The 230686-nt window shown below is 42.0% G+C and carries 182 protein-coding genes, 1 tRNA gene and 5 pseudogenes (2 of these 188 running past the window's edge); 77 read left to right on the forward strand and 111 right to left on the reverse strand.

Annotation, left to right across the window (positions count from 1 at the left end):
* The 3 genes from yfaE to nrdA form a co-directional block, all read right to left on the reverse strand.
* Positions 1 to 167, reverse strand: partial view of a class I ribonucleotide reductase maintenance protein YfaE gene (gene yfaE / locus ACU6U9_RS04995; RefSeq protein ID WP_446733959.1) — the 5' end (the start) only. 304 nt of this gene lie to the left of the window's left edge; only the first 167 of its 471 coding nucleotides appear in the window; its start codon is at positions 165 to 167; the stop codon falls past the left edge of the window.
* 13 nt (positions 168 to 180) lie between these two features.
* Entirely contained in the window at positions 181 to 1311 is a 1131-nt protein-coding gene (nrdB, locus tag ACU6U9_RS05000) for a class Ia ribonucleoside-diphosphate reductase subunit beta (protein ID WP_446733960.1), read from the reverse strand.
* Between the two features lie 114 nt (positions 1312 to 1425).
* Positions 1426 to 3696, reverse strand: a complete 2271-nt coding sequence (nrdA, locus tag ACU6U9_RS05005) for a class 1a ribonucleoside-diphosphate reductase subunit alpha (RefSeq protein WP_446733961.1) — start codon at positions 3694 to 3696, stop codon at positions 1426 to 1428.
* Between the two features lie 455 nt (positions 3697 to 4151).
* Between nrdA and ACU6U9_RS05010 the strand changes: the two genes are divergently transcribed.
* The 4 genes from ACU6U9_RS05010 (at position 4152) to ACU6U9_RS05025 (ending at position 8822) form a co-directional block, all read left to right on the forward strand.
* Positions 4152 to 4892, forward strand: coding sequence for a response regulator (locus tag ACU6U9_RS05010; protein WP_446733962.1), 741 nt, complete (start codon positions 4152 to 4154; stop codon positions 4890 to 4892).
* Positions 4893 to 4950: 58 nt separating this feature from the next.
* The gene (locus ACU6U9_RS05015; protein ID WP_446733963.1) at positions 4951 to 6507 is read left to right on the forward strand and encodes an ATP-binding protein; all 1557 of its coding nucleotides are present in this window, start codon (positions 4951 to 4953) and stop codon (positions 6505 to 6507) included.
* A gap of 382 nt (positions 6508 to 6889) precedes the next feature.
* Positions 6890 to 7516, forward strand: coding sequence for a uracil phosphoribosyltransferase (gene upp / locus ACU6U9_RS05020; RefSeq protein WP_446733964.1), 627 nt, complete (start codon positions 6890 to 6892; stop codon positions 7514 to 7516).
* 16 nt (positions 7517 to 7532) lie between these two features.
* Complete coding sequence (locus ACU6U9_RS05025; RefSeq protein ID WP_446733965.1) at positions 7533 to 8822, forward strand: uracil-xanthine permease family protein; 1290 nt, start codon at positions 7533 to 7535, stop codon at positions 8820 to 8822.
* A gap of 479 nt (positions 8823 to 9301) precedes the next feature.
* Here ACU6U9_RS05025 and ACU6U9_RS05030 read toward each other — a convergent pair whose 3' ends face one another.
* The 3 genes from ACU6U9_RS05030 to ACU6U9_RS05040 form a co-directional block, all read right to left on the reverse strand.
* On the reverse strand, positions 9302 to 10084 hold the full coding sequence (locus tag ACU6U9_RS05030) for a zinc-dependent metalloprotease family protein (RefSeq protein WP_446733966.1): 783 nt from the start codon (positions 10082 to 10084) through the stop codon (positions 9302 to 9304).
* Between the two features lie 179 nt (positions 10085 to 10263).
* Positions 10264 to 10659, reverse strand: coding sequence for a hypothetical protein (locus ACU6U9_RS05035; protein ID WP_446733967.1), 396 nt, complete (start codon positions 10657 to 10659; stop codon positions 10264 to 10266).
* 31 nt (positions 10660 to 10690) lie between these two features.
* Positions 10691 to 10900 carry a hypothetical protein gene (locus ACU6U9_RS05040; protein ID WP_446733968.1) on the reverse strand — a complete coding sequence of 70 codons (210 nt, stop codon included), beginning with the start codon at positions 10898 to 10900 and terminating at the stop codon, positions 10691 to 10693.
* A gap of 1174 nt (positions 10901 to 12074) precedes the next feature.
* Here ACU6U9_RS05040 and ACU6U9_RS05045 point away from each other — a divergent pair.
* The 3 genes from ACU6U9_RS05045 (at position 12075) to ACU6U9_RS05055 (ending at position 13501) form a co-directional block, all read left to right on the forward strand.
* Positions 12075 to 12419, forward strand: coding sequence for a hypothetical protein (locus ACU6U9_RS05045; protein ID WP_446733969.1), 345 nt, complete (start codon positions 12075 to 12077; stop codon positions 12417 to 12419).
* Between the two features lie 256 nt (positions 12420 to 12675).
* Positions 12676 to 12993 (forward strand): hypothetical protein, encoded by a 318-nt coding sequence (locus tag ACU6U9_RS05050; protein ID WP_446733970.1) that lies wholly within the window; start codon positions 12676 to 12678, stop codon positions 12991 to 12993.
* A gap of 91 nt (positions 12994 to 13084) precedes the next feature.
* Positions 13085 to 13501: a hypothetical protein gene (locus ACU6U9_RS05055; protein WP_446733971.1), complete on the forward strand. Its 417-nt coding sequence runs from the start codon at positions 13085 to 13087 to the stop codon at positions 13499 to 13501.
* Between the two features lie 151 nt (positions 13502 to 13652).
* Here ACU6U9_RS05055 and ACU6U9_RS05060 read toward each other — a convergent pair whose 3' ends face one another.
* On the reverse strand, positions 13653 to 13922 hold the full coding sequence (locus tag ACU6U9_RS05060; RefSeq protein WP_446733972.1) for a hypothetical protein: 270 nt from the start codon (positions 13920 to 13922) through the stop codon (positions 13653 to 13655).
* A gap of 215 nt (positions 13923 to 14137) precedes the next feature.
* On the opposite strand from ACU6U9_RS05060, the gene ilvD reads away from it, so the two are divergent.
* From ilvD to ACU6U9_RS05075, 3 genes are all read left to right on the forward strand, one after another.
* Positions 14138 to 15979 carry a dihydroxy-acid dehydratase gene (gene ilvD / locus ACU6U9_RS05065; RefSeq protein ID WP_446733973.1) on the forward strand — a complete coding sequence of 614 codons (1842 nt, stop codon included), beginning with the start codon at positions 14138 to 14140 and terminating at the stop codon, positions 15977 to 15979.
* A 145-nt stretch (positions 15980 to 16124) separates the two neighbouring features.
* Positions 16125 to 16550, forward strand: a complete 426-nt coding sequence (locus tag ACU6U9_RS05070) for a hypothetical protein (RefSeq protein ID WP_446733974.1) — start codon at positions 16125 to 16127, stop codon at positions 16548 to 16550.
* Positions 16483 to 17052: a hypothetical protein gene (locus ACU6U9_RS05075; protein WP_446733975.1), complete on the forward strand. Its 570-nt coding sequence runs from the start codon at positions 16483 to 16485 to the stop codon at positions 17050 to 17052. Before ACU6U9_RS05070 ends, ACU6U9_RS05075 begins: the two co-directional genes overlap by 68 nt.
* A gap of 48 nt (positions 17053 to 17100) precedes the next feature.
* Here the strand turns inward: ACU6U9_RS05075 and ACU6U9_RS05080 are convergent, their stop codons facing one another.
* Positions 17101 to 18399 (reverse strand): glycerophosphodiester phosphodiesterase family protein, encoded by a 1299-nt coding sequence (locus ACU6U9_RS05080; protein ID WP_446733976.1) that lies wholly within the window; start codon positions 18397 to 18399, stop codon positions 17101 to 17103.
* Between the two features lie 193 nt (positions 18400 to 18592).
* Here ACU6U9_RS05080 and ACU6U9_RS05085 point away from each other — a divergent pair, with 193 nt between their 5' ends.
* From ACU6U9_RS05085 to ACU6U9_RS05105, 5 genes are all read left to right on the forward strand, one after another.
* Positions 18593 to 19522 carry an SRPBCC family protein gene (locus ACU6U9_RS05085; protein ID WP_446733977.1) on the forward strand — a complete coding sequence of 310 codons (930 nt, stop codon included), beginning with the start codon at positions 18593 to 18595 and terminating at the stop codon, positions 19520 to 19522.
* The gene (locus ACU6U9_RS05090) at positions 19519 to 20259 is read left to right on the forward strand and encodes a hypothetical protein (protein WP_446733978.1); all 741 of its coding nucleotides are present in this window, start codon (positions 19519 to 19521) and stop codon (positions 20257 to 20259) included. The genes ACU6U9_RS05085 and ACU6U9_RS05090 overlap by 4 nt, the downstream gene beginning before the upstream one ends.
* A 233-nt stretch (positions 20260 to 20492) precedes the next feature.
* Complete coding sequence (locus tag ACU6U9_RS05095; RefSeq protein ID WP_446733979.1) at positions 20493 to 21440, forward strand: lipase family alpha/beta hydrolase; 948 nt, start codon at positions 20493 to 20495, stop codon at positions 21438 to 21440.
* Between the two features lie 70 nt (positions 21441 to 21510).
* Positions 21511 to 22539 carry a lipase secretion chaperone gene (locus tag ACU6U9_RS05100; RefSeq protein ID WP_446733980.1) on the forward strand — a complete coding sequence of 343 codons (1029 nt, stop codon included), beginning with the start codon at positions 21511 to 21513 and terminating at the stop codon, positions 22537 to 22539.
* Between the two features lie 47 nt (positions 22540 to 22586).
* The gene (locus ACU6U9_RS05105) at positions 22587 to 24272 is read left to right on the forward strand and encodes an ATP-binding response regulator (protein ID WP_446733981.1); all 1686 of its coding nucleotides are present in this window, start codon (positions 22587 to 22589) and stop codon (positions 24270 to 24272) included.
* Here ACU6U9_RS05105 and ACU6U9_RS05110 read toward each other — a convergent pair.
* The 3 genes from ACU6U9_RS05110 to ACU6U9_RS05120 are packed head-to-tail and all read right to left on the reverse strand — an operon-like array spanning position 24265 to position 26992.
* Positions 24265 to 24867 (reverse strand): response regulator transcription factor, encoded by a 603-nt coding sequence (locus ACU6U9_RS05110; protein WP_446733982.1) that lies wholly within the window; start codon positions 24865 to 24867, stop codon positions 24265 to 24267. The two genes, ACU6U9_RS05105 and ACU6U9_RS05110, sit on opposite strands and share 8 nt — an antisense overlap.
* A 51-nt stretch (positions 24868 to 24918) precedes the next feature.
* Positions 24919 to 26724, reverse strand: a complete 1806-nt coding sequence (locus ACU6U9_RS05115) for a DUF748 domain-containing protein (protein ID WP_446733983.1) — start codon at positions 26722 to 26724, stop codon at positions 24919 to 24921.
* 25 nt (positions 26725 to 26749) lie between these two features.
* A complete protein-coding gene (locus ACU6U9_RS05120) occupies positions 26750 to 26992 on the reverse strand; it encodes a hypothetical protein (RefSeq protein WP_446733984.1) in 243 nt (80 codons plus the stop codon).
* Positions 26993 to 27131: 139 nt separating this feature from the next.
* Here ACU6U9_RS05120 and ACU6U9_RS05125 point away from each other — a divergent pair, with 139 nt between their 5' ends.
* The 4 genes from ACU6U9_RS05125 (at position 27132) to ACU6U9_RS05140 (ending at position 33118) form a co-directional block, all read left to right on the forward strand.
* Entirely contained in the window at positions 27132 to 28409 is a 1278-nt protein-coding gene (locus ACU6U9_RS05125) for an O-acetylhomoserine aminocarboxypropyltransferase/cysteine synthase family protein (RefSeq protein ID WP_446733985.1), read from the forward strand.
* A 196-nt stretch (positions 28410 to 28605) separates the two neighbouring features.
* Complete coding sequence (locus ACU6U9_RS05130) at positions 28606 to 28941, forward strand: hypothetical protein (protein WP_446733986.1); 336 nt, start codon at positions 28606 to 28608, stop codon at positions 28939 to 28941.
* A 374-nt stretch (positions 28942 to 29315) separates the two neighbouring features.
* On the forward strand, positions 29316 to 30902 hold the full coding sequence (locus tag ACU6U9_RS05135) for an ABC transporter substrate-binding protein (protein WP_446733987.1): 1587 nt from the start codon (positions 29316 to 29318) through the stop codon (positions 30900 to 30902).
* Between the two features lie 326 nt (positions 30903 to 31228).
* Positions 31229 to 33118, forward strand: coding sequence for a sensor domain-containing diguanylate cyclase (locus ACU6U9_RS05140; RefSeq protein ID WP_446733988.1), 1890 nt, complete (start codon positions 31229 to 31231; stop codon positions 33116 to 33118).
* A 9-nt stretch (positions 33119 to 33127) separates the two neighbouring features.
* Here the strand turns inward: ACU6U9_RS05140 and ACU6U9_RS05145 are convergent, their stop codons facing one another.
* Genes ACU6U9_RS05145 through ACU6U9_RS05160 form a run of 4 tightly spaced genes read right to left on the reverse strand, consistent with a single transcriptional unit; the run spans position 33128 to position 36153 of the window.
* Positions 33128 to 33628, reverse strand: a complete 501-nt coding sequence (locus tag ACU6U9_RS05145; protein WP_446733989.1) for a dihydrofolate reductase — start codon at positions 33626 to 33628, stop codon at positions 33128 to 33130.
* Positions 33629 to 33671: 43 nt separating this feature from the next.
* A complete protein-coding gene (locus ACU6U9_RS05150; protein ID WP_446733990.1) occupies positions 33672 to 34523 on the reverse strand; it encodes a thymidylate synthase in 852 nt (283 codons plus the stop codon).
* A gap of 2 nt (positions 34524 to 34525) precedes the next feature.
* The gene (lgt, locus tag ACU6U9_RS05155) at positions 34526 to 35329 is read right to left on the reverse strand and encodes a prolipoprotein diacylglyceryl transferase (RefSeq protein WP_446733991.1); all 804 of its coding nucleotides are present in this window, start codon (positions 35327 to 35329) and stop codon (positions 34526 to 34528) included.
* Positions 35330 to 35361: 32 nt separating this feature from the next.
* Positions 35362 to 36153, reverse strand: coding sequence for a sulfite exporter TauE/SafE family protein (locus ACU6U9_RS05160; protein WP_446733992.1), 792 nt, complete (start codon positions 36151 to 36153; stop codon positions 35362 to 35364).
* A gap of 86 nt (positions 36154 to 36239) precedes the next feature.
* Between ACU6U9_RS05160 and ACU6U9_RS05165 the strand changes: the two genes are divergently transcribed.
* The 3 genes from ACU6U9_RS05165 (at position 36240) to ACU6U9_RS05175 (ending at position 39694) form a co-directional block, all read left to right on the forward strand.
* Positions 36240 to 36995: an NRDE family protein gene (locus tag ACU6U9_RS05165; RefSeq protein ID WP_446733993.1), complete on the forward strand. Its 756-nt coding sequence runs from the start codon at positions 36240 to 36242 to the stop codon at positions 36993 to 36995.
* 267 nt (positions 36996 to 37262) lie between these two features.
* Positions 37263 to 39005: a L,D-transpeptidase family protein gene (locus ACU6U9_RS05170; RefSeq protein ID WP_446733994.1), complete on the forward strand. Its 1743-nt coding sequence runs from the start codon at positions 37263 to 37265 to the stop codon at positions 39003 to 39005.
* Positions 39006 to 39271: 266 nt separating this feature from the next.
* Positions 39272 to 39694 carry a YcbK family protein gene (locus ACU6U9_RS05175; RefSeq protein ID WP_446735057.1) on the forward strand — a complete coding sequence of 141 codons (423 nt, stop codon included), beginning with the start codon at positions 39272 to 39274 and terminating at the stop codon, positions 39692 to 39694.
* Positions 39695 to 39712: 18 nt separating this feature from the next.
* Here the strand turns inward: ACU6U9_RS05175 and ptsP are convergent, their stop codons facing one another.
* Both ptsP and ACU6U9_RS05185 read right to left on the reverse strand, forming a co-directional pair.
* Positions 39713 to 42001: a phosphoenolpyruvate--protein phosphotransferase gene (gene ptsP / locus ACU6U9_RS05180; protein WP_446733995.1), complete on the reverse strand. Its 2289-nt coding sequence runs from the start codon at positions 41999 to 42001 to the stop codon at positions 39713 to 39715.
* Entirely contained in the window at positions 41995 to 42489 is a 495-nt protein-coding gene (locus tag ACU6U9_RS05185; RefSeq protein WP_446733996.1) for an RNA pyrophosphohydrolase, read from the reverse strand. Before ACU6U9_RS05185 ends, ptsP begins: the two co-directional genes overlap by 7 nt.
* A 182-nt stretch (positions 42490 to 42671) precedes the next feature.
* On the opposite strand from ACU6U9_RS05185, the gene ACU6U9_RS05190 reads away from it, so the two are divergent.
* A complete protein-coding gene (locus ACU6U9_RS05190; protein ID WP_446733997.1) occupies positions 42672 to 43334 on the forward strand; it encodes a histidinol-phosphatase in 663 nt (220 codons plus the stop codon).
* Positions 43331 to 44641: an imelysin family protein gene (locus ACU6U9_RS05195; protein ID WP_446733998.1), complete on the forward strand. Its 1311-nt coding sequence runs from the start codon at positions 43331 to 43333 to the stop codon at positions 44639 to 44641. Before ACU6U9_RS05190 ends, ACU6U9_RS05195 begins: the two co-directional genes overlap by 4 nt.
* A 272-nt stretch (positions 44642 to 44913) precedes the next feature.
* Here the strand turns inward: ACU6U9_RS05195 and typA are convergent, their stop codons facing one another.
* Positions 44914 to 46737, reverse strand: a complete 1824-nt coding sequence (gene typA / locus ACU6U9_RS05200) for a translational GTPase TypA (RefSeq protein ID WP_446733999.1) — start codon at positions 46735 to 46737, stop codon at positions 44914 to 44916.
* A 674-nt stretch (positions 46738 to 47411) separates the two neighbouring features.
* On the opposite strand from typA, the gene glnA reads away from it, so the two are divergent.
* Positions 47412 to 48818, forward strand: coding sequence for a glutamate--ammonia ligase (gene glnA / locus ACU6U9_RS05205; RefSeq protein WP_446734000.1), 1407 nt, complete (start codon positions 47412 to 47414; stop codon positions 48816 to 48818).
* A gap of 752 nt (positions 48819 to 49570) precedes the next feature.
* Here glnA and ACU6U9_RS05210 read toward each other — a convergent pair.
* A complete protein-coding gene (locus tag ACU6U9_RS05210) occupies positions 49571 to 50917 on the reverse strand; it encodes an IS1182 family transposase (RefSeq protein ID WP_446734001.1) in 1347 nt (448 codons plus the stop codon).
* 314 nt (positions 50918 to 51231) lie between these two features.
* On the opposite strand from ACU6U9_RS05210, the gene ACU6U9_RS05215 reads away from it, so the two are divergent.
* The 3 genes from ACU6U9_RS05215 (at position 51232) to glnG (ending at position 54473) form a co-directional block, all read left to right on the forward strand.
* On the forward strand, positions 51232 to 51750 hold the full coding sequence (locus ACU6U9_RS05215) for a DUF4124 domain-containing protein (protein ID WP_446734002.1): 519 nt from the start codon (positions 51232 to 51234) through the stop codon (positions 51748 to 51750).
* Between the two features lie 166 nt (positions 51751 to 51916).
* Complete coding sequence (gene glnL, locus ACU6U9_RS05220; protein WP_446734003.1) at positions 51917 to 53029, forward strand: nitrogen regulation protein NR(II); 1113 nt, start codon at positions 51917 to 51919, stop codon at positions 53027 to 53029.
* A 16-nt stretch (positions 53030 to 53045) separates the two neighbouring features.
* The gene (gene glnG / locus ACU6U9_RS05225; RefSeq protein WP_446734004.1) at positions 53046 to 54473 is read left to right on the forward strand and encodes a nitrogen regulation protein NR(I); all 1428 of its coding nucleotides are present in this window, start codon (positions 53046 to 53048) and stop codon (positions 54471 to 54473) included.
* A gap of 92 nt (positions 54474 to 54565) precedes the next feature.
* Here glnG and ACU6U9_RS05230 read toward each other — a convergent pair whose 3' ends face one another.
* From ACU6U9_RS05230 to ACU6U9_RS05300, 15 genes are all read right to left on the reverse strand, one after another.
* On the reverse strand, positions 54566 to 59107 hold the full coding sequence (locus tag ACU6U9_RS05230; protein ID WP_446734005.1) for a CCXG family PEP-CTERM protein: 4542 nt from the start codon (positions 59105 to 59107) through the stop codon (positions 54566 to 54568).
* Positions 59104 to 59532 (reverse strand): hypothetical protein, encoded by a 429-nt coding sequence (locus ACU6U9_RS05235; RefSeq protein WP_446734006.1) that lies wholly within the window; start codon positions 59530 to 59532, stop codon positions 59104 to 59106. The genes ACU6U9_RS05230 and ACU6U9_RS05235 overlap by 4 nt, the downstream gene beginning before the upstream one ends.
* Positions 59522 to 60373: a type II secretion system protein gene (locus tag ACU6U9_RS05240; RefSeq protein ID WP_446734007.1), complete on the reverse strand. Its 852-nt coding sequence runs from the start codon at positions 60371 to 60373 to the stop codon at positions 59522 to 59524. The genes ACU6U9_RS05235 and ACU6U9_RS05240 overlap by 11 nt, the downstream gene beginning before the upstream one ends.
* The gene (locus ACU6U9_RS05245; protein ID WP_446734008.1) at positions 60374 to 61000 is read right to left on the reverse strand and encodes a type IV pilus modification PilV family protein; all 627 of its coding nucleotides are present in this window, start codon (positions 60998 to 61000) and stop codon (positions 60374 to 60376) included.
* Positions 60978 to 61490 (reverse strand): pilus assembly FimT family protein, encoded by a 513-nt coding sequence (locus ACU6U9_RS05250; protein WP_446734009.1) that lies wholly within the window; start codon positions 61488 to 61490, stop codon positions 60978 to 60980. Before ACU6U9_RS05250 ends, ACU6U9_RS05245 begins: the two co-directional genes overlap by 23 nt.
* 8 nt (positions 61491 to 61498) lie before the next feature.
* Complete coding sequence (locus ACU6U9_RS05255; protein WP_446734010.1) at positions 61499 to 62032, reverse strand: type II secretion system protein; 534 nt, start codon at positions 62030 to 62032, stop codon at positions 61499 to 61501.
* 74 nt (positions 62033 to 62106) lie between these two features.
* Positions 62107 to 62646 carry a type II secretion system protein gene (locus ACU6U9_RS05260; RefSeq protein ID WP_446734011.1) on the reverse strand — a complete coding sequence of 180 codons (540 nt, stop codon included), beginning with the start codon at positions 62644 to 62646 and terminating at the stop codon, positions 62107 to 62109.
* A 4-nt stretch (positions 62647 to 62650) separates the two neighbouring features.
* Positions 62651 to 63871 carry a type II secretion system F family protein gene (locus ACU6U9_RS05265; RefSeq protein WP_446734012.1) on the reverse strand — a complete coding sequence of 407 codons (1221 nt, stop codon included), beginning with the start codon at positions 63869 to 63871 and terminating at the stop codon, positions 62651 to 62653.
* Positions 63872 to 63877: 6 nt separating this feature from the next.
* Positions 63878 to 65608 (reverse strand): GspE/PulE family protein, encoded by a 1731-nt coding sequence (locus ACU6U9_RS05270; protein ID WP_446734013.1) that lies wholly within the window; start codon positions 65606 to 65608, stop codon positions 63878 to 63880.
* Positions 65601 to 66587, reverse strand: coding sequence for a hypothetical protein (locus tag ACU6U9_RS05275; RefSeq protein WP_446734014.1), 987 nt, complete (start codon positions 66585 to 66587; stop codon positions 65601 to 65603). Before ACU6U9_RS05275 ends, ACU6U9_RS05270 begins: the two co-directional genes overlap by 8 nt.
* Before the next feature lie 8 nt (positions 66588 to 66595).
* On the reverse strand, positions 66596 to 67513 hold the full coding sequence (locus ACU6U9_RS05280) for an ExeA family protein (RefSeq protein WP_446734015.1): 918 nt from the start codon (positions 67511 to 67513) through the stop codon (positions 66596 to 66598).
* Positions 67510 to 69102, reverse strand: a complete 1593-nt coding sequence (gene mshL, locus ACU6U9_RS05285) for a pilus (MSHA type) biogenesis protein MshL (RefSeq protein ID WP_446734016.1) — start codon at positions 69100 to 69102, stop codon at positions 67510 to 67512. Before mshL ends, ACU6U9_RS05280 begins: the two co-directional genes overlap by 4 nt.
* Positions 69103 to 69450: 348 nt before the next feature.
* Positions 69451 to 70098: a hypothetical protein gene (locus ACU6U9_RS05290; protein ID WP_446734017.1), complete on the reverse strand. Its 648-nt coding sequence runs from the start codon at positions 70096 to 70098 to the stop codon at positions 69451 to 69453.
* Entirely contained in the window at positions 70061 to 70693 is a 633-nt protein-coding gene (locus ACU6U9_RS05295) for a hypothetical protein (protein ID WP_446734018.1), read from the reverse strand. The genes ACU6U9_RS05290 and ACU6U9_RS05295 overlap by 38 nt, the downstream gene beginning before the upstream one ends.
* On the reverse strand, positions 70693 to 71664 hold the full coding sequence (locus ACU6U9_RS05300; protein WP_446734019.1) for a hypothetical protein: 972 nt from the start codon (positions 71662 to 71664) through the stop codon (positions 70693 to 70695). The genes ACU6U9_RS05295 and ACU6U9_RS05300 overlap by 1 nt, the downstream gene beginning before the upstream one ends.
* Before the next feature lie 81 nt (positions 71665 to 71745).
* Between ACU6U9_RS05300 and trmL the strand changes: the two genes are divergently transcribed.
* Positions 71746 to 72210 carry a tRNA (uridine(34)/cytosine(34)/5-carboxymethylaminomethyluridine(34)-2'-O)-methyltransferase TrmL gene (trmL, locus tag ACU6U9_RS05305; RefSeq protein WP_446734020.1) on the forward strand — a complete coding sequence of 155 codons (465 nt, stop codon included), beginning with the start codon at positions 71746 to 71748 and terminating at the stop codon, positions 72208 to 72210.
* Positions 72211 to 72286: 76 nt separating this feature from the next.
* On the opposite strand, the gene secB is transcribed toward trmL, so the two are convergent.
* Together secB and ACU6U9_RS05315 are read right to left on the reverse strand one after the other, a co-directional pair.
* Positions 72287 to 72784: a protein-export chaperone SecB gene (secB, locus tag ACU6U9_RS05310; protein ID WP_446734021.1), complete on the reverse strand. Its 498-nt coding sequence runs from the start codon at positions 72782 to 72784 to the stop codon at positions 72287 to 72289.
* A 17-nt stretch (positions 72785 to 72801) separates the two neighbouring features.
* The gene (locus ACU6U9_RS05315; protein WP_446734022.1) at positions 72802 to 73218 is read right to left on the reverse strand and encodes a rhodanese-like domain-containing protein; all 417 of its coding nucleotides are present in this window, start codon (positions 73216 to 73218) and stop codon (positions 72802 to 72804) included.
* A gap of 156 nt (positions 73219 to 73374) precedes the next feature.
* Here ACU6U9_RS05315 and gpmI point away from each other — a divergent pair, with 156 nt between their 5' ends.
* From gpmI to ACU6U9_RS05345, 6 genes and pseudogenes are all read left to right on the forward strand, one after another.
* Positions 73375 to 74925: a 2,3-bisphosphoglycerate-independent phosphoglycerate mutase gene (gene gpmI, locus ACU6U9_RS05320; RefSeq protein ID WP_446734023.1), complete on the forward strand. Its 1551-nt coding sequence runs from the start codon at positions 73375 to 73377 to the stop codon at positions 74923 to 74925.
* Positions 74922 to 76079 (forward strand): murein hydrolase activator EnvC family protein, encoded by a 1158-nt coding sequence (locus tag ACU6U9_RS05325; RefSeq protein WP_446734024.1) that lies wholly within the window; start codon positions 74922 to 74924, stop codon positions 76077 to 76079. The genes gpmI and ACU6U9_RS05325 overlap by 4 nt, the downstream gene beginning before the upstream one ends.
* A 126-nt stretch (positions 76080 to 76205) precedes the next feature.
* Positions 76206 to 77574 (forward strand): annotated as a pseudogene (locus tag ACU6U9_RS05330) (S41 family peptidase).
* Positions 77537 to 78367: a divergent polysaccharide deacetylase family protein gene (locus ACU6U9_RS05335; RefSeq protein WP_446734025.1), complete on the forward strand. Its 831-nt coding sequence runs from the start codon at positions 77537 to 77539 to the stop codon at positions 78365 to 78367. The pseudogene ACU6U9_RS05330 and the gene ACU6U9_RS05335 overlap by 38 nt, the downstream one beginning before the upstream one ends.
* Before the next feature lie 171 nt (positions 78368 to 78538).
* A complete protein-coding gene (locus ACU6U9_RS05340; RefSeq protein ID WP_446734026.1) occupies positions 78539 to 80122 on the forward strand; it encodes an ABC transporter substrate-binding protein in 1584 nt (527 codons plus the stop codon).
* The gene (locus ACU6U9_RS05345; protein ID WP_446734027.1) at positions 80119 to 82290 is read left to right on the forward strand and encodes a sensor histidine kinase; all 2172 of its coding nucleotides are present in this window, start codon (positions 80119 to 80121) and stop codon (positions 82288 to 82290) included. Before ACU6U9_RS05340 ends, ACU6U9_RS05345 begins: the two co-directional genes overlap by 4 nt.
* Before the next feature lie 10 nt (positions 82291 to 82300).
* On the opposite strand, the gene ACU6U9_RS05350 is transcribed toward ACU6U9_RS05345, so the two are convergent.
* Complete coding sequence (locus ACU6U9_RS05350) at positions 82301 to 84211, reverse strand: ATP-binding cassette domain-containing protein (RefSeq protein WP_446734028.1); 1911 nt, start codon at positions 84209 to 84211, stop codon at positions 82301 to 82303.
* Positions 84212 to 84243: 32 nt separating this feature from the next.
* On the opposite strand from ACU6U9_RS05350, the gene ACU6U9_RS05355 reads away from it, so the two are divergent.
* Positions 84244 to 84726: a TIGR02444 family protein gene (locus ACU6U9_RS05355; protein ID WP_446734029.1), complete on the forward strand. Its 483-nt coding sequence runs from the start codon at positions 84244 to 84246 to the stop codon at positions 84724 to 84726.
* Positions 84727 to 84740: 14 nt separating this feature from the next.
* Here ACU6U9_RS05355 and ACU6U9_RS05360 read toward each other — a convergent pair whose 3' ends face one another.
* Together ACU6U9_RS05360 and ACU6U9_RS05365 are read right to left on the reverse strand one after the other, a co-directional pair.
* Positions 84741 to 85736: a hypothetical protein gene (locus ACU6U9_RS05360; protein WP_446734030.1), complete on the reverse strand. Its 996-nt coding sequence runs from the start codon at positions 85734 to 85736 to the stop codon at positions 84741 to 84743.
* A 90-nt stretch (positions 85737 to 85826) separates the two neighbouring features.
* Positions 85827 to 86558 (reverse strand): nucleotide-binding protein, encoded by a 732-nt coding sequence (locus ACU6U9_RS05365; protein ID WP_446734031.1) that lies wholly within the window; start codon positions 86556 to 86558, stop codon positions 85827 to 85829.
* Positions 86559 to 86699: 141 nt separating this feature from the next.
* On the opposite strand from ACU6U9_RS05365, the gene ACU6U9_RS05370 reads away from it, so the two are divergent.
* On the forward strand, positions 86700 to 87167 hold the full coding sequence (locus ACU6U9_RS05370; protein ID WP_446734032.1) for a DUF4124 domain-containing protein: 468 nt from the start codon (positions 86700 to 86702) through the stop codon (positions 87165 to 87167).
* Here the strand turns inward: ACU6U9_RS05370 and ACU6U9_RS05375 are convergent, their stop codons facing one another.
* From ACU6U9_RS05375 to ACU6U9_RS05390, 4 genes are all read right to left on the reverse strand, one after another.
* Positions 87168 to 87812, reverse strand: coding sequence for a WD40 repeat domain-containing protein (locus tag ACU6U9_RS05375; RefSeq protein WP_446734033.1), 645 nt, complete (start codon positions 87810 to 87812; stop codon positions 87168 to 87170).
* Positions 87760 to 88119 carry a hypothetical protein gene (locus ACU6U9_RS05380; protein WP_446734034.1) on the reverse strand — a complete coding sequence of 120 codons (360 nt, stop codon included), beginning with the start codon at positions 88117 to 88119 and terminating at the stop codon, positions 87760 to 87762. The genes ACU6U9_RS05375 and ACU6U9_RS05380 overlap by 53 nt, the downstream gene beginning before the upstream one ends.
* A gap of 139 nt (positions 88120 to 88258) precedes the next feature.
* A complete protein-coding gene (gene rsd / locus ACU6U9_RS05385) occupies positions 88259 to 88735 on the reverse strand; it encodes a sigma D regulator (RefSeq protein WP_446734035.1) in 477 nt (158 codons plus the stop codon).
* Between the two features lie 178 nt (positions 88736 to 88913).
* Positions 88914 to 89411, reverse strand: a complete 498-nt coding sequence (locus tag ACU6U9_RS05390) for a disulfide bond formation protein B (RefSeq protein ID WP_446734036.1) — start codon at positions 89409 to 89411, stop codon at positions 88914 to 88916.
* Positions 89412 to 89537: 126 nt separating this feature from the next.
* Here ACU6U9_RS05390 and ACU6U9_RS05395 point away from each other — a divergent pair, with 126 nt between their 5' ends.
* Positions 89538 to 89951, forward strand: a complete 414-nt coding sequence (locus ACU6U9_RS05395; RefSeq protein ID WP_446734037.1) for a flagellar basal body-associated FliL family protein — start codon at positions 89538 to 89540, stop codon at positions 89949 to 89951.
* 54 nt (positions 89952 to 90005) lie between these two features.
* On the opposite strand, the gene rmf is transcribed toward ACU6U9_RS05395, so the two are convergent.
* The 8 genes from rmf to yrfG all read right to left on the reverse strand — a co-directional run bounded on the left by rmf (position 90006) and on the right by yrfG (position 99352).
* On the reverse strand, positions 90006 to 90209 hold the full coding sequence (gene rmf / locus ACU6U9_RS05400; RefSeq protein ID WP_446734038.1) for a ribosome modulation factor: 204 nt from the start codon (positions 90207 to 90209) through the stop codon (positions 90006 to 90008).
* A gap of 114 nt (positions 90210 to 90323) precedes the next feature.
* Entirely contained in the window at positions 90324 to 91886 is a 1563-nt protein-coding gene (gshA, locus tag ACU6U9_RS05405) for a glutamate--cysteine ligase (protein WP_446734039.1), read from the reverse strand.
* A gap of 135 nt (positions 91887 to 92021) precedes the next feature.
* Positions 92022 to 94352 (reverse strand): Tex family protein, encoded by a 2331-nt coding sequence (locus ACU6U9_RS05410; RefSeq protein WP_446734040.1) that lies wholly within the window; start codon positions 94350 to 94352, stop codon positions 92022 to 92024.
* A 153-nt stretch (positions 94353 to 94505) separates the two neighbouring features.
* Positions 94506 to 95360 carry a hypothetical protein gene (locus ACU6U9_RS05415; protein ID WP_446734041.1) on the reverse strand — a complete coding sequence of 285 codons (855 nt, stop codon included), beginning with the start codon at positions 95358 to 95360 and terminating at the stop codon, positions 94506 to 94508.
* 160 nt (positions 95361 to 95520) lie between these two features.
* The gene (locus ACU6U9_RS05420; protein ID WP_446735058.1) at positions 95521 to 97098 is read right to left on the reverse strand and encodes a phosphoenolpyruvate carboxykinase; all 1578 of its coding nucleotides are present in this window, start codon (positions 97096 to 97098) and stop codon (positions 95521 to 95523) included.
* A gap of 235 nt (positions 97099 to 97333) precedes the next feature.
* Positions 97334 to 98221 carry an Hsp33 family molecular chaperone HslO gene (gene hslO / locus ACU6U9_RS05425; RefSeq protein ID WP_446734042.1) on the reverse strand — a complete coding sequence of 296 codons (888 nt, stop codon included), beginning with the start codon at positions 98219 to 98221 and terminating at the stop codon, positions 97334 to 97336.
* Between the two features lie 62 nt (positions 98222 to 98283).
* On the reverse strand, positions 98284 to 98685 hold the full coding sequence (locus ACU6U9_RS05430; RefSeq protein ID WP_446734043.1) for an RNA-binding S4 domain-containing protein: 402 nt from the start codon (positions 98683 to 98685) through the stop codon (positions 98284 to 98286).
* Positions 98678 to 99352 carry a GMP/IMP nucleotidase gene (gene yrfG, locus ACU6U9_RS05435; RefSeq protein ID WP_446734044.1) on the reverse strand — a complete coding sequence of 225 codons (675 nt, stop codon included), beginning with the start codon at positions 99350 to 99352 and terminating at the stop codon, positions 98678 to 98680. The genes ACU6U9_RS05430 and yrfG overlap by 8 nt, the downstream gene beginning before the upstream one ends.
* 60 nt (positions 99353 to 99412) lie before the next feature.
* Between yrfG and nudE the strand changes: the two genes are divergently transcribed.
* From nudE to ACU6U9_RS05450, 3 genes are all read left to right on the forward strand, one after another.
* Complete coding sequence (gene nudE / locus ACU6U9_RS05440; RefSeq protein WP_446734045.1) at positions 99413 to 99961, forward strand: ADP compounds hydrolase NudE; 549 nt, start codon at positions 99413 to 99415, stop codon at positions 99959 to 99961.
* 26 nt (positions 99962 to 99987) lie between these two features.
* Positions 99988 to 100803 (forward strand): 3'(2'),5'-bisphosphate nucleotidase CysQ, encoded by an 816-nt coding sequence (gene cysQ, locus ACU6U9_RS05445; protein ID WP_446734046.1) that lies wholly within the window; start codon positions 99988 to 99990, stop codon positions 100801 to 100803.
* A 281-nt stretch (positions 100804 to 101084) separates the two neighbouring features.
* Positions 101085 to 101300, forward strand: coding sequence for a hypothetical protein (locus ACU6U9_RS05450; RefSeq protein ID WP_446734047.1), 216 nt, complete (start codon positions 101085 to 101087; stop codon positions 101298 to 101300).
* A 70-nt stretch (positions 101301 to 101370) separates the two neighbouring features.
* On the opposite strand, the gene ACU6U9_RS05455 is transcribed toward ACU6U9_RS05450, so the two are convergent.
* From ACU6U9_RS05455 to ACU6U9_RS05465, 3 genes are all read right to left on the reverse strand, one after another.
* On the reverse strand, positions 101371 to 101733 hold the full coding sequence (locus ACU6U9_RS05455) for a response regulator (protein ID WP_446734048.1): 363 nt from the start codon (positions 101731 to 101733) through the stop codon (positions 101371 to 101373).
* A 35-nt stretch (positions 101734 to 101768) separates the two neighbouring features.
* A complete protein-coding gene (locus tag ACU6U9_RS05460; protein WP_446734049.1) occupies positions 101769 to 102881 on the reverse strand; it encodes a GGDEF domain-containing protein in 1113 nt (370 codons plus the stop codon).
* 85 nt (positions 102882 to 102966) lie between these two features.
* Positions 102967 to 104076: a helix-turn-helix domain-containing protein gene (locus ACU6U9_RS05465; protein ID WP_446734050.1), complete on the reverse strand. Its 1110-nt coding sequence runs from the start codon at positions 104074 to 104076 to the stop codon at positions 102967 to 102969.
* A gap of 221 nt (positions 104077 to 104297) precedes the next feature.
* On the opposite strand from ACU6U9_RS05465, the gene ACU6U9_RS05470 reads away from it, so the two are divergent.
* The 3 genes from ACU6U9_RS05470 to ACU6U9_RS05480 all read left to right on the forward strand — a co-directional run bounded on the left by ACU6U9_RS05470 (position 104298) and on the right by ACU6U9_RS05480 (position 108313).
* Positions 104298 to 105434 carry a helix-turn-helix transcriptional regulator gene (locus ACU6U9_RS05470; RefSeq protein WP_446734051.1) on the forward strand — a complete coding sequence of 379 codons (1137 nt, stop codon included), beginning with the start codon at positions 104298 to 104300 and terminating at the stop codon, positions 105432 to 105434.
* 79 nt (positions 105435 to 105513) lie between these two features.
* Complete coding sequence (locus ACU6U9_RS05475; RefSeq protein WP_446734052.1) at positions 105514 to 106425, forward strand: helix-turn-helix transcriptional regulator; 912 nt, start codon at positions 105514 to 105516, stop codon at positions 106423 to 106425.
* 97 nt (positions 106426 to 106522) lie between these two features.
* Positions 106523 to 108313 (forward strand): hypothetical protein, encoded by a 1791-nt coding sequence (locus ACU6U9_RS05480; protein WP_446734053.1) that lies wholly within the window; start codon positions 106523 to 106525, stop codon positions 108311 to 108313.
* 66 nt (positions 108314 to 108379) lie between these two features.
* On the opposite strand, the gene ACU6U9_RS05485 is transcribed toward ACU6U9_RS05480, so the two are convergent.
* The 3 genes from ACU6U9_RS05485 to ACU6U9_RS05495 all read right to left on the reverse strand — a co-directional run bounded on the left by ACU6U9_RS05485 (position 108380) and on the right by ACU6U9_RS05495 (position 110643).
* Entirely contained in the window at positions 108380 to 109093 is a 714-nt protein-coding gene (locus tag ACU6U9_RS05485; RefSeq protein ID WP_446734054.1) for an LrgB family protein, read from the reverse strand.
* On the reverse strand, positions 109090 to 109443 hold the full coding sequence (locus ACU6U9_RS05490) for a CidA/LrgA family protein (protein ID WP_446734055.1): 354 nt from the start codon (positions 109441 to 109443) through the stop codon (positions 109090 to 109092). The genes ACU6U9_RS05485 and ACU6U9_RS05490 overlap by 4 nt, the downstream gene beginning before the upstream one ends.
* 444 nt (positions 109444 to 109887) lie before the next feature.
* Complete coding sequence (locus ACU6U9_RS05495; protein WP_446734056.1) at positions 109888 to 110643, reverse strand: enoyl-CoA hydratase; 756 nt, start codon at positions 110641 to 110643, stop codon at positions 109888 to 109890.
* 171 nt (positions 110644 to 110814) lie between these two features.
* Between ACU6U9_RS05495 and hemC the strand changes: the two are divergent.
* The 6 genes and pseudogenes from hemC (at position 110815) to ACU6U9_RS05525 (ending at position 116515) form a co-directional block, all read left to right on the forward strand.
* Positions 110815 to 111751, forward strand: a pseudogene (gene hemC / locus ACU6U9_RS05500) (hydroxymethylbilane synthase).
* A gap of 26 nt (positions 111752 to 111777) precedes the next feature.
* Positions 111778 to 112542 (forward strand): uroporphyrinogen-III synthase, encoded by a 765-nt coding sequence (locus tag ACU6U9_RS05505; protein ID WP_446734057.1) that lies wholly within the window; start codon positions 111778 to 111780, stop codon positions 112540 to 112542.
* A 32-nt stretch (positions 112543 to 112574) separates the two neighbouring features.
* Positions 112575 to 113711: a uroporphyrinogen-III C-methyltransferase gene (locus ACU6U9_RS05510; RefSeq protein ID WP_446734058.1), complete on the forward strand. Its 1137-nt coding sequence runs from the start codon at positions 112575 to 112577 to the stop codon at positions 113709 to 113711.
* Positions 113711 to 114943, forward strand: coding sequence for a heme biosynthesis HemY N-terminal domain-containing protein (locus tag ACU6U9_RS05515; protein ID WP_446734059.1), 1233 nt, complete (start codon positions 113711 to 113713; stop codon positions 114941 to 114943). The genes ACU6U9_RS05510 and ACU6U9_RS05515 overlap by 1 nt, the downstream gene beginning before the upstream one ends.
* Positions 114944 to 115013: 70 nt before the next feature.
* Positions 115014 to 115889 (forward strand): TraB/GumN family protein, encoded by an 876-nt coding sequence (locus ACU6U9_RS05520; protein ID WP_446734060.1) that lies wholly within the window; start codon positions 115014 to 115016, stop codon positions 115887 to 115889.
* A gap of 38 nt (positions 115890 to 115927) precedes the next feature.
* Positions 115928 to 116515, forward strand: coding sequence for a class I SAM-dependent DNA methyltransferase (locus tag ACU6U9_RS05525; RefSeq protein WP_446734061.1), 588 nt, complete (start codon positions 115928 to 115930; stop codon positions 116513 to 116515).
* Positions 116516 to 116828: 313 nt separating this feature from the next.
* On the opposite strand, the gene ACU6U9_RS05530 is transcribed toward ACU6U9_RS05525, so the two are convergent.
* On the reverse strand, positions 116829 to 116999 hold the full coding sequence (locus ACU6U9_RS05530; RefSeq protein ID WP_446734062.1) for a hypothetical protein: 171 nt from the start codon (positions 116997 to 116999) through the stop codon (positions 116829 to 116831).
* A 215-nt stretch (positions 117000 to 117214) separates the two neighbouring features.
* Here ACU6U9_RS05530 and ACU6U9_RS05535 point away from each other — a divergent pair.
* Positions 117215 to 117424, forward strand: a pseudogene (locus tag ACU6U9_RS05535) (VF530 family protein); the annotation flags it as partial.
* 486 nt (positions 117425 to 117910) lie between these two features.
* Here the strand turns inward: ACU6U9_RS05535 and ACU6U9_RS05540 are convergent.
* The 4 genes from ACU6U9_RS05540 to ACU6U9_RS05555 all read right to left on the reverse strand — a co-directional run bounded on the left by ACU6U9_RS05540 (position 117911) and on the right by ACU6U9_RS05555 (position 120973).
* Positions 117911 to 118240, reverse strand: coding sequence for a hypothetical protein (locus ACU6U9_RS05540; protein ID WP_446734063.1), 330 nt, complete (start codon positions 118238 to 118240; stop codon positions 117911 to 117913).
* Positions 118241 to 118347: 107 nt separating this feature from the next.
* Positions 118348 to 118809 carry a thioesterase family protein gene (locus ACU6U9_RS05545; protein ID WP_446734064.1) on the reverse strand — a complete coding sequence of 154 codons (462 nt, stop codon included), beginning with the start codon at positions 118807 to 118809 and terminating at the stop codon, positions 118348 to 118350.
* Positions 118810 to 118844: 35 nt separating this feature from the next.
* The gene (locus ACU6U9_RS05550) at positions 118845 to 120737 is read right to left on the reverse strand and encodes an FAD-dependent oxidoreductase (RefSeq protein ID WP_446734065.1); all 1893 of its coding nucleotides are present in this window, start codon (positions 120735 to 120737) and stop codon (positions 118845 to 118847) included.
* 11 nt (positions 120738 to 120748) lie between these two features.
* On the reverse strand, positions 120749 to 120973 hold the full coding sequence (locus ACU6U9_RS05555) for a hypothetical protein (RefSeq protein WP_446734066.1): 225 nt from the start codon (positions 120971 to 120973) through the stop codon (positions 120749 to 120751).
* A 274-nt stretch (positions 120974 to 121247) separates the two neighbouring features.
* On the opposite strand from ACU6U9_RS05555, the gene hemB reads away from it, so the two are divergent.
* Both hemB and ppk1 read left to right on the forward strand, forming a co-directional pair.
* Positions 121248 to 122258 carry a porphobilinogen synthase gene (gene hemB, locus ACU6U9_RS05560; RefSeq protein ID WP_446734067.1) on the forward strand — a complete coding sequence of 337 codons (1011 nt, stop codon included), beginning with the start codon at positions 121248 to 121250 and terminating at the stop codon, positions 122256 to 122258.
* Between the two features lie 65 nt (positions 122259 to 122323).
* Complete coding sequence (gene ppk1, locus ACU6U9_RS05565) at positions 122324 to 124411, forward strand: polyphosphate kinase 1 (RefSeq protein WP_446734068.1); 2088 nt, start codon at positions 122324 to 122326, stop codon at positions 124409 to 124411.
* Between the two features lie 100 nt (positions 124412 to 124511).
* Here ppk1 and ACU6U9_RS05570 read toward each other — a convergent pair whose 3' ends face one another.
* Positions 124512 to 125216 carry a Ppx/GppA phosphatase family protein gene (locus tag ACU6U9_RS05570; RefSeq protein WP_446734069.1) on the reverse strand — a complete coding sequence of 235 codons (705 nt, stop codon included), beginning with the start codon at positions 125214 to 125216 and terminating at the stop codon, positions 124512 to 124514.
* A gap of 26 nt (positions 125217 to 125242) precedes the next feature.
* Complete coding sequence (locus tag ACU6U9_RS05575; RefSeq protein WP_446734070.1) at positions 125243 to 126016, reverse strand: Ppx/GppA phosphatase family protein; 774 nt, start codon at positions 126014 to 126016, stop codon at positions 125243 to 125245.
* 260 nt (positions 126017 to 126276) lie between these two features.
* Here ACU6U9_RS05575 and trxA point away from each other — a divergent pair, with 260 nt between their 5' ends.
* The 4 genes from trxA (at position 126277) to ACU6U9_RS05595 (ending at position 130807) form a co-directional block, all read left to right on the forward strand.
* Positions 126277 to 126603 (forward strand): thioredoxin TrxA, encoded by a 327-nt coding sequence (gene trxA, locus ACU6U9_RS05580; protein ID WP_446734071.1) that lies wholly within the window; start codon positions 126277 to 126279, stop codon positions 126601 to 126603.
* Between the two features lie 190 nt (positions 126604 to 126793).
* Positions 126794 to 128050, forward strand: coding sequence for a transcription termination factor Rho (rho, locus tag ACU6U9_RS05585; protein WP_446734072.1), 1257 nt, complete (start codon positions 126794 to 126796; stop codon positions 128048 to 128050).
* 265 nt (positions 128051 to 128315) lie between these two features.
* Positions 128316 to 129794, forward strand: a complete 1479-nt coding sequence (ubiD, locus tag ACU6U9_RS05590) for a 4-hydroxy-3-polyprenylbenzoate decarboxylase (protein WP_446734073.1) — start codon at positions 128316 to 128318, stop codon at positions 129792 to 129794.
* 8 nt (positions 129795 to 129802) lie between these two features.
* Entirely contained in the window at positions 129803 to 130807 is a 1005-nt protein-coding gene (locus ACU6U9_RS05595; RefSeq protein ID WP_446734074.1) for a 2Fe-2S iron-sulfur cluster-binding protein, read from the forward strand.
* 1 nt (position 130808) lies between these two features.
* Here the strand turns inward: ACU6U9_RS05595 and ACU6U9_RS05600 are convergent, their stop codons facing one another.
* From ACU6U9_RS05600 to ACU6U9_RS05610, 3 genes are all read right to left on the reverse strand, one after another.
* Entirely contained in the window at positions 130809 to 133022 is a 2214-nt protein-coding gene (locus ACU6U9_RS05600; protein ID WP_446734075.1) for a TonB-dependent receptor, read from the reverse strand.
* 64 nt (positions 133023 to 133086) lie between these two features.
* Entirely contained in the window at positions 133087 to 133707 is a 621-nt protein-coding gene (locus tag ACU6U9_RS05605) for an SDR family NAD(P)-dependent oxidoreductase (protein WP_446734076.1), read from the reverse strand.
* 28 nt (positions 133708 to 133735) lie between these two features.
* A complete protein-coding gene (locus ACU6U9_RS05610; RefSeq protein WP_446734077.1) occupies positions 133736 to 133876 on the reverse strand; it encodes an SDR family NAD(P)-dependent oxidoreductase in 141 nt (46 codons plus the stop codon).
* 163 nt (positions 133877 to 134039) lie between these two features.
* Here ACU6U9_RS05610 and ACU6U9_RS05615 point away from each other — a divergent pair, with 163 nt between their 5' ends.
* Complete coding sequence (locus ACU6U9_RS05615; protein ID WP_446734078.1) at positions 134040 to 134192, forward strand: hypothetical protein; 153 nt, start codon at positions 134040 to 134042, stop codon at positions 134190 to 134192.
* Between the two features lie 237 nt (positions 134193 to 134429).
* Here the strand turns inward: ACU6U9_RS05615 and ACU6U9_RS05620 are convergent.
* The 3 genes and pseudogenes from ACU6U9_RS05620 to mutY all read right to left on the reverse strand — a co-directional run bounded on the left by ACU6U9_RS05620 (position 134430) and on the right by mutY (position 135917).
* Positions 134430 to 134505, reverse strand: a tRNA-Phe gene (locus ACU6U9_RS05620).
* A gap of 101 nt (positions 134506 to 134606) precedes the next feature.
* Positions 134607 to 134882: an oxidative damage protection protein gene (locus ACU6U9_RS05625; RefSeq protein WP_446734079.1), complete on the reverse strand. Its 276-nt coding sequence runs from the start codon at positions 134880 to 134882 to the stop codon at positions 134607 to 134609.
* Positions 134879 to 135917, reverse strand: a pseudogene (gene mutY, locus ACU6U9_RS05630) (A/G-specific adenine glycosylase). Before mutY ends, ACU6U9_RS05625 begins: the two are co-directional and overlap by 4 nt.
* Before the next feature lie 231 nt (positions 135918 to 136148).
* Here mutY and ACU6U9_RS05635 point away from each other — a divergent pair.
* Positions 136149 to 136604, forward strand: coding sequence for a hypothetical protein (locus ACU6U9_RS05635; protein WP_446734080.1), 456 nt, complete (start codon positions 136149 to 136151; stop codon positions 136602 to 136604).
* A 4-nt stretch (positions 136605 to 136608) separates the two neighbouring features.
* Here the strand turns inward: ACU6U9_RS05635 and ACU6U9_RS05640 are convergent, their stop codons facing one another.
* The 4 genes from ACU6U9_RS05640 to ACU6U9_RS05655 all read right to left on the reverse strand — a co-directional run bounded on the left by ACU6U9_RS05640 (position 136609) and on the right by ACU6U9_RS05655 (position 140823).
* On the reverse strand, positions 136609 to 139014 hold the full coding sequence (locus ACU6U9_RS05640) for an EAL domain-containing protein (protein ID WP_446734081.1): 2406 nt from the start codon (positions 139012 to 139014) through the stop codon (positions 136609 to 136611).
* Positions 139014 to 139556, reverse strand: coding sequence for a YfiR family protein (locus ACU6U9_RS05645; RefSeq protein ID WP_446734082.1), 543 nt, complete (start codon positions 139554 to 139556; stop codon positions 139014 to 139016). Before ACU6U9_RS05645 ends, ACU6U9_RS05640 begins: the two co-directional genes overlap by 1 nt.
* A gap of 136 nt (positions 139557 to 139692) precedes the next feature.
* A complete protein-coding gene (locus ACU6U9_RS05650; protein ID WP_446734083.1) occupies positions 139693 to 140289 on the reverse strand; it encodes an MlaC/ttg2D family ABC transporter substrate-binding protein in 597 nt (198 codons plus the stop codon).
* Between the two features lie 96 nt (positions 140290 to 140385).
* Positions 140386 to 140823 (reverse strand): acetyl-CoA sensor PanZ family protein, encoded by a 438-nt coding sequence (locus tag ACU6U9_RS05655; RefSeq protein WP_446734084.1) that lies wholly within the window; start codon positions 140821 to 140823, stop codon positions 140386 to 140388.
* A gap of 158 nt (positions 140824 to 140981) precedes the next feature.
* Here ACU6U9_RS05655 and hisB point away from each other — a divergent pair, with 158 nt between their 5' ends.
* The 3 genes from hisB to hisF all read left to right on the forward strand — a co-directional run bounded on the left by hisB (position 140982) and on the right by hisF (position 143528).
* Positions 140982 to 141575, forward strand: a complete 594-nt coding sequence (gene hisB / locus ACU6U9_RS05660) for an imidazoleglycerol-phosphate dehydratase HisB (RefSeq protein ID WP_446734085.1) — start codon at positions 140982 to 140984, stop codon at positions 141573 to 141575.
* Positions 141576 to 141750: 175 nt separating this feature from the next.
* Complete coding sequence (gene hisH / locus ACU6U9_RS05665) at positions 141751 to 142410, forward strand: imidazole glycerol phosphate synthase subunit HisH (protein ID WP_446734086.1); 660 nt, start codon at positions 141751 to 141753, stop codon at positions 142408 to 142410.
* 344 nt (positions 142411 to 142754) lie between these two features.
* A complete protein-coding gene (hisF, locus tag ACU6U9_RS05670; RefSeq protein ID WP_446734087.1) occupies positions 142755 to 143528 on the forward strand; it encodes an imidazole glycerol phosphate synthase subunit HisF in 774 nt (257 codons plus the stop codon).
* A 65-nt stretch (positions 143529 to 143593) separates the two neighbouring features.
* Here the strand turns inward: hisF and ACU6U9_RS05675 are convergent, their stop codons facing one another.
* Together ACU6U9_RS05675 and ACU6U9_RS05680 are read right to left on the reverse strand one after the other, a co-directional pair.
* On the reverse strand, positions 143594 to 144316 hold the full coding sequence (locus ACU6U9_RS05675) for a LytR/AlgR family response regulator transcription factor (protein WP_446734088.1): 723 nt from the start codon (positions 144314 to 144316) through the stop codon (positions 143594 to 143596).
* A complete protein-coding gene (locus tag ACU6U9_RS05680) occupies positions 144313 to 145254 on the reverse strand; it encodes a sensor histidine kinase (protein WP_446734089.1) in 942 nt (313 codons plus the stop codon). The genes ACU6U9_RS05675 and ACU6U9_RS05680 overlap by 4 nt, the downstream gene beginning before the upstream one ends.
* A gap of 307 nt (positions 145255 to 145561) precedes the next feature.
* On the opposite strand from ACU6U9_RS05680, the gene argH reads away from it, so the two are divergent.
* Both argH and ACU6U9_RS05690 read left to right on the forward strand, forming a co-directional pair.
* Positions 145562 to 146953 (forward strand): argininosuccinate lyase, encoded by a 1392-nt coding sequence (argH, locus tag ACU6U9_RS05685; RefSeq protein ID WP_446734090.1) that lies wholly within the window; start codon positions 145562 to 145564, stop codon positions 146951 to 146953.
* A gap of 116 nt (positions 146954 to 147069) precedes the next feature.
* A complete protein-coding gene (locus tag ACU6U9_RS05690) occupies positions 147070 to 147276 on the forward strand; it encodes a hypothetical protein (RefSeq protein ID WP_446734091.1) in 207 nt (68 codons plus the stop codon).
* 81 nt (positions 147277 to 147357) lie between these two features.
* Here the strand turns inward: ACU6U9_RS05690 and ACU6U9_RS05695 are convergent, their stop codons facing one another.
* From ACU6U9_RS05695 to ACU6U9_RS05720, 6 genes are all read right to left on the reverse strand, one after another.
* Positions 147358 to 147840: a hypothetical protein gene (locus tag ACU6U9_RS05695; protein WP_446734092.1), complete on the reverse strand. Its 483-nt coding sequence runs from the start codon at positions 147838 to 147840 to the stop codon at positions 147358 to 147360.
* A gap of 577 nt (positions 147841 to 148417) precedes the next feature.
* Positions 148418 to 148798, reverse strand: a complete 381-nt coding sequence (locus ACU6U9_RS05700) for a RidA family protein (RefSeq protein ID WP_446734093.1) — start codon at positions 148796 to 148798, stop codon at positions 148418 to 148420.
* A 122-nt stretch (positions 148799 to 148920) separates the two neighbouring features.
* Positions 148921 to 151050: a RelA/SpoT family protein gene (locus ACU6U9_RS05705; RefSeq protein WP_446734094.1), complete on the reverse strand. Its 2130-nt coding sequence runs from the start codon at positions 151048 to 151050 to the stop codon at positions 148921 to 148923.
* A gap of 46 nt (positions 151051 to 151096) precedes the next feature.
* Entirely contained in the window at positions 151097 to 151330 is a 234-nt protein-coding gene (rpoZ, locus tag ACU6U9_RS05710) for a DNA-directed RNA polymerase subunit omega (protein ID WP_446734095.1), read from the reverse strand.
* Positions 151331 to 151471: 141 nt separating this feature from the next.
* The gene (gene gmk / locus ACU6U9_RS05715; protein WP_446734096.1) at positions 151472 to 152086 is read right to left on the reverse strand and encodes a guanylate kinase; all 615 of its coding nucleotides are present in this window, start codon (positions 152084 to 152086) and stop codon (positions 151472 to 151474) included.
* A 118-nt stretch (positions 152087 to 152204) separates the two neighbouring features.
* Complete coding sequence (locus ACU6U9_RS05720; RefSeq protein ID WP_446734097.1) at positions 152205 to 153065, reverse strand: YicC/YloC family endoribonuclease; 861 nt, start codon at positions 153063 to 153065, stop codon at positions 152205 to 152207.
* A gap of 177 nt (positions 153066 to 153242) precedes the next feature.
* Between ACU6U9_RS05720 and rph the strand changes: the two genes are divergently transcribed.
* From rph to hemW, 7 genes are all read left to right on the forward strand, one after another.
* Positions 153243 to 153959 carry a ribonuclease PH gene (rph, locus tag ACU6U9_RS05725; RefSeq protein WP_446734098.1) on the forward strand — a complete coding sequence of 239 codons (717 nt, stop codon included), beginning with the start codon at positions 153243 to 153245 and terminating at the stop codon, positions 153957 to 153959.
* 23 nt (positions 153960 to 153982) lie between these two features.
* On the forward strand, positions 153983 to 154567 hold the full coding sequence (locus tag ACU6U9_RS05730; protein ID WP_446734099.1) for a YggT family protein: 585 nt from the start codon (positions 153983 to 153985) through the stop codon (positions 154565 to 154567).
* An 85-nt stretch (positions 154568 to 154652) separates the two neighbouring features.
* Positions 154653 to 155801, forward strand: a complete 1149-nt coding sequence (metX, locus tag ACU6U9_RS05735; protein WP_446734100.1) for a homoserine O-succinyltransferase MetX — start codon at positions 154653 to 154655, stop codon at positions 155799 to 155801.
* Positions 155802 to 155821: 20 nt separating this feature from the next.
* Positions 155822 to 156412, forward strand: coding sequence for a methionine biosynthesis protein MetW (gene metW / locus ACU6U9_RS05740; RefSeq protein WP_446735059.1), 591 nt, complete (start codon positions 155822 to 155824; stop codon positions 156410 to 156412).
* Positions 156413 to 156421: 9 nt separating this feature from the next.
* Positions 156422 to 156868 carry a DUF4426 domain-containing protein gene (locus tag ACU6U9_RS05745; protein ID WP_446734101.1) on the forward strand — a complete coding sequence of 149 codons (447 nt, stop codon included), beginning with the start codon at positions 156422 to 156424 and terminating at the stop codon, positions 156866 to 156868.
* A 69-nt stretch (positions 156869 to 156937) separates the two neighbouring features.
* On the forward strand, positions 156938 to 157552 hold the full coding sequence (rdgB, locus tag ACU6U9_RS05750) for an RdgB/HAM1 family non-canonical purine NTP pyrophosphatase (RefSeq protein ID WP_446735060.1): 615 nt from the start codon (positions 156938 to 156940) through the stop codon (positions 157550 to 157552).
* A gap of 13 nt (positions 157553 to 157565) precedes the next feature.
* Entirely contained in the window at positions 157566 to 158735 is a 1170-nt protein-coding gene (gene hemW, locus ACU6U9_RS05755; protein WP_446734102.1) for a radical SAM family heme chaperone HemW, read from the forward strand.
* 184 nt (positions 158736 to 158919) lie between these two features.
* Here hemW and ACU6U9_RS05760 read toward each other — a convergent pair whose 3' ends face one another.
* From ACU6U9_RS05760 to ftsY, 8 genes are all read right to left on the reverse strand, one after another.
* Positions 158920 to 159216: a PA4642 family protein gene (locus ACU6U9_RS05760; RefSeq protein ID WP_446734103.1), complete on the reverse strand. Its 297-nt coding sequence runs from the start codon at positions 159214 to 159216 to the stop codon at positions 158920 to 158922.
* A gap of 40 nt (positions 159217 to 159256) precedes the next feature.
* Positions 159257 to 160024: a tRNA (guanosine(46)-N7)-methyltransferase TrmB gene (gene trmB / locus ACU6U9_RS05765; RefSeq protein ID WP_446734104.1), complete on the reverse strand. Its 768-nt coding sequence runs from the start codon at positions 160022 to 160024 to the stop codon at positions 159257 to 159259.
* A 7-nt stretch (positions 160025 to 160031) separates the two neighbouring features.
* Positions 160032 to 160427, reverse strand: coding sequence for a DUF423 domain-containing protein (locus tag ACU6U9_RS05770; RefSeq protein WP_446735061.1), 396 nt, complete (start codon positions 160425 to 160427; stop codon positions 160032 to 160034).
* 235 nt (positions 160428 to 160662) lie between these two features.
* Positions 160663 to 163485: an ImpA family metalloprotease gene (locus tag ACU6U9_RS05775; protein ID WP_446734105.1), complete on the reverse strand. Its 2823-nt coding sequence runs from the start codon at positions 163483 to 163485 to the stop codon at positions 160663 to 160665.
* A gap of 305 nt (positions 163486 to 163790) precedes the next feature.
* Positions 163791 to 164657 (reverse strand): RNA polymerase sigma factor RpoH, encoded by an 867-nt coding sequence (rpoH, locus tag ACU6U9_RS05780; RefSeq protein ID WP_446734106.1) that lies wholly within the window; start codon positions 164655 to 164657, stop codon positions 163791 to 163793.
* Between the two features lie 169 nt (positions 164658 to 164826).
* Complete coding sequence (gene ftsX, locus ACU6U9_RS05785) at positions 164827 to 165798, reverse strand: permease-like cell division protein FtsX (protein ID WP_446734107.1); 972 nt, start codon at positions 165796 to 165798, stop codon at positions 164827 to 164829.
* Positions 165791 to 166483, reverse strand: a complete 693-nt coding sequence (gene ftsE, locus ACU6U9_RS05790; protein ID WP_446734108.1) for a cell division ATP-binding protein FtsE — start codon at positions 166481 to 166483, stop codon at positions 165791 to 165793. The genes ftsX and ftsE overlap by 8 nt, the downstream gene beginning before the upstream one ends.
* Before the next feature lie 47 nt (positions 166484 to 166530).
* Positions 166531 to 167688, reverse strand: coding sequence for a signal recognition particle-docking protein FtsY (gene ftsY, locus ACU6U9_RS05795; protein ID WP_446734109.1), 1158 nt, complete (start codon positions 167686 to 167688; stop codon positions 166531 to 166533).
* 111 nt (positions 167689 to 167799) lie between these two features.
* On the opposite strand from ftsY, the gene ACU6U9_RS05800 reads away from it, so the two are divergent.
* The 6 genes and pseudogenes from ACU6U9_RS05800 (at position 167800) to ACU6U9_RS05825 (ending at position 176233) form a co-directional block, all read left to right on the forward strand.
* Complete coding sequence (locus tag ACU6U9_RS05800; protein ID WP_446734110.1) at positions 167800 to 168960, forward strand: hypothetical protein; 1161 nt, start codon at positions 167800 to 167802, stop codon at positions 168958 to 168960.
* 19 nt (positions 168961 to 168979) lie between these two features.
* A pseudogene (gene rsmD / locus ACU6U9_RS05805) lies at positions 168980 to 169553 on the forward strand (16S rRNA (guanine(966)-N(2))-methyltransferase RsmD).
* Positions 169554 to 169693: 140 nt separating this feature from the next.
* Positions 169694 to 170995, forward strand: a complete 1302-nt coding sequence (locus tag ACU6U9_RS05810; RefSeq protein WP_446734111.1) for a hypothetical protein — start codon at positions 169694 to 169696, stop codon at positions 170993 to 170995.
* Positions 170996 to 171226: 231 nt separating this feature from the next.
* A complete protein-coding gene (locus tag ACU6U9_RS05815; protein WP_446734112.1) occupies positions 171227 to 171946 on the forward strand; it encodes a hypothetical protein in 720 nt (239 codons plus the stop codon).
* A gap of 203 nt (positions 171947 to 172149) precedes the next feature.
* Positions 172150 to 173631 (forward strand): hypothetical protein, encoded by a 1482-nt coding sequence (locus ACU6U9_RS05820; RefSeq protein WP_446734113.1) that lies wholly within the window; start codon positions 172150 to 172152, stop codon positions 173629 to 173631.
* 763 nt (positions 173632 to 174394) lie between these two features.
* Positions 174395 to 176233, forward strand: coding sequence for a M28 family metallopeptidase (locus ACU6U9_RS05825; protein ID WP_446734114.1), 1839 nt, complete (start codon positions 174395 to 174397; stop codon positions 176231 to 176233).
* A gap of 276 nt (positions 176234 to 176509) precedes the next feature.
* On the opposite strand, the gene ACU6U9_RS05830 is transcribed toward ACU6U9_RS05825, so the two are convergent.
* The 21 genes from ACU6U9_RS05830 to ACU6U9_RS05930 form a co-directional block, all read right to left on the reverse strand.
* Complete coding sequence (locus ACU6U9_RS05830) at positions 176510 to 177028, reverse strand: hypothetical protein (RefSeq protein ID WP_446734115.1); 519 nt, start codon at positions 177026 to 177028, stop codon at positions 176510 to 176512.
* Positions 177029 to 177300: 272 nt separating this feature from the next.
* Complete coding sequence (locus tag ACU6U9_RS05835) at positions 177301 to 178383, reverse strand: hypothetical protein (protein WP_446734116.1); 1083 nt, start codon at positions 178381 to 178383, stop codon at positions 177301 to 177303.
* Complete coding sequence (locus ACU6U9_RS05840; protein WP_446734117.1) at positions 178380 to 180386, reverse strand: hypothetical protein; 2007 nt, start codon at positions 180384 to 180386, stop codon at positions 178380 to 178382. Before ACU6U9_RS05840 ends, ACU6U9_RS05835 begins: the two co-directional genes overlap by 4 nt.
* Complete coding sequence (locus ACU6U9_RS05845) at positions 180383 to 181513, reverse strand: hypothetical protein (protein ID WP_446734118.1); 1131 nt, start codon at positions 181511 to 181513, stop codon at positions 180383 to 180385. Before ACU6U9_RS05845 ends, ACU6U9_RS05840 begins: the two co-directional genes overlap by 4 nt.
* Positions 181514 to 181542: 29 nt before the next feature.
* Complete coding sequence (locus tag ACU6U9_RS05850; protein WP_446734119.1) at positions 181543 to 182628, reverse strand: hypothetical protein; 1086 nt, start codon at positions 182626 to 182628, stop codon at positions 181543 to 181545.
* Positions 182625 to 184637 (reverse strand): hypothetical protein, encoded by a 2013-nt coding sequence (locus ACU6U9_RS05855; protein ID WP_446734120.1) that lies wholly within the window; start codon positions 184635 to 184637, stop codon positions 182625 to 182627. The genes ACU6U9_RS05850 and ACU6U9_RS05855 overlap by 4 nt, the downstream gene beginning before the upstream one ends.
* The gene (locus ACU6U9_RS05860) at positions 184634 to 185767 is read right to left on the reverse strand and encodes a hypothetical protein (protein WP_446734121.1); all 1134 of its coding nucleotides are present in this window, start codon (positions 185765 to 185767) and stop codon (positions 184634 to 184636) included. The genes ACU6U9_RS05855 and ACU6U9_RS05860 overlap by 4 nt, the downstream gene beginning before the upstream one ends.
* A gap of 29 nt (positions 185768 to 185796) precedes the next feature.
* Positions 185797 to 186888: a hypothetical protein gene (locus ACU6U9_RS05865; protein WP_446734122.1), complete on the reverse strand. Its 1092-nt coding sequence runs from the start codon at positions 186886 to 186888 to the stop codon at positions 185797 to 185799.
* Positions 186885 to 187565, reverse strand: coding sequence for a hypothetical protein (locus ACU6U9_RS05870; RefSeq protein WP_446734123.1), 681 nt, complete (start codon positions 187563 to 187565; stop codon positions 186885 to 186887). Before ACU6U9_RS05870 ends, ACU6U9_RS05865 begins: the two co-directional genes overlap by 4 nt.
* Positions 187566 to 187611: 46 nt before the next feature.
* Complete coding sequence (locus ACU6U9_RS05875) at positions 187612 to 188484, reverse strand: hypothetical protein (protein WP_446734124.1); 873 nt, start codon at positions 188482 to 188484, stop codon at positions 187612 to 187614.
* Position 188485: 1 nt separating this feature from the next.
* A complete protein-coding gene (locus ACU6U9_RS05880) occupies positions 188486 to 190312 on the reverse strand; it encodes a hypothetical protein (RefSeq protein ID WP_446734125.1) in 1827 nt (608 codons plus the stop codon).
* A 29-nt stretch (positions 190313 to 190341) separates the two neighbouring features.
* Positions 190342 to 191436 carry a hypothetical protein gene (locus ACU6U9_RS05885; RefSeq protein WP_446734126.1) on the reverse strand — a complete coding sequence of 365 codons (1095 nt, stop codon included), beginning with the start codon at positions 191434 to 191436 and terminating at the stop codon, positions 190342 to 190344.
* Positions 191433 to 191720, reverse strand: a complete 288-nt coding sequence (locus ACU6U9_RS05890; RefSeq protein WP_446734127.1) for a hypothetical protein — start codon at positions 191718 to 191720, stop codon at positions 191433 to 191435. The genes ACU6U9_RS05885 and ACU6U9_RS05890 overlap by 4 nt, the downstream gene beginning before the upstream one ends.
* Entirely contained in the window at positions 191704 to 193401 is a 1698-nt protein-coding gene (locus ACU6U9_RS05895) for a hypothetical protein (protein ID WP_446734128.1), read from the reverse strand. The genes ACU6U9_RS05890 and ACU6U9_RS05895 overlap by 17 nt, the downstream gene beginning before the upstream one ends.
* The gene (locus ACU6U9_RS05900) at positions 193398 to 193757 is read right to left on the reverse strand and encodes a hypothetical protein (protein ID WP_446734129.1); all 360 of its coding nucleotides are present in this window, start codon (positions 193755 to 193757) and stop codon (positions 193398 to 193400) included. Before ACU6U9_RS05900 ends, ACU6U9_RS05895 begins: the two co-directional genes overlap by 4 nt.
* A 103-nt stretch (positions 193758 to 193860) precedes the next feature.
* The gene (locus tag ACU6U9_RS05905) at positions 193861 to 196695 is read right to left on the reverse strand and encodes a hypothetical protein (protein WP_446734130.1); all 2835 of its coding nucleotides are present in this window, start codon (positions 196693 to 196695) and stop codon (positions 193861 to 193863) included.
* 62 nt (positions 196696 to 196757) lie between these two features.
* The gene (locus ACU6U9_RS05910) at positions 196758 to 200330 is read right to left on the reverse strand and encodes a hypothetical protein (protein ID WP_446734131.1); all 3573 of its coding nucleotides are present in this window, start codon (positions 200328 to 200330) and stop codon (positions 196758 to 196760) included.
* A gap of 48 nt (positions 200331 to 200378) precedes the next feature.
* Positions 200379 to 201182, reverse strand: coding sequence for a hypothetical protein (locus tag ACU6U9_RS05915; protein WP_446734132.1), 804 nt, complete (start codon positions 201180 to 201182; stop codon positions 200379 to 200381).
* Positions 201182 to 202000, reverse strand: a complete 819-nt coding sequence (locus tag ACU6U9_RS05920) for a peptidylprolyl isomerase (protein ID WP_446734133.1) — start codon at positions 201998 to 202000, stop codon at positions 201182 to 201184. The genes ACU6U9_RS05915 and ACU6U9_RS05920 overlap by 1 nt, the downstream gene beginning before the upstream one ends.
* A gap of 32 nt (positions 202001 to 202032) precedes the next feature.
* The gene (locus ACU6U9_RS05925) at positions 202033 to 206271 is read right to left on the reverse strand and encodes a hypothetical protein (protein WP_446734134.1); all 4239 of its coding nucleotides are present in this window, start codon (positions 206269 to 206271) and stop codon (positions 202033 to 202035) included.
* Positions 206234 to 230686 carry the 3' portion of an Ig-like domain-containing protein gene (locus ACU6U9_RS05930; RefSeq protein WP_446734135.1) on the reverse strand. Its footprint extends 5571 nt past the window's final position, so the window shows 24453 of its 30024 coding nt (coding positions 5572–30024); the start codon falls outside the window, past its right edge; its stop codon occupies positions 206234 to 206236. The genes ACU6U9_RS05925 and ACU6U9_RS05930 overlap by 38 nt, the downstream gene beginning before the upstream one ends.

The raw sequence follows: 230686 nt of genomic DNA on the forward strand, positions 1-230686 counted from the left end.
GCTTCTGGGTTGCCAACCGGCAGGTACAGTTCAGATTGTGGGCGAGCCTCGTCAGAAGATGAGGGCGCCTCAGGACTTTCAAGCTGAAAGTCCTGATGGTCGATGGCATCATCTTCAAGATGAAACTCTGAGTTTGACTCTTTTGATTTATCTCGCATTGCCAACATAGTTACGTCGAGCTTAAAGTTCGATATCGCTGAAGTCTTCTAGTGATAATGCGCTATCAATGGCACCCACTAGGTAAGAGCTAATTTCAGCTTCTTGTGGGGCTACTTGCACATTGTCGCTCACTAACCAAGCGTTGATCCACGGCAGTGGGTTTTGCTTTGTTGTGAAAATGCTATCAAGGCCAACCGCAGCTAAGCGCTGGTTTGTAATGTATTCAACGTATTGGCAAAGAATATCTTTATTCAGGCCAATCATGCTGCCGTCTTTGAATAAATACTCAGCCCATTCTTTTTCTTGCTCGGCGGCTTCACGGAAAATCTCGATCACATCGTCGCGACATTCTTTGGTGATTTCACCCATTTCTGGGTCATCTTTACCCATGGCCCAAATTTGCAGCATGTGCTGAGTGCCCGTTAAGTGAAGCGCTTCATCACGAGCAATCAATTTAATGATTTTGGCGTTGCCTTCCATTTTTGCACGCTCTGCAAATGCAAAGCTGCACGCAAAGCTCACATAAAAACGAATGGCTTCTAATACGTTTACAGAGGCAACGGTTAGATACAGTTTGCGTTTTAAATCACGCAGGCTTATTTCGACGATTTTACCGTTTATTTCATGCTTACCTTCACCCAAGTTTTGGTAATAAGTTACGCTTTCAATAAGGTCGTCGTAATATTTGGTGACGCTTTCTGCACGCTTGGTGATGTATTCGTTAGAAACAATGTCGTCAAATACGGCGGCAGGATCACTGATGACATTACGAATAATATGCGTGTAAGAGCGGCTATGAATGGTCTCACTGAATGACCATGTTTCTATCCATGTTTCTAGTTCAGGCAAAGAAACAATAGGCAGTAACGCTACGTTAGGAGAGCGCCCTTGAATACTATCGAGTAATGTTTGGTATTTAAGGTTGCTTAGGAAAATATGTTTTTCGTGCTCTGGTAAATTTGCAAAATCTTTACGGTCAGTCGAAAGATCCACTTCTTCAGGGCGCCAAAAGAAAGACAATTGCTTTTCAATTAGCTGTTCGAAAATTTTATATTTTTGTGTGTCGTAGCGCGATACATTGACGTGTTCGCCAAAAAACATAGGCTGGCTAAAGGTGTCGAATGTATTGCGATTAAATGTTTGATAAGCCATGTTTTACACTTCTGAAAATGACAATAAGTTTTCACTTATTGAATAAGGGCAGTATGTAAACATACAGCCCTTAATGATTTGAAAACCGAAAAGCCCGCTAGGGCTTTAGGTGTACTAGATTTTACAAGCACCGCCTGCACAATCGTCTTCTAAGTCTTGTTGAGAATCATCAGCACCGTCACGGGTATTGTGGTAATACAACGTCTTAAGACCCAGTTTGTAGCTGGTTAATAAGTCTTTTAATAAGACTTTCATCGGCACTTTACCGCCATCAAATTTAGATGGATCGTAGTTTGTGTTGGCCGAAATGGCTTGGTCAACAAACTTCTGCATCACACCCACTAGCTGTAAGTAGCCTTCGTTGTTTGGCCACTGCCATAACAACTCATAATTACCTTTGATATTTTCAAAGTCAGGCACAACTTGTTTTAAGATGCCGTCTTTGGATGCTTTAACACTGATGTAGCCACGTGGTGGCTCAATACCGTTGGTGGCATTACTGATCTGAGACGATGTTTCAGATGGCATCAATGCGGTTAGTGTTGAGTTACGTAGGCCGTGGGTTGTAATGTCATTGCGCAGGGCTTCCCAATCGTAACGAAGCTCTTCTTTGCATACGGCATCGAGTTCTTTTTTGTAGGTATCAATTGGCAAGATACCTTGTGAGTAGGTTGTTTCGTTAAACTTCTCACATGGGCCAACTTCTTTCGCCAGCTTGTTTGATGCTTTTAACAGGTAATACTGAATCGCTTCAAAGGTTTGGTGAGTTAAGCCCAGTGCGCTGCCGTCGCTGTATTTAACGCCATTCTTAGCAAGGTAGTATGCGTAGTTAATGACACCTACACCTAATGTGCGACGTGACATGCTTGAAATTTCAGCCGCAGGCATTGGGTAATCCTGATAGCTTAATAAGTTATCAAGGGCACGCACAATAATGTCAGCCAGTTCTTCTAATTCGTCTAGGTTTTCAATGGCACCTAAGTTGAACGCCGCTAGCGTACAAAGGGCGATTTCACCTTCAGGGTCGTTGATTTCTTTTAACGGCTTAGTTGGCAGAGCAATTTCTAAGCATAAGTTTGATTGGCGAATCGGCGCAACGGTTGAATCAAACGGGCTGTGAGTATTACAGTGATCGACGTTTTGAATGTAAATACGACCAGTACTGGCACGCTCTTGCATCAAAATAGAAAACAGTTCAGCCGCTTTAATGGTTTGCTTGCGAATATGTGGATCGTTTTCGTACTTAATGTACAGCTCTTCAAATTTCACTTGGTCTTCGAAGAACGCATCGTATAAGCCTGGTGTGTCAGATGGGCTGAACAATGTAATGTTGCCACCTTTGATCAAACGCTCATACATCACTTTATTGAGCTGTACGCCGTAATCTAAGTGACGTACACGGTTTTCTTCAACACCGCGGTTATTTTTAAGAACCAATAACGATTCAACTTCCATGTGCCAAATAGGGTAGAACAACGTAGCAGCACCGCCGCGTACGCCACCTTGAGAGCAGCTTTTAACCGCTGTTTGGAAGTGCTTATAAAATGGGATACAACCAGTATGGAACGCTTCACCGCCACGAATAGGGCTACCCAATGCACGGATACGGCCAGCATTGATACCAATGCCCGCGCGTTGCGATACGTATTTAACGATGGCACCCGCGGCTGCGTTGATTGAGTCTAGGCTGTCGTCGGTTTCAATTAATACACATGAACTGAACTGGCGAGTCGGAGTACGTACACCCGCCATGATTGGCGTTGGTAGTGACAGCTTGAACATAGACACCGCATCGTAAAAACGACGAATGTAATCCATACGAATTGACTTATCATAGCTGGCGAATAAACACGCACCAATTAGGACATACAAAAACTGAGGGCTTTCAAATACTTCACCTGTCACACGGTTTTGTACGAGGTATTTGCCTTCAAGTTGTTTAACCGCTGCATAGGCAAAGTTAAGGTCGCGGTTATGGTCAATGAAGTTGTCCATCTCTTGGAAATCAGCTTCGGTGTAATCTTCTAGTAAGTGGCGATCATAACGTTCGCTATCGACTAAGCGAGCGACTTGATTATATAGAGTAGGTGGCTCGAATTGACCGTAGGCTTTTTTACGCAAATGGAAGATGTTTAAACGCGCAGCCATGTATTGATAATCAGGCGTATTCTCTGAGATTAAATCAGCCGCCGACTTAATAAGCGTTTCATGAATATCAGAAGTGGTAATACCTTCATTTAGTTGGATTTGTGCGCGTAATTCAACTTCAGATACAGAGACGTTATCTAGACCCTCTGCAGCCCATGTAAGCACCTTATGAATTTTATCTAAATCTAAAGGAGCACGATTTCCGTCGCGCTTTGTTACATGAAGTGTGCTGTTCATTTCTGCCCCTTACCCATACAAAAACATCGACTCTAATAATAGAGAGGATAAAAAAATTGGTTTGTTGAAGTTCCGAATGAAGATTTGGCTGCCAATTGATCACTTTGTTCTTATTTTAAGTAATTGTGTTCAAAATGCGAGCAATCAATACTGCTCAAACTCGGAATAAGCACAGGATATTGTGCTTGGGAAATAGAATCAACCTATATGTTGTGTTTAGGCGGAAATGAACTTGTGGATAAATTGTGGGTAATCGGTGGGTAATAAGTGTGTAAATAGAGGCTGTTAGTAGTGGCTAACGCCAGAGTGTCGTTATCAGTAATATCAACTAATCTTAAAATGTGGGCACATGATCTTTCAAGCAAAAGCTGAAAATATTTACAAGATTGGGCAGGATGCCGACAAGAGTCTAAATTAATGTATATTAAAGTTACTTACCTATTCTAGGATGATCTATGGAACAGACACAGCAATCTGATGAAGCGTGGCAGATTTTAATTGTTGAGGATGACGAGCGTTTAGCGGGCTTAACGCAAGAATATCTCGAATCCAATGGCATGCAGGTGTCTGTGGAGGGTGATGGCTCGGTTGCGGTTGGTCGTATAAAAAGTGAGCAGCCTGACTTGGTCATTTTAGATCTTATGTTGCCAGGTGAAGATGGCTTGTCCATTTGCCGTTTGGTGCGTCCATATTATAACGGCCCGATTATCATGCTGACGGCTCGAGATGATGACCTTGATCAGGTGCTTGGTTTAGAAATGGGGGCTGATGATTATCTAGCAAAGCCGGCGCGTCCGCGCGTGCTGCTTGCACGTATTCGAGCATTACTGCGTCGAGTGAAAGAAACCCCTGATCATAACGCGACTAAAGCCGGAGCGAGCGGTGAACAAAACCGAGTGACCTTTGCCAATCTTGTGGTTGATAACAGCATGCGAGAAGCGTGGTTAGATGAAGAGTCGATCGATTTAACCAGTGCCGAATTTGATCTGCTTTGGCTGCTAAGCTCCAATGCTGGGCGAGTACTCAGTCGTGAAGAAATCTTCACGGCGTTACGGGGCATTGAGTATGACGGCCAAGATCGTTCTATTGATGTTCGTATTAGTCGTATACGGCCTAAAATAGGCGATGACCCGTTGCAGCCCAAAAGAATTAAAACGGTTCGCAGTAAAGGTTACTTGTTTGTAAAAGAAATATAGGCACAATCGTTTTTTTGCAGGCAGGAGAGACACCATTTTTTCTCGTGTGTATATCGGGGTGTTAACGATTTTATTGTTGGTCTCCATTTCGACGTTAGGTTCGTTGTGGCTGGTTGATCATATAAATCATAAGCAACATCAGCAAAGCATCATGGGCGGTATTTTGTTACTTGCTACGGGCGAAATTAAAGCCTCTAAAGGCGACGTTGCGTCTGTTTCTAAATTGTTAGGCGTGCCGCTTACCCTAACGCCTATCAAACAATCTAATTTAAGCTCAATCGATAAAGCCAGACTCGAAGACGGCCAATATCTTTTAACGAACACAGGCGATGGCGGCCTAAAGGTGCAAGCAGGTGTCGCGTTAAACCAAACCCGATATCTTTTAGAAGGTACGTTCCTAGATTTCCGCACGACCCATATTCGTGGTGCCGCCTCTTTAATTCGTCAGCTTGTTCAGCGTGAAGAGCAAGGATTGTCTGAATTGATTGCACTGTACTCCAATGTAAATAATTTACCGGTACGAGTGTTGGATCAAAGTGAGGCGGCTCAATATGAAAATGAACGGGCCAATATGATCGCGCCAAATTACTCAGCCTTTTATGACTTAGATGGCAGCAGTGGTCGATTTTATACTTATCTACCGGAAACCCAGCAGACCATTGAAATGGGCCCGATTGTTTTTCGCCAAGGCTTGTCATTGCAGTCTGTTTTTGTGGTGATTGCCTTGGCCATTATTTTAACCGGCATTGCCGTTTATTGGTTGGTGTATCGTTTTGAAGTGAACTTGCAGCGATTAGAGCGTGCAGCTACTCGTATTGCGACAGGACACTTGAACTCACGGGTGAAAGTGGAGTCGCAAGATGCATTTGGTCGACTGGGTGAGTCGTTTAACCGTATGGCCAGTCACATTCAGAGATTGATGGCGGTGCAAAAAGAAATGATTCGCGCGGTGAGCCATGAACTGCGCACCCCCGTTGCGCGCATGCGCTTTGGTGTGCAGATGCTCGAAGACACCACCACAGATGATTACACGCAAAAACAATTGCATGAAATGGATCAAGACCTGCAAGAGTTAGATGAACTAGTTGATGAAATTTTAACCTACGCTCGCCTTGAAGAGGGCGGTCCAATTTTAGAATTCAAGCAAGCCAATATGCTGGACTTGGTGGATCAAGTCGTGGAAGAGACGCGCAGACGCACAGACAAAGTTGAAATCAATTGGCATAGCCAAACTGTGAATGAAGACCAAATTTTTAGTGATGTCGAATACCGGTATATGCATCGCGCCATACAAAACTTAGTGGGCAACGCATGCCGCTATGCCAAAGGCCAAGTTTGGTTAGAGTACAGTTTTGATAATGGTATTTGCCGCATTGATGTTGAGGACGACGGCGAGGGCATTCCTGAAAAAGATTGGCAACGTGTGTTTTCACCTTTTACACGCTTGGACGATAGCCGCACTCGAGCATCTGGCGGCTATGGCTTGGGTTTGTCGATTGTACGTCGGATTATCTATTGGCATGGCGGTCAAGCCTTTGTTAATAAGAGCCGCTGGGAGGGTGCAAAAATGAGTTTGCTGTGGCCGCAAAATCATCAAGTATCCATTACTAGATAGACTAAATTTGAAACTTGGTTAAAAAAAAGCCTGATTTTACAAGATGTTACAATAGTATACATTTCTGCTACAGATAAGCATTTCAATAGGTTTCATGATGCATTCGTGTTTCCGTAAGGGAGTACAGTGAGAATGTAGCGAGAACTTCGGTTCTACTTTTAACCCGCCTTTGGCGGGTTTTTTTTGCTCTAAAAATGGGGTTGGACATATTTTTTTGCAAAAAAGCGCTAAAAAAGCGGGTAAGTTGATCGTTTGGTCAATTTGTTGTCGCCTGTTTTTCCTGTCTGTGACAAAATTCGCATCATCGCGTTAAACTGACTCTGGACGTCGTTCCATTTAATCGGTCAGTGCACACATTTTCAAAGTTCAATAGAGGTTCCCCATGAGCGTATATGAAATCAGCCACCCTCTGGTTAAGCATAAACTTGGCTTGATGCGAGCAAGTGATCGCAGTACTCGTAGCTTTCGTCAGCTAACGGGTGAAATCGGTAATCTACTTACCTATGAAGCGACCAAAGACTTAGAGCTCGAAGATTACACAATGGATGGCTGGTGCGGAAAAATTACGGCACAACGTATTCGTGGTAAAAAAATCACCGTCGTGCCTATTTTGCGTGCTGGCCTTGGCATGCTCGATGGCGTTTTGGAATTATTACCAAGCGCCAAAATCAGCGTAGTTGGCTTGTACCGTGATGAAGAAACCCTAGAGCCTGTAAGTTACTTCGACAAACTAGCGGGCGACATTGATCAGCGAATTTCGTTGGTGATTGACCCAATGCTTGCCACAGGTGGCTCAATGATTGCCACCATCGACTTATTAAAAGAAGCGGGTTGCGAAAGCATCCGTGCATTAGTATTGGTTGCTGCACCAGAAGGCATCGCAAAAGTACAAGCGGCACACCCTGACGTCGACATTTATACTGCATCCGTAGATAGTCATTTAAATGAGCAAGGCTACATCATCCCAGGCTTGGGTGATGCGGGCGATAAAATCTTCGGTACAAAATAAGAAGTAAGGGTGTTTAATGAGTAATCAAGTTGAAAACAAAACCTGGCGAACGGCCTTAGCGGGCTTACAAATGCTGTTTGTAGCATTTGGCGCATTGGTATTAATGCCGTTAATCACTGGCCTTGACCCAAGCGTGGCGTTATTCACGGCGGGTGTGGGCACACTTATATTTCAAGTGGTCACAAAGCGTAGCGTGCCGGTTTTCTTAGCATCGTCGTTTGTGTTTATCGCGCCGATTGCCTTCAGTGTGCAAACATGGGGAACGCCAGCCACCATGGGTGCGCTTTTTTGTGCGGGTTTAGTGTATGTAGTATTGGCCAGTATTGTGGCGATTCGCGGCCCAGGCTTTTTGCATCGTATTATGCCGCCAGTGGTGACTGGCCCAATCATTATGATTATTGGTTTAGGTTTAGCCCCAATTGCGGTGAACATGGCCATGGGTAAAACGGGCGATGGCGCCGCAGAATTGTTCCCATATGGCCAAGCGCTTTTGGTTTCAATGTCTGCTTTAGTCAGTACATTAATTGTGGCTGTGTATGCCAAAGGTATTTTTCGTTTAGTGCCTATCTTAGCGGGTGTTGCGGTAGGTTATGCGGTTGCGGGTTTCAGTGGCATGCTCGACATGGCGCAAGTGAACAATGCAGATTGGATCGCCATGCCAAACTTCATTGCACCCGAATTTCACCTTGCGGCGATTTTGTTCATGTTGCCAGTGGCGATTGCCCCTGCCATAGAGCACGTGGGTGATGTATTAGCGATCAGCAGCGTAACCGGCAAAAACTACGTTGAAAAACCGGGTTTACACCGTACTTTATTAGGTGATGGCTTAGCCACATCAGCGGCATCTTTATTTGGCGGCCCACCAAATACGACATATTCAGAAGTCACTGGCGCCGTTATGTTAACCCGTTCATTTAACCCCGTTATCATGACGTGGGCGGCGGGTATCGCTATTTTGTTAGCCTTCATTGCTAAGTTTGGTATTTTGCTACAAACCATTCCGACACCTGTTATGGGAGGCATTCTGATTCTACTGTTCGGCTCCATTGCCGCAGTGGGTATGAATATTTTGATTAAAGCAAAAGTTAACCTAAACGAGCGCCGTAACCTTGTGATTGTATCGACCACGTTAGTGTTTGGTATTGGCGGCATGGCGTTTACCTTTGGTGACTTCAGCTTACAAGGCGTAAGCTTATGTGGCCTTGTGGCAATCGCATTAAACTTAATATTGCCTCATACCAATGATGACATCGACGACCTGCACGAAGAGCAAGAATTGATGGATCAACTGGTAAAAGACGATTAATCACTCGTTAGCTTGAAGCGTTAATTATTAATGAAAGATAGGTAGAGCAATAAATAAAAAGAAAAAGTCGCTTATGAAAATAAGCGGCTTTTTTTATTTTTGCTTTATGAACTTGGGGTTCAGTGTCATAAAAATAGATGTGCATTATTGCGACAAAGCAGGGTGGCTGAAGTTTTAGATTAGATTGCCATTCAATAGGTGTCGCATTTATTTGTAGGCATCACATTGTTAGCTTAACCGCTATGGTGGACAGCTTGTGCTAGAGTTTAGGTTGATATATGGACTGCACAAAGGGAATGAAATTCAATCATATATGTATTATGCATATGGTTATCAGTAATATATAACGTTGCATGATGTAAGATGAGTATTGTCATATACAAAACATTGGCAGATGTAATCTAAATGCTTTACAGCATGATATGCAAAAAAATAAGGGCCTTAAGATGAAGGCCCTTATTCAATAAAGCGTCTATTGATTATTTAAATGCAGCAATTTCTTTTGTTACTAGGCTGAGAGCTTTTTGTGCATCGGCGTCACTGCGACCACATGCATAGCCCGATGTGCAAGTACGATCAGGGTCAGAGAAAACAGCTAACTGATTAGTTGTATTGAACTCATGAGGGTATCCCATGATGGTTGAAAACTCATAATCGACACCATAGCCAACACCGTATTCATAAACACCACCAACGGCACCTTGTCTGACAGAATGGCCTAGACCCATGTTATGACCAAGCTCGTGTATGAACGTCATGGTTGGGTTGCCGCAGTCGGTTGACGTAATGTTATAGGCATAGCTTTGATATCTTTTATAGTCAGTAGGATTGATTGCCATGCCATATATATCACCTGCAATACCACAAATATAACCGCCACCAGGGAACGAAACACGAGAGCCTAACACAGCAACAAAATCAGCCTTGTATTCATCTCGCCATCTTCTGATCGAAGAATTTTTATAAACACTTTCGATGCCGTCGGCAGAGCGGTCAACGCTTAGGTTTGATGCTACATAATTAGTTGATAAACCATAAGGCTTAGCGACTAATTTTAGTTCTATCGATAAGCCACTATCTGCATAATATTGGTTGGATGTTTCAATCATATTAGATATCTCGGTTTGGATATCAAAGCTTCTGCTTTCTGCCTCAGGAGTATAATAAACATCAATCATCACATCGGTTGCTACAGCAGGTAGGCTTACTAATGCTGAAAGAGATAAGCCTAACAAGTTTTTTCTGGTTATTGCGTTTATCATGGTACTTTCCTTTTCATTATTGTGGTCTTGCATTTTTTCAATCAAAATTGAATTGAAAAAGGGTGGTAACACTTATAAGTTATAGGAAATCACAGAGTGACCATCTTATTGACAGATTGAACACTATTGATTACTTCACCTTTTTATTCATATTTTTCTTTTATGAAGATGTCTTAATTTCACATAGGGTCCATGACCGCTTCTTTACTTAGGTCATTAGTTTCGGCCATCCAGACATATTGACCATTGCCTTGCATTACATATATGCCATCAGGTGTCGATACATTTGCATAAATGGCGCGTTCATTGATTGTAAAGACAGATCCGTATGCTGCATCTTGGTCTGATAGGTGTGCTTTGACGGTTTTATTGCCAAACTGATCTTGGTAGGCCTCTTTTACCTCAATATCATGAAGTATGTTTAGTTCTGGAATATCTAGCTTAAAAGTGTCGCCCTTGGTTAATCCTAGTAATTGCGCCGCATTAATTTCTAAATAAACTTCGCCTGCTAGATCTGGCCGTAATTTACCGGACGCTTTTAAAAACTCTTCAGCTTTTTGTGATGATGTGAACATTAGGTCGTCAATATGAACGGGTTCGGTTCTCTTAGTGTGTTGCGGCTTTTCTGGAGGCGTAGCGATTGTTTTTCTTTTTTCGATAGGTTCTTGCTTGGTTACGGGTTTTTGTTATGTCGATTTTTGAGGGGGTAATCCCCATGTTGGCTACCATATGGATATCACTATTACTTGAAAGGTAAGCGTAAGAGCCGATAGCGACAGCTGTAATACTGATGAAAACGATTGATTTTTTATTCACAGATAATAACCCTCTAAAAATTAAGTGTTTTGTTTTTATATTGATGTGAAAATTAATGCATGCTTGCTGTTTAAATGACTAAGTCATAATCAGGTCATGTATTAAAAGCTATACTTTTACTGGTTAGTGTTTGGTTTTTTATTTTTAGTGAATCGTAGTGGTGTTGTTTATATGTTTTTTATTGTAAATAAAAACAATTAAATATTTAAAGTGTGTAACAGTAGACTATTTTTAATGGTTTTATATTTTGGTTGTGCAGTTGATACTGTTTATTTTTGGTTAATAAGTGGTGTTGAGCGGTGTAGATGTAGTGTTAATTTAATAATGTTCATGAAAATTTATATTAAAAATATTATCAATTTTGTTTTTTTTAAAGTTTTTTGCAAGTGATCGAAATCTACCTTCATGTTATATAAATGTAAATACTTATTATCTGTAAAAATTTAAGTTTTTTTAATTTATAAATAATGTTTTTTTAATGTTTAATTAAATACTACTTTAATATTAGATTTAAATGTAATTGTAGTTAAAAAGCTCAGTAAATATTAAATTTTTTAATGCAAAGTGTGATGAGGATCTCTTTGATAGTTGTATTTTAAATTGAAATAAAATTTTTTTTATATAGTTTTAATAGTTGAGGGGTTTATTGAATATAAATTTTATATGTTTTTTTCGTTTAGGCTGGTTGGTTGTTGGGGAAGGTTGGATGAATAATATTTTTCACCTAGAATTTAGATTTAATCGTATAAGTTAGTGAGATGCTGTTCTCATTAATTGTGTTTTGTTGCAGTTAAGTTTTTTTATGATTTTGTAAATGATTTTAATTGGCGGAATTAGTGTGTTTTTTATTTTTAAGTTTAACTTTATTGCTAGAGCGGTGAGTAATGCACTATTTTAATGAGTAAATTGTATGGTGAGTTTAAAGTTAGGTTGAATTATGCACCATAAGATACTCGGTATTATTTTAAATCAGAGTTTTTGCCTTATTTTAAAGCACAAACTATATATGGCAGAAGAGGAATGAAATATTAGTAATGGTTAGGTATATTTTTTGAGTTGATTTGTGGTGAGTGATGTTAAGTTTAATCGAAAGTAGTAGTGATAAATATGAAGTCCTAGTATCAATTGTTTCTTTCGCAGGGACACAGCTTTCATGCATTATGTTGAGAACTACATGAAAATAACACTTATAGCTTTAGTACTATTATCAAATATTGTAAATGCCGGCGATATCTGTTCAAAAAGTGAAAGTAGTATTGAGCCTAGCCATCAATGGGAAGAAAGCGCATTTACAAAAGATGCGGCATTAGCAAGCCTCAAAGCCTTAAGTGCTGCAGTAGAAAAGGGTGAAGATATAGGAACCTATCACTTACCAAATTCAATTACTTTGTTGGAAGGCTATATCTTAAAGCGAGATGCGCTGAAGGCCATGCGCAGCAAAAATACACCGAAAGGGATTAAAGAATTCTATAAATCAGGATTCTGCGAATTTCTAAGTGGAGCAGTAATATATGATTAACCATAATAAGGTTAGGTATACTCGCTTTAGGTTAGATTTTTAATGTGGCACTTTTACACAAAACATATGAGTCCCAATTACCTGCGATTAATACTAGCGGTGGTATAGGCTCGCAATAACTTATAATGGTCTATAATCGAAGTGGCTGCGATTATTGTCGTGCTAAAGGATCATATAGTGAAGAATGTGACCCGTGCTTTTGGCGTGATTACGGTGTGTTTTTACTGACTATTTAGACTTTATTGTAGGGGAATGTATGTATAAGAAATTATTAGTGTTAGTTTTCATCCAGGTTTTATCTGTAGGCGTTTCTGCAGAATCTTTAGAGCTGACAATAGATAAAAATATTGATTACAATGATCCGCTAGGGATGGATGCATATAATTTCAAGTCACAGTTTAAAGGTAATTTTGAAAATTCAGACGTTGATAGGGGTGAAAAGTCAGTTTTGCCTGTTGTGCTGAGTGCTTCATTTTTATTTATGAGTTTGTATGGGGATAACTCTAATAGCTCAATGTATAGGGTGGTTGGTGTCGCTGCGACGGTTGTCTCATTTAGTTGGTATTTTGATTAACTTTGATAGTAAGGCTATTTAAAGTTTGGCGAACCATAGAGTAGTTTGTATGGTATTTAATATCGCCTTTTATCGGTAGGCGTGAAGCAATATGAAAACAAGTATACTAATCTGCTCTCTATTCCTCGTCAGTTGCTCTAATTTAACCCGAACAGAAAACCAGCTTCCGGGTTATTGGGTGTGGGAAATTGAAATTAATGGATATAAAGAAAAGGGATATCTTGATCTTAGGCATGATCGAACTTACGGTACGAACTATGTATCTTCTAACCCAGCCGAAACATTAAAGTTTAAGCATGAGTACAACGAAATATCATATTGGCGAGAGAAAAATAAAAAGGTTTGTATTGCCAGTAGCTGGGAGGCAGGTAATTTTATTTATAACACTACAGTTAAAGAAGAAATCTGCTTGTGGGATATAGTCGAAGGTCCAGCGGGTCGGATTTCACTTAGGTTTACAGCGGGTTTTATACAAAATGGTGTTTTTGCCAATAAAATAGGTGATTAGACCTAAGGTAAGTGCATTGGGTGGAACAGTTTTGGTCTTTTTTGTGTCGTAGTAAACAAACTGCTTGTTTTACAAAATGTAGATGTTACGTGAAGGAGTATTAATAATCAGCCCAAGTAGTCATTTATTGATGAGTTGGCTTTCATCAAATCTAATCAACGGCGGTGTTAGTGAACAGTAACACATTGTATGAATCACTTGATTCAATCCCTGTGCCCGAAACATCACGCACATCTAGACCCGTTAGTTCTGCGGCCTGCATGGGTGTTGTATAGGGTGTCAATATGCATACATTATCCCAGTTCCCTTCAACCTGCTGCGCTAAGTCCACATGATTATTTTTTACCACCAACTCTAATGGCGGTAGTGACTGTGAACACCCAGTTAGTAGCAGCATTACGAAACTAATACGTTTGATCATGGCTCGCCTTATTTTGACTAAAGTAAGAGTAATGAGCAGCCTAACGCTGAGGCGGCCTATTTTCTTTGCTTTATACCTCAGAATTCCAATTATGCCTATACATTGTAAGGTTATAACCTGCACTGAAACTGTGTCGTTTTTATACTACCGGCGGTTTTCCTTTGCTATACTGCTAGCACTTTTTTGTTAGCCAACCTTTTTTGAAGAGAGCAAACATGCCTGAATATCGCAGTAAAACCTCCACTGCTGGCCGTAATATGGCCGGTGCACGCGCCCTTTGGCGAGCCACTGGAATGAAAGACGATGATTTCTCTAAGCCGATCATCGCCGTTGCCAACAGTTTTACTCAATTTGTACCAGGCCATGTGCATCTTAAAGACATGGGTCAATTGGTTGCCCGTGAAATCGAAAAAGCCGGTGGCGTCGCCAAAGAATTCAATACCATCGCGGTTGATGATGGTATCGCAATGGGCCATGACGGCATGCTGTATAGCTTGCCTAGCCGTGAGCTGATCGCGGATTCTGTTGAATACATGGTTAATGCACACTGTGCAGATGCCATTGTATGTATCTCTAACTGCGACAAAATAACACCGGGAATGCTGCTTGCTTCTTTACGTTTAAATATTCCGGTTATTTTTGTTTCTGGCGGTCCAATGGAAGCCGGTAAAACCAAGCTTTCTGAGCACAAGTTAGATCTAGTAGACGCCATGGTGATTGCAGCCGACGATACCGCCAGTGATGAAAAAGTCGCCGAATACGAACGCAGCGCCTGCCCAACTTGTGGTTCGTGCTCTGGCATGTTCACCGCTAACTCAATGAACTGTTTAATGGAGGCGCTCGGTTTAGCGCTACCAGGTAACGGCTCGGTATTAGCCACTCACAGTGACCGTGAACAGCTTTTCTTAAAAGCGGGTCGTACCATCGTTAAAAACGCGAAAAAATATTACGAAGAAGATGACGATTCAGTATTACCACGCTCAATCGCTAACTTTAAAGCATTTGAAAATGCCATGTCTCTCGACATCGTAATGGGTGGCTCTACCAATACGATTCTTCATCTATTGGGCGCCGCTCAAGAAGCCGAGTTAGATTTTGATTTAAAAGATATCGACCGTCTTTCTCGTATTGTTCCTCAGTTATGCAAAGTCGCGCCTAACTCGCCCCTTTATCACATGGAAGACGTTCACCGTGCCGGTGGCATCATGGGTATCTTGGGCGAAATTGATCGTGCAGGTTTGTTACATAATGAACTGCCAACGGTTCACAGTGCCACCATGAAAGAAGCCCTAGATAAGTGGGACATCATGCGTAACCCAAGCGATGAGGTTATGAAGTTTTATCGCGCAGGCCCAGCAGGTATTCCGACGCAAACGGCATTTAGCCAAAGCACTCGTTATCCAACCGTCGATGGCGACCGTGAAAACGGTTGTATCCGTAACCTTGAAAATGCGTATTCACTAGAAGGCGGCCTTGCAGTGTTATACGGCAACATCGCGTTAGATGGCTGTGTGGTTAAAACAGCGGGTGTTGACGAAAGCATTCATGTTTTCCAAGGTAAGGCTAAAATATTTGAATCACAAGACGACGCGGTTAAGGGCATATTGGCTGACGAAGTAGTGGCTGGCGACATCGTAATCATCCGCTATGAAGGCCCGAAAGGCGGCCCTGGTATGCAAGAGATGCTGTACCCGACGTCTTATCTTAAATCGAAAGGTTTAGGTAAAGAATGTGCGCTATTAACCGATGGCCGTTTCTCTGGCGGTACCTCTGGTCTATCAATTGGTCACTGCTCACCGGAAGCCGCTTCTGGTGGTGCGATTGGTTTACTGCAAACTGGCGATATCATCAATATTGATATTCCAAACCGCTCAATCAATGTTGATCTAAGCACTGAAGAGCTGTCTCATCGTCGTCATGAGCAAGATAAAAAAGGCTGGAAGCCAGTAGCGGACCGCCCACGTAAAGTCAGCCGAGCATTGAAAGTGTATGCGAAGTTTGCAACCAGTGCAGATAAAGGCGCGGTACGTGACAATGCATTGATTGATGCCGAATAGTTAAAAGTAATATGACCTTTTAAACGGGTTCGAAATAAACCGTTTGTCCTATAAAGGGACAAACGGTTTTTTTATGTTTGCTATCAATAGGTTTTTTCTTTAATTTAAAGCGTCTCTTTTATCAGCCAAGGATTAGGTGGTTCAGATGAAGCTATTTATAGCAGGGTTTTCTTTATCATTGCTGATATCGGCCAGCATTGTGTATTTCAACAACATTCCTTTATGCGCGATTAATCCACTTAGTCGCTGTGACTTCATGACCTCAGCCGATCACAAAAAAGAACAAGCCCGTTTAGCAGGCTTACTCGCTAAAGCCGGTATTGAAGGCGATACATTAGAGCAACGCATTCAAACAATTATCAAACAAGGACAATCCAATCTTACATCGTTAACAGCGACGGTGAATAAAATGGAAAGCGCATTAAATTCTCAACCCATCTACGATAGCAATGTTGCATTAGCCGCCGCGAATCAAAAATTATTAATGTTAAAAGGGAAAGTAAATGAACTTAAACACATACTTTGTAGCCATTCTAATATGCCTGCCAATCAAAGCGATTGCTCAATGTAGTGACGATGAGTTAAACGCCTACATCACACAAAAGGTTATTGAACCGGGTATTTTACCAGCAGGCACACAATTAGATGACACAATCTATAACGCATATCGTGGTAATTGCGCGATGGAGCAACAAATTAACAATCAAAAACGCTTAATTACGACACTCAATACTCAAATTGCCACGCAAATTACCATGAGTACACAACTCGACAACCACCTTGAGGATTACAAAGAGGTTTTTGGTGACATACAAAAGATTGGTAATAAACAAAACAATTTAATTAAAGAAATAGTAGATGATTTTGATTTTTATAAAAGAAAGCAAATCACACAGTATCTTTTACCAGCACTTGTTGGTTTAAAAATCGGTTATGACAAATGGCAAAATGATGATTCATCCTCCGACCTTGATGCTCTTGCATATGGCATGGCGGGTTTTGGTATTTCGTTAACGATTGATCAAAATACGGGATTAAATGTAGCCGGCTTTTTTGCCAAACTCAGCGAATAAAACCGATTGCAGTATTAAACTGCAACCGGTTGTCTAGTATCACCTGCTTTAACGCAAACCCATGCAATTCGCATAATAGGTTACGGTGGCAGGCCAGTCAGAAAACACACCAATGACGCCTACATCTTTTGCAAGTACATCTAATACTTCATACACGTCACCATCGGTACTGATAACATCTTCACCACCAAGGTCACCGTTCAAGCTTTGATAGTACCAGCCGCCATTATTTTTTAGTAAACCGGAGCGCTCTAAAGTCCATGTTATTAACTTAAAACCGGCTTGCTTAGCATTAAGCGCATATTGGGACGGCACGATTTCACCATAGCTATTTACATCCAATAACATCCACATAGGTGGCGCCAGTACATTCATACCTTGTGCGCGCCAATCTAGCATGGTTTCTAAGCTGATATTAGTATCGTATACACCATCAAGATAAACCGCTTGGCGCGCTAAACGTGGGTATTCATTAATCCAATGTAATACATCTTGCTGATCAAACGACTGTGGCCAAATACGTTTAGGGTGGATACCAGCCTGACGATATTCTTCAATCATTTGGTTAGCATAGTCTTGCTGGCTATATGTGCCTTCAAATGGCATCTCAACGGATGGTGATTTTAGCTCTGGAGTAAAATCCACACCTAACTCATTAAGTAATGTGATGCTTTCAGCATGGGTTAACAGCGTGCCATTACTGGCATACAAATCCGTGCGCCAGTCTGCTGTCGCATTCATATATCCTGCAATACTGGTAGCATTAACATCAGCAGCATCCATTTTGCCACTTAAAGATTTAAACTCCGCAACCGTGATGTCACTGGTACAGCACTTAATTGCGCTGCCATTGATTAAACGCCCTTCACTATCAAATTCCGGCGGCACTGAACACTGAGAAGCTAAAGGTGTGGCCAAAATATTCGTCGTAGTGTGCAAGTCACACTGTGAATGACGACAAACCAACTCTTTATCCTTTGTAAACGTTACATCGCACTCCACAATGCCGGCTCCCATTTTAGCAGCCGCAACGTAAGACTCTTTTGTATGCTCAGGAAACTGCATAGAGGCACCGCGGTGGCCAATGGAGAACTTGCTGGATTTAAATGGCCCTTTGTCACAGCGCTGCAGTTTTTTCTTGAGTGGGCTTTGCGCCATATCATTTACCAAGAACTGAGGACGAGGTCCTAATTGCGCCTTTTCATAACGCTTATGCCAGTGTTTAAAAAAGTCATGAATTGAGGACTGATATTCCTGATCACGAGCTTGCTCGCCATAAGCATGAGTCAAAGACAATGCCGATAATAATATTAATAACGTAAGCTGTATTCTGCGGTAAGCACGCATTTTATATTCTCCAATGATTCGTTTTATGGTCTACCACACAATGACCAAGCACAGACTATAAGAGAAATATGACAACTCAATGGCCTTGGGTAACTTTATTTAATCAAACCATGACAACACAGCCCCTTTGTACCTTTCATTTTCAGCAAAGCTATTTACACTGATAAATAGAACCATTTAATGGGGAGTGATCATGTTCCGCTACGAAGTGCGTCGCAGCACAACAATCAAGGCACCATGCGCGGATATCATCGAATACCTGTCTGACTTTACAAACTGGCCGACTTGGTCCCCCTGGCTCATTTTAGAGCCAAGCTGCCCCGTAGAATACTATGGCGAGCAAAAGCAAATAGGCGCGGGTTATAGCTGGAATGGCGACATGATCGGAGCTGGCTCCATGCTTCTCATCGATAGAGATACCGTCAGCCTAGACATGGCCTTAGAAATTTTACGCCCCTTCCCCTCAAAAGCACGAGTGCGTTTCGAAATACTGCAAAGTGGCAACAGCAGTGTGCTGACATGGATTATGACAAGTCAATTGCCCTGGTACTTGATATTCATGAAAAGCATGATAAAAAACTGGATTACCATGGATTACGATCGCGGCTTGCTCATGCTTCAAAGCCAATTGGAAACCGGATCCGTGCTAAGCACCCCTTCAATAATTGGCGAACACCATCAGCCTAAAGTGCATTACATTGCATTAAAAGGACGCGCCACTATTCCAAAAATTGGACAGGCTATGCAAAGCCACATGGCAAGATTAAATGCTTACTTTGAGGCCAACCGTTTATCCATCGATGGCCCACTTTTTTGCCTATATGAGTATATGGATAAAAGCACAACTGAATCTGAATTTTTTACCTGCTTTCCTGTGGCACATTCTATTGATATAGAGCCTCCTTTTGTTTGCGACACACTTGAAGCGTGCGACACATTTGTGGTGCAACACAAAGGTGCCTATCGCTTCATGGGCAATGCATGGGCTTTAGCCATTACAGCCAGCCGACATCAGAAAATGAAAATTCAAAACAAACCCATGGGCATTGAACGTTACTGGAATCACCCAGGTGACCATCCTGAAACCGATTTACTGACTGACGTGATACTATTTAAAAAATGACATTATTTAGATTCTTTCAATCGTGCCTTTTCACTGCTGTCGTATTAACGTCTTTATCTTCTTGGGCGAATGATTCGCAAGATTTCAGCTTTTTCTTTCAAGGTATCTTCAGTGATAAAGTAACCTTAGAACGCGTAAAAACAATCTTTCATGACTTTTCATCGAATATCAATCAACCCGTTAATTTTAGCGGCGGACCAACAATAGAAGATATCGAACAAGCCATTGATGATAACCCTTTCGACTTATTGCTTTGGGGGTATTCAGACGAAGTTAATCGTCATTTAGTTCGTCATGGCTATAAGCAATTAGTTTCCAGCCTCTTAACCATCAACATGTATCAGTTTAACGACAACCCTATTCCCAAAAACTCACCCAATAAAATCGCAGTACTGCGTCATTCTGCTGCTCATTATTCAGTTAAACATTTTTTTTCAGAACAGTCTGACACTATGAATATTTCAACATTTGATAATTATTTTTTAATTGTTGAAGCCTGTTTTAGAAAAGAGATTAATACGGTTATTGGAGCCAAGCCTTTTTTAACATTACAACCGGGCGCAGTGAAAAAACGCTTTTCATTCGTTAAGTCGCTACCTGAACATGCCAGAATCGCTATCTGGGTTAAATCAGATATGTCCAATATCCTAAAAGAAAATATTACCCAATATTTTATTGATAGAGAAGTAAAGTTTAGCCAAATATTTGGCAGTAAAAAATTTAAAATAATAAACTAAGCATAAAATATTATTCCAGTGTTGGATTATAAATTTATCTGCGAACCGCCTCACATTTTTATAAATTCCCTCAAGATTTATTCATCAAAATAAGCCCTTAAAAATACCCTGTCGTATCCAGACCAGACCATATGGATGATATCTCGCATCCAATACTTGGCATAACATCTTATTCTGTTTTTACAGTGTAAAAACACATGGCTCATATATAAAAATAAAAAGTGGAGAAAAAAATGCGTGCAATCACCTTTGGGCTAAGTGCCTTTTTATTGGTGTTATTCTCTCATTCCAGCTTGGCCTGGTGGGGATATACCAAAACAAAACATCCAATCATGTTAGTTCATGGTGTTACCGGCTGGGACAGCCTAGGTAACATTGTCGATTATTTTTACAACATACCTTACAACCTGACAAAAGACGGTGCAAAAGTATGCGTCACGGCGGTTAGTAGTTTTGCTTCTAGCTTTGATCGTGCAGCAACACTAGCCCCACAAGTAAAAAGCTGTGCTCAAAAATACGGCAGTGGAAAAGTCAATATTATGGCCCACTCACAAGGGTCGCCTACCTCGCGTATTTTATTAAACTATGGGGATTCACGTAATTATATTGCATCCATCACATCGATTAATGGGGTAAACAAAGGCTCAAAAGTCGCCGACTTTTTACGTGGTGCAATACCTGCGAGTTCAGTTACAGAAACCACCGTTGCCACCGTTGCTAATGCTGTAGGTAGTATCATTGATGCTATTTCATCGAATGGTCAAAACCTGAGCCAAAATTCAGTGGCGGCACTCGAAACATTAACCACGGCTGGCACAACTGAAATTAATAATTACAGTCCTTGGGGAATTAACACATCCAGCTATTGTGCTAAAAGCTCCGAAACACACAATGTGCATGGCCAGAGTATCAAACTATTTTCGTGGACAGGTAATGATGCCACTACTAACTTATTAGATATTTCTGATCCATTTTTATATCTAACATCAAAAGTATTTGGTAATGAAAAAAGTGATGGTTTAGTTGGTGTATGTGCCACTTACTTTGGTCAAGTTATTGGTGATAGTTACCATATGAACCATGTCGATGCGATTAATCATGTATTAGGAGCAAATGGCTGGACAAACCCAGTATCGCTTTATACCAAGCATGCAAACCGTTTGAAAGGCAAAGGCCTTTAATCTTTACAATATAAGCGACGCACAAGGATGTGCAAACGTCGTATTGAAAATAACAATAAAGGTCAGACTTATGAAATATGTTGTCGGTATAAGTACAGCTTTTCTGCTAATCGTTGCATATGCATTCCATAATGACATTACATTGCATTCGCAAAATGATATCACACATAACCAAAACCCCTTACGAGGGGCTCAAACCATTTTAGAAAACATGCATGAAGAACCGCTTGATTTTAGTCACTTACAAACGCCCTTTTCACAAGACAGTAAAGATACCCAAATTGCCGGACTCATTCGAGTAAATGAACAAGGTAATTTAATTATCGATACCGAACTGAAAGCTTTCATGGATTATTTTTTAAGCAGTGTGGGACAAGTGACACCTGAGCAAGCATTACAACGGATACGCTTACATCTTTATCATGCATTACCAGCGTCAGCGGCGCACCAAGCAATGGATATACTTAAAAACTATCTAGCATTTAAAGAAGCCAATTTTGATGAGCTAGCACAACCCATCAACGCTGAACGCTCACAATACGATGCTCATTATCGTTATGAAAAATTAGAACAAGGCCTGCAAACATTATATAACTTACGCCGCGTCCATCTAGGTGAAGAGATAGCACACGCATTATTTGTCGATGATGAAGCCTACGCACAATACACACTCGCTAACATGAAAAGCGATTTAGATGAGACTTTAAGTGATGAAGAACGCCAGCAAATTAAAGATTTAGCAAAATCACAACTACCAGAAGAAATGGCCAGCATCCTGAATCATCAAGAAAAACAAGCCAAGGCAATGCAGGCTTATAGTGATTTATTATCTCAAGAGCCAAGCATTGAAGCGCTCAGTCAATTTGCATTTGAACATTTCGACAGCGAACACGCACAGGCAATCGTCAGTGACTACGAACGCCAATATGCTATCAAACGAAAGTACAATCATTTTGCTCAAGAGAAACAACGTATCGTAAGCCAAGGTTTCGATAAGCAAACACAGCAGCACGAAATCGACTCACTCGCCTTGCAAGTCTTTACAGCCGAGGAATACAGCATGATTCAAGCATGGCAACTGGCTGAACAACACAAATAGATAAAGCTTTACTTGAGAGATGGTTTTTTCATAGGCAAAATTCAACTATGGATAAACTATCAATGATAAAAAGCACCATCGCCAAGGGTTTCCCTTGGCTTATTTTTCCTCCTGCACTTGAACATGAATTTAGGGGATTCATTCGTCAACGTATTTTAAATCGCGTACTGCCTATCGGTATTTCGGCCGCCATATTCATTATTGTATTTACTATATTAGACTGGTTTACCCTTAGCCCTGATGTTGCGCTACATACGTCTATCATTCGTCTATTTATTGTACTGCCAATTATAATAACCACAACGCTTTGGCTATATTTTAAACCACCTAAATATTATTTATGGGTCTATTGCACAACATTAATAATATCAAGTTTAAGTGTTATCTATATTATTTGGTTATCACATACTCAGGGTATTAATCTGCCTTACGAAGGTTTGATGATTATTATGATGTATGCTTTTTTTATAATGGCAATGCCCTTCTATGTGGCTTTTAGTATCAATATATTCATGGTTTTTATGTATGCGATCACAGAGCCTTTTCTTTATTTAAACTTTAACGAATATATAAATAATGTTTTGTTTTTAAGTATTGTTTTCATATCGGCCGCCATTGGCGCTTATGTAACAGAACATAATCAACGGGCTAATTTTTTACGTAAACGCATACTAGACATTCATCATAATGATACGTTAAAGTCCATCAAACAGCGGAATAAATATTTAGCATCTGCTAGCCATGACATTCGCCAGCCATTACAAGGCTTGACACTCATCGCACAAAATTTACAACAGCAGAAACCCAATGACATATATATTAAAAATTTGAATCACAGCGCAGATATACTGAATGCCATGTTCACTCAAATGATGGATATTTCAAAAATAAATCTAAATCTTATTCAACCAAAAATAAGCGTCAGTTCATTAGTAAACTTACTCACTCAAAACACACAAGCTTTCATACCTCGATTAAAACAGCATAATATCAATCTAAACCTAGACATACACGCTTGTCATATAAAAAGCGATATAACACTATTAAGCCGTATTATTCATAATTTAATTGAAAATATTATCCAGCATAGTGATGCAAGTAACATTGATATCAAAAGTAATCTTGAAGATAACTGTGTCACTTTAAGTATTACCGACAATGGAAAGGGCATTCCAGAGACAACACAAAAGAATATGTATCGTGAATTTATAAAAGGAGAAGAATCCAAAAATGGATTAGGGTTAGGCTTAGCCATTGTATATCAGTTTTGTCAAAAACTAGGGCTCTCATTACAATTCAATAGCCACCTAAATCATACTGAATTTACAATGACGATACCATTGAGCGATGTAATCTCAAAAAATAACATAGAGCATGAAAATCCATTATCGAACGCTATTTTGTTAGTTGATGATAATCCTGATGTATTAGAAGACATAAAGAAATCATTAATAAACTGGGGCCATAACGTCATATGCGCTAATGGTTTACAGCACGCTATGAGCATCATAGAGAAGCAACAATGGCATTGTGTCATTACTGACTGGGATTTATCAGATGGCTGCGGAGAGACGATTATTGGTCATACTCATCAGCATAATATAAATAGTATTTTGATTTCGTCACGTAGTAATGAAGATCTTATTCGTTTCTGCCAAAATAACAAAAGCCATTATTTGCCAAAACCCGTTTCATTATCACGCTTAAGGTCCATATTACTTAAGTTTAAATAAGGTTTTCATCTCGTGCTACGTTGACACACTGTGTACGAGTATGGACATCAAAAATATTAAATAATGCCCGAAGATGCGTTTTAACCGTCGCTTCACTTAATTTCAATTGATTACAAATTGTTTTATTAGGATAGCCTTGCGCCAGTAGATTCAATACATCTTGCTGCCTTGGGGTTAAAGCAATATACGGTATGATTTCAGGGAACACACAATTACCCTGTAATAAGGCTTGTATATCAGAAATGAGTTTATCTTTTTCACAAGCCTTATTTAAAAAGCCCAAAAGACCTAATTTCTTAGCTTGAATAATATCTTTTTGATTTTCTGATGCCGACAAGATCGCAATGGCTTGATTCTTATATAAATCAAGTTCACATAAGTCAAAACCACTCATTTTGTTAAGTTGAATATCCAACAGGATCAAATCTAACTGAACGCCTGCATTCAACAATGCGTTAGCTTCATCTAGGTTACGAGCTTTAAGCACTTTAGTGGCATTTAGTGTATGCGATAATAGCATCTCAAGACCATCCAAATAGATCGGATGATCATCAATGATCAATATGTATGATTCAAACAATTTGACTCTATTCATAGCGCCCATACTACAGTAAGTACACTGCAAGATTTTCGACGATTTCAGCCATTAAAATCCCATCTTAATTTGAGTTTTTTCATCAATCTTAGGCTGACAAAGCACAATGCGCCCAGCAAGCTCGGGGTCTTGCTTAACAATATAACGCTTAATTTTATTGGCCTTATCTAACGCAGGGGCATACCAGTCTTCATTGTCGGCATCCTTCTGACTCACTTGTGCACACACTCTTAGTTGCAAGGTGCTTTTCTCTAGCATTAAGCCTGCTACCTTATTTAGGTATTTACTTTGTTCATCATCAAACTCTTCACCATTATATTCTAGTGGCGTTAATGAAATAGCAAATAGCTCATCACCTACATAGCCTGCCACACTCACTAATAATCCATAAGGAAAAATGGCTTGCTTCACATAATGCAATGTCGCGGCTGTTAATGCTTTTCTACTAATTTGAGCAACCAGATCATCTACACCAAAATCAGGGGCATTCATATCACCTGTAATAGGAATACTCATTTCTATATTATTACTATCGTCTTTAATTAAAGATAGTGCGGTCTCAATGGGCATGGATATTTGCTTACTAATTTTATTCATCGTGGCTTGATCTGAAGGCTGCAAGTTACTATTAAGGATCTTTAACTTACCGTCACCTGCTAATTTTCCTTTATTAATATTCAAGCCCATGAGTAACGTTAATTGACCTTGGTTAACATGATAGCCAATTGCTTTTTCAACGTACCCACTTAATGAAATCAAATCAAACTGACGGATATTCAACGACACATCACCACTTAGGCTAGAATCGAATGCCGCTTTTGCATCTAGACTGACTCGGCTATATTCATCGGTTTGGCTTAGAAAATGAATATTCATCGGTTGGTTTTGATTATTAATATCACTGACAAAAAATTCATTAATTTTAAACATGATATTTAAATTCGGATTAACATGCTTGTTAATAGCATGCACCGTACTCACATCGTTATCCGCCTGTTCAATTTTTAATATTGCCAACTCAAATTCATTCGCGTGGTCTAGCGTATCTTGAGTAGCTACATCTTCTGTTTCTATTTTTTCTGCGTTTTGACTCGTATCTGTATTACCAGCGTTGGCTGATGGAAGCGTTAATCCTGCAATATTACCTTGCTCATCCAAATTAATAATTGACGCTAGGCCTGCCCATTCATGCAAGCCTGTCATCAGTTTGTTTTTTTCAAATGATAGGTCGTTGATTTTATATTGCTTTAATTTAAGTAACTGCTTACCTACAACCAACCCGGTTAATTCCAATGTCTCAAGCGACTGCTGTGACAATGAGACATCTAAGCCAGATAATGCTAATTGGTCAAACCCAGCAGGAGAGACCCAAGGCGTATTGAACTTAGCCGCGCTAAGCTGTAAATCACCTTTAAATTTCGCCTGTGAAAATGGATCAATCAACTCACCCTTTAATTTTAATACGAGTGGCTGTGCTAGCTCAATTTTTTGGTCGCTTAATGACAAGGTTTGTAATGATACTTGGCTATCGATCATCAAATTATGAGAACCTACTTTACCTGTTATATTGATGTCATTGATTTCAAGCGATATATTCACATCAGGTTGTGCAAACCCAATACGATGATTTATTAATTCAATGTTTTGAATTTCAATATCCCAAATTTCCGATGCTTGCTCTGAATGACTCTCAATACTTTTTTCTTGGTTATCCTCATTTGTTTCAGCAGTATCCCTCATCAATGAATCTGACGATAGGCCAACAGCGCTAAACCCTTTTTTTCCATTATTTATATTTAACTGTAAGCCATCAAAATAGAGTGTTTCTATGGTTACTTTACGTTGCAATAAGTCCATGACCCCAACATTTATCTTAAGCTCTTTAATAACAGATAACGTTTCCACCAGAGCGAAATTTCACTTTTCCTAAGCTGATAAACCCCTGCCAAGGAACAAATGACCACTCGCCCACTGTCAGCTCATAGTCATCACCTTGTTCGGCATACCATTTTTTTACAAAATGAATACCAATGGCAGGAATAATCCATTGCACCGCAAGTATTACAATCAACAAGGGCAATAAGAACTTAACTGTGACTGAAGATAATCGTTTGTTTAACTTCAAAATGGTCACCCGTAAAATATATAAATATTGATAATTGTATCATTGATTAGTTTTAGCCATGCACATGTTAATAAAAATACAGTAAAGTGTTCGCCATACCCGTGTTAGGTATTTATTTACGCTTATTAAAGGATCTCTCATGAAGCTCGAATCGTTAGCGCTACACCATGGCTATACATCTGAAGCCACCACTAAATCGGCCGCTGTGCCTATATACCAAACAACATCTTATACCTTTGATGATACCCAGCATGGTGCTGATTTATTTGATTTAAAAGTGCCAGGTAATATCTATACCCGCATTATGAACCCAACAACGGATGTTTTAGAGCAGCGCATTGCAGCAATGGAAGGTGGTATCGGCGCATTGGCTGTTGCATCTGGTATGGCGGCCATTACTTATGCCATCCAATGCTTGTGTAAAACGGGTGATAATATTGTGAGCACTAGCCAACTATACGGTGGCACTTATAATTTATTCGCCCACTCACTTCCAAACCAAGGTATTGATGTACGCTTAATCTCACATGACGATTATGCCGGCTTCGAAAGTGCCATTGATGATAATACCCGCGCTATTTTTTGCGAGTCCATTGGTAACCCGGCTGGTAATGTTGTCGACATCACCAAATTAGCTGAGATTGCACATAAACATGGCGTGCCTGTCATTGTCGACAACACCGTCGCAACCCCAGTGCTATGTCGCCCATTTGAGCTAGGGGCTGATATCGTCGTACATTCATTAACCAAATACATTGGTGGCCATGGCACCTCTATTGGTGGTGCTATTGTTGATTCTGGCAAGTTTGATTGGGTGGCCAATAAGAAGCGCTTCCCTGTATTTAATGAGCCTGATCCGTCATATCATGGTGTGGTTTACACCGAAGCGTTAGGCCCTGCTGCGTTTATTGGTCGCTGCCGCGTTGTGCCACTGCGTAACACAGGTGCTGCCATATCCCCATTAAATTCTTTTCAGATTCTACAAGGCTTAGAAACCCTATGCTTACGCATGGAGCGCCACTGCGAAAACGCAGAGAAATTGGCTGCTTATCTAAACAAGCATGAAAAAATAAGCTGGGTAAATTATGCGGCGCTAGAAAACAGCCCGTATTTTGATACGTGCAAAAAAATCACTCAAGGTAAGGCCAGTGGTATTTTAAGCTTTGGCATTAAGGGTGGCTTAGTTTCAGGCACTCAGTTCATTGATGCCCTGCAAATGATTCTACGCTTAGTTAACATTGGTGATGCAAAATCGCTTGCCTGTCACCCTGCCTCTACTACTCACCGCCAGTTGAATGAAGAAGAACTCGCAAAAGCGGGCGTTAGTACTGACCTTGTACGCATCTCGGTGGGTATTGAAAATATTGATGACATTATCGCAGATGTTAGCCAAGCACTGGATGCTGTTACCATTTAATATTTTGTACCATCAAGCATAAACCATCGCCGTACTACTCGGCGGTGGCTGAGGCTCAACTATTTTTAACTCATTCGATCTCTATGGCTCTGATACACATCACCTACCGAGGATAAATCATGGCTGACCAAAACAAACTTAAACTTTCGTTACTGTTACTAAGGCTCACTGTTTTCTTGTTATATTTATGTGGACAGTGGATAAGTTTATTAACCCCGGCCATGCCGCAAAGGTCTTTTCACACTTTTACTTTTTAGAAGGCATCGAATTTAACATCATGTATGTCATTGGTGCGATTGAGATGGCAATACTATTACTATTCTTAAGCGGCTATAAAAAAACATTTACCTATGGTTTTGTACTGATTATTCATAGCGTTTCTACATTTTCAGCATTTGCTAAATACCTCGACCCATTTAATGGAAGTTTATTATTCTTTGCCGCTTGGCCAATGTGGGCAGCGTGTGCCGCACTGTTTTTATTACGAGAGAAAGACACGATGTTCAATTTATTTAATCGCCAGCGCGGCTAAAGTATCTGTAACAAGTAAAAAATAGCCAAGTTTAATACTTGGCTATTTAATGAGTACACTTAAAAAATGATAAAAATCTCTGCTCAGTACATGCGTCAGATGGCGCATTAAGACTTGCACAGCTTATCGATATACGACTACTTTTATATAATACGAACGCTAATATTGAACAATCATCCTCTGCTCACTAAATACAACAACGCCGCAAAAATAACAAAACGTTATTTAAAGATAACTATCAAATAACTATTCGCTATTACAAATGGACAAATACGTCTTTAATCCTAATTAATCCACTCTACCAGACGCAAAAGTCGATAAAAAAAGTTTAGTTATCTATACTGGTAATCATTCCTATCAAACTGGCACAGCCCATGACCGCCAAGATTGGATTCACGTTTGCGATCCTAACTTGCCTCCTATTGCATCCACTATATCTACAAGCCTCAGATGAGGTTGATCTACAGCTGCGCTGGTATAACCAATTTCAATTTGCTGGTTACTATATGGCATTAGAAAAAGGGTTTTATAAGGACCAAAACATACAAGTTAACATCAAGCCTGGTGGTAAAGGTGCACCTAACTCGGTTACAGAGGTCATTCAAGGTAATGCTCATTTTGGTATTAGTAATTCGTCTGTGATCATAAATTTTATCCAAGGTGACCCTGTTGTCGCATTAGCAGCCATTAGCCAAGTCTCTCCCTTGGTCTGGATCACACTAAAATCAAATAATATACGCATAGTTCAAGATTTCCCTGGCCGCACATTAATGACATTGCCCAAGCCTGCCAATGCTGAATTGCTAGCGCTACTCAAACAAGAAAGTATTCCCATCGATAGTGTGAACATTAAACCTACTAGCTTTAATATCGAAGATTTAATCAGCGGTAAAATAGATGCATACAATGGCTATATCTCTAATGAGCCTTACCTATTAAAACAAAGAAACATTGATTTTCATCTTATTAAACCTAGGGATTATGGCATTAACTTTTATAGTGATGTACTCATCACCCATAAAGAAATTGCTAAGCACAACCCAGGTCTTGTTAAACGATTCAAACAAGCAAGCTTACAGGGTTGGCAATATGCCTTAAATAATATTGAAGAATCTGTTGATATTATTGCCAAAAAGTATGCGCCAAATAAAAGTAAGGAGCATCTTTTATACGAAGCCAATTTAGTTAGAAAAGCAGTGCTACCTGATCTTGTGCAAACAGGGCATATGAACCCTGGTCGCTGGCAACATATAGCAAGCCTTTATCAGGAACTTGGAATGGTTGATGGGGATACAAACATTCAAGGGTTTTTATTTAAACATACAGAAAAATTTAATTATTCTTTTATTATCATAATTATCGCAATTTGTTTTTTTGTTTTAGCCATATTTAGTGTCATTATTTATCACTTTAGAAAGCTCTCCCTTGCGCTTAAACTCAGCAATCAAGAACTGGCCAGCCTAGCCATTAGTGACCCTTTAACGGGAATAATGAATCGTCGAGGCTTTATCGAAAATGCAGAGCGATTAATTAGTCTTGAAGATAGGCAGAAAAAGAAAATTTGTTTGATGATTTTAGATATCGACTTTTTTAAAAAAATAAATGATAAATACGGCCATCAAGTTGGTGATTTTTGTTTAATAGAATTTACCGAGATAATCCAATCTTGTTGTCGCATGCATGATCTTGTCGCTCGTATTGGCGGTGAAGAATTTATCATTTTATTAGGTGACTGCAACACAGATCAAGCAAGAGAAAAAGCCAGCTACATTATACAGCGAGTGCGAGAGCATCTTTTCAAACCTAATGGTATAGACAATAAAATCAGCCTAACGGTTAGCATTGGTGTGGCCGAAGTAAAATCGGTACTCACTTTGGCTTGGCAACAAGCTGACGAAGCATTGTATGCAGTCAAAAATAGCGGCCGAGATGGCCTGCAAATTTATATGCCGCTCACTTAGGCTCATGATTGCAAATGCATATATTATAGGCTATTTAAAAATAATATTTTTCAATAGCGTCTAGTAATATACGCATCATGGTATGGGGTTTGATCATTTATACAGATTGACTCAATTTCACTTTATCCACTAAAAATGCCTCTACTACAGCCATCATATTAAGCGCCATTTTTGTACAATATCAGCACGCTTTCTTATTGATAACACCAAGGGAGTCGATAATAACTTAATGAAAGATAGCGTACTAGCAACGACATTCGACATCTTATTGTTTGACGTATCAGGCCATTGATCTAGCCTATAAGGAGGGAATAAACGGGTCAAACATGCTTAGTTTTGTAGCTTCCATTGTCATGCTGCTCACTGTTATGTCAGTGAATGCTAGCCCGTTAATCTTAGCAAATGATGGCAATTATCGTGTGGCACCTCATATTGAGTACCTACAAGAAGATGACGATGTCATCGGAATCGAACAAATACAGTCCCCTTCTCAAAATTGGACTAAGAACAAAGATGACGAGATTAACTTTGGCTTTACCAACCATGCCTATTGGTTAAAATTTCAGGTAGAAAACCACAATGTACTCAACCAAGAGTGGGCACTAGAAATCGCGTATCCCATTCTTGATAATGTCGATATCTACGTAATCAATAACAATCAGCAAGTTATATCCTACTTTTATGGTGGCGACAAAGTTGCCGTAGATGATAAATTTATTTCACACCCAAATATTGTTTTTCCCATTGACCTTTTTCCCTATGAACTCACGACGGTATACGCTCGTATAGAAAGCGAAGGCGCAATTCAAGTGCCTATTGTTTTTTGGGAGTGGGACGACTTCAATTTTCATACGTTGGTACATTTTCTATTTCAAGGTTTCTTTTATGGCATGGTATCAATCATGGCTATTTATAATATTATGGTTTGGTTTTCAGAAAAAGAACGCGTTTATCTTTTATACGTTAGCTATATATTATTATTCACTGTATTTCAGTTAAGTTTACATGGCATAGGTTATCAATTTATTTGGCCTAAATTCCCCATTGTTAATCAATACATAACACCTATCACCATGAGTTTAATTTGTTTTTCTCTTTTTTTGTTCATAGAAGACTTCTTTAATATAAAGTCCATTAATACTTATCTTCATTACACAATAAAAGTCAGTGCCTATGTGTCACTGGCTTTATCAGCATCTACTTTTTTACTACCCTATTACCTCTCGATTTATATCTCTACGCTTTATGTTTTTTATTCGGTAATCTTAGTTATTTTTATTGCACTGTATATGCTGAATCTCAATCACCCTAGTGCACGATATTTTGTCATTGCTTGGGCTGTTTTCTTTGTAGGTGCATTATTTTTACTAGGTAATAAGCACGGATTAATACCTATAACTGCTTTCAGTGAATACGGTGTTCAGTTAGGCGCTGGTTTAGAAGTCATGTTTTTATCTTTAGCCTTGGCTGAACGAATGGCAAATACACAAAAAGATAAAATTAAAGCACAAGAACAATCTCTTGCATTGGCTCATCAGGTTAACCACGAAAAGGAACGGAGCTTTAATGCAGAAATAGAAAACTTAAGAATAGAACGTGAAAATAGTCAAAAACTGGAATCTATAGTGGCGCTTCGTACTGAAGAGTTACAGAAAACTCTTAATGAATTATCGTCCGTCAATGATAAACTTAAAACAATCAGTATTACCGATGCACTGACAGGTCTGCATAACCGATATTATTTCAATGAGAACTGGGCGAAAGAGCACAAGCGCGCTCATCGTGACAAGCATTATGTTTCTATTATTATGCTGGATATTGATTTTTTCAAAAAAATTAATGATGAACACGGCCACCCAGCGGGGGATATGTGCTTAAAACATGTGGCTAATTGCATTGCACACCACGCTGGGCGTGAACTCGATGTAGTGTGTCGTTATGGTGGAGAAGAATTTGCCATTATTTTACCCAACACGCCTGTAGAAGGTGCATTAGATGTAGCAGAAAAAATAAGAAAAGACATTGAAGGCTTATATTTAACGTGGGGCAATAAAAAAATTAAAATGACAGCAAGCCTTGGCATTAGCTGTATGAAACCAGTCAAAAGCAACGATAAAAATCGACAGTATATGGTAAACCAAGCCGATCAAGCGCTTTATCAAGCAAAAGCGCAAGGCCGGAATCAAGTGGTCTTGTTTGATGCAGACTTAAGCTAAAGCCAATGCTTACTTTTCATAAACAACGAAGCTGTAATCATAAGGGTTACTATCCCCTGCAGAATAATCTGCTCTTTGCACGGCATGCCATGTTGAGAAATCCACTTCAGGGAAGTATGCATCCCCTACTATGCGTGCATGTACATGGGTTAGGTACAGTCGATCAACCAGTGGTAGTGCTAACTCATAAATAGTCGCTCCACCAATGATCATCACTTCATCAACACCGTTCACCTCATTTACCGCCTTTGCTAGTTCAATCGCATCATTTAACGAACGAACAACTTTCACACCTTCTGCTTGAAAGTCCGGGTTTCGCGTGATGACAATATTGGTGCGATTAGGTAATGGGCGACCTATACTATCAAACGTTTTTCGTCCCATGATAATCGCTTTACCGGATGTGCAACGCTTAAAATATTTTAAGTCTTCCGGTAAATGCCATGGTAATTTATTGTCATAACCCACAACTCGATTTTGAGAATACGCGGCAATCAAAGCTAGTTTCATACTGTCCCTATATAATAATTAAACGCAAACAACCAATAGAGTGTTAAACACTAAAGGGGTAAGCAATAGACTCATGGTGTTCATAACCTTCTACTTTAAAGTCATCCATGGTCACCCAGGTTTCTAAGTCTTCTAGGGATTTAATATCAGGATTAATAATTAGTTTTGGTGAAGAAAACGGTTCACGCTTCAGTTGAACATCTCGCATCAATTCTAACTGATCTTCATAAATGTGAGCGTTAACAATTTTATGGTAGGCCACACCCGCTTTATGCCCAGTGATTTGTGCCATGATCGCTAAGAAGAAAAACACCTGAACCTGATTAAAGTTCAAGCCAAGTGGTACATCACATGAACGCTGATAACTGGTTAAATATAATGTATCACCCAATAACGAGAAATTATGTGTGTGCATACAAGGGCGCAGACAACCCATATGAAACTCGCCAGGGTTATAAAAAGACATGATCTCACCGCGATCATCAATCCCCTTTTTTAAGTTATCGACAATTTTTTTAAGTTGATCAACAAACCCACCATCCGGCTTAGCCCAGCTACGACCTTGCACACCATATACACGACCCATATCGTCCTCACCTTTACGGTGAGTATTGTTCAGCCAAGCGTCATTTAAATTAGCATTGGCATCCCAGGTTTTAGCGCCTAATTTTCGAAAATCATCCGCATTATCATAACCGCGGATATACCCTAAAAACTCAGCAATGGCCGCTTTATAAAAACTTTTACGCGTGGTAATTAACGGAAACTCATTTTTATCAACACGATATTCAAGGTCTGCATTAACAACCGTTAAGCAATGCTTCCCTGTGCGCTCATTCTCAATCCAAATACCATCTTCAATGACTCGACGGCATAAATCTAAATACTGTTTCATACTTAACTCTTCTGTTGTGCCTGAGCATTTTGTTTCTTATAGGCGATGTAAATCAATGCGCTGCCAAAGAGCACCATTGGTACACATAGAATTTGACCACGGGTCATCCAGCCTAATAAATCAAAGCCAATATGGTTATCGGGTTCACGAACAAATTCAACCATGAAACGGAATACACCATAACCCACTAAAAACAAACCACTCACCGCCATCGTTGGGCGAGGCTTTCGACTAAAGACCCATAAAATGATAAGCAGTACGAAGCCTTCTAAAAACATTTCGTATAATTGGCTTGGGTGCCGTGCTAGTGGTCCACCTTTTGGAAAAACCATCGCCCAAGGCACATCACTGACACGACCCCATAGCTCGCCACCTATAAAGTTGCCAAGACGGCCCGTCAACAAACCAATTGGCACCATAGGTGCGCCAAAATCCGTCACTTGGAATAACGTTTTCCCATAACGGCGTGCAAATAAAATACAAGCTACGATGACACCCAGTAAACCACCATGAAAAGACATACCACCTTCCCACACTGCAAATAACCATAATGGGTCTTCTAAGAATTTCGAGAAATTATAAAACAGCACATACCCAAAACGCCCACCAATCACAACGCCCATAGCGCTGTAAAAAATCAAATCACTGACCTGCTCTTTCGTCCAATTTGAGCCCGGCTGCTTTGCGCGGTGCATCATCATTAAATAGGCAAGCGTAAAGCCCACTAAATACATCAGCCCGTACCAGTGGATACTTAAGGGACCAATGCTTACAGCAACGGGGTCAATATTGGGATAGGTCAGCATGCTTATTCCGTTTATATTTTTAAATTCGATTATTACAAGTTGGCGGTTAAAAACTTGATGGCCACTAAGACCAGCATGATCGCGAATAGTTTTTTCAATTTTTCAGCGCTTAGCTTATGCGCCAATTTAGCCCCAACGCGGGCAAACGGTACGCTGGTGAGCACCATACCAAATAAGGCTGGCCAATAAACATAACCAACTGACTCCGCAGGTAAGCTTTCATTGCCCCATCCAATCACAATATTGGAAAGCGCGCCGATGACCGCAATCGGAAAACCACACGCCGCGGCAGTTGCAACACTGCGCTGCATTGGATGATTACACCACGTCAAAAAGGGCACCGTTAACGAGCCACCACCAATACCAAACAAGGCAGACGCCCAACCAATACCGCCACCAGCTGTGACCATTCCGGGCATAGCTGGTAATTCACGAGTGGGTTTTGGCTTTAAACCTAAGCCCATCTGCGCAGCCATCATCAATGCCGAAACACCGATCACAATTTGTAAGCCTGAACCACTTAATGAATCGGCCGTTAATGCACCCAGTACGGCCCCCAATAAAATACCAACACTAAGCTGCCTAACAATAAACCAATCAACAGCCCTCTTTTGATGATGAGTCCGAACGGAGCTGACTGAGGTGAACACAATACTGGCCAGTGAGGTTGCAACCGCCATGTGCGTCAGCACTTCTGGCGCAAATTTTAGGCTTTCAAACGTAATAACCAGTACTGGCACAATCACCATGCCGCCGCCAATACCAAATAAACCCGCCAGCAATCCAGCAAATGCACCCACAGCAAGATAAGTTAGTAACAACATACAAATTACATCTAATTCTAAGGGCCTGCATTATGAATGCTTACGCCGCTATTGGCTACATGCTTGCCTGTGGGTAAACTGCCGCTATGTGTTTACTTAGCTTTCAGTGGCAACCCCACACCCCCACGCCTTTAACCTTAGTGGCCAATCGCGATGAATTTCATCAACGCCCTGCGGCGCCCGCGCAATTTTGGCCAGAACACCCAACGATATTGGCAGGCAAGGACTTAACAGGCGGTGGCACATGGTTAGGTGTCACCAAGCAAGGTTATTTCGCTGCGCTTACCAATGTGCGCAAGCTACCATCACCTGAAAAAGGAACCATTTCACGCGGCAATTTAGTGCTCAACTACCTAATAGAGCAATCCTGCCCGCAAGCTTACTTAATGCATATTCAAGAACATGCCGCTGATTATGATGGCTTCAACTTAATTGTGGGCAATAAAGAGCAATGTTGGTACTACAGCAACCGCCAGCCCAATGGTCCTATTCAGTTAATACCGGGTGTTTACGGCTTAAGCAATGCGTCATTAGACACCCCTTGGCCCAAGCTCACAGCCGCTAAAGACAGCCTGAACAGCTGGCTTACTCAAGGCAATGCGAAAATGGATGCCCTGCACACCTTACTGCAAAATCGTCAGACTTATCCACAGGCCCTATTACCCGATACAGGCATCGGCCAGCCTTGGGAAACATTGCTGTCTTCGGCCTTTATTGTGAGTGACAACTACGGCACACGCGCCAGTACCGGGCTCATTATTGGTGACCATGGTATTCATTTTCAAGAAGCCACCTATGACCCTTCAGGCCAAACGTCACATTTAGAAACATTTGATTTCTAAAAATACTTTTTTAAGATTATTTTGAAATTTAAATGACGTTTTCTTCTGGCACACATAGAAGAAGTACAAAAAGCAACGCTAACTGATTGATAAATAACGCGTCATTTTATTGAATTACAAATACTTGCATTTGATTACCAAAACCCATCGTAAAGCACCGTGAAATCCATCACATAACGCTTTTACCCCTGCCATACTTTGGCTATGGATAAGTACTTTTATACAGCGCCTGTCAGGCGCCATCGTGCCCAATCGCATAATCGCATTATGCTGATTTTAGGTGCCCTTTGCTTAGTACTTTTGTATGCCGCTATTTTTATCAGTGGATCAACAAGACCGGTTATTGCCCCTCTAGTGGCACAAGAAAGTATTGAGTACTGGCTCTATGATGCTCCCAGCGAAGTGGCCGGTAATATCAGCCTGCAATACAGAGAAGAGCTTCATCTTGTTTACCGTAGAAACAACCACCAACCCATTTGGATGGATCATTTTCAGCTAAATAAAGCAGGCCGCGCATTAGTTAAAAGTTTACGCCATACCGCCAGTGACGAATGGAAAGCTTATCGATATCGCATTAGTAAACTGCAAACCGAGATTGAACGCCTAAGTAATCAACCTAAACATGCCGCCGCCATTGATGTATTGCTAAGCGATGCCTATATCGATTTTGCCCAACAAGTTATGAACAATGAGTTGCTGCCTAATAACGGTGAACTTGACCACCCTTCATTCAAAAAAGTGGCCTCTCAACAAGGCCCACGTATTTCATCATTGGATGTCATTAGTCTGCTGTCACAAAGCCTTGAGCAAGGAAAGCTTTACAGCCTAGTGAGTCAGCTCGTTCCCAGCCACCAAGGTTATGAGCGCCTCACAACCGAGCTAGACCGCTATCAAGATATTGCGGATAGCGGTATGTGGTACCCACTTGAGATTCATCAAGAACTTGCGCAAGGTGACCATCACCCTCAAGTGCCACGCATACGCTGGATGCTGCAATCCTATGGCGACTTTCATCAAGGCACTCTGGACTGGCTCAAACCCGAACAAGCAAAACAAGACCCGTTATTGCTCGAGCAAGACTATAAAGCCAATGACCAACGTAACGTGTATGAGATGGATGCAGACACAGTGGCAGCCATTAAACACTTTCAAGTGCGCAATGGCATCAAACCCAGCGGAATCGTTGATACAGCGACACTGAAGCGCCTTAACGTCGCACCTTACTTTATGGCACAACGTATCGCACTCAACATGAAGCGTTGGCGCTATCTTCCTAAACATTTAGGCGAGCGCTATATCTTGGTTAACATGGCCAACTATCGCTTAGATTTAATTCATAACGAAGAAAGCCAGCTCAGCATGAAAGTCATCATTGGCCGCGAGAAATTACGCACTCCTGTATTGTCTGAAAGCATCAGCACCATCGTATTAGCACCTGAATGGAACGTGCCTCATCGCATTGCCAAACGCGACATCATTCCAACCGCCAAGCGTCGTCCTGAATATTTAAAACAACACAACTTTAAAATTTATGAGGGCTGGCAAGAACCAGCTAAAGAAATTGATATTTCTACTGGAATCGACTGGCAAGGGTTTGATTCTCGTGTGAATACTTACCGCTTTGTACAAGGTCCAGGCGAAGATAACTCACTGGGTCATGTGAAGTTTGTGATTCCTAATGACCAGTCCATTTACCTACATGACACTAACCATAAAGAATTGTTTGGCTATGATATGCGCGCTCTGAGCAGTGGCTGCATTCGAGTCGAAAAACCATTAGAGCTCGCACACGCACTATTGAAAGAGCAAAACTGGGATGAAGCATTGATCAACAAGGTAGTTGAAAAAGCCCAAACCCGGGCCGTACACCTCAAAAACCCAGTGCCCGTTTACCTAATGTATTGGACGACTTGGGTCGATGAAAACGGTCAACTGCAAGTACGTGACGATGTGTATAAACGCGACCAAATTCATGGTGAAAGCCACAAACTGGATTCCATTGTTCTTTAACAACTCCCCTCTTGCAGTACTCATTCCGTTAAGATTTATAAAATGTAATAGATAGCCGCTTTGCTTATAACCGAGCATAAATGGCACAATCCCTGCCCGTTTTTACCACACCATAAAAATCGCCAGGGAATCAGCAGTGAATCGCCGTCAATTTATCAAACAGTCCGGCCTTATCTCCCTAGGCGTGAGCAGTGCTCCCGTCTTTGCGGCAAGCTCTCGCCTCATTTTACCCAATGACGACGCCCGCTCATTAAAACTAAAAAAGCCTGCATACAGGTGAAAAAATCAGCGCCACCTATTGGGAACACGGCGAATATTTGGTTGATGGTCTCGCCGAAATTTACTTTCTGATGCGTGACCACAGAGCCAATCAAATTGCCGCCATGGACTTAACCCTGCTCGATGAACTACATCGCATCCAGCAAACCTTAGAAACACAAAAAGAAATTTATCTTGTCTCTGGCTACCGCAGCCCTGAAACCAACCAAAAATTACGCAGTAACAGCGAAGGCGTGGCTAAGCATAGCTTCCATATGCAAGGACGCGCGCTGGACTTTCGTATTCCTGGTATCAGCAATACACACTTACACAAAGCCACGCGGGCGGTTAGTGATGGTGGGGTAGGGTATTATCGGCGCAGCGGTTTTATTCATTTAGACACAGGTAGGCAACGTAGCTGGGTGCGCTAATACAAGAACGCTAGCGTGCTACTTTGACGTAACAGGCGCAAATAAGCGCCCTTTACCCAATTTGCTTAGAGCCAATTCTAACGTGCTGCCAATCACATGTCCGCTGTCTAGCTTCATGACATCTGCGAGCAATTTCTTCGCATAGCTTAAATCGGAATGACGAATCACCGACTTTACTCTTGGCACATTGGTAGCGTTCATTGATAACATATCGTAACCCATGGCCATTAATAGCAACGCACCTGCTGGGTTGCCCGCGAGTTCACCACAAACACTGACGGGACAATTTTGGCTTTTCCCCGCGTCTACAACATGTTGCAAAGCCGCCAGTACTGACGGATGAAAACTATCATACAACCCTGCCACACGCGGATTATTACGATCCACTGCGAGCAAGTATTGGGTTAAGTCATTGGAGCCTACGGATAAAAAATCCACCATAGTGGCTAATTGCTTCGCTTGATAAACCGCCGCCGGCACCTCAATCATGACACCCACCTCAGGCATCTCAACGTTAATACCCTCTTCTAATACTTCTTGAAAGGCACGATAAATAAAGTGCAAAGCTTCTTCTACTTCACTAATACTGGTAATCATCGGCAGCATTATTTTTAAATTATTTAGGCCCTCACTGGCCTTTAACATGGCGCGCACTTGCAGCAGAAAAATTTCAGGATGATCTAAGGTCACACGAATGCCGCGCCAGCCTAAAAACGGATTGTCTTCCTCGATAGGAAAATACGTTAACGACTTATCGCCACCAATATCAAGTGTTCGCATGGTCACAGGCTGGGGCGCAAAAGCTTCTAGCTGAGAGCGATATATTTGCGCTTGCTCGGTTTCAGATGGGAAACGATCACGCATCATGAACGGAACTTCAGTACGGTATAGCCCAACCCCTTCAGCACCTTTGTCTAACGAACGATAGGCATCGGTAATCAAACCCGTGTTCACCAATAACTGTATACGATGCCCATCTTTGGTTTGGGCGGGCAAATCTTTGATTGTTTCAAGGCCTTTAACCAAAGCCTTTTCTTCTCGAACAATCGCTTCAAATTGCGCCAGCATTTGCGCAGAAGGATGGGTATATAAATAACCACGGTAACCATCTATAACCAGTTCTACGCCGTCCATTTGCTTAACAGGTAAATCTGTCGCGCCCATGATCGTCGGTATGCCCATGGCCCGGGCAAGAATCGCAACGTGTGAGTTAGCTGAACCCTTTGCACTCACCAAAGCAACCAGTTTATTCTCGGGTATTTCACCTAACATAGAGGGTGTTAGCTCTTCGCTAACTAAAATGGTTTTATCTGGAAAGTCTAAATCAGATACCAGCTCAATGGTGTCTTGCAGTTGCGCCAACACTCGTGCGCCCAAATCTTTAATGTCTGTTGCGCGCTCACGTAAATAGGCATCATCCATGCGATCAAAGTGCGCTACGTATTCAAAAATAACATCTCGAAGAGCGCCTTGGGCCCATTGGTTATTTTCTTTAATACGTCGAATCACTTCACTGCCTAATGCATCGTCATCCAGCATGCGAATGTATACATCAAACAAGGCTTGCTCTTCGGGACGCAAATCTTTTAACGATTCGCCCACTTGTTTAATTTGCTGGCGTGCACCATCAATAGCATGTTGAAAACGCAGAATTTCTTCATCAATATTTTGTGCATTGCGATCTGGAACATCATATAAATCAGCCGTCGGCGATAACACCACCACGGTACCAATGGCAATACCAGGCGCCGCTGGGGAGCCTTTGATGACAACATCATGCTTAACTTTTTTCTTTTTAAATTGATCAGGGCGCTCAAGTACTTGCCCCGTCGCCTCAGCATGGGCCAACACGCCAGCCAACTGCGCAGACATGGTCACCATGAACGCTTCTTCACTTTCATCAAACTTACGTCGTACAGACTGCTGCACGACCAAAACACCCAGAATGCGTTTTTGATTGATAATTGGCACACCTAAAAAGCTATTAAACTTTTCTTCGCCTGTACCTGATAAGAAATGATACTTGGGGTGCTTGGATGCATCATCAAGGTTAATGGGCTCTTCTCGCGCCGCCACAAACCCCACAAGGCCCTCGTTGTTTCTAAGGCTCACCTTACCAACAGACGCCGAGTTTAAGCCCTTGGTCGCACGCAAAATGTGACGCTTATTCTCTGCGTTATACACATAAACCGAACACACTTCTGTGTTCATGGCTTTCTGAACCCTATCCACAAGAATATTCAACGCAGCATCTAAATCGCCCGCGTTGTTGACCTCTTGTACGATTTGGCGCAATACATTTAGCATGATTGTTTTGCCTGAAGTTCGAACAGTTTTGGCGCTAATTCGCGCATAGCACGACGGTAAACATCTCGTTTAAATGGCACCACTTGTCCCAGTGGATACCAATAACTCACCCAACGCCAACCATCAAACTCTGCTTTATCAGCGTAGTCAAAGCTTATGCGACTATCATTGCTGACGAGTTTCAACAAAAACCATTTTTGTTTTTGGCCAACACATACTGGTTTGCTGTTATGACGCACCATGCGTTTTGGTAAACGGTATCTGAGCCAGCCCTTGGTGCACCCGATAATTTCAACATCTTCAGGTAACAAGCCGACTTCTTCCCGTAATTCCCTAAACAAAGCGGCTTCTGCACTTTCATGTGCTTTTATGCCGCCTTGGGGAAACTGCCACGCATCTTGCCCAATTCGCCTAGCCCATAATACTTGGGCTTTGTTATTCACCAGTATGATGCCGACATTAGGGCGGTAGCCTTCAGCATCGATCACGGTTTCATCCAAATTTTAAATTGATATTGCCACCATACTATTAAAACATTGCCATTGGAAACCAGTGTTTTTTTATTCCTTTTTAATATAAACAAGTTTTCTATGGTCGGTTTCCACAATATTAAAGACACTGTTGAGCTCACAAGCTAAAATGCCTGCAAATTTCTTAGCTGGGGAACACCGTGGCACTGGCAATATTTGACTTAGATAACACCTTAATTTCTGGCGATAGCGATCACGGCTGGGGGCAATTTTTAGTTGAGCAAGGCCTTGTAGATGCTCAGTTATTTAAGGAAAAAAACGATTACTACCTAGAGCAATATCAACTGGGGCAGCTCGATATCCTGGAATACTTAGAGTTTTCCTTGCAAGCTCTTACTCTGTTTCCAACAGAACGCTTATTTGAGCTACGCGAACAATTTGTACAAGAGAAGATCTTGCCTATTATTACGCATAAGTCTCGCGACCTTTTACGTAAACACCACGAAGCGGGTGATTATTTGCTCATTATTACCGCGACCAATTTATTTGTAACCGAGCCCATTGCCAAGATCTTAGGCGTTGATGACATCATTGCCACCAACCCTGAAGTCATAAACGGCCAATATACGGGGAAAATCTCTGGGATTCCTAGCTTTCAAGAAGGAAAAGTGAAACGCTTGGCAGCATGGTTAGAGCAAAACACGTTATCATTAGAGGGCAGCTACTTTTATAGTGACTCGCATAACGATCTGCCATTACTCAAACAAGTGACGTTTCCTGTTGCCGTTGATGCTGACGAGACTTTGAGTACTTATGCACAGCAAAACAACTGGCCCATTATCAGCTTAAGGGATGACGCTTGAAGTCAACATTCACATTGAACCCTTTCCACTTTACCGTATGGCTCACATGCCTCGTGAGCTTAACTGGGTGTGATCAATTATTTGATCAGCCTAAACCGGTCGAGAGTGCTCCCCAAGAAATTGAAATAAATGCCCAGTCCCTGCTGAGTGCAACCAACCTATATGTTTACACCCAGATGTCAGATGCTCTCAGTCAAGCGCAAGCACTGGACGCCATCATCACTTCCTTTTTACACCAACCTAACCCAGGTACACTAGAAGAAGCGCAAGCGGCTTGGATAAAAGCATACAGTGAATATGTAAAAGTGAGTTTCTTTACAAAAGTCCCCCGCTTTGAAAAACCCCAATTTCATGATTCAAACGACACTTATACCCTAATCCAAGAACGCATTGATAGCTGGCCAATCGAACCTGGGTACATTGATTATTTACCGCTATACCCACTAAGCGGCATCGTTAATGATTTAACACTCAAAATCGAAAAAGAAGACATCAGTGCCCAGCACGGCTTTTCTGATATGCGCTTTGCCAGTATTGGGTTTCACCCTATGGAGTTTTTACTCTTTGGTGTGGACGGTAAGCGCAGCGCAAAAGATTTTATTCCTCAGGAAAACAGTATTGAAGTCGTCTCCGCTGATACGATCATTAAAGAACATGATTCAGATGAACTAAATGAACCGGATTCTATAGACGTAAAAGCTCATGAACATACGCACATAGAAATCAATGGCCCCCAAAATCACAATCGTCGCCGCGATTACTTACGTTTACTCAGCGGATTAGTTGTTTTTAATTTACAAAAATTAACCGACCGTTGGGAACCTGCCCATGGTTACTATGCAAAACAGTGGCGTCAAACAGAAGAAGAACAGCAAACCGTTAATCTCATGCTGATCTATCAAGCCACCTTAGACACCATCCAAGAAACGTTATTAGAAAAACACTTCGCGGTATTGATGAACCAAAAACAAGTGGATGATTTACGCAGCCCATTCTCAAGCGAAGACGTTAATAACATGCATGATTTATTGCTGGGCATTGAAAGCCTATTCAATATGGAAGGCGGTTTATTAGCGGAAATTAAATTGCAAGACGCTGAAACCGCCGACAAAAGCACGGCCTTATTTAAGCGGGTATTACTAGACATTAGCAAACTCCCTAAGCACATGGACACACTCGCATTGGGCAAACGCAAAGCACTGGTGGCCCCGATACAAGAAAAAGTATTACAGCTATTAGGTCAGCTATACAAAGGCGCTGAAATACTGCGCCTTCCTATACGCGCGCTTCCGGTTTCAACCAGTTAATATCGTTTACATTTCATAAAGTAAAAAAGGCGATGATGCATATCATCGCCTTTTTTATTGCTGCCAGTACTTTAAACTTCTGAACAGTTTACGCGTTAGCAGCCCGTTCTATATTTGAAAGCACCTATTCAGTATCTCAAACAATACTTATTCATAACAACGCAGACATAAAACCAACAGACATAAAAAAAGCGATGAATCACTTCATCGCTTTTTTTATGTCATTTATTTAGGACTGCACACTTAACGTATGCAGTGTATTCCTAATAAAATTACTTGTTTTTCTTAGAGCTGTTCGCGCGCTTACGATCGTTCTCAGTAAGGTGTTTCTTACGAAGACGAATGCTTTCTGGCGTTACTTCAACTAGCTCATCATCTTCGATGAATTCTAGTGCTTGCTCTAGTGTGTGCTTAACAGATGGTACCAAGTTAATCGCTTCATCTGTACCAGATGCACGCACGTTAGTTAGCTGCTTGGCTTTAGTTGGGTTAACAACCAAGTCGTTATCACGAGAATGCAAACCAACGATTTGACCTTCGTAAACTTCTTGCGCAGGAACCACAAATAAACGACCACGATCCTGCAAAGTGAATAGAGCGTAGCCCAATACTTTACCCGTCACCATAGATACCAATACGCCGTTATGACGCGCGGCAACAGGGCCCGCTTTCACTTCACCGTAGTGATCAAATACGTTGGTCAAAATACCAGAACCCGATGTCATGGTCATGAAGTCACCACGGAAACCGATCAAGCCACGAGCAGGCATGATAAATTCTAAACGTACGCGACCTTTACCGTCTGGAACCATGTTTGTCATGTCAGCACGACGGTCACCCATCTCAGACATAACCGCACCTTGGTGCTGCTCTTCAACATCGATTACAACTTGCTCGTACGGCTCTTGAATTTTACCGTCAATTTCGCGCTGAACTACTTCAGGACGACCAACCGCCATTTCAAAACCTTCACGACGCATAGTTTCGATCAGTACAGAAAGGTGAAGCTCACCACGACCGGATACTTTGAATTTCTCAGGGCTTTCGCCTTGCTCAACACGCAGTGCCACGTTGTGGATCAATTCTTTTTCTAGACGTTCCGCAATGTTACGGCTCGTTACGAACTTACCTTCTTTACCAGCGAACGGAGAGTCGTTCACTTGGAATGTCATGCTTACCGTTGGCTCATCAACGGATAACGGTGGCAGTGCTTCAACGTTACCAGGTACACAAAGGGTGTCAGAGATACCCAATTTGTCGATACCCGTAATACATACGATGTCGCCTGCAGTTGCTTGATCAACCACAACACGGTGAAGACCATGGTAGCCTTTCACTTCTGATACTTTACCGTTACGAGTCTTACCTTCAGAATCAACGATGGTCACTTGTGCGTTGGTTTTCAACGTACCACGAGTGATACGGCCAATGCCCACTACGCCTTTAAATGAATCGTAATCCAGTGAGGAGATTTGCATTTGGAAATCGCCATCAGGATCAACGTCAGGTGCCGGTACGTTATCAGCAATCGCTTGAAGCAATGGCGTCATGTCTTCAGCCATGTTTGCATGTTCTGTACCGGCAATACCATTGATTGCTGAACAGTAGATGACAGGGAAATCTAGTTGCTCATCTGTCGCGTCTAGGCGATCAAACAAGTCGAATACTTCGTCCATTACCCAATCAGGGCGCGCGCCTGGACGGTCAATTTTGTTAATAACTACGATTGGACGTAAACCACGAGCGAATGCTTTTTGTGTTACGAAACGAGTCTGAGGCATAGGGCCATCTACTGCATCAACGATCAGCAGTACAGAGTCAACCATCGACATTACACGTTCTACTTCACCACCAAAGTCGGCGTGTCCCGGTGTATCTACGATATTGAAACGGTAATCGTTCCATTTAATCGCCGTGTTTTTCGCCAAGATGGTAATACCACGTTCTTTCTCTTGGTCGTTGGAGTCCATTACACGCTCGCCGCCTAGCTCTTTACGATCTAGCGTGCCAGACTGCTCAAGTAACTTATCAACAAGTGTGGTTTTGCCATGGTCAACGTGAGCGATGATGGCGATATTACGTAGGTTTTCAATCATATATAGTCCTGTCAGGCCTTGCTTTTAACATGCCCAAATAATAAAACTGCATGGCGCAATCTGCAGTGGCTTGCGCATTCAACGGAAGGTTAAGTAACAACCTCGCACCAATGCTTACGAATTGGTGATGTCTATTTTCGTTTAAGGTTAAAAAACCTTATAACCTCGCATCTAATGTCACTGCATTTTTATGGTTCACAAACAGAACTTAAAAATACGCTGCAAGGAGACTGCCTCAAAATTTAGGCGGCGATTATAGCCATCTAATGCCATGCAGGCTATGAAAACCCGGATAAAAAACGTTTTTTTGTGCAAAAAACACCCAATAAGAAAAATTACCTGAAAATGTCCTACCAGCAGGCACAATCTAACTATCATCACTGCACAGTTGAACCTATAATGTGCACGCCTTATGGGGTGGTATCACTAGAACAAACACGTAAATGTCGTTTTAGCACCAATTTAGAGCATTGATTTATATAAATGCACTATTTTGAATCGGGATTAATTAGGGCAAACATTCATAGCGCCTTGAAAGCCCTTTGTATTCGCCCCAATAATGACTGGCATGTGTTTTGCTCTGAGTTTGGGCAGTGCACCATGTGCAGGCTTCTTAGATAAGAGCAATCATAAAATCATCAGACGCAAATCGTCTTCTACAATTGGAGAGCAACATGTCAGAGAACACTCTGAAGCTGATTAAAGACAATGACGTGAAGTGGGTCGACCTACGCTTCACTGACACCAAAGGTAAAGAGCAGCACGTGACCATCCCTGCTTCTTACGTTGACGCAGAATTCTTTGAAACTGGCCAAATGTTCGATGGCTCTTCAATCGCAGGCTGGAAAGGCATCAACGAATCAGACATGATTCTTTTACCAGATGACACCACTTCTTTCCTTGATCCGTTCACTGAAGATGCAACCCTTGTTCTACGTTGTGACATCATCGAACCTTCTACTATGCAAGGTTACGAGCGTGATCCACGTTCTGTTGCAAAACGCGCAGAAGCATTCCTACAGTCTACTGGCCTAGGTGATACTGCTTTCTTCGGTCCAGAACCTGAATTCTTCATCTTTGATGACGTTAAATTCGGCGCTGACATCTCTGGTGCTTTCTACAAAGTTAACTCTGAAGAAGGTTCTTGGAACTCATCTGCTACTATCGATGGCGGCAACATGGGTCACCGTCCACGCGTTAAAGGCGGTTACTTCCCAGTACCACCAGTAGACAGCTCTCACGACATGCGTGCCGCTATGTGTAACACCATGATCGCTATGGGTCTTGACGTTGAAGTACATCACCACGAAGTGGCAACGGCTAACCAAAACGAAATCGGTGTTAAATTTAACACTCTAGTTAAAAAAGCTGACGAAGTGCAAATGCTTAAGTACGTTGTTCATAACGTTGCTCACGCATACGGCAAAACTGCGACGTTCATGCCTAAGCCAATCGTTGGCGACAACGGTTCTGGTATGCACGTTCATATGTCTTACTGGTTGAACGGCGAAAACCAATTCGCTGGTGATGAATATGCTGGTCTTTCTGAAACGGCTCTTTTCTACATTGGCGGTATCATCAAGCACGCTAAATCACTAAACGCGTTCACTAACCCAGGTACTAACTCTTACAAGCGTTTGATCCCTGGTTTCGAAGCACCTGTAATGCTTGCGTACTCTGCACGTAACCGTTCTGCTTCTATCCGTATTCCTTACGTTGCAAGCCCCAAAGGCAAGCGTGTTGAAGCTCGTTTCCCTGACCCAATCGCTAACCCATACCTTGCATTCTCTGCAATGTTAATGGCCGGTATCGATGGTGTTAAAAACAAGATTCACCCTGGCGATGCAGCTGACAAAGACTTGTATGACCTACCTGCTGAAGAAGCAGCTAAGATCCCACAAGTGGCAGGCAGCTTACGTGAAGCGCTAGCATGTCTTAAAGAAGATTGCGCATACCTAATTGAAGGCGGCGTATTCACTCAAGACATGATCGATGCTTACATCGAGCTTAAAATGGAAGAAGTGTATCGTGTTGAACACACGACTCACCCAGTTGAGTACGATATGTACTACTCAGTATAATTCTTCGGAATTATCGGTAGTCAAAAAGGAGCAGCCTACGGGCTGCTTTTTTTATGCCGATAAAAACACCATCATGTTGAACACAACTCTCAATTTACCCAGTTGAGTACCATATGTACTACTCAGTAACATTCTTCGGAATTATCGGTAGTCAAAAAGGAGCACCCTACGGGCTGCTTTTTTTATGTCTATAAAAACACCATCATGTTGAACACAACTCTCAATTTACCCAGTTGAGTACGATATGTACTACTCAGTAACATTCTTCGGAATTATCGGTAGTCAAAAAGGAGCAGCCTACGGGCTGCTTTTTTTATGCCTATAAAGAACATAATCATGTTGAACACAACTCTCGATTTACCCAGTTGAGTACAATATGTACTACTCAGTAACATTCTTCGGAATTATCGGTAGTCAAAAAGGAGCAGCCTACGGGCTGCTTTTTTATGCCTATAAAAACACCATCATGTTGAACACAACTCTCAATTTACCCAGTTGAGTACGATATGTACTACTCAGTAACATTCTTCGGAATTATCGGTAGTCAAAAAGGAGCAGCCTACGGGCTGCTCAGACTGCTGATAAACCCCAGTGTTTTCACTGGGGTTTATTCATTTCAGGGCAATTTAAGCGCCTCCTTGCTCAATTTATTCTCACCTCATATATCTCAATTTAATATTCCACCCACACTTATCGAGCTTTAGTTTGGCCTGATAAGGCTTTTCTGACAGGCATTTTTAATGCAAAGCGCTTTACGCTGCCATTAATGCGATCTTTTTCATATTTTGCGCAGCGGCCGTCATTAAGCACTGCATTTGCACTTTGTGTTTGCCTCGAAATTGCGCGTAGCGATAGCCGTGTAATTGTTTGGCATCTGCAAAACTTCTTTCCACCGTTTCCTTTCGCCTTGCGTAAAGTAGTTTGCCTTTGTCTGTTAAGCGGTGTTCGTTGATTCTATCCTTGCTGCCTTCCCAAACATGCCGCGTGATCACTTTTGTGTGATTTTGACTGTTGATACAGCGCGTTAAGTCTGGGCAGTGTTGGCATGCGTTTGCGTCGCTATGATATTGGCGATAGCCTTCTCGAGTGGTGGTGCGATAAAAAACATTCTGTCCTTGTGGGCAGGTGTAGAGATCTTGTGTTTCATCGTAAACGTATTGGTTTTTGTAGAAATACCCTTTTTTATGCGTGGGTCGTCTGTAGCCCATGACACCATAAAGGTTTCTATCTTCGATGCCTTTGCATAACGCTGCGGTAAAATACCCAGCATCCAAACCCACATGCTGAAGATTAAATCCAAAACGTTGCACCTGTCTGTCGAGTCTTGCTAGATACGGGACACTGTCGTGAACATTACCCGCTGTGACGTGTACGTCGGTAATGATGTTGCAGCGTGCATCAACTGTGCGATGGTCTAAATAGAAAAACCCCTTTGGCTTGTTATCACGCACCATGTAGCCACTGTCTTTGTCTGTGGTGCTTTGTTTGATGTCTCTCGATTTATTGGGCGTCTCTGACCGCGACGCCAAGGGCTTTTTTCCGTGATCTAGCCTGTCTTGCTCAACCGCTTTATCCAGCTCATCCATATACGCTTGGCGTTCAGCTTGTGCTTGCACTTTAATGTGCTTGTTTTTATTGGCGTTGGCTTTCAAATGAGTAGAGTCGGTATAAAGGGTGGTTCCGCCCACCAGCTTCTTCTTCATGGCTTGCAGCACGATTTCATCAAAAATCTGCTGATAGACATCGGATTCTTTAAACCGTCGAATACGGTTTTGGCTTAAGGTGGAGGCATCGGGAATCTTGTCGGTTAACCCAAGACCTAAAAACCACCGATAGGCCACGTTAACCTGAACCTCGCGGATTAATTGGCGCTCGCTGCGCACGCCAAATAAATAGCCGATGAATAATAATTTGAACATCAAAGTGGGATCTAACGCCGGTCGGCCGTTATTGGGGCTATAAAAGTCTTTGACTAAATCGTGAATAAAACTGAAATCCACTTTCTGCTCAATCTTGCGCAGAAGATGGTCATTAGGCACAAGCTCGTCAATGGAAACGAACTCAAGTTGCGACTGTGTTTGGGGGCGGTCATTTAGCATGGCCCTATTATAAAAAATCCTCACCTAAAAAGGCGAGGACTTTGTCAGCAGTCTGAGCAGCCTACGGGCTGCTTTTTTTATGCCTATAAAAACACCATCATGTTGAACACAACTCTCAATTTGCACCCTTGATGTACGATATCTATTGCTCAGTATTATGCTTCGAAATTGTTAACAGCCAAACAGCTACAAACTTAAACCAAGCAAGGCCTACGTTCGACTTACCAGCTTGCTAACTCCCTCCCAATTTCAAAAAATAGCCCAGCAAGTCAAAACAAAACCCGTTACAGTAGAGCCATAATAGAGAGCCCTTTATGAAATCGTTATTATTACTGCTTTTACTTACCCCGTTTATTGCATCTGCTCAGGTTTATACTTGGGTAAATGAGCAAGGTGTTCGTGTATATGGTGATGAGCCTCCAGCCCATGCCAGTAAAGCAGAGCTTCCCGAGCTGCAAGAAGTAAAGATGCCCAAAATGGTGCAAAAAAAAGAAGCCACCACCGAACAAGAAGAAAATGGCTTTAAAGGCTACCGTTTGTTAGAAATAATTAGCCCCAAAGAAGATCACATGATCACGACAGGGCATGCCGGTAAGACCACTGTTCAAGTGCATATTCAGCCAGAGCTGCAACCTAAGCATGAAGTCACACTATTGTTAGACGGCCAGCCGGTCAAAACAGGCTCTCAGTTACAGTTTCAACTAGATAACCTAAACCGCGGCTCTCACTTGCTTCAAGTGCACATTAAAGACCAAGGTAAACTTCTTATTTCAAGCCCAAAACGCCGTATTCATGTACAGCGCCCTTCTATCTTAAATCGCCCTCGCACCTAATTAGAACTGCTTGCACCAAATGCGTGCAAAAGTAATACTAGATCGATGCATCCGCACCTTTAATAAGCTTTAGGCTCACGTACTTACAGGGCTGTCAGGCTATAACAGTGCAGGATAAATATGGCTTGCTTCTTGCTACATGGCCATTATCTAGGAAAAGTATGTTATGGCCGATTTCATTTTTTATAAGCAACTGATTAACCACTTAGATAGCTCAATTCTTGTGCTAGATGAAGCGTTAACCGTGCAATACCTCAACCCAGCAGCAGAAGCCTTATTACAAGTCAGTGGTCGACGTTGTGTAGGGATGACGGCCGAGTCGGTTTTTTATGACATCCATCAGGATGTTCAAACGCTTGAGAATTCACTCGTACAAGAAACCTCATTTACCAAGCGCGAAGCCGAAGTGCGCTTAATGAATCAACAAGTGATTACGCTTGATTACAGCGTCAGCCCGGTAGAATTCGAGAGAAGCATGTGCCTTGTGGTTGAGATGCACCCGCGTGATCGCTTGTTGCGTATTAGCCGAGAAGAAGAGCTGATTACGGCACAAGCCACGACGCAAGCATTGGTACGAGGTATGGCTCATGAAATTAAAAACCCATTGGGTGGTATTCGCGGCAGCGCCCAATTACTTGAACGCATGCTCGGCAGTGAAGAACTAAAAGAATATACCCACATAATCATTGAAGAAGTTGATCGCCTAAGAAACCTTGTGGATAAAATGCTTGGGCCCAATAAGCTGCTTGAACGCCTCGAAACGAACATTCATGAAGTGTTAGAGCGGGTCCATAGTTTAATCAGTGTCGAAACCAATGGGCAATTAAAATTACGTCGTGATTATGATCCAAGTATTCCTGAATTTTTAGCCGATAAAGAGCAACTCATACAAGTGGTGCTCAATATTACGCGCAACGCGATGCAAGCGTTACTGGCACAAACTAACGAACATAATTTCCCAGAAATTATATTAAAAACTCGTGCCATCCGCCAATTCACCATTGGTCATACCAAGCATCGTTTAGTGCTGCATCTAAGCATTGAAGATAATGGCCCTGGCATACCTGACAATATTCGCGAAAGTTTATTTTTCCCTATGGTCAGTGGACGAGCAGAAGGAACGGGGCTTGGGTTGTCTATTGCTCAGTCCATCATCAACCAACATCAGGGCATTATCGAGTGCGATAGTGAACCTGGCAAAACACAATTTTCTATCTATCTGCCGCTTGAACTAAATAAAGATGATTACGCGGCTCAATTACAGAAAAATATATTTTAAACGTAGGGACTAAGCCATGAATAAAGTTTGGATTATTGACGACGATCGCTCTATCCGTTGGGTGTTAGAAAAAGCCCTAGAGCAAGACAATATTGAAAGCCAATCATTTGAAAATGGCGATAAAGTTATCAACGCATTAAATCGTGAAATCCCGGATGCCATCATCAGTGATGTGCGTATGCCGGGTATCGACGGCTTAACGTTATTGAATCAGATCCATCAAGTTGACCCTAATATCCCTGTTATCATTATGACCGCACACAGTGATTTAGACAGTGCCGTCACGTCTTATCAAAAAGGCGCGTTTGAATATTTGCCAAAACCATTTGATGTGGATGAGGCCGTTAGTTTAATTAAACGTGCGATCGCCCATAAACACGAAACAACTTCATCTAGTAATACCGAGCCAACCGAGCCTTATAAGCATACCGAAATTATTGGTGAAGCACCGGCGATGCAAGAAGTGTTTCGCGCCATTGGTCGCTTAAGCCATTCTAATATTACCGTTTTAATTAATGGTGAGTCAGGTACTGGTAAAGAGTTGGTGGCCCATGCGCTGCACAAACACAGCCCACGCAGCGAGCATCCGTTTGTTGCACTTAACATGGCTGCGATCCCTAAAGACTTAATCGAAAGTGAATTATTTGGCCATGAAAAAGGTTCATTCACTGGTGCGGGCGGTCAACGTCGCGGGCGTTTCGAACAAGCTGATGGCGGTACACTTTTTCTAGATGAAATTGGCGATATGCCAGCCGACACTCAAACTCGTTTATTACGAGTGCTAGCCGACGGCGAGTTTTATCGAGTAGGCGGTAGCACACCTGTAAAAGTAAATGTACGTATTATTGCTGCCACACACCAAGATCTTGAGGGGTTAGTAAAAGCGGGCACATTCCGAGAAGATTTATTTCATCGCTTAAATGTGATCCGTATTCATTTGCCTGCACTGGCTGAACGCCGTGAAGATGTGCCGCGTTTATTGCACCATTTTTTAAATCGTGCAGCAGAAGAATTAGGTGTAGAAGCAAAAGTATTAAAAAGCGATACCGAAGAATATTTATGCACCCTTCCTTGGCAGGGTAACGTACGTCAGTTAGAAAACACGTGTCGCTGGATTACTGTCATGGCATCTGGCCGTGAAGTACACATTAACGATTTACCACCTGAGCTTTTAAACCAAGAAGAAAAAGCGACTACCAGTAACAACTGGGAACAAGCACTGCGCAACTGGGCTGATCAACAATTAGCACAAGGCAAAAAATCGGTACTGGATTCTGCCGTACCCATTTTTGAGCGCATTATGATTGAAACCGCATTAAAGCATACGGCTGGTCGTAGAAGAGATGCTTCTATTTTATTAGGCTGGGGACGCAATACCTTAACGCGTAAAATTAAAGAGCTAGGCATGGAAGATACGCAAGAAACAGAAGAGGAAGAGTCCTAGCCACACTGGTTTGTATCAATAACCATTCCTAAAAAATCCCATAAGACATCGCTTATGGGATTTTTTAGATAATATCCTAACGTAGCACAAAGCTAGTAACGTATTTCTTTCCAATAAATAACACGATCATGACCTCGATATTGCCCAAAGCTGACATTAGCTGACGGATCTTCATTAACGCCATCATTGCTGCCATCCCAGTCAAACATCAACCAACTCTCGGCATCATAAAAGAAATTATAAGTACCGTAACGCCCACCACTAGGGACTGACCAAACCCCTTCAAATACACCACTGCTAAAAGTCCCGATGTCTGAGGTATTACCACTCATATTACTATCACTTGTTAACAGCGGGTCTGAGCTATTACCTTGGTCCGTTACCGTAATTAATTGAACATTTGAGACATCATAATTCGTACCGCTATCTAATGTATTTAATACAAACTGCGTACCGTTAAAATATTCGGCTTGAAATGATTGAGTGATGGCTTGTGTTTCAGATCCGTATGCATTGTCAATATGAATACGGCCGTAACGGATCTCACCACCGGCTCCATTAATATCATAGCTCGCTGCCAGCGACGTACTGCTCGTACTAATATTTGTAATGGTAATAATCGTGTCGTTTGTAAAAGGGGCTTTTAAGCTATTAAGGTCACGATTAAACACAAAATGATCATTGCTGTTAAATTCATACGTGTATTGATTATTAGCATTGGGGCCGGTTATGGTTCCGGTTGAAAGATTAGCCGTTATACCTGATGAACCCGATGCAATGGAACCTGCGGTAGCGGTAATAGTCGGCGTTTCATAAAATGGGGATATATAGTTACTCAGTGTCTGATTATTATAGCCCCTAGCCACAAAGTTAAAGGTCGGTTCAGTATTAAATTCAATTGCACCACTTGTAGTATTTGATTGTAATTGGCCAGTGTAAGTAAAGCCGGTATTGCCATCACTATAAGATGCATCGGTACTGGATATCACATTAAAATCTTTTGGATAAAAGCGCCCAATATTTGCGGATGTATTCGTCGGCAGAGCCACACCTAAACCGGTATAAGTGTTTCCTCCAGCTGTCACAGTAAACACGCCCATCTCATCAATATTAACAGGTGAAGTAACAGAACCTGAAGTCAGAGACACATTATTTAATGAAAAATTACCGATTTCTCCACCGTTAGCAATGGTTGGTGAAGTTAAATTATGGGACACATTCACTAAGCTATTAAAGTTTAACGTTGTGCCATGATTACAATAATTAGTACTGCCCGACATATATTGCTTAGCGGTAACCACTAAATCAAACGGCTCACCTGCTTGCTTAAATGCGCTACAGTTAGCGCTTAATCCTGGTACGGTGCACTGCCAATTTGCATCACTTGGCTCAATACAAAAACCTGCAGGCACAGTAACAAATTCATTCGAAGACCCGGTCAAAAAATTACCCGTCCCGCCCCCCCCTTCATTTAGCAATTCGTATCGAGCATATAACCTTAATGATCCTGCATCACTGTATGTTAAATTAAAGTCCGCACTATCTGATGTGCCCCCACCAAAATCTAAACCAACCGCACTGTAGTTATTAACATTGCCCGCGGTATTTTGAATCACAGGATCCGTATTGACTAAAGTGCTCGGCGCACCGCAATTATTAGGTGTCAAACATTCTACGGCCATCTGAATTTGCTGTGTATTAATTAACAACGGCTGACAAGTGCCTGTCACTAAATCGGTTTCTACTGCCCGTATTGAAACAGACGGTGACTGTAACGCTGATGTTTGTGTCGCAATATTAGAAAAAACAAATCCCGAGGGTTGAAAAACGACGGTTGTAGAATCAGAAAATCCTTCTGCGCTAACGGTTAATTCTGTGGACTCGGCATGGGTATTAGAAAAATAGAGTGTGGCATCGCCGTCATCCGCATCCGCCATAATATACGTGCCAATACCGTCATCGGCTGTGCCGTTTTGTAATGTCCCGCTAATACCACCATTTGATAACCAATCGCCATGATCAGCCACACCGGTTTCTGAGCTTAATGCGATGGCTTGATCGTAGGTATCTAATACATCGCCATTGGTATCAAGTACGGTTATGTCTACTGCCACAGGCAAACAATTAATACCCACTGCCGGTGCTGATACCGTAATACTGCCAATACCTACTGCATTCGATTCGCACCATGTGATATCACCTAGGCCATCGTAAGCTGTTGCATCATAGGTAACGCTACTATTGCTGCCTAAATCTATATTTTTTGCTGAGAGTAAACCAAATATATAACTACTACTGGAAAGCGTGATGTCTCCTTCACTGTACACCGTGCCTGATATAGTGAAATTATTTGGCAAGCTGACATTAGTATCATAAAAGTACAATAATAATGTTTCTGGTGAGCCACTGCTTTCAATGCTCGGACTATTAATCGTCACATTAGAGTTAAAAAATGAAACATTGTTAACATATAACCTAACCGGGCCACTACCCACAACATTAAATGTCGAACGACTCCCGATTGAAAGGTTATTAATCCAATAAGTACCAGGCGCAAGGTTAACGGTATTGCGACTGCCAATACTTAAATTATTAATAAAAAACTCTGTGTATGTACTATCAGAGAAGTTCAAAACAGACCGAAAGTTTGTACTAATATTACGGTATCTATCGGTCGTCGCACCCACTGTGCCTGTCGCTCTAAAAGCAACACTAATATCGGTTGTTGATGTTCTTGTTTGAAATGGCCCGGCAGAAACAGACCCAATGGTCGGGTCACCATTGGTACAAACGTTTGACCCGCCACATGTAAATTGATTAGCGGCTGCGTTCATAAAAATAATACCAGCACTCAACTGATTATCTGGATTATTAAGCAACTGTGCATTAAAACCAAAATCAATAATACCGTCGTCTAAGGCCGTCAATCCCTCAGAAAATGTCACGTCACAATTATTACCAGCTGTAGGGTTATCGCACTCACGGGTCTTTGCCATTAGCCCTCTAATTTCTGAAACCGATAACACAGAATTATAAATGGTGACTTCATCGAATGTTGCGTCACTAGAACTGCCAGGAGCCACATTATAAATAGATGAATTATCACCGATATAAATATCCCCCAACTGGGAAATATTACCGCTTGTATTGGGATTGCCCGATGCAATTAATGTATCGCCTTCATAAATTTGAAACGCATCGTTTGCAAAATCCCATGTCACTGTGATGTGGTACCACTGGCCCTGATTACGAGCCGTGGTAGGCGTTTCTGCTATAAAAAAATCCCCGTCATTAGTGTCTTCAAATCGAAAAATTAATGAGCCATTAGTGCGCTTTTCTAAAAAGAAATATCGGTCCGATGCAGAACCATTAACATACAAACTCGCATCCATTAATGTACGCCTAACATTACCGCTGTCCCAATCATCTTCGGTTCGAGTCCAAAACCCGATAGACCCAATAGGCCCCACATCATCCACTATATTCACACCTGTTTGCAGTGCTGAAATTTCATTAATGGTTGTGTTGTTATTTATTTTGACACCATCACATACTTGAGTATTTAATTCTTCAAGAAAGCTACCTGTCATGGTGCCAGGGAAGTTTCCACTTTGATCAATCACATCACCACTGCCACCCCACCCGCCTTCGTCTAAACGGTACTGAGCAATGGCCGCAGGGCACGTTGCTGTAGCCTGAGCGCCAAATGAGACGCTAGGCTCAACCGATACTGGGCAGGCACGAGATACAATTTGAATATCGCCAGTATTATAAGATGTAAACGCATCACCGGGCCTTTGAAACTGAACGGTAATCCCACCATCATTCCCACCCTCTTGACCGATCACTTCTAGCTTATGAAAGCCCTGCGATAAAAATATACTGCCTTCTAATACTTCGTCACTGTCACTCCAATCATTGTCCCACCATAAGTCATCGTCCCATTGCTCTTCTAACGGCACGCCATCCACATATAAGCCACCGCCACCGCCAAAGTCACCACCATAGCGAATATTCCATGTACCCGCTTCACCTGACGCCACATTAAAATAGGTTTCACTGTAGGCAATGAAATTGATATTTGAACCAAACTCCGATGAGTTTTCAACATCTGTAAAGTTCGTAATAAACGTACACCCATAGCCTGCATTACCATCACCCGCCGTATTAAATAAATTATTGGCATTAACTAAACTTGTGGGGTTACTTGTCACACGACGGGTATGAAACTTAATACCCGGATTCGTAAAGGTGAAAGGGACATTCGCCAATTGATCGGCAACGTTATTACCATAATAAAAATAAATGGTCCGATTTTGGCTTGCGGATAATTGATTAAAGCGCACCCAAATAACGGCTGTCTGTGCGGCTTGATCCCACTGATCAACCCAAAAATCTAATTGGGTTTCATCGTCGCTGTTGATAACACGTAAATCAAAACCATTACTCGTCCAGTTATAAGTGCTATTCAAGTCACTTGCACTCACATTAATTCGTATTTGGTAATTATCTAAATTTGAGCCTGAATTTTCTTGGACATTAATCTCGGTGCGATATGGCCATGCACAACTCCAATACGCTAACGACGGTAAAGAAATCATGAGTAAAGCAACACAAATTAATAGCCTAGTCATTGTATTAGCCTCACTTGAATCACTCGTGTGGCTTGATCACTGCCAGAACCACAACGGCCTGTACTGGTCAGTGTCATGTAATTTACACCGACAACCGTTTGTAAATTACAGCTGACATTAACAGAACATGACGCTAGACCAGTTGCATTTAAAGCTAAATTATTTATAAAACTATTATCACATGCAGGCTGTGCTTGGTTGGTATTTAGCACAAATACCGCACCCGCTTGTGCGCCACTTTCTGCCGCGTAAAAAGCGCGTTTGTTTAGCCATTCTCGCCCATACGCCTCTGCATTTAATTCATTTAATTGATTAATAGCCGCCACAATCAATATCATGACTAAGATTAAAAACATGGCCGATGGCAATCCTAAGCCAGCTTGCTTGTGTAATGTTGTCTTTATTAATGTTTGATTAAGGTACATTTCTAATTTGCACCTCTTGATTCACCACCAATGTTTCATTGGCATCGGTACTGTCTTGAAATTCTAATTCGAATGCCACAATCCCATTACGTCGCAAACCACTGGGTAAATATGAAAACACCAAACTGTTGGCTAATAACTTATCTGCAATTAATAATCGATTTGGCACAGCATTGGGGAGTTGACTCACCAAGTTATTCACGTTAGCAACAAAGCCATAGTTACGATAATAAAACAGCCGCGTACCGTCTTGGCAAAATGCCACCGGCCTATCCGTTAAAAATACACGTTTACTGGGTGACGACTGTAAATACTCAAAGTTCAGACTGTTATTAAAGGTATAAACACTGGCCCCAGACTGAGTAGAGTCAAACGTAACGGGTTCTAAACTCAAATACCCAGGGTTATCGCTATTAGAATATAAGGACGCTTGCTGATTAGGCATAGGATAAATGGCAGCATAGCCTGTCACATTTAATAAACCATCAAGCGGCACCACATGCAATTCATTACGAGACACACTGGCCGGACTTCCTTCTATTGGCGCTTGTACATATTGTGAAGCGGATACCACCGGCATAAATTCTAAACAGCGGCTGTTAGATGTAATACGCACACTATTCGGCAACGCCTCTCTAACTAAGCGGGTTATTTTTTCACTGACAATACTGGCAGTTGACGAAAGCTCCGAACGTCGAGCAGTATCGACATACCCTTGCGCGCTAAAACTAATAAATTGCACGCTGCCAATGGCTAAAATTGACAGGACAACAATCACAATGATTAATTCAATTAGGGTAAAACCAATTTGGTTATTTTTATAGAAGCTGTTTTTAGTCATCTAAAAATTACCTCTATAAAACGCAATGCTCCGTGAACTATTATTCGGCAAGGTAATTGTCAGCGTAATACGTTTGGCCAAGTTATTATTGGCAAGGCCTAATTCAGTTCCCGCACAAACAACCTGTGCCGTCACGCCATAGCCTGCGTACTTTGACATATTAATCGTGCTGTCGATTAATATGGGAGGAGCGTCATTGAGGTTATGATAATCATCAACATCATCGTACAAAGCCCGTGTCTCACCATCACTAAAATTCGCCGCGTTACATGCGATGGTGGCCGCTGCTAGTTGGCCGCCGCCAATGTCGCCATTTTCGTCAAAGCGCATCGCTTGTATTTCATCTAAATACGCTTGGCCTAGCTCCAGAGCTTTGCTCTCTAATAGCGGTAATGAGCTGTTTGCGATGCCAGTTGATAAAGCCGACACCAACGCCGATAACGCAATGCCCAATACAACAATCGTGATAATTAATTCAATTAACGTCACACCGTCTTGCCGGAAAAGATAACGCTTTGAATAGGAATAAGTACGTGAACGAATACGCAGAGAACAACCGCGGGTAGAGTATTGCTTGAGACGTTCATAGTAAGATGAAACATCTTTAATTTTCACATGATCCTTCATAAGCATATCCACTTGGGCTGATGCACAGTGATTGCACGCTTGCCCCCACAAGACATACTCGCTGGCTATTGCTAGCTTGTACCCTTGTCGATGAAACCGAGTTTCCATAACCATCAAAATACAACGTCAATGGTAAGGTTAGTGCTGGCAGTGCACTGCATGCACCACTAAAAACAGTGTTTGAGGCAAACACTTGCAAGCCTTTATTTTCAATATCAAACTGGCTTAAATTTGTGCCCCCTTGGTCAATGGACATGCTCCAGCTATTACCACTGCCTGTTACCGATAATGTCACTAAGTCAGTTTGGTTTTGTTTTTGTAATGCCAATCGTTGCGCTAAACGAAAAACGGCCAGCCACCTATCGGCAGCCAGCCGTGCTGTATATTGGTCTGGGCTGCTGAATAGTCCTATACCAACAGCACTGAGTATCGATATCAAAACGATCACAACAATCAGCTCAATTAAGGTAAAGCCTTTTGTTGTTTTCATGCGCTATACTATGAACATGAATCATCTGTATCAGCAGTTGTAGCACCTGCATCATAAGTAGCGGCTACACCAACTACAGGAGCTGTAATCACCGGAGGTGTCGCGCTATTTGACGTTGCAACCGAATAGGTGAAACAAGGTGTTCCATCACCATCAACAGCAATGATTAAAGGCGCTGTAGCATTTGCCCCCTGTGAAATTATATAACCATCTAAATCAGCTGCGTCTTCAATACCTGCTTTGGATGGATAACCAAATACCATCGCAACCGCAGCGCCTTCTATTGTAACGCTAGCGGTTGCAGCACTTGAATTACAACCTGATTCAGCAAGACAAGCTGCATGAGAAATAGCCGAAGCAGATCTGACGGCACCACGAGCACCTTCTAAACTGGAGCTTTCCGCTTGACCAGAAAAATCCGCAAACTTAGGCAGTGCAAAGGCACTCAATATACCTAAGATCACAATCACCATAATCAGCTCAATCAGAGTAAAACCCGATTGATGGTGTGAATGGCGCTTTAATTTTGTCGTTAGTTTCATACTGCTCTCCGATATCTAAATACTAGGTGCATGACCTATTTCCTTTCTTCAGTTTTAAGTGTAGTTGATATTTCTTATTTCAAAACTGTCAGTACCGTGCCTGTACTTAAATCATATTCTATTGTGCTATTAGTATCGTTCTGCTGATAAGTATAAGTGCATATAGTACCGCTGGATGCAGAGGCTAAATAGCTAATGTCCTCGTCAGGTGTGGCTGAAATCTTAATACCATTACTTGAAATCAAAGATTGCCATAACCGAATACAACGCTGAGCATTACCCGATAACTGCGGGCTGTGATTCGAACTCGCCCCCCTCTTAGCATCACTGGGCCAACCATTTAAAGTAGTCGCAATGTCATCGTTCCCATAGCCTTTTACCACATCAACTTCGCCTTTTGCCCCGTTAGAAACCCACTGGCTGCGCACTAAAATCACCGCACTAGACAACGCCCCGCCCGTTGCAGCAATGCTGCTATAGTGCGCATCATCATAATTATTCATCATTCTTGGCAGCGCTATTACCGCTAAAATAGCCATAATGGCGATCACCATTACGAGCTCAATCAGCGTAAAACCACTCGAATGTTGAAGTTGCTTTTGTATTGAATTCATCGTGTTACCGTGCACCTGCACTTAAATCCCAAAGCGGTAAGAAAATTCCAAGCGCTAGCACAAGTATCATCGCGCCCATAAACAGCAACATAATGGGTTCAATCGCACCACTTAAACGCTCCACTTGGAAATCAGTTTCTTCATCATAAAATTCACTGACATCATGCAGCAGTGTATCTAACGCCCCGCTTTCTTCACCGACTGCAATCATTTGTAAAATCAATGGCGTAAACATGCCAGAACTATTGGCGGTACGTGAAAGCGAGTCACCTCGCTCTATGCCTGATCGCATTTCGCGTACGTTTTTTTCGATATATAAATTACCAATGGCTTCAGCACTTACATCAATGGCTTGTAAAATAGGCACACCCGCTGCATACAACATAGAAAAGGTTCGGGTAAAACGCGATAGGCAAATACGATTTAATAAACTACCAATAATTGGTAATTTAAGTTTTATTCGATCCCAATTCAATCCGCCTTGTTTTGTTTTAATATATTTTAAAAAACCAATAACACTCACAATTATTATGCCAATCATAAACCACCAATATTCGATAAAGAAATTCGAAGTCCCTAATAATATTTGAGTTGCAAATGGTAAGTCATTACCAAATTTTTCAAATACTTTGGCAAAACTGGGAATAACAACCACATTCACAACAATTAACGCAATGACAATGGATGTGATGACCATCAAAGGATAACGTAACGCACTGGATACTTTCTTTTTAGTGTCGCGAATCATTTCAAGATAGTTAACTAACTGCGCAAAAGCTTGATCCAAATTACCTGTACTTTCCCCCACATGAACCATGCTAATAAATATAGGTGAAAAATAAAATTCATGCTGATGCAACGCTTGGCTTAACGTATTACCACGGCTTAAAATACTGCCTACATCTTGTAGCACTGTTTTTAAAGCATCATTATTACTGGTTTCGGCCAAACCAAAAACAGCACGCATAATGGGAATACCACTTTTGGTTAATGCATGCATTTGGCGACAAAACAGCACCATGTCATCAAGCGGGATGGATTTCTTAGGAAGGTACTGTTTTAAAAGGTCTTCTAGTTTTATCGAGGGTTGAATTTCTTCAATAGACACCGGAATCAAGCGATCATCAATCAGCCTTGAAGCCACGTTAGAACGATGGCTAGCTTCTTGTTCACCGCTATGAAGCTCACCTCGCTTATCTCGCGCTTTATAAAAAAATAATGGCATTACGCATCACCTTAAACTCGCCATTGACAAGGCGCTGTCATCAAGGCTAGCCGATACTTTAAACACTTCACTAATCGACGTTTTGCCCGCAATAGCCAGTTCTAAAGCATAATCTGCCAGCGGTGAATACAAGTCACTGGCTTTTGCTAACTTAATAAATAATGATGTGTCTTGTCGTCTAAGCGCGTCTAACATACCGTCATCAAGTTCCAGTAACTCGTAAACCCCTGTGCGCCCAACATAACCCGTATTCGAACAATGGTGACAACCTTCACCTTGATAAAAGGTATTAACGTTTGGATCACAGCCAATGCCAATTAACCAACTCTTTTCTTGTGCAGATAATGCATAAGGTGATTTACAATTTTGACAAATTTTACGAATCAAACGCTGACCAATAACGGCTCGTAAGCTCGATGCAACTAGGTACGAATCCGCACCCATATCCATTAATCGCATTGCCGTCGATATCGCATCATTGGTATGCAATGTCGAAAGCACCATATGACCTGTCATAGCCGCACGCAATGCAATCTCGGTGGTTTCGGTATCTCGCATTTCACCAATTAAAATAATGTCAGGGTCTTGTCTTAATGCAGTACGTAATATTTTTGCAAAGGTTAAATCAATTTTAGTATTAATTTGTACTTGGTTAATACGGGGTAAGCGATACTCTACAGGGTCTTCTGCTGTAATGATTTTTTTATTCTCTGCATTTAACGTATTTAGCGCTGCGTATAAGGTTGTACTTTTACCGCTGCCCGTTGGCCCCGTCACAAGCACCATGCCATGTGGGCGTGTTATTAATGTTCTAAAGCGCTTAAGAATGGTGGGGGTCATACCAAGGGAACTGATATTTAATAAACCCTGGCTTTGGTCTAATAAACGCATAACAACCGCTTCACCGTACTGTGTCGGCAGCGTTGACAAACGCACATCGATACTGCGATTTAAAATACGAATATTAAAACGACCATCTTGAGGCAATCGTTTCTCAGAAATATCCAAACCACTCATGATTTTTAGACGACTCACCAGAGCGCTCACAACTCTTCGTTCTTTCATGACCTGTTCTTGCAATTCACCATCGATACGCAAACGTACACGTAATACGGTTTCATCCGGCTCAATATGAATATCCGATGCATTAACTTGCACAGCATCTTCAAAAATATTTTGTAATAGCCGCACCACAGGTGCTTCACTGGCATCCGACTCGGCTAATAACCGCTCTAAATCTAAGTCACTTTCACCCAGTTCTTCATCAAGCTCACCGGCAATAGAGGCTATTTGCTCGGTACGGCGATAAATACGATCAATTGCATTTAATACTTCGTGTTCTTTTACAAAAGCTGGAACAATTTTTTTCTTTAGCGCACGCTGGACTTCATCCACTGCCAATATATCAAGCGGGTCCATGAATCCCACAAAATATTGATTCTGTTCTTCCATTAATATAATGGCACGATAGCGCCGAGCAATACTCTCTGGTAATCGACGCGTGACTTTACTATTAAATTGAAAGCGAGATATATCGATAAATGGCATAGCAAAATGCGTTGATAATTCCATCAATAAATTATCTTCACTGACAAAACCAAGATCAATCACAGCGCGGCCAAACTTTCGTCCAGAGCGTTTTTGCTCATCCAGGGCCATCATTAACTGTTCTTGTGTGATAATGCCTTTTTCAATCAGCAAATCACCAACACGCACCTTACTTAATTTATCATTCATGCTGAGGCCCGCTTAATTGAGCAATGCGCTGTCGTACAAATGTATTTAATGCAGCAGGTAATCGATTCAACTTAAGAGACTGCTTATAGTCTCTCAACGCTTGAGCATGTTGAGAAAGTGCATCTAGACTAATACCCGAGCCAACTTTCCACTTTGCTTCGTTTGGTTCTATTTCAGCTAATGTACGATAAAGATTCAACGCCGTTTGATGCTGATGACTGCGCTGTTCACCTTGCGCGCCTAGCGCCATTAAATCTATTTTATTAGAGGCGACGGGTAATATTTTTTGAATATAAGGCCATACTTTTTTAGGCTCAGCGATCATAAATTTTCGAATTAAATCTTCATCTTTTGATACATTACCGACAACCGATTGGCTGTTTTTAGTAACACGCCTAGTTTGATAAACAGGCTCTGAAGAATTAGGTACTGAAGGGCTAACCGCTGAAGGACTCGGTACTAAAGAGATAGGTACAGCCGAGATAGAAGCCGCAGACTTGATAATCGGTTTTTTCGTTTTCTCAGGTTGTGCCGTGGCAACCGGAGTCACCGCTGTAGCCTTAAAGGATTTTTCTGCTGGTTTAATGGCGGATGATAAAACGGCAAGCCTCAACTGTGTATCATCAATTACATTAAGAGGTTCAACCATTTCACTTGTGATTGGCTCACGCTTAGTCGCGCTAATATTCAGTATGCCATTGGCATCATCTACAGCCCCTGTTGTGCTTGGCTGCGGTGAAATCTGCGCACCCAAGCGAGAGGCATTTTCATATAATGTATTGGGTTCATATTTGCTTAATATCGAGAAATATAATACTAGGCTCGATATCACGAGTACGATGAGCATTACAAATAAGTGACGTGAGACATTCACTTTTGATGTTAATTCTTGCTCATCAAGAAATGGTACACTGTGAACATAGCTTTGCTGGCTGCGACGCTGATGTAAGTCATGTAAAATATCATTAACAACGCTCATATCAATCCTTACATCAAGCCAAAAAACCATTTTGGTTGATACTGAATGCACTCGGTATCTTTTGCTGCTCGCTTTATCATATTTCTTGTGACTCTTCGCTCACCTTTAGAAAAGGCAATTAACAGGGCTTTACCACTTAAAATACTAATTAACCTTGGTACGCCTTTGCTGTATTCGTGCAACGCACTAATGGCGCCTTCATTAAAGAGTGACTCACCGTTATACCCAGCTACTGCTAAACGATGATTCACATATTGCCGAATATGCGAACGACCTAAATACTCTAAACGCTGACTAAAGGTAATACGCTGGAGAATTTGTCTTAAATGATATTTATTCAGCATCTCATCGAGTTCTGGTTGAGCAAACATCACTATTTGCATAAGTTTTTCGCTTTCTGTTTCTAAGTTTGTGAATAATCGTAATGCTTCTATGCTTTCTTCTGGTAATGACTGAGCTTCATCTATCACCAAAACCACTCGTTTATTATTCAGTGCCAGTTTTAATAGTCGCTTATTGATAGCCTCCATGAGTTCATCGTCACTTAGCCACTCTAAATCTGTTACCTGCAGCTCTTTCGCTAAGGTGCGCTTTAATTCAATCGGGTTTAAATTTGGGTTAGGTATGTAGGCGCTATAATATTCATCATCATTTAATGAATTTAATAAACGTCGGCACAGCAGTGTTTTACCTGTGCCCACTTCACCAATAATTTTTATCATGCCCTCTCCACTCACAACAGCAAACATCAGCATTGAAAAGCACTGCTGGTGAGAAGGTAGATCAACGTAATAACTGGTGTTAGGTAACAATGAAAATGGCATTTCATTTAAATTAAAGAAATACTTAAATTCATCCAGTATTCGTTTCATTGGCTCTTGCTTTTCAGCAGGACGTTTCATTGGTATCGCATTTATGCTGTTCATTCTTCAGATGCTCCTTGCTGCTGCCAGCTGGGGAAGGTGCGCCTAATGCTCTCTACTTCATTACTCCAAGCATCGTTCTCTATTACTTTAGGTTGCAGTAAAATCACTAATTCACTTTTTGTTTGTGTTTGTTGGGTTTGTTGAAACAACGCGCCTATTAATGGAATACGCGACAGCCAAGGCACTCGCGCATCGGTTCGACTTTTCTTGTTCTGTAACAAGCCACCAATAACAACCACCTGACCATTTTGTGCTTTTATAATGCTATCGGTTTCACGAATACTGCTAAATGCCATAGGCAAATCAAATGTATTTGAGCCAACTTCAATCACTTTATTACGCTCAACCACCTCAGTCACACTAGGGTGAACATGTAAAATAACTTGATTGTTATCACCAATTTGCGGCGTAACATCTAATGCAATACCCGAGAAAAATGGCGTTAAGCTCACCTCAGGACTGGTATTGGTGCTGGTGGTGGTGGTGGTGGTATTTGTACTGACATCAGTGACAAAAAATTCATCCGTACCTACTTTAATAACCGCTTTTTGATTATTGACTGTGCTAATACGTGGACTCGACAGTACTTGAACCTCGCCTTGACGTTGTAACAACTGAATCACACCGGTAAAGTCTGTGGTGTTAAAATTTAGGGAAAAAATACCCGCAAGGTTATCAGGGTTAGTGACATTTTCAGATGATAATGAGCCGGCTACTTCTTTTGACGAGCTGGCATATGTGGCATTAATGCCTGCACCAAAAGAGTCCCATTGAATCCCTGCTTGAAAACCATCATTCAAGGTGACTTCTAATATTTTTGCTTCAATGATGACTTGTTTTTGCAAGGACAATTCAGCACGTCGTAAAAATTCGCCCACTGCATATAACTCATCAGGAAACGCTCGTACGACAATCAATCCAGCTTGCGCATCAACAATGACCCTTCGGCCACCACCATTACCTACCATTACTTGTACGGATTGCTGTAGCGTTCGCCAAAAGTCGGTACTGGCTTGTGTATCTAATTTAGTTGCCGTCGACGTTGAACGATTACTCGTAGAATCTGAATCGTCACTGCTTTCGGATGAGTATATTTGACCACTGGCAACCGAGATGCCACTCGTGCCTTGGCGAGAAACATTTAAATAATTAAGTCTAAATACTTTATTTTGTAGCGCATTAGGTAAAATTCGATAACCATATTCGGTTTTAATATACTGCAAACCATAACTGTCTCTAACCGCTTGCAGTGTTTCTTCGAGTGTCACATTTGTTAAATTGATGGTTATTTTCTGTTTTACATCAGGATGAATAACCATATTAATACCCAAACCATCCACTAATCCCATAAAAAATGAACTGGCCGGATTATTTTTCGAGCTCACATCAAAACGTTCAGGCAATAAGCGACTATCGATTTCAGGCATCAATGCATCATAAGCGGACTGCGGCACAACGACCGATGCCGAGGTATTCGGAATATCTTTAAAAGCTTGCTCTTTAACTTCATAGTCTTTTTCAGGTGAACTCGCGCAGCCTAATAATACTAAGAAAAGAAAATATCCATTTTTTCTAAAGGCATTAAACATGACTACCGCCTCACTTTATTCATCGGGTGATTCAGTTTTATGACAGATAACTTCCCTGACTTTGACAGAGTGACCTTATTTGCCTCAATTTTTACAACTTTCGCTTTATTGATATACTCACCTTCTTTCAAAACAGATCCGTTAATAACCGCTCGGTTTCCTTTTTGCGCTAATAACGACTTGTCTTAAATTGTAGTAGTATCTTTTTACTTTTTTTCTATCGACTATATTGTCTTTAACAACAGGCCCGTAACCTGGTGGTGCCATTGGGTCATATTGATTGGAATTCGCCGATAAGCTCAATACCAAATTCAATATCATCGTAAATGAAATAATCACAGCCTTCATTTATAAACCCAGCACCTTGTCACTGGTGCTTAATGTATGCACCTTTAACGTTAATTCACCCTGTGGATAACGAGTGGCTCTATATTCCACTTCGTCCCAATACAATTGCCAATCTTGATTCTCAATTGCTTTTATATATTCCAAGCCATGGAAATACTGTCCTCGCATTTCTAACACCAATCCATGTTCGTACAAAACTTGATTCGATTCTTTAGCTTGCTTTAATTCAATTACTTTAGGTTTCAAATTCTTCATTGAATCAAACATCAGCTTATTTTTATCAAGTAACCCCTCAAATACTAAATTCATTTTTTCAGGTTGAATTAAAGCACCGGTTATACTGTTTATTGTTTCTTGCTGTATTGCTTCTATTTCTTTCAAATCAGATAATTTACTTCTATACGGCAGATTCACATCTTCTTTTGAGCGTGATTCTAATGCTTCAATATTGTCTTGTGACGTATCTATATTGATTATCATTTTGGCGTTCTCATGCATTATGTTTTGGTATTTATTCCATATAGGATGCCAAGCAAACAAAACAAACATCGCCAATACAAAACTAATACTCGTTAATGCAATTAATTTACGCTCTCTAATGCTTAGCGAATTAATTTTTGGTGGTAGCTTTGTCCAGATAGTCTTCAATCGACATCTCCTGCTTTTCAGAACTCACTACAAATTTCATCTGATCACCGTCACGCTTCAAATCAAACACTTCAAATTGCATTGTTTTAAAAATATCCAATTCCGATATTTTCCTTATGTACTCAGGTAAACCGCTTGGATTTAATACTCGCCCATGCAATGTTAAAGATGTACCGCCTTTTTTAATGGCTATTTTTGTTAACCAAAGGTCATCTTGCTTAATCTTTGTAAGTGCGTCTAAATAGATTGAAAACACTTGCTTTCTAACCACATTTCTTCGACCACTTAAATAACCAAGCACATTCATATTTCTTGTAATTTGACGTTCATAGCCCTCAATAGATTTAAGTAGTGCCTCACTTATTTTAGGCTCTGGATTTTGCTGATACGCGATATCAAATTGTTCCTGCCAAAAACGTGTTTGTTCCAATAAATCCGTATGTACCGCTCGCTCTTTAACGGTTAACGCATACAAGCCACCCGTTACAACAAAACTAAAAAACAATGTATAACCCATCAAAAGTAAAATAATGGCAGCCGAATAAGGCGGTTCTATTTTTTTAAACTCCTCTAAAAATAAGTTAACCTGCTGCATTATGCTAACCGCCTTAGCACTGCACCAATAACCGGCAATAAATGCATCTCTTCAACGTCAGTAAATGAAATATTTGGACCCATGGGGATATACTTTTTGCATTCTAATTCGACTACCATAGGTGATAACAATTCTTGCATCGGTTTTTGTAATTCTAATCCCTCGACTCCCATCGGCAGTATGTACACTTTGCTCGCAATGCCTTTGCCTAACTGACTTTCGTAATAGTCCAGTGAACGCTGCACATCTAATATAAACCGCTCCATCATCTGGAATTGCTCTTCGTTTTCCGTTGACTCATCCCCTTCCATCAAACTCGAATACCCCATTTCAATGGAACGCGACAGATACATATCTTCATGGCTAAACATTAATATCTCGCCGCTGTTTTGTTTTAAGCCAAGGATCGCAATTGTGCCTTTTTCCATGTCGGGTAAATAAAGTGAAATATTGCGCAGCACCATTTCTTCAATATCAATAATTTTTGGATCTAAACCACAACGACGGATGAATTTAAGTTTTTCTTCGATGACCGCGCGATTAACCGCGACCACGTAGAGCATTTTCATACGCCCACGATAGGCGTCTTCCGGCAGCGGAAAAATATCGATCACAGTTTCTTCAATGGGAATCGAAATAAGATCTTTAAGACGCCAGCGAACGGCTTCGCTCAGCTCGTCTTCTGCAACAGGAGGAGGTTCAACTAATTCTAATTCGTACTCATTTTTATTCAGTACATAATGGCAGTCGGCATTTTTTAATTTATTTTTATTGACCCAATATTGCACAAATGGAAGCACCCCAGCTCCCTGAATAGGCGCAAACTCAAGCTTAAGGACCTTGAACTCCCCGTCTTGAATGTCACCATGGCTGATCGCTACACCGTGTTCACTCACGGTTAAACCCACCAATCCTTTTGGCTTTTTCTCTTTTTTGATAAACCACTTTCGTGGATCAAGCGCCAAATTCAACAGATGCCTACTCCTTTAGACCCTATAATTCAGGTAAACTGTTCTTATCTAATCCTAGTCAAACATTGTAGAAACACCACTATGCTGCACGTTGTATTATTTGAGCCTGAAATCCCGCCCAATACAGGAAACATCATTCGCCTATGCGCTAATACAGGTTTTCAATTGCACCTGATTGAGCCACTGGGGTTTGAGCTAGATGAAAAGCGCGTGCGCCGTGCGGGGTTGGATTACCATGAATTCGCCAAGGTAAAAATCCATAAAAATTGGCAAGCATTTGTTGATGATGTACAGCCTGCTAACAGCTATGCGATTACGACCAAAGGGCAGCGTCGACATACCGATGTAACATTTAAGGCAGGAGATGCCATTGTCATGGGGCCTGAGACGCGTGGTTTACCTGATGAGATGCTTGATACATTATCCAAAGATGAGAAAATTCGTATACCTATGGTGCCAGACAGCCGCAGCTTGAATCTATCAAATGCCACTGCGGTTATGGTGTATGAAGCTTGGCGTCAGCTAGACTTTGCTGGCGCAAAATAACCGACACTAAGCACCAGACATAAAAAAACCGAACGCCTTTAAAAGCCGCTCGGTTTTTTTATTCACACACTATTATTTAGTGCGTAGCTTCTGTTTTTGCTTCTTGCTGTGCTTTGGCTTGCTGCACGCTTTGTGCGTAAACCGCATCAAAGTTCACAGGTGCAAGCATCAATGCAGGGAAACTGCCTTTAACAACCAGTGCATCAATCGCTTCACGGGCATAAGGGAACAACAAGTTAGGGCAGAAAGAACCCAATGTTTGATGCAAAGCACCGCCATCTAGTCCTTCAATCTTAAAGATACCGCCTTGTTGAATTTCCGCTAAGAACGCTGTTTTGTCTTCATTTTTAGCCGTCACGGTTAACGTCAATACCACTTCATATACATCATCCGCCAGCTTGTTAGAGCGGGTGTTAAGATCCATATTGATTTGTGGCTTCCACTGGCCGCGAAACACATCCGGTGCATTTGGGCTTTCGAAAGACACGTCTTTTACAAAAATACGCTGAACGCCAAACTGGCCTTTTTGCTGATCGGTTTGCGCTGCTTGTGATGCTTGATCTTGTTCTGTCATGACTACGTCTCTAGTTATTATTTTTTGACCAATGGTAAGTTGTTATTGGTCCATTCCATAATTCCGCCGCTAAGGCGATATACCTGTTCAAACCCATTCTCTTTAAGCGCTTTACTCGCTGCTGAGGCAGTTTGGCCTGTCTTGCATACCACTATGATGGGGTCAGTCTTGTGTTTTTCTAGCTCTGATACACGATTTATTACCTGTGAATTAGGAATATTCACCGAATCCACCACATGACCTGCCTTAAAGTCCCCTTTTTCACGGATATCCAACACCAGCGCATTGCTTTGGTTAATTAAGCGAGTCGCTTCGTGAGTGCTAACTTTAGGACCCGCTTTATGGCTGCCATCCCAGGCTAATAGTGCAAAAAGCGCTAACAAAGCAGCGACTAACATCCAATTATTCACTGTAAATTCTAGAAACTGTTCCATACACCACCTCAAATTCTTTGGTGCGCAGTATACCTCAATTAGCGCGCATCAAAAGCGTAAACCGATACCAGCCGTTTCTCGCTGTATCGCCAATGGCATGATGGCCTACAAACATGTAAAATCTGGTCCATATTCAATCATTTCTTATAGGGTCATATGTCCACTTTGCCCAAACCTGTTGCACTTATTATTCTTGATGGCTTTGGTGAGCGTGAAGACGCAAACGACAATGCCATTAGCGCTGCTAATACCCCAACGTGGGATAAGCTCAAAATTGATTTTCCCCGTGCATTAATCAGTACATCCGGTGAGGCCGTTGGTCTACCCGATGGGCAAATGGGCAACTCTGAAGTTGGCCACATGAACCTAGGTGCTGGCCGTATTGTTTACCAAAACTTCACGCGCATTAACAAAAGCATTAAAGATGGCGACTTCTTTGAAAACGCCGCCATTGTTAACGCAATGGATGCCGCCATTAATAAAGGTAAAGCTGTTCATTTATTAGGCTTGTTAAGCCCTGGTGGTGTGCATAGCCATTCTACCCACATCAAAGCTTTAGCCTCCATGGCGGCAAAACGCGGCGCGAAAGCCATTTATGTTCACGGTATTCTAGACGGCCGCGATGTGGCACCACAAAGTGCCCAGCCATTCATCGAAGACATCGAAGCCCATATGGCCTCTTTAGGCTTAGGCGACAACGCAAAATTAGCGACGCTTGTTGGCCGTTATTACGCAATGGATCGTGACAACCGTTGGAATCGTGTGCAAAAAGCCTACGACATGTACACAACAGGCTCTGCAAAATATCAGGCCGCCAATGGCGTTGAAGGTTTGCTGGCCTCTTATGAGCGTGACATTCACGATGAATTCATCGACGACACCATTTTAGGCACGCCAGTCAAAGTCGAAGACGGCGACAGCATTATTTTTGCTAACTTCCGCCCTGACCGTGCACGTGAAATCACCCGTGCATTCGTAGATGGCGACTTTGATGGCTTTACTCGTACCGCGCATCCGCAATTAAGCGACTTTGTTATGATGACAGAGTACGCAGCCGCCATTAAAACCAGTTGTGCATTTCCACCAAGCCCCATGACCAATGACTTAGGTGAGTACGTTAGTAACTTGGGCAAAACTCAATTGCGCATCGCTGAGACTGAAAAATACGCCCACGTGACGTTTTTCTTTAGCGGTGGCCGTGAAGAATTATACCCAGGTGAAGAGCGCATTCTTATCAATAGCCCAGATGTGGCCACCTACGATTTAAAACCTGAAATGAGCGCCCCTGAGGTGACGGATAAATTAGTAGAAGCCATCGAGAATCAAGCCTACGACTTAATTGTATGTAACTTTGCCAATGGCGATATGGTTGGTCACACTGGTGTCTTTGATGCTGCAGTTAAGGCAGTTGAAGCCCTTGATGTGTGTTTAAAACGTGTCACTGATGCCATATTAAAAGTAGGCGGCGAATGTTTAATTACCGCCGACCACGGCAACTGTGAGCAAATGCTGGATGTAAATGGCGGCCCAATGACGCAACACACCACAGGCCCTGTGAATCTTGTGCATGTTAGTCAGCAAGGTAAAACAGTGGCCCTTAAAACAGGTGGCTCTTTATGCGACATCGCTCCGACACTATTAACCATGATGGGTGAGCAACAACCAAGCGAAATGACAGGTAAGTCGCTGCTAGAGAAACGCTCGTGATTCGACGCTTACTAGGTTTAATACTACTGGCTACATTATCTTTTGCCACGCTTAACATTAGCGTTGCACAAGACATAGACAGCAAGCAATTGAGTGAACGTCACTTAAAAAAATTAAGAGACGATATCAACGACCTGCAAGCTTTTCTTAAAAAAGCACAAGACGACCACAAAGACCTGGTGTCTTCATTGCGCACAAGCGATGAGGCCGTATCCAAGATGAGCAAACAGGTGGAGTCGATTAAGAAAGCGTTGCAGGGGGAACGAGATCGCCTAAAAAAGCTCAAAGCCGAACAGGCCACACTCAACCAGTCCCAACTCAAACAACAACGCATTCTCAATGACATTATCTTGGCCAGCTATAAGCTCGGCCAAGAGCCTCAATTAAAAATGCTGCTCAACCAACAAGACCCCGCGCAAGTTTCACGTAACCTCAATTATTTACAGTATTTCAATTCTGCACATCAGCAAGAAATTAACGAATATCGCACTACTTTAACTAAATTAAGCCATGTGCAAACCAGCATTGAAAAGCGTGAATCCAGCTTACAAGACAACCTCACTGAATTAAAAAGCAGTTACGCCAAACTCAAGCAAACGCAAAAACAACAGCAACAATATGCCAACGCGTTAGATAAAAAAATAAAAGGCAGTGGTCAACAGCTCTCACGCCTACAACAAGACAGACAAAATCTGATGGAATTACTGGGTAAAGTCGAAGAAGTATTTTTACCCTATGAACGCAACAAAGAAAGTCGCCCGTTTAAACAATTAAAGGGGAAACTGCCAAGCCCCATCACAAGCCGAGTCCAAAAATTATTTGGCCAATGGCAACCGAATGGTAAGCAACGCTTTCAAGGTTGGATCTACCCAGAAAAAACAGGTGCACACGTTCGCGCCGTGCATCATGGCCGCGTGGTATTCAGTGACTGGTTACGTGGATTTGGGTTATTGACAATTGTTGACCATGGCCAAGGTTACATGACACTTTATGCGCGAAATCAATCACTATTAAAAAGTGTGGGTGACTGGGTTGAGACCGGTGAAGTAATCGCAAATGTGGGCCGCAGTGGCGGTTTTGAAGACACCGCATTGTATTTTGAGATTCGTCATAAAGGTCAGCCAAAAAATCCAAAATACTGGTTAAAAGGTTAATACTCTTGTATTAGATGATATAAATGGTCTGCTTTACACGTAAAAGGCCACAATTAAACCGACCTGACTTCAAATTTCATAACAATCTGTTATAACTTATAAAGCTTATATAAATCGAGACTCTCTATGTTACGCCCATTATTTCTCACCTTGTTGGCCGTGCTGACATTTTCAGCCAACGCCCAAGACATTATCGAAGGTGAAGCTAAAGTTGCCCCATCGCGTTTACCCCTTGAAGAATTACGCGCCTTTGCTGAAATATTCGAACGTATTCGTACCAGTTATGTTGAAACCGTTGACGATAAAACTCTGCTAGAAAATGCCATTCACGGTATGTTAAGCGGTCTAGATCCGCACTCGTCATACCTAGGCGAAGAAGACTTCGAAGACCTGCGCGCCAACACCAGCGGTAAATTTGGTGGCCTAGGCATTGAAGTAGGCATGGAAGATGGCTTTATAAAAGTCGTCAGCCCAATTGATGACACTCCCGCACAACAAGCGGGTGTTTTAGCTGGCGACCTAATTATTAAGCTTGATGAGACCCCAGTAAAAGGTCTGGGTCTGAATGATGCGGTTGAAAAAATGCGCGGCGAGCCCGGCAGCCCGATTGTGCTCACCATTTTACGTGAAGGGGAAAGCAAGCCCTTAGAGATCACGATTAAACGAGCCGAAATTAAAATCACCAGTGTGGAAACACAAACTGCTGGATGAACAGTACGGTTATATTCGCATTACCCAATTCCAAGAGAACACCGGCGCCGATGTGAGCAATGCACTGCAAATGCTGACAGAAAAAAGTGACCAGCCGTTAAAACCCCTAAGTGGCGTTATTCTCGATTTACGTAACAACCCTGGTGGTGTGTTAGATGCAGCTGTCGCGGTCAGTGACGCCTTTTTAGAAACCGGTTTAATCGTCTATACCAAAGGCCGAATCGCCAACGCCGATGTGCGTTATGAAGCGACCATCGATACTCCCGCCCCTGAAATCCCACTCGTTGTTTTAATTAATGGCGGCAGCGCATCCGCTTCTGAGATTGTGGCCGGTGCGTTACAAGATCATGGCCGCGCAGTGATCATGGGCACACAAAGTTTCGGTAAAGGCTCAGTACAAACGGTATTACCCCTGAATGGCGAACACGCACTGAAGTTGACCACTGCACGTTACTACACACCAGCTGGCCGCTCGATTCAAGCACAAGGGATCGAGCCCGATATTGAAATACACCAAGGCAAGTTCACCCCTGAAAACGAATCGCGCTACTACAAAGAAGCAGACTTGACCGGACACCTTGAAAACCCGGATGACAAGAAAGATAAAAAAGAGGAGAAAGAGAAGAAAGTCGAAGACGATGAAAATGAGACCAAAAAGCTCACCGCCAAAGACTTCCAACTCAACCAAGCGCTGACTATGCTAAAAGGTATGCGCTTATTAAGCAGTAAACAAAACCGTGATAGTCATGATCAAACGCCTGCTGTTCCTGCTGCTACTGAGTAGCCTGCCAGGAATCAGCTTAGCCGACACGCCCAACCCTGCACGCTTAGCTATTGTCATCGATGATTTAGGCAATAGCTTGCAAGCCGGTTTAAACGCCATTGCCCTGCCCGCTGATATTACCTTTGCCGTCATGCCACACCGCAAGCACAGCAAGCGCTTGGCTGAACGAGCCGCGCGGCTAGGCAAAGATGTGATTTTGCATGCCCCGATGAGCACAGTGAATGGCCGAAAACTGGGGGCTGGCGCATTAAACGAATCGTTAAGCGAACTCGAATTTAAAACAAAACTTGCGTTTGCCATTGAAAGTATCCCCTTCGCAAAGGGCATGAATAATCACATGGGCAGTCAGCTAACAACCAACAGTGTTGCTATGATGTGGGTCATGGAGGTGCTGAAAGAAAAACAATTATTCTTTTTAGATAGCCGAACCAGTGCCAAGAGCGTGGGCTTTTCAACTGCGCAAACCATGGGTTTACCCAGTGCTTCACGCGATATCTTTTTAGATAATGAGATCGATATTGAGCACATTCACCTTCAATTTAAAAAAGCGATCACCGTAGCCGAACGTTATGGCAGTGCCATTGCTATTGGTCACCCTCACAAAACCACCATCGATTATTTAGAACATGTACTGCCACAACTAAAAGGGACTCATGTAAGCGTGCATAAAATCAGTGACTTGCTTAAAACAGGCATCACACCACGCCCTGATAGTGCAAGAGACAGTAAACCGGCCTCGATACCAACATTAGATGCGTTCATCTCCCTTTATCTTGCGTCACCCAATACTTGAGAAGAACCTAAACCTGTCTATGGTTATATGAGAGTCTAGCTGGGTAAAGGCCTTATGCTAAAAGCCTATTGTTATTCACTTTTATTGTTTTTTTCTCCTGTGTTAATAGCCAGTAATACTATTGAAGACGTAATCGTCGCCCTCTCACCTTCAGTACTAACAAAGAGTGAAATGGCGGCCGAACTCACTTGGTTTCAAGCCGCAGCCGAACCTTTTAAAGGCAAACATATTTCTGTGGTCAGTGAAGACATACCGACTCATCGCTGGGAGCGGGATGTTTTAGCGCTACATTTTGAACACATCACGGGGATTAAGGTGAACTTTGACATCATTGGTGAAGGCTCTGTGGTGGAAAACATATTCAAGCAAATCAGCCAAGGTGCCCACCTTTACGATATTTATATTAACGATGCAGACCACATCGGCACCCATGCCCGCGTAAAAGGGGTTGTGAACTTAACGCATTATATGAAACACGAAGGTCGCGACGTCACTAATCCCTATTTAGATTTAAATGATTTTCTCAACCTTCAATTTGGGCAAGATTACGACGGTCAACAGTTACAACTGCCCGACCAACAATTTGCAAATTTATATTGGTTTCGCCATGACTGGTTTACACGCAAAGATATTCAAGCCCAGTTTTTAAGCTTCACCAAAGCAAAGTACGGAAATGACAAAGCCTATTCATTAGGCGTGCCTCAAAACTGGGCCGCTTATGAAGACATCGCTGAATTTTTTACCAACACTCCCATTGATGGCAAAAAAGTATACGGACATACCGATTTTGGTAAAAAGTCCCCGTCACTTGGCTGGCGCTTTACCGATGCTTGGCTATCCATTGCTGGCGCTGGGGATAGGGGCTTGCCTAATGGTAAACCCGTCGATGAATGGGGTATTCGTGTTGAAAATAGAATTCCTCGTGGTGCCAGTGTCGAACGTGGTGGCGCGACAAATAGCCCTGCTGCTATTTATGCCTTACAAACCTATATCGATTGGCTCAACAAATACAGCCCGCCTTCCGCACGGCAAGGCACCTTTCGCGATAACAATATTGCTGTCGCACAAGGTAATGTCGCACAGCAAATTTTCTTATACACACTTTGGGTTAATGAGCCGGCTTTTCATCAAGGCGTAATGGTCGATAAGCAGGGTCAACCCATATGGCGACTTGCCCCCACACCCCACGGACGTTATTGGGAGTCAGGCATGAAAGTGGGTTATCAAGATGCTGGTAGCTGGACGATCCCAAAAGATACACGAGGCCCTAAGCGCGCTGCGGCTTGGTTATGGGCTCAATTCTGTGTGAGTAAATCAGCCGCGCTTGCCAAATTTAAAGCCGGTGGTACACCCGTTAGGCACTCCACTTTAAACAGCGATTATGTGCAAGAAAACAAGCAGCGCTGGGGCGGGCTCATTGAGTTTTATCAAAGCCTTGCGATTCATCAATGGACAGACACGGGTTTGAATGTTCCGCATTACCCTTTGTTATTCAGAGCCTGGTGGCCCAACTTAGATAAAGCAATAAACGGTCAAATAACAGCGAAACAGGCTATGGATAATATTGCCTATCACCAAGATGACATCATGGAGAATTTAAAACTGGCGCAATACTCACCACAATTAAATCCTAAAAAAAGCCAAGCGTATTGGTTCGCGCAACCGGGTGCACCTAAACCAAAAAGAACCCGAGAAACACCAAAAACCTTACCCTACGAAGAGGCCATTAAACCTTGGCGTAAGGCCGTACAATGACCCTATCGATGAATCGAATCAGCCGCCAATTAATCGCACTTGTCTTCATAGCCCTTATTATTTTCTCTGTCGGCATTGCCGCCTTGGTTGGCTGGCAATCGTATCGCGACCTAAAAGAAGTGGCGCTTAAACGTGTGCAGGCCGCCGCTTATTTATTCTCATCAGAGCTTGAAAACACCGCTAATCGCGCGTATCGATCCATTAGAGAAGTTGAATCTAACAACTTTATAACCGAACAACTCACATTACTTAATAACTACGGCCCGCTTTACACAGAAGATGTATCACAACAGGGTCAAAGCCTCAGCAACTCTGATGCGACGTTTTACTTTCAAAGCCAGCTAAAACTTGTCCGCTCATTAATTCATTTATTACCCTCCAACGAGTTAAAAGAGCTATCTATTTACCATACCGACCCGTTTAAACAATATGAGCAAAGTACGCCGCTACTGTCTATTCGCATTGACCATCACACTATCTGGTTTTTCCGTTATGACCTTAAGTCAAACTCGCAAACTCCTCGCGTGTATAGCATGCCCGTTGATAAATTAAACTTTGATGGCGACTTTTTTGACGTCAGTGCTATTTACCAAGAAAACGTTAATTATTTTTATGAAACTGTTGGGGTAAAGCCAACCGATGATATTCCCAAAAGCGTGTTTAACAAACTACAACGCCCTCACACGTATACATCAGGGCAAGTCATCAGTTTGAGGCAAGACAAACTGCAGTTCGTTATGTGGAGCCCTGTTTCACTTAATTTAGTCAACCCTGAAAATTGGCAGGTGACCTCTAAAAATGCGGTGCTCATTGTCGGTATACAAAAGCCCGATAATGACAGCCTTCAAACCATCGCTGAACGACTAGGAACAGAACTTGCGATTGTGGACGCTGACCATATCTGGGTATCGAGTATTGATCACAAACAACAGCTCTATGCTTCTGCTAACAGCCTTGAAGTCGGCAACGATCCCTATATTTATACAGAAGAACCCCTTGGCTTACCGAGCGATACAGAGCAAGCATTTCAAGTCATGGCCTTGAGCCCCACCGTAGGGTTAAAGCAACGCACAAATTCATTAGTGCTTCGGCTAACCTTTATTACGGTCATTGCCATATTGATTACCGCGTCAGCGGTTTACTTCATGATCCAAAGAAAATTAAGGCAGCCATTGGATGCGCTGTTAGTCGGCGTAAACAGCTTACGTAAAGGGGATATGAGCGTCGCCGTCGATATCAACACCAATAACGAACTTGCTGCACTTGGTCGGGCCTTTAATGACATGACGAAACAACTGAAAGACAAATCAGATGCACTGCAACTGGCGAATGACACTCTTGAACACAAAGTGCTTGAACGCACAGAAGACCTCAAAAATGCACAACAACAACTCATCTTAGCTGAGAAGATGGCCTCTCTTGGTCAACTTGTTGCAGGCGTCGCTCATGAAATTAACACACCCTTGGGTAATTCCATTACGGCTCTGTCGTATAATAAAAGTGAAAGTGAAATTATTCAGCAGAAATTTGATGCACAGTCACTCACTGCCACCGACTTTGGTAAGTTCTTAAGTGTCTCCCAAGAATCCATACACATTATGGAAACCAACCTACATAAAGCCAAGCAACTAGTGCAAACCTTCAAAAATGTCGCGGTGAATCAATCCGTTGAAGAAATTACATTGTTCGCATTACGAGAGCACATTGATGAAGTTCTAGTAACCTTAAAGCCACAGCTAAAGCATACACAAATTAAACTGCATATTGATGTGGAGAGCACACTGACCATCAACAGCTACCCAGGCGCTTATTATCATATCATTAGCAATATGATTATTAATAGCTTACGCCATGCCTTTCCTGAACAAGAGGGTAATATTTATTTAAGCAGTAATAGTGACGAGACGAATCTCTATTTACACTACAAAGATGATGGCTGTGGCATGGACGAGATCACCTGCAGTAAAATCTTCGACCCTTTTTTTACCACTAAACGAGGGGATGGTGGTACAGGCTTAGGCATGTACATGACGTACAATATCGTCACCCAACAGCTCGCTGGCTCTATTGAAGCCAGCAGTAAAATAGGCGAAGGAACGGAATTCACGATCACTCTACCCTTGGTATTACCTGAACATAATGACCAAGGGCCTGCTTTTTCAGTTTAAGCTAAACGCATTACTCTGAGAGTTGTTCTTCTAACGCTTCAAGCTCTTCAAGTAATGTCATCCATTGCTCTTCATCTATTTCTAACTGCTGTTTCGCCTGACTTTGCGCATTTAAGACAGACTGCAGTTGCGCTTTTTGTGCAGTATCATAAAGGGATGTATCGGCTAGCTGTGTTTCAATATCCACTAGAGTCGCTTGCAAGGCTTCCACTTTCTCTTCGAGTTTTGTCACTTGTTTTTTAAGCGGACTGAGTTGTTTACGAATTTCCGCTTCGCGGCGTTTTTTCTCTTTTTTCCCCTCTGCACTGTTCTCAGTTTGTTTAGTGCTATCTGCCGTCTCATCTTCATCGCTTTCGGCTTGTTTAATGAAGGCGCGATAATCTTCCAAGTCACCATCAAATTCAGTCACTCGACCTTGATGTACCAAATAAAATTGATCCACTGTATTGGCTAACAAGTGACGATCGTGACTGACCACAACAATGGCACCATCGTAATTTTGTAATGCCATGGTCAGCGCATGACGCATGTCCAAGTCTAAATGGTTAGTCGGCTCATCGAGAATCAGTAAATTCGGCTTCATCCATGCGATACGCGCCAATGCTAGGCGAGCTAACTCGCCCCCTGAAAATTTTTCACTGACGTCAAGTGCTTGATCACCATGAAAACCAAAGCCTCCTAAGAAATTACGAATTTGCTGATCACTCGCATCTGGCTTTAAATTGAGCAGGTTATCAAATGGGGTTAAGCGTAAATCTAGCTCATCCACTTGATGCTGAGCAAAGTAACCCACCGCAAGGTACTCACCTTTAAAATATTCGCCCTGCATCAACGCAAGCTCACCCACAATGGCTTTTATTAGAGTGGATTTACCCGCGCCATTTGCCCCTAATAAACCAATACGGTCACCTGGTCGTAATGACAATTGCACATCTTCAAGCTGCACATTGTCACCATAACCAATATTCCCATGCTGCAGATTAAGCAACGGGTCGCTGTATTTATCGGCATTAGGAAATTCAAAGTGAAATTGGCTGTCCACATGGGCTGGGGCGATACGCTCCATTCGCTCAAGCGCTTTCACTCGGCTTTGTGCTTGCTTGGCTTTACTGGCCTTTGCTTTAAAGCGCTCAATAAAGCTTTCTATATGCGCAATCTGATCTTGTTGTTGCTCATACAAAGACTGCTGCTGCGCTAGACGCTCTGCTCGACGTCGCTCAAAATCGGCATAGTTACCTGAGTACAAGTTAATAACTTGTTGGTGCATGTGCACAATGCCATCCACCACTGAATCAATAAAGTCACGATCATGACTGATGAGTAACAAGGTACCGCGATATTTTTGCAGAAAACTTTCTAGCCACAAGCTTGCATCTAAATCCAAGTGGTTGGTGGGCTCATCAAGTAATAATAAATCGCTGGGCATAATCAACGCTTTCGCCAAATTCAAACGCATCCGCCAGCCACCACTAAATGCACTAACTGGGTGCGCCATTTGCTCTTGTTTAAAGCCAAGGCCTGCCAACATAGTCTGACCAAGTTGCGCAACTTGATAGCCGTGAATGATTTCAAATTCGCCATGCAGCGTGGCTAGAGCTAAATCATCTTCTGCCTGCTCCGCTTTCGTCATGGCCTGCTGGATACGACGAAACTCTTGATGGCCATCTAACACATAATCCAGTGCACTTTTTTCAGACGCCGCAACTTCTTGTGCCATATGCGCAATACGCCAGTTCTTAGGTAAATATAATTCACCTTGGTCCGGCACTAATTGCTGCAATAATAATTTGAACAGCGTGGACTTGCCTGCGCCATTCGCCCCAACGATCGCAAGCTTGTGGCCATCATGCACGGTCAGGTCAGCTTGCTGTAAGATTATTTTGGTGCCTAGGTGTAAATTCACCTGTTGCAGACGTATCATAACTCAACTTCACACATTCAAAGGGGTGGGCGGTGGTTCAGGTTGCGCATGATGCCACAAATTCAATGGATAACCCATTATGGTTATATTCCATCGAACAATATCAAAAACCAGGCTGTGCCAAGTTTTTATTACAGGCTCAAGATAAGTATGGCCTTGATGTAAACATATTGCTGTTTATTGGTTGGTTAAACCTACAAGCCAAATCCTATTATGAATCTCGGCAATTACGCTTGGTCCATGATTGGCAGCTAAACAAGGTCAGGCCGATCCGACAATTGCGCCGACAAACAAAAGCATTACAGCATGAGCCATTCTATCAAGCATTTAAAGACTTAGAATTAAAGGCCGAAAAATGTCAGCAACAGATGCTATTCAATATAGGTAAAAATTGGGCTATCACGGATCAAACAGGATTGGATGGGTTTAAAAGCAGTTTACAGAATTATTGCGCAGGTAAAATAGAACTAGAGGAAAGCTGGTTGCAAGTGCTGTATCAGCACTTACAACCCTAAGACAAAATCAAATCTTAGTTATTTTCAGAAAATAAGCTTTGTACTGAAGGTGTTGGCATCTCAGACTTAGCTTCAGCTGCTACTTTTGCTGGCTTAGCTGCTTTTTTCGCTTTAGGGGCTTTTTTTGCTTTTGCTGGCTTAGCTGCTTTTGCAGGTTTGGCCGCTTTTTTAGCTGGCTTAGCCGCTTTTGCAGGTTTAGCTACTTTTTTTGCTGGCTTAGCTGCTTTCGCTTTTGCAGGCTTGGCTGCTTTTTTTGCTGGCTTAGCCGCTTTCGCTGCTTTTTTAGCCGCTGCTTTCTCTTTCGCTTTTTCTTTCGCTAAAGCTGCTTTTTCTTTCTTCGCTGCTGATTTAGCCGCTTTAACCGCTGCTTTTTTTAATTTAGCCGCTTCTTTTTTAATCTTGTCAGCTTCTTTTTTAGCTTTAGCTTTCACTTTGGCTTTTTCAGCTGCTACTTTAGCTTTGGCTTTTGCTTTAACAGAAGCGGCCTTAGCTTTTGCTTTTTCTTTGGCTTTAGCCGCTTTTTCTTTCGCTGCTTCTGCTTTCAAGAAGGCTTTTTCAGCCGCTGTGCGTACTTTCTCAACTTTAGCTGCTTTAGTGGCTTCAGCTTTTACTTCTGCTTGGTTTGCTTTTAGAGTGTTCGCAACTGCTTTAGCCGCTTTTAATACTTTAGCTGCATCGGCTGCTTTTGCTTTAGCGCTTGCTAATTGCTGAACACCAGCTGCTGTTTTCTTAGCTTTAACTTTAGTCGCAACTTTTGCTTGAGCATCTTTTGCTTTTTTAGCCGCATCAGCCGCTTTGGTAACCGCTTTAGTAGCAGCCGCTACTTCTTTGTTTACTTCAGCAAGTTGCTTCGCATGCGCTGCATTTAGCTGAGTAGTCAGTTTTGTAATTTCGCTTTGCAATTGAGCAACTGGTCCAACTGCTTTTTTAGCCACTGCTTTCTTAGCCGGTGCTTTTTTTACAGCTGCTTTAGTTGCTTTCTTTGCTGCGGGGGTTTTACGTGCTGCCATGATTACCTCTGGGTATGCTCTGTGTGGGTACGGCAATTATACAAACACAAAACTGATACGCCAGATTTAAACGACATTTTTTCAATATATTTAAATATTTTTGCTGTTATTGAGCTGAATGTAGAGCCAATTGATTAATGGCTGCCATTCTTCGAGATCTTTTTCGTGGGGTTGGCTGAAATCAAAAATACCCATTCCAAATTCTGCAGCACGAACATATTGCTGTGTATCGCGAATAGTCGTGATAAATGGGATGTTTAAACTATTGAGAAAAGCTTCTAATTTGTTGTAGCCAAGGGTATTTCGCTTAACGCGATTTGCAACGACTGCAATCGGCTTTGGTTTAATGCGAAATCCTGGGCTCAACAAAACATCTTTTATAAATCCAGTGGCCGCCCTGATATCGATCACAGAGGGAACCACTGGCATTAAAACAAGATCACAATGTCGAAGGTGGTCACAAAGCACATTTCCGCTAATACCTGCTGGTGTATCTATAATGATGTGAGTGGTGTTAAGCGGGACCATTAACTGAAAACTGCGTGTCGTATGATTATCATCTTTACGGTAAGCCGCTACAGAATAAATAGGTGGCAGTGTTTTACTTCGGGCATCTAGCCACTGCGCACTGGATCCTTGTGGATCATGGTCAATTAATACGACTTTTCCACCTTTACTCGCATAATAGGCGGCCGTATTCGTGGCAAGCGTTGTCTTGCCGCAACCGCCCTTCGCATTTGCAATTAAAATTCGCTTTGGTTCAGCATGAGATATCACTCGTGCTGTTTGCGGTTTTATGGCGTCAAATTTTTTCCCTGGCACCTTTTCACCTAATTCCTTGGCTAATATCACTCAGTCATAATTGTATGACTAAGGCCGCTGATCTTTATGGCCGGCTTCACTCGCTGATCATTCTCATGATTTGAGGTATAGTATGGTTCAATATTTACAAGGAACGTATCCATGAGTATTTTCAATAAATTGCTATTACTTGCACTGGTTCTAGCAATCGCAAGTCCCTTTATTCTCAAAAAACCAGATGGTAGCCCTGTTTTAGATATTTCAACATTTCTTGAACCCGTTAAAAATATAGGTCAATCTGCACTACCAACCGCAGCCCCCAAATCACTTTATCGCTGGCAAGATGCCAAAGGCAATTGGCAATATAGTGATCACCCGCCTGAAGGTGAGAGCGCTCAAATGATTCAGGTAGAAGATAAAATCAATTCTATGAAAACCATTGATCTACCTGAAGGCTACCAAGATAAACCTAAAGCCAATGAGCGCTTTGATCCAACAGATGGCAGTGGCTCTTCATTACCGCTAACCACTGCACCCATTGAAAAAGTACCTGAGATGCTGGATCAAATAAAAGATTTCCAACAATCTCTCGATAATCGACAACAACAGCTTGATAACATCAACCGCTGATCAGTCTAGCTGATACGTCAATCCATTAGCCCCCACCGCTTTATAACCTTGTGGGGCAAATGCCACATCCAACACCTGTATACTTTTCGTTACCCAGCCGCTCTTTGAAGATAACTGCCAAATTTTCAATTTTATTGCCTTACTTATATCCCATAAGATAATTTGACCACTCGAGCTGCCTGTCAGTAATTGTGTTCCATCATCATTAAAGCGTGCACTTTGAAACGTCCCATTATCTTGAGGTAATTTTGCCAGTTCTTGGCCGCTTTCTAAGTCCCATAGAATACTGTCATCCCTGTGACTCGCTGCAAAACCCAACCGGCCATCTTGCGTAATCGCAACGACTTTTATTTGGTTACGCAGCTCCCACGTATACATGGCTTTACCATCACTTAAACGCCAGACTTTGACCGTGGAATCATCCCCGCCAGACATGGCCCATTTATTATCTCGGCTCATACTAACGGTTTGCACGATACCTTCATGAGGTAAGCGCAACTTAACGCCGCCATTTTGAATATCAAATAACACCGCCTCATAATTATCTAATCCCAATAATGCGAGCTGGCCATCATTACTCAATGCCATATCTTCAATGTTTGGCTGGCGCTTCCCATAGCCAAAATGCTTCGCCTGTTGTTGCATTCCATAGGACTATTTTTCTGTGCTCTGCGGTGCTAGCAAATCGATCATTATCACTTAGTGCACACGACAAAATACCCGTTAAGCTTTCCGCTTTATGATTCCAATCATATAAACGCTCAGCAGGGTTCACCTGCCAATAACTGCCACCATGGTGAATTGAGCCTACTAATACATGCTCACCATTCGTCGATAAACAAGCACTGTAAACCCCTTGCACGGCGACTTCCCATTGCTTGGATGGGCTATCGCCACTTGAACACGCCGTTAATAGATATAGTGGTAGTAAAAGAGTAATAATAATTTTCATAAACGGTATCCCTAAGTCCTATTTAGAGTGTAGGCGAGTATAAAAATTTTGGCAGATTTGAAACGAGGAGGGATTTGTATTTGGCTAAAAGGCGTCTTTGACGCCCCTTAGCTATAAAGCGATTGTGCCACTTGAAAAATCACGCAATCATTTCTTTATGAACATTGTGCAGTGCTTCGATTAGCTCATCTTCTAGCTCAAAACGTTCTTCTAATAACTCACCTAATTCTGATAAGTCTCTTGGTAGATCAACCAGCTTCTCAATACATTGCTCAGCGCTATCGTAATTATCATTAAACTCTACACACTTAACGGTAATTTCCTCTAATCGCGGATAATGATGCTTAGCCAGTTCAATGCCACCATCATTAAACTCTTTTGCTTCGCGAACAAGCTGCTCATACACTTCGAAATGCCCTGCGCTACAGTAGTCCATCAATACTTGGCAGAATGCCTGAACTTTAACCGACAGCGGTGTTTCTCTTGGGCTATAGGGTTTTAGCCCTTTTATAGCACAATACAAAACCAGCAGTTCTTGTCGCTCATTAAGCCAACGATCTATTAGTGAGTTCACACCACCCCAACGTTCTTTTGCATCTTTGCAACTTTCTAGCATGGCCAATCCTCTTACTTATACTTATGGTCTAAGGTCCAGTACCTTCAATATAGGCACTGGTTTTGACCGCTGCAAGCTCAAAATTTTCGATATTTATAATGCTTGAGCCTACCTCGCTTTTGCAATAGTATCGCTAGGAAGCGTATTTTTTTTCACATTCAAGCATGGCGTTTTCCTGCTACTTTTTAGCGTTTTTAATCGCTAAATACACGCCCACACAAACAAATGCTATAAACCAAACCAAAACCCACTGAGGCATTGAAAGCCCTAAAAAAGCCCAATGAGAATCAGCACAATTACCATTGCCTCTTAGCATTACCGTTAATACTTCTGCCCAAGGCAGGGTATCCACCATGTACTCTAAACTTGGCCCGCAAGTGGGTATCTGGTCTGCCGGTAAACTTTGTATCCAAACATGACGTCCTGCCACACCGATTCCAAACAGCGCACTAAGTACCATAAATACATAACTAACCAAACGCGCTATTTGGTTGTGCGCAAGAAGAAACCCGAATAATCCCGCAATACCAACCAGCAATACCGCTATGCGTTGCATAATGCATAACGGACAAGGGTCCATATATAAAAAATATTCAAAATAGTATGCACCTGCCAGCAGTGCAGCACAGGCTAGGAACACACCTAACGAAATCATTCGATTGGAAAACGGCAACATAAATACCCTTAATAGTGAGACGAGAGAAAAAGCGTTCAAATATAGACACAAGTTTATGCCTTTGGTTGCAGCAAGCGGCTCAAGCTGTTCTATGCTAAATACAGAAAACGCAAAAAGGAATCCCATATGAAACGTGTTTATTTAATAATTGTAATGACTTTATTGAGTCTTAGCAGCTTTGTTAATGCCGCTGAAGCACCGCCAGCGGGTAATGCTACACAGTATGTTCATTTGCAACCTGCATTTGTGTTGAACTATGACGACAATACCACAGGCCGGTTGAAGTATATTCGCACAGATGTGGCGTTACGAGTGATGGGGGCCGAAGCCGCTGGCAAAGTGAATCACCACCAAGCGTATATTCGTAATCAATTGGTATTGTTGTTAAGCCAGCAAAATGAAGCGACTATCAATAACCCACAAGCACGTGAAACATTACGCCAAGTGGCATTGGATGAGTTGAGGGCATTATTAACCGAACTAGAGGGCAAGCCCTATATTGAGGATTTATACTTCCAAAATTTTGTGGCGCAGAATTAGCCGCAAGACGTTATCTATGGGCACATAAAAAAGGCCACGAATTCATGGCCTTTTTTATAGGGTTTGCTTGAATGAGGCGGCGTGCTTAATATCGAATTGCTCTTTTCCATCTTGCCAGCCAGCTTCCCACGCGTTAACAACAATTTCAGCCTTGTGAGGACAGACAATAACAGCTTTGCCTACCATCCCAGCCATAAAACCGTGGCGGTATGCTTTTTCCAAATTTTCAAGATCCCAGTGAGGTTCCACTAGTTTCATAGCCAGATCCATATGCCTTTTAAAGTAAATCTATCTCACGAAGGATCAATATCAAGCAAACCACTGGTCTAATTGAGCCAATATGGATTTTATCCGACCCATTTGTGACGCGCCTCACACTTTAACAAGATAATCTGCCAAGTATTGTGCGAATGTCATGTCATCGCCTGCTTCAATTTCATGCTGTTTTTCTGCTGACTGTTGCACAAGATTCAACCAGTGAGCATTTTTTTCTTCACCAATAGGCGCTTTAAAATAGTCGGCTACTTGCTTAGCTTGCTGCAAAGCAAATTGTGAAAATGATTGTTGGTTGTCTTTCATGCTAGCCAACACTTGTGCACTTGGGGTTAGCGACACATCGTCCATGCGTTGTTGCATGACGGCTAAAGCGGTTTGTAAATCAGTATTTTTTTGTTTGTCATCCAACAGTTTTGCCAGAGGCGCCATATTAGCGAGTAATTCATTACCCCAATCTTTTAAACGCATATCATTACCGTGACGCTTCAGCGTAAATTCAGGATCTCGACCTTCCATTACAACGTGTTTTTGGTTTTCAGATACTTCTTTACATTCACTTTCGCTCAAACGTTCACTTGGGCTTAATAGACAATATGCTAAGAACAAATCCATAAAATTAATTTGATCGCGGTTCGCACCTAATGCTTCAAATGGGTTTAGATCAAGGCAACGTACTTCAATGTATTCAACCCCGTGTTCGTTTAAAGCGGTTAACGGCTTTTCACCATTTTTGCTATTACGCTTTGGTCGGATGTCTGAGTAGTATTCATTTTCAATTTGTAGAAGATTGGTATTGAGCTGCTTGTATATGCCGTCTTGTTCAACACCCATCTGTTCATATTTGGCAACGGACTGATGCATCGCCGTTTTTAATGTGTTGGTATAAGTAGGTAATCCGTTAAAGCACACAAATAAATCGTCTTGTGCATTGTTTTGATAACCCAAGCCACTCATGCGCAAACTCGTGGCATAAGGCGCATAAAGAGTATTATCATCCCATTTCTCTAAGTTGTGCTCTTCACCTTCAAGAAAGCTAGCGTCAACGGCTGGGCTTGCTCCGAATAAATACAGCAACAACCAAGAGTAACGACGAAAGTTACGAATCAAACCAAAGTAACCTTTACTCACAAAGTCTTTATCTAACGTTTCACCTTGCCAATCGGCAATGGCTTGCCAAAGTTCTTGCGACACTGAGAAGTTATAATGCAAACCTGCAATGCACTGCATCTTACGACCATAACGGTGCCACAAACCATGTCGATAAACATGCTTGAGCGTACCCACATTGGATTTACCGTAATAGGCAATAGGCACATCTAGCTCGTCATTAATCACACCAGGCATAGATGCAGGCCAAATATACTGCTCAGGCAGGTATTGAAAGCTGAAGCGCTGAGCGTCATCAAGAAAAGCCAACACATCATCGGCATTGTCTTTAACTGGCGTAATAAATTCGAGTAAGGCCTCACTGTAATCCGTGGTGATATGCGGATGTGTCAGCGTGCTGCCTAACGCATTGGGATGAGGCTCAGGATTTATTTGAGCATTCGCATTTACTCGTAAGCCTTCTTTCTCAATACCACGAGAAAAACGCAAGGCAGAAGGCGCAATGGCTTGCAGATGAGTAAGTACTTGGTCGAATGGCATTGTCTGAGACAAAGGAGGCTATCCTTAAGATATAAATTGGGGCGATTATAGCCAGCTTATACAAGGATAAAAACAAGTTAAGCGCAACACTGTATCCTAATAAGCATGCATTCACCTTCGAATGCATGCCATCAGTTTAGTTCAACATTACAATCGCTTGCCTTTCTTTTTCTGCGCTTGTGCGAATAGTGCCGCCATTGGGTTGTTCCCAGCGGCCGCTTGCGGCTGGCTTGAATGCTGACGAGGAGTCGAATTACGCGGCTTACGTTCACCACGGGGTGTGGCTTTTTCAGCTTGGTAATCACTGGCGCTGTCACTCATTCGCATCGATAAAGCGATTCGTTTACGTGGTGCATCGACTTCCATCACTTTTACCTTCACCACATCGCCGGCTTTTACCACTTCACGAGGGTCATCAATAAATTGATCACTCATCATAGAAATGTGCACTAGGCCATCTTGGTGTACACCCACATCAACAAAGGCACCAAACGCTGTCACGTTAGTGACGACACCTTCTAGTATCATGTCGTCGCGCAGATCTTTGATTTCTTCAACACCGTCTTTAAATTCGGCGGTGACAAACTCAGGACGCGGATCGCGGCCAGGCTTTTCAAGCTCAGCCAAAATATCTTTGATGGTTGGTAAGCCAACTTGTTCGGTCACGAACTCGCTGGCATTCACCGCTTTTAAGAAGGCACTGTCACCAATGACTGACTTCACCTCTTTTTGCGCTTTAGCCGCAATCTGTTTCACCACATCATACGATTCAGGGTGAACGGAACTGGCATCTAAAGGATTTTTACCATTGGCAATTTTTAAGAAGCCCGCAGCCAGTTCAAATGTTTTACCACCCAGACGCGGCACTTTTTTCAAGTCGGTACGGCTTTGATACGCGCCATTTTCTTCACGAAAAGCGACGATATTGTTAGCGATAGTGGTATTCAAACCAGACACTTTCGTCAGTAGAGGCACAGACGCCGTATTTAAATCCACACCCACGGCATTCACACAGTCTTCAACCACAGCATCTAGCGAGCGAGCTAACGCAGACTGAGAAACATCGTGCTGATACTGGCCCACACCAATGGCTTTAGGCTCAATTTTCACAAGCTCTGCCAGCGGGTCTTGCAAACGACGAGCAATGGATATTGCGCCACGAATGGTCACGTCTAAATCAGGAAACTCTTTTGCGGCCAATTCAGATGCACTATAAACCGAGGCACCCGCTTCACTGACGACAATTTTTTGCACTTTCAGCTTTGGGTTTTCTTTAATGAAGTCTGCTACTAAGCGATCCGTTTCACGGCTACCTGTACCATTACCAATGGCAATCAAACCTACATTGTGTTTTTCGCATAGGACTTTAAGCGCTGCTTTGCTTTGTTCTATTTGGTTTTTTGGCGGCGTTGGATACATAACCCCATGATCCATCACTTTACCCGTGGCATCCACAACCGCCACTTTTACACCCGTACGTAGACCAGGGTCTAAACCGATGGTCGCCTTGTGACCAGCAGGTGCCGCCATTAATAAATCTTTTAGATTCATGGCAAAGACTTTGATGGCTTCATCTTCTGCACTTTCACGAATACGAGTGACTAATTCATTTTCAAGTGATGTTAATAACTTTACACGCCATGTCCATTTAACTACTTCACCTAACCATTTATCGGCAGGGCGATTGTTAAACTCTAGGTTATAAAAATTGGCAACCATGGCTTCGCACGGGCTCGCGGTTAGCTTATCGCTGGGATCACCAGTAACCAAGTTGGAGCTTAAAAAGCCTTCATTACGGCCACGTAAAATTGCCAGTGCACGGTGGCTCGGGACTTTATTCAATGGCTCATCGTGTTCGAAGTAATCTTGGAATTTTGCCGCTTCGTTTTCTTTACCCGGTACAACGCGTACGCTCAAAGTGGCTTCTTGCCATAAAAAATCACGTAACCGTTGAATAAGGTCTGCGTTCTCAGCAAAGCGCTCCATCAAGATGAATTTAGCACCATCTAAAACCGCTTTTACATCTGCAAAACCTTTGTCTGCATCAATGAAACTGGTCGCTTCATTTTCAGGATTTAACGCTGGGTTTTCCAATAAGGCGTTGGCTAATGGCTCTATGCCTGCCTCAATTGCAATTTGACCTTTAGTGCGACGCTTTTGTTTATATGGCAGGTACAAATCTTCAAGACGGTTTTTGCTATCCGCCAACATGATCTGGCCTTTTAACTCGTCGGTCAGCTTGCCTTGTTCTTCAATGCTTTTAAGAATAGAGGTACGGCGGTCTTCCATCTCACGCAAATAACGTAAGCGCTCTTCAAGTGTACGCAATTGACCATCGTCCATACCGCCTGTGACTTCTTTGCGGTATCGAGAAATAAACGGGACAGTGGCACCTTCATCAAGTAACGCGACAGAGGCGACGATTTGCGTTAGCTGTACATTCAGCTCAGTTGCTAATGTTTGAAATATACGATCCATAAACCACTCATGTACATTATTGTTATGGCCTGCCGAACCCATTTGGCAGGTGGCTAAGAATTATAATGCACCAGAGGTAAAATTACTGGTTTGAATTGGCATAAAAAGAAAGGTTTTGAGAGCCTAATACAGACTGTTTTTTAAACAGAAAAACTAGAATCCCAATTTACGTGAAATCGAAAACTGAGCTTGCTGTGTCACATAGCGATAATCGCCGCTACTGCGGTTTTCAAAGCCAGAAACGGATACTTCTGCCTCCCAGTTTTTCCAATCCATGCCTAAAAAGACCTTAATACCTGAACCAAACCCTGATTCATTGAAACGTGTATTTTCACACAGATTTTTAAAGCCGTTTTTATCGGAGACCTTACCATCCACGAAGTCACTGCCATATTGATAACAATCTTCATCGGACTTAAGCTCTGTTAAATAACCCGTGCCACGTACACGGCTATACATCAGATTAAAGCCCACACCAAACTTAATGTAACGGTACGGTGTGTCATCGTTGCGGCCATAACTGTAAAAAACAGACGGACTAAAAGCCAGCACATTCATTCCTGAATATGTATCTAGATCCACCGTTTTCTGATGACTACTTGAATCCCCTCGTTTAATCACCTGTTTGATTGCGTAATCATCAAAGTAAGAAAACCCCAAACTGTAACCAAAGTTACTCTCACCAAAATAGCTATCGCTCAAGCTCACTGCTAAAACCGGACGAGGTTTAAAGCCACTCGATAAAATAAATGCATCTTTTTTGGTTTTAATATTTTGAAATTTGACTTGTCGTTCGGTAAAACTTACCCCCACTTGAAAATAAATACGCCCGAACAAGCCGGAAACACTATTCGCACATTCGCTGTTGCGAACTTCTTCATATAGCTCTTCACATTTTTTATAGCCTTCAGACAACTCTTCAACTTTGTCCGATATTACGCCTGCCCAACTTACAGGCGATATAAGTATTAAAGCACCAATAACTAACATGAAAGATCTAAGCAGCATATTCATCTCGAATGTGAAGTGATGATTTAAATATAGCGGTTTTCACATAAAAAAAGCGCAACAAAGTTGCGCCTTTAAAATTCCTAGGGTGAGGAATGATGACCTTGGGAGGTCGATATCCGAAAAGAGCCATGAATGGCGATTCGGATAAAACGGTAACTTATAGCTGAGGACCCGCAGCGCGAATCGCATCAGATACATCATACTTCTTGAAGTTATCAACGAACTGCTGAGCAAGACCTTGCGCTACTTCTTCGAACTTAGACTTATCAGCCCATGCGTTAACTGGGTTTAGCAACTTAGCATCAACCCCTTCAACCGCTTTAGGGACTTTAAGTGCAAATACTGGCGTGGTATCAGTATCGGTATCACGTAACGCGCCAGACTGAATCGCTGCAATAACAGCACGCGTTGTCGGGATAGAGAAACGCTCACCACCCGCGCCGTTAGGGCCGCCGGTCCAACCTGTGTTTACTAGGTAAACTTGAGAATCAAATTCGGTTACGCGCTTCATTAAAAGCTCAGCGTATTCACCTGCTGGACGCGGGAAGAAAGGCGCACCAAAACAAGTAGAGAACGTAGATTTAAGACCTTTAGAACCCCCCATTTCGGTAGAACCAACCAGCGCGGTGTAACCAGACAAGAAGTGGTAAGCCGCTTGCTCTTTAGTCAGAATAGAAACAGGAGGCAATACACCCGTCATATCACAGGTTAAAAAGATAACCGCTTTTGGCTCACCAGCACGGTTCTCAAGAACGCGTTTTTCGATGTGCTCAAGTGGGTATGCACAACGGCCGTTTTCAGTTAGTGATACATCGTTGTAATCGGCAACGCGTGTCTCAGGGTCGATCACAACGTTTTCAACGATGGCACCGAATTTAATCGCATCCCAAATAATTGGTTCGTTCTTTTTAGAAAGATCGATGGTTTTTGCGTAGCAACCGCCTTCGATATTAAATACGGTACCTTTGCCCCAGCCGTGCTCATCATCACCAATTAGGTAACGGCTTTGGTCAGCAGACAATGTGGTTTTACCTGTACCCGATAAACCGAAGAACAAACAGGTATCGCCGTCTTCACCTACGTTGGCAGAACAGTGCATAGGCAGCACGTCTTTTTCAGGCAGTAGGAAATTCTGTACAGAGAACATGGCTTTTTTCATTTCGCCCGCGTAACGCATACCAGCAAGTAGCACTTTGCGTTTAGCGAAGTTGATGATGACACAACCATCAGAGTTAGTACCGTCACGCTCAGGCACACATTCGAAGCCTGCCACGTTCAGGATCTGCCACTCTTCTTTATCAGAAGGGTTAAACGTATCTGGACGGATAAATAAGTTACGGCCAAACAGGTTCTGCCAAGCAGTCTGTGTGGTCATTTTAATTGGTAGGTAATGTTGCGGGTCTGCGCCTACGTGCACTTCAGATACAAACTTGTCGTGCTGATCTAAGTAAGCTTCTACGCGATCCCAAAGAGCGTCGAATTTATCCGCGTCGAAAGGACGGTTTACATTGCCCCAATCGATGGCATCAGACGTACTTGGTTCTTGAACGATGTAACGGTCTTTTGGAGAGCGACCAGTACGCGCACCAGTTTCAACAACAAATGCGCCATTGTCTTGTAGACGGCCTTCGCCGCGCTCTAGTGCTTTTTCTACCAACAAGGCAGAAGAAAGATCGGTGTAAACGGTGGTCATAATGCCCAATCCAACAGAAGTAAGTCGCCGGCTTGTGGCCAGCTAACTGAAAACATTACCGCTTAAAGCAAGTAAGCCTTAAACGAATTACAAATTTTAGGTGCGCGATTATGCCAGAAAATCCAAATTAGGCGAATAGGCAGCCTATAAAAAGACCCGTATCGACTACCCAATGGCCGGCGAAGCCACTTGCAGGTCAGCAAACATCATGGGTATACAGTCTATTTATGGTGCCTATACTTGCTATAAATTGGATTTATTATCGTTTACTTGTGCACTAATGCAGGCCTTTTCCCGCTTTAGCGCTTTCTAGCGGGAATAATCCATTAACGTCACTTTGCGTAAAGCTGTAGTGCTGACCACAAAACTGACAATCTGCGCGAATTTTTTTCTGTTCATCAATTATGTCTTGGCACTCTGTGTAGCCTATCTGAGTCAAGGCCACAGACAAACGCTCTTTCGAACAGCTGCAATTAAAAACCAGTGACTGCCCATCGTATAAGCGCACTTGCTCTTCATGGAACAAGCGATGCAAAATTTCATCATTTTCTAGATGCATCAATTCATCTGGGCGCAGAGTTTGAGCCAGTTGCGTTAAACGATTCCACGCGTCTTCATCTACATCAATTGCCTCTTGTACTTCACCCAGAGCAGGCAGCTCTTGCAATAATAAGCCTGCGGCTACGCCATTTTCACAACTTATCCACAGGTGGGTGTCTAGCTGCTCAGACTGACGGAAATAGCCTTCAAGGGATTTGGTAATACTCCCCTCTTCAATCTCAACGATTCCCTGATAACGACGACCCTTGTCTGGCTCAATTGTAATAATTAGCTGACCTTTTGTGCCCAGTAAATTGCCTTCTGAGATGTCTTTGTCGTGATCCATACGGGCAATGCCGCGCAGTTTGCCGTCGTGTCGCGTTTCAGCCAGTAAAATACGCACTGGCCCATCGGTTTGTACTTGTAAGCTCAACAAGCCTTCAATTTTAACAGTGGCACTTAACAGTGCGGCAGCCACCAGTAATTCGCCTAATAAGTTATTAACAGGCTCTGGGTACGACTGACGCTGATACACTTCAGCCAAGGTTTGTTTTAAACCCACCAGCTCGCCACGCACATGGCAGTTATCAAAGGTAAATCGTTGCAATATATCGTGACTGGCCATTGGGCTCTCTTCTGTATTGCCAAGCCGTTAAGCTTGGCTATTTAATCTAGGTTTACACGCAATTAAAGATTGGTGTCTTCATGAAACTTATGAATTTGGCGACGCTCTTTTTTGTTTGGCTTGTGATCAAACAATGGATTTGCCTTGGCAAATTTACGTCTGCGCTCCGCTTCATCCATGCGCTTTTTGATACTGTCAGCCGACTCTTCATATAATAGCTGCGCCACAGGTGCGCTACCGCGATGCTCGCTGACCTTAAGCACAGTGATGGTTTTTTCCTCAAACCCAGTGCGAATTTTTAACGTCGCGCTCACATCAACTGTTCGGCTAACCTTGCAGCGCTGGCCGTCGTACAGCACCTTACCGCCCTCTATGGCGGCTTTAGCCAGTGCACGGGTTTTGAAAAAACGAGCGGCCCATAACCATTTGTCTAGGCGAACTTTTGCCGATTTGCTCTCACTCACTACGGGTATCCTTTGGCGCAGGCATCACGTCGGTAAATTCATCAATACTGTGAAAATCGGTTATCGCACGTTTAGGCTTTTGACTATCTGGCTCATGAATACACATAAGGTGGCCAATGCCATAACGTTTCGCGGATTCTAACACAGCCAAGCTGTCATCAATGAGGACGGCACGGGATTTTTCAAAGCCTTCGTCTTGGGAAAGACTGTGCCAAAAACGCTGGTCTTCCTTAGCGTAACCATAATCATGAGAACTAATAATTCTATCCACCATAATGTCTAACCCAGTGCGGTGCATTTTCAAGTCCACACTGTCGCGATGCGCATTGGTCACAATCACACTACGCTTACCCGCCTTACGAACCGCTTCAAGAAAATCAGGAACATGAGGACGAAATTGAATTTTATGTGAAACATCCTGCTTTAATTGGGCAATGGGCAGGCCTGTCAGCTCACTCCAGTAGTCTAAGCAATACCACTCTAATTGGCCCACTTTTGCTTCCATTTGCTTTGATAATTTAGCAAGGGCGGCTGGTTTTTCCATGCAGTGATGTTCGGCGTATTTCTGTGGTAAGTGCTCTAGCCAAAAATAGTTATCAAAGTGTAAATCAAGCAACGTACCATCCATATCCAACAAGACAGTGTCGATTTCATTCCAGTGGATCATTTAATTGCGGCCTCTTAACGTTCATACTGCGCGACTTTACCCTATTATAGTGTGTTGGACATGGCTCAGAAACCGCAAATATTAGATCGTCACATTGTGGCCCAAAGTCGACTGTTTACCATCGAGACGATGGATCTTAAGTTTTCCAATGGTGTTGAACGTACTTATGAGCGCTTAGTACCTGGCGGCTCAGGTGCCGTTATGATGGTGCCAATTAATGCCAAAGGCGAAGTCCTCCTGATACGCGAATATGGTGCTGGCATAGAAGATTACACCCTAACCTTGCCTAAAGGGGCCGTTGATTTGGGTGAAACCATTGAACAAGCCGCCGAGCGTGAACTCAAAGAAGAAATTCACTTTGGGGCGAAACAGCTGCATTTTTTGAAGAAAATGAGCTTAAGTCCAAGCTATATGAAAAGTGGCATTGATGTACTTATTGCACTAGACCTATACGAAGCCTCATTGCCAGGCGACGAACCAGAACCATTAGATGTTATCGCTTGGCCGCTGGATGATATTGACACGCTAGTACAGCGAGCAGATGTCACAGAAGGTCGTGCCATTGCCGCGCTATATATGGCAAGGTCTTGGCTGTCAGCCCGTAATTAATCGTTATTAGAATCAGCAGAGTCACTATGCAACCAAATTATGCAGCCGTCATTGAATTAGCTCGAACAGCAGGTGCCGCGATTTTAGACATCTATAATCGCAGTGAATACACAGTGGTTGAAAAATCCGATGAGAGCCCACTTACCGAAGCAGATCTTGCCGCCCATCACATTATTAACAATGGCCTATCTGCAATCTTAAATGTGCCTGTCATCAGTGAAGAAGCTGATACGCCCAATCAAGAACAACGGGCACAGTGGAAACAATTTTGGCTAGTGGACCCCCTCGATGGCACCAAAGAGTTTATTAATCGTAACGGTGAATTCACCGTCAATATTGCGCTCATTGAAGAAGGGCAGCCCATCTTTGGTTTAATTTACGCACCCGTGACCGATGAGTGTTTTTATGGTGGCGAAGGTAAAGCATTTTGCAAAGTGGGTGACGACCACGCCATCCCGCTTAAAGCCAGCAACCCAAATGTTCAAATCGGAGAGTTTGATCGAATCAGAGTACTTGGCAGCAAACGACACGGCACAGAGGCGCTAAATCGACTCTGTGACAAACTCGAACATAAAGTGGCATCGGTTGAAAGAATTGCAGTGGGCAGCGCGTTAAAACTTGCGTATCTGGCCAGCGGCCAAGGCGAAGTATACCCACGCTTTGGAAATGTCAGCGAGTGGGATATCGCGGCGGGACATGCCATTTTACGCTGTGTGGGTGGCGATCTTTTATCGTTACAATATGAAACCATTCGCTATGGCAATAAGCCATCCATGATTGTGCCGGGCTTTTTTGCAGTGGGTCAAATAGACTTTGATTGGCGGACCCTTTTGCTCTCGTGATGCCTTTTTATAGGCTGTGTTGTATTTGGGTATAAAACCGCGTTTTTAGGCTCCTTTTCTGTTTATATCAGCATGACTGCCTTTGTCATATTTTTTACATTTAACCTTGATTTTTGCGTCAATTTTTACGCTTTATTCACCTTTAAATTCAATATTTACGCACTAATAGCCAGAGTATTATTGAACACTGCTTTTAATGCGAAAATCATCCTTAGTATTCGTTACCCCATTCTTGGTTTTTAACTATGATTAAGCTCAAAGTTAATCAATAAAGAAGTCTGATGATGATGACATACAGCGTTCACCCAAAAATTTATCGTCTAGAAAATGAGATTCAAATTATCGAACGCCATATGCGCAACGCGCAGCAGCGCATGGGGATGAATAACCCTGCCATATTACATAACTATCGAGAAATGATTCGCACTCGCCAAGAGCTAGTAACGCTATTAAGCGCAAAAAAAACTGGCTACAAGAAAGTAGCGACTTATTCTTAAAATGAATACATGAACGCTAACGGGGGGTCAAATAAGGCAAAGGCCGGATTTGATCAAAACATACATTTGATTAGCCAACTGTCCGATCGACGGCCTGTAACAATCGGTCTTTATCAACAGGCTTTGCAATCCAGCCTGTTGCACCCACCGATTTCGCTTTTTGCTTTTTATAATCCGCTGTCTCTGTGGTCATAACTAAAATCGGTTTGGTTTTATAGTTATCGATTCGACGCAAATTGCCAACTAAACTCATGCCGCCCATTTCGGGCATGTTCAAGTCTGTAATCACCAAATCAACGGTATGATCTCTGGCAAAATCCAGTGCTTCGCGGCCATTTTCTTTCAAAAAAACCGTATGGCCTGCATTTTCTAATACCACCTTCATTAACGTGCGAATCGCTTCGCTGTCATCCACTGCAAGAATACTGGCCATGATTTTTTCCTCATTATGACTATTACTAGCCTAGCCTATTTCGCGACACTCACACGATTACGACCCGCTTGTTTCGCTTTATAAAGTGCTTTATCAGCACGCTCAATAACCAACTCAAACCCTTCACTCGCCATTTGTTGGGCCATCCCAAAACTGGCAGTCACATGTAATGCTTTTTTCTTTGTTTTTTCACCCCGTTTATTTTTTTTACGTTCAAAGCTTTTTGGGTACAACTCATAATTTTCAATATTTTTACGTGTAAATTCTAACCCGTCAATTACATCTTGCTGTGCACAATTTGCAAAGACTAAACAGAATTCTTCACCACCATAACGGTAACCATTAGCTTTCGGCGTTAAGCTGATTAATTTGGCAATTACTCTAAGTACGTCGTCTCCAACTTGGTGCCCATGGGAGTCGTTAAACTTCTTAAAGTGATCCACATCGACCATCGCTAAATAGTAATGTTTACCCAGTGTTTTTAATTTGAACTCTAACGCACGGCGTCCCGGTATACCTGTCAGCTCATCAACAAACGCCATGACATAACTGTCCAAAGTCAATGAAAACAGAGCCGCAAATGATACCCATAAAATCAAATAACTATCGTCAGCCCACTTAAAATTAAACGCCAAAACAACAAGCAAAGGCCAGTAACTCGACCAACGTCCAATGCGCCCCCAAAAACGGACAAACACCAAAGGCAACGCCGCAAAAATAATATAAGGCCAATCCAATGAAAGATAAGCATAAGGCAGCACAGCGTCAGGTATTGGTAATAACCTCAAAGAGAAACAGACAAACAAAGCCAACAAACCAACGTTAAATATATGCAATGGATGAAACCAAGGTCGCTGACCCCATTGCAAGTTCACCACGCATAAATAAAACAAGAAAATAAGAAAGGCAAACGGCGCAAAAATATCTAAGTTAAATTGAAGTGAGCTAGGTAAAGACATCATTAACATGGGCAAAACCGTAAACACGGTCTGTTGCTGCAACAACAAAAAAGCTCGGCCAAGGGTAAATGCAATAAGGGCGGTAGAGATATAATCGGGCAATAAAAAATCATGCGCTGGCACAAAGCCCAGAGCAAATAATGTAATACAAGGAAGAGCGATATTGGCTATCGCCAGTCTCAACTTCATGGCCGGATCCTTGGCAAGATACTCAACCAGTATAGTTCAGTTATACCGCCTAGCTATGGCAGCCTTATAAGCAATATGAATATGGCTACTTTTGTGTTCGAAATTGTGACGGCGTCACACCATGAACTTTTTTGAAGTGATGGTAAAACGTGGATTTAGCCGTAAAACCGGCTTCAAACACGATATCTGTAATGGGTTTACCCGGCGATTCCAATAACACTCGCGCCGCATACCGGCAGCGTAAATCATTGATGAACTCATAAAATGTCACACCAAGGCCATTATTAATGTACATGGAGAGCTTATTGGGTGTGGTATCAAGCGCGTCAGCCAATGTGGATAATGTTAAATCACTTTGTAAATGCAACTCTTTGTCCAACACCTGTTGCTTAATATGAGCGTATTTTTCATGTAAATCCTCCGTGTCTTGCTCATCACTTATGTCACCAACAAGCGCCTCACTGGTAAAGTCAGGGCGAATGCTTTCTAACATAGCATCGCTTTCATCCCTACGAGTGTGGTTATCAATGGTGGTTTGAATGGCTATCACGATGAAATAGCTCACATATAAGATAAAGGCAATATCTCCAATTGAAATCCGGTCGCCCGCGGGGTTGCCAAATGCACTGACAATCTGCAATACCGTCGCCAGTAGCGTCACCACCATCACTCTCACCATTTTATGCCAGCTACGTGGCAGTGTTTGACTCTGATACGTTGCCCAGCTTTTCTTAAGCTTTAATAACAATCTCACCGAACTGAACAAATAACTCAGCATGCATAAGCCAGCCATAACACTGATTAAATTAAACAAGCCCGTATAGGCTGACGCTTGATAAGCCTGCTCATTGGATAGCATCCCAAATGTCCCATCCAATTGATTTGAACAAGTAAGCACGACAAACAAAGGTAACGTCGCGGGTATAAAATCACGAATTGAAATATGGGAGGATGACGAAATATGGCTAATATAACCAAGCAATAAAGGGCCTGGTAAAAAGATGATGGTCAAAAACAAAAAGTACAACGATGGGGCAATAAAGAAGGGCTGTGCATCCAACAGAATTAAGCCTAAATAACCGGCAAGAAAGTACATGAAACTGGCTAGCCAATACCGTGAACGGCAGTTCACCGCTAATAATAAACTGCCCGCAAAAAAACAAAGCGCTGCGAGAAAACCATATATCCAATCCAATGTATTCTAAACCTTCATAAAACAAGTGATGGCGGGCATTTTAACCCATTTCTTTTGCTCTTACTTTGAGCATTTCTAGCACAAAAAGGTGGTTTTTGGTTCGTTTGGGCACAGCCGGACGCCCAAACTCATACCCAACCCTAAGATACCTGCTCATTACAAAATAGTCTCGCAAGCTTAATGCTTCAAAGACAGGGTAATTCAGAGCGTGCTATCAAACCATGAATAAATACCAAGACACTCATGCATTAGGCGGCTTTATTCAGCGCATTTATGAAGCTGTATTGAAGCCTAATGATATTCATCAATTGGTCAATGACGTACGCTCATATGTAGACGCGCCCTACGGTGCCTTCCAAATTGAGAACATGCAAACCCACGAGTTAGGTGACTCGTATTTGATCAACTATGACGATCATGCCATTGCTGATTATGCCGAGAACTTCATAACAAAAGACCCATGGACGTTGACCCGATTACAAGAAAATCATCTAAACACCATGTTTTTTTCTGGCCATAAACACGTCAAAGATAAGGACTATATCAATACAGAGTTCTATCAAGACTGGGGAAGAAAAAATGGCGTTCGCCATGCCATGGGCTGCAGTTTCGATATTGATTCGCAATACATGGTCAAAGTTAGCTTTCAACGTCATGACGACCAACGTCATTTTGATGATGATATCGAGTATTTTTTAAATTTATTACAGCCTCACATTTCACGATTTGTCCAACTTTCAAGCATTTTTCAACAGCACCAACAAAATGACATTGCTCAAATGTTAACCGGCTTAAATCGACCGGTGTGGGTAGTGAACAACAAACTGGATGTTCTATTTCATAATGAGCAAGCTCAAACGTGGATGGGCGCAGGTGAGCATTTAACCAGCCAAAACAACAAGCTATTAGCGGTTAATTCGATACAACAATCCGCCTTAGAAAAGCAGGTAGCACTCATTACACAAACCCCCCATAACCCTAAACTATGGCAAGGGTCACATATAACCAGAAGTTATGAGAAAATTATTCTAGGAAAACCCGGATACGCTGAAAACTTTTGGTTAACCCCTTTACCAAATTGCCAGGACCCCAATACCAGCGTGGCATTAATCACAGGGCGTAAACCACTGCCAAAAGTCGATTTGATTTGTCATCTTCATGGCTTAACCCAGCGTAAAGCCCAGTTATGCTTACTGTTAATGGAAGGCTGCTCATCGTATGAGGCCGCACAGCATTTAAATATTTCAATTAATACCGTGCGTAATAATTTAGCCTCGTGCTTTCGACAGCTAAACGTCAGCAATCAAACTGAGCTGATGCAACTATTATTTAATAGCAGCTGTATTAATCCTACTTAAACTCAAACGATAAATGTCATGATTTTAAGAAAACGGACTATTATGAGTAATACATTAAGAAACATTTAAAAGCCCAATCATGAATACACTCGAATTAAGTCAATCAATTGGGCGGTTAATTACAGCACTTAATATTGAAAAAAATCAAGACACGCATTTTTTGAATTGGCTTGCACATATCTGTGAAATCACTCAAGCAGAACATGCAATATTAAAGTGCAATAACAGCCAAAACAATCAAGCAGAAACGTGGCACTGTGGCGGATTACCACTTGATATAACAGAACATGTTTTTTCTAGTTTTACAGTAGATGATTATAGTTGCAGTTTAACGCTCTATTTTTCAGGAAAAGAAAAGCATCAACAGATACATTCAACATTAGATATTTTAAAAAAGCACATTAATACGTGCTTGAAGCTCGGTCTTGCCCACCATCATGCTTATCGATTACAGCAATTAGGTCTCGACAGCCTAAGCGCATTTAACCTAGGTGTGATTGAAATTAATCACTTAGGTCATGTGGTCTACCATAATGTATTTGCTGAAACACTATTCAAATCGAAACAGTTATCAAAAAATAAAGACGGCATATTGTTACTGGGCAAACATAAAATAACACCCTACTTGAAAAACGGATTACCTTATCGCTTTCAATGGAATAATGAACAATATCATTTTTTTTGCAGCCTCAATGAACACAAATACAAAAGCACATCTTGGAATATCGCTCAAAATACTATTTCACTTACGATACAACCTTTACGTTATGCACCAGACCCAGACTGGCTAATGGCGTTACTGAATTTAAACCCATCTCAAGCACTCGTTGCCAGCTATGCATGCTGCGGGCTAAGCGCAAAAGAGATATCAAAAGAAACACAGTTCAGTATTAATACGGTATATAGCTATCTTAAAAATATTTATAGCGAGCTAAATATTAATAATCAAACACAACTGGCCAGCGCCATTTGGCCTAATATTCCAACCTAGCTCCATGTTTATCTTATAAAACCCTAAATTGCACTATTGTGTAAAATCTATCTGAGCCTAATATACTGCTCATTATTTCATCAATGAGCAATAATTTATGTTAAACAAAATTTTAGTCAGCACACTATCACTTGCTTTACTGTCAGCTTGTGGCGGCGGAGGTGATGGCAACGAAAAGGATAATAAAAACACAATTACTACAGGTGTGATCAGTGGTATATCTGGCTTAGGTTATAAAACATTCCTAGCTGACAACACTGAGAAAAATAGCGGTGTGATTAATGCTAACAATGAATTCATATTCGAAGATAAAGACGCAAAGACCATTAAACTTTATTTAGGCAGTGCCGAAATCGCATCGGCAACGGCCAGTAGCACTATGTCACTTATGGATTTTTTTCCCAACCTACCTATGACTGAAAAAGCGTTTCGCACAAGCTTAAGAAACCCAGGGTTTACTCGTGATCGCTTACAATCCGCCTCACGCGCACTAGGCCCAACTTTTAGCCAAAACATTGACAGTGATCTATATAAAGCATCTAACATCATGCGCTTACTTGTGGCACTAGACGGTGATCAGGATTCAAAAAATGGCCTCGATCTATTAACAAACGATTGGCAAAAAAAGTTAATTGATGAGACAGAAACAACATTAAATATTGCGGCTGATATGTTTGATTTTGAAAATTCACAAGCCATGCTTGCCTTTCAAGAAAAATACAATGTTTCTATTTCTATGGATCCAGCCACACCACTGGCTACTTTATTTGAACTAACCAATACACCATTATTAGCCCATCGTCGTAATGGATATTCAACCCCTTCAACTTCTGCAATTTATGAATATGATGCGCAACAACATTTAGAAAAAGAAACCCGTACTAACACCTCTAATTATAGAGATACTTATACTTATACTTATAATGACAATGGAAAAATTATAAAAGATATATATAATTTTCATATTGACAGTAAAGATATCTTAATCAATTACACTAATACAGCATATACTTACAATAACTTTGGTAAAAAAATGCTGGACACAAGAGACCAAGACCGTAATTTAAGTGATGAAATATTCACACGAAACATAACCGAATATAAATACTTAAATGATAGAGTATACCTAACTAAAAGACTCACTAAGAGAGATACTACGGGTAATAATTCATTTGGATCGTTTTCAAGCGTCTCTTATGAGCGCAACAGTAGTAATCAATTATCTAGCGAAAAAGCCGAAGCCGTTGACCAAAATGGTGATAGCCTACGAACTTATTATAAATATGCTTATAAATACAACAAGAACAATAAAATAAGTCAGCAAGTTTATACGTCTAAATACACAGGAGATAGTGCTGGTTCAGAAGAAATTACTCATTTTGTCTATGATACTAATAGCATCACGGCAACTAAAATAGACGAATACTATACTGAAGTCATTAAAGAAACATTTAACGACGCAGGTCAAATCATTACCAAGACCCGCATTGAAAAAAACAACGATATTTTGAAAAAGCAGGGCAACGTCACTTATGACTACGATGATTCAAACCGCTTAACATCATGTACAAAAGAGCTTGATACCGATGGGGATAACAACCCAAACAAGTCATCTCGAATTGTCTTCAGCTATAACGATAGCGGTATTACTTCAATTAGCTATGAATACGATAACGACTTTGATGGCACATTCGTAATTAGCTCATATGCTAAAGCAACCTATGGTGATCATGGCGAGTTACAAACAGAAACCGGAAACTCTCGTATGTTTTCATACGACGCAGAATCTATTGCAGATGGTGTTCGCTATTTAATACACGAATACCTCTTTTTGGATAGTAAAGTTCTATATAAGAAGAATGAATATATTTGTTTCCTTGACGTATAACACCCATAAACAAATAAAGAATAAAGCGCACCCAATGCGCTTTATTTTTGTAACTTTTGATTTAAACTAACCCGCCAATAAAAACGGCAATGCAAACGCGCATAAAATGCCCATAAAACTCATACTCAATGCAGCAAAAGCACCTTGCTCACTGCCAAATTCCAACGCTTTTGCCGTGCCCACCGCATGCGCACACACACCCAACGCACACCCTTGAGCTGGCGCGGCTGTAATGTTAAACCAACGAAACAACGCCGGGGCCATTAACGCACCTAAAATACCGGTAAACATAATAATCGCCGCAGCCACTGCGGCCATACCGCCAATTTGTGGGGCTATTTGTAATGCAAATGCCGTGGTGATGGATTTTGTCCACATGGAGTTCACGCTCATATCTGAGCCACCAGCAACATACATAATACCCACCGCCACTAAAATAGTGACGGCTCCACCAAGCACATTGCTGAGTAAAAACGGTAACCAATATTGGCGCAGAGCTTTTAAATTTTCATAAAGTGGAATTGCCAGCGCGACGATTACTGGGCCTAAAAACTGGCTGATCATGTGAGCGCTGCCCATGTAGCGCTCAAAACTTAAATCCGTTAACAACACAACTGCACATAAGCTCACGACACTCACCATCACAGGGTGCAAAAATGGTTTTTGCGCACTGATGCGAAACAGCCATAAACCAAACTGGAAACTGAGCAACGTTAAAAACAGCCCTAAATATGAACTCAACCAAATAGCATCCCACGCACTTTGCCATTGTAAATTCATGGGCGGCCTCCGGTTTTAAAATTCATGGCTTTCTGCGCAAGCCAACCACACACAGGGATGCCAATGGCTAAACTCACAATCATAGCCGTCACAATTAACACGCCTTCTTCACGTACCACATCCATATAATTAACAATGCCCACAGACGCCGGCACGATGAACAAAGGTAAGTACGGTAATAACCCTTGGCTCGATTGCTTCAAGGGTTCCGTGATCCCACCACGTATAACCAGCACACTGAATAACAGCAGCATACCGATTACCGAACCCGGTACGGGCCAGTCTAAAAGTGCCGCTAAAAAGTCGCCTAATAACAAGAAGGCGATGAATACGATGAGTCCATACAACATGTGTTGTTTACAACCAATTTAAGTGAGGTCGGGCCATGACGGGGGGTGGCGACATGTGTCCCAACGTTATTCAATGTTTTATCCACAGAAACTGTGCATAACCTTTTTTTCGCTTAACCAGCCAACCGGTCATCAAGGGTTTATAAGCTGTTGTTTTTTAACCAATTCCCCCATAGACACTGATTTCTAAGGCTGTAGACAAGTGTCCCGTGGTTATCCCTATTTTATCCACAGAAAGTGTGAGTAACTTTTTACCCACAATTTTTAAGTCTTTGATTTATGGTGTGTTTTTAATCAATTTAAGAACCCAACCCTACCTATACCCGCTGTAGCAATGTGTCCCTACGTTATCCAGCGTGTTATCCACAGAAACTGTGCACAAGTCCCCTAGCATGCATCCCTTATGACACAAGATCACTTATGCTTTAGTCGGATTGCCTGGTATTAAAATTCTGAAAAGTCAGGTACGCGTTTTTCAGCAAATGCGGTCAAGGCTTCTTGGCACTCTTCACTCGATACCATGGCACACAACTGTTTGATTTCATCGGTGACCACTTGATCTAACGCGTCCAGATATTCTTTTTTCAACATGGCTTTTGCATTACGCACCGCAGCAGGTGGTTTGCCCGCAAGCGTGTTGGCGACCTTAGTGGCTTGCGCTAATGTGTCATCAACATTTGTGACTGTATTTACAAGGCCCACATTTAACGCTTTTTGCGCATCAAAGAAATCGCCCAAAATAAGTAACTCTGCAGCTAATGCATGCCCCATAAAACGGGGGAACAATAAACTCGACCCGCCTTCAGGGCACAAGCCTAAATCCACAAAAGGCATTTTAAAACGAACGTTGTCAGCAGCCACCACGTAATCGCAATGAGCTAACATGGTTGTGCCAATACCAATTGCCAAACCACTAACCGCACAAACAACGGGTTTCGGAAAACGCGCCAGCGCCAACAGAAATTTCAACACCGGCGGTTCTGCCACTGCCGACATCGATAAAAACGCGGCCATGTCATTACCACTGGTAAAATTACCGCCTTCACCTTTGAATAATACAGCGCGTACCTCTTTATCATCAGTGCTGTCTAATAATGTTTGCTCGGCAGCGGTATACATTTCGTTTGTAATGGCGTTTTTCTTATCGGCGCGATCAAAACAAATAGTCAGAACGCGATTTTCAAGCGACGTCGTAATCATGTGGGTTGCCTATTCTAAAATGAAACCAAACTCTTTAATTGAGCCGCAGTTTAACGCTAAAGCCTGACCAATATCAGTAAAAACAGCCTGAAAATTTATTGAATCTGCCGTATCATACAGCCAATTTACACTGTTACTGAGGCCATTATGTCTGCCACTCCCTCTGCGAAGATCAACAAGCCACTGCGCATCGCCACCCGTAAAAGCAAACTGGCCCTATGGCAAGCAGAGTACGTGAAAGCCGAACTTCAACGCTTCCACCCAAGTTTAGAGGTTGAACTGGTCACCTTTACCACACAAGGGGACATCATCCTTGATACGCCACTGGCTAAAATTGGTGGCAAAGGTTTGTTTGTAAAAGAACTCGAAGCCGCCATGCTCGATGGCCGTGCTGACATCGCGGTACATAGTATGAAAGATGTCCCAATGGAGTTCCCTGAAGGTTTGGGTTTAAGCGTCATTTGTGAGCGTGAAAATCCAACAGATGCGTTTGTTTCTAACCAATATAAAAATTTGATGGACCTGCCACAAGGCGCACGCTTAGGCACGTCCAGTTTACGTCGCCAATGCCAAGTATTAGCAGCACGCCCAGACATTAAAGTGAGCAGTTTGCGCGGTAACGGTGCAAACTCGTTTAGGCAAGCTCGATGCCGGTGAGTTCGACGCGATTATCTTAGCCAGCGCGGGTTTAATTCGCTTAGAGCTACAAGAACGTATTGCTGACTTCATGAGTGATGAAATCAGCCTTCCTGCCGGAGGCCAAGGCGCAGTTGGTATCGAATGCCGCGCAGATGACCAAGCCACCCACGAATTACTGGCACCCTTGCATCACCAAAAAAGCGCATACCGTGTAACCGCTGAACGCGCCCTTAATCGTCGCTTAGAAGGCGGCTGCCAAGTCCCTATCGCTTGCTACGCTACCCTTGACGGCGACCAACTGTTTTTACGCGGCTTAGTTGGCAGTGAAGATGGCCAAACCATCATCCGCACAGAAATCACGGGCCATGTTGATGACGCTGAAATATTAGGGATTCAAGCCGCTGAAAATCTATTAGCCAAAGGCGCCGGTGAGATTTTGACCGAAGTCTATGGTCGTCAAATCAAATAAATAACGCACTCAATAAAAGGCAAGCTGTGAATAAGTCCATCTTAATCACGCGGCCCCAGGGCCAAGCGGATGAACTGATCAACGCACTCACACACGCCAACTGGCATTGTGTGCATCAGCCGTTATTGCGTATTGCACCGTTTGATGAACAGCACGGTGCACCGTTTCATGCCATGAAACAACATATCTTAGACCTTGATCAATACGATGTGGTCATCTCAGTCAGCGGTAATGCATCAAGCTTAGCCGTGGACTTAATCGATCAGTACTGGCCGCAAATGCCTTCAGGCATCGACTGGTATGCAGTCGGGCCAAGCAGCGCCCACGTATTCAACATGCTTGGTATTACCATGCAAGTCCCCCTCGCCAATCATAGCGAAGGCTTACTTGAATTAGCGGGTTTAAACCAAGACTTAAACCACAAAAAAGTGCTGATTTTTCGCGGTGTCGGCGGCCGTGAACATCTCGCCGATACACTCAAGCAGCGCGGCGCTAAGGTACATTATTGTGAATTATATCAACGCGAGCCCGTCCACTTTTCACACGGTGAATTAGCCGCTCTAGTTCAACAAGAACAAATACATTATGCTCTGTTAACCAGTGGCGAAATGTTGCATCAATTAGCCACACAACTAACCGACGAACAACAACAAAGCGTGCATGTGATCGTCCCCAGTGAGCGCATCGCCAACATGGCACCTGCCCTTCACATTCAACACGTCCACATATGCCCCAAAATAAATGCACAAGGGTTGCTAGACTGTTTAAGTAAGATAACGCACTCTAGCTAAATAACCGCAGGCAATAGCAAAGGATTCATCTTGTGAGTGATCAGCAGCCAAATAGCAACAACAAAGCTCTGCCGAATAAAAGCACCAGTAAAAAAAGCAGTAACACGCCTTGGTTTTTATTAGTGGCGGTTTTGATTATTGCCGCGCTTGTGTTTGCCCAATACCGTATCGAGCTGTTATTACGTAACCAAAGTGCATTAGAACAACAACTGCAAAGCGTCACACAACAAAGCCAGCAGCAAGCCATGCAAAACGGTAAACAGCTATCGCAGTATGAAAACAGCCAAAAAGCCCTAACCAAGATGCAAGCACAACTCGAGTTCATGCAGCACACACTGAACCAAATACCGGGTGCCCGCTTAGACGACTGGAAGCTTGCCGAAACCGAATATCTACTACGCCTGGCCAATCAACGCGTGTACTTACAAAACGAATTCAAAGGCGCACATGGTTTATTCGATGCCGCCAATCAAGTGCTCGCCAACTTAGATGACCCTGCTTTACTCATGGTGCGCGAACAAATTGCTAAAGAAATGCTATTACTGGGCCAGCACAGTCAAATTGACCGCCAAGGCATTTACAGTGATCTACAAGCAATAAAAGCATTAGTCCATGACAGCATTCAGCCGCCCAGTGAGTTTATTCAAGCACAACCAGCCAACGAACAAACCAACAGCACAGCAGAAGACAGTAATGGCCTTTGGCAACAGATTTTATCATTGGTCAGTATTCGTCATCGCGATGACGCTTTTAACGCACCATTAAGCGATAGCCAATATCAATTACTCGAACACAATTTAAGCTTGATGTTAGAACAAGCCCAGTGGGCATTATTAAAAGCCGACAACAACACCTATCAAAGCAGTCTCACCAGTGCGCAAAACTGGATCAGCAATAACCTACGCCATAGCAGCGCTAACGTTTTGTTAGAAAAAATTAAAGCATTAAGCAAAATCAATATCGAGCAAACCACACCACAAGTGAGCGAGTCTTTACGATTATTGCGTCAAATTATGCAAGACCGCACCTATTCGCCCAGTGAGATTAAAACCAATACAAAAAAAACGGCACCCACAAAAACAAACAAGCAAACACCTGAAAACAAGCAAGCACCAGCCCCACTAAAAGATGCGCCGCAGTTAAATACTAAACAAGAGGAACAAGCTTAATGAGCAAACGCTTACTTCTCATAATATTATTTTTACTGGCCGGTACATTAGTCGGTCACTACATGCTGCAAGGCAGTGGCTATGTGCTCGTCAGTTTTCAGCACTGGGTATTAGAAACCAGCCTATGGGTATTTCTTCTATTATTGGCAGGCGCAGTGGTGTCGATATATGCAGGTGTTCATCTATTTATCACCGTATTAGGTAGCCCAGTCTTTTTTAATAACTGGCGTGAAAAACGCGGTATTAATACGGCCGTGGGTAAAACCGTAAAAGGATTGATTTATTTAGCGGAAGGCAACTTTAAACAAAGCGAAAAACTGCTAATGGCCGGTGCCCATGGCAAAGGTAAAATCATCAACTATTTAGCCGCTGCCCGCGCGGCACAAATGTCGGGTAACTTTGAACGCAGCGATGAACTAATGGCCGAAGCCGTAAAAAGCACAAAAGGCGCTGAACTGGCTGTAGGCTTACAACAAGCGCAACTGCAACTTGAGCGTGAACAGTTCGAGCAATGTTTGGCCACTTGCCTGCGCTTGCAAAAGCAATTCCCTAAACACCAATACGTTAGTAAAATGTTGCTTAAAGCTCACATGGCCTTAGAAGACTGGCAAGCCGTGATCGAGCTACTGCCTAGCCTCAATAAACATAAATTATTACCGAACAAAAAATTCCAAAAACTTGAAGTTGAAGCCTACGGCAAACTCATTGAGCACATGATTCGTTCACGTAATACCGCGAGTCGTGATCCGCAAGCATTATTGGAAGTATGGAAAAACATCCCAACGCGCACCATCAAACAAATGGACTTTTTACCGCTGGCCCATGCGTTTATTGAACATCTCATTCACCTTGGTGCACAACAAGAAGCCGAAGCTCAATTGCGTTACTTATTACAACATCACTTTAGTGATGAGTTAATGAGTTTATATGGCTGGGTACAAGGCAAAGATGTTAAGCGACAATTATTGTTTGCTCAAGACCAACTGAAACAACGTCCTAATGATCCCGTTCTGTTGCTATCAATTGGTCGTATCGCATTAATGAATGAATTATTTGATATTGCACAAAATTATTTTGAAGCAAGCCTTGCACAAGAAAACAGCGCCGAAGTGCGCAGTGAATTAAGCCGTTTGTATTTAGCTAACAATGAAAATGAAAAAGCCATTGCGATGCTAAGACAAGGCCTGGGTTTAGACTTACCAGATTTACCCCTGCCTAAAGTCGTGCATTAATCTATCTTTATTAACATCACTGTTATCGTTTAATCGACAAACGATAGCAGCCTTATACTGAAATAAACCTATGACATTCATAACCCGCACTCTATCTTTTTTTATTCTATTAACCTTTTTAATAAGCCATTCATATGCAGACACATCCGTTTGGAAAGTAAGCAAAGGCGCCCATTATTTTTATATTGGCGGCACCATTCACGTGCTTAACAAAGAAGATCACCCATTACCTAAAGCCTTTGAAACAGCCTATCAAGATGCCGACACACTCATTTTTGAAACGGACTTAGAAGCTGGCAACAAAGCCACTCATCAAGCAAAACTAATGGCCGCCATGACTTACAGTGATGCACGCACACTGGCCAGTGAGCTTAAGCCAAAGATATACAAAGAACTTGAAAACTTTTTAGCCTCACGACAAATCCCCATTGCCCATTTTGCAAAATATCAACCATGGGGCGTATCACTCATGATTACGCTTATGGAGTATCAGCGACTAGGTATGTTAAGTGACTATGGCGTTGATAATTATTTTAATAAAAAAGGCATAACTGATAAAAAAAGTATTTCGAGCTTAGAAACGTTCGATGAACAAGTCAGTTTTTTGCAGTCGCTTGCCGATATTGATCCGAACGTAAATATCGAATACACACTGAGAGACATACAGAGCATGCCCGCCTTCATTCTTGCAATGAAAAAAGCATGGCGCAGCGGTGCCATTGAAGACTTCACAAACATGAAGCCCGTAAAAGAAATGAAAACGGATTTCCCTCAAATATACAAAACCTTAATCAGCAATAGAAACAACAACTGGATGTCACAAATCCCTGCATTCATTAACGATAAAGACAAAGAGTTTGTATTGGTCGGCACATTACACCTTAATGGCGAAGACGGTTTGCTTAACCAACTGAAAAACCAAGGGTTTACCGTAGAGTCATTTTAAAGGCAATTATGTCGTAAAAATGAACAAGGAGCTTTTCATTGAAAAACGAATGGGATGAATACGCAGACAGTTGGGAACTCAATTCTTCTGTACAAAAATTTGCTGACAACGCATTTGATACGCTTATAAACCTAATTGATATTGATGGTTTATTGGTTTTGGATTTTGGATGTGGCACAGGGGCACTTACCCAACGGCTTAGTCCGAAAGCAAAACATATTGTGGCCCTAGACGGCTCCAAAGAAATGATCAAGGCATTAGACAACAAGAAACTTCCTAATGTATCAAGCGTTTCTGAATTTTTAACTCAAGATTTAACAGATAATAATCCACCGTTAAATAATAAGTTTGACTTAATCGTTGCGTCCTCTGTTTGTGGTTTTTTGCCAAGTTACGAAGAAACGTTAACGCTTTTAACCTCGTTATTAAAACCCAATGGCCTATTTATACAATGGGATTGGTTCGCCAAAAATGAAGCATCCAGCATCGGCTTAACCGAAAACAGAGTATTGAATGCACTAAAACATCAGCCGCTTATTGATATTCAAATATCACTGCCATTCTCCATGGATAGCCAGAATGGCAAGATGAATGTGCTCATGGCCAGCGCCAAAAAAACCGAATGATTCTTGTCAGATTAATAAAGTGCTGATTCCCGTTTAATGTTCAACCACAGTGCAACTCTCACATAGTGGTTTTGGTGACGTAACAGTTGCAGACTGAGAACCTTCAATGAAAGAACAGCACACTAATTGTGTCGTCGATCTTCTTCTTGGCGGGTCTTGCAATCATGTATATGAGAAATGGGATTGATTTTTCAAGTTAGAAGCGCAAGTTTTTCAACTAAACGTTCCAATAAACTGCAAGCCTCAATTGGCTTGGGATCCAGATTGCTTCCTCTAGACCCCATTTATATACGATAATTAAATAGTCTTGAGATTAATCTTTCTTACTGATTGTCACTTCTAAGTTTTTTGTATTACCCACATACCACTTTTGCACATACAGCGAGCCTATAATGGGGGGCTGACCATCTTCTGGCACTTCTTTATAACGCACACTGTTTTTGGTTTCTTTTTCAAATTCAAACTTAACCACTTTATCGCTCATGTATCACCCTACTGAATAAATCGATTGATCATTCAGTGAAGATTAAGCCAGTGGCCTAACAATGTCATTAGCCTCATTCATCACGAATATATAAATGCACCAACCTGTACAAATATCACACAATCACTCTTATGCGCCTTATTCTCGTAAAAATCAGGTGTGATGCTATATTTTAGGTATAATCACGCCATTTACTGCTTTTGCTGGATTCTGCCATGTCTGATGATATTAACTTCAAGAATAATCCCCTACATGGGATAAGCCTTAAAAACCTGTTGATTGAGATGGTCGATCACTACAGTTTCGAGATTCTATTTGCTTACTTGAACATCAACTGCTTCAAAACCAACCCAAGTATTGAATCCAGCGTAAAGTTTTTGAAGAAAACCGATTGGGCGCGTGAGAAAGTAGAATCGTTTTATATGTACGAATATAAAAATTTGCCTAAGCCATCTTCAACCCAATTTAATATTTCCCCCCGTGACCGTATTGTGCCAGAGCATCATCAAGTGGGTGAGCCAGCAGAGTTGTCATTAGAAGATGCCGAGCGTCTACGTGAGAAGCGTGCAAAAAAAGCGGCGGAATTTAACAAAGGCGATTTTGGCAAACGCGCCAGCTCGAATAAAAGTTATACACCGCGTAGCCATAGCGAAACACCACGGCCAAAGCCTGATAAAACAGATGCATCTACTGACTCAAATCCTTGGGGAAATTGGGAGAAGTAAACGCATTCTATTTAAGATAAAAGGCTCTTTTTACAGAGCCTTTTTTATTGGATTTGTCTCGTCCCGTAGAAATCGGCCTAAAATAGCAACGCTGTTTATTGAGTGGCTAACGGCATTGATTAAAACGCTAAATAAACAGTAAGAACACCTTCTAAAAATCATTATTACGTGATTTATACTGTCGTCTTACTGCTCATAAGATATAAAAGTACACAACTCCTCTTCTGAATTAAATTCAATACACTCTAGAATCACTCGCTTATCTTTGAATATTAAAGCGTGATCTGGCAACCTCACTTTAATACGCTGATCCTTACCTTCTACTTTCAAAATCAATAATGTTGTAGTCGGTCCGTAAGTATCTAGGCTCAATTGAACGTCTTCGATTACCGCTAAGGCCATGTATTTGTTTTTAATTTTTTTATTAAAATCAATTGTTCCTATCGCGACAACCGTGAGAGTTAAAAATATAAAGATAGTTACCCACATATTTTTAAATAAACAGTTTATTCTCATAAATCATCCAAACATATAGTACCAACCGTTACTTGTAGGGCGGGTACTACCCGCCAGTAACGTTTTGTGTCAGGCAATGCCTGACCTACATTTAAAAAATAAAGCCATTAACCACACATATACGTCCCAGTACCCACGGCAATTAATTCATCTTCTTCGTTCTTAAATTCCATGCGCGTGACCGCTACTTTTGAGCCAATACGCAAAATAGACGCACTGGCAAAAAACTCTTTGCCTTTGCCTGGGCGCAGGTAATCCACACGCATATCGATGGTACCCAGTTTGGCTAGGCTTTTTGCGCGCTCTTCTTGGGGCAAATCTAAACGCTGTTTATACGCACCGACAAGTGCAGCAGTGCCACCTGCAACGTCTAATGCGCTGGCGATCACGCCGCCATGCAAGATACCTTGCAGCCAGTTGCCCACGAGTTCTTTGCGCATATTGATTTTAAAAATGGCCACATCTGCATCAAATTTATGAACTTCTAAACCGATGTGTTGATTGAAGGGTATTTGATTCATGAAGTTAAGGGCGAGGTTGAGCTCTGTTTCAGTAAATTGATTCTTCATTTTTCTAACCCTTAATTATTTTTATCTATTGGCGACTAACCTCGTCGCCATGCATGAAATTTTTCGACTAATTTTAATAAGCCTTGCGGTGCGTGGTTACGCTTCCACTCGCCTGCAACATACTTGTTGGCTTCCATCATGGTTGGGTAGGCGTGAATGGTGCCTAGAATTTTATTTAATCCCAAACCATGACGCATGGCCAATACGAACTCGGCCATTAATTCACCGGCCATAGCGCCTACAATCGTGGCTCCAAGTATTTTATCTTTGCCAGGCACGGTGAGTACTTTTACAAAACCACGGGCTTGGCCATCTACAATAGCCCGATCCAACTCTTTGATTTCAAACTTGGTCACTTCAAACTCGATGCCTTTAGCTTTGGCATCGGTCTCGTTTAAACCCACTCGTCCAACTTGTGGGTCGGTATACGTCGCCCAAGGGATAACAGAATAGTCTGCTTTGAATCTTTTTAAATGACCAAATAGTGCATTTACACTGGCATACCATGCCTCATGGGCTGAAACATGGGTAAATTGGTAGCCGCCGATCACATCGCCTACGGCATACACACCCGGCATGCTGGTTTCTAGGTATTCATCCACCAAGATATTACCGCGCTCATCAAGCTGAATATTAAGGTTATCTAAGCCATAGCCTTTCACGTTCGCTTCGCGGCCTACGGCCATAATCATGGCATCAAAGGTGATGGTTTGATCACCATTAGGGGTTTCAATCACCGCCTGTTTTTCACCGTTAATGAGCGCAAATGATTTTGGCTTGCAGCTTGTCATCAAGTGCATGCCTTCGGTTTTAAATTGCGCGGTCACTTCTTCAACCACATCAGCATCTTCACGCCCTAAAATATGAGGGGCTGGGTCAACCATAGTGACGATACTGCCAAGGCGATTAAAACTTTGTGCTAATTCGCAACCAATTGGGCCTGCGCCAATCACTAATAAGTGTTTTGGTTGGTCTTTGATTTCCCACAATGTATCCGATGTGTAATAACCCACATCATCAATACCGGGTATTGGGAAAACTTTAGGGCGCCCACCCGCGGCAATAATAATATTACGTGCAGTACGCGTTTGTTTGCCCTGTGCGGTTTCAATTTCCACCGTCCATGGGTTAACGATGGTTGCGCTGCCGGTTATACAGTTCACACCTAAGCCCTCATAACGCTCAATGCTGTCGTGCGGTTCAACTTCTTTAATACCCGCGTGTACCGATTGCATAACTTGGGAGAAATCAACGTTAATATCTCCCACATTTACACCAACCGTTTTTGCATGACGCGCTTCATGGGCCAGACTCGCGGCATGAATAATGGCTTTTGATGGTACACAGCCCGTGTTTAAACAGTCGCCGCCCATTTTATGCTTTTCGATTAACGTTACTTTAGCTTTAGTAGCCGCTGCAATATAGCTACTCACCAAACCGCCTGCGCCTGCGCCAATCACTAATAAATTGTCATCAAATACTTTGGGCTTTTTATAGGCTTTTAATGCGCGATTCTTTTTCACGTTGTTAATTAATGTGCGAGCGACCCAAGGGAAAATCGCTAACAATACAAAGCTACCTAATAAACCTGGTGTCATGATGCCTGCAAACGATAGCTCGTCTAACTGACCTAGTTGCGCACCTGCATTTACATACACGGCCGTGCCAGCAAGCATGCCAAGCTGGCTTACCCAATAAAATGTGCGCGCTTTAATGGGCATTAAACCCATTACAAGGTTAATCACAAAAAATGGCACCACAGGAATCAAGCGTAAAGTGAATAAATAAAACGCGCCGTCTTTTTCAACGCCGTTATTGATGGTAGTTAAATAATTACCAAATTTAGCCTGCACCCAATCTTTTAATAACAGGCGCGTCATTAAAAAAGCGAAGGTTGCACCAATTGAGCTGGCAAAGCTGATTAGCAATAAACCCCAGCCTAAACCAAAAATTGCACACCACCAATTAATGTAAGCGCCGCGGCTCCAGGAATCGATAACGCGGTTGCAACCACGTAGACCACAAAGAAAATAGCCCCTGTTAGCAATGGTTGCTCACTGAACAATTGTTGATAAAAGTCTGGCGTGAGGTATTGCTGGGCATCAAACATCACCAGCGCGGTGATAATGGCCGCCAGAGCAGCAATAATAAGAAACTTTTTCATATTGGGTCCATTTAAAAATATCAGTATTTTGTTTTGAGCCAGTATGCAGGGCTTAGTTCAGATAAACACCTAAAGACAATGGAAAAGTCTTAACTATCACACTATAAGTGAGTCATACGGGTCTATTGGATCGTTTTTAAGCGCTATAATGAATAATATTATTCCACTGTCATACGCATCATCATTGTTTTTAGTTTGCCCGCCTCAATGGTAAGCAAAAATGTAAGGCTTGCAGTACAATAGTGCGCAAATTAAAAATAGCTGGGAGTCCACCATGGCATTTTCCGATGGCCAACGTTTTTTTCCTGAAACTCGCATGCGTCGTATGCGTGCTGATGGCTTTAGTCGCCGTTTAATGCGCGAAAATCAGCTAAGCCCAAACAATCTAATCTACCCAATGTTTATCTTAGACGGTAAAAACCAACGCGAACCCATTATTTCTATGCCGGGTATCGAACGTTTATCCATCGATTTGGCCGTACAAGAATGCAAATTGTTAAGCGCTTTGGGTGTACCGGCTGTAGCGCTGTTCCCTGTTACACCAAACGAGCATAAAAGTGAGTTCGCCGAAGAAGCCTATAACCCAGATGGTATCGCCCAGCGGGCGGTTAAAGCCATAAAAGAGGCCTACCCTGAAATGGGCGTCATCACAGATGTGGCCCTTGACCCATTCACCACTCATGGCCAAGACGGCATCATTGATGAAACAGGCTATGTATTAAACGATCGCACCGTTGAAACCTTAGTGATGCAAGCCGTTAGTCACGCAGACGCCGGCGCCGACATTGTCGCCCCAAGCGACATGATGGACGGCCGCATTGGCATGATCCGCGCTGCTCTTGAAGAAACCCAGCACGTGAACGCACGCATCCTAGCGTACAGTGCCAAATACGCCTCGGCTTATTATGGCCCCTTCCGTGATGCAGTGGGCAGTGCAGGCAACCTTGGTAAAGGCAACAAGTTCAATTACCAAATGGACCCAGCCAATTCTAACGAAGCCTTGCACGAAGTGAGCATGGATTTATCCGAAGGCGCTGACATGATCATGATCAAGCCTGGCATGCCTTATTTAGATATTGTGCGTCGCGTAAAAGATGAATTCCAAGCACCTACTTTTGTATACCAAGTGAGCGGCGAGTACGCTATGCACATGGCTGCGGTACAAAACGGCTGGTTAGACGAAAAAGCAGTCATGATGGAAAGCTTAATGTGCATTAAACGTGCAGGTGCTGACGGCATCTTGACCTATTTTGCTAAAGCTGCCGCTCTTGAGATGAATAAGTAAGTTATCGTCATCTTTCAGTCATCTAAGGCAGTTAGCATCACGAATTTTTTATAATAAGGATCATTATGAGCACAGCGAATACTGAAAACAGCATCGATTTAAGTTCACCGGAATTTTATTTTAACCGTGAGCTAAGCCACATGCAGTTTAATATTCGCGTGCTTGAGCAAGCGCTAGATGATGCCCACCCCTTATTAAATCGTTTAATGTTCTTATGTATTTTTTCCAGCAACCTTGATGAATTTTTTGAAGTCCGCGTTGCCGAGCTAAAAAAACAACTTGCCTTTAGCCGAGAGATACCAGGGCCAGACGGCTCCCCTCCGGCGGATGTACTTGAACAAATCTATCATCTGGTCAGCCACACCGTCGAACGTCAATACATTATTTTAAACGAAAAGCTCTTTCCTCAATTAGAAGAAGAAGATATTCGCTTTATTCGTCGCGCCGACTGGACAACCAAACAAAAAAATTGGGTGAAAAAGTATTTCAATGAAGAAATTCAGCCCGTTATTAGCCCCATTGGTTTAGACCCTGCGCATCCTTTTCCACGTTTGGTTAATAAGTCTTTAAACTTTATTGTTGAGCTTGACGGTAAAGATGCCTTTGGTCGTAACACCGGGCTAGCATTGATTCCCGCTCCCCGTTCATTACCGCGCATATTGCGCCTACCGGATGAGATTTGCGAGGGCGGCGATAACTACGTATTTTTATCCAGCATGATTCACGAATTTGCTGACGAATTATTTCCCGGCATGAAAGTAAAAGGTTGTTACCAGTTCCGCTTAACTCGTAATGCCGATTTAACCTTTGATAAAGAAGACGTAGCCGATTTAGCGAGCGCCTTAGAGGGTGAATTACATGAACGTGATTTTGGCGATGCCGTACGCTTAGAAGTTGCGCACAATTGCCCACCGCCACTTTGGCAATTTTTGCTCGATAAATTTAATTTAACCGAACAAGACTTATACCGGGTCAACGGCTTGGTAAACGTGCATCGTTTAATGGCCGTGGCGGCTGGCGCTGATCGCCCTGAATTACGCTACCCGTCATTCACGCCTAGCATCCCTAAAGGTTTACAAGGTAAAAAAGATTTTTTTGAAGCCATTCGCAAAAATGACCAACTGATTCTTCATCCGTTTCAAAGTTTCACCCCGGTTGTGGACCTTGTGCGCACAGCCGCAAAAGATCCTGATGTGCTCGCTATCAAACAAACCTTATACCGCACAGGTGCCACCAGTGAGATTGTTGATGCGCTAGTTGATGCCGCACGCAAAGGTAAAGAAGTCACCGTGGTCATCGAGTTACGCGCACGCTTTGACGAAGAGGAAAACCTGCACCTAGCCAACCGCTTACAAGAAGCGGGTGCCGTCGTGGTGTATGGCGTCGTAGGGTATAAAACGCACGCAAAAATGTTAATGATTGTGCGCCGCGAAAATAAAAAGTTACGCCGTTACGTACACCTAGGAACGGGTAACTACCATGCGGGAAATGCACGCTTATACACAGATTACAGTTTAATCACCTGTAACAAAGACATTACCGAAGACATACACAAGGTATTCCAGCAATTAACAGGCATGGGCAAGGCGCTGAGTATTAAAAAAATCTATCATGCCCCGTTCACTCTGCATAAAAGCTTACTTGCACTGATTGCAAAAGAAGCCGATAACGCGAAACATGGCAAACCCGCGCGCATCATTGTAAAAGTAAATTCGTTAACTGAACCAAAAATCATCAAAGCGCTTTACCAAGCCAGCCAAGCCGGTGTTGAGATTGACTGTATTGTTCGCGGCATGTGCCGATTGGTACCCGGTATTCCCGGCGTCAGCGAAAACATAAGAATACGCAGCATTATTGGCCGCTTTTTAGAACACACCCGTGTGTATTATTTTGAGAATAATGGCGCATCAAAAATATTTGGTGCCAGTGCCGATTGGATGGAACGTAATTTATTAAATCGCGTAGAAACGTGCTTCCCCATTGATAATGAAAAGTGGGCAAAGCGTATGAAAAGCGACCTCGAATTATATTTAAGTGACAACTGTCAAAGCTGGATCTTACAGCGCGATGGCACCTACATTAAGTTAGAGCCAAAACAGGGTGAAGAAAAAATTAACGCACAACAGCTATTGCTCGATACGTTAGCGGTTTAATTACTCACAATCCTTTAAACATAAAACAAACTTAGCAATAAAAAAAGCCCTATAAAATTATTTTATAGGGCTTTTTTTATTAGTTATTTATTGATGCCACTTATTGAAAAGTAAAATCAAACATGCCTTCTTCTAGTAGTACTTTCTCACGTTCAAGGTCCATTACTGTCATGGGATTTTTTTCAAGATAACCTTCAGGGAAGGTTAGCTTAATCGAGAATTTGAATGCTTTAATCGTCGGATCAACCACTTCATCGATGCCACGACCAAAATGCAATAACACCGCTAAACGCAATAAAATACAAAGCCGCATATGCGTTTTGGCCCCTCGCTTTGTCATTGGCTCTACATCTTGAATAGGGAGCTTTTTACGATGCCCCTTTAATAAAATGGCGAGGGTTTCTTGATTTTGTTTACTAAAGCCGGGCATATCACAATACTGTACCAAGTACCCGCTGTGTTTATGATAAGCACTGTGGGCGATGGCCAAACCGACTTCATGTAAATTAGCGGCCCAACGCAGCCAGTCTTTACAAACGGGTTCATTAATTTTCCAGCGTTCAGCGACTTGCTCATATAAATAAAGCGCCGTATTTTTTACACTTTGTGCTTGGCCTGTATCCACCACAAATCGAGATTGCATAGCCGCTACGGTTTTTTCACGCACATCCTCATGATTCACACGACCTATTAAATCGTACAATGCACCTTCTCGTAGGGCGCCGTCACTGTAGGTTAGGTGTTCTATCTCTAATACTTCAAAGATCGCAATTAATATGGCCAAGCCTGCCGGGAAAACTTGCAAACGCTGATCTTTAACACCCTGTAACTCTAATTTATCGATATGCTTTTTTGTTGCACCAGCATCTTTTTTAAAGCAACGAGTGCTTTTAAATTAATGCCTTCTTCCGCCAATCCATAATTAACCAACACTCGGCTGGTCGCTCTCATAGTACCTGAGCTGCCAACAACATTTTGCCAGCCAATTCTGCGATACATGGCTTTGATCTGGAATAATTCGCGCTTAGCAGCCGCAATGGCATAAGAGAATGCCGCTTCGGTTAAATGACCTTGGGCAAAAAAGCGATCAGTAAAAGTAACGCAACCTAAGCTGAGACTTTCCATTCTTAATGGCGCAAAGCGTTCACCAATAATAAATTCGGTGCTGCCGCCGCCAATATCGATCACCAAACGTTTGCCATCGTCATCTGCCAGCGTATGAGCCACACCCAAATACACCAAGCGGGCTTCTTCAATACCGGAAATAACTTCAATGGGGAAACCCAAGACTTTTTTCGCTTTTTGCATGAAGCCTGAGCTATTTGGGGCCGCGCGTAATGTATTGGTGCCAAGGATCGTCACCAGATAAGGATTCAAGCCTCTTAAATGCTGCCCAAACCGTTTAAGGCAAGCTAAAGCGCGCTCTTGCGCGTCTTCTGCTATGCCGTGCACAGGGTCTAATCCTGCGGCTAATTGTACTTTTTCGCCACGTTGATCAATGATTTGTAGCTGACCATTAATTAAGCGCGCCATAACCATGTGAAAGCTGTTAGAGCCTAGATCGACGGCCGCTAACACTTGCTGGGACTGAACACTGTGTTCCATAAACCACTGTATCTTATTGATAGGAGCAAATGGGTATTTTGCACGCTTACGCCTAAGATGCCAGCGAAACCCCGCAACACCCGTTGATAAACATCATCATTGCACCCATATAGAAACCACATATGCCTTTTTTGGGCATTTATTAGTCAAATTCTAACTATGGCGCAAAACAGTAATTACTTGAACCAAGGGTTCGAGATGCTATGATTGGCCCAATTGAAAATTGCACATTCCTGTGACACTGAACGAGTATTTAGTCCATGAGCGAAAACATTATTACCCTTACTGACGATTCTTTTGATGCTGACGTTTTACAGTCTGACGTACCAGTCCTTGTGGACTACTGGGCTGAATGGTGTGGTCCTTGTAAAATGATTGCACCTGTACTTGAAGAAATCTCTGAAGAGTACGCTGGCAAACTGAAAGTCGCTAAATTGAATATCGACCAGAACGAAGCAACACCCCCTAAGTTTGGTATCCGTGGTATCCCAACACTTATGATCTTCAAAGGCGGTCAAATTGAAGGCACTAAAGTAGGTGCGTTGTCTAAGTCTCAGCTAACTGCATTCATTGATAGCACCATCTAGATCGATGCATGAAAAACCCAGCATTGTGCTGGGTTTTTATTTATTGAGTGTTTTTTGGCTAGTTTCTGGACTCAAAAAATAAAAGGGACTATAGTTAGTTCAAAGCAAGTATCGGGCGGTTCCGCTCAAATCTAATTCAAAAAAAAGTAATTCCCTCATTTAATTCTTCACACAGAACTCTCAGATCCATATGAATCTTACAGAACTCAAGAAAAAATCAGTTGCTCAACTGCTAGAAATTGCAGAAGGCATGAGCATGGAAAACGTGAGTCGCTCACGTAAACAAGATCTTATTTTCTCCATCCTAAAACGTCACGCCAAAGGCGGCGAAGACATTTACGGTGATGGTGTACTCGAGATATTACAAGATGGCTTTGGCTTTTTACGCTCTGCTGACAGCTCTTACCTGGCAGGCCCAGACGACATCTATGTAAGCCCTAGCCAAATACGTCGTTTTAACATGCGTAAAGGTGACTTCTTATCTGGCAAGATCCGTCCACCTAAAGACGGTGAACGTTACTTTGCTCTACTTAAAGTCAATGAAGTTAACGGCGAAGCACCAGAAAAATCAAAAAGCAAAATCTTGTTCGAAAATTTAACACCGCTTTTCCCTAATGAGCGCTTCACGTTAGAACAAGGCACCGGCAGTACTGAAGACTTATCAAGCCGCATCATCGACTTGATCGCACCAATTGGTAAAGGTCAACGTGGCCTGATCGTAGCACCGCCTAAAGCCGGTAAAACCATGCTACTGCAAACCATTGCTCAAGCGATTACGCACAACAATCCAGAATGCGAAATGATCGTTCTGTTGATTGATGAACGTCCTGAAGAAGTAACCGAAATGCAGCGTAGTGTACGCGGCGAAGTAGTTGCCTCTACGTTCGATGAGCCACCAGCACGTCACGTTCAAGTGGCTGAGATGGTCATCGAAAAAGCTAAGCGCCTAGTTGAACACAAACGCGATGTGGTTATTTTATTAGACTCGATCACACGTCTAGCGCGTGCTTACAACACGGTTATCCCTTCATCTGGTAAAGTATTAACCGGTGGTGTTGATGCTCACGCACTCGAAAAGCCAAAACGTTTCTTTGGTGCAGCGCGTAATGTTGAAGAAGGTGGTTCATTAACCATCATCGCAACGGCACTTGTGGATACAGGTTCTAAAATGGACGAAGTTATCTACGAAGAATTCAAAGGTACGGGTAACCAAGAGTTGCACCTTGATCGTAAAGCCGCTGAGAAGCGTATTTACCCTGCAATGAATATCCGTAAATCAGGTACGCGTCGCGAAGATCAAATGATGCCTGAAGCTGAACTGCAACGTTTGTGGATTCTGCGTAAGATCATCGCCGAGATGGAAGATCTATCAGCGGTTGAATTTATGATCGATCGCTTAAAAGGCTCAAAAACTAACGAAGAATTCTTCCTTACTATGAAAGGCTAAGAGTGAGATGCCTGACGAGAGATGTGAGACGCCAAAGCATTTTGCTCGCACCACACACCTCCCGTCGTAATTCTAGTTTTTGTGAGAAAGCAGCTTCGGCTGCTTTTTCTTTTTCAGCTAAATTAAAGTAAACTGTACTTCTTTACATTACAACGTGGGAAGTGTTTTTCCCCTTTATTTATAAGGTTTTTGTGGCGTAATCGAAGAAAAGTAGAAGCATAAAATTAGCGTCTTACGTCTCCCTTCTTACATCTCACGATCAAATATGAAATATAAAGACTTACGCGACTTCATTAATCAGCTAGAAAAACAAGGCGAGCTAAAACGTATTAGCATGCCGGTGGACCCTAAACTGGAAATGACTGAAATCTGCGACCGTACGTTACGTGCCGGTGGCCCTGCCCTGTTATTTGAAAACCCTGTGGGTTCTGATGTTCCCGTTCTTGCTAACTTATTTGGCACACCTAAGCGTGTGGCCATGGGCATGGGTGAATCCAGTGTTGAGGCATTGCGTGAAGTGGGCAAGTTACTGGCCTTTTTAAAAGAGCCAGAGCCTCCAAAAGGCCTAAAAGACGCATGGTCGAAGCTACCTATCTTTAAAAAAGTATTAAGTCTAAGCGCTAAAGTGGTTAAAAAAGCACCTTGCCAAGAAATCATACTTGAAGGCGATGACGTTGATTTAGGCAAATTGCCGATTCAACACTGCTGGCCAGGAGACGCCGCACCGCTCGTGACTTGGCCATTGGTTATCACTAAAGGCCCAAATAAAGATCGTCATAATTTGGGAATTTATCGCCAGCAGGTTATCGCAAAAAATAAACTCATTATGCGCTGGCTGAGCCACCGTGGTGGGGCATTAGATTTTCGTGAGTTCCAACAACAAAACCCAGGTCAGCCGTATCCTGTATCTGTGGCACTGGGCGCTGATCCCGCCACTATATTAGGCGCTGTCACACCCGTGCCCGATACGCTTTCTGAATACGCCTTTGCAGGGCTATTACGTGATTCTCGCACAGAGGTGGTTAAATCCATTGGTAACGATTTAATGGTCCCTGCTAGCGCGGAATACATATTAGAAGGTTATCTGTACCCAGATGATATGGCCGACGAAGGCCCATTTGGTGACCACACCGGTTACTACAACGAAGTGGACCAATTCCCGGTTTTCACCGTAGAACGCATTACCCATAGAAAAGACCCCATTTATCACAGCACCTATACTGGCCGTCCACCAGATGAGCCTGCCATTTTAGGCGTTGCGCTAAACGAAGTATTTGTACCGATTTTGCAAAAGCAATTTCCTGAAATCACTGATTTCTATTTGCCACCTGAAGGTTGCAGCTATCGCATGGCGATTGTCACCATTAAGAAGCAATACCCGGGTCATGCAAAACGGGTGATGCTAGGTGTGTGGTCTTTCTTGCGTCAGTTCATGTACACCAAATTTGTCATAGTAACCGACGATGATGTGAACGCACGGGACTGGAACGATGTTATTTGGGCCATTACCACTCGAATGGATCCAACCCGAGACACCACATTAATCGACAATACACCCATCGATTATTTGGATTTTGCGTCTCCGGTTTCTGGTCTTGGCAGTAAAATGGGCCTAGATGCGACCAATAAATGGCCCGGTGAAACGGATCGCGAATGGGGCACACCCATTGTCATGGACGAAGCGGTCAAACAAAAAGTAGACGATATGTGGGATGAACTGAGTATTTTTGATGAAGAGTCCTAAACTCTAATATGAAGCATCAAATTATCATTCAACCCAAGGGGCTTACATTTGAAGCCCATGAGGATGAAAGCGTTCTTGATGCCGCCACACGTGCAGGTATCAAGATCCGTAAGAGTTGCACCAATGGCAATTGTGAAATCTGCAAAGCCACATTACTCGCTGGGGTTGTTGATACACCAGAGGGGAAGAAGACTGCAGATCATCCAGACGTTAACCCATTGCTTTGCTGTGTATCAAAACCGCACAGCGACCTAATTTTGGAGCTAGACAAGGTGCTAGGACCCGGAGAAATTGCTTTGCAGCATGTTGCTTTTCAAGTGCAGGCTGTTGAAGCCTTAAGCGGTAGTGTTTACAAGATTGAATTGTTAGCCCCAGCAGGTAAACCTGTTAGCTACCATGCAGGCCAATATTTAGAATTGCTGATTGAAGGCGGGGAATACCCTTTTACAATCGCAAGCGCACCCAATGACCGTCGCGTTGAATTGCATCTTGGTGTCAGTGATGACAATCAATCAAGCCAAACTATTTTGAAACACTTGCAAACGAACCCCACGGTACGTGCCCGTTTACCTAAAGGCGATGTTTGGCTTAAAACCGAAGCGGATCAATTTAACTTACATGACCCCCTCGTATTTATTGTAGCCGGCACTGGATTCGCGCAAGCAAAAGCCATGATTGAAGAACAGCTTAAACATCAGCACAGCGCCATTCATTTATACTGGATCAACCGTGATGCCAGCGGGTTTTATTCGACTCTTGCAAAAGAATGGTCTGATAAGGGTTTGATTTATTATCATGCCATGACACCCGAATCACCTGAGTGTGAGTTTTTCACCGAGCATACGGTTGAAGAATTAATGCATACAAAACTAGGGAACCTTTCGAATATTAAAGCCATCGCTTGTGGTAGCCCGAACTTTGTTTACAGCGTACTAAGCGGGCTAGAAGAAAAAGGCTTCCACCAGTCTCAAATGCTAAGCGACGTATTTGCTTACGCACCAAGGCCCGAGTAAGTTAAAAGTGTAATCTTAAGCTTGCCTCAATCATCCGAGGCGAGCCCAGTGCCACTTGATTAGGGTAATAAACATCACTCCAGGGCGCGTATACTTCATCCGTCATGTTTCGCACGCTAATCGCGGCTCTAAACTGCTCCCCTTCATAAGCCATAAAAGCATTAAGTAGTTCATACGATCTAAGCTCAATGGTATTCACCGTATTCGCGTATCGACTAGAAACATAGTTATAACCCATACCCCATTCAATGGGCATCGCAAAAATATTGTTAACACTCAGCCACGTACTCAGCATATGCTTTGGTACGTTTACAGGTGTTTTGTCCCCTACTTTAAGCCCAACAACAGGATCATAGTAACCATCGTATTCGGCATCTACATACGCATAATTTCCGCCAAACCTTAAATGCTCGGAAACATCATGTTTCATTGCAAACTCAAACCCTTGTGAATTCAAACTGCTTTTAGACACGGCATCATTGGCATTGATTTGGTAATGTTGATCTTTATTAATATGGTAAACCGCCAGCGATAACTCAGTGGTTTTATTATAAATGGATTTTAACCCTACCTCATACTGCGTAATACTCGACGGTGCTAAATGTTGAATATCATAAAAATACGTGAGCCCATCATCGATAGGGTCTTGCTGCTGAGCAACATTTACATAAAAAATTGTGCCTTCTATTACTTTAAATGTTGTTCCTAAAAAGTAACGCTGTTGATTAAATTGTTTATCTAATGATGAGCGCGCTCTAACAGCATCGTCAAAACCAATATACAACTGATCAAAATAAATGCGTTCAAATCTTACATGGCTATGAACGGTCCACTGTGAGGTAAGGTCAATTGAATATTGAATCACCAAGGCATCGGTAATCACTGTCTGTTTATCTTGTCTGTGATCGACATCGCCAAAATTGCCAGCACTGGGTTCAAATAAATCAACATCATCAACAACGTTTGAATCCCCTTCACCTACATTGCGTGCAAGCTCATCGTTCGTACTAATACCAACATTACGAGTAAAGTCATTCGTACTGGTAATAACATTGAGTGCTAATTTTTGCGGCTTTTGCCAGGCATCAAAACGATGAATCAGTGCCAAATTTAAACCCCGCACATAACGTTGGTGTTTAATTAAAAGGCGATCTCGTTGCACACGCTGACTGCTTGCATCGTATGTATATGTTTCAGCATTTTGCCAAAGACGTTCAGCGGTAAATTGATAAATACTGGCCTTAAAATCTGTTTGTTGATTAACAGCCCAATTGGCATCAAACCTGAACCAGTAACTATTTGAATCAATGATGCTGTCCGTAACGTTGTAGTTGTTATATCGAGTGGCAAGATCCACTACACGGTCATCATCGGTGCTAACGACATCACCACTTGGGTTTTTAGCATCACTTAAAGGCACCAGCGGTGTGCCCCAATAGGCGGGTAAATTATCATCGGTATAACTGCTGTAAAGTAAAACATCCATATTAGCTATCGGCCTGTAAGCGTAGGACGCCGATACATTCAACGATTGCGAATCGGTATCGTCTACCCATCCGTCACTGCTATTACGATTAACATCTAAACGATAAGCGTGCTCTTGATCCTTAGATGCATTGATACCCACATTATAAGACTGCGTATTAAAACGGCCGTATCGTGTGTGTACATCAATGGTTTGTTCGGCAAATGCTGGCTTTTTAGTAATAATATTAACCGTGCCGCCAGCCGAGCCGTCGTTAGCATTTAGCACGCTGGCTCCTTTTACAACTTCAATGCGATCAAGATTAAATGATGATTGCGGTCGCATATTTAATGTGGATACCCCCATCGACACACCGTCGTATAAAACACCAACCGAATTACGAGTAAAACCTCGAGTGCTAAAACTATAGGGCTCTGATGGGGATTCACCTGAAAGCACACCCACCATGCTCTCAACCACTTCAACCACATTATTTAAACCACGTGCTTCTATGGTTTTAGAATCAACAACATCAATAGAGGCTGGGATTTTGAGGTTCGTTAGAGAGAAGGGGTTATTGCTGTAGGGGACATACGCTAGATTCAAACTGCGCACGGCGGCACCTGTGACTTTAATACGACCCAATTCCTGTAAACTTAGGTCAAATAGCGCCTCTTCGTTAACTGACGCCCAAACAAAGCTGTTCGTAAAAATCATGCCGCTGCACAATATAATTGCGTTAAATTTCATTTCTACATCAACTAAATACATCCTTGTATTCAGTCTAGACCAGTAATGATCTATTAAAATTGAGCTAGGCTTTTTTCTCTACCATTGAGAACACAAGACTTGGAAAGAATCGTTTAAGCGTCAGCGCCAACATAGAAAACCCCTCGCCTACCGCGATTTCTTTTTTCCCTTTGTTCATTTGCGCCACTATAATACGAGCACACTTATCCACATCCATTCCGCCTTTAATATCGTCATCATCCACGCCAAAATTTTCGCCATTGGCGGTGACGGCATTCTTGGACACATCCGTTTTAATAAAGCCTGGCGTAATCGTACTAACCTGAATACCATACTGAGTCACCTCCGCTCGCAAGGCATCAAAGAACCCCATAACGGCATGTTTAGCCGCACAATAACCCGTACGCCACTTCACCCCGACCTTGCCTGCCACGCTTGATGTCACGGCAATATGCCCCGAACCCTGTTTGACCATGACCGGTAACACTTGTTTCGTCAGCGCAATTTGTCCCAGTACATCCACATCTAACAAGGTTTTATACACAGATAAATCAGTGTCTAAACATAACGAACGCTGAGAAATACCCGCGTTGTTAATGAGTACATCAATGGTTTTAAAATGAGCAGTCACGGCGAATACCTTCTCAGCCATGGCCGCGTGCTCGGTAACGTCTAAGGGCAACACCAGTACATCGGATTCGTTAGCACCAAGATCAACACAGACTTGTTTTACACGTTGTAGTTCGGGGCTCCCGACGGGCAGATAAAACTAACTGACACCCTTGTTTGGCGTATTGCTTTGCCAACGCCTCACCAATGCCTGAAGACGCGCCTGTTATCCACACTACTGACATACCGATACCCTTTTTATTATTTTGGTTAGATAAAACTCAGCTTGCCAGTTAAGTTAACGAAAGAGAACAGCCATATGTGACACCTTCGCTCATTAAAGCCCGCTCATTGTATCGATGCTTTATCTTCTATGCTTAGTGATAAGCAATCTGAGTTTGTTTCATCATGGCCTCATTAGACATCTATAAATCCATCGCGATATATTATGTGCGCCTGAAGCTAGAGGAAGCGGCTAAGTTAGCTTATAAAAGAGGCGATAAAGAAAAGTATTTAAAATATCAGCGTCAAATCAAAAAACTCAAAGAGATAGAGGAATAACTCTAACCATTTTGTTACAAACATAAAACGTGCTGATTAAGCGAGATATTTAAAAATACGGGATAGTGCCCAGAGGCGTGATCATTGCGAAGCAATAAGGTGACAAAGTCAGGCGAAGCCCAAGCGTAGCGACGCCTAATCTAACCACCAAACATAAAGAGTGTTCGATCCGCCATTCTAAATATGACAGGCAAAAAAAAGCCCCGATTAAATCGAGGCTTTTTTAAGAATTCTGGATGGTGCCCAGAGGCGGAATCGAACCACCGACACGAGGATTTTCAATCCTCTGCTCTACCGACTGAGCTATCTGGGCATATCAACAAGGGCTATGCCTGTCGAGGTGGCGTATTAAACCTGTAATCGAGATTAGTGTCAACCCTAGCAACCAATAAATTTCGCTTAGTTATCAGCCACTTAATCTTTGTCATCTTCTTTGTAGCCTTCTGCCTGATCGACCTCTTCGCCTGCGAAGAATTTCGCCATTTGGCCCTGTAAGTATTTCCGGCTCGTCATATCCATCATATTCAGGTGCTGCTCGTTAATGATACGAGTTTGGTGTTCCATCCAATCAAGCCATGCTTGCTTGCTTACATTGTCATACACATCCTGACCCAATGGACCCGGAAAAGGAGGCTTATCCAAGCCTTCTAGTTCTTTTTGATAGCGACGGCAAATAACAGTACGGCTCATAAACTTTCCAATAATTTTTTCACAGGGGCCGCCAAGCCTACACTGGCTGGCTGCTTAAGGTTATACCAGAGCATGGCAGACTCAGCTACTTGCTCTACCTTGGCTTTTAGCTGTATTCGAATCGGGTGAATATCAAGGTGATAGTGGCTAAATGTATGGCGAAACACGTCGGAGTGCTCAACGCTTTTGATATCTTGCTCTGCAAGCATTGCATGCTCGAACAGCTCATCCTCGACACTTTGCTGTGGGAAGATCCACAGCCCCCCCCAAATACCGCTGTTTGGCTGTTGCTGCAACAACACGTCGTTATCGTGCTGCAACATCAATAGTCGTATGGCTTTAACTGGCTTCTCTTTCTTAGGCTTACTGTTTGGGAACTCTTTTACAACGGTCTTGTGCATAGGCTTCGCATTGATTGACCAAAGGGCAAATCTGGCATTGCGGCTTACTCCGAGTACACAAGGTTGCGCCTAGATCCATCATCGCTTGAGTGTAATCCCCCGTGCGCTTAGCGGGTGTATAGCGCTCGGCGATGATCCACATTTCATCGGCTATTTTTTTATTCCCAGGCCAGCCTTCAACGGCATGAAAGCGACTGAGCACACGCTTAACATTGCCATCTAAAATGGCGGCGTGTTTGTCCATGCTAATGCTGGCGATGGCACCTGCGGTAGAGCGACCAATACCAGAAAGGGCTTCTAACTCTTCTACGGTTTGCGGAAATTCGCCGCCAAAGTCATTAACCACGGTTTGAGCGCATTTATGCAGATTACGAGCACGGGCGTAGTAACCAAGGCCGGTCCAATGATGCAGGACTTCATCAGAGCTGGCGCTTGCTAGATCCTGCACGGTAGGGAACGATGCCATAAAACGTTCATAGTACGGAATCACGGTCACAACCTGAGTTTGTTGCAGCATAATCTCAGACACCCAAACGCGATACGGTGTTTTGTTGTGCTGCCAAGGTAAATCGTGGCGACCATTATCATCGAACCAGCTAAGGACAGCTTGGCTAAAAGCAGAAGACAAATTCATGGAAATACTAACAAAATATAAAGCGTGCAAGCCTACCTGAATGCCCCTCTAGATGTAAGAAAAAAGCACTGTATTTCACTGTCTTACCAATCACTGCAAACACATATTAAAACCGGCAATTCTTTGCCTAAGCGGACACCTATGTTGCTGTTTAGAGGTTTAATCGCACGCTTTTTCCGCTTTTCATATGGCATATATACTGCTTTAACAGACAATACCATGGAGGCCATCATGAATATTAACCCTACACAGACTGCACACAACTTTCCCACTCAGCCTGACCCAAAACAAACGCACAAAGCCAGCCAAAGCTTTACTGATGTGATGGGCAAGCAATTGCAAGTGGAGCAAAAGACAGCACGTACAGGCCCGGCTCTTACAACACAAGCACGCTCTGATGTTCAATCGGATCAACAAGGCTCGACTAAAACCGATCCGCCTCAAACCACAAAGCGAAGCGCTGCTTCAATAGAGTTTCAAGAATACATGTCTAAGAATGATGCCGAAAAAATGCGTTTATCTATGCTAAAAGAAATGGGACTAACCGAAGAAGAGTTTGAACAACTGCCGCCAGAGGCACAGTTTGCCATTGAGCAAAAAATACTGGCGCGCCTTAAGCAGCAGAACGGTGTTGACGATACCGCACTGAACACCGCAAGCCCTCAATCCATGTTTAACCTTTCATAAGAGATTACAACTGCAGTAAGCTTTCTTGGATTGGACGCTGAATATAGGATTCCAATTCATCTACTGGCATGGGGCGAGCGATCAAGTAACCTTGGCCATATTCACACCGGTTTGCACGCAAGAAGTCAATTTGCTCTTTGGTCTCAATGCCTTCTGCCACCACTCGCAAATTCAGTTTATGGGCCATGGCAATCACGGCGGCCGTGATTTCCATATCACTGACATCATTTGGAATATCCATTACAAATGAACGGTCTACCTTTAATACATCAATTGGAAAACGCTTAAGATAACTTAAAGACGAATAGCCTGTGCCAAAATCATCAATGGCAATTGAAATGCCCATTTGCTTAATTTTACGCATGGTGAAGATGGCGTTTTCCACATGGTCCATCAATGTACTTTCGGTAATCTCAAGTTCAATAATATCCACAGGGCAGCCAGTCATCTTAATACTTTCGTTTAGGTCGTGAATCAAATTGGGATCACTAAACTGACGCGCTGATAAGTTCACCGCGACTTTTGCATGTTCCGGCCAAATGCCTAAATCAATTAAATGTTTTATTTGCATTAAGCTTTGGCGAAAAACAAATTTACCAATCGGTATAATCAAACCACATTCTTCGGCAATGGGAATAAAGCGGTCCGGCGGCACCATGTCTTTGCCTTTTGGCTTCCAGCGGATTAACGCCTCGACACCAATAAAGCGATAACTTAATAAATCAATTTTTGGTTGAAAGTAAATAATGAACTCATCATTATTTTCGATAGAATGCCTTAGATCTTTTTCAATTTCTAAGTAACCCATCATTTCTTTGTTCATATCTTCAGAGAAAAATTGAAAATTATTACGGCCCATCGCTTTCGCACGGTACATGGCCATATCAGCGTTACGCATTAATTTGTTAGCATCACTGGCATCCGTTGGCGACATAGTGATACCAATACTGACGGTATTAATAACCGTTTGGTTTTTTAAGGTAATGGGTTTACATAAGCATTTCAAAATTTTATCGGCTATGTGACGCACACCGTGAGTCGAATCCACATCACTTAACAAGACGGTAAATTCATCACCACCAATACGGCTAACAGTATCGGTTTCACGTACGCTATCGCGCAAACGCTGAGCGGTTTCGACTAATAGCTGATCACCTGCATCATGACCCAAACTATCGTTAATACGCTTAAACTGATCCAAATCTAAAAACAAAAGCGCGACAAACGTACCGCGACGTTTGCTTTCAACAACGGCTTTGTTCAAACGATCTTGAAACAAACGGCGATTTGATAAACCCGTAAGCGGGTCATAAAACGCAAGATTTTCCATTTGTAGTTGGGCATTTTTTAAATCGGTAATATCACTAATGGCCCCCATGTAACCATAAATTTCGCCTTTACCATCATGCAATACACTGGCTTCGATAATGGTCCAGGTGATTTCACCTTGTTTTTCAAAGCCAACCTCAACAACAAATTCTTGATGACTTTGAATTAACGCGCTCCACGCTTTTAATGTACGCCGTCTATCTTCTGAACGAATGCGCCCCAGCCAATGCTCTAAATTCGCTAAAGGTTGATTGATACCTGTAATTTCAGACCAGCGACTATTCACGTATGTGATTTGATGCTGTAAATCAATTTGAAATATGCCAACAGGCGATAACGTGGCTAATTGACGAAACTTTTCTTCACTGGCATACAGGCGAGCGGTTTCATTTTCAATTTTGCTGAGCATGCCATTAAACACATCAGCCATGTCGCCAATTTCATCTTTCACTTCTTTCTCTGCCCGCAAACTATAATCTTGTTGCTCGGTAATATCGCGGGCTGTTTTTGTGATTTTTTGAATCGGCTTTAACAAAAGATACTGTAAGTACTTTGCGATCAACATAGACAACGCTAAAACAACAAACGTCACCAGCAGAATAAACATTAACTGTTGCTGCCAACGCTCATTAAGCCAGTCTAAGCTTAAGCTCATGTAGAGCGTACCAACCGGTAGCCCGTCTAATTCAATGGGCTCATAAATTTCAATGGTGTCATTAATGCTTAAATCTGTTTCTTTCGGGTTACCGGGGCATCGCTTTTGATCTAAATGCGTGAAGTGATGTATTGCAAATACTTGCTGGCCGCTGTCATAAATACAGGCCATCAACACGTTAGGGTTTTCCCCTAGCGCTTTTAAGTTGGCTTCGGCTTGTTTAGCATCACCAAAAATAAGCGCCGCTGTACTGCGGTTAGCCACAATACCGGCTAATATTTTCATGTCTTCAGAAACATTATTCACTTCTTGAACACGATCGTAATACACCAAGGTGACCGAACTGGCGACCACTGCAAATACACTGGTAATAACAATACTGGCGATCAGTTTAGTTTTAAGATGCAAACGAGGCAGCCAAGACATTATTGCGACCCTTTTTGAATCTTACTGGCCACTTCTAATAAATTAGCGGCAAATGACAAACCAGACGTTCGAGCTAAATCCACATTAATATGTAAACGTACCCTTTGGTTCTCTAACACAAACACAACCATGGCTTTTTCGATGGATTCAGCGCCATCTGCCACCGTTAATACAGGGTGTTGTTTTAACCAAGTTTGTAATTCAGTCGAGTTAATTGAGTCAGGTGATGACAGCAGAAGCAAATGACATTGCTTTGCTTGGGATAAGTTATCAACAGGCTGTAAACGCACAGGGCGATTAAAAACCGTTCGCCCTACCATTTTTTGCAAGTTACCTTGATAGGTATCTGAACCCAATAAACACAGGTTAAAGTGCTCAAATTGTTTACGTTCGTCAGGCCAAAAAACAAACTTACTGATTTGATATAAATAAGCTGACTTTATTTGGCTCGTATTAAGTTCGCTGAAGGCATTACTAGACCCGCCAGCAAAACATACAGTAGCGACTAAAACGAACCATATATGACGCCAACCTTTGGCCATATAAGACATTTTCCACAGTTAGAGGGCGGCGAGAATAATAACCGCCAATAGTAATTAGGTTAGGCTGAATTGGGTTTGAACGCAAACCGCAAGCTTGTTAGAGCTTACGGTTATTAAAGAAGGTACAAGGAAGGTATTAAAGCTGAACAGATTGCAGCTCAGAAATGGTTTTATCGATGCCATCGCGTTCTATCTGATCACTAAATTGCGCACGGTATGTCCGAACCAAACCTAAACCTGCGATTGTGGCGTCATATACTAACCATTGCCCAGGCTTTGGCTGATATAAACGGTACTGCAAATTCACAGGGCTACCACCAGCAACGTGAATATCAGAGCTCACTATCGCTTTATCACCTGACTTATTAAAGCGTGTCTCACCATACGTCACATCTTGACCGGTATACGCTTTAAACGCACCCGCATAGGTCTTGATAAGTAGGCGCTTAAAGCCTTCAGCAAAGTCAGCACGCTGTTTATCGTTAATTTCTTTCCAATACTTACCAAGCGCCAGTTGCGACATGCGCTTTTGATCGATAATAGGCAGCATGCGTGTCTCTACTAAATTCAATAAAAATTCAGGTCCTTTATCTAGCTGCTCTTTATTAGCCAATATTTCTGCTAAGACCACATCGGAAACTGATTTCACAACCTCTTGCGGGTGAGGCTCACTGGCTTGCACGGGTAACACCAAGGCCAACATTAGGCCCAATACACTGATTAAACGAAACATACTTTTCTCCATTAATTATGACCCTTAGTGTAATTCCTGACCTCGGATAGATAAAGACCATCAAAACCAACTAATTGTTTCACATTACAAACAATACTACAGGGGCGTATAACGCCAACCTTGTAAATATTGCACAAATCCTAGTGCATACAAGCGAGCTAATTCACCTGTATCGTCTCTTACATAAAGCGAGGCCTGTGTTTCATTGGCCCACTGGCATAAACGCACCAATAATTGCTTAGCTACGCCACGCTCACGAGTAATCGCGCGCACACACAATTGCTTCACTTCGTATAGATGCGGCAACGGTGAGGCGTCAGGTTGCAGTACCAAGCAAGCCCCGCAAACAATACGATCATTAAAGCGGCCTAAGGCAACTAACTCACCCTGCTTTTGTTTTGTAAGCGCCCAATTAGCACCTTTAATATGCCCCGCCTCTGACAACCACTGTGCTGGCGCATCTGCGTAAAGCTTATCTAGGTCGATACGGTCTTGTTCGCTTGGCTCATCAAGCCATTGTAAATAAATAGGCAACGTCTAAATCCAATACCCGCCTTAATAGGGGGCGCTATTCTAACGATGATTAACCATCACCGCTACGCCCGTTCGACCATGGATTCATACCCATACTCTAACCACTGCCCGTTGTTTGAGGTATACTCGGTTTTTTATTTACCCTTTGGATTTAGACCATGGCTCAGCGTACGGCGTCTGTTGAACGCAATACCTCAGAAACCCAAATCAAAGTTTCTGTTAACCTTGATGGTACAGGCAAGGCTCAATTTGATACTGGCATGCCTTTCCTTGAGCATATGCTTGATCAAATTGCCCGTCATGGCCTTGTTGATTTAGACATCGTCTGCAAAGGAGATAATCACATTGACGATCACCACAGTGCCGAAGATACCGGCATCACGCTTGGCCAAGCCTTTGCAAAAGCTATGGGTGACAAAAAAGGAGTGCGCCGCTATGGCCACGCCTACGTGCCGTTAGATGAAGCCCTTAGCCGAGTCGTTATCGATTTCTCTGGCCGTCCAGGCTTGGAATATAAGATTCCATTTACGCGCGGCAGCGTGGGTGGTTTTGACACAGAATTGTTTTATGAGTTTTTCCAAGGTTTTGTCAATCACGCTGGCGTGACGTTGCACATCGACAACCTAAAAGGCCACAACGCCCATCACCAAATTGAAACCGTTTTCAAAGCATTTGGTCGTGCCCTGCGTATGGCTATGGAAGTAGACCTAAGAATGGAAGGTATGATTCCTTCGACTAAAGGTTCTCTTTAAAGACGGGAGACGCTAGATGGGAGACGCCATAACGCCTTTGTTGTATTCCAACACTCCCAATTAATAAGCGTTTATTAATATTCTCGCTCACTAAGCCATAGTGAGCGACGCCAAAACAAAACAAAAATTCTGAAGAGTTTTTAGCACTGTATTGGCAAGCGTAATAGGCTTGACTATGAAAAGTAAAATTTGTGCAGTCATTGATTATGGCATGGGCAACCTCCACAGCGCTTCCAAAGCATTGGAGCACGCTGGCAACGATACAACTGTCATCGTTACATCCGATCCAGAAACCATTTTAAAAGCCGATCATGTTGTACTACCTGGCGTAGGCGCCATGCGCGATTGCATGGCCGAAATTCTGCGTTTAGGTGTTGACCAAGTGGTCGCCGAAGTCGCAAAAACCAAACCGCTTTTAGGCATCTGTGTCGGCATGCAAGCCATGATGCATCACAGTGAAGAAAACGGCGGCGTTGAATGCTTAAAATACTTCCCTGGTAAGGTGCAGTTTTTTGGCAATGATTTAATTGAAACCCAAGGCACGCAAACAGGCGAAAAATTAAAAGTGCCACACATGGGTTGGAATCAAGTTTCGCAAGTTGCACACCCAATGTGGCACAACATCGAAGACAACAGCCGTTTTTATTTTGTGCACAGTTATTTTGTGACCGCAGAAAACGAAGCCCACATACAAGGGCGCGGCCACTACGGCAAAGACTTTGTTGCCGCCATCGGCCAAGACAATGTATTTGCGGTTCAGTTTCACCCAGAGAAAAGCCACACAGCTGGTTTGCAGTTGTTAGAAAACTTTTTGAATTGGGATGGGCAGGCTTAAGCGGGAGACGGGAGACGGGAGACGGGAGACGGGAGACGGGAGACGGGAGACGGGAGACGGGAGACGCACTAAAATTTTCGAACGCCAATCCCAAAGCAACCGTTTTTTTGTAACCAATGGCCTACTCATAACCCATCGAAAATATAAGCTTTAAACTTGATGGGTTACGCTCGTACCTCGCTAACCCATCCTACGTAACTGAATATTTTGTAGGGTGGGCACTGCCCACCGTCAACGAGTTATGTCAGGCAATGCCTGACCTACATTTGAAAATAAATTATTGAATACAATAGCTGTATTGCGCGGCGTTTAGACAAGCCCCAATAAGCGGGAAAAGATGCATCATGGGATTAGCGAAAAGAATCATACCTTGTTTAGATGTCGAAGGCGGTCGTGTTGTTAAGGGCGTACAGTTTGTTGACATTCGCGACGCTGGTGACCCTGTTGAAGTGGCAAAACGCTACGACGAACAGGGGGCAGACGAAATCACTTTTCTAGACATAACGGCTTCTCACGAAGGCCGTGATACAACCATTCACATGGTACAAGCTATTGCTGAACAAGTTTTCATTCCGTTAACGGTTGGCGGTGGTATTCGCGCCATTGAAGACATCCGCAACATGCTTAATGCCGGTGCTGATAAAGTTTCAATCAACAGCGCCGCCATCACCAACCCTGAGTTCGTCCGCGAAGCGGCTGAAAAATTTGGCAGCCAATGCATTGTTATTGCCATTGATGCCAAAAAAGTCAGCCAAGACGGCGAAGAAAATAAATGGGAAATTTTTACCCATGGCGGTCGTAAACCAACGGGCATTGACGCAATCGAATGGGCGGTAAAAATGACCACCTTTGGCGCTGGTGAAGTATTATTAACATCAATGGACCAAGACGGCGTTAAAACCGGTTTTGATATTGAGTTAACTCGTGCAGTTTCAGAAGCGGTAAATGTTCCTGTTATTGCATCAGGCGGTGTGGGCAACTTACAGCACCTTGCAGATGGCGTGACGGAAGGTAAAGCCGATGCAGTATTGGCCGCTAGCATTTTCCACTTTGGTGAGCACACCGTGCAAGAAGCCAAAGAGCATATGCAAGCGCAAGGTATTGAAGTAAGACTTTAATAAACCTTAACCACAAAAAAGGCGAGCCAAGTGCTCGCCTTTTTATATGAAATCAGATTTAGTGTTTACAACAACTTAATTAACTTTCTGACTTCTGCTACATGCCGACGTGAAACAGGTACTAATTCCTGACAACCTTGTAAACGCAAAGCAAAACTCCCATCCTCACACTTCTCTAGTCCATTTATACTTGTCTTACGCACCAATGAATTACGGTGTACACGAATAAACTTATCTGTGAATTCCTCTTCTAATTCTTTTAGTGGCTCATCAATTAATACTTCACCCGCTTTATGAATTACAGAGATATATTTTTGCTCAGCGCGAAATAATATAATATTTTCAACCGCCACTAACTCTAACCCTTGATGTGTCTTAGCGCTAATGTGAGTGCGGAATGCATCTTTATTTAACGAAATCGACTGGGCCTTATTAATTTTATCTAATCGTGAAAACGCTGCTTTTAATTCATCTTTACGTACGGGCTTTAGCAAATAGCCAACGGCTTGCACGTTAAATGCTTCGATTGCATATTCATCATACGCCGTACAAAAAATAATCGCGGGTGGCGTTTCTAATTGCGCTAAATGACGAGCAGCTTCTAAGCCGTCCATGGTCGGCATTTGAATATCCATCAATACTACGTCAGGTACATATTTTTCGACAAATTCAATCGCTTGCACCCCATTGCTCGCCGTGGCAATAACAGTACCTAGCTGCGCCGTTTCAATAAAACGCTGCAAACGGCTGCGGGCGAGTTCTTCGTCATCAACAATTAGTATATTCATGATTCATTGTGCGCACTGGGTTCATATTGAAGATGAATAGTAAACGTTTCTTCATCTTGTTCTGTGGTACTGCTCGCATCATGACCATATAGGGCTTGTAAGCGATGCAGAATATTCTCTAACGCCATTTGATTACCGCTTTCATGACGCTGATGTATCGTCATACAAACGGGATTGCTCACTTTAATGTGCAAGCGTGACTGTTGCATCTGTATATTGATAAAAACGACGCCCCCTTTTTCGCTAGGGGCTATGCCATGGTAAATAGCATTTTCAATAAGCGGCTGTAGGGTTAATAATGGAATGCTGATTTGCTCAGGTGCCTCTACTTGCCACCTAACGTTTAAACGTTTCCCCAGCCTTAACTGTTCGATGTTAATGTATTTTTTACACAGATCAATTTCTTGCTCTAGTGTGGTTTCAGTGCCCGCCATTTTTAAGCTTGCACGAAATAACTCACTTAAATCCTCTACCGCTTGCTCGGCTTTATCTGGATTAACATGAATTAAACTGGCAATAATATTCATGCTATTAAATAAAAAATGAGGACGAATGCGACTTTGTAACGCTTGCATCCGCGATTGCAACTCACTGCGGGCATGTAAACGGCCTTGCATCTGAATATAAAAATAATGCAGTAGCAAAGCCGCCAAAATCGCACTAATTAATTGATTGCGTATCAGCCAATCCCAACTATAACTCTCAAGTAACAACTCGTTCATGCCGTATAAGGTGATCAAGCTGATAAGTAAATTCACCGCCTGAATCAAGATAAAACTCATGGCGGTTAGCTGGTTTAAACTTAAGGCAGGTATATATAAACGTAAACGACACAAACACGCGGCGCTGACCAAAACCACCCATTGCACATAAAACGACAACAAACCAAATTGCTCCCAGCTGAAATGCTGTGCGCCGCTGGATAACAAAATCAACACAATCACCAAGGCTTGAGCTAAATAGAATCAACCATAATACGGCCCGTACTTGGCATAAGTCGGGGATCAGCTCTTTTGCATCAATGCGTTGTTTAGGTGAGGCCACTGCGAATCCTTTTTATTATGACCAAAGTCTGTCCCAATCAAGGCTTAGGCTCAAGCGTATTCAGCCTGAAAGGCCAGATTTACGGATAAGTGGCACCCTGACCACTATGCTATGTGCCGATCAACAGCATATCCTGTATAATACGCCCAATTTTTACCCGTTTAGTCGCCCTCAGCTTGTCTGAGTAACAGTGAGAATATTATGAGCCAGCAAACTAACTCCGCATGGGGTGGCCGCTTTTCTGAAGCCACTGACGCCTTTGTACAACGCTTTACTGCATCCGTTGAATTTGATCAGCGCATGTACGCCCAAGATATCCAAGGCTCAATCGCCCACGCTACCATGTTAGCAAAGGTTGGCGTATTAACGGACGCTGAACGTGATGACATCATCAAAGGTCTAGGTGAGATCAAAGCTGACATTGAAGCCGGCAACTTTGAATGGAGCATCGCTCTTGAAGATGTGCACATGAACATCGAAGCCGCACTGACCGCTAAAATTGGTATTACGGGTAAAAAGTTACACACAGGCCGTTCTCGTAACGACCAAGTGGCCACCGATATTCGTTTATACCTACGTGACGAAATCGACCACATGAGCGCCGAAATCACTCGTCTACAAACGGGTTTGATTGAGCTGGCCACAAAAGAAGCTGACACCATCATGCCTGGCTTCACCCACTTACAAACCGCACAGCCAGTGACCTTTGGTCATCACTTATTAGCTTGGAACGAAATGCTAGAGCGCGACTTTGCCCGCCTACAAGATTGCCGTAAACGTACTAACGTGATGCCATTGGGCGCAGCCGCCCTTGCGGGTACTACCTACCCAATCGACCGTCACATGACGGCTGAACTACTGGGTTTTGATGCACCAACTGAAAACAGCCTGGACAGCGTATCGGACCGTGACTTCGCCATCGAATTCACCGCCGCCTGCGCCACCATCATGATGCACCTAAGCCGTTTCAGCGAAGAGCTAGTACTTTGGGCCAGCGCACAATTTAACTTCATTGATTTACCTGACCGCTTTTGCACGGGCTCATCCATCATGCCGCAAAAGAAAAACCCAGACGTACCTGAATTAGTACGGGGTAAAGCAGGTCGCATCTTTGGTCACCTAATGGGTTTATTAACCCTAATGAAGTCTCAGCCATTGGCGTACAACAAAGATAACCAAGAAGACAAAGAGCCACTGTTCGACACTATCGATAACGTGGGTGGCAGTTTACGTGCTTTCGCTGACATGATGCCGTTTGTGGTATCGAAAAAAGACGTCATGCGTGAAGCGGCCCTTCGTGGTTTCTCAACCGCTACGGATTTAGCCGACTACCTTGTACGTAAAGGCGTCGCTTTCCGTGACTCTCACGAAATCGTAGGCAGCGCAGTGGGTTACGGTGTTAAAACTGGTAAAGACTTAGGTGAAATGTCATTAGAAGAGCTGCAACAGTTTGGCGACATGATTACTGACGACGTATTCGACGTGCTAACACTTGAAGGTTCGGTTTCTGCTCGTGATCATTTAGGGGGTACCGCGCCAAATCAAGTGCGTGCTGCGGCTAAGCGTGCTACAGAGAAATTAACACTACGTTAATCTGTAGGGTGGGCACTGCCCACCTGCAACTGCTTGCGTCGGGCAATGCCCGACCTACTTGCACCTCGTACGCAAAGACATTACCTTCCGCAGCTCTCACAAGGTTGTGCGACTCATTGGGTTATGATGCTAAAACAGATAAAGGTTTAGGTGAGATGTCATTAGAAGAGCTGCAACAGTTTGGCGGCATGATTACTGACGACGTATTCGACGTGCTAACTCTTGAAGGTTCGGTTTCTGCTCGTGATCATTTAGGGGGGACTGCGCCGAATCAAGTGCGTGCAGCGGCGAAGCGTGCTACAGAGAAATTAACACTGCGTTAATCTGTAGGGTGGGCACTGCCCACCAGCAACTGCTTGCGTCGGGCAGTGCCCGACCTACTTGGCTATTTTAAATTATGAATATTAACTATATACAAGCAACCCTTTCTTCTGATGAAGGTAATACATACGCAAACTATTTTCTTTATTACTTACCGACACGTAACTTTTAATTTCTTCATAAAAGTCATCTTGCATCTCTTTACTAACAAGCGCCTTTACAAATTCTTCAGACCCGCTAATGCAAGTGTAATCAAATGGTCCATATATAACTATAAAATCAACTTCAGCATTAGTCATAATAAAAGTATTAAGTTCATACTCTTTTTTAATATCATATACATCCAAGTTAATTAATTCAAAATCTAAAATTTCACTACCGATCAATTTTTTATTTTTATAATCCATATATTTTATAGTAATTATTCTCTTTCCATATAGGCATAATATTGATTTAGTCATATCCATATCTACTTCATATGAATTTCTATATGGTAAAAATGCTATTTTCCAATTTTTACGTTCCAAGTATGAAGCTGTTACAGCTTCATAAAGAAAACTATGCAAGTCATTTTCTATGGATGTAATAATTTATTTAATATTTCTATCTTCTCTACTCATCTATTGCTTCCCTTCAGATCAGGAAATAAAATTTTATCATATTCAATGATTTTACCACTTTCGCCTTGCCAAATTTCTCTGTTTTTATATTCTTATTCCCTTAAGAGCAAGCATATCAAATGCTTTAGCTACGTCGATTTAGCATCGTTTTGGTGACAATCAAAGACACAGATGAAAAAATTCTCCTAACATCAACACGTCAATTCGATGCGCCGATAAATTTATAATAAAATTATGAATCAAAGATTTTCTCTTTTAATAGGTTTTATTCAGTCGTGGGACAGCAACATAGAATAGGCTAGAAACGAGAAATGTGAATATCGTAACCAATCAATTAAATTTCAGTGATGAGTTACGCTTTTCAAAATTTAAAATAGCCACTCACACTATATTACTCCAAGTAAAGAAAGCCCTTATGGTTAAATTCACAAGGGCTTCAATCGGTCGCGGGGCAACCTCGTACTACTGTAATGATGTCTTCAGATCATCTAACGGCTCACATCCAACATCTCACCCATCTAAATCAAGGCAGCTCTAACACACCATCCATTTCTACTTCAGCATCTTTTGGTAATGCAGAAATTTGAACCGCTGCGCGAGCAGGATATGGTTGCTCAAAATATTCCGCCATAATCGCGTTTACTTTAGCGAAGTTACCGAGGTCGGTTAAGAAGATGTTTAGTTTTGCAATGTCTTGTAGTGAACCGCCTGCCGCTTCACACACAGCGATTAAGTTATCAAACACACGGCGCACGTTATCTTCAAACGTGCCTTCAATCATTTCCATCGTTTCAGGTACTAATGGGATCTGACCAGAAAGGTAAACCGTTTTACCCACTTTCACTGCTTGTGAGTAAGTGCCTATTGCTTGTGGGGCTTTATCGGTATTGATAATTTCTTTCATGTTAACTCCTAACAATATTTGTTTATTTTTTATTTGAATATGTTTCGTTTAGTTAGCAAAAACCCACATGTGAAAACACATATGGGCTTAATTTTTACAGCAACTCAGCTTACTTTAATTATCTAGCCAGCATTTTTAAGACGGGTAATCTTATTAACCAATTTATTCTTACGCAGTTTACGCATGACATCCGCTAAGTGTTTACGCCCATGAACACCGATGCGTAAACTCATAACACTCAAGCGAGCGTCTTTATCTTCAACACTAATCTGCTCTAGGTTTCCGTCTGCTTCGGTAACCGCAAAAGCTAACTGTGCCACTAAGCCTCGGCCGTTTTCAACCCACGCTCGTAAAGTGACCGAGAAATCTTCTTTTATTTTATCATCCCAAATTAATGGTAAACACTTATCGGTTTGGTCAATGAGGTCCAGCATGTTTTTACACGTATTGGTATGCACAACCAAACCACGACCAGAGCTTGAATAACCAACAATTTGGTCACCAGGAATAGGGCTACAGCATTTAGCATAGCTAACCACGCCACCTTCTTTGCCGTTGATACTGAATACACCTTCACTGCTAATCGAGCTAACGCCATCTTCTTGGCCTAGCACGAATACAGCTAAACGACGCGCAATGGCTTGAGGGGCACGCGAGCCTAAACCGATTTCTTCCAATAAGGTGTCGAGCTGCTTAACGTTAAATTCTTTTAATAAGTGCTCTAGATGTATAGCATCAATTTCATCAAGGTTTAAATGGAACATGCTAACTGCGCTGGCCAATAAACGGCGACCCAACGAAACCGACTCATCTTGTTTTTGGTTTTTCAAATAATGACGAATGTTACTGCGCGCTTTTGAGGTCACGACAAAATTCAGCCAAGAAGGGTTTGGCGATGCGCCAGGCGCCGTAATAATTTCAACACTTTGGCCACTCACTAATTTAGTACTGAGTGGCGCAAGTTGATGATCAATTCGGCAACCGACACAACTATTACCAACGTCGGTATGCACGCTATAAGCAAAATCAACCACCGTGCTTTCTTTGGGCATTTCAACAATACGCCCTTTAGGTGTGAAGATGTAAATATCATCTGGGAATAAATCCACTTTCACACTTTCAATAAATTCTTGCGGGTTACCCGCACGCTGTTGCAGTTCTAATAAACCCTGCACCCACTGGCGTGCGCGTTTGTTACCCTTGCTTTCGGTTTCGTCTTCGTCATCTTTGTATAGCCAGTGAGCCGCAATGCCGTTATGGGCCATGGCTTCCATTTCTTCTGTACGAATTTGAATTTCAATATGCACGCCACCCAAGCCCACAACTGAGGTATGCAGCGATTGATAGCCGTTAGATTTTGGAATGGCAATATAGTCTTTAAAACGACCCGGTACCGGCTTGTACTGGTTGTGTATAAAACCTAAAGCGCGATAACAGCTGTCTACGTTATCCACAATTAGGCGGAAACCATACACATCCATAATTTGTTTGAAGGACTTTTTCTGTTCCTTCATTTTGCGGTAAATAGAGTAAAGGTGTTTTTCGCGGCCAATGACTCGGGCATCGAGCCCTTCTTCTTTTAATCGCTTTTTGATGGCTTTGCTGATTTTATCCACCAGCTCACTGCGGTTCCCGCGCGCGGCTTTCACCGCTTTGCGGATCATGTTGCTGCGCATTGGGTGCTTAGCGTTGAAGCATAAATCTTCTAGCTCGATACGAATGTTACTAATGCCCAGACGGTTAGCAATTGGAGCATAAATTTCGAGGGTTTCACGAGCAATACGACGCTTCTTTTCAGGCGGCATAGAATCGAGCGTACGCATGTTGTGTAAGCGATCAGCCAGTTTTACCAAGATCACACGTATATCACGGGCCATGGCCATGGCCATTTTTTGGAAATTACCCGCTTGTTTCTCTTCTTGACTTTCAAACTTAATGTGTGTCAGCTTGCTCACGCCGTCAACAAGCTCAGAGACGGTTTCGCCAAATTGACCCACTAACGCTTCTTTGGGGACGGCGGTATCTTCGATGACGTCATGCAGCATGGCAGCCATTAGGCTTTGGGGGTCCATGTGCATTTCAGAAAGGATATTGGCCACCGCCAGCGGGTGCACAATATAAGGATCACCACTACGACGATACTGACCTTCGTGGGCCTGTTCGGCGTAATAATATGCCCGGCAAACCTGATTGATTTGCTCGGGTTCTAGATAGCTGCTTAAGCGCTCGGCTAATGCATCTATTGTTGGCACCCTTTACCTCCTAATGCTTGCTGGCAAAGTAAGGATGCTTTCATGCTTACTCTTGCTCAGCAGCTAGTGCAGCAGCTTCAGCAGCAGCCATTGATGCTTGAGTGATTTTGCCTTCTGCAATTTCACGTAAAGCAATAACCGTTACTTTGTCGTTCTCTGGTGCAACTAATGGCTCTGCGCCCTGCATAGAGATTTGACGAGCACGCTTGCTAGCCAGCATTACAAGTTCAAAACGGTTATCTACGCTGTTTAAGCAATCTTCTACGGTTACGCGAGCCATGATTTAGTCTCTATCTATGGGGCAGCGAACTGCCGTTTACAAAGTTTGATGGGTTAGTTTACAAAAAGCCGCTGGTTTACGCCAATTGTTTAACTCTATCAAGGGGTATTCATTTCACTATTAGCGCTGTTTGATAGGCTATTAGCTTAATAAGTTAGTGATCATCTCTTTATGACGCTCACTTTGGTTGCCAATACGTAAGCGTTCGGTTTGAAAGATCGACTTGAGCTCGCCCAAGGCCACTTCGAAATTATCGTTAATCACCACATAATCGTACTCATGGAAGTGACTCATCTCACTCACCGCTTCATTCATTCGACCTGTAATAATCTCTTCGCTGTCTTGTCCACGACCCGTCAAACGCTCAAGCAAGGCTTGGCGCGAAGGCGGTAAAATAAAGATGCTCACGGCATTGGGCATTAAGCGGCGCACTTGCTGCGCACCTTGCCAGTCAATCTCAAGAATTACGTCGATGCCCGTATCGAGCTGCTGTTGAACTGCACTTTGGCTCGTGCCGTAGTAATTACCAAATACCTGAGCATGCTCTAAGAAGTCGCCATGATTAATAAGCGATTCAAACTCGGTCTTTTCAACAAAGTGGTAATGCGTGCCGTTTTCTTCACCTTCACGCTTGGCACGTGTGGTATGGCTTACAGAAACCGCGATATTTGAAGTTTGCTGTAGCAATACATTTAACAAACTGGTTTTACCTGTGCCTGATGCGGCACTCACGATGTATAAGGTTCCAACTGTCATAATGGGATCTCTACCGCTTAAAAAATACAAGAATAATGGGTTAATGATAGCAAGGTTTTACCCTTGGCAAAATCCATCAGCATCAAACAAGATTTGCTGCTGATGATGTGGCTTAGGTTTACTCAATATTCTGTACTTGCTCGCGCATTTGCTCGATCAGCACTTTAAGCTCTACTGCAATTTGGGTCGTCAAATGGGATATTGATTTAGACGACAAGGTATTGGCCTCGCGATTAAGCTCTTGCATCATAAAGTCTAAACGACGCCCAACCGCACCCTGCTGCTTAAGAATACGGGCGACTTCCTCTAGGTGAGCCTCTAGTCGATCTAACTCTTCGTCTACATCGGCTTTTTGCAGCACAATGACCATTTCTTGCTCAAATCGATCCGGCTCGACCTGCAACTTTAAGTCCGTCAATTTATTCAACAAGGCTTCACGTTGTGCCGTTAATATTTGTGGCAACAACGTTTTTACTTTTTCAACTTGCTCACTAATACCGGCAATACGCTGATCTATAAATTGAGCAAGCGCGGCGCCTTCACGCTCGCGCATGTCGATCAATTGATTCAGTGCCGCGTCAAACGCTTTCATGGCATCTTGCTCTATGGCTTGGTTATCCAGCGCAGGCTGCATCAAAACACCGGGCCACTTTAAAATCTCCAGTGCATCTAGTGCGTTACCTGGGCCAATTAAGCTGTGTACATGATCAGCCGCATCATTCAATTGGTTAACCAAGGCTTCATTTACATTCATGCCTTGTGAGCCCGCTTGCGCAGAGAATTTCAAACTGCACTCCACCTTGCCTCGGCTCAGTTTCTGACGCAGCACTTCACGCACTTGGGCTTCAACCGCGCGCAAGGTATCGGGCAAGCGAAAATGCAATTCTAAGTAGCGTGAATTAACTGAGCGAATCTCCCAAGTAAAGCTACCGGTATCGGTTTGCAAATCAGTACGCGCAAACGCGGTCATGCTGTGCATGGCTCATTCCTATTGGTTTATAATTTCATGTTTGTGAGTAATTTTACCTGTCATTGCTGCGACGACCTAATTTACTATCATTACAAGTGCATTAAAGCGCAAACAAAGCTAAATGCGCCTTGGCCTTATGGCTAAGGCCAGTATAATGGCCTCAAATTTACCTAAATAGAGAACACCATGAGACCAAGCGGACGCTCCCTCGATCAATTGCGCGAAGTGAAAATCACCCGTAACTTCACCAAGCATGCAGAAGGCTCGGTATTGGTAGAATTTGGTGATACAAAAGTCATTTGTACTGCCAGCGTCGAAACTCGCGTACCGAGTTTTTTACGTGGCCAAGGCCAAGGTTGGGTAACCGCAGAATACGGTATGCTCCCACGCTCAACTGGCTCACGTATGATGCGTGAAGCAGCAAAAGGCAAACAAGCAGGCCGTACCGTTGAGATCAGCCGTTTAATTGGTCGCTCTTTACGTGCCGCCATTGACCTTGAAGCCCTTGGCGAAAACAGCATCACCATTGATTGCGATGTCATTCAAGCTGACGGCGGTACCCGTACTGCGTCTATTACAGGTGCGTGTGTTGCCTTGGTGGATGCGATCAATCACATGATTGAAAACGGACAGCTTAAAAAGAACCCAATGAAGTACATGATTGGCGCTGTTTCTGTGGGTGTTTACAATGGTGAAGCCGTACTAGACTTAGATTATGCTGAAGACAGCAATGCCGAAACCGATCTTAATGTTGTGATGGCTGACAATGGCGGTTTCATTGAGATTCAAGGCACAGCTGAAGGCGAGCCGTTCCAGCCGAATGAATTAAACGCAATGTTAGACCTTGCTAAAAAAGGTATTGCCGAATTAACTCAAATTCAGCAAGCTGCTTTAGCACAATAACCGAATAAAAAAAGGAGTATCAAATGGAATCAGCGCCAGCGCAAATTGGTTTATTACTGGTCAATGCCGCGGCAGGGTTTTTCTTATTTGTGGTTTTGTTACGCTTTTTATTACAAGCTGCAAAAGCCGATTTTTATAACCCGATTAGCCAATTTGTAGTAAAAGCAACCAACCCTTTGATTATTCCTCTGCGCAAAGTGGTACCCGGCTTTGCCGGTTTTGATTGGGCTGCCATTGTATTGCTTATTGCCGTGCAAATAGTGGCTATTTCATTGAGCTTATTAATTGCAGGTTATGGCTTGCCATTAGTGAGCATTGCCGTGTGGGCACTATTAGGCACGGGTGGGCTATTTCTTAAACTCTATTTTTGGGGTTTGCTCATTATGGTTATTTCCAGTTGGTTAGCGCCACAAAGTGCTAATCCTGCCTTAATGCTATTACGTCAAATTTTAGAACCTGTCATGGCGCCTATTCGTAAAATACTACCGGATATGGGTGGCTTTGATATTAGCCCAATCGTTTTATTTTTAAGCATCAATGTTTTTGAAATATTACTGATTTCATTCGCTCGTCAAACTAGTGCACCGGGTTTTATTATCGGTTTATAAGCAAGTTTATAGCGGATTTTTCATGCGCAGTGACGTACACTGCGCCTCCCAGAATTTCTCTTTACTTCATGTCAGGACCAATTGAATGCCGCAAGAAATACCTGCCAATTCAGTTGGCGTAGTCACGCCTCAAATTGCCACCTTTAATCAACCACTAGAATTACGCAGCGGTAAAGTTCTTGAACGCTACGAACTCATCTATGAAACCTATGGCCAATTAAACGCAGATAAAACCAATGCGGTGTTAATTTGTCATGCACTAAGCGGTAATCATCATGCTGCTGGCTATCACAGTGCTGCCGATAAAAAGCCCGGCTGGTGGGACAGCTGCATTGGGCCAGGCAAAGCCATCGACACCAATACGTTTTTTGTAATTGCGCTTAATAACCTAGGTGGCTGTCACGGCAGTACCGGGCCGACATCGCTCAACCCTGAAACAAATGCACCTTATGGCAGCGATTTCCCGATGGTGCGTGTGCGTGATTGGGTTGAAAGCCAAGCACGTCTAGCTGATCGCCTTGGCATTGAAAAATTTGCCGCCATTATTGGTGGCAGTCTTGGCGGTATGCAAGCGTTACGTTGGGCTATTCAGTACCCTGAGCGTTTGCACTGCAGTGTTGTAATTGCATCAGCACCTAAGTTATCCGCACAAAATATTGCGTTTAACGAGGTGGCTCGTAACGCCATTATGAGTGACCCTGAATTTCATGACGGGCATTACTTAAAACATGACACCATACCAAAAGCGGGTTTAATGCAGGCACGCATGTTGGCGCACCTAACGTATTTAAGTGACGACGCCATGGGTGAAAAATTTGGCCGTGACATGAAAGATACTGAAGTCCGTTACGACTACTCACCTGAATTTGAAGTCGAAAGTTATTTGCATTACCAAGGTGAAAAATTCTCCACTACGTTTGATGCCAATACGTATTTGTTAATGACCAAAGCGTTGGATTATTTTGACCCGTCACAGTATTACGAAAATGATTTAGCCACCTGTTTAAGTCATGCGCAGTGCAAATTCTTGGTCGTGAGCTTTACCACGGACTGGCGCTTTAGTCCGGAGCGCAGCGAAGAAATTGTTGATGCCTTAATCGAATCCGATAAAGACGTCACCTATGCACGCATCGAATCAGAAAAAGGCCATGATGCTTTTTTAATTCCGATTCCAAGATATGTTGCATTATTCAATGCTTATATGGAGCGCATTGCTAAGGAGCTGGCGCTATGAGCACTCAAAACAACACCGAGCTGCGCAGTGATTTAAATATCATTCAAGATTGGATTAAGCCTAACAGCCAAGTCTTAGATTTGGGCTGCGGACACGGTGACTTGCTGTGTTATTTAAAAGCCGAAAAACAATGCAAAGGATATGGTTTAGAAATCAACCCAGAGTCCATTGTTAGTTGTGTAACAAAAGGGTTAAACGTGATTGAGCACGATTTAAACCATGGCTTAAAGCATTTTAAAGATGGCGCTGTCGATTCGGTTATCATGACTCAAGCACTGCAAGCGGTGCGTCGCCCCGATGTACTATTAGACGACATGCTCCGTGTGGGTAAAGAAGCCATCATCACGTTTCCTAACTTTGGTTACTGGCGCACGCGTTTTTACCTAATGACAAAAGGTGCAATGCCTATGTCAAAAACCTTGCATTACTATTGGTATGACACGCCGAATATTCACATGTGTACATTCCACGACTTTGAAAACCTGTGTCGTGACAAAAACCTCACGATCCTTGATCGTACCGTAGTAGACAGTCGCCACAAAGAATCGCTATCAACCCGTTTATGGCCTAACCTATTAGGTGAAGTCGCCATGTATCGTGTAACCCGTTAGGAGTAAGAAATGCGTTTATTCATAGCAAGCTGTTTATTATTAATGACAAGCCTAAGCTTTGCCGATAACCAAAGCGAACAAAAGCAAGTTTTTGGTGAATACGAAGTGCACTTTATTGGCTTAACCAGTAGCGAACTAGACAAGGACGTAGCAAAACTTTACGGCATTACACGTAGCCGTAATATTGGCTTTCTAAATATAAGCGTACTTAAAAAAGGCCAAGGCCCATTGCCTGTAGCATGGAATGCAAAAATTGAAGGCACCATGTCTAACCTAATCGGCCAAACACAAGAGCTTACCTTCACACGAGTACAAGAAACCAGTGCCTTATATTTCTACAGCACCTTTGATTTTTATGACGAAGATATGTATCGCTTCCATTTAAAAGTCACACCGGATGGCAATACACGCGCCTACGATGTTAAGTTTTCTCAACGCTTTTATCGCGGCGAATAATCGAACATTTTTAACACATTGTTTGGCCGCTCTTTGAGCGGCTTTTCTTTTATTTACAGATCGAAATTGATTATGTCTAAGCAACAAATTGTTCTCGCCAGTGGCAACAAAGGCAAATTAGCCGAACTGCAAAATGCATTAGAAGGCTTTGACGTTGAGCTCATTGCACAAAATGAATTTAACGTCACTGATGCAGATGAAACCGGTTTAAGCTTCATTGAAAATGCCATATTGAAAGCCCGTCATGCCAGCTTGGCCACGGGCTTACCCGCCCTTGCTGACGACAGTGGTTTAGAGGTGGATGCATTAGATGGCGCCCCTGGGATTTATAGTGCTCGTTATAGCATTATGGACGGAGAAACTGGGCCTGCTAGCGATGAAAAAAACAATCAAAAGTTATTAACCGCACTAAAAGGCGTGCAGCCTGAAAACCGCAACGCTCGTTTTCATTGTGTGCTGGCATTTGTTCGCCACGCTAAAGACCCTAATCCTCTTATTTGCCAAGGTGCTTGGGAAGGTCGCATTAAAACAGAATTAGACGGTGAAGGGGGGTTTGGTTATGACCCGTTATTCTTTGTAGAAACACTTAACTGCACATCGGCTCAACTTACAAAAGAAGAAAAAAACAAAATTAGCCATCGCGGTAAAGCTATCCAGCAATTAAAAAGCATTTTCCGTTTATGATGCGCCGCTTATCATGAGTACCTTACAGCTGCCGCCACTATCACTTTATATTCATGTGCCTTGGTGTGTGCGTAAATGCCCGTATTGTGATTTCAACAGTCACAAAGCCGACAGCACATTACCTGAAAAAGATTATGTAAGAGCACTGCTTGATGATTTAGACACAGACCTTGCTTGGTTGAAAGACCAAGGCATTAAAGAACGTCCGCTGCACAGTATTTTTATCGGCGGTGGTACGCCATCATTATTAAGTGTTGCTGCTTTTGAGCAATTGTTTACTGGCTTAAAACAACGCTTCGTTTTTATGGATGATATTGAAATCACCATGGAAGCAAACCCTGGTACTTTTGAAGCTGATAAATTTAAAGGGTACCGCGAACTTGGCATTAATCGTTTATCGATCGGTATACAAAGTTTTCAAGACCATCAGCTAAAACATTTAGGGCGCATACACTCAGGTCAAGAGGCTATCAACGCCGTCAACATGGCCAAGGCGGCTGGCTTCGATAATTTTAATTTAGACTTCATGCATGGGTTACCGGATCAAACACTCGAGCACGCCCTTGCTGATTTACAACAGGGGATCGACCTTGGGCCCACGCATTTAAGTTGGTATCAACTGACCATTGAACCCAATACCGAATTCTTTAAACGCCCACCTGTTTTACCTCAAGATGAAACCTTATGGGCTATACAAGAAGCAGGACAAACTCTACTGGCGCAAAATGGTTTTGATCAATACGAAATTTCAGCCTATGCACAGAAAGGTAAACAGGCAAAACATAATTTAAACTATTGGCAATTCGGTGATTACCTTGGCATTGGCGCGGGCGCCCATGGCAAGCTCACCATCCCTCACGATGACATTACACAAAGTAAAATTTACCGCACCGCAAAAACCCGCTTACCCAAAGATTATTTAAATCTCGCTAAACGCTTTTTAGTCGTGCAAGACAACATTGAAGTAGACGATCGTGATTTAGAGTTTTTAATGAACGGTTTACGACTGTTTCATGGTGTTGATAAAACGCTTTTCAGTGAACGAACAGGCGTGGCTTATGACAATATAGACACTCATGTTGAAGCGCTGGTTAACAAAGGGTTGCTAGAGGCAGGTGATAAACTCAAAACCACTGAAAAAGGTCAGTTGTTTTTAAATGAACTGCTTGAACAGTTTTTGTAAGTAATTAGCAATTTTTTATTTTTCGGGCGCGGGGCACCCTCGTACAAACCAATTAAAACAGAATTGAGCGCCCCTACAATTTGTAAGAGGGTGCCCCGCGCCCGATTGAATAATTAATTTCATTACTGCAAAAATAAAAAAGGGAGCCATCGGCTCCCTTTAACATATAAACGCAAGTAATCGCTTAAAGCGCTCCTGCTGCCTTCAAAGCATCCGCATACGGCTTACCCGGTTCATGAGAAGCAATTACCGCTAATGCACTTTCACCTTCAATGTTTTTTGCATTCACGTTATGACCTTCGTCTTTAAAGAACGTGATAAATTCTGCAAAAATTTCTGGTGTCATGTGTTGGTATGCTTTTAAGATATTGATGTAATCAACATCGGTACCATCATAGCTTTTGCTTTCTAAAAAAAAGCGCATGCTTTCTTCAGTGAAGTCACCGCCAAATACTTTTTCTTTATCTTTTTTCAATGACATGTCGTATTCCTAACTTAAATGTATTACTTGTAAACGTTTATTACGTACGGGTGTAAATCAAATCCCATACGCCATGACCTAATTTTTCGCCACGGTTTTCAAATTTGGTGAGCGGACGAAAATCCGGTCTTGGGAAGTACTTACCCTTACCCGCTGCATTTTCATACCCTTCGGCCACTTCCATCACTTCAAGCATGTGTTCTGCATACGGTTCCCAATCGGTTGCCATATGAAAAGTACCACCCACTTTTAATTTTTGACGGATATCTTGTGCAAATTTTGACTGCACAATACGACGCTTATTATGACGTTTTTTATGCCAAGGATCAGGAAAATACAATTGCATGGTTTGCAACGAACCATCTGCAATACATTGTTCTAATACTTCAATGGCATCACATTCAAATACGCGCAAATTTTCAACGCCAAAGTCTTCTGCATCGCGTAACAATTTTGCCACGCCAGGGGTATGCACTTCGATGCCGATGTAATTCAAATTTGGATTCGTTTGGCACATTTCCACAAGGCTTTTGCCCATGCCAAAACCAATTTCTAACACCACAGGGTTATCGTTACCAAACACAGCAGCGTAGTCCAACATGCCCATATCAAGGCTCAAGCCTTTTTCGCTCATGTGGCGGGCATAGGTTTCCCGTTGCAGCTCGGTCATACGGCCAGCGCGTACGACGAAGCTTTTAATGCGTTTGGCAAAGGCCACGTCTTTGGGCGCACCGTGCTGATCTTTTTCGATTTCGCTAGGTGTATCTGAATTTGGTGTTTGTGTGTCTAACGTGTGCTTATCTGTCATAGCGCTCTCATTCGGGCTGTTTGAATGCCGCAACCAGCAAACACAGCCAGCCAATTAATAAGGCAAGCCCTCCTATTGGAGTGATCATGCCCAAGGCTTTAATCTGGGTGGCCGCCATTATATATAAACTGCCGCTAAACAGTAGGATACCAAGCAGAAAACTCGCGGCTGCCCACTTAATTGCATCCCAAGAGGGCCATTGCTTAAGGGCAAAGCCCAAAATAAGCAGTACACCGCCATGTAGCATCTGGTATTTGACCCCAGTATCCACCCATAACAGAGCATAACTGGGCAATAAGCCTTTAAGGGCATGGGCGGCAAATGCACCAATCGCCACACTCAAAAAACCAATGAGAGCGGCAAGAATCAGAATATTTTTTGAGTTAAACAAAGACGTAATCATGACGAGGCGGCCGATTTTATGAGGATAACCGACAATATATAGCATAAAAAACTCAGCCAATCCTGCCTATTAAAGCAACAATGGTAAAGGCTGTTAGGTATCAGAGGATGTGAAAGGCAAAAAAGAGCGAGCGTAATAGGGGATATTGAACAAGAAGTGTTGCCTGATTGGCGCCTCTATAAAAGACGCCAATTCAGTCATTTTATTCGATAAAATCGAATGTGTTATCAACCAATTATGGCACGCTAGGCCAAACCATTGCTGAATTAACCGTAACAGGGGTTTTATCTAGGCCTTTACAAAAATTTGACCCTTCGGCTGCATAAAATACTTTGGCCATGGCCGGTAAGCTTAAGCCAGCAATCTGATTATTGGCAGTATCACTTGCGGGCAAGCCCCACATGGCTAAAAACGCTCGCATGTCTTTTTGCAGTGCAACGGATGTCGCAATGTTCATCCAGTCATTATTTGAGATGACTTTAGCATCCGCATATGAATAGCTGGCAAAGCCTAAGTTTGCTTTCATAGCCGTCCATTTTTCTTCACTGCGCGTCGCATTGTAAAAATCGCGCTCTAAAATATGCAGTCGAGCCAATAGATACCATCCGTTATTGAGGGAGCCTTGGTTTTGACCTGCCATCATCATTTGTATTGTCATGGCAACGCCTTGGCTCCAGCCTGTTAGCCCTTGTGCTTGCATGTACGCAACAGGGTCCGCTTGGGTTTGACTGGCTTTTAGAGTATCAAATAGCGCTTTAAACGGCAGACTCTGACAAGAGGGCTCTTTGCCTGTATCTAAATAATAATTATATTTTGTAAAATATGAATAAGGGTTAGTCGTTGAGTGTCCTTCCCAGCCAGTAAAACGAAAACGACCCTTCTCTAAACCATGACCAAGTTCATGCACGTCACCATGGCCTGTTGGCGAATAACTCCAATAAGCATCATACGGATTACCCGAGCAACCATAACCACATGTGGCTTGGTCTGCGTTCATGTGTTTAACAATATCAATCGTTTGTACGGTTAAGTTATTATCGTCTGCAAAGTCATGTATCTCTGCCACCTTATCTATGCCAGGGCCTTGAAAGCCTGACAGTACATGAGGGAAATTATGCATATAACGTTCTGTTGCTTGCGCTAATTCTGCGGCGCTATTCCAACCCGTGATCGAATCTTGCATCTTATCGACTTTCGAGTGCACTTCAAAACCAGGTGTTGATACTTCGGCCCAATCAAAAAAGCCTTCATTCAATTGTGCTGAAAAGCGTGCGTCATCTTGGCTGCCTGCCCAATAAGGATGCTGCCCAACATTTTCAAATTTAAATTTAGTTACTAAATCATTAGCCGAAAAACTCACTTGAATCGGCCCACCTATTGATGATGTAAACTCAATGCTTTCTCCTGGTTTAATTTCTAAATAGGCACTTTTTAAATGACGAGGACGTGTGTAACCATTTTCTGCGTACCAATGAGTGGCTTCGTCTCGCACGCTACTAATGTATATTTTTGTCGTTAATGCTTCATTATCAAGGCGTGTTACTTTTACGGTTTCACCGGGAATCGCATAGACACCAGCCGCTCTAAAGTATTTTTTACTAAGCAGCTCCACATTTTTTTCAATTCGTGGGGCACTCGAAAAATCACTGCGACTAAAATTACCCAAATCTTTTTGCACAGGGTTTATAGGGCGAGTAATGTAATTAGCAAAGTCTGAATATATCGCAGATATAAAGTCGATATCCGGTGTTGAGGTTTTATCCATTGGATACGTCACGCCCTGGCGTAAAGAATCAGATAACAATACAAGGTGCTTTTCTAGTAGATATTTTTCTGTATTTTCATTCTCTTTACTAAAAATATTTACTTGATTATCTTCTAAGTTTCTTAAGTTAGCTCGAACATGACCGACACCATCTAAAAATGCTTGTTGGTAGTTTGCAACCTTAGTGCAATCTTCCTTATCACATTGGCTCCAATCGAAACTAATACTTTTATTACCCAGCGTCGTTAATAACGTTTGTATTGCTGCGATATTTGGGGCTATATCAAATGCTCGGTCTAATGGATTCGCATTTTTTAATTTTGCTTTTTTCCAATAGTTATCGCCTACATAACTGATATGCAAACGATTAAACAATGCCGCGCCTAAATCAGTTAAATTACCATCCCAATGCATATACAAAATACCGATATTGGCTTTTAAAGCCGCATCAACTTGATCAATCATATTTTGTATTTTGGTTGCATCCGACAAACCCTGCTGTGAAATAATCAACACATCGGTATCAGCCGTAATACAAGACGCTAACAGTTCACCGTCACACACGTTCTGTGCATTGTATTGAACCTGCAAAGAATATTGTGCATCTAACCACTCTCGTGTGGCGACGTCATCTGGAAAATAATAACTTTGATCAAGGTGACTAATAACGACGTTTAAAGGTCGAGTATCAAAATCGGTTCTTTGGCTCAACCAGCTAATGCTGTTATTCATTAACGTTTGCATTTGATCATTAATATCAAATTCACGTTTCATCGTACGCATTGGATTGCTGCCCATCACTAAGTAACGACCAACGCCTTCAGTGGATTTTTCGCTACCAATCACAGCAAGCTGACGCACCACTTCATCATCATTATTTTGTGTCGCATTCGAAAATAACAAAGGGGTATTAAATCCAAACTGAGCACTAAGTTGCGCAGCATCGTGGCTGTTATCCCAATCGATACTGGTCAAACTAGAACCATCTGCTTTCGCGCTGTTGTCGCTATTAAGATTGAGTAGTTGTTGAATATCAGAATGATACGTTTGATTTTTTTGTTGAATCAACGCCAACGCCCCAGTGCGAAAGACATCGCCATCGGCAACTAAGCTGGCTTTACCCTGCGCCAAAGCTAATTCTAATGGCGTCGGTTGGGTTGTTTTATCAGGCTCGTTCCAGTCTATTTTATCGGGCGCTGAGGGTTCAGACGATTTACCAGATGACCCTCCGCACGCGATTAAAAAGCAGCTAAGCGAGAGTATGAGCGCCGTTTTGAGGGAATTGTGATTCATTCTAATATTGACATCTGAGTTGCTATCGTAATGAGCAACATCATATAGGCGAGCTATTTTAGATCAACAAACACCTTAGATATGGTTAAATTTTACTCAATATTTGTAGACTGATTCTCAATTCCCGCGGCTAAAACTGACCACTTAGACAGCAAAAAATCTTTAACAATGAAGGTTTAAGCACATAAATTAGATACTTCGGTTTTAAAGCGGGCGGCACAGAGGATCAAAAGTCAGAACACAATCTCTATCAAGCAGGCACAAAAAAGGCCCGACTAAGCGGGCCTTTTAATGAATAGTATTAATTAAGCGTCTGCTTCAATTAAGCCTTTCACCTTATTCATGGCGTTTTTCTCTAACTGGCGAATACGCTCAGCTGAAACACCATATTCTGCAGCCAACTCATGCAAAGTGGCTTTGTCTTCATGCAACCAGCGACGCATAAGAATGTCTTTACTGCGGTCATCTAACTCAAGCATGGCCTCTTTTAAGCGAGCCGTACTGTCTTGTTCATAATTTTCATTTTCAACCGCTACGGCCGGATCAAAGCTGTGATCTTCGATGTAGTTAACAGGCGCTTGGTACGCGGTGTCATCATCGTCAGCAACTGGGCTATCAAAAGCCGTATCATGGGAGGTGAGTCGCCCTTCCATTTCTTTGACTTCTCTTAGGGATACGCCCAAATCATCAGCAATGGTTTGCGCTTCTGATTCGTTCATCCAACCCATTTTCTTTTTAGCGCTGCGCAGGTTAAAGAACAACTTACGCTGTGCTTTGGTGGTCGCAACTTTAACGATGCGCCAGTTTTTAAGAATAAATTCATGTATTTCGGCTTTTATCCAGTGAACAGCGAAACTCACTAGGCGTACGCCTACTTCTGGATTAAAACGTTTTACGGCTTTCATTAAGCCCACATTGCCTTCTTGGATCAGGTCAGACTGGTTCAAGCCATAACCGCTGTAACTTTTAGCAATATGCACAACAAAGCGTAAGTGTGAGACAACCAAGTAACGCGCTGCGTCGATGTCGTCTTCGTAATATAGGCGTTCCGCTATTTCTTTCTCTTCATCAGCGGTCAACACAGCAATGCCGCCGATCGCATTCAGGTAGCCATCAAGGTCACGACCTGGAGTAAGACTAGCGATGTTTTGGGCCATCAAGCTTGTGTTCATTGTTTGGGTGCTCTCCTATTCATTTCACATTCAGCACAATTAACGTCATGCAGTGTAGCATCGGTATTTTGGAGCGCCAAGGGCTGAACGAGTTCCATTTATTTATATGTTAGCAATAAATTGTTGCACACCTGGGACATTAACCGCCAATTCAGCCTTTATGCTGATATTAGGGCTCTATGCTGCTTAAATGTCGTGAAACCGCCAGCCATGCACCCAACCAGCCTAACACCACACCATCAAAGATCAGTAACAGGCTATCAACAAAACCCAAACCTTTTAACGTGAACTCGCTGCCATACAGGCTAATAAGCTGCTCAACCGGCCCTGATAACCAAAAAAGTCCGATACTCAGTAATATCCAAGCAATGAGCCCACCGCCTAGGCCAAACCAAAGGCCTGTGTATAAAAATGGACGTCGTACGAAAGCATCGGTGCCGCCCACTAGTTTCACCACCCGAATTTCATCACGTCGGCTTTCTATCGACAACCGTATGGTATTACCAATGATCAACAAAACAGCCAAGCCCAGTAATGCCGCTAACGCCCATACCAAGCGCTGCCCTAACTCCATAAATTGATAAAGACGCTTTACCCAAATGAGATCGAGCTGTACTGAGTCTACATGACGCTGGGACTGCAGCTTTTGTTGCAACTGCTCTAGGGTGTTTTCATCTTGATTGGCAAGACGCGGAATCACGCTGATCACACCCGGCAGAGGGTTATCTCCTAATCCAAAGATCACGTCGCTTAAGCCAGTGCTGGCACTGAATTCTTTTAAGGCTTGCTCTGGGCCAATGTAAACCGCACTGCTCACTTCTGGCCAATTGGTAATCTCTTGTGTCATGTCGGTGGCAAAGCGCTCTAATACACCTTTTTTAAGATACACGCTTATTTGGCTGGTTTGATCCCAATTGCGGCTCAACTGCTTAACGTTTTCTAATGAAACATAAAGTGTCATGGGTAAGGACAACGCGATAGCGAGTACTAACCACGTCATTAAGCTTGCACCCGGCGCCGCTAGTAAGCGCTTCAAGCTATCAACTGCCATGAGCTTGTGATGCTGAAAATAAGCCGAACTTTGGCTTTGAATGGTGACACGGCTTTGCTGGTTATTCGATTTAGGTGACGCTTTAGCCACGTTCACCTCCCACGCCTGCAGCACGTTCACCCGCATAACGGCCATTGCTTAACCCTATTACGCGGTAACCCATGCGGTTGATCAAGCCTAGATCATGGCTGGCAACCAATACTGAGACGCCGACACCGTTGAACTGCTCAAACAAACCCATAATCTCGCTCGAAAGCTTAGGATCAAGGTTACCGGTGGGCTCATCGGCCAGTATCAAGCTTGGTTTATTCACCACCGCACGGGCAATGCCCACACGCTGCTGCTCACCACCGCTTAATTCGATTGGATTTTGCTTTTCTTTGCTCAAAAGGCCGACTTTGTCCAGTGCGGCACGCACGCGGCGCTCAAGGTCACGACTGGTATAGCCGCTAATACGCAACGGCAGCGCGACGTTTTCAAATACGCTGCGATCGAAGAGTAATTGGTGGTTTTGAAAGACAACACCGACACGACGACGATGGTAAGGGATCTGGTTGTTGGCAACGCGGGCAAGGTTAACGCCATCGACGAGCACCTCACCTTTACTGGCTTTTTCCATCAACATAATCAGCTTGAGCAGGGTCGATTTACCCGCACCAGAATGGCCGGTTAAGAAGGCCATTTCCCCTTGGGCAAGCTCAAAACTTAAGTCCGAAAGGGCGTGATGGCCACCGGGATAACTTTTACTGACTCGATCAAAAAGAACGTGGGCCACACAAACCATCCTGCTATTTATTATTTTATGTTGTTGGCTTATCCAACTTAATCGTCTGCAAACAAGGCATTTATAAATTGCTCACGATCAAATGGACGTAAATCATCTATCTGCTCGCCCACCCCAATAAAGCGAACAGGCAAGGCTAATTCTTTCGCAATTGCAAAGATAACCCCCCCTTTCGCGGTGCCATCTAGCTTACTTAAACTAATGCTGTTTACACCAACAGCTTGCTGGAACAATTTGGCTTGGCTTAGAGCGTTTTGGCCCGTGCCTGCGTCTAATACCAGCATCACTTCATGGGGCGCGGTTTCATCAATTTTTTTCATAACGCGCACGACTTTTTCAAGTTCTTGCATCAAATGCGCTTTATTTTGCAAGCGCCCTGCGGTGTCTGCAATTAATACATCAACGCCTTTAGCCTTGGCACTTTGCACGGCATCAAATATAACCGAAGCACTGTCTGCGCCAGTATGCTGAGCCACCACTTGTACATTGTTACGCTCACCCCAGGTTTGCAACTGCTCTACTGCCGCCGCACGGAAAGTATCACCTGCCGCCAACATGACTGATTTGCCTTCGGCTTGAAAGCGCTTTGCCATCTTGCCAATGGTGGTGGTTTTACCTACGCCATTCACACCGACCATTAAAATCACAAAGGGCCCATCAGACTTAGGAATCGTCAGCGGCGCATGGCACGGCTCTAATAATTCTGTCAGGCTCACTTTTAGTGCTTCATATAAAGCACCAGAATCTTTTAATTCTTTACGCGATGTACGGGCCGTTAAATCACTGATGATGTCTTGCGTAGCGGCAACGCCAATATCCGCCATCAATAATTGAGTTTCGATTTCTTCTAATAAGTCGTCATCGATTTCTTTTTTGCCCAGCAGCAAATCACCCAAACCACCAGCCAAGCCAGAACGTGTACGTGACAAACCCGCCTTGATGCGCGCAAAAATACCGGCCTTAGCGGCGGGTGCATCTTCGTCTTTAACATCCGTTTTGGTGGGTACCGCTACTTGAGTTGGTGCGTGAATCGGTTCTTGTGCAGGTGCTTCAACGTTAACAGGCTCTGGTTGCGCATTTGCAACTGGCTCTTGAGTTTGAGGCTCACTGGCTAATTCTTGCTCAACCGTATTGTCTTCTGCTTGAGTCTTAGCGGCGTTTTCCGCCTTTTTTTTCGATTTTCCCCAGCCAAACATGGGCCTAGTTCCACCTAATGCTATAAAAGGGCTATTCTAACATCAGTCGCCTTTAAATACCGCTATGAGTTCAGCCTGCCATAATAATAACTAGGCCGCTAAGGACAGAGTATGCCCATCGACCAGAAACCTACTTTTAGTCGCGCCAGTTTGAACATTCTCATCTTGGTTTGCATTGTGCTGATTCTCATTTTTGGACAAGCCTCAAAAGATAATGGCCAAATTGATCTGCCGCCTGCGCCAAAACTCGACATTAGTGTTTGGCAAACTGACAGCGGTGCGCGCATCTGGTTTAACCCTAAACTGGATGACCATGTTTATATCCAGCTCCATTACTTGGCCGGTTTTAGTTACAACCAATCGCCTTTTTCAGCCGGCACTAGCCAACTGTTAGTCAGTTTATTAAATCATCAAGCACGCCAATTAAATCTACCGGCACATACCACATTTAGCCCTGACTTTATTGAAATGAGTATAAAACTCAGCACCGATGCTTTAACCATGAATGAGCAAATCAAAGGTTTAAAAACGTTAGTGTATCGACCTAACTTACCGGCCGATGCATTAAACACCGCCAAAAATATTTTGCCTAATCGCGTGAGTTCACTGTGGCAACAGGCTTATTCACACCACCCTTATCAAGGCCCCAAGCACGGCACACAAAAAACCATCAGTGGTATTCATCGCGCGGCGGTGCAAAAATTTCAACAAGGTTTTTTACATCCCAACCGTTTATTCGCCAGCATCACCGGCAACATTAACGAAACAGCCGCACAAGTCATCATGGAATCATTACTGCCTAAAAGCCCTTACACAGCCAGCTTAACGGCAAAACATGAAGCCCAAACAAGTGGGATTTATCAACAGGGCAACTTAGGCATAGTGGTTTTGCCCGGTAACTATGAACAAGCCGAGCAACTGGCTGATCAAATGATGATGGTCAACATACTTAAGCAGTATCAAGTCACCCAAATGCAATTCATCAGCGCCAATACGAACAACACTTTAGTTGTCGAAGACTGGCCCAGCTTGCTGAGCAGCATAGACACAGACTTAGATTCCGATATTATGCGCAAAGCAAAACGTCAGAGCATCAAAGACGCCATCGCTCGCACCCAAACCGCATCGGCTTTAAGTGAATTATTAGTGCGGTTAAATCGTTATCACCTACCCAGTAGCTTTATGCACAAACAGTTTGCTGTCATTGATGGCTGGCAAAAAAAAGACTGGCAGGCTGTTAAACAGCAGTGGCTGCAACCACAGCAGAATTAGTATTTTTCACAGGTATTTCATGGCTAAGCACACAGGTAATCGTTTACGTATCATTGGCGGCCAATGGCGCTCGCGCCAACTGCCCTTTCCCGATGTTGACGGTTTACGCCCCACCACCGACCGCGTGCGTGAAACTGTCTTTAATTGGCTACAACCGTATTTGCCCGGCGCACAAGTCTTAGATGTGTTTGCGGGCTCTGGCGCGTTGGGCTTTGAAGCATTATCAAGAGCAGCCGAATTTGTCAGCTTATTAGAGCGAAGCCAAAAAGCCGCTAAGCAATTACAAGAAAATGCAAAAACCTTAAACGCCCAGCAACTGCAACGTGCACATGGGTGATTCGCTGCAAATACTGACAACGTTACAAACACCCTACGATATTATTTTTCTAGATCCGCCTTTTGGTAAGGGCTTGCTACCAAAGTGTGTCGAACTCATTGAGCTACACAACCTAATCAAGGTAAATGGCTGGGTGTATATAGAAAGTGAGCAAGAGATTAACGAGTTAAACATCCCAAAACACTGGCGCCTACATCGCGAGAAGAAAGCAGGGCAAGTGAAGCTGCGTTTGTTTGAGGTCATGCATAAAGAATAGCGATTCATATTTGCATTACCTATGAGCCCGATATCATAGGTAATAGATGCTGGGATTAAGTGTTCCAGCACAGACACCTATCATCAGGAACCTTTCTATTTCAGGCCACTCATAAAGCCGAATAATAGTAGGTAAGCCTCATGAATTTGCGTAAAAACATTATGGCCCAGTTTATAGCTGGCGCTTTACTTCTGATCTTATGTGTCGCCGCACTCACCTTCAGTCAGCAGCAAGCCTCTAAGATACAAAACCATCTAAGGGACTGGCAGAGCCAAATAAGCAAACTTGAATTAGATGTGGCAAGCCTGCAACAACAAGCCCAACACTATAAATTAAATGCGCCGCGTGACTTTGAAAGTTATAACCGTGATGTGGCCGTGTTTTATAAACAGTTTCAACAATTGCTTAGCTCTATTGATCAAACCGTTGTCAATGCGCAAGCACCCGTGACCCATTTACACAGCAATGCCGCTTATAACCTGCTTTTTGCCGGTGACTCGCCCATTGAATCCGCGTTTACTCAACAAGCTTCGTGGCAAACCTTTTGGCAAACTTTTTTAAACAACCTAAATGATGAAATAGGTGACCCTTCAGAGCCTCGCCTAGAGTGGGCGGCGGATCATATTATCAGTACGCAAGAAAACCTGACCAACCGCATTACAGAGTTGCACACCAAGGTAGACTCAGCCAATCACTGGTTTAACAGCCAACAAGCACTCATTAATTGGTTAATATCCGCTGTGGTGCTGGCTGTTATTTCGATTATTCTGGCCTTGTTCGCACAATTTATTGTACGCCCGATTATTTCAACAACAAAAGTATGTGAAGAAGTGGCCGCAGGCAACTACGGTAAAAAAGTCACTGTAAATGGCGTGGGTGAAGCCAAACAACTGCAAATTGCATTCAACGATTTATCATCACGCTCAAAGCTTTTAATGGATATGCTCGGTGATGTGAATAAACCCGGTAACGTTCCGACAAAATTGCAACGTATTTACGACAGCAGTAAAGACGCGCTAGGGTGCAGTTGGATTGGCTTAATGACCTTTAACGACACACAAGCCATACTTAAGAGCTCGGTACCAGCATCGCTCGACGCCAACTTTAAACATCGACACGTAACGCTGAATAAATCTTTTGGTCGTGATTTATTATCAGCACTCGACACACAGTGGCTCGACTTACCTGCACTGCGTCAGTTATCCATTAAACGACATGATGAGCGTTTTTTACGTGAATTGCATAAAAATACAATGGCTCAACATATTGTTGGTTATTCGTTTAAGTGTCACCAACACAACGAATTTATTCTCATGTTCGCGTGTAATCTAGAGCACGGCTTTACATCACAACAAACCGATATTATCAAAGCACTATCACGCTTAATGGCCGATGGTATTATTTCTGGTCTAGAGCACAAAGAAGAAAAAGACGTGGCATAAATACGCAAAAAAATAATTTTTATTGGCAAAGTAATGCGTGTAATACCATCACACTTTGAGTATTTACCTCTTATTTTGCCTATAAAGAAATACAAATAAAACATAATGCCTTAATCATAACTTCACATAATTATGTGCAAGGTCAAAGTGCGTAAATATGTAGATGGCATTTTATCTTTCAAAATAGAGGGTTATCGATAAAATAGAATAAATCATTCAGGACACTCAAATATGTCTGGCCCCTTGTATCAAACGAAATGTTTATTAACGTGTGTCGTTATATTATTGACGGTATCTGACTTAACTCATGCCCGCGATTTGCACACGTTATCCGATGAAGCCTTAGATAGCCGCTATCAATTTATCAAAAGCCGACTCACCGATCAGCACCATAACGCGTTTTGGTGGCAACATGGCTGGGGAGGCATTTATGCGGCGTCCTCCATTGTGGAGACGACCCGCTGGTCATCCGCTGATACTCATGATGAAAAAGTACAATTTCGTGTTAGCGCTATAAAATCCATTCTTGCCTTTGCCTCCATTTACGCAAACCCATTACCCAGCAGCCGAATTTATCAAACGCCCACCTGCTATGAATGCGAAAAAGACAGCCGCGCCTATAAAATCCATCGCCTTAAACAAGCCGAAGAGGCATTAAAGACACGTGCTTTACGCGCCTCAAACATTCACAGCGTTAAGCGTCATGGCGTGGCCGTAGCCTTTAATCTACTGGCCGGTTTATACATAGCAAAAAATGGGGATAGAAAAGACGGCATCGCATCCGCTGTGGGCGGCATTATCTCTAGTGAAATAAATATCTTCACACAACCTTCTCGCGCAACACAAGACTGGCAAGACTACCAGCAGCTAGGGCAAGCTAAAACCGCAGACACTTGGAACTGGCAACTCATGCCGACAGGCCAAGGCATTCAGCTAAGCGTTGGGTTTTAAAACGTTTTTATCCTCTAGCGCACACACTAAAATGGCAATCTAGAATAATTAGGCTGCCATTAACTAAGCTCTAAGTACCAATCATTTCTCGTCATAATGTGGCATTTAATTATTAGCATCTAAAATCTCTATAGCAAGTCTGTTTTGGCTGCATTAGCTGTATGAATACTCAATTGATTAATCACACACAATAATGAGAGAGAATGATGAAAAAAATCCCCATACTCATCTGGCTAATTTTCTTGGCGGCATGCTCGTCAGAGAAAAAAGAGGATGCAGATGCAAGCTACCAACCCTTCCCTTCTGGCTACGGCTACATGACACACATAGCGGCACTGCAAAAAGCCACCGACAGCGGAAACAAAGCCGTCATTCGTCACCACGCTTGGAAAATGTGGGCCGGTATTATGCAACCTGACGACAACACAGGCTGGCCTATTTGGTATAGCTGGCAAAACACCACCGCAGCATTTAAAGCAGCGCCCTCAGACCCAACATCAAAACCTGCACAACCCTTTGTGCCAAAAACCTTACGACACATCAACGCCGCCAATGTGCCTAACGTCGATACTAAGGCACCTATTTATTGCGTACCTAGTGACGTGCAAAAAACCTATTCAAGCGTTATTTCTTACGACACGCATGGCCAACCCGCCATAGGAGACGGCAAGAATTTTCAAAACAATGGCGACATAATGATTGCCACTGAGTCCCTTAGTAAAGAAGCATTTAAAAGCATTCGCAAAGGTAAGTTGTATCTGCAATCAACGTTAGATGAAAAATACAAGCAAAAGCAAGACATAGAAGTAAGCCAGCGCTCTATCGTTACCAAGCACATGTATTGGCCTGTCAAAGCCAATGGCCTTACTGCAATTCCTGTTTGGAAAAATCAAATCAAACCGAACAACCCAACCTACGCTGGCTATGAAATTTGGAATGACTTAGTGGCCATTGATCCAAGTGGGAAACAAGTTGGTGAGCAAGCAGAAGTGGCGTTTTTATATGGCGTACGCCAACATCAAAAAAACTGGTATTGCCCAAAAGGCTCTATACCCAAAAATAAAAGCCCCGCCATGATGCCAACCGTCAAACAAACCGCAAAAGTATATGGCATCAATGATTTTTATTTTCACAAAGTGACCCAAGCAGATTGGGATAGCTTTAATGAAGAAGATAAAGCCATCATTAGCTCCGCCAGTTATTGGGCAAATAACCAACCATTTAACGTAGGCGACTACCTTGTCACCGTCGCCATGCACGTAAATACAAAAGAGATACCAAGCTGGACACTGCAAAGCGTTTGGTGGGCAGACGATGAAGAAATCAATAATCCAAACAACCCATACGGAAAAAACCGCCCGGTACTGCCCCATGCACAAGGCCCGTGGCAGCATTATTTATTAACGGATTCCTACGCTGTACCGCCTAATGACAAAGGCGAAATGGATATTGCGGTGAACCCATACATAGAAGGCGTGATTCATCCTATTGCAACCAGTTGTCGCAATTGCCACATTCGTGCTGGTTGGCCCACGGCACCGGATTTTCGCGCGGGTACCGCAAGCTATCAAAACCCAGATTGCCCTGGCTTATTAACCTACTTAACGCCAGAAACCGCTTGTATAAAAGGGTTAAGTCGTACGGATTATTTGTGGATTATTCCGGATCGTGCGATTGATCATTAATTGCGCTTTTGATCTATAAGAATAAAAAGACCTCAGTTAAATACAATTGAGGTTTTAATTAAAAATATTAAAGGTTAAAAAGAGTACATAATTATAAAACCTGACTTATCATCTTAAAGCAGTAAACGGCGGTGATATTCCCCCTTATAAAATGGACACCGCCATCTTTATACTAGACTTAATTGGCCTTCAAAATACACCTTCATATTTTTCACCAATCCAGAGACGAGATTGACATTTAATCGAATATCTCGATTGTTAACGCCTTTATTCTGTAGCCTATCGTTTTTTGACTAAAGACTAAACTCGCCATTTTTCTTCTTATTTTCTCATGATTATTTTATAAATTTTTGTGTTTACTCATAAATTTTTATTTAAATACGTTAGACACATTATTTATGTCACTCCAAATTGGTGCATTAAAAACAATAAATATCCATACAAACACAAAAATTAAACAAATTTTTCATATTTAAAAATTAAAATTAAAATGAATATTTTATTACAATTAGATTAAAGGATGAGTTTAATTAATCGTTTTTTAAGTATTACTCTAAATACCTTAGTTTTATGATTATTTTTTAATATTTCTATCGATTTAATTCATATTTAAAATTTTATAAATTATCTTTTGCTCTAAAGAGATGCACTACTGCACCAAAAGCAAATCTAAAATTATCCACTTGACTAATTAATTATTTAGTTACATCTTGCGTTCGTTCGTTGGTTCCATACCAACAAAAAAAATATAAGGTACGCATAAATGACTTTTCAAAAACTTGTTCTGGCAAGCGCGATCTCCGCACTTTCATTAACTGGCTGTGGCAGCAGCAGTAATGGCGGTGACAATGACAAAAAAATAGAACCAAAAGATTTATTAAGCTCAAAAATTACCACTGAATCCGTTGAGTCACACCTGATCAACCTTCAGCGTATTGCTAATGAAAATATGGTTAACGATGTTTCAACACGAGCAGCCGGCACCGCTGGATATAACTCCTCTACTGACTACATTAAAGCGCAGCTAGAAACAGCTGGGTATGAAGTCACACTTCAGCCATTTGATTTTCGTCTATGGGAACAACTCGCACCGAGTAGCTTGGTTCTCTCAACCGCTTCGGGTAACGGTGATGAAAATATTGTCCAACCACAAAACGCAGATGAAAATGAAGAGGATTTTAATTTCGGCACCATGACTTATTCAGGGTCAGCTGTCATTGATGGCGCAAAAGATATGGTTTTTATTACGCCTAGCTTTTCAGCAATCGATGCAGACACATACGACTACTCAGATGGCTGCGAAGCAAGTGACTTTGATGGTAAAGGGGTTGAAGGCAAAATAGCCGTTATACAACGTGGTACTTGTAGCTTTAATATAAAAGCAAGTAACGCAGAAGCATCCGGTGCAATTGCCACGCTCATTTTTAATGATGGCAACGGTGAAGGCCGAATGGGACCGCTCGGCGGAACCCTAGGTGAAGATAGCACCGTGAGTATCCCGGTGCTTAGTGGATCGTTTGATCTTGGTTCTCAGATTTACAAACTGCAAGATGCACAAGCAAAAATCAATATTTCTGCCATTAACAACGTCGTTAATACAAACAATGTCATCGCAGAAACCGCAAAAGGTAATGCTAACCAAGTTGTTATGCTCGGCGCACACCTTGATAGCGTTCAAGAAGGCCCTGGGATAAACGATAATGGTTCAGGCTCCGCAGGGCTGCTTGAGTACGCCATTCAATTTGCCAAATCTGAACAAACACCCATTAATAAAATTCGTTTTGCATGGTGGTCGGCTGAAGAATCAGGATTAGTTGGTTCACAACACTACGTCGATTCAACATTTGGGCCAATAGAAGATGAGTTATTTAAATCCGTTGCCGTTGAGTTCAAATTAGACCCGAGCAAAAAAGACAATTGGACTGAAGCAGAAAAAGACGCCGTTGTTGCAGAAGTTAATGCACGCTTTCCAACAGCAATTGATGTGGCAATGTACTTGAACTTTGACATGATCGCCTCACCGAATCCTGTCTATTTTGTATATGACGGCGATTTGTCTGACACCATGGACGATGATGCAAATGCCTATGATGGAACCTTTTTACCACCGCACGGCACCGCAGATATTGAAGCAACCTTTAACTTTTTCTTCAATGAAAATAACCTAAAGATCGCTCCAAGCGCATTATCGAAGCGTTCGGATTACGCAGGCTTTGCAGACAAAGGCATTGCTTTTGGTGGCCTGTTTACCGGAGCAGAAGTCGCTAAGTCTGAAGAGGAAGCAACTATTTGGGGAGGCACTGCCGGTGAAGCCTACGATAAGTGCTATCACAAAGTGTGTGATGACATCGTAAACATTGAATCTGAAACCCTTACATACAACGCAAAAGCATTAGCATACGTGGGCACAACCTACGCGATGCGCAGTCAATTGTTCCCTGAATCAGCGGTAGAGGCCAGCAGCTTTAAAGGATCCGCATTAAAATCGAGCAACACCAAAACCCAAACAGCGAACTACGCCACAAGAGGCATGAAGTACGATGAAAAAACAGGGTTAGCTAAATACATACCGCACGGTCATGGTGATGTTTATTACAAATAAAATTTAATAATTATCACTACAAAAAGGCAGTGCACTAATGTGCACTGCCTTTTTTAGTTTTTATCCGTTTTGAATATTGGGTGGTTTTACCTGCGCAATTGTTTATGCGTACCACGGCATGCTTAAATATATTAGTGGATATTTTACAACTGCCAATCGCGAGTTCTTCGCCCAATTAAGCCATCTTAACGTCTCAACAGACACGTAGCTTTGCTTCGTATTAAAGGAGTAAACTGGTTTAACTTGCTTTAATAATTTGCAACCAATACTCACTGATCATTTAACTGTTTTACGCTTTGATAGCTTAAGCGCGACGATTACAGCAATTAATGCGAAAGCTAGGCCGGGTAAATATAAAGCTAACTTTATTGGCGTCACGACCGCTTTAAGTTCAACGTATTGTAAAGAGCCAGTGAGCAGCATAACCTGAAAAAAACCTTCAATCAGATCAAATGGTATGCAAACAAGACTTAAAAGAGCAATCCATTTTCCCCAAGAACCAAAATAACGCAACGCCATGCCAGCTTGAAAAAACCCATATGTAAAAGGATAAACAACATCAAGCGTTGCTGTCATTACAGCATGAACATGCTTTTGTGTTTCACTCATGGCACCTATGTGAGCAAGAATAACGTCTTTCGTATACATTTCATCTATGATTTGAAAATCCCAAATGTACATAACCAAAATAAAAAGGCAGGATAAAAGCAAATAGGCAATGCCACTGAATTTCAAAAATACAGATGTTGTTATTAACTGTTCTAGTCTTAAAATTCCATATTTTACTAAATTCATCGTATAACCTTATTTAATGAATCGAAATGCCATGAGATTTCTCTATTCGTATCACGCTATTGTAACGAGCCAAGATAAGATAATTCAGTCTTTTATCATCAGCTTACAGAGGCTTAGTACAATCGTATTTTTCTGGGCGTTCGCCAACAACCTTGTTATATTTACTCATTAAAAACACAACTTTATAAAGTTCAGCACTGCCTATTGCAACCGGGCCAACAAAAAATCACAGGTGATTAAAAAAGCACGTGTTGAGCGTGCTTTTCTATGTTTTATTTTAAGACGTCTGGGTAATTTAATAATGGTTCATGCATTTCAGGAATGAGTTGCCCTTCTTGTCTGGCGCATTCTGATTTGGATGGGAAGCCTTTTTGCCATGTGAGATTTTTAGAATCTAGCCAGCCTTTAATTTCTGTTTGTTGCGCATCATCCCATGCAAATTCGCTGTTTTCGGCTGGGGCGCTGGTTTGTAGTTGATACTCTCCATTTTCTAGTTGGTAATGAACAAACAGTTCGGCTTCTAATGTGAAGCCTAGAACTGGATCGGTTTTTAATCTTGATTCATACAATTTTCGCCAAACTATGATGTCTTTTTTTCCGTCGTTATTAAAATCGTCTATGAATATTTTGGCGAACGAGCGTGTTGCGGCAAAGGCCGCATTTAAACGATTACCGACACCACTTTCGGCTACGTATTGCGTAGTGACATCACTTTCTTTACCGTCAAACCAACTTTCTACTTGTTCAGGCCTTAACTCATCAGAAATAGAAAACGTAGTGGAGAAAATGATTTTTTGTTGTTCAGGTGAAAAGACGACTAAGTCTTGATCTAAGATTAAAACCAATTCGTTTGATTCATTGGTGTCTATGTCGCCATATCGCAATGGTGTATTCGCTAAGCAACCAATGAATTTTTTGAAAGAAGGTAATTCATAAGCAGGTTCATTTAGCACCATGACATTTGGGTCATCGACTTTAGGAACATTACCCGCTAACGCGGCTGAAATGATATGACGAGCTTTCCAGTTGGTGCCTTCGCCTTTCATGCGAACGGCATTAGCCCAAGGGGTTAGGGGCCAATTTCCTAATACCTCTCTTGTTTCAAAATTTGTAAGATAGATCTTAGTTTTAGATGTTACCGAATAGAGATTATTTGTATTCGGTACTCTGTAAAACGCTTTAACAACTCCATCATTTTTTCCAAGAGCTAAATCAGCAATTGCGTACTCCATACTAACTGGAACTATTTGACTAAAATTTTCATCCGTTATTCCAGTTCCTGTTGCTAAGTTTTCTAATGAAAATACACTACCTGCTCTAATAACGATCATTACTAAGAGTGTTATACGAATCATAATGGTTCTCCTGTTACACAATTAAGGCGGCCTATAGCAGGCTTAATAGCTGTACCCGTTGCATCGGTTTTAATTTTAGTAAATTCCTTCCCATCCACCCACTCTTCCTCACCATACTTAAAGCACCACTCTGTGCCTGCTTTTGGATCTGGGTTACCCGCTTCATCGGTTAAATCAGCGGAGTATGTTCCACCTTCCCAAATATATGCCCTCTTTGGTAGCCCTATTCCTCGAGCCGGGTTTTGCAATATTTCCATTGCATACTTCATGGCGGTGACAACGGTTTTATCTTTTTTCTTGGCCGCTGGTTTGTACGTTTCACTTAGTAATAATTCACTCCAACTGGTCGTTGCATCAAAAGTACCCTGCCCTTGATTATACGCTCCAATTGCTTTTTTGAGTTGATCATAGGTGTCGTCTTTATACGTGCCTGTTATGGTTTCATTGACGGTGCCTGTTTTCATTCCTCTTATAATTGCACCTTCTTGTTGATGGGTCGCGGTATAACTAACAGAAGGATTTTTAGGGTCTCTGCTTGCCAATGGGTTTTCCGGATGGTTGACAAACGCTTTGTAGAAACTGCGTCCACAATCTCCCGGCTTACCCGCTGCAAAGGCGGCCATGGCCATGATATTAATGGAGGGGTCATAGTGATTGATGGCAGATAACGCTCCGGAATCATCTTTCGTATATGCCGACACATGGTAACACCTTGCGCCATCTCTTAAACTACCTTGACTGGATCGAATCCCATAGGTAAAGGCGTTTTGAATTTGATTAAATCCTTTGCTGCCTAGTTCGTCTGCCCCACCTACCAACATACGATGGGGTGAGCTGCTTCCCCAATGTTTCAGGCTCGCTTCTTTGGATATCATTGCTTTGAAAATATCACTTCTATTGAATGCTTGATATTCTGTTACTTTTTTATGAACATCTTTTGTATACGTCGGGAAAAACTTATAACTGGATGTGTAAGAGTGATATTTACGATCATTCGGGTAAGTAAAGTCACCACCATCCAATATGGTCTCAGCTTTATCCAATGATGCCTGATCTCTTTCTAACAGTTTATAAGTCTCTATTTCCTGTAAGTTATCATAAGCAGATTTGTAATGGATCCAATGTTGTTTCAATTTTTGTAAACTGTCTAGGGTGACATCCGTGTTGTCGATATTCTGTAAGCCAACTTTTCCGTCAGGCGTTATGTAAGAAAAGTTGAAGTAGTTAAAACGACCGACCATTTTTCCCACGCTGTTATTGCCATCATAGTATTGCTCACTCCTTTGCTCAGATATTCGTATGCCTTCATCACCCGGTTTACTGGATGGTGAAAGACCTAGGTGCCACAGCATGCTTTCGAGCATGCGCACATCACTGCCTGGATCAGATGGATTCTCTACGGTGTATGTCGAATTAAGCACTCTCTGCTCTAATTTAAATGCCAGTTCTTTTTTCGGTAAATCTTCGTTATCGAATGTGATGGTGAGTGTGCCTTGGGCGTCTAGGGTGTTGTCCCATTTTTCCGGTTCCCAGTAAAACTCATAGTCTGTTTTCAGTTTTTCGTGGGTTTTGTCGAATACGGTGTCGGCGGCCAGTGTGTCGCATTCGCTGCCGTCGGCGGTGTATTTGAAGTCGGTGCAGAGTTTGCCGGCGGCGCTTATTTTCCATTCGAATGTTGGATTGGCGGTGATTTCGGCCCCTTCTAGGGTGTCTTCGGGCAGGGTGAATTTTAAGCGTACGCCGCCCAGTGTGTAGTATTTTTGTTGTTGCTGGATGATGGAGGTTGCGGATAGCTCGACGGCTTCTGTTTCCCCTTCGAGTGTGTAGACGGTGGGGAGTTTGGCGGTGATGTCGAGTTTGGTGGACCCTACTGTGTAGGGGAGTCGCGAGATGTCGGTCCGTGTGTTGTTTGCATGACTGTGCGCGCTCATAAAGACGCTGCTCAAAATAATGAGTATGCCTATGGGGGCTTGTCTTAGGTTTAACAATGCCGTTAGGTTCATGGCTGGTACTCCAAGTAGGCGCGGGTGACGGCGGCCCCTGCTGTTGTGCGTCTGATGCCTTCTATGTAGAGGGTTTTGATGCGTTTGCTGTTGTCAAAGCCCAGCTGTAATAGCCCATATGCTTTATTGGGGGTGATGTAGTCGCCGCCATCGTTTACACCCATTGGGTTGCGTTTTTCGTCAGCATTTTTTAGCCATAGCCGTTGGTCGCCTGCGGCTGGGGTGTAGGTGATTTTTTGTGGGTCGCTTGCATCGGCTTCTTGTTTGATGTCGAGCGGGTCGGAGCCTGCGTATTCAAATTTGAGTGTGGCGCCTGCTATGTCAACGTGTGCAGGGATTTCGACGACGAAGGGCACGAGTTTTTTGCTGTACAGTTCGCCTTTGTCATTGAGGTATTCAAATTCGGCGTAGTCTGGGATGCGGTTTTTGTTGATGTCGCCATCGTTGATGGGGATGATTTTACCCGGGTGTTGGTCTTTGGTTTCGTTTTGTTCTTCTTTTAAGGTTCGGTCAGGTGCTGCGAAGCCGTTGTTGTTGTCGCTGTCGATGTCTAGGTCGAGGGTGTTGAACGCCCAGTCCCACAGGACATTTTGTGAGTCTTCGTTTAGATATAAACGAATGCTTAAATAATCTTCGGGTTTGATTTCGCCTAGGTGTTCTAGGTTGGTGAATTTGATGGGGGTGCCATCACCGTCGACGCTGATTTCGATTTCTTGTTCGCCGATGGCGAGGATGAAGGTTTGTTCGCCGTCCAGCGGGGTGATGCGGTCGTATTGGCTGCCCAGTAGTTTGTAGAAGATTTCGACGGCGCTGTCTTGGGTGCTGATGACGGGGTCGGTTGAGTTGACCAGCTCTAACGGGTCGTCTTCTGGGTCGCTGGAGTGCAGCAGTATGGAGCTGACTTCTAAATCAACGATGGAGAAGCTTAATTCTGGGCGGTATATCCAGTTGAAGGCGGCGTCGAGATTTTTGGCATCTGGGTTTTGCTGTTGCTGTAGTATCTTGTTGACGTTGGTGAGGGTTTCGTCAAATAGCGGGACTTTTACGGGGACGTATTGGTTGGGGCGGTGTCGCAGTACGCCGGTGTGGTTGCCGCCCGAAAAAAATAACAAATTATTAAAAAACAAAGCACGCGTTGAGCGTGCTTTTCTATGTTCTATTTTAAGACATCTGGATCATTTAATAATGAATCATGCATTTCAGGGATGAGTTGACCTTCTTGTCCGGCGCATTCGCTTTTAGATGGGAAGCCTTTTTGCCATGTGAGGTTTTTAGAATCTAGCCAGTTTTTTATTTTTGCTTGCTGTGTTGGGTCAGTTTCAAATTCACCCTCTACTGGGGGCGTATTGCTTTGTATTTGGTACTCGCCATCAACCAAACTGTAGTGCACTAATAAATCGGCTACTTTACTAAAACCTAATTCAGGATTCGTTTTTAAATTAGATTCATACAATTTTCGCCATACGATGATGTCTTTTTTTCCATCGGTATTAAAGTCATCTAAAAAGACTTTTGCGAATGAGCGAGTGGCTGGTAATGCGGCTTTAATTAAATTGTTTGTTCCACTATCCGCGACAAATTGAGGGTTTACTTTTGTTTCATCTAGAAACCAGTCGGCAACACGTTCAGGTTTTAGTTCATCGGTATCACTTAATGTCATTGCAAAGATAATTTTTTTCAATACCGGCGAAAATATAACAAGGTCGTTGTTTAACAATAAAATCAGTTCGGTTGATGCATTGTTATCAATATCGCCATAGCGTAATGGCGTTTGATTAAGGCAACCTACTGACGTTTGATAATTGCTGATTTTATATTGTTTATTTGTATCTAAGACTTGAGTCTCGGGGTCGTTAATTTCAATGAAATCCCCTCCTTTCACGGCACTTAAAGCACCTCTAACTCGCCATGTTATTCCTTCGCCTTTCATACGGACTGCATTAGCCCAAGGAGTTAGAGGCCAGTTGCCTAATACCTCTCTTGTTTCAAAGTTTGTCAAATATAAAGCTGGCTTATCTGATAATGAATATAAATCAATAGTTCCTTCTTTCATAAAAAATGCATTTGCAAAACCATCATTGAATTTCTTTTGAGTTGTACTTGATTTGGCATATTCCCAACTAGTAGTAGCTAATTCATTGATATTTTTATCAGTGACAGAAATACCTTTTTGTAGAATTTCAAAATTCGCCATTGAATAATTTGATATGAATAATAATACATAAATAATTTTTTTTATCATAATGAAGCACCTGTCGTACAATTAATTCTACCTTGAGCTGGATTGTCTAGTGATCCTATTGCTGCATTCTTTGTATCCGTAAATTTCTTCCCATCCACCCACTCTTCCTCACCATAAGCAAAACACCAGCCTTCCTCTTTAAGTTCCGGTGTAGGTGGTACTGTATTTGGGTCAGCGGGTACATTTTTAATTTCACCATCACCGTTTAAGTCTTTTCCTTTTGCGCCTTCCCAGATATAAACGCGATTCGGTAATTCAATTCCGCGATTCTTACCATGCAAAATATCATAGCCATATTCCATAGCGGTAACGACCGCTGACTTTAAATCGCTGGCGGGGGTTATTATTAACTCACTCCAGCTTTTTTTGGTATTAAATGTACCGGATCCTTGATTGTATGCGCCTAGGGCTTTTATTAATATCTCGTAGGTATCATCTTTATATATGCCATCAGTGTATACGTCTTTTACCACTAGGCTTTTACTACCCGTTTTGGTTTTTATGAGCTTGGCATTTGGCGAATCATGTTTTGCTGTAAATAATTTTTGTTTGAATCCTTTGTAAAAACTGCGACCGCAATCGCCGCCCCCTTTTGTACTACCTCCGGCTAAAAATGCTGCTTTGGCTAGTATATTTTGAACTGGGTCATAGTGATTAACGATGGATTTACTGCTCAATGAATAGGCCGATACCCAATGGCAGCGCGCGCCATCTCTATGGTCACCTTGACTTGATCGTGAGCCATATGTGTACATATTTTGTATTTGGTTAAATCCTTTGCTGCCCAGTTCGTCTGCTCCACCAACATGTATTCTGTGTTTACCTTTGTTGCCCCAATGCAAGCTACTTGCTTCACGTGATGCCATAGCTTTTAGGATATCGGCTCGTGTAAATGCTTTATAATCGGATACCTTTTTGTGCTCATCAACGGTGTATGTAGCTGAAAATTCCATTGCAGTGCCTGTTTCATCATATTCGCTTGAATAGTTCATTGTCCCACCATCAAATACAGCCACTGCTTTCTTAAGGTCATCTTCTGTTAAACTGTCAATTTTAAAAGGTGTTTTACTGGTGTTGTCATAAGCCATTTTATAGTGGCGCCAATGCTGCTCTAATCGGGATAATATCGAATACGTCTTTTTATCACCTGGTGACTTATAATCTCCGGTGTGCATCTCTTGTGTATTATTCTTTATGCCTTTGGCTATTATTTTTTTACCTTCTACTACGTTAAATCCATAGTTAATGTAGTTAAAGCGCCCCATCATTTTACCCACTGAGTCGTCTTTGGTTTCAAAAACATTTTGTTTCTTGGTTAAGCGCGTTGCAGATGCACCGGGTTTAGCACTAGGTGACATGCCCAACTGCCACAGCATTTTCTCCAGCATGGCAACGTCGCTGCCTTCTTTGGCTTTGCCATTCGCATCAAGCTTGCCATCTAGTAATCGATTTTCTATGCGAAAGTGTATTTCTTTGTTCGGTAGTGCATCATTGGCTGTAAATTCGATTGTGAGTTTACCTTTGCTATTGATTGTTTCTGCCCATGTTTTCGGTTGCCAATATAAGCTTGTATCGCTAACAAGGGGGGCTGCCCCTGCTTCTAATGTTTTACCCGCGGGTATGTCTGTACATTCTGTTTTATCCAACTTGTATGTATAGCCTGTACACAGTTGTGCTGCTTTTTCAAAATACCAACTGTATTTTGGGCTGGCTTCTTTTTCTTTTTTATTCAGGCTCGATGGGTCGAAGGCCATTTTTAAACGAATTCCGCCTAATGTGTAATAGTGCCGTTGTTGAACTTTTTTATCATCTATTATTGCTTCTGGTGTTAACGCTTTGACTTCTTCTTCGGTAGGTAAAGCTGCGTGTACCGTAAAGCTCGGCTTCGATACTGATTTACGGTGCACACCTTGTTCTTGTCGGGTTTCGGCTGCTTGCGAGTATTGGTTGAAAAGTAATACGCCTAATAACAAGCTGATGGCATGGGCAAATGTGTATCGGTTAATCATGGCTCATACTCCAAGTTTATATACGTGACGGAAGCTCCTGCTTCTGTGGCCCGTATGCCTTCTATGTAAAATGTTTTAGTACGCTTGCCGTCTTCAAAACCCAGCTGCATGAGTGTGTATTTTTGTTTGGGTGTGATGTAGTCGCCGCCTTCGTGAACGCCTTTACCAATACGATTTTCATCACCATTTTTTATCCACATACGCTCTACTCCCGGTGCGGGTGTGTACGCATAAATCGGCTCTTGCGCTGTGCCTATGTTGTCTTTCTGCACGGCCTGTGGATCGGAACCTTGATATTCAAGGCTAATTGTGGCGGTATTGAATTTTACGTGGGCTGGTATTTCTATCACCATTGGGGTGAAGCTTTTTTCAAATTTTATACCTTGTTCAGTCAGATATTGAAACTCAGCATAGTCGGGTATTTTATTGTTGTTAATGTCACCATCATTTACGTTGATGACTTTGCCTGGGTGACCCTCTTTTGTTTCTGACTCTTCTTCGGCCAGTGTTCGATCCGGTTCGTCTAATCCATTGTTGTTATCAGAATCCATGTCTATATCCATTGTGCTAAACGCCCAGTCCCACAGGACGTTTTGTGAGTCTTCGTTTAGATACAATCTTATTGATAAATAATCTTCGGGTTTGATTTCGCCTAGGTGTTCTAGGTTGGTGAATTTGATGGGGGGGCCGTCGCCGTTGACGCTGATTTCGATTTCTTGTTCGCCGATGGCGAGGATGAAGGTTTGTTCGCCGTCTAATGGGGTGATGCGGTCGTATTGGCTGGTTAAGAGTTTGTAGAAGATTTCGACGGCGCTGTCTTGGGTGCTGATGACGGGGTCGGTGGCGTTGACCAGTTCTAACGGGTCGTCTTCTGGGTCGTTGGAGTGCAGCAGTATGGAGCTGACTTCTAAATCAACGATGGAGAAGCTTAATTCTGGGCGGTATACCCAATTGAAGGCGGCGTCGGTGCCTTTTGCATCTGGGTTGTGTTGTTGCTGTAAGATTTTGTTGACGTTGGTGAGGGCTTCGTCAAACAGCGGCACTTTGACTGGGACGTATTTGTTGGGGCGGTGTCGCAGTACGCCGGTGTGGTTGCCGCCCGAAAAAAATAACAAATTATTAAAAAACAAAGCACGCGTTGAGCATGCTTTTCTATTTTCTATTTTAAAACGTCAGGGTCATTTAATAATGGGTCGTGCATTTCAGGGATGAGTTGACCTTCTTGTCCGGCGCATTCGCTTTTAGACGGAAAACCTTTTTGCCATGTAAGGTTTTTGGCGGTTAGCCAGTCCCTTATCTGTGCTTGTTGTGCTAGGTCGGTTTCAAACTCACCCTCTACTGGGGGCGTATTGCTTTGTATTTGATACTCGCCATTTTCTAATTGGTAATGAACAAACAGTTCAGCTTCCAATGTGAATCCTAGAACTGGATCGGTTTTTAATCTTGATTCATACAATTTTCGCCATACGATGATGTCTTTTTTACCATCAGCATTAAAGTCCTCTATAAATATTTTGGCGAATGAGCGAGTGGCTGGTAATGCGGCTTTAATTAAGTTGTTTGTTCCACTATCGGCCACAAATTGAGGGTTTACTTTTGTTTCATCTAGAAACCAGTCGGCAACACGTTCAGGTTTTAGTTCATCGGTATCACTTAATGTCATTGCAAAGATAATTTTTTTCAATACCGGCGAAAATATAACAAGGTCGTTGTTTAACAATAAAATCAGTTCGGTTGATGCATTGTTATCAATATCGCCATAGCGTAATGGCGTTTGATTAAGGCAACCTACTGACGTTTGATAATTGCTGATTTTATATTGTTTATTTGTATCTAAGACTTGAGTCTCGGGGTCGTTAATTTCAATGAAATCCCCTCCTTTCACGGCACTTAAAGCACCTCTAACTCGCCATGTTATTCCTTCGCCTTTCATACGGACTGCATTCGGCCAAGGGGTTAGGGGCCAGTTGCCTAGATATTCTTTGGTTTCAACGTTAACGCCTTTTATAATCAAGTCTTTATTTAATCTAAACCAATTATCTCCCGCCCCTAAATTTGTATAACCTATACTTCTACTAAGCCCACTAGGGGATTTATCCTTAATTACAGACTTAATAATTGGTGAAACCCGCTTTTGTTCATCATTTCGAACCGTATCCCTTCCTTTACTTATTACACCTGATGATAACTCTAAAGCATAAGTCCCGACTGAGAACATTAAAAACAACGACACTAAAAAAAATTTATTCATATTGAATTTCCTGTTGAACAATTTATCGCTCCTATTTGAGTTTTTACATCCCCTTCCTCATCATAACGGTCGGCTGCAACTTTAATGTCCTCAAATAATTTCCCATCCACCCACTCTTTCTCACCATAAGTAAAGCACCAACCTTCCTCTTTAAGTTCCTGTGTAGGTGGTACTGTATTTGGGTCAGCGGGTACATTTTTAATTTCACCATCACCGTTTAAGTCTTTTCCTTTGGCGCCTTCCCAGATATAAACGCGATCCGGTAATTCAATTCCTCGATTCTTACCATGCAAAATATCATAGCCATATTCCATAGCTGTAACGACCGCTGACTTTAAATCGCTGGCGGGGGTTATTATTAACTCACTCCAGCTTTTTTTGGTATTAAATGTACCGGATCCTTGATTGTATGCGCCTAGGGCTTTTATTAATATCTCGTAGGTATCATCTTTATATATGCCATCAGTGTATACGTCTTTTACAACTAGGCTTTTACTACCCGTTTTGGTTTTTATGAGCTTGGCATTTGGCGAATCATGTTTTGCTGTAAATAATTTTTGTTTGAATCCTTTGTAAAAACTGCGACCACAATCGCCGCCCCCTTTTGTACTACCTCCGGCTAAAAATGCTGCTTTGGCTAGTATATTTTGAACTGGGTCATAGAGGCTGATTATCAAGCCTCTGTACTAGAATGAAAAAACGGGCCGTAGCCCGTTGTCAGTATTATTTTTTCTTTCGTTTGTATAGGCTGTAAAAATATAATGCTAGCACAGCAAATAATGCCAATAAATATAAGCCATATCTTTCAACAATTGATTTAAGCTGAGTCACTGCTGACGTAGTAGCTAATTCTTGCTTATTTTCCTGCTTAGGTTTACCAAGTACTGGTTTAGTGCTTGTATCAACCTTACCTGCTTCACTTAATACAGATTTTTTCTCTTTTATTGTTTCAGTGATTGGAGTTATTTCTTCTTTTTTCGATTGAATTTTTTTCTTAGCCTCTACAATCTCTTCCTTATAGTAATCTACCGATGATTCTTTAAATCTATCAGGGTAATCATTACGGAGGGCTTTAACTTCATTTCCAGCATCTTCGAATCGACCTAGTTTTATTAATGCTACTATTTTCGATCTTTTAAGTTCTACAATATCTTTTACATCATAATTTTTTTGAGAATTTACTATTTCATCGACCACGATTGAAATCAGCTCTAATCCAGCATATGCACGAATCACTTCTAACTCCATTACACTTAAAGATCTATCAAGTTTATTTCCTTCTAGCGCAATTTTTAGAAATTTTTGACTTTCTAATTTCAATTCATGTATTGTATTTTTATCTAATGTATCATTTGCATAGATAGTGGCATATAACTGAAGTCCTTTAAGCATATTGTTTTTCACATCATCAGGTGCATCTATAAGAGCTTCATCAATTGCACCTCCCAAACTATTAACTTCTTCTATTCTTTCTATTTTTGGAATATGAGAAAAACTAAAGAAAAGATATTTTTTTAATTTTTCAAACGTATCCAGCCCTTCATTAGATAATGCGAACGAAGTTACACACATAAGTAAAATAAATATTTTATACATTTCAATTACCTTGGCCTATTTGTGGCATGCTTTCTAAATGAATATGAGACGACAGGTTAAAGATATCTGGTATTCCATCTGCTGGATCTGAAGGAGACGCTCCCCGAGTATCAGCTAAATCTAAAACCTGAGTTATAGAACTCCAAGAAGGAACCTCCCCCCCTTGCAGATAAAATGTTGAAGACGGACCATGCTCTAACATCCATCTTATTTCAACTCCATTATCCGTTGATGATTGAGAAGATATTGCTCGCCATAGTTGCCACAACAATTTTGCTCTATTTTTAGTACCCGCTTCATAACCATCCACTCCTGACGTTCCTAAATCCACTGCTCTTCCCACCATGTGTCGACTCGTTGCATTATCTGTTATGCGTTCATTTCTTTCTGGGTTTCGCCATGCGCTGTTCATTCTTAGTTTTTTAGATAACGTTGTGCCCACGGCTAATGTATCTGTTGTGGTGCCTGTTACTGTGAATGTATGTTCTGGTTCGCTATCCAGTGCCGTTTTTGCTTTTGTTGATAATAATACTAAGTGTTTGTCGTATACATAATCATAATACGCTTGCCCCCAATCCCCTTCTAAGGTTGAGCCCAAGTCTGCTTTGCTTTTGAGTTCGTCACGTTCAGGCGCGGTTATTATATTACTTATATCATTGGATACAGATGTAATATGGTTAATGAATTCCTGTCTGATCACATCTTTATGGTCCATTTTAGCCGTGACGATGTATTCTTTTGTGCCATTTACTATGGCCGTTATTTTATAGGCTACATGCGGGTTTCGACGCCATACATCCGTTTGCTTTGTACCTGGTTTTTCAGCCGTGTGATGCGCAGTCGGCATATGAGGCTCATCGCTCATATCAGGCTGAAAACTAAAGTATTTTGCATTTTTATAGATCAAATTGGATGTTTGATATGGCTCACTGTATTTACCCAAATTTGCATTGATTCCTGCTGTGTTACTCCAGTTACTTTTTAAATAAGCACTGGTTTTGTGCGTTTTGGTTTTACCATACATGTAAGGTTTATTCGTTGCGTTTGAACTTGAGTCTAGGTCGTCTGTTGCCATGTTGCCTTTTTGCGCTTCTACTTTCCATGCGATGATGTCGTCGTCATCTAAGCTTCCCACGAGTTGCGCTTTGATGCTGGCTTGCAGTTCGCAAGTATTGGCATTGGCTTGTGCGGCTTCGCACATGATGAACGATTTTTTCTCTCGGCTGCCTTGGTCATCGGATGTGATTAGGTTGATGCCATCTATTTTGAACGCCCAGTCCCACAGGACATTTTGTGAGTCTTCGTTTAGATATAAACGAATGCTTAAATAATCTTCGGGTTTGATTTCGCCTAGGTGTTCTAGGTTGGTGAATTTGATGGGGGTGCCATCACCGTCGACGCTGATTTCGATTTCTTGTTCGCCGATGGCGAGGATGAAGGTTTGTTCGCCGTCCAGCGGGGTGATGCGGTCGTATTGGCTGGTTAAGAGTTTGTAGCAGATTTCGACGGCGCTGTCTTGGGTGCTGATGACGGGGTCGGTGGCGTTGACCAGTTCTAACGGGTCGTCTTCTGGGTCGTTGGAGTGCAGCAGTATGGAGCTGACTTCTAAATCAACGATGGAGAAGCTTAACTCTGGGCGGTATACCCAGTTGAAGGCGGCGTCGGTGCCTTTGGCATCTGGGTTGTGTTGTTGCTGTAGTATCTTGTTGACGTTGGTCATTGTTTCGTCAAACAGCGGCACTTTTACGGGGACGTATTGGTTGGGGCGGTGTCGCAGTACGCCGGTGTGGTTGCCGCCCGAAAAAAATAACAAATTATTAAAAAACAAAGCACGCGTTGAGCGTGCTTTTCTATGTTCTATTTTAAGACATCTGGATCATTTAATAATGAATCATGCATTTCAGGGATGAGTTGACCTTCTTGTCCGGCGCATTCGCTTTTAGACGGAAAACCTTTTTGCCATGTAAGGTTTTTGGCGGTTAGCCAGTCCCTTATCTGTGCTTGTTGTGCTAGGTCGGTTTCAAACTCACCCTCTACTGGGGGCGTATTGCTTTGTATTTGATACTCGCCATTTTCTAATTGGTAATGAACAAACAGTTCGGCTTCTAATGTGAACCCTAGAACTGGATCGGTTTTTAATCTTGATTCATACAATTTTCGCCAAACTATGATGTCTTTTTTACCGTCATTATTAAAATCGTCTAAAAAGATTTTGGCGAACGAACGTATTGCTGGGAATCGAGCATTTCTTGATTTCCCCTTGAGGCCTTTTTCTGAAATATATTGAGGGGCAGTATCTTCTAGCTCTGGAAAGCCTATTCTCACTTGATTAGAAGTCAATTCGTCTTGTGTATGTAATTGAGCTGAGAAAATAATTTTTTGGTTTTCAGGTGAAAATATAACTAAATCGTTATTTAAAAATAGAACCAGTTCTCTTGAGGTATTTTGATCGATATCACCATAGCGCAATGGCGTTTTATTATAACAACCTATGTAGTTGTTATCGGTATAAAAGTCATAGTCATTATCAAAGTCGAATACCATTTTTTTAGGTTCAGATATAGCGTGATACTCTCCACCTTGCACTGCAATTAACTCTGGCCTGACAGCCCAGTGCATTCCTTCGCCTTTCATACGGACTGCATTAGCCCAAGGAGTTAGGGGCCAGTTACCTAGGTATTGCTTGGTTTCAACGTTAACGCCTTTTATAATTAGGTCTTTATTTAATCTAAACCAATTATCACCCGCCCCTAAATTTGTATAACCTATACTTCTACTAAGCCCACTAGGGGATTTATCCTTAATTACTGATTTAATAATTGGTGAAACCCGCTTTTGTTCATCATTTCGAACCGTATCTCTTCCTTTACTTATTACACCTGATGATAACTCTAAAGCATAAGTCCCGACTGATAGTATTAAAAACAACGGCACTAAAAAAAATTTATTCATATTGAATTTCCTGTTGAACAATTTATCGCTCCTATTTGAGTTTTTACATCCCCTTCCTCATCATAACGGTCGGCTGCAACTTTAATATCCTCAAATAATTTCCCATCAACCCACTCTTCCTCACCATACTTAAAGCACCAATCTGTGCCTGCTTTTGGATCAGGGTTACCCGCTTCATCGGTTAAGTCAATTGAGTAGGTTCCGCCAAGCCAAATATATTCACGATAAGGTAGTCTAATCCCATGATTAGACCGTACTCCATTCACTTCATTGCTGTCTTTCAATATATCGAGTCCATATTCCATGGCCGTTTTTAAAGTACTGCTTTTTTGATGTTTCTGGATCAATGATAAGTTCTGACCAGCTTTCTGTATTATTGAAGGTAGACCAACCTTGATTATAGGCACCTAGTGCTTTTACCAATTGCTCATAGCGGTCATCTTTATGCGTTGTGGTAATTGCTTCTTTTTCTGTTCCCATCTTGATTAACTTTAATGTTTTGCCTGCTTTGTTATGTTTTGCAGTGTATTCATTAGTATAGAAAGCTAGTCTAAAGCTTCGTCCACAGTCGCCTTTGTGTGCGCTCATAAACATGGCCTTTGCTTTTAAGTTTTCACCAGGATCATAGTGATTAGTAACTGATTCGCCCGTTAATGAATATCCTGATACTTGGTGACAGAATGAGCCTGTTCTTTTGTCTCCCTGTGCAGAATCACCACCATATACGGTTGAATTATATATTTGATTAAATCCTTTACTGCCTCGCTCATCGGAGCCACCTACCTGCATTCTATAGTTGCTTTTACTCCCCCAATGTAGGCTACTGGCTTCTTTTGAGGCCATTGCTTTTAATATATCAACCCGTTCAAAGTCTTTATATTTACTGACACTTTCATGTACTATTTGAGTGTAACTAGGCTTGATAGTGAAGGTGTCATTTAGGGTTTGATATTTTGATGAATATTCAAAATTTCCTCCATCAAATATTGATACCGCATATGTTTTGTCAACATCATTAATATTATCGAATTTAAATGGCGATACACCCGTATTATTGTCATAAGCCATTTTGTAATGAAGCCAGTGCTGTCTTAAACGCTCGATACTGTCAGTCGTTCCTATTCTTCCTGTGTGCATCGCAGCGAATCTTGATCCAATCGAACCATAATTAATATAGTTAAACCGTCCCATCATAAGCCCTACCGATGGTGTACCTGTATTAAACACTTTTTTATTGTCGCCCGTTAATCGAACACCTCTTGCGCCGGGATTAGTAGATGGTGACATCCCTAAATGCCACAACATACTTTCAAGCATGGCAACATCGTCCCCTTCTAATGCTTCTGCCGGTACTGGGCCGGTGACGGCGGTGGATTTTAGTTCTCGTTTTTCGAGCTTAAAGGCGATTTCTTTTCTCGGTAAATCTTCGTTATCGAAGGTGATGGTGAGTGTGCCTTGGGCGTCTAGGGTGTTGTCCCATTTTTCCGGTTCCCAGTAGAACTCATAGTCTGTTTTCAGTTTGTCGTGGGTTTTGTCGAATACGGTGTCGGCGGCCAGTGTGTCGCATTCGCTGCCGTCGGCGGTGTATTTGAAGTCGGTGCAGAGTTTGCCCGCGGCGCTTATTTTCCATTCGAATGTTGGATTGGCGGTGATTTCGGCCCCTTCTAGGGTGTCTTCGGGCAGGGTGAATTTTAAGCGTACGCCGCCCAGTGTGTAGTATTTTTGTTGTTGCTGGATGATGGAGGTTGCGGATAGCTCGACGGCTTCTGTTTCCCCTTCGAGTGTGTAGACGGCGGGGAGTTTGGCGGTGATGTCGAGTTTGGTGGACCCTACTGTGTAGGGGAGTCGCGAGATGTCGGTCCGTGTGTTGTTTGCATGACTGTGCGCGCTCATAAAGACGCTGCTCAAAATAATGAGTATGCCTATGGGGGTTTGTCTTAGGTTTAATAATGCCGTTAGGTTCATGGCTGGTACTCCAAGTAGGCGCGGGTGACGGCGGCCCCTGCTGTTGTGCGTCTGATGCCTTCTATGTAGAGGGTTTTGATGCGTTTGCTGTTGTCAAAGCCCAGCTGTAATAGCCCATATGCTTTATTGGGGGTGATGTAGTCGCCGCCGCTGTTGATGCCCATGGGGTTGCGTTTTTCGTTGGCGTTTTTCAGCCATAGGCGTTGGTCGCCTTCGGCTGGGGTGTAGGTGATTTTTTGTGGGTCGCTTGCATCGGCTTCTTGTTTGATGTCGAGCGGGTCGGAGCCTGCGTATTCAAATTTGAGTGTGGCGCCTGCTATGTCAACGTGTGCAGGGATTTCGACGACGAAGGGCACGAGTTTTTTGCTGTACAGTTCGCCTTTGTCATTGAGGTATTCAAATTCGGCGTAGTCTGGGATGCGGTTTTTGTTGATGTCGCCATCGTTGATGGGGATGATTTTACCCGGGTGTTGGTCTTTGGTTCTCGTTTTGTTCTTCTTTTAAGGTTCGGTCAGGTGCTGCGAAGCCGTTGTTGTTGTCGCTGTCGATGTCTAGGTCGAGGGTGTTGAACGCCCAGTCCCACAGGACATTTTGTGAGTCTTCGTTTAGATATAAACGAATGCTTAAATAATCTTCGGGTTTGATTTCGCCTAGGTGTTCTAGGTTGGTGAATTTGATGGGGGTGCCATCACCGTCGACGCTGATTTCGATTTCTTGTTCGCCGATGGCGAGGATGAAGGTTTGTTCGCCGTCCAGCGGGGTGATGCGGTCGTATTGGCTGCCCAGTAGTTTGTAGAAGATTTCGACGGCGCTGTCTTGGGTGCTGATGACGGGGTCGGTTGAGTTGACCAGCTCTAACGGGTCGTCTTCTGGGTCGTTGGAGTGCAGCAGTATGGAGCTGACTTCTAAATCAACGATGGAGAAGCTTAACTCTGGGCGGTATACCCAATTGAAGGCGGCGTCGGTGCCTTTGGCATCTGGGTTGTGTTGTTGCTGTAGTATCTTGTTGACGTTGGTCATTGTTTCGTCAAACAGCGGGACTTTGACTGGGACGTATTTATTGGGGCGGTGTCGCAGTACGCCTTGGTGGTTGCCGGTGCTGAAGTCGTTTTGTTCGGCGTCGGTTTTGCCGTTGATTTGCATGTAGTAGTGGTATTGCCCTATTTCGCCTTTTGCAAATTTGAGTACTTGCAGTTGGGTGCCGGGGTTGATAGAAAACTCGCTGGTTTGTGTGCCGGTATTGCTCACAAATTCACTGGTATTTGTGCTGTATGGATCGCTGGTGTTGGCAGGATCGGTGGCGACTTTGACTAAACGGCCTGTGTAGCCGCGGTCTTGTAGTCCAGCAGGCAGCGGGAAGCCGTTGGCGTCGAGCCATTTTGTGTGGATTTCAATGACTTCGTCGTCGTTGCTGGCCGCGCCTTCATTGCTAATGGTGCGTCGTTGTTCCTCGGCATTAAATTGGTTGCCTTGCGGTTGGTAGCGCCGTGTGGCCCATGCTTTTAGGTTGGGCGGACCCATGATGATGGGGGGCACTGGGACGGTGACGTCGCCGCCGTCTCTTGGGCCGGTGAGTTCGGTGATGACGGTGCCGATGTAGCCGGTTGCTCGGTTGATGGCGACGATGCGCAGTTGTTCGCCGTTGCGTATAAAATCGGATTTATGAGCATGCAAGTCTGGGTTCATTTTGCTAAGGGCTTGCCAGTTTTCCCATGTTCCGGTCTTTGCCCAAGTTCGCCTTGTGGCCGCCATGTCTTCGGTGCTGCGTATGGCGATGGTGTAGCTAAAGTTGCCATTGCCGTCTTGTTGTAGGCGACCGATGACTTTGCTGTGTTTGATGTCGTCGTCGGATAGGCCGGAGCGTTCGGTGATGAGTTGGCCGGTGGATTCTCTGAAGACGAGGATGTCGGTTTGTATTAGGTCGTCTTTGTTGATGGTTTTAACAAGGCCTTTGTGTCGCTGGTCTTGCTGGGTGTCGATGACACGGGTGAAGTTGGGTTGACCACTTTCTCTTGGATTACTGGTTAGGTAGACGCCGTAGCGTTCTGCGGTTTCATCGGCGATGAAGATACCTTGGTCGTTGATGTCGCCTCGTACTGTGCCGTCGATGGCGCCGTCGCCGTCGTAGTCGTTGGGGGCCATGTAGTCTGTCATGGGGGATTGTTCGGCGAAGTATTCGGTGGGTTCGCTGTCGCTGATGGCGGCGCCCCATAGAATGGCATTGCCGGCCAGTACGTTGATGGCGACGGGGTAGTTTAGAGTGGTGATGTTTTCAGGGGTGGAGGATACGATTTCAAAAATTCGAAGGGCGGCCATTTGTGCCATTAAGTCTGCGACGCCAGAAAGGAACAAGTACCGCCCATTGCAACTATTATAGCTTTTTCGGTCAAGGTAATAGGGGATGGCAGGTGAGCCTTTGGGGTTGAAGTTGTTGTAATATAAACGCGCGGTTGCGGTTAGTTCTGGCTGATAGCTAAAGCCCGGGCAAGGTGATGGGCGCGCCAGTAAGCGGTATGATCCATCCTGCTTTGAAGCCGTAGCACCATTTATATAGCCAGTAACACCTTCGATAAATACGCCAGCTACAGGGTCTAAGATGTCATAGTTATGCAGTCTTTTTAAGCCCGATGAATATTCGTATTCCGATACATTTTCTAATTCTTCATCTTTTTTGACATAAAATGCAGAGAGTTTGCCGATGCGGTCAGTACTTACTTCAAGTTTATTACCGTCCCTGTCAATCAATACCGATTTAAGATCATCATCCACTTCAGCTAGTGCGACTAAATTAACTGGAAAGTACAATTTTTCAATTTGATTGGCATCAAACTGCAAGCGTTTTTCTTTTTTGGGTATAGCGATTGATAGTACGTCTTGTCCAATACTGCTGGCGTTCCAGTTTTGTATAGGTTGGCCATCTTTGGTGGTGAGACTGCCGTTGCTTGCTTGCTCTTGAAATACGCTAACGGGGTATAAATCAACCTTGCCTTCGTATTGAGTTTTAAAATCGTCATAGGCTTTTATATAAGCACGATAGTTTTCTCCTGATACTACTCGACCTTCGTAGGCCGCTGCTAATTCAGTACCACTAAGTGGAATTTTGGTGTGCCCACCGTCTTCATTATAAGTTGCCCATAGCGGTAGCCCGGTATCTTTGTCGTATACAATGGAGCGGGCGTATACATGGCCAATATGCAGTATTTGTTCAAACCCATAAGGGTTTAAAGCAAGGCTTTGTTGCGTACTGAGTAAGGCGCTTACTAACATAAGCAAGCGGGTTAAAGTCCGTTTCATATTATTCTGCCGTCACTTGTGCAACCAGTTGTATAAAACTGATTTCATTGTTTGCATATTGTTTAAATTGCTCTGTGGTATTCTGGTTTTGTGTGGGTGTAACCAAAATAATCCATGGATGCTGGCTCTACCGGTTTTAATGTTTCCATGTATCCATTGTGAATTTTGACCACGCCTATTGGTTCTATGACATTTTTGGTTGTGTTGTATCCAAGTAAAAATGAGTATTTTGTTTCACCCGGCTGCATCATCATATAAGCCATATTGCCGTTTAAGGCTGGTACTTTCATTTTTATATTCAACGGGCCTGTGGTTTTAATTCCAAATGGTTGTAACTGGTAAAACCACAATGGTGCAGACCCTGGGTAGACATCTCGTACGAGATTACTGGCTGATATAAATTGAGCATGTATGGCACGGTTTGTTCGGCGATCATCAGGGAAACGTAAACGTGCTCCCGGTGAAAATTCGATATTGAATTCACCTTGTGCTAAGCGTACTTTTTCTGCGTCTGTTGGCACATTGATCCACTGTACTTGATCGCTTACATTGGGCACACGAAGCAAAGGCAATTGATTACGTCGGCCTTGTTTAATATCAACAGGAATACGCACTTCACCCAATTTAGGATAGGTATAACCTTTATTAATCAACATGTGATATCGACCACTAGGAATGTTTTCGGCTGCTGTGCTGCCATAACCAAAGGCATAGCCGCCGTCATTATTGGTCGTGGTTTTTAACCCTAGCTCTTCTATTTCTACTGTTATGCCTTCTATGCTTTGACTAAAGGTATCTTTTACGCCGCCATCGATTACCGTCGGCAATGGTCGGGTTGTAAATCGTTGTTTGCTTAGCTCTGCACCATCATAGGCAATGATCCATTCAATTTGCGCGTTGTAGCCGAGGTCATCTGTTGGATAAAATACAAACGCACTGTCATTTGGCAGTATGGATAGATTGCCACTCACCTGCTCTCGATCAACATCAACTTGTAATAATTGCATGCCTTTAGCATGTAAAAAGTCGACACCCGATGCATCTAGGTTGACATAGGTTTTGCCGTGCAACGTACGACGGGCAACAATGCTGAGTTTGTTCACATCAATTGGACGATTAAAATTGACTTGCATGGAGACATCAGGTTCTAGGTTAGCGCTTTCGGCCACTGGTTGAACGTGAGTGATTTCGACAGGCAAGTCGTCTTGACTGATTACGGTTAATTTATTTTGCATTTGGGTTATCAGCTGACCATTTTCAGTGGCTGTCACACTGATTTGGTATTCGCCTTTTGTGTTTATTTCACTGAATGAGCCCGTTAGCAAATCATTTATTTTTGTGAATGGTAGGGTTGTCTTTTTATCTGGGCCCGTTAATTCTATGCTATAGCTTTCACTACCTGAGGCATCTTTGGTTTTGATGGCGAATGGGCGTTGTGTCCCCATTTCCAATATCCACTGTACGGGGAATTGCGGCGATACCCAGCTCATTGTTAGGTTACTACTGGCATAAAAGTAATAAGCCAATGTACTGCTATTGCCCAGTGTGTCTTTAGCTTGTATTGCGATCAAGGTTTCTTGATTGGCTGCAATATTCACTCTGTGTTCAAATTCATAGTGTGTTGCATCAATTTGCTGTAATGATACAACTTGGCCTGCAATACTAAGAGTCGCTAAATCATCCGCTATTACGCTGCCTTTGATGGTAAAACGATTAGATGCCACGGTGTTGATATCAGGAGGGGCTAAATAATTTTGCGCTAGCGTTATTTGCGGGGCTGCGGTGTCTTTAAACAACGCTAAGGTTTGTGTGCTTTTTTGTCCTAGTGCGTCGGTTATTTTGATTGTGTATTGGTTTTGGCCTTCTGTTAAATGCAGAGGCTGTGCGATTCTGTATTTATCTTCGCCGCTTTTACTCATATTAACAGGGTTATTATTGATGCTGGCTGTTAGCCCACCTACATTTGATGTGATGTCTACCGTTAAGGGTTGCTCACTCTGAGCTGTTCGAGTGTTGTTGTTAGGTGTTAGTACGTTAATGTGTGGCGCTGGGTATAACGACATATCTGCGGGCTGAAAACTGTAATTCAAAGATTGCTTTAAGGTTTTTTGACCGCTTAATACAACAAGTTCAAGGTCATTTGAACCCGGTGTTAAACTATATTCTAATGTATATTGATACATGTTTTCAGATATAAGCTGCTGTTGGGCTAATTGATTATTAATACGCAGTTGTGGCTCTACATTGGATTTAATATCCGCCACGATCGTAATAACGGCTTCTGAAAAGTCAGTGCCATTGCTGGGTGTGACAGATAATATTTGGAACGGTATAACATACGTTACAGTAAATGAGGTATGTGCTTGGGCGCCTTGTGTATCTTCTACCACTATTTCAAATTCGTTCAGCCCTTCCACTAAATTCAATTCACCTAGAAATGTGCCGTCACTGCTTAAATTGATAAGTTGAATCTGATTGGGTGTATTAATGTTATAAGCAAATAATTTCGATATGTTTAAGTCACCAAAACCAACTAGCCCAGAAATATGAATATTTGCTTGTTCGATGGTTTGACCACTCTCAATGGACAACGTAATCGTCGGCGGATTTGATTTAAAACTATCAGGGTCGTATGGGTCTGTGCCATCGGCTTCTTCTTGTTCATTGCTATAACCGTCGCCGTCAATATCATCGTCTATTACATCCGGCAAGCCATCATTATCTAAATCGGCAGGTGTCGATTGTGCATCATAAATATCACTGCCTGCTTGTATCTCGAGCTCATCACTAAAACCATCGTTATCGGCGTCCGTATCGATACCATCATAAATGCCATCATTATCAAAATCGCATAACCAAGCAAAGTTTATGGATGGCGCTTTATCTGCTTGGAATGAAATTTTTGAATATGATTTAAGCTCAATATTTTTACCCGATAATGCTCCACTCACTTTTGATGCAAAGCCTAATTTTATATTCTCATCTGCATAAATAAATGCATGTATATTGCTGTGTGAGCCAAGCTTAATATTTTTAGAAACAATGAGCATATGATGTGGTGACGATTGACTTCCAATATTATTGGTAAAGTCACCTGTAAGCTGGCGTGTAAAAAGGCGTATTTGCCCTGGACCATTGCTTTCGATAGCGGCACCCGTTGATAGGTGCAGGTTTTCAACCCAGTAATCACCCGGCTTCAATTTAAGTTTAGCGCCCGTTTTTACAAATATATTTTTGGCGATAAACTGCCCACCACTGTGTGAAAATATACCGGTCGAAAAGGGTTTTATAGTGACATTTTTATAATGTGGTTCAGAAATTTCAACTGTTTGAAACCACCATCTATGATTAAAGCTATTACCGAGCCTAGGCACATTATTTTGATTATAGTATTTAAACGAATATGCAGGCATGACGGTACTTGATAAACCATTAGCTATACAAGCCTTAGTACCACAGCTTTTATGACCCGTACTGCGATTGAGTTTTACTTTTTTAGCAAATAACTGATGTGACAAACCATTTTGCATACGAGCACCACGGTCAATCTCAATATTCCCTAGGTTATGAGACTGTAAACCATTGCTGAACACAGATGCACATTGGTTCTCATATGCAACACCTGTAAATGACATGCATAAAAGCACACAAAATAAGCTTGTTTTAAACTGGGTCATAGTGAATTAATCGAAATATTCGATTTCCATTTCTTTTATAAGGTGTGTTTTGGCTTCGGCGATGGCTAATTTAAGTTGCATAGGTGCTAGCATTTTCCTAATGCTTGCTGCCACTTCAACTAAAGGCTTTGCTTGGCGCTGCTCGGTGGACTTTATAAAGGCCACTTTTTGCCCTTCGTTAGTTGTAAGCCAAAATGCTTTATTTTTTGTTATTTCTTCTACGTCTACATCTAAGGTTTTAGCAAGTATTGTTTTGAGGCTGCTCTCAACATACTGAGACTGATTGCATCCGGCTTCTAATAATTGCTTTTTGATCTGCTCATTATTTAGTTTACTATTATTATTTAGCTGACAATCTTTTGTTAAGTTCCAGTATTCTATTTGTGCAAAATCACCACCACCAAACCGATGTAAATTAGCTTCATAAAACACGTTAACTTGCTGTTTTGTAGGAGGGTTAGGTGTCACATTCTCAGATAGGTATTTCTGAGTTAAACGCTCTTCTCTATAAGCATTTACTTCATGTTCTAATTGAATAACATCATCATTATTCATCAAATTTTTCTGTTTTTGTGACATAAGTTTTGATAGCACAAGACTTTCTAATACATTATGCCTGATGTTTTCTTGCTCACTAGATAAAGAACTTAAACCTGTTAGCCTTTCGATTTGTGACGCTAATTCTTGATCAGAAATATACACATCACCAACTCTAGCAACAATTTTAGAATCATTACCCACATTATTAGCTTTATCGTCACAAGCTAATAACATAGGGAGTGTTAAGACTAAAAGAACGAGTAATTTCATTACTTCATTAACCTATCTGCAAAAACCTCAACCGTAATATCACTTTTAAGACGTTCTAGTTCTGCTTGCTTCGCTTTTGCTTTTAATGTGTGACGAATTTCACCTTGTACGGTATTGAATTCAAGTTTTACAACTTTAGGAGCATCTAATAGTTTAATGATATGGAAACCAAATGCCGTGCGTACTGGCTCACTGATTTGACCTTTCTTTAATTCAAAAGCTGTTTTAGAAAATACCGGGTCTATACTGCCCTGAACAATCCAACCCATATCTCCCCCTTTTTTTGCTGATAGCGCATCATCTGAGTTATTTTTCGCATACTCATCAAATGATTGGCCTGCCTTTAATTTACTAGACGCTTCAAAGGCTCGTAACTTAACGACCTCAATTTCTTTTTCGTTCATGCCTGGGCGAATACGAAATAATATATGAGCAACATGCGCTTTTACTTTTTCATATTGAGCGGCATTGCTACTGTAGTAATTTTTAATGGCATCGTCCGTTACATTTTTTGCAATAAATTCATCAAAATATGCGTTCATTAATAATTGTTGACGATAGTCCGATATTTGTTGGTCTATTTTAGCGGTATGTACACTATCTTGATCCACTATTGCTTGTGTCATGGCCAAGCGATGAACGTAGTTTTCTAACATGCTTTTTTGCGAACTAATGGATTTATTATTAACACCTTTAACCTCCATGTAAGTATTAAACTCTGTTTTATTTACTGAATGAGAACCCACTTTTGCTAATGTGTCGCTGTCTGAACAGCCCATTATAGCAAGTGAAATTAGTGCTATGATTAGATACTTCATTTATTTATCCTTAGTTAAAAATTATATTTATATTAAGCCGCTACAGGAAATGATGCAGGATCATTAGGATCTGTACCTGCATCATGCTCTTGCAAATTTGTATAGCCATCACTATCTAAGTCTCGCCAAAAGTCTTGTTTAAAATTCGGTTGCAAGCCATTTTCAACTTCCCATAAATCTGACATGTTGTCTTGATCCATATCGGTATCTGGGCCAATATTATTTTCTAACGTATTATAATAATGATATTCGATTGAATCTTGCATGCCATCACTGTCACTATTTGACAGAGCTGGAAAAAATATCCCATTTAAATATGCCGTTGACTTACCATAGTTAGTGTTTTCTGATTCTAATCTCCAAGATAAAGTATGATGTCCTTCTTCGATATAATGGTTATAAATGCCGGATATGGTCCCTTTCCAACTCTTAACCACTACATCATCTACCTTAAGACTGAACGTTGGTTGAATAGATATATACGATCTACTAGGCCCTATTAAATCAAAATTAAATCCTAAATAACCACCTATGCTATTAATTTGTGTTGTCACGGTAACATCGCTATAACGATCCAACATGCCAGGTGTTACTGCAAACAAATCCTTTTCGTTTTTGTCGGTACGTGTAGTCAACCAAGTATATTTGGTTCCACTCCATGAAGAAAACAGTTCAACATCACCGAAAGAACCGTTTTCAAAATCACTTAACGTACCAGCTGGCCTAGATGAAGCGTCGATAGGAGATGTACTATTAATATATTCCGTTTTATTCGTCATAAAATCATTGTCATGATCATCAGCCGAGTCATCAGAGAGCATATCGAGTCCAAATTGATACTCCCAGCCATCAGGTAGCCCATCGTTATCGGTATCAGTGAGTAACGGGTGGCTTCCCATCTCAAATTCAATAACATCTGTCAAACCATCACCGTCACTGTCTGTAGTAGCGGTGATTTGCTTGTCCAATGAATCGTAATATAAATATTCTTTCGCATCACTCAAGCCATCTTCGTCACTATCAGGCGTTGCAGGGAAAAATATACTATTTATCTCTATAGCATTATCAGCACAACCATCAAAACATAGTATTTCCCATTTAATTTGATTTCTACCGGCTTCTAATAACATATTAAACTCATAGGATCCTCCTTCATCCCAGCGCTTAATAAGCACATCATTTACATAAATATTAAGTGGATTCCATTGAATGTATTCAAAATTAAAGCTAAATAGTCCTCCTATACTATTTATAGTCGTACTTATACTTCTTCTATTATCGACAGCATTTTTAAATCTTAACGGCGTTATTGCAACAAAGCCTTGTTCAAGACTGTTATCAATAGGATCTTCACAAATAGGACCTTCACAAATAGGATCTTCACAAATAGGACCTTCACAAATAGGACCTTCACCAATAGGACCTCCGCCAATAGGGCCTAAACCAACAAAACCCCATGGGTTATCTTGAGAAAAACTAAAGTAGAACGGACCAAAAGTATGATCTTCAAAATCAACCAAAGTACCTTCTGGTTTTGAATCAATATCTATAGGAGAAGTAGCTGCAATATACTCTGAGATATTAGAGAAACCATCCCTATCAATATCATCATAGATATCGTTTGAAATAAGATTTAAACCGTATTGGTATTCCCATTTGTCAGGAAGTGAATCACCATCTGAATCTATGTTCACCGGATTACTGCCTATATTAAGCTCAACTAAATCTGTTATTCCATCTTGATCAGAGTCTAGGTCTTCATTAATTTCGAAATCCAGCGCATCATAAAATGCGTATTCTTTTGAATCCTTAATACCATCGTTATCAGAATCAGGGACAGCAGGCATAAATACTTTATTGATCATTAATCTGCTATATCGAACATAATAATCACCTTCAAATTGCCAGCGTATTTTTTGCCTACCTTCTTCTAAGTGCATTTTAAAATCTGAAATCATACTTTTATCAAATATTTCAATTAAAACATTATTTACATATAAACTAAATTTTGAACCATTATTATAGGATTTAAAATTAAAGTTAAATTTAAATAATCCGCCTTTGCTATTTATCTCAGTTTCTATTGCTGAACTACCATTACTATCTAGTTCAAGAGGTATAAAATCGACGGTATTCTCATCTTCAGAAGCCTCTGCTTCCCACTCCGTGTCACCTATTATTGTAAAATAAAATGGCCCTGTACGTGTATCACCGTTATCGATATGTGTACCAAAAGGTATTTCAGAATATTCCACTGGAGAGCTATTGGCTAAAAATTCCTCGGCATTTGTAAATGTATCATTGTCATTATCTAATGACGCATCATTTTTATCTAAAGGATTAAAGCCAAAGTTAATCTCCCAAGCATCTGTCATTAAGTCCTGATCTGTATCCGGGTTGGTAGGATCCGTATTATAATTGCTTTCTTCTTGATCTGTTAATCCATCACCGTCTGTATCAACTTTTTGTGGATCACTCCCAATTTTTAGCTCTAAATACAAACTTAAGTTATCACCATCTTCATCTTCTTCAAACTCCTCAGAACTGGCATCCAAATTATCAAAGTGCATGTATTCAATAGCATCTAAATATCCATCATGATCACTATCTTCTATTGCGGGGATAAATATATTATCAATATATGCATTAGGATAATCGCCTTCAAAACAAGATTCACATTCAATGTAATCAATTGAAAATACCCACATAAGAGTATGTCTACCCGGTGTTAATTGATAACTGACTCTCTCACCAGTATCTTCTAAAGTCCAAGTATCTATAATTAAACCATCAACATAAAAATCGACAGTAGACTCATCAAATAAATTGTTCACATCAAATAACAGAGTCCCCTCGCTGGAGTTCACCGTCGTTTGTAGTATGGCTTGATCACCCTCAACTGCAGACGTTGCGCTTGCTACAATATTCTGGGGTTCGCCATTAAGATCATCCATTTGTTTAAGACCCCATTTAATATTGCCTAACTGGGACCAATAGAATGGTGTGAACTCATTCGTTTCAAAGTCTACGAATGTCCCAAACGGGACTGAGTTAGCATCATGTATATCACTGCCGGATAAGTATTCATGAGCGTTACTGAATCCATCACCATCAGAATCTTGATTCTTATCAGAATAAAGAGGATTCAATCCAAGTTCGACTTCAACGCCATCTGGTATTCCATCATTATCACTGTCACTAGAATTTAAATCGGTACCAAGCTCAATTTCAAGAGCATTTGATAGACCATCACCATCGATATCACCGTCTAAGTCACCATCTAAAGAACCAAAATATCGATACTCTAAACTATCCAAAACACCATCCCTGTCAGTGTCAGGTGCTGACGGTATAAATATATTATCTAGCCAAACTGCATTTTGAGCCCGTGAGCAGCAATATGAACTGCGAATATATTCAAATGTAATACGCTGTTTTCCTGCAGGTAACTCATGCACATAATGTCTTTTGCTTGAAGTACCATGTGTTTTATTAATCAAATTTCCATTAACATAAAAATTGAAATAGTCACGTCCATAAGCAGTATTCACAATGTAATCAAAACTGAGTTCACCACCAAAGCTATTAACAATGACTTCTACCTTAGATCTCCCAAAATCTAATATTTCTAGAGGAGATATCTCACCACTTTTAAGGCTATATTGACTGCTATCAACCTTAGATGAACCATCGATTATCCATGGTTTTATAGAACCATCAGGGTTATACCAACCAAAGCTACCCATCGTATTATCTTCAAAGTCTACGAGCTCGCCGGTTAATCCAAATACCGTCAATTGTTGCTCGACGTACATTGTCGGCTTTTCAAGCAAAAACAGTTTCAATATTGCAATCCCTGACGAGCTAACACTAAAACCGTTTTCATCTGTTAAAATCGTCGCGACATCTAAATTGCTTGATTCAAAACCAAGAACACCTTTTGAATTCGTTAGTTCAAATTCAATTTCATAATTATCAGCTGAAAAAGTAGCGATCACTTTAGGCATGTAATTAAACGAACCTTCGGTCAGTTTAAACTCAGCGGTAGGCGTTGTGATTTTTAGATCTGTAATGTAGAACGGGTCTATTAGTGCTTCATCTGGGTTTAACGGGTCCGAAAATGAATTCACTTCTACAAAATCAGGAATACCATCCTGATCCGAATCGATGCCTGCTTCGCCTACTGCTATGGTGCCCAATTGATGCTCTTGCGCATCTGTTAAGCCATCATTATCAGAATCTGCATTGGTAATGTCTGTGCCATAACCCATTTTCCAAGGCGTTATTTAATCCATCTTGGTCATAATCATCTACGTCATCATTAATGCCATTGCCGTCTGTGTCTGCCAGTAATGGATTGAGGACTGTGGTTAAGTGTTCAGCAATATTCGTTAAGCCATCATTATCATGATCGCCATTTTTGCTAAGTAACTGAATGGATAGTGCATTTGCAATTAACGCGCTTTCACCTGTTGTGAAACTAGCTGTTATCGCCATTAATAAAGGCGTCGAATCAATATGAGCCGCATTACCGATATTCCAAGGCAGCGCAATAAGTGCTTCATTTTCGGCTAAGTTAATGCTCGACTGAACACCGTTGCTCCATGTTAATGAGCTTGAATATATGACCCTATCTGTACGCATATGCGTTTTAAGTGTTAGGTCAGTTGCTTCTATTTGATAACCACCTGTTAGGTCTTCAATGAAGATATCAGCACTTTGTACTGGTAGCTGCTGTGCAAACATTGAATCTTGTTGTGCAATTCCAACCAATGATGAATCCGTTGTATTTAAGCTATATGTTTTTCCTAATGGGATAGCTTCGTTAAATACAACCGTTAATCTGTTCGCTGCAATTTCGTAGCTTTGAATGGTCAATAATTGCAATGCTTCATTTGAAAATTCAAATAAAGTTGAAAGATCCAAAGGTTCTGTCACGTCAACAGGCTCTGAGAATGTTAGTGCTAAACTCGGTTTTTCAGGTAGTTGCAAATATTCAAATGTTGAGTCAATTATATGAGGTAATTTTTTACTCACTTGTTCGCTGAAGTTTTTAACAAATCCAACTGGGGCAGCATCTTCTGCTTTTAATTGTAAACTTTGTGTCCCTATATTTTGGAACAAGGCATCAATCGTTGATTGCCCACTTATTAGGGTACTACTGCCTAATACAGTATTATTTTGTGCATTAACAATGTTAATCACATAATGAGTGTTAACTTGCTGGCCGTTTGTATTTACCTTCGTTACTAAGTTACCAAAGCGGTCCACTAGCGCGATATCATAACGCTTGCTATCACCCTGCTCTAATACATCCGTTCGGCTACCTAGGTTGCTGTCTGTCAAGATTGATACAGGTGTGATGACATAATCATTCGCCTGTGCTGCATTTAGGCTAACGGGCAGTTCACTCAACTGCTGCCACTGCCCATTAATTAATCTTAAACGTTTCTCAATACCCGACAATGTTAGGTTGTAGTCACCAGCAACATGCGCTGTGCCTATATTGAGTTCTATACTTTGATTACTCATTTGTATGACGGTTTTTTCTGTGCCGTCTGACAACACTTCTACATTCAATTGCTCAGCAAAAGAAAAGTGGAAGCCATTAGGCAAGGCCAGCTCTATTGTCTTACTTGTATCCGCACGAGGGGCGTTACCACCATTATCAATGGGGGTTAATACAAGTTGCATGCTATCGCCTACTTCTTGTTCGTCAGCATAATTGACTCGCAATGCGGCAAGTTCACCGGCTTCAATGGTAATTGGTAATTGCGCTGGCTGTAAGCTTGAATAGCTAGCAAGTTTAGCCGTCATTAAGTAACTGCCTTTGATACGATTTGTATCTAACAGTATTTGTGCATTACCTGCTGTGTCGGTTGATGTGGTACCTAGTTGTACTATTTGCTCTGTACTTCTTGATTTAAGCGCCCACTGCACGTTTTGATTGGGTACTGCTCGGGCTACATCATCTAACACAACGACTTGGTATAACGCGTCAGTGTCAGGGGTAACTGTTAGTGGGTTATGCGTACCACTGGCTGTAAAACGAATTTGGTTAGGACGTTTTGTAAGCGGTATGCTGTATGTTTGTGTATCTGAATATTGCTCAAGCTTATCCAATACGCGTAACTTAAATTCATAGTTATTATTAGGTAGTGCATTTGATGGGATGCTAATCGAAATTGAACGACTATCTCTCCAATTGCCACCTGCTGTTTTCACTATTACAAAATCACCATTACTGTCACGCTGTAAAATTTGAAAGTCCACTTGTGCATTGATATTGTCATCTACATTATCAATACCACTGACATTAATACTCAGTGCTTGCCCATAAATACCGGATTGCGGTACATCTATGATTAGTTTGCTCACATCTGGCACCTGATCGCGTATCACACGGATAGGGATGTTCGCTTCAGTTTGTTTGTTTGTGCTATCGGTTAATAGAATATTAAAGTGATCGACCACAGCACTTTCAACTCGTGCGGATCTTTGATCAACATATCTGAATACTTTGTTAATTGTTGAAGCATTACTGCTCACAATTTGTCGCTGTAGTACCCATCGAGTTGTCATGCTTTCAAGAGCGACGTCATCTTTCGCATTAATAGAAGCAACAATAGCGCCCCCTTCGATTATTTCTATTTCTGCATTTGGGTTATTAATATCAATTATTTTATTATTAATAACCAAACTTGAAATAATGGGTGCTTGGTTTTCTATAGAGACAACTGATTTATTAATTTGAGTTTCATTTTCTGATACATCTTTTGCTTTTATTAAATAGTTAATATTTTCACCTGACTGGCTACTAATATCGTCGAAATTTAATGCACTGCTATCAAAAATTGCTTTAACTAATTGTTCACCTCGATACAGCAGAATGCTTTGCATGCCACTTTGATTATCTTGCGCGTTTATATTTAGTGCATAAGGGCTTTGTGCAACCACGGTGGATTGATCGATGACAGGCTTACCGCTTAATACGCCACTAAGAATAGGGGCGGTTGTATCAAGTTGACGAGATATTATTTTAGACTCGGATTCAGAGAAGTTTCCATAAATATCGATTGCTCGTGCTTTGACCCAGTAACCGTTTTTGCTTAAATCAAAGTTTTTACTCAGTATGAATTGTGGGCCACGATGCTTAGCTATCAATTCATATGGGCCACTTTCATTCGCTGCTAAATAGTATTCGACTAGCTGTATAGGCTGCTGAGTATTTTCAATTTTTGCTTCCATAATTAATGGCGCGGGGTAATAACTTGTACCATCAAAGCTTAAGGATATTTGCATGTCATTTGTCGGTAATGACTGAGACTGTAAGAAAGTCCTTAATGTCGAGCCATTATGGATACGACCAAAAATATCTTGTGTTTCAACATCAAATTTAATCTCTTGGCCGTTCAATAACCAGCCTGGTACAAGATCTTTATTGGTTGCTTGCTGATCATGGAAACCATATTGAAGCTGACCGTTTATAGAAATATTAGACGCTACCGCATTGGCTGACCACGGTAACTCAATATTCCACTGCTGAGCATATTGATAGCGCTGTCTTGGACTAGGTTGATTCAGTTCAACGGATACTTGGCCTGCATGATGATTGGGGAGGTGCTCTATGCGTATATCGCCATCAATAAAACCAACCGCCAAATACGGCGCGTTAATAGCAAGTGACGTTACCTGCTTGGTATATTCATGAAGATGATCACTCCATGAATCATTACTCATATCAATTGAACGTACAACAGAATTGGTTTGTGTCTCATAAGCCACCCAAAGTAAATTTGAGTTTTTGCTAATAGCCGTTACTTGTCCATTAGTAGCAGAGATATTTTGGAGAGTGTGGCTTTGAGTATTGTATTGTTGCAGCGCATTTTCTTGACGTAACCATACCTTACCTGGTGTTGCTACCATTTCTTTAACTGGTGCAAGCAACTGTACATCATGGCTAATTAGCTGTAAGTCATATTCATTTACTGGCCATTGATTAAGATATAACTCATATAAACGACCGTTATCACCTGCTATCCATAATACGCGTCCAGACCATGCTAGCGCTTGTACTTTAATGTTATCAGGCAGTTTATAACTGATTTCATGATTGATATTTACACTGTTAATAATGATATCAATGCCATTAGACACCGCAACTAATTCACCATTACTCGCCAAATGCACAGGATCAATATTTCTAAATAATGCGGTGGGTTGCGTGAAATCACTTTGTACTAAATTAACCCGTGTATTATCAACGCTTGAAAGCAATAACCCTTTAGCGGTTGCCATTACATGTTGAGATTTTTCAGTATAAGGTGCTGATGCATTGCTCAATTTCCATTGATCACCTGTGTTTAGCAAGCTGTACGCACCATAATAATCACCCGCTACATACAGTTTACCTTCATACCATTGCATGGCAGCAACAGTGCCACCCTGCTTAGATGATTCTAAGAACGATTGACGAGATTTAATATCTTTGTTAATCGACCAGGTTTCACCTGTATTTAAGTATAAATGCCCATTACTTAGGGTCGCTAAGCTTGCTCCTTTGTGACTAACTTGCCAGCCACCAAGAACCTGTAATGAATCATTCAAATGATTCGCTGCTAGCCATAACTTACCACTCTCATCTAGCCATGCTAGATAACCTGCCATATTCAGCGCTGATTGGCCTTGAACTTTTAGACCATGCCCTGTCGACACAAAATCATCATTAACTGAATACAATTCGCCACTCTGCGTTTGCAACCAAATTTTATTATTGAATGATATAGTCCACTGAATTGAGTCATCAAAACTGATGTAGCTGCTTGTTGTAATTGAGTACAGCTTATCTACTAGCTGTAGGACTGGTACACCGTTTACGAGCTTAGCTGTGACAATAGCATCGCTTATGGTTTTACTGGTGATCAATTTAAGGTCATTACCAAATATCTGATAAGTGCTTAACTGAGAGTCAGCCCATAACCATAAATCTGTACCATTGTGGATAAAACCACTGACACCGCTCATTGGGTGATATGCAACACGCTGATAATCTAATTCACTATCATAAATTTCGATACCATCTTCAAGCAATACGATTAAACGGTTACCCAATAACGAAGCTTGAATAATAGCCGAGTTGGTTTCTATTATAATTTCTTCTGCAAAATTACGAATAGTCCGCTCATGAACAAACCAACTATCATCAATACGTGGGATGAGCTGTGTATATGGACGGCTCTTTTCTTTCTCACTAAGTATTAACGGGCTAATTACTCGTACAGTGAAACTTTTTGAATCTGTATTGCCTTTTCCGTCACTGACCCAAGATTTAACAATGAAGGAATCGACGTCGTCGCTTACTTTCCAGTCGATAGTATTTTCAGCCGCACTTAAAACATTATTGTTTTTATCTTGTATTAATAAGAGTTCTGTCTCGATGCCATCAGTCTGAGCACGTTCAACTGTCAAGTGACTACCAACCAAGACAAATTGTGGCACATCTATATCTGCATTAACCGCTTTAGAGACAGGCAATACGCGAATGCCGACTTTGGATTCTGTGAATTGGTATTCATCACCGAAATAGCTTATTACTTTAATGTATAGATTTTCTGCTAGATTAAAGCTTGGTAAACGAAGTTCGAAATCGCCCTCACACTTACTTAAGGTACTTGTTTTAATGGATACACCATTAAAGTCTTCTAAGATAACGTTTGTATAATGAATGTCATCTATGTCTTTACATTGATATTTCACATTGACTAATGATGATTCATAAAACGCTTGATTGTTTAGCGGTGCTAAAATTTCAATACGGCCTTGCGAGGTATTTTCTAACGACAACCATTGGTTTTGTGTTATCTCACCATTAACGTCTACCGAAATATCTAATAAGCTTTCAGGTACATGGGTTAACTGCTGCCAACCAAGATTACTCACAATCGTTTTTTGTTGATCGTTAAAGTTGACATGACTAATGCGAGAGTCTTCATTTGGCGTTACAACAATAGGAGCATACCCATTTAGTCGTAATGCGGCTGTATTTGGCATAATCGTCACGTCACTATTTACGATAATACCTGAAAGGGTTACGGCTTTGCTGCCTGCAATGCCTTCACCTATATACTCAATATTAATATTATCTATGTCTTGATAGGGTACAAACCAGTTATTGCCAGACAATTTTTCTGCTGTAATAAAGGTATTCATATCTTTTATATAAATATTTAGCGGTACTGCACTTGAGTGAGATATCAACCACCCTGCTTCTTGCTTGGTAACATCAAATGAAGTGGCTAACTCTCTATTTTCGCCAATTATTTCACGAGTACTCCAATTCTGGCCTGACACGCTACTAAAGGTGTTATGGCCTAATGCCAATAAATCTGTTGATGAAATATGTGCAACGATCTGCGCGTCTTTAATCGCTAACCAATTGAACTCATCCTCAGATTCGACATTTAACCACCATACATTATTGCCTTTATGTGCACTTAGTATGGTGCTTGCTAGCAACATCTCATCAACTTTATCTAAGGTTGTTTGTGCATATTCATAAAACTCTAATTGTCCACTATGAGTAGCAATCATGAACGACGGCCCCTGCACAGACATATATTTTGCATCAACCAATGCAAAGCGTTGCTGTTCATGTAAGGCGATTAAGCTGCCATTATTGATAAGGCTAAGTTTAATTAAAGCGTTTTGGGTTAAGCCCCATATACCGCTGCTACTTACCGTGGTTTGTAGTAACGTATCTTGGAATGTATATGCAGGTAACTCATTTAACTTTCCGCTGTCTAATAGCTGATATGCAAATACTGTCTGACCGGCTTGTGTATACGCTATCTTACCGTTTAGGCCAATGATACGGCCTTCCAATTGATATTCAGATGACAGTAAAACCTTGTCTTCACTAAAGCTAAGTAACTGCTGATAACGCATACCTTCACGCTCTAATTCAATTAGTGCTTGGTGAGCAAAAACATGCATTGCCTTGATAGCACCCTCAGGCTGGCTATAAACAGCACCTGGAGCTGCCATTACTTTAAACCCGCCATACACATTATTTACTGCAAGTACAAAACCTACATTTTGTAAATAGTCTAGTGCTACCGGGCGATCAATACCTTCTTGTAAGGTTTGCAGTACAAGTGGCTCATTTATAAAATAAGGCAGCACTTCAAGTTGCTTAGTTGTTTCGTTTTTATTAGCACTAAAATCTTCAATCATGGCATGAATATTCACCTGCTCATGAGTAAACATTTGATTTTCAAATATATGATTTTTATCAACTGCCAAACGAGCGAAAGGAGCATCAAGACCATCACTTAAACTTACATAAGAGCTAGATGATAAATCGGATATTACTGGCAGAACCTGAGTACTTACTTGTAACGTTGTTCCATTCAATATTTTTCTGATTGGTTTACTGACAATATCAATTGTTGCCCCAATATCATCATCATTTTTAATGTTAATGAATGCTTGTGAGCGTACTTTACCGTCAGAAATTAATTGAATAACCGCTGCCATATCTTCAATCACAGCTGGTATATTTAAAGTGTAAGGCAATACGACTTTATCTAAATTGGTACGATTTATTTCGACAACTTCAGGGTTGTCAGGGTGATCTTTATCACCACCAATATTAAGGCGGAGTTGTGCTGTCTCAATATTAGAAATTTCTAACAATATATCTAGCGTATCGCGTTCCTTAACGTTAAGACCATTTTTAGGTTCAAGCAAGACCAAAGTTGGTTCACCTAAATCGGCGTCATATGGTGTTAAGTTAACTTCGCTGCCTGTTTCAATACTTGGTGTTAAGCTTACATTGCCATTAGGATCGGTTGCTCTAACTTTTATATTTATTTCGTTAGGATAGTCCGTTTTAGTTGGCGTAAATACTAGTCTATTTGGCTGTGATAATATTTGCCACTGCCCGTCATTAATAGATGCCTCTATTGTTTCAATACCGTAACGATCAAACGATTTGATAAAGACATCTAAAGCATTATCCCATGGTATATAGCCGTTATTACTTGGCGATACAATCTGGATTACGGGCGCTGTAACATCTTTATGTAGCCGATACTGTTGTTCAAATAATTTTTGTGCATCTAAACCAAACGGCACTTTTAAACGAACAGGGATATCAAGTTCTTGTGTATTTTCACTATTTAGTAAATCGACCAATCTTGGCTGGAAATAATCAGCAACAGCAATAACAGAACCACCAACAAGGCTTGCTTGAGTTGTAATAGGCTGCCAACGATTATTTATAAATAATTCTATCGTTGTATTATTTTTATCAATCAGCTGCACATCACCAGCAAGCTCAAATCTTAAACGGCTATCTGTCGCTTCTTCGACAATCACGGGTGTCGTGCCAAACGTAGTTAATTCAATGTTTGGATCTTTTAAGGGAATTTCAAAGTCTTTATTTGTGAATTGCTGACCATCACTGGCTCTCAATCGTATGTTGAGACTTTGCTGGGCAATTGAAACGGCGACAGAGACACTACCCCTAGGGCAAATTTCTGATGATGCATTATTTAACCAAGGGCCATAGTTTAAACCTTGATCGGAGCTAATTCGATAACGATAAGATAATGTTGTGTTTAAATTATCTATCGCATCAAAGCTTAAACAATGTTGTTTACTGCGCGTTAGTGCACTGGCAGAAGTAATTTCTGCCCCTGTATTAGCATTAATGATTTTAAGTTGTGATGGCGCTTCTCGATCAAGTGTTCGAACACTAAATGCAAAGGTTCCATCTTCCTGATCAGGCATTTTTGCCAAATTACCTGCGGTGTCTGTTACACCTAATAACTTGAATTCATAAAGAGCATTGTGACTGGTAAATGTGCCGGTAATATTACCTAGTTCATATCGGCTATTATTATTTGTAAATACACTCATAAACTGATCTGACACATCAAGTGCTTTGATTTCATTATTTGCATAAACCGTTCGCATAACTTTGAAGCCAGTAACCTTTATAGGTTCGTCTGACTTAAGAGTTAATGGCTGCTGATAATAATATTTGAAGTTTAGTGCGACATTAGGCTGACTATTGTCGATTACTGTTAAATTATTTGAGCGCACTTCTTCTTGGGTACGAGCTCTAACAACCACAACTTGATACTCACGACCAACCTTATAAGTGTTTGGCTTGCTACGAGATGGTGTTTCAAATTTGATCGCATCATTTTCATAGTGATAATTCACTCTGAATTGTTCTTCTAATGCGAAGCCTTGCTCGGCCGGTAGCCAATATACAAGTAAGTCTGAACTGTGACTGGTAATATTTACAGTAATTGTATCGCCACCTAAATCACTAATGGTTTGCGTATCCGTTAATGATGATGTCACTGTACTTATGGATAACGGTGTAACCGCGTTGAGCATAGCTGGCACGACTAATGTTTCTGGCTTAGCCACCAGTGAAACACTATATAAACCAGCCTGCGGGGCTTGCCATTGGAATGTAATACTAGTCTGAGTTACCTGGGCAGAAGCCAAATCAATGACCTCTTCATTTAGCAATAATCCCGTAGCAAGATGAAGATTCTCACCGTGCAGTACGATGTTATTGGAAGATGCCGTGGTAACAATGTTTGGCTCGGAAAAATGTATAGCTACTTGCGCCTCATCCAGTACAGACAAACTTGTATATTGGTAATCACGATCTAATTGGAGGTTTAAACCTGTCACATACTGTGCGTATGTTTCAGGTAGTTTGGCCGTATATTTTGAATCGGTTGCGATTTCTCCAATAGCTTCAAAGACTAAGTGGTTTGCTGCAATGCGGGTGCTACCATCAATAGATGATGTATTCTCATCTTCTAATTCAACCACTGCGGCACTCCAATTTTCGTGTAATTGCGAAATTTGAAATCTTACATTTGCATTACCTTGACGTATTTTTGTTTCTCCGCTTGGGGCTGCATCGAGTACTGGAAGCCTGACACTCCAATATTTTTCACTCTCTAACCATTCAGATAAACCGTTAGCGTAATACAGTGCGGATGGCTTAGTTGCCTTATAAGTTAATAATTTATTTAATTCAATATTGCCTGCATCCGTTACATTAATATCATACACCGAATGCTTAATAGCACTTGCGATTAATAAAACTTCACCATGCATTGTTACGTTGCTTTGTGAATCTATAGGGCTAAATCCTTTACGCTCAAACGTATCGTCCCATACATTTAACCATTCAATTAACCCATCACTTACGATAGCGACTAAACCATGGTGCTGTAATAAACGTGTAGGATTAAACGAGCTATGAGTTTGACTTACGTATGTAATATTTTGATTGTTTAAGTTAATACGATGCAGCTGTGTATCCGTTAATACCAATAAGAAATCTGAAAAATACTGCATCTCAATAATACTTTCATTAAGCGCTATTACTTGCCACTCTGCGCCCAATGCACTTGCTAGATAGATGTTAGTTGCATCGTTTGCAGCAATAGTTTTACCATCGGTTTTTATATTAATAAATGAATAACCTTGAGGATTTAATATTTCATTTATTTTTTTAGGTGCATATATGTTAGCAAGCGAATAAACAGATGCTTTTTTACTATTGTGTAGTAGGCCAACAAAGTAGCCTGATTCAATATCCATACTGGATAAGGGTTCATCAGTAATAATAGTAGATAAGAAGTATGGCGCTTGGCTTTCTTCGGTTGTTAATAAACGTGTAGTGCGGCCTTCAGTTATTACTAGGATATCACCTGAGCGTGCAAAGTTATCAATATTTGAGTGCTCGCCACCTAGGTATTGAGTTGGTTGCAGTTCTATCGATAAATCAGTATTGGCTATTTTGGCGCCACTATTATCATTGCTAATTTCAATGTTCAGGGTATTTAACGTATTGCTAGGCTGATCAAATGCAATGACATTATCAGAAACTTGCTGAACGTTATCCGCAGCAACACCATTTATCCAAACCTTAGTAAACGGGCCATAGCCTTTGCCTTCAATTGCTAAGCGATCTTTTCTGTTAAATGTTAATAGTTGAACATTCGCATCTACACTGCGTGATGATGCTTTATATAGACCTACCTTGCTTATTTGTGGGTCGCTAACAATATTAATTTGTGAAAGATAACTTTCAGACTGAGTTTCATTACCAAGTGTAATGCTCAGTAAATCATTATCCAATTGAGCGCTATCAATTTGAGGTAGTGTAATACGAATATGATTTTCGTCTATCCATTCTATTGCACTAGCGTCTAGCCATATGTCACCTATTTGCACACCCATGCCTGGATAAAAGCCATTACCATATAAGTCTATGGTTTCTTGTCCACGCCATGATACATAATTAAGACTGATGGATTCTAGCGTCGCTTGCTGTAAATCCTGATAAACAAACCGAAAACGATAATCGCCTTGTAGCTGCTTACCACTTATATCGGTAATCGTTGTATCAGCAATTAATTCATATTCAGCACCCGCTTCGAAAGAAAATTGTGGTGTTAATACAACTTTGGTCAAACCATTACTTGTTTTAAATACAAAGTCTATTGCTTGTTCGACACCAGAGCGTAAGACCTGAAGGTTCGCACTATTTACTGAAGCCTGATCAAGCACTCTATTAAACGTGATTGATAATTCTTGATTGGATAATAATGAGCCGGATGCTTGCGGAGTTTGATCAACTACAACAAATAAATCATTTTCAATCGTTGCTAACTGCCCACCGATACGAGATGTGGACCCATCCATAGGGTTTTCTACCGCATTATCGTCACCTTGCCATGCAAATGCTGTTGCCGCATAAATGGCATGTGGCTGCACAACTACGTCTGTCGCATTGCCTAAAACTGAATAGTAGTAATCAAGTTTGGGCTCTTCACTAAAATCACCACGTAACCAATTACTTACATTAAATAATTGAATATCACCTTCTTGCGCTGCAACATATATTGTTTGGCCTACCAGCTTGATTTTATCAGCGCTTAAATCGCCATTAGAAACCAAATATGCAAGTTTTGCTTCTCCCACCAAGTTTGCTTTGCTGTCAACGGTTGGTAAATATGCCTGAACTGTACCGAGAGGCCCAGAGGCTACAAAATAGGCTTTTTCCGCTTTTATAAAGTCATATGGTCTAATACGACGACCTGTGGCGTCTACCGTTTCGATGACATTGAGTTGCTTGTATTCTTGCGTGCGTAAATCAATGCTAACAATGCGACGAGCCAAGGTTTGTACTGCCCAAAGTTTATAGCCATCAATAGAAATTTTATTAGGCGAACCACCAAGTTGAGAATTTGATATTGAGGCTACTTTTTCAAATTTATCATCTTGGTTTCGATAAATATCAATACCATAAGAATGGGCAATATAGACCATCCCTTGGTGTAATGTAACATCTCTAATAGTGCCTTGAACGTCTACTTGCGTGAGTAAGAATGGATCAGTTGCGAGTGTCACATCAAATATAAAAACACGTTTTTCAGAAGCGGTTACTAATAAATTATTATCAATTTCAACATCGACAAAGCGGCCATCACTAAGTGGGGCTTCGAAGTGATAGTTATTGAAATTTCCGGCACTCTCCTTAAATAGAACATCAGGTTTGACTGGATCTGATACATCAATAATATTTAATCGTGCTGTTGTACCGTAAATAGTTTCAGATTTAATACCTTCTCTATTTCGTGGGGTAAATTCACCACCTGTAACGCTATACAGTAGTTGGTTTTGATAGGCCATTGCAGCGACAGGTGAAGGTTTATCACTTGGCAATAATACCGTACCTGTAGGTTGCCCTGCATAGAAGTATTGCTCAACAGCACTAGAACGCTCATCAATAAAGTATGGGTTGTTAATCGAAATATTGGCAAAACCAAATACTCCGCTAGGGGCTTTGATTTGAATATGATTAGAGTTAATTACTTTCATATTTGAAGATTGATTGTCTGCAATTTTAACCTGCATAAACTTGTTAAAACCATAGCCATAAATATCTAAAGTGTTACCACCCTGCGGAGGACCCGTATGTGGATAAAACGACTCGATGCCACTTACCGGTAATACCGTCAATGCGCCTAACATCATCGTGCTAGCGGCCTGATTTTCAATTTTCAACGCAATGCTGGCTGTTAATTGCCCTTTAAACAAATCTGGTACATCTATTTCAATTTGTGTGTCTGACAGTACTCTTATTTGGCTAGTATTTAATTGTGTATCACCCACCCAAATATTTTTTGTATCAGTAAGATTACTACCTTCGATCAGTGCTTTTTCAGTGCCATCTGCGTGGAAATAATGACCAGCTAACTCTTGCCCAACTATACGAGCTATTGAGCTAATCTTAGGGGCAGCTTGATTATTAAATACAAGCGAATGACTGGCCGCTTGCACCAGGTTAAGACCGTCTAAATCCATTAATGACGTATTTACTTCTACCGTAAAGCTGCCTGCTGGCATTAGTTCATTAAAACTCACGGATACTTGGGCGCCCAATAAAGTGTTAATTGCCATTAAGTTATAATAACTGCTCTCAAGCTCTAACCCTTGCTGATTCTTCAAAGTGATTGCTGCGGCAATAGATTCTTCAGAAGTATCAATTAGCGAATTGAATTGAATTTGAACCACATCATTAGTTGTTAAGCTACTATTTATGAGAGGTGTAATACTGCTAATCGCTAAGCGATGCGGTTTAATTTGCACCACGCCATCTTTATTTGAACTGTATATCTGACCACCTTGAACAAACAGCTCGCCGCCTTTTTCGCGTTGCTGCCAATAAATAAGCTCTAACTCATCTGCTTGTGTGAATTGATATATATTGTGCTGTTGAGGTAATGCAAGATGGATTTGTCCTGCTTCAATATGCATCGAATACTGGTCAAGAGAATCTCCCGCTTTTTCTGTTAATAAATACGTTTTGTGATTTTGGTTTTCATCAAAAATACTCAAAAATAGATTTTTATCTAACTGATGCAACACATACAATTTTTGATCGAACCAAGCTACATCGAGTGGCTGGCCCTGTAAAACATCGGGATTGCTATCGCCATCGGCAAATACAATCGTATTAAAACCGGCTGGCGCTAAATGGTCCTCTGTAGTGGTATCAACAAAGCGAACAAAACCACCGCCCATCGGATCCGCTATAGACATCGCAAGTACGTGTAAGCTTTCTTCAATAGCAACATCATTAACCAACAAACCACTAAAGCGATCTGTCGAGATCACTAATGGGTTCACTTTATCTGTTATATCGACTGTGATCAGCCCGGTTTCATTTGCCGCTAAAAACGCCAGATTACCTGCCAATGCAACACCCGTTATAGGCGATGGCATTACGAGTTGCGATACACGTATTGGTCTGTCTGGAATGGCTACATTATATATTTCTAAGCCACTTTCCATTAAGAACCGGTTTTCTGGTGTTGGGGAAGCACCTGCTTTAACACCGACAAATAAATAATCATCACGCATTTGAGCTCCGCCAATTTCCATTGGTGGATAATTTGGCAAATCCCAATTACGACCTGTGTCTCTGTTATATGAAAAACGGCCAATATGGGTTTCTTTTACATGATCACCATTCGGTATGAGTGCATATACATCATAAATATCTGGCATTGTGACGCCAGGAGCACGGAAGCGGAATTGACTTAAATTAATAACATCATCTTGTAAATCAATGGTTTTGTACCCGTCGGTATAAACCGTTTCAATAACCAGACCCGTGGTTTTAGAAACAAAGCGCACCTTAGTTCCTGGCTGAAAAGTCTGACTGCTTGCGGTTGCCGTCACATGATACCCACCGCTTTGATCACCTGCGGTTATGTCCATTTCTACTTTTGCAAATTCAATAGCGGCGGTATACATCACTGCACCTAAATACACCGTTGAACGACCCATGTTATTGAGCTGTAAATGATGTTGGCCATAATCAAGCGCTAGCATCTGCAAACTACCCGCTGGTATTGTGGCGGTTTGATTATCAGTGACGACTACAGGCACATCATAATTATCTATCTTGGCAGTAAGCTGGCCATTTAGAAAATGATCACCCTTGATGATAATTTCACTTTCAAGGTCATTTTCTGCTTGTCTATTGTTAACTAAGTAATGGACTTCGGGGATTTGTGCGTCATGATCAAACACCTCAAACGTTTGCACATAAGGCATCCACAAACTTGTACCTCTAATGGTTTGAGCTTTGTTCACGTCTAATGTGTATTCGCCTGGCTGACGGTCAAATTCAATATCAAACGAAGTGGCTGAACCATCATTTTCATTAAGTGCGATAACATCAAATGGAACGGCTTGTTTTTCACTGCTACTAGTATCATGTAACCATAACAAAATAGCGTTATTATCAATTAATGACTGCGTTGCAATGGCTTCATTAAATTGGATATTTAGCTTTTCGTTAATATCTAAGGATAAACCGCTATCTTTTTCTAATGTTGTGTTTATCACCAAGCTTCCTGGTAACTCTAGCGTTTGCAGGCCTGCAGATTTTGATGCTATTACTACGCGGTTTTTATAAATATCTAGACCGTGGGTATATTCTGTATTACCTGCACTAATAATTTTAGGGTTATTTATGTCATTGATATCCATCACCACCAACGAGCCTGACTTACCAGCCAAGAATAGGGTATGGCCTACAATTTTAATTTTTTCAATGCTCGCCGCATTGGCCATTAAATTTTGATCTAATTTAATTTGCGCGCCTTGCTCTGAATGTAAGTCAAGAATGGCGACCCCTTCGGCGCCAATTGCCACAAGCAAGTGTTCTTTATATTGCAACACATCACGAATATTCGCAGGCAGTGCAAAGCTACGACTTAATACCGGCTCTAATAAGTTAACGGCTTGTAGCGTATGCCCAATACCATGTTTTGTAATTTCAGGTGGATCCAAAGATAAACTTTCACGCCAATGCGAACAAGCAGCATCTGCTTGATACGCATAACCACCGCCTAATCCACCTGCGTATAGCCATTCATGATTGCTATATACAGTTAAACCCGCGGTTATTTCAATTGATTCCATTTCAACTGGGTCGTAGGAGTCAATATAATTAGCCATAATTAATGAATCGGCAGCCAAATCAAAACCTCTTGGTTCACACGGCGGTTGTGGCTTTTCCAGTTTAACCTTAGTGCGGGTTGCTGCCAGTAACTTTCCGCTTACGGCTACATCTGTTACGGTCTCAATATCATCATATGCGTGTATTTCATTTATTAATTGCAAGCCATTCTGATCATCTAAATTTAACTTAGCAATACCACCTGTACCGCTGGCCACATACAAACGTTTACGCCAGATATTTTCGCTGACGTCAAATTCTCGCACTGGTTGAATGTTAATAGAGTCTGCATTTGTTACCACATAATCGTATTGTACTTTTTTGTACTGATCCTTTTGCTCTTCGGTTAAACCTTCGCTATCGCCAATTGCTTCTGCCACTTGAATAGTATCTAACTTTTGTTTGAGTAAATAACGTCCAATCTGTGCTTGTCCACTCTCACCAACAGGCACTGTCGCTAAACCACCCACCTGTAAAATATGCTCTTCTGCTTGCACATCAAATGTGGCTGACCTTAGTGCATCTGGGAATGAGCCACCTAAGAATTGCTTATGATGAGAAGATAATTGATCATAAGGAAAGGCGTCTTTAAAATAGCCAGATGGCGTTACAGCTACGCCAGTCTCTTTGTCTACCCAAACATCTAACGGGCTCACAAGCGCCGCTTTTGCGCTACCCATTGTACGTAAACCATAACCAAACCCATCATCTGCAGGTAATTCATCGGTACTGCCATAACGATTTTTGGCAAAAACGTTTTGGCGACCCGTATTGCCTCTAGGTGTATATGCAATTAAACGATTAGAAGAAATGACATCTATACGGGTAACCGGAGCAGAGCCTATGGTGAGCTCTAGGCCATCCATTACGGTATTACCCGGTTCAAACCCTTCACCCAATACTTCAATACGAGTGCCTCCAACAAGTGGCCCCCACTGCGGTGTGACTGAATTAAGCTTAATCGGTTTATCTATGGCCAGTGCACCAAATAGGGTTGTGCTTTCCCATAAGCCATAACGCTCTACTTCTAAGGTAACATCGTAGTATCCGGCTACCTCTAAACCAGGGTGATTTGCATAAACAATACCGGCACGTTCGACTTCATCATTAGATTCGATTCTATCGATTTGAGCTTCTTGACCACCAATATTTAATTTCACTCTTGATGCATCAAGAGGGACACCCAAAGCACTAAGGGTTATTTCTAATGGCTCATCTAATAACTGGCGGCGAGGTGATAGTGCATCAATCGATAGCTTTGTACTGTATTGGCCACGATATGTAAGCTCAACATGCTGATCATATTTAAGTTCATATAATGGAAAATCATTGTATTCCGTCAACATTTTAACCGATGCAAGACCAGCATAAAGATAATAGTGAAGTACCTCACCTACCTTAATATTTTGATTTGGCTTAATGTATATTTCAGCTTGATTGCCATTTATATTAAGTTCAAATTCGACCGGTTGTTGTTGCGAATTTAATACTGCAAATTTATTTTTATTTGGCTGGTAATTTTCAATATCCTTGCTAAATCTAAATATTGCGGTTAATCGATCATCACCATCAAAATCTAATATGCCGTTAGCTGGATCAACTGTAAATAATTTTAAATTTGAATCCGGATAGACTTGTAATACACCTTTGCGTGAATTGCCACCACCAACAACTGAAGCAGATAGTGCTTCTACATGCATAATACCGGCATCATTAAAGGCATCTAACCCTGTTAATAATTTTAATTGCTCAGGATTACTTATATCTAAACTAATAATGCCTTTACCGCCAACCGCAGCATATAACACATGTCCAGATATACTGATATCGTGCACATGGCCAAGGTCTGCATTACGAGAAATTATTTTTGGTGATTGAACATCTGAAATATCCAGCACAATCACACCACGATCACCTGCCGCAAGGAATGCAAATTGACCTTTTACCTCAACATCTGACGCTGGAATGTCAAGCGTACTAATGGCTTGCATGCCATTACTTCTTCGTGACATCAATGTAAAACCACCAAGACCTGCTACTTCGTTACTAATGAGCGTTTGATTTGGGTATGTCCAGTGCCCTGAAACAACGGCATAAACAGGTTCGTGATTAAGCTCTTGATTCGTTCGAGCAAGACCTAGGGCAGGCAAATCTCCTATTACATTCGCGGATTCCATCAGGTAAGCCTTAGAAGGTATATAGGCATCCACTAAACCAAGGCCCGATGTGCCTAGTGTCATTAATGCCTGATTGTTTTCAACGATAATACCGCGGGCCATATTGCCTGGTAACTCTAATGAGCGTATGAGTTGTGCGGTAGTAAAATCGTCACTTACACCTAATATAAACAATTTGGCTTCACTGAATCCAAATTCGCTAGAGCTGTCTGGCTTCGCCGCTGCCATATAAATTAAGTCATGGCCACGCTCAAAGAACCCTTGTACGCCAAGCAATACAAAACCAGCTGGTAAGCCCCAGCTAAAGACCTGCCTATCGTCTGTATCATCACCATCAAGATCAATTTGTCGTCTTAAATCATCAGGGTTTAATGGGTCACGAAATACCTCTTCACCATTACTACCTGTACTTGTATTTTTTGCTGTCCACTGCGAGGGATCTATATTAAAAATCTTTAATGTGCTGCCCGCACCTACCATCATATAGGTAGCTGATGGGTCAATGGACATGGCTGTGACTGGTGACCCCGTGCCTATCTCTGACTGTACCGGTTGTTGATACAAATACGCGTTTTTGAGTATGTCAGTTTGGCCATCTGTTAAATCCACACGTACATCAACTGAACCTAAAATTCCAGGTGGCGTTAATAGCTGTAAGTGGGTCGTATCGAGTAACTGATAATCTTTAACAGGGGCTAATTGATTACCAAAAAACACTTTGATATCTGCGATATCTGGCGCAAACCCTGTTGCAGTGATAATAGTTTTTTGTGTTCCTTCTAAGGTGCCTTCTGCAGGTGAAATGCTTTCTAAGACCATAGCCTCTGTATAAATCAAAACACCCACACTAGACCAATAGCGTGCATCATCATCTTTAACCTCTACAAAAATAGACCCCGTAATACCTGAAGGTAATGCCACTTGGTAACGCGATTGTATAGGTGATATTTCTTCTGCCTGTAGTAGCTGTCCTTGCTTACCCGAGAAGAAAAATTCCGGATTATTTGCATGACTTAATGTAATCCAAATGGTTTCACCATTTACAGATACATAGTTTTTCTCAACATGATCCCAGGTGATATTACTGCCAGAATAATTACCCGTTGAAAAATCAAGTGTAAGATCAGCAAGACCTTGCGTGCGACGGGACGCTTTAATACCAGTTAATTGAATTTGGTACTTACTATCAGCCGTTAATGGGGTTTGTGAGGTAATAATAATCTGGCTTGAGTTTTCTGGGTTGATAGATATATCTGCAGCAATACTCTCAGCTTCATCGGCTCCTGTTACCTTTCTTAAACTAATATAATGTTTAACATCATTTAAATTCGCTATAGGCAATGTCCAATCTAATGTGATTGTTGTATCTAAAGCGACAAACTGTTGACCGTCTTGTGGCCAACTAGCGGTTAATTCTTGAATATGCGTATCAACAAAATGAAGTTGATCATAGGCTAAGACACTCATTCCATCTTTAGTAAAAATGTGGCCTGTTACACTTGAAGTGGAACAATTCTCTCCTGAATCTCCAGATAGATCTAAACTGATTTGCTCTTTTTCGTTTGGCTTATGATTTACAGAGTAAGGCATACCATCTATTAGATATGGTGCATCTAAATCACTATAATCAATTATAGATAGATAGCCTCGTCTTAGAGAAGATGAGCATTTCTCCATACTTATAACAGTGGCTAATGTGCTATGGCTGTTAATTTTGACTGGCCCGCCGGGTACTTGAAACCCAAATGATTCTAGCTGACTTATTTTTTTCAATTGAGTGTCATCAGATAGCTCATATAAACTTAATGCGCCCGCGGCATGAATATCTTTTTGTACTGAGCTTGTCATTACTTGAGGCGCTTCGAATTGAGCGAGCTCTGGTACACTGGATTTTTGCAAGTCGAAAACAATCCAGTTGCCACTTTTAACAAAAAGCTTTCCCTTATTAACATATAATTTTTGCGTTCTAAGTGGCACACTGCCCCTAGCTCCGCTTACTTGTTTAATCGATTTTAATAATGAAGGGCGCAGTGGATTAATAATGGAATAAATATTAACGGCACCATCTTTACTTGCTGTAATTAATAACTTGTCGTAATAATCAATGAAATGTTTGTTACCCGCAGAATTTTTTGATACTGGCATTTGCAAGCCATGCCGAATATATCGGTTATCACCCTCTGCTTGTTCAGAGCCATCGCTAGAGCCGGGGAGCTCAGTAATAGCATCAAACATAAATAGCCATTCGCCTGCTTCATACTCCGTATCAAACCCTACGAATTTTTCTGCGCGAGCAGTGACATAAATAGTATCGTTAACTTTTTTAATCGCACTAGGCTCTAACTCAGGAGGCAGATTATAGTAGCCTAACGCATGCATAGGTGCCGCGTTTTCTAAGTCATCACGTTCGTATCGTACCAATGAAATCCAAGCAGGAATTTTTCTAGTCTTTAACGACTCATAACTTGTAGGCGGCGGAGATAAGTTTAAACCTTTAGCAAGTACGTAAATTAAACCTTTATCTTCATCTGCATCTAAGCTAACTATCTTACCTCGAGGAAAGAAGCCAGGAGAGACTTCTCCCGTTCCAATTGAAATTGACTTATCTGTAATTAACCCGCCATAAAATACGGCTTGCGGTAAAATGACTTTTTCGGTGTTTTCACTACTGATTTCTACTGTAATAAAACCACGATAGCTATCACCAAAATCAGGAAGTGACCAAAATAGCTTTTCACCGCTCTTTAAAGTCAGACGATCATTATCTACCCTATCAATAACAGCTAATTCAGGCTTACCCTCTGGATAAGCCGTAACGCGAATATTAGGATTAAAGCCATAGCCAATGATTTCAGCCCTATCATTAGGGCCTCGTTGATCAACACGAGCTATTGAAGGGTTAATATAGCTTAAGCGTAAATCATCAACATAAACCAATGCGCCTGTAACCGTATCTGTAATCCCCCATTGATTTGTGACCTCAATACTTGCAGGGCCTGCATAGTTTGGCGGCGTTTGCACACTCAATTTATACTGCGATGTCGATTCATTTATTAATTCAAAAGATTGTACTGGGGAAGATAGGCCACCAATTTTTACCGTTAAACTTTCATCAAATTGGCTGCCTACTACTTCAATTACTTGGTTACCTTGAGTACTAATGTGAAAAGGGGTGATCGTTTCAATATCTGGCAATAACGCCGCTTTATCTGCCACTGTTACAAAGCTAAATTCATAACTTTGCTGCATAGCACCACCTGTTATTGGTAATAATCCTGATGCGATGTGTATAACGTATGTTTCACCTTCAGTAAGCATCTGCGTGTCATTGCGAGTCAAACGTAAAACTCTAGCGCTATCACCTTGATTACCGTTATTAACAACACTAATCTTAAATTGGTTTGAAACGTCATCACCAAAGCCAGCTATTCTTTTCCATACTGTAATATAGTCTGAAAGCTCTTGGTTTAATTTAAGAGGATGGGATAACTGAATATCAATAAATTGTGTATCGATAGCGACATTCGTTTCTTGTGCTTCTGGCGAATGACCTAAAATAGTCAAGCTATTAAGTTCAAGTTCACCTATACCTTGCTTACCGCTTGCTACATATACCTCATTATGTGCAACTGCGAATCCACGAGCACCTACATCCATCAAAGATGGAGTTTCATGGGTCACTGCATTACGAGTTTCTAGGTAATTAAATTGCTGGTGCTTAGATACATCAATTATTTCAACACTCGAATTTACTGGTGCATCATCTTGATCAGAGTAATTCACACTTATATAAACAAGATTGCCCACAACTTTGACATCGTATATACCATCTAGCTCAAAATCTTCACGGCCATGCTGTACATCATAAGCATATACATGCTTTAAATTAAGAGGGTCTGAGATGTTCACTACATTCAATTGGGCGACTAAACCATTACCAGCCATATTGGCTACATACAAATTATTACCTTGAATATCTAAGCGATTAGCAACGCCAAAAGTATCAAAGGTAGTAACTATTGGCATGTCTGGCTTGCTAATATCAGCAACGACAACACCCTGATAGGATGCGGCTATAAACGCATAATTACCCTTAATTTTCACATCCCGTGCAAAACCGTTAGGCTTAATAAAACCTATTCGATATGGAGATGTAAGGTCATGAATATTAAAGGCAATAACACCTCCGTTTCCATTTGCGACTAACGCTAGCTCGTCCTTGTGAGCTAAACCATATACATCTTCAAACGGTATATCTGCACGCCCTGCCATCAAGTACGGTAAGCCAAACTGATTATCGCCGTTTTGCTTATTAAAAATTAACAATTCACTTTGACCGTACTCATCAATACGGCCGGTTTCTGGATTTTTATTAATATCGGATTTTAACAAGCTAACAAAAGACGGTTCTTTCCCATTAATAACATCAGTAATGCCTGATTTTACTGCCAATACGTAATCTTTATCTGCAGAGATTTCAGCTATGGTTCCTGTAAATATTTCAGCGGTTGTATTTAGGTTTGCAGAGTAAGTAAATGTGTCTCCATTGGTTTGTTCATCTGTATTGGCGATCCCCATATAATAAACGCCAGTATATGCCCCCATACCGTCATAATACTCTTCGGCCTGTAAATCATTATAATGAAAATTACCCAAACCTTTTTCTACATTGTAAGGACTTAAACTAGACCAAGATGCTACAAGTGCACCTGATTTTTCTTTCCCTGCATATTGCGATACTGCATTGTAATAAACTGTTTTGGCTGAACTATTTGGAGCACTAAAGCTAGGCTTAATAAAGTAGTTTCGGCTAAATTTCATACCTACTTCGACAATAGATTCTACTACTTCTGGGTTTTTATCCGCACTTGTTTCAACCCAAGCTTCAATACGAACACGCTGAACACCAGAGTCATCATGGCTAAAAATACGCCCATTTGAATAATTATAACTATGAATATAATAGAAATTTTCTGGCTCGCTCACTGGCTCTGTGGCAAGTAAGTCAGTGTCATTATATAAAAGCTCAACTTGATCTTCATATAACATAAACCAATTACCAGCATCGTCTTGTTGCTCACGGGTAAGACGCATATAGGCATGTCTGTCCATAGGATTACCTATATCCTCAACCGCCATAAGCAACCTTACGTGTCCATCATCTCCAGCTTTTATAGTGACAATATCGCCGCTTGTAGGTGCCAGTATGTATGGCTTTGGCTTTACTGTATCTGATATTTGTTTAATAAACCTTGGTTGTGAGACGCCTTCTATGCCTTGATTATCAATAGCTTTTGCTTGGATTACTGCACCATCTAGCCCTTCTGGTAATTGTATATAGGCTGTGTAAGCATGATCCAGCTCAAAACCTCCACCTTGTGTCTCCACACTTTGATAGACCGTCTCTACTAATAAATCATTAAGATAAAAATCAACTCTACTGACACCATCTGCACCTAAATCATCAAACACATTAGCTGTCACTTCTAGACTTTGCCCTTCGATAACAGAAGATGAATTATTGAATGGCTTTATAATCGTAACGACAGGGGGTTTATTTTCATTAACTGTAATAGTTAGAGGGCTTGATAATTCAGACCAAAACCCATCAATATCTTTTGCTTTTGCTTTAAAGCTAAGTACTTTATCAACAGAATCAGTTATCGAATAATGGAACTGGAATGGAGCTGCAGCGTCAACGCCTAGCTTCTGTTCAGAGCCATCTTCTGCAATTTTATATAACTCAACCCTATCAACACCAAATTCATCTTGTGGTAATGGCTGAAGAACAATTGCACGCCCCTGAGTGACGCCTTCCGATACATCAATTTGAAAACCTCGCTGATCCAATACTTGAATACTATCAACTGTGGGAGGCAGGTTACGCTTAATAGTAAGTGGTAAAGATTTAGAAGTGACATTGCCCGCGCCATCGCGTGCTTCAACTTTAAATGTAGCATTAATTTCATCAGGTAACTCATCACCTTCGAAATAATCTTTTATAGATTTTATCGGTAGACGTCCAAAATATGGAGGTCCAGTACTTAGTGTTTTTGATAAAATTTTGTCGTTATAAATTATTTCATAAGTAATGGTTTTTACTTCGACATTATCAAGAGCTTCTACAGAGAAAGGGAGATAACGATTTTCAATAATATAAATTTGCTCATCTGGATTAGGTTCATTTATCGTTAAAGACGGTGGCTGTGTATCTGCTACAACATTGATTATGACATTATTAAATGTAGTAACCGATCTGGCCTCATTTACACCATAAGTTAACTCTGTCGCCAGTGCAGAAAAATTAATTGAACGACCTGATTGTCCATATGGTAATTTAATTAAATATTCATATGGATAATCCATATCAATAAGCGTTTGATCATCACCTAAAACACCTTTTGCATCCAGAACGACTTGCTTTAATCC

The sequence above is a fragment of the Pseudomonas sp. HK3 genome, from assembly GCF_052920985.1.

Excerpts from the sequence above, each read along its gene's own strand:
- nrdB (WP_446733960.1), bottom strand. The coding sequence starts at position 1,311 with ATGGCTTATCAAACATTTAATCGCAATACATTCGACACCTTTAGCCAG.
- nrdA (WP_446733961.1), bottom strand. The coding sequence starts at position 3,696 with ATGAACAGCACACTTCATGTAACAAAGCGCGACGGAAATCGTGCTCCT.
- ACU6U9_RS05010 (WP_446733962.1), top strand. The coding sequence starts at position 4,152 with ATGGAACAGACACAGCAATCTGATGAAGCGTGGCAGATTTTAATTGTT.
- upp (WP_446733964.1), top strand. The coding sequence starts at position 6,890 with ATGAGCGTATATGAAATCAGCCACCCTCTGGTTAAGCATAAACTTGGC.
- ACU6U9_RS05025 (WP_446733965.1), top strand. The coding sequence starts at position 7,533 with ATGAGTAATCAAGTTGAAAACAAAACCTGGCGAACGGCCTTAGCGGGC.
- ACU6U9_RS05030 (WP_446733966.1), bottom strand. The coding sequence starts at position 10,084 with ATGATAAACGCAATAACCAGAAAAAACTTGTTAGGCTTATCTCTTTCA.
- ACU6U9_RS05035 (WP_446733967.1), bottom strand. The coding sequence starts at position 10,659 with ATGTTCACATCATCACAAAAAGCTGAAGAGTTTTTAAAAGCGTCCGGT.
- ACU6U9_RS05045 (WP_446733969.1), top strand. The coding sequence starts at position 12,075 with ATGAAAATAACACTTATAGCTTTAGTACTATTATCAAATATTGTAAAT.
- ACU6U9_RS05050 (WP_446733970.1), top strand. The coding sequence starts at position 12,676 with ATGTATAAGAAATTATTAGTGTTAGTTTTCATCCAGGTTTTATCTGTA.
- ACU6U9_RS05055 (WP_446733971.1), top strand. The coding sequence starts at position 13,085 with ATGAAAACAAGTATACTAATCTGCTCTCTATTCCTCGTCAGTTGCTCT.
- ACU6U9_RS05060 (WP_446733972.1), bottom strand. The coding sequence starts at position 13,922 with ATGATCAAACGTATTAGTTTCGTAATGCTGCTACTAACTGGGTGTTCA.
- ilvD (WP_446733973.1), top strand. The coding sequence starts at position 14,138 with ATGCCTGAATATCGCAGTAAAACCTCCACTGCTGGCCGTAATATGGCC.
- ACU6U9_RS05070 (WP_446733974.1), top strand. The coding sequence starts at position 16,125 with ATGAAGCTATTTATAGCAGGGTTTTCTTTATCATTGCTGATATCGGCC.
- ACU6U9_RS05075 (WP_446733975.1), top strand. The coding sequence starts at position 16,483 with ATGAACTTAAACACATACTTTGTAGCCATTCTAATATGCCTGCCAATC.
- ACU6U9_RS05080 (WP_446733976.1), bottom strand. The coding sequence starts at position 18,399 with ATGCGTGCTTACCGCAGAATACAGCTTACGTTATTAATATTATTATCG.
- ACU6U9_RS05085 (WP_446733977.1), top strand. The coding sequence starts at position 18,593 with ATGTTCCGCTACGAAGTGCGTCGCAGCACAACAATCAAGGCACCATGC.
- ACU6U9_RS05090 (WP_446733978.1), top strand. The coding sequence starts at position 19,519 with ATGACATTATTTAGATTCTTTCAATCGTGCCTTTTCACTGCTGTCGTA.
- ACU6U9_RS05095 (WP_446733979.1), top strand. The coding sequence starts at position 20,493 with ATGCGTGCAATCACCTTTGGGCTAAGTGCCTTTTTATTGGTGTTATTC.
- ACU6U9_RS05100 (WP_446733980.1), top strand. The coding sequence starts at position 21,511 with ATGAAATATGTTGTCGGTATAAGTACAGCTTTTCTGCTAATCGTTGCA.
- ACU6U9_RS05105 (WP_446733981.1), top strand. The coding sequence starts at position 22,587 with ATGGATAAACTATCAATGATAAAAAGCACCATCGCCAAGGGTTTCCCT.
- ACU6U9_RS05110 (WP_446733982.1), bottom strand. The coding sequence starts at position 24,867 with ATGAATAGAGTCAAATTGTTTGAATCATACATATTGATCATTGATGAT.
- ACU6U9_RS05115 (WP_446733983.1), bottom strand. The coding sequence starts at position 26,724 with ATGGACTTATTGCAACGTAAAGTAACCATAGAAACACTCTATTTTGAT.
- ACU6U9_RS05125 (WP_446733985.1), top strand. The coding sequence starts at position 27,132 with ATGAAGCTCGAATCGTTAGCGCTACACCATGGCTATACATCTGAAGCC.
- ACU6U9_RS05135 (WP_446733987.1), top strand. The coding sequence starts at position 29,316 with ATGACCGCCAAGATTGGATTCACGTTTGCGATCCTAACTTGCCTCCTA.
- ACU6U9_RS05140 (WP_446733988.1), top strand. The coding sequence starts at position 31,229 with ATGCTTAGTTTTGTAGCTTCCATTGTCATGCTGCTCACTGTTATGTCA.
- ACU6U9_RS05145 (WP_446733989.1), bottom strand. The coding sequence starts at position 33,628 with ATGAAACTAGCTTTGATTGCCGCGTATTCTCAAAATCGAGTTGTGGGT.
- ACU6U9_RS05150 (WP_446733990.1), bottom strand. The coding sequence starts at position 34,523 with ATGAAACAGTATTTAGATTTATGCCGTCGAGTCATTGAAGATGGTATT.
- lgt (WP_446733991.1), bottom strand. The coding sequence starts at position 35,329 with ATGCTGACCTATCCCAATATTGACCCCGTTGCTGTAAGCATTGGTCCC.
- ACU6U9_RS05160 (WP_446733992.1), bottom strand. The coding sequence starts at position 36,153 with ATGTTGTTACTAACTTATCTTGCTGTGGGTGCATTTGCTGGATTGCTG.
- ACU6U9_RS05165 (WP_446733993.1), top strand. The coding sequence starts at position 36,240 with ATGTGTTTACTTAGCTTTCAGTGGCAACCCCACACCCCCACGCCTTTA.
- ACU6U9_RS05170 (WP_446733994.1), top strand. The coding sequence starts at position 37,263 with ATGCTGATTTTAGGTGCCCTTTGCTTAGTACTTTTGTATGCCGCTATT.
- ptsP (WP_446733995.1), bottom strand. The coding sequence starts at position 42,001 with ATGCTAAATGTATTGCGCCAAATCGTACAAGAGGTCAACAACGCGGGC.
- typA (WP_446733999.1), bottom strand. The coding sequence starts at position 46,737 with ATGATTGAAAACCTACGTAATATCGCCATCATCGCTCACGTTGACCAT.
- glnA (WP_446734000.1), top strand. The coding sequence starts at position 47,412 with ATGTCAGAGAACACTCTGAAGCTGATTAAAGACAATGACGTGAAGTGG.
- ACU6U9_RS05210 (WP_446734001.1), bottom strand. The coding sequence starts at position 50,917 with ATGCTAAATGACCGCCCCCAAACACAGTCGCAACTTGAGTTCGTTTCC.
- ACU6U9_RS05215 (WP_446734002.1), top strand. The coding sequence starts at position 51,232 with ATGAAATCGTTATTATTACTGCTTTTACTTACCCCGTTTATTGCATCT.
- glnL (WP_446734003.1), top strand. The coding sequence starts at position 51,917 with ATGGCCGATTTCATTTTTTATAAGCAACTGATTAACCACTTAGATAGC.
- glnG (WP_446734004.1), top strand. The coding sequence starts at position 53,046 with ATGAATAAAGTTTGGATTATTGACGACGATCGCTCTATCCGTTGGGTG.
- ACU6U9_RS05230 (WP_446734005.1), bottom strand. The coding sequence starts at position 59,107 with ATGACTAGGCTATTAATTTGTGTTGCTTTACTCATGATTTCTTTACCG.
- ACU6U9_RS05235 (WP_446734006.1), bottom strand. The coding sequence starts at position 59,532 with ATGTACCTTAATCAAACATTAATAAAGACAACATTACACAAGCAAGCT.
- ACU6U9_RS05240 (WP_446734007.1), bottom strand. The coding sequence starts at position 60,373 with ATGACTAAAAACAGCTTCTATAAAAATAACCAAATTGGTTTTACCCTA.
- ACU6U9_RS05245 (WP_446734008.1), bottom strand. The coding sequence starts at position 61,000 with ATGAAGGATCATGTGAAAATTAAAGATGTTTCATCTTACTATGAACGT.
- ACU6U9_RS05250 (WP_446734009.1), bottom strand. The coding sequence starts at position 61,490 with ATGAAAACAACAAAAGGCTTTACCTTAATTGAGCTGATTGTTGTGATC.
- ACU6U9_RS05255 (WP_446734010.1), bottom strand. The coding sequence starts at position 62,032 with ATGAAACTAACGACAAAATTAAAGCGCCATTCACACCATCAATCGGGT.
- ACU6U9_RS05260 (WP_446734011.1), bottom strand. The coding sequence starts at position 62,646 with ATGAATTCAATACAAAAGCAACTTCAACATTCGAGTGGTTTTACGCTG.
- ACU6U9_RS05265 (WP_446734012.1), bottom strand. The coding sequence starts at position 63,871 with ATGCCATTATTTTTTTATAAAGCGCGAGATAAGCGAGGTGAGCTTCAT.
- ACU6U9_RS05270 (WP_446734013.1), bottom strand. The coding sequence starts at position 65,608 with ATGAATGATAAATTAAGTAAGGTGCGTGTTGGTGATTTGCTGATTGAA.
- ACU6U9_RS05275 (WP_446734014.1), bottom strand. The coding sequence starts at position 66,587 with ATGAGCGTTGTTAATGATATTTTACATGACTTACATCAGCGTCGCAGC.
- ACU6U9_RS05280 (WP_446734015.1), bottom strand. The coding sequence starts at position 67,513 with ATGAACAGCATAAATGCGATACCAATGAAACGTCCTGCTGAAAAGCAA.
- mshL (WP_446734016.1), bottom strand. The coding sequence starts at position 69,102 with ATGTTTAATGCCTTTAGAAAAAATGGATATTTTCTTTTCTTAGTATTA.
- ACU6U9_RS05295 (WP_446734018.1), bottom strand. The coding sequence starts at position 70,693 with ATGCAGCAGGTTAACTTATTTTTAGAGGAGTTTAAAAAAATAGAACCG.
- trmL (WP_446734020.1), top strand. The coding sequence starts at position 71,746 with ATGCTGCACGTTGTATTATTTGAGCCTGAAATCCCGCCCAATACAGGA.
- secB (WP_446734021.1), bottom strand. The coding sequence starts at position 72,784 with ATGACAGAACAAGATCAAGCATCACAAGCAGCGCAAACCGATCAGCAA.
- ACU6U9_RS05315 (WP_446734022.1), bottom strand. The coding sequence starts at position 73,218 with ATGGAACAGTTTCTAGAATTTACAGTGAATAATTGGATGTTAGTCGCT.
- gpmI (WP_446734023.1), top strand. The coding sequence starts at position 73,375 with ATGTCCACTTTGCCCAAACCTGTTGCACTTATTATTCTTGATGGCTTT.
- ACU6U9_RS05335 (WP_446734025.1), top strand. The coding sequence starts at position 77,537 with ATGATCAAACGCCTGCTGTTCCTGCTGCTACTGAGTAGCCTGCCAGGA.
- ACU6U9_RS05340 (WP_446734026.1), top strand. The coding sequence starts at position 78,539 with ATGGCGGCCGAACTCACTTGGTTTCAAGCCGCAGCCGAACCTTTTAAA.
- ACU6U9_RS05345 (WP_446734027.1), top strand. The coding sequence starts at position 80,119 with ATGACCCTATCGATGAATCGAATCAGCCGCCAATTAATCGCACTTGTC.
- ACU6U9_RS05350 (WP_446734028.1), bottom strand. The coding sequence starts at position 84,211 with ATGATACGTCTGCAACAGGTGAATTTACACCTAGGCACCAAAATAATC.
- ACU6U9_RS05360 (WP_446734030.1), bottom strand. The coding sequence starts at position 85,736 with ATGGCAGCACGTAAAACCCCCGCAGCAAAGAAAGCAACTAAAGCAGCT.
- ACU6U9_RS05370 (WP_446734032.1), top strand. The coding sequence starts at position 86,700 with ATGAGTATTTTCAATAAATTGCTATTACTTGCACTGGTTCTAGCAATC.
- ACU6U9_RS05375 (WP_446734033.1), bottom strand. The coding sequence starts at position 87,812 with ATGCAACAACAGGCGAAGCATTTTGGCTATGGGAAGCGCCAGCCAAAC.
- ACU6U9_RS05380 (WP_446734034.1), bottom strand. The coding sequence starts at position 88,119 with ATGAAAATTATTATTACTCTTTTACTACCACTATATCTATTAACGGCG.
- rsd (WP_446734035.1), bottom strand. The coding sequence starts at position 88,735 with ATGCTAGAAAGTTGCAAAGATGCAAAAGAACGTTGGGGTGGTGTGAAC.
- ACU6U9_RS05390 (WP_446734036.1), bottom strand. The coding sequence starts at position 89,411 with ATGTTGCCGTTTTCCAATCGAATGATTTCGTTAGGTGTGTTCCTAGCC.
- ACU6U9_RS05395 (WP_446734037.1), top strand. The coding sequence starts at position 89,538 with ATGAAACGTGTTTATTTAATAATTGTAATGACTTTATTGAGTCTTAGC.
- rmf (WP_446734038.1), bottom strand. The coding sequence starts at position 90,209 with ATGAAACTAGTGGAACCTCACTGGGATCTTGAAAATTTGGAAAAAGCA.
- ACU6U9_RS05410 (WP_446734040.1), bottom strand. The coding sequence starts at position 94,352 with ATGGATCGTATATTTCAAACATTAGCAACTGAGCTGAATGTACAGCTA.
- ACU6U9_RS05415 (WP_446734041.1), bottom strand. The coding sequence starts at position 95,360 with ATGCTGCTTAGATCTTTCATGTTAGTTATTGGTGCTTTAATACTTATA.
- hslO (WP_446734042.1), bottom strand. The coding sequence starts at position 98,221 with ATGGCCAGTCACGATATATTGCAACGATTTACCTTTGATAACTGCCAT.
- yrfG (WP_446734044.1), bottom strand. The coding sequence starts at position 99,352 with ATGATCCACTGGAATGAAATCGACACTGTCTTGTTGGATATGGATGGT.
- nudE (WP_446734045.1), top strand. The coding sequence starts at position 99,413 with ATGGCTCAGAAACCGCAAATATTAGATCGTCACATTGTGGCCCAAAGT.
- cysQ (WP_446734046.1), top strand. The coding sequence starts at position 99,988 with ATGCAACCAAATTATGCAGCCGTCATTGAATTAGCTCGAACAGCAGGT.
- ACU6U9_RS05450 (WP_446734047.1), top strand. The coding sequence starts at position 101,085 with ATGATGATGACATACAGCGTTCACCCAAAAATTTATCGTCTAGAAAAT.
- ACU6U9_RS05455 (WP_446734048.1), bottom strand. The coding sequence starts at position 101,733 with ATGGCCAGTATTCTTGCAGTGGATGACAGCGAAGCGATTCGCACGTTA.
- ACU6U9_RS05460 (WP_446734049.1), bottom strand. The coding sequence starts at position 102,881 with ATGAAGTTGAGACTGGCGATAGCCAATATCGCTCTTCCTTGTATTACA.
- ACU6U9_RS05470 (WP_446734051.1), top strand. The coding sequence starts at position 104,298 with ATGAATAAATACCAAGACACTCATGCATTAGGCGGCTTTATTCAGCGC.
- ACU6U9_RS05475 (WP_446734052.1), top strand. The coding sequence starts at position 105,514 with ATGAATACACTCGAATTAAGTCAATCAATTGGGCGGTTAATTACAGCA.
- ACU6U9_RS05480 (WP_446734053.1), top strand. The coding sequence starts at position 106,523 with ATGTTAAACAAAATTTTAGTCAGCACACTATCACTTGCTTTACTGTCA.
- ACU6U9_RS05485 (WP_446734054.1), bottom strand. The coding sequence starts at position 109,093 with ATGAATTTACAATGGCAAAGTGCGTGGGATGCTATTTGGTTGAGTTCA.
- ACU6U9_RS05490 (WP_446734055.1), bottom strand. The coding sequence starts at position 109,443 with ATGTTGTATGGACTCATCGTATTCATCGCCTTCTTGTTATTAGGCGAC.
- ACU6U9_RS05495 (WP_446734056.1), bottom strand. The coding sequence starts at position 110,643 with ATGATTACGACGTCGCTTGAAAATCGCGTTCTGACTATTTGTTTTGAT.
- ACU6U9_RS05515 (WP_446734059.1), top strand. The coding sequence starts at position 113,711 with ATGAGCAAACGCTTACTTCTCATAATATTATTTTTACTGGCCGGTACA.
- ACU6U9_RS05520 (WP_446734060.1), top strand. The coding sequence starts at position 115,014 with ATGACATTCATAACCCGCACTCTATCTTTTTTTATTCTATTAACCTTT.
- ACU6U9_RS05530 (WP_446734062.1), bottom strand. The coding sequence starts at position 116,999 with ATGAGCGATAAAGTGGTTAAGTTTGAATTTGAAAAAGAAACCAAAAAC.
- ACU6U9_RS05540 (WP_446734063.1), bottom strand. The coding sequence starts at position 118,240 with ATGAGAATAAACTGTTTATTTAAAAATATGTGGGTAACTATCTTTATA.
- ACU6U9_RS05545 (WP_446734064.1), bottom strand. The coding sequence starts at position 118,809 with ATGAAGAATCAATTTACTGAAACAGAGCTCAACCTCGCCCTTAACTTC.
- ACU6U9_RS05555 (WP_446734066.1), bottom strand. The coding sequence starts at position 120,973 with ATGAAAAAGTTTCTTATTATTGCTGCTCTGGCGGCCATTATCACCGCG.
- hemB (WP_446734067.1), top strand. The coding sequence starts at position 121,248 with ATGGCATTTTCCGATGGCCAACGTTTTTTTCCTGAAACTCGCATGCGT.
- ppk1 (WP_446734068.1), top strand. The coding sequence starts at position 122,324 with ATGAGCACAGCGAATACTGAAAACAGCATCGATTTAAGTTCACCGGAA.
- ACU6U9_RS05575 (WP_446734070.1), bottom strand. The coding sequence starts at position 126,016 with ATGGAACACAGTGTTCAGTCCCAGCAAGTGTTAGCGGCCGTCGATCTA.
- trxA (WP_446734071.1), top strand. The coding sequence starts at position 126,277 with ATGAGCGAAAACATTATTACCCTTACTGACGATTCTTTTGATGCTGAC.
- rho (WP_446734072.1), top strand. The coding sequence starts at position 126,794 with ATGAATCTTACAGAACTCAAGAAAAAATCAGTTGCTCAACTGCTAGAA.
- ubiD (WP_446734073.1), top strand. The coding sequence starts at position 128,316 with ATGAAATATAAAGACTTACGCGACTTCATTAATCAGCTAGAAAAACAA.
- ACU6U9_RS05595 (WP_446734074.1), top strand. The coding sequence starts at position 129,803 with ATGAAGCATCAAATTATCATTCAACCCAAGGGGCTTACATTTGAAGCC.
- ACU6U9_RS05600 (WP_446734075.1), bottom strand. The coding sequence starts at position 133,022 with ATGAAATTTAACGCAATTATATTGTGCAGCGGCATGATTTTTACGAAC.
- ACU6U9_RS05610 (WP_446734077.1), bottom strand. The coding sequence starts at position 133,876 with ATGTCAGTAGTGTGGATAACAGGCGCGTCTTCAGGCATTGGTGAGGCG.
- ACU6U9_RS05615 (WP_446734078.1), top strand. The coding sequence starts at position 134,040 with ATGGCCTCATTAGACATCTATAAATCCATCGCGATATATTATGTGCGC.
- ACU6U9_RS05625 (WP_446734079.1), bottom strand. The coding sequence starts at position 134,882 with ATGAGCCGTACTGTTATTTGCCGTCGCTATCAAAAAGAACTAGAAGGC.
- ACU6U9_RS05635 (WP_446734080.1), top strand. The coding sequence starts at position 136,149 with ATGAATATTAACCCTACACAGACTGCACACAACTTTCCCACTCAGCCT.
- ACU6U9_RS05640 (WP_446734081.1), bottom strand. The coding sequence starts at position 139,014 with ATGTCTTGGCTGCCTCGTTTGCATCTTAAAACTAAACTGATCGCCAGT.
- ACU6U9_RS05645 (WP_446734082.1), bottom strand. The coding sequence starts at position 139,556 with ATGGCCAAAGGTTGGCGTCATATATGGTTCGTTTTAGTCGCTACTGTA.
- ACU6U9_RS05650 (WP_446734083.1), bottom strand. The coding sequence starts at position 140,289 with ATGTTTCGTTTAATCAGTGTATTGGGCCTAATGTTGGCCTTGGTGTTA.
- hisB (WP_446734085.1), top strand. The coding sequence starts at position 140,982 with ATGGCTCAGCGTACGGCGTCTGTTGAACGCAATACCTCAGAAACCCAA.
- hisH (WP_446734086.1), top strand. The coding sequence starts at position 141,751 with ATGAAAAGTAAAATTTGTGCAGTCATTGATTATGGCATGGGCAACCTC.
- hisF (WP_446734087.1), top strand. The coding sequence starts at position 142,755 with ATGGGATTAGCGAAAAGAATCATACCTTGTTTAGATGTCGAAGGCGGT.
- ACU6U9_RS05675 (WP_446734088.1), bottom strand. The coding sequence starts at position 144,316 with ATGAATATACTAATTGTTGATGACGAAGAACTCGCCCGCAGCCGTTTG.
- argH (WP_446734090.1), top strand. The coding sequence starts at position 145,562 with ATGAGCCAGCAAACTAACTCCGCATGGGGTGGCCGCTTTTCTGAAGCC.
- ACU6U9_RS05700 (WP_446734093.1), bottom strand. The coding sequence starts at position 148,798 with ATGAAAGAAATTATCAATACCGATAAAGCCCCACAAGCAATAGGCACT.
- rpoZ (WP_446734095.1), bottom strand. The coding sequence starts at position 151,330 with ATGGCTCGCGTAACCGTAGAAGATTGCTTAAACAGCGTAGATAACCGT.
- gmk (WP_446734096.1), bottom strand. The coding sequence starts at position 152,086 with ATGACAGTTGGAACCTTATACATCGTGAGTGCCGCATCAGGCACAGGT.
- ACU6U9_RS05720 (WP_446734097.1), bottom strand. The coding sequence starts at position 153,065 with ATGCACAGCATGACCGCGTTTGCGCGTACTGATTTGCAAACCGATACC.
- rph (WP_446734098.1), top strand. The coding sequence starts at position 153,243 with ATGAGACCAAGCGGACGCTCCCTCGATCAATTGCGCGAAGTGAAAATC.
- ACU6U9_RS05730 (WP_446734099.1), top strand. The coding sequence starts at position 153,983 with ATGGAATCAGCGCCAGCGCAAATTGGTTTATTACTGGTCAATGCCGCG.
- metX (WP_446734100.1), top strand. The coding sequence starts at position 154,653 with ATGCCGCAAGAAATACCTGCCAATTCAGTTGGCGTAGTCACGCCTCAA.
- ACU6U9_RS05745 (WP_446734101.1), top strand. The coding sequence starts at position 156,422 with ATGCGTTTATTCATAGCAAGCTGTTTATTATTAATGACAAGCCTAAGC.
- hemW (WP_446734102.1), top strand. The coding sequence starts at position 157,566 with ATGAGTACCTTACAGCTGCCGCCACTATCACTTTATATTCATGTGCCT.
- ACU6U9_RS05760 (WP_446734103.1), bottom strand. The coding sequence starts at position 159,216 with ATGTCATTGAAAAAAGATAAAGAAAAAGTATTTGGCGGTGACTTCACT.
- trmB (WP_446734104.1), bottom strand. The coding sequence starts at position 160,024 with ATGACAGATAAGCACACGTTAGACACACAAACACCAAATTCAGATACA.
- ACU6U9_RS05770 (WP_446735061.1), bottom strand. The coding sequence starts at position 160,427 with ATGATTACGTCTTTGTTTAACTCAAAAAATATTCTGATTCTTGCCGCT.
- ACU6U9_RS05775 (WP_446734105.1), bottom strand. The coding sequence starts at position 163,485 with ATGAATCACAATTCCCTCAAAACGGCGCTCATACTCTCGCTTAGCTGC.
- rpoH (WP_446734106.1), bottom strand. The coding sequence starts at position 164,657 with ATGAACACAAGCTTGATGGCCCAAAACATCGCTAGTCTTACTCCAGGT.
- ftsY (WP_446734109.1), bottom strand. The coding sequence starts at position 167,688 with ATGTTTGGCTGGGGAAAATCGAAAAAAAAGGCGGAAAACGCCGCTAAG.
- ACU6U9_RS05800 (WP_446734110.1), top strand. The coding sequence starts at position 167,800 with ATGCCCATCGACCAGAAACCTACTTTTAGTCGCGCCAGTTTGAACATT.
- ACU6U9_RS05810 (WP_446734111.1), top strand. The coding sequence starts at position 169,694 with ATGAATTTGCGTAAAAACATTATGGCCCAGTTTATAGCTGGCGCTTTA.
- ACU6U9_RS05815 (WP_446734112.1), top strand. The coding sequence starts at position 171,227 with ATGTCTGGCCCCTTGTATCAAACGAAATGTTTATTAACGTGTGTCGTT.
- ACU6U9_RS05820 (WP_446734113.1), top strand. The coding sequence starts at position 172,150 with ATGATGAAAAAAATCCCCATACTCATCTGGCTAATTTTCTTGGCGGCA.
- ACU6U9_RS05825 (WP_446734114.1), top strand. The coding sequence starts at position 174,395 with ATGACTTTTCAAAAACTTGTTCTGGCAAGCGCGATCTCCGCACTTTCA.
- ACU6U9_RS05830 (WP_446734115.1), bottom strand. The coding sequence starts at position 177,028 with ATGAATTTAGTAAAATATGGAATTTTAAGACTAGAACAGTTAATAACA.
- ACU6U9_RS05835 (WP_446734116.1), bottom strand. The coding sequence starts at position 178,383 with ATGATTCGTATAACACTCTTAGTAATGATCGTTATTAGAGCAGGTAGT.
- ACU6U9_RS05840 (WP_446734117.1), bottom strand. The coding sequence starts at position 180,386 with ATGAACCTAACGGCATTGTTAAACCTAAGACAAGCCCCCATAGGCATA.
- ACU6U9_RS05850 (WP_446734119.1), bottom strand. The coding sequence starts at position 182,628 with ATGATAAAAAAAATTATTTATGTATTATTATTCATATCAAATTATTCA.
- ACU6U9_RS05855 (WP_446734120.1), bottom strand. The coding sequence starts at position 184,637 with ATGATTAACCGATACACATTTGCCCATGCCATCAGCTTGTTATTAGGC.
- ACU6U9_RS05865 (WP_446734122.1), bottom strand. The coding sequence starts at position 186,888 with ATGAATAAATTTTTTTTAGTGTCGTTGTTTTTAATGTTCTCAGTCGGG.
- ACU6U9_RS05875 (WP_446734124.1), bottom strand. The coding sequence starts at position 188,484 with ATGTATAAAATATTTATTTTACTTATGTGTGTAACTTCGTTCGCATTA.
- ACU6U9_RS05885 (WP_446734126.1), bottom strand. The coding sequence starts at position 191,436 with ATGAATAAATTTTTTTTAGTGCCGTTGTTTTTAATACTATCAGTCGGG.
- ACU6U9_RS05895 (WP_446734128.1), bottom strand. The coding sequence starts at position 193,401 with ATGAACCTAACGGCATTATTAAACCTAAGACAAACCCCCATAGGCATA.
- ACU6U9_RS05905 (WP_446734130.1), bottom strand. The coding sequence starts at position 196,695 with ATGAAACGGACTTTAACCCGCTTGCTTATGTTAGTAAGCGCCTTACTC.
- ACU6U9_RS05910 (WP_446734131.1), bottom strand. The coding sequence starts at position 200,330 with ATGTCATTTACAGGTGTTGCATATGAGAACCAATGTGCATCTGTGTTC.
- ACU6U9_RS05915 (WP_446734132.1), bottom strand. The coding sequence starts at position 201,182 with ATGAAATTACTCGTTCTTTTAGTCTTAACACTCCCTATGTTATTAGCT.
- ACU6U9_RS05920 (WP_446734133.1), bottom strand. The coding sequence starts at position 202,000 with ATGAAGTATCTAATCATAGCACTAATTTCACTTGCTATAATGGGCTGT.
- ACU6U9_RS05925 (WP_446734134.1), bottom strand. The coding sequence starts at position 206,271 with ATGGGTTATGGCACAGACATTACCAATGCAGATTCTGATAATGATGGC.